Consider the following 230686-nt stretch of genomic DNA (forward strand, 5'->3'; position numbering starts at 1 on the left):
ATATGCAAAGAGGTGGTGCACCATCAGCTCGTGATCGTGTTTTAGCTGGAAGGCTTGGGGCGAAAGCAGTAGAGCTGCTACTTGAAGGAAAAGGTGGTCGCGCTGTAGGCATTCAAAATCACACAATAGTGGACTATGATTTAAAAGCTGCATATGAAAATAAACATAAAGCAGATGTGAGTCTATACACGTTATCGAAGGAATTATCGATTTAATTTTAAACAATTGGAGAGAATGAACTTATGAGAAAAACAAAAATAGTATGTACAATTGGACCGGCAAGTGAATCTCCAGAAATGTTGGAAAAACTAATTGAGGCTGGCATGAACGTTGCGCGTTTAAATTTCTCACATGGCACGCATGAGGAGCATGCAGTACGCATTGCAGCAATTCGTGATGCAGCTGAAAAGGTTGGTAAACCTGTAGGGATTTTATTAGACACAAAAGGTCCAGAAATTCGTACACATACGATGGAAAATGGTGAGCTGCACTTAGTAACAGGTCAAGTAATTGATATTTCAATGACGGAAGTTGTTGGAACTGCAACTAGCTTTTCTGTTACATATTCAGAGTTAATCAATGATGTAGACCAAAACGATATGATTTTATTAGACGACGGATTAATTGAGCTACGCGTACTAGCTAAAGATGTTGAAAAAGGTTTAATTCATACAATTGTGGAAAACGCAGGCGTATTAAAAAATAAAAAGGGCGTTAATGTTCCAGGTGTATCAATTAAATTGCCAGGTATTACGGATAAAGATGCGCAAGATATTTTATTTGGTATTGAGCAAGGCATTGATTTTATTGCGGCATCCTTTGTACGTACAGCAAGCGACGTATTGGAAATTCGTGAGCTTTTAGAGCAAAATAACGGTGGTCACATTCAAATTATCCCTAAAATTGAAAACCAAGAAGGCGTGGATAATATTGATGAAATTATTCAAGTGTCAGACGGCTTGATGGTAGCGCGTGGGGATTTAGGTGTAGAAATTCCTGCTGAGGAAGTACCGTTAGTGCAAAAATCACTTATTTTAAAATGTAATCAAGCGGCTAAGCCTGTTATTACTGCAACGCAAATGTTAGATTCAATGCAGCGTAATCCACGTCCAACTCGTGCTGAAGCTAGTGACGTTGCCAACGCAATTATTGACGGTACAGATGCTATTATGTTATCTGGTGAAACAGCTGCAGGGCTTTATCCACTAGAATCAGTTCAAACGATGAATAAAATCGCAGAGCGTACAGAGCAATCGTTAGATTATCGTTCAATTGTTACAATGCGTAGTCGTGAAAAAGAAGCAAATATGACAGAGGCAATCTCACAAGCAGTAGCCTATACATCAATTAATTTAGGTGTTAAAGCAGTCTTAGCACCAACGGAAAGTGGTAATACAGCGAAAATGATTGCCAAATATCGCCCAGGTGTGCCGATTGTTGCTGTTACTGGCTCTAAAAACTCAGCGCAGCTTTTAACATTAGTATGGGGTGTAAACCCAATCTTGTGTCAGCGCGTGAAAACAACAGACGAAATTTTAGAACTATCTGTTGACGAATCGTTGAAGCACGGTTTTGTGGATCATGGAGATGTAGTTGTCATTACAGCAGGTGTACCAGTTGGTGAAGCTGGTACGACAAATTTAATGAAAGTACATGTTATCGGTGATTTACTTGCACGTGGTCAAGGTGTCGGAAAAGCTTCTGTAGTAGGCAAGGCATTAGTTGCGAATAATGCAGCTGAAGCATTAGCATATGATGCAGAAGATGCAATCTTAGTAACAATTGGTACTGATCGAGAGATGATGCCAGTTATTGAGAAATGTGCTGGTATTATTACAGAAGAAGGCGGCTTAACAAGCCATGCAGCCGTTGTGGGCTTAAGCCTTGGTATTCCTGTTATTGTAGGAGTAAAAGACGCACTTGGGTTGATTCGTCAAGGTCAGGAAATTACAATGGACGCAGAAACAGGCGTTATTTATAAAGGACACGCAAGCGTTTTATAAAGTGAAACTTCGATCAATGGGGCTTTCTTCATCCCCGTTGATTGTTAGCTTTTACTAATCAGGCTGCTCGGAAAATCAGATTTATAGCTGACTTTCCAGCAGCTTTTTTGATTCAGAGGGCTTGTACGAGCGAAATCTTCAATTAACACGAAAAAAACTAAATGCAAGAAAGTTTCAGAATAGCTAACAAATGAAACTTTTTCACTAGAAGTTCGTATTACATAAGTAAATAGGAGGTGCTCATATGCAAAAAATATTGCTTATGTTCATTGCACTAAGCTTCGCGGAAATTGCGACATTTATTGTTATTGGTAAATATCTAGGTGTCTTTACGACGTTATTATTAGTTATCATAACAAGTGTAGCTGGTGCTTTTATTTTGAAAAATAAAGGCCTTAATTCGTTCCAATCGATTCAGCAGAGCATCGCTCAAGGAAAGCCACCTGGTATCGCGATGATAGATGCGTTTGCATTATTTATTGGTGGTGTATTATTACTATTACCGGGCTTCTTAACGGATTTAATCGGATTGTTATTACTTACGCCATTTACACGAAATGTATTTAAACCGCTTATTTTTAGCTGGATTAGAAAAAGAATGAAAAACGGTCAAATTATTATCGAGCAAAAATAGGCTTTTCACTAATTTTCACTGCAATTAGCAAGAAAAATGGGCTTAACAAAATACCATATACACCGAATAATAGTATTGAGGCAGCGCTAATCAAGAAGGAATGAACCATACGTAATTGGAATGTTGATGCCCAAACGATAGATTCCACAAGCTGCCTCGATAATTGGATAAAAAGATAGAGTGCAATTAAGGCAATAGCTAGCCAATTTTGGCCAATAATAAAAAAGTAAATGGTTAATGGAATAAGAAAAAGGCCGATTCCAAAAAAGGGTAATGCATCAGCGATGGAGATTAATAAGGCTTTACTAATCGGATTTTCAAAGCCTAATAAATAAAACCCAATACTTAATAGCACGAAAGTCATTATAAATAATTGAAGCGATACGAATAAAAAATATGAAAAAATATGTAGTGCACGCTTGAAGTAATGCTGCCATTCAGTGCGATATTTTTTCGGTACATAAATAAAAAACCATAAGCGATTTTTCCTAGACTCAAATAAGGAAAAATAAAAAACAATAAGAAAAATAAAAAATTCAAATATATAGCCAAAAGTATGCTGGGCAATACTAACGAGCGTCATCATAATCGAATCGATGAAAGAGAACGATTTTTCCAATAGTAGCGGGAAGAATAATAAATCAGCATATTGCTCTGAAAAAGTATCTAAATGCATTTTAAAATAAGGTATAAGTGTTAATAAGCTTTGAAAAAGGATTGCGGCAACCTGATAGATAATAGTGAAACATAAAACAGTTGTTAAGAGGATGCTGATAATAATTGGAAGTCGGATTTTTTTATAAAAAAAATGTACAATTGGGTAGAGGATATAGGCACAAAGTAGTGCCAATGAAATGGGTAGTAAAAGAAATAAAATCACAATATAGCCCAATGCAACAGCATATTTTATAAGATTTTCAGATGTGAAAAATTTAAATTGAGTATTATACAAGCCTTTCACTCCTTACGCCTAATGGACTTTTAAAATGTTAGTGCGTTTTTTTCTCTTTTAATGATTGTTTTTCATCCCTAAAGCGTTTTTTTCTTAAAATAGTTTCTTTTCATTCACAAAGCCGTCAAAATTGATTATAATGATTCATGTAAGCGATTTACTTATAGGTTCAATTCATAATGAAGTTAGTGCATTTAAACACTAACACAGTCAACAAAAAAATGAGGGAGCGATTAATTATGACAGCAACACGTGGTTTAGAAGGTATCGTAGCAGCGGAGTCTAAAATTAGTTCAATTATTGATGATACACTTACATACGTAGGTTACAATATTGACGATTTAGCAGACAATGCTAGCTTTGAAGAAGTAATTTACTTATTATGGCATACTCGTTTACCAAAAGCGGACGAGCTTGCTGAATTAAAACAACAACTAGCTGATAATATGGCTGTACCACAAGCTATTCTTGATCAGTTTAAATCATACCCACTAGACACAGTTCATCCAATGGCAGCATTACGCACAGCTGTATCACTATTAGGTGTGTTTGATGAAGAAGCAGATGTAATGGATCCAGAAGCGAACTACCGTAAAGCAATCCGTTTACAAGCGAAAATTGCAACTGTAGTAACTGCATTCTCTCGTATTCGTAAAGGCTTAGAGCCAGTGGCACCTAAAGCGGGTCTTAGCTATGCAGCTAACTTCCTATACATGTTAAAAGGTGAAGAGCCAGCAGAAATCGAAATTGAAGCATTTGATAAAGCGTTAGTATTACATGCTGACCATGAATTAAATGCATCTACATTTACTGCACGCGTATGTGTAGCAACACTTTCTGATGTATACTCAGGTGTAACAGCTGCAATTGGCGCATTAAAAGGTCCTTTACACGGTGGAGCAAACGAGCAAGTAATGAAAATGTTATCTGAAATTGGCTCACTTGAAAATGTTGAGTCATGGGTACAAAATAAATTAGATAACAAAGAAAAAATCATGGGCTTCGGTCACCGCGTTTATCGCAAAGGCGACCCACGTGCACCACATTTACGTGTAATGTCTGAAAAGCTAACAAAGTTAACTGGTAAACCAGAATTATATGATATGTCTGTTAAAATTCACGATATGATTGTAGAACAAAAGAAATTACCAGCAAACGTTGACTTCTTCTCTGCATCTGTATACGATTCACTAGGTATTGAGCATGACTTATTCACACCAATCTTTGCGGTGTCACGTACATCTGGTTGGGTTGCACATATTTTAGAGCAATATGCAAACAACCGTTTAATCCGTCCACGCGCAGAGTATGTTGGACCAGGCATGCAAAAATATGTTCCAATTGAAGAGCGATAATTTTTAATGAGTATGTTAAAAATGTATGTTTAGTACTCGTATAAGTTGCTAGTTATAGCAATTTTACGAGAGCAAATGCGCATTTCTAAAAAATATGCTAGACTTATCTAGGACTGGGGCGAAGCGCACAGTCCTAGATTTTCGAATATAGGAGGCAAATATTCATGACTAACGGTAAAATTGTAGTAGAAAATGGTGTGTTAAACGTACCAAATAACCCAGTAATCCCTTTCATCGAGGGTGACGGTATCGGTCCAGATATTTGGGCAGCAGCTTCTCGCGTAATTGATGCAGCAGTAGAAAAAGCATACAATGGCGAAAAGAAAATTGAATGGTTAGAAGTCCTTGCAGGGGAAAAAGCATTCAACCAAACTGGTGAATGGTTACCACAAGAAACTTTAAATAAAATTGATGAATATTTAATCGCTATTAAAGGACCTTTAACAACACCAATCGGTGGCGGTATCCGTTCTTTAAACGTAGCATTACGTCAAGAATTAGATTTATATGTATGCTTACGTCCAGTACGTCACTTTGACGGTGTACCTTCACCAGTTAAGCGTCCAGAAGACGTAGATATGGTTATTTTCCGTGAGAATACGGAAGATATTTATGCTGGTATTGAGTACCAAGCTGGTTCTGATGAGCAAAAGAAATTATTAAACTTCTTACAAACTGAATTAGGCGTTAACAAAATCCGCTTCCCAGAAACTTCTGGTTTAGGTATTAAGCCTGTTTCTCAAGAAGGTACAGAGCGTTTAGTTCGTGCTGCAATTGAGTATGCAATTAAACATAACAAACCAACTGTTACTTTAGTACACAAAGGTAATATCATGAAATTCACTGAAGGCGGCTTCAAAAACTGGGGTTATGCATTAGCTGAAAAAGAATTTGCTGATAAAGTATTCACTTGGAATCAATACGATGCAATTAAAGCTGAGCAAGGCGAAGCTGCTGCAAATGAAGCACAAAAAGCTGCTGAAGCTGCTGGCAAAATCATCGTAAAAGATTCTATTGCTGATATTTTCTTACAACAAATTTTAACTCGTCCAACTGAGTTCGATGTAGTGGCTACTATGAACTTAAATGGTGACTATATTTCTGATGCATTAGCTGCACAAGTTGGTGGTATCGGTATTGCTCCAGGGGCAAACATTAACTACGTAACTGGTCACGCAATCTTTGAAGCTACTCATGGTACAGCTCCAAAATATGCTGGTCAAGATAAAGTAAACCCATCATCAGTATTACTTTCTGGCGTATTAATGCTTGAGCACTTAGGCTGGCAAGAAGCTGCAGATTTAGTAACTAAATCTGTAGAAAAAACAATCTCTTCTAAAGTTGTAACTTATGACTTTGCACGTTTAATGGACGGCGCAACAGAAGTGAAATGTTCTGAGTTCGCTAACGAACTAATCAAAAACCTATAATAGTATTGGGTGTCAGAAAAGCAGGCTAGCGCGCCGCTTTTCTGACACCCTTTTTGCTTTTTTATGGAGAGATTGCACCATAGGGAAAATCGGGTGTTCTTTTTTAAATGGTGTAGTAGACCGTTTTTAAATTTTACTAACTTTGCCACTTGTTTGACTTATAAAATGCCTGTTTTTTTGTTACTATAAAATTAGGAAAGCATTTCATAATATAGGAGTGAGTTCATAATGACATTAAAACGCAAAAAAATCACAGTGATTGGCAGCGGTTTCACTGGCGCGACAGCAGCTTTTTTAGCGGCGCAAAAAGAACTAGGAGATGTTGTATTACTTGATATTCCACAAGCTGAAAATCCGACAAAGGGTAAAGCCTTAGATATGTGGGAAGCAGCTCCGATTCAAGGCTATGATGCATATGTAAAAGGAACAGCTGATTATGCAGATACAGCAGATTCAGATGTTGTTATTATTACAGCAGGCGTAGCTCGTAAACCAGGCATGAGCCGCGATGATTTAGTGCAAACAAATGAAAAAGTGATGATTTCTGTATCTGAGCAAGTCGCAAAATATTCACCAAATGCGATAGTGCTTGTACTGACAAATCCTGTTGATGCGATGACGTATACTGTGTATAAAACAACTGGTTTCCCTAAAAATCGTGTGATTGGACAATCAGGCGTACTGGATACAGCACGTTTTAGAGCGTTTATTGCAGAAGAACTCAATATGTCAGTGAAAGATATTACAGCTTTAGTTTTAGGCGGACATGGAGATACGATGGTGCCATTAACACGCTATTCATTTGTTGGTGGTGTGCCAATTGAATCATTAATCGCACCAGAGCGTTTAGAGGAAATTGTTAACCGTACACGAAACGGTGGGGCAGAAATCGTCAACTTGCTTGGTAATGGCTCTGCTTACTATGCACCAGCAGCCGCGATGGTAGAAATGGCTGAAGCAATTTTAAAGGATCAAAAGCGTGTTTTACCTTCTATTGCTTATTTAGAGGGCGAATATGGCTACGAAAACCTTTGCCTAGGTGTTCCAACACTACTAGGTGCAAATGGTGTTGAGAAGATCTTTGAGCTAGAGTTAACAGATACTGAAAAGTCGGCGCTGGATTACTCAGCAGAGGCAGTAAAATCGGTGATGGAAGTTTTAAGTAAATAATTTTATGTATAATTTTGGGGCTGTCTAGAAAGCATTCTCTTTCTGGACAGCCCCGATTTGCTTCAATCTATTTTTATTTTAATATCTTTGTTGCTTTCTATAGTATCTCAAAGCAAAATAACTAATAAGTAAAATCCCGCTTCCTATAAGTAGAGAAAGCTTTAGAATAGAGATAGAAGAAGCTTTTTCTTCCATTGTAGAGCTTGAAGATTCATTTTCTTGCATAACTTCCTCATACGTTTTATTAAGATTTCCTCCTACTGCGGTATTTTGTCCATACTCTATAATTTCTTTTTGTGACGTATATTTTTCATAAATATATTTTCTGAATTCAGATAATTCTAATGGTTCCTCGATTAATAATAAAGCACTTTTGGCAAACGCTGAAACTATGCCGTCTTTTAATAAATACCATGCATCTGCTGGTGCTTCATAAACAATTTTTCCACTGTCAGTTGATTTCGCATCGAGTGCTATAGCTAAGTCTTTTCCATAGCCAAACATGGAAAGTACGTAATCACCATTTTCAGTTGGTGCAGTGGCAATCACATTGACGGGTATATTATCTTGATAAACTACGGCAATATATTCGCTCGACTCCACAATTCCTTGTTCCTCAGAAAGTTCTTTTTTTGTTGTCACGAAATCATTAGATAATCTATATCTTTTGTATAATTTACCAAATGTAATGTTCGTGCTATTCGTTAAATTATAATTTGACGGATCTTCTGAGTTTATGAGGTCCAAAATAATTTTTTCAAAATACTTTGCAGCAAATTGTTGTGCTGATTTTTCAGTATATCCCGCATCTGCAATTACAGGATAGATTAAGAGTAACCATAGAACGACCATAGACAAAATCTTTTTCATTAGACTTTCACCTCTTCACAAATTTTTACTCTACTAAAAGGGCTTTCTTTTAAAGGCTTCCAAAGTAATGATTTTGGCTAATCACCGTAGCTTGGGGGTGATTAAAAACATCATGTTGTTTCAGTTGTTTATAGAAAATCTGAGCAAATAAGCACATTTATTTCTTTAAGGAAAATTGTATTTTATTTTATCAACCGTAATTCGGGTGATGGAACTTTTATTTTCTAAATTTTCTATAAATCTAATTTATCATTTTGAAAAGATAAAGTAATTATTTAGAGGATACTCTTAATAGGGCATTTTAAAGCCGTTTCTGTTAGAAAAACTATGATAGTTGATTGGAATCTGGTGGCCTCATTTTTGTGGGGGGTATGCTAATTGAAAAGGAAATCAATGATATTGGAATTTTGCATCTTTCAAATAATTGGATAATTATCATACGTGATTACATAATACCCTACAACATTGTACTTTCTACAAAAAGTTGTTACTATAAAAGTATCGCATAAATAAGGAGTTGCTTCGAATTGCTACAAAAAAATAGAAAGCAAGGTAGATTTATAACGACTTTAACAGTTGGCGAAAAGCTGCATATTACTGAAAAAATGGACGATAAAGATTTATTAATATACTTAGGCTTAACAAATGATAATAATCCATTATTTATTCAGCATGATTATGCCGCAGAAACACCTTTTGCACAACCAATTGTTCCACAAATTATGTTAAATGGCATTATTACTTCTGCTATTTCTAAACATATGCCGGGTCCAGGCTCATACATTTTAGAGCAAACAATTAAGTTTTTAGCACCTGCTTATCATTATGAAACAATTGATTTTGTATTGGAAATCGAGCACATTGATGAAGCGAATAACGAAGTAGTAATAGCTGTAACAGCAACTAATATTGAAAAAGAGCTATTGTTGGAAGGAAAGCTTAAAGTATCTCCTCCTAGCATATAATTAGATTTGGGATGGGGGTTTCAAATCGATGATGGAGGCAAGTGAAATGACAAAAACGATTTTAGTCGTAGAGGATGAATTATCTATTGCGACATTATTACAATATAATTTGGAGCAGGCTGGTTTCAATGTGCTATTAGCACATGATGGGAAAAAGGGTCTTGATTTAGCTGTTGAAAAAACACCAGATTTAATGCTGCTTGATTTAATGCTACCAACAATGGATGGGATGGAAGTGTGCAAGGAATTACGTAGCTTAAGAATGAATATCCCAATCATTATGCTCACTGCACGTGATGATGAATTTGATAAAGTACTAGGTTTGGAGCTTGGCGCAGATGATTATATGACAAAGCCTTTCAGCCCACGTGAGGTAATTGCACGTGTGAAAGCTGTATTGCGTCGATTTACACCTGCGGCATCAGCAGAAGAAGTGAAAACAGGGGAAACAACATATGAATATGGTAGTTTAAAAGTGTTTCCTGAGCGCTTTGAAGCGTTTTTAAATGATGAGGCACTTGAATTTACACCAAAAGAATTTGAGTTACTTGTCTATTTATTGGAAAACAAAAATCGAGTATTGACGCGTGATCAGCTTCTTAGCTCAGTATGGAATTATGATTTTGCTGGTGATACGCGTATTGTGGATGTGCATATTAGCCATTTACGCGATAAAATCGAGGAAAATAGCCGTAAGCCCGTGTTCATCAAAACAATACGTGGTTTGGGCTATAAATTTGAGGAGCCTAGAAAATGAATAAATCAATGAGTGGCCGACTCTTTTTCTCATTTATTTTACTTGTTACCGCTATCTTTGCTGTCCTAGAACTTGTTATAGGCCAGCTTTTTCCGTTTTACGTAGAGGATTATGTGCAAGTTCAAACGGAAATAGTTCAGCAAGATGTTGAAGAGCTAATTCAACAGGAAAACATCGAATTAACTCCATCTCAACATGAAAAATTACTGCAAGCGTATGATACTAATGTAGATGAAGACTATTTTAGTTATATACGTGTTCGCTTAATGCTAGTACTTATTGTTTTATTTTTAGTAGCGATTGCAGTAATTGGCTTAGTATCGTATCGAATGGTTAATAATTTTGTAGAACCTATTGAAGCTGTTACACGCACGGCGCAAGAACTAGCGGTTGGTAATTATTATGCTCGAGCTTTTGCGAATGGTCCAAAAACGATTATAGAACTTCGCAATTCTATAAATGTTTTAGCACGTAATTTGCAGGATATTACGAAAATACGTGAAATAGAAGAAGAACGTTTAAAAACACTTATTGAAAACATGGGTAGCGCGTTGATGATGATTGACAGAGAGGGCTATATATCAATTGTCAACAAACAGTTCCTTAATCGCTTTGGTTTAACGTCTGAGCAAGTGCAAGGTAAAAATTTTTTAACGGTTGGTTTACCTGAAAATTTAGAAGTATTTATCGATCATGTTTTTTTAACTGAGCAGCCATACCAAAAGCAGCTTGAAATGGAGCTACAGCAAGAAATTACGTATAAGCTTGTATACGGTGCTCCTGTCGTTGGGGAGCATGGTCGCTGGCTTGGCGTCGTATTAGTTATGCATGATGTAACAGAGTTAATTCGTTTAGAGCAAATTCGTAAAGACTTCGTTGCCAACGTTTCGCATGAATTGCGAACACCTATTACTTCAATTAAAGGCTTTTCAGAAACCTTGCTAGATGGTGCATATAAAGATGAAAATATGCTGTTGTCATTTTTAGAAATTATTTATAAAGAAAGCAACCGTCTGCAGGAGCTTATTCACGATTTATTGGAGCTTTCAAAGATTGAGCAGCACGGCTTCTCGGTAGATATTGCACCAACAAGTCTGCAGGAGGTCATTGCAAGGGTGGTTGATGTAACTGGCCCGCGACTTGATGAAAAAAATATGCAATTTGATATGCAGATGGATAAGGATGTACGCGTTTTAGGAGATGAAAATCGCCTTATTCAGATTTTCACAAACTTAATTGCGAATGCCGTTACGTACTCTCCTGATAGCACAACAATTACTGTTACTATGAAACACAATGCTGAATACGGCATTGTAGAAGTAGAGGACCAAGGAATTGGTATTGAAAAACATGAAATTGCCCGTGTATTTGAGCGCTTTTATCGAATTGACCGCGCGCGCAGTCGTAACTCTGGTGGCACAGGCTTAGGTCTTGCAATCGTAAAGCATTTAGTAGAGGCCCATCATGGTAAAATTGTTGTGACGAGTGAGGTAGGGAAAGGGACAAAAATTCAAATCCATATACCACTTGCACCATCATCTTAACAAAATCTTTACAATGTATTTATAAAATATTAAAAAAGCACGTATATAATAGATTTTAAGAAACCCCATTTCAAAACTAAAAGGAAAGCGTCCGGAAATTTTTCGGGCGCTTTTTTTGTTGCTAAAAGAAATTAAAATTATTCTGAAACCTTTTTATATGCTATTCCGTAAAAAAGCTATAGCGAAATAAAGGGAGGAACATATATGAGTACAAAGCGCACATTAATTGCGGTTGCTTTAGGGCTTTTTGCGATATTTGGCATTATCGCAGTGTTGACAACGTGGTATACAGTTGATGAATCTGAACAGGCAGTTGTTGTTACTTTTGGTAAGTCAGGAGAAACGATTACTGAATCAGGATTACACTTTAAACTACCTTGGCCGATGCAAAAAGTAGAGGTTTTATCAAAGGAAACATTCAGTTTGGAGTTTGGTTACAAAGAGCGTTCACAAAGTGATATGGACATATATCCTTCAGAAACAAAAATGATTACAGGCGATGAATTTTTCGTGCTTACTGATTTAGTTGTTCAGTGGAAAATTACAGATCCGAAAAAATATTTATTCAATTCACAAGATCCGAAAGAGCTATTACATAGTGCGACATCAAGTGCGATTCGTTCCATTATCGGAAACTCTAAAATTGATGCCGCTTTAACAGATGGAAAATCAGATATAGAATCAAGAACAAGAACATTATTGACACAATTAATGGAAAAATATGATGTTGGAATTAGTGTATTAGGCGTTAAGCTACAAGATGTTGAGCTGCCGAATGAAGAGGTGCGTGCTGCCTTTACTGCGGTAACTGATGCACGTGAAATGAAAAATACAAAAATTAACCAGGCGGATAAATACAAAAATCAACGCCTTAGTGAAGTAGAAGGAGAAATCGCTGCGATTAAATCCAAGGCGGAGGGGCAAAAGGTTGCACGTATTGAGCAGGCCGTTGGGGACGTTGCTGTATTCAAACAGCTTTATAACGAATACAAAGATAATAAAGCGATTACACGCGAGCGTCTTATGCTAGAAACGTTAGAAATGGTATTGCCGAATGCGCAAATTTATATTATGAATGATGATGAAGGAAGTACAATGAAATATTTACCTATTCAGTCAGCTACACCGAAACCGAAAGAAGAAGGGAGCGATAGCCAATGAGTAAAAATAAGTACGATGGGGATTTAGAAAAGTTTTTAAGGAAATTATTTACTGACAAAAATAAAAAGAAGAGTAAAGTTGTTGAAGCAACAGTCTCTGAAACGGATACAATTCAAAAAGAAAAGAAACCTAAAAATATGCGTAAATGGGCTACTTCCGCGATTATAATAACAGCTATTTTTACGATTGGGATTATCGCTTTTGCTAATCTTTACATTGTGAAGGAAAACGAATATAAAGTAGTGCGTCAATTTGGTGAAGTTGTGAAATATGAGCGTGAGCCTGGGCTGCATATGAAGATACCATTTATCCAAAGTGTAACGACATTGCCGAAAAATTTAATGACCTATGACATGATGCAGGAAGAGATTAATACAAAAGATAAAAAGCGGATTATTATTGATAATTATGCTGTATGGCGAGTAGTTGACCCAAAGGCGCTAATTTCTAATGCGGGGACATTGCCGAATGCAGAGCGTCGCATGAGTGAATTTATTTATTCAGTTATTCGTACTGAGCTAGGTACATTGAATTACGATCAAATTATTAATGATGCAGATTCATCGCGCGGTGATATAAATGATAGTGTAACATTGAAAGTAAATGAGCTTTTAGCCAATGATAACTATGGTATTGAAGTAGTTGATGTACGTATTCGCCGCACAGATTTACCGCCAGAAAATGAGCAAGCAATTTTTACACGTATGATTTCAGAACGTGAAAAAACAGCACAGACATATTTGTCGCAAGGGGATGCATTGAAGCGAAAAATCGAAGCGGAAACGGATCAAGAAGTGCAAATGCAGCTAGCCAAGGCAAACAGTGGAGCTGCTGTAACAATCGCTGAAGGTGAAGCAGAGGCTGCAAAAATTTATAATGAAGCATTTTCAAAAGACCCTGAATTTTATTCGCTATATCGTACGCTAGAATCATATAAAAAGACGATTGGTGATGATACGGTTATTATTTTACCGTCAGACTCTCCATATGCAAAAATACTATCAGGTTACCTTGAATAACATATGAATTTATGTAAAGGAATTGTCCGAAAAGCAGGCTAATGCACTGCTTTTCGGGCAATTTTTTCGGCCTTCGAAAACATGCGATTATTCTTTGAAAAGTTGAAGGTGCTGGTTTCTACGTTGTTTTTAAAATGAATAAATAAAGCAAGTTTTTCTGCTGTGTCAAAGTTGATGTCAGACTTCTGGACAACCTTCTTTGTAATTTTTTTCTCATTTTCTACAAAAATCAGCATGATTTTGCTGGAAAATGTAGCAATCAAAAGATAATATAGTATAATGGACTACGGTTAGTTGTTTTGGCATATTTATTCACAAGAAAATTAATGTAAAATGTATACGAGTAAACAATTTTTAAAAAGTACTTAAGACTTAGAAAGGTGGAAAAGAAGTGATTTTTTTAGATCCTAATTATATCTCCCCAATGTTACAAGAGGCATTAATACGTACAAAAATTCCGATGTACGATATCGTTAATCAGCAATTAATAAATGAACCACAAGCTACTACTTTAGAATTACAAGAAAATCAGCTTATTATTATTAATTCAGAACATGCTATTAAATTATTAACAGATCAATTTGCACATTTAAATGCTACTAAATGGTCGAATTTATTTAAAAATAAAGTAGCATTCCGAAGATTTTTAGCATCAAGCTTCCCAAGCTTTTACTTCAAAGAAAGTACATTGCATGAGTTAAGCATGATGGACAGCACTAGCATACCGTATCCAATTATTCTAAAACCAGCTATCGGTTATGCAAGCGTTGGCGTACAAAAAATTAAGGATGCGCAACAATTTACAGAAGCTGTTCAACAATTAGTAAAAAATAATGGTTTTGCAACTTCTTACGCAAAAGATATTTTAAATTTCCAAACATTTATTTTAGAAACATACATTGAAGGACAAGAGTTAGCAGTAGATGCTTATTTTAATGAGGATGGGAAACCGATTATTTTAAATTTATTTGCTCGTATGTTCCGTGATGCAGAGGATATGAGTGATCGAATTTATTATACAAGTAAACAAGTACTAGCTCAGTATTTGTCAGTTGTTGAAAAATACTTAAGTGAACTAGGAGCTTCACTTGAAATGCGTAACTACCCATTTCATATCGAGCTTCGCATTGACGCACAAGGCATTTTAATTCCAATTGAAGTGAATCCTTTACGCTTTGCTGGTATTGGTACGACAGAACTTGGTACATACGCTTATGATATTAATCCATATGAATATGTTTTCAACAAATGGGAACCAGATTGGTCACAAAAAATTGCCAAAATGGATGATCGAATTTATAGCTTTACTTGTGCAGAGTTTGACAGCCATCTTACTTTTGAAGATATTGACTGTATTCATCACGAAAAGCTGAAACAAGAATTTGATCATCTATTAGATTATCGAATTATGCCACAAGACAGTGGGACAACCTTTGCAGTTATCTTTTTTGCTAGTGATTCATTTAGTCAAAATGAACATATTTTATCATTAGATTTTATGTCATTTATTACAACAAAGAACGAGGCACTTGCTTTAAGCAGTTCTCACAACTAGAGAAGGAGCGGGCTATACATGGGCAAAAAAAAACAATCTGTTAAAACGAAAATATTGGCGAGCATCATTCTACCGATTAGCATCTTAAGTATTGTTTTCGGCATGCTTTGCTATATGGTTGCGAATAATTTAGTTAAAGAACAAATTCTTCCAACATATGAACAAAACCTCACATTAAAAATGGAGCAATTTGCAAGATTAATAGATCCATATACTGTCAATGCTGCGAAAACAGATAAGACTAAATTTGAAAAGCTTTTACAAATAACTACAGATTTTAAACACAAAACAGGGTTAGAGCATGTTTATATTATTAGTAAAATTAATGGACAAGAGTATATTTTAGTATTGAGTGATGATGGCGAATATTTAACACCAATTGAGTATTCAGAGGATCAAACGAAAGCGACAAGCACAACAGAAATCGTAGTTAGTCCAATTTATGGAGATAATTACGGTGATCATAAATCAACATTTTTACAAATCCCAGGAACGGATTCGGTAATAGGTCTTGACGCAGATGCAGATTTTATTAGTGAAATAAAAAATGAAATTATCATGACAGTTATTGGGATTTCACTTGTTTTTATTGCTATAGGTGTAACGGTGGCACTGTTTATCGCACGTAATATTACACGACCGATGGAGCGTTTAGTAAACCATACGCAAATTGTGGCAAAAGGTGATTTACAGCAGCAAGTAGTGGTGGAAGGAGATAAGGAAGTACGTAATTTAGCACAAAGCTTCCATGATATGCAGGAACAACTTCGAGAAACAATCCATCATGTAAACGTTACATCAACGCATGTTGACCAAAGTTCATCAACGTTGAAGGAAAGTGTAGAGCAGCTAACAATTGCTTCAACACAAGTGGCGGGCGCTATTCAAGAAATTGCTTCAAGCAGTGACTTAATCGTAGAAGGTGCAGTGCAAAATCGTGGAGCAATTGAGCAAATGGTTTCACAAATTGCTTATATTTCCAACATGACTTCACAAGTATCTGATGGAGCATTACGTGCTACAAACATTGCACAACAAGGTAATGAAGTAGTTCAAAGCTCAGTAAAAGGAATTGGAAATATTCATGAAACAGCAAAAACATCTTTAAAAATCACAGAGCAGATGAATGTGCGTTCAACAGAAGTAAGTCAAATTACGAAAATTATTTCGGGCATTTCTGACCAAATTAATTTATTAGCATTGAATGCGGCCATTGAAGCAGCAAGAGCTGGGGAATATGGAAAAGGGTTCGCTGTTGTGGCAGATGAAATTCGTTCGTTAGCTGAGCAATCAGCACAGTCAGCAAGCAATATTACGACATTAATACAAGGGATGCAAAAAGATTCAGATGATTCAGTGGTAGCTATTACAAATGTTGTAGCACAAATTGAGCATGAAAATACAGCAATGCATTCAGCTGGTGAAACATTCAGCACAATCTCATCAATGGTTAGTGAAATGAATGGTGAAATTCAGCAAATAACAGCTACGATTCAGGAAATGGCAGCAAGTTCGAATCAAGTACTTGCTACGACAAACCAAACAGTTGAATCGATTGAAGCATCTAGCGAGCATTCACAAAGCATTGCGGCATCAATGGAAGAGCAAACAGCTACTACCGAGGAAATGCTAAGCATTGCGACTGAATTAAACGAAATGATTGGCAATTTAAAAACACAGATTGAGCACTTTAAAATATAACTGTTTAAGAGCTGTCGAAGAAATGCAGACTACTTCTGCATTTTCTCGACAGCTATTTCGTGTTAATTGAAGTGATTGTTATTTACCCAAAGGCTGGAAACAATAAAGTGAAAGCCAATAGCTTGAATTTGGAAGAGAGGTAAGGTTATAGGGGAATTTGGACTAAAGTCCTCTAAGATGCAATTGATTACGGGTTATTATAGTTATGATACATGGATTTATATTTAAGGATAATATTGTTATATAAGGATATAGAAATTTCTTTTCATCGCTCTATTTATTGTTATAATAGACTATGTAACTTAATAGAGAGGTGGATATGATGAGCAAGCGAATTCAAAATTTGCTAGTGGCATTTATTATCGCAACGTCAATGACGGCGCTTTTTCAATCAAGTCATTTTGAGTTGATGAAAACAAGCCTATTTCATATACCTGTAATTTTTTTAATCATGTTTATTCTTGGAACTATTATTGCCGAAGATGTTCGTAATGCCTTTAAAAAGGTGCTTTGGTTTGAAAAACGTAAAGACCAGCGTCCAGTTTGGCAAGTTGGTATCGGGATGATTTTCTATTTCGCACAAATTGGTTTTGTAGAAGTATTTATGAGAGGCGTTATGCACTACAATCTTGGTGGTATGCCGCTGTACTTAGTTATTAGCTTTTTAAATGCTTTTTTATTGACGGTTATTTTTGAGGAAATTTTCTATAAAAATGATAGTCATGCTATAGAACCTTATAAAGTGAAAAATAAATGATTGAATAGGCGCTTTTGCAAAACTTTTTTGAGGAAAGTTTATGTAGAAGCGCCTTTTTTGGTGGAAAAAAACTCGGATTCACGCTAAAGTTAAGAGGAGAATAGTTCGAACGCATGTTTTTACCAGGATTCAGTGAGGTTCCATTCACTTGCTGTTTGAGAGGAAGAGTGCCACACGCGTATTGCGGTTGAGTAACCAACATCGTATTGTCTACATAATGTGGCCAATTAACTACTAGCACGTGTGTTGACGGTTACTCCCACCAGTTGCTCGAAAGCTGGCTGAGGCGTAATAGATTTTGTAATTGAAGAGGAGCGTACAACAATGGCGAAAGAAAAATTATTATTACTTGATGGCAATAGTTTAGCCTATCGTGCATTTTTTGCATTGCCACCATTAACGAATGATAGTGGAATTCATACGAATGCTTCATATGGTTTTACGATGATGCTACAAAAAATTGTGGAGGAAGAGCAGCCGACACAAATGCTTGTGGCATTCGATGCAGGGAAAACGACATTCCGCCACGAGTCTTTTGGAGAATATAAAGGTGGTCGCCAAAAAACGCCACCTGAATTATCGGAGCAATTCCCTTATATTCGCAAGCTTATTGATGCCTACAATATTAAGCGCTATGAGCTTGATTTATATGAGGCAGATGATATTATCGGTACTTTAGCAAAGCAAGCCGAAGCTGGCGGTAGTGAAGTTATTATCGTATCAGGTGATAAAGATTTGACGCAGCTATCATCAGACAATGTCACTGTATATATTACACGTAAAGGGATTACAGATATTGAAAAATATACGCCAGCACATATCGAAGAGAAGTATGGACTAACGCCTGCACAAATCATTGATATGAAGGGCCTGATGGGAGACGCATCGGACAATATTCCAGGAGTTCCTGGTGTTGGGGAAAAAACAGCCATTAAGCTACTGAAGGAATACGGTTCTGTTGAAGCGTTGTATGAGGCAATTGATGGAATGAAGGCTTCTAAAATGAAAGAAAAGCTTGTAGAAAATGAAGATAGTGCACATTTATCGAAAAAGCTTGCAACAATTTTCACAGAGGCACCAATTGAGATAACACTTGATGATTTAGCTTATGCTGGGCCAAATGAAGATGCCTTGCTTGCAGTTTGGCAGGAGCTTGGCTTTAAATCATTAATTGAAAAAAGTGATATGCAAAGTACAGCACAGGAGCAGGAGGACATCCAGCTAAATATTGTAGCTGATGTAACTACTGCGATGCTAAAAGATACGATGGCACTTCATGTGGAACTAGAAAACGAGCACTATCATAGCTGTGATATGCTTGGGATTGCTGTAACAAATGGTGAAGATGCAACATATATTCCCGTAGAAATTGCATTAAAGAGCGATGCTTTCAAAGCTTGGCTAGAAGATGCATCGAAGAAAAAATATATTGTAGATAGCAAAGCTACACAGGCTATTTTAGCTCGTTATGATATTCAACTTGCTGGCGTTGCATTTGATTTGCTTCTTGCATCATACATTGTTAATCCAGCTATTTCAGGTGATGATGTCGCAGCACTTGCAAAGGAATTTGGCTATACAAATGTACAAGCTAATGAAGTAGTGTATGGCAAAGGGGCAAAGTGGACAGTGCCAGAAACAGGTGTATTAGCGGATCATATTAGCCGAAAAGCAATTGCATTATGGCATTTACAGTCAGTTGTAGAAAAGAAGCTAAAGGATAATGAGCAATACGATTTATATCATGATTTGGAATTACCACTTGCTGAGATATTAGGGAAAATGGAAATCGAAGGAATTTCAGTTGATGTAGAAATATTAAAGCAAATGGGAGAGGCATTGCAGGAGAAGCTCACGGTTATTGAGCAATCAATCTATGAGCTTGCAGGTGAAGAATTTAACATTAACTCACCAAAGCAATTAGGTGTTATTTTATTCGATAAGCTAGGCTTACCTGTCTTGAAAAAAACAAAAACAGGTTATTCCACAGCGGCGGATGTATTGGAAAAGCTACAATCTGAGCATGATATTGTGAAGCATATTTTAGATTATCGCCAATTAGCTAAGCTGCAATCGACGTATATCGAAGGACTCACAAAAGAGGTACACGCTAAAGATGGCAAAGTGCATACGCGCTTCCAGCAAGCATTGACAGCAACAGGGCGCTTAAGCTCGACAGACCCGAACCTACAAAATATTCCGATTCGCTTAGAGGAAGGTCGTAAAATTCGCCAAGCATTCGTACCATCAAAAGAAGGCTGGGTATTATTTGCGGCAGACTATTCACAAATCGAGCTACGCGTATTAGCACATATGTGTCAGGACCCTGTTCTAGTAGAAGCATTCAAGGAAGGAATGGATATTCATACACGTACAGCAATGGATGTCTTCGGTGTCACAAACCCAGATGAAGTAACAGCAAATATGCGCCGTACAGCAAAGGCTGTAAACTTCGGTATTATTTATGGTATTAGTGATTACGGCTTGTCACAAAACTTAGATATACCGCGTAAAAAGGCGGCTGAGTTTATTGAAAGCTATTTACAAAGCTTCCCTGGTGTAAAAGGCTATATGGAAAACATTGTAGCAGATGCTAGACGAGATGGCTTTGTCACAACAATCTTAAATCGCCGCCGTTATCTACCTGATATTAATAGCTCAAATTTCAATTTACGTAGCTTCGCTGAGCGTACAGCGATGAATGCACCGATTCAAGGAAGTGCAGCTGATATTATTAAAAAAGCAATGATTGATATGGATATACGCTTGCAGAAGGAAGGCTTACAGGCAAAGCTTTTATTACAAGTACACGATGAATTAATTTTCGAAGCACCAGCCGAGGAAATAGAAATTTTAGAACGGATCGTACCGGAGGTTATGGAATCTGCTATTGAACTAGCTGTACCATTAAAAGTTGATTATTCACACGGTCACTCTTGGTATGATGCAAAGTAAGGAGTGATTTCTGTGCCTGAATTACCAGAGGTTGAAGGAGTCGTTAAAGATTTAAAGCCGTTAGTTGAAGGCAAAATAATTCAATCTGTTACATTATCTGATGTAGTTTATACATCTCATGAAGCAGGTAAGCAAACAATTGTTAAAGGAAGTGCGCTACAGCATTTTGAGGCGAGCGTACAACAGATGACGGTTACTGCTATTGAACGACGTGCTAAATATATTTTTATTCATTTGCAAAAAGAAGGGGAGCCATTTGTGCTCGTCAACCATTTAGGGATGACGGGCGCATGGTTTGTCGTGCAAAATGTGACAGAAATTGAAGAGGAAAAATTTCGTAAGCATATCCATGCAACCTTTACTTTAGCAAGTGGTGAACTACTTATTTATAGTGATATCCGTCGTTTTGGTGAGCTACGCTTTTTACGCACAATTGATGAGCATGCACCATTAACAAAAATGGCGCCCGAACCGTTTGACAATGATGCATGTGAATTTTTCCTAACGCAGTGTATGAAAGCGAAATATGAAAACAAAGCGGTGAAGGAAGTTATCATGGATGGACAAGTAATTTCTGGCTGTGGCAATATTTATGCGACAGAAGCGCTATTTGCTACGAAAATTAAGCCAATGAAAAAAGTAAAAGCTATTTCGAAGGCGAAGAAAATAGAGTTGTTTCAAGCGATTGTCAATGTATTACAGGAAAGTATTGACAATGGCGGCTCAACAATTTCAGATTATCGTACTGTTAACGGCGGCGCAGGCTCGATGCAAAATCGCTTGAAAATGTATAGTCATAAACAGTGTCCACTATGTCAAACGGAAACAACATCCGTCGTCATTGCTGGACGCACATCAACGTATTGCCCAAGCTGTCAAAAATAATAACTAATTTAGAGGAAGCCTACAATGGGGAAACTATCAGACCTTCGATAAAGGGGAATTTGTATGATTATAGGATTAACAGGAAGCATTGCAAGCGGTAAAAGTACCGTGGCACAAATGCTAAAAGAGTATCAATTGCCGATTGTTGATGCAGACTTAGTTGCACGACAAGTAGTAGAGCCAGGCTCTGAGACGTTGCAGAAAATTGCTGAGGCTTTTGGTCAAGACGTTATTAAAGAAGATGGTGCAATGGATCGCGAAAAGGTTGGCTCGATTATTTTCCATGAACCTGCGCAACGTAAGGTGTTAAATGATATTATACATCCTGCTATTCGCACGGAAATGCTACGCCAACGTGATGAGCTCCTACATGGTGGGGCAGAGCATGTTGTAATGGATATTCCACTATTATTTGAAAGCAAGCTACAGCATTTTGTTGATAAAATATTAGTTGTGTCTGTTACAGAGGAAATCCAGCTCGCTCGCTTAATGGAACGCAATCAGCTACCTGAAAATGAGGCACGTGCTCGTATTGCATCACAATTGCCTATGTCTGTGAAAGAGCAAGGGGCAGATGCGGTAATATACAATAATGCAACAAAGGAATCGACGGCTGAGCAACTGAAGAAAATATTGCAGCAGTGGGCGGTTATTTATTGAGAGATGTAGGGGAAAGTTGACTCTTCCCCTACATCTTTTTTTGTTAAAATAAAAATAGTATGCCAATCATGGAACCGAATGAAAGTAGTATTCTGGCTAACTCAAACCGTAAAATATTTAATGATGGAGCCCGGTACTTAATATAGCGCCATTGGAGATAAGCAGCAGTTACAATGGGAATAACAGCAATTGGGATGTAAAAAGGCCCAATAGCAATAATATAAAAAAGTGTTGCCAAAACTAGACTGGCGAATAGTGTGACAAGGATATGAACGCTAATGGATTTTGGGTAAATCACTTTATGATCAATCTTGTGTTTTTTATAATAATATATAGACATCAAGTTTGTTAAAACTGTGATAAGGATGAAAATAGGTAAGGCCCCCATCCTTTTTGGTGAATACAATTGATTAAATACATCCCCATATAGCTCGCGATTTTCACGATAATAAACCTTTTCATCCACATCATAAATATCTGTATCAGATAGTTGGAATTTTCTTTGTTTCCCATTTTCAACAAAAATAACATCCACTATATATGAGCCAAGCTTACCGTCATTAACAACGGGTAGGGTATTAATTTGCTGGAAAAATTGAATTAGCTCCTCAGATTCCCAGGTTTGTATTCGTGTATATAAAGTAGAGGTTCTTGCTTTAAAGCTCCCCTCCTCACCACTAAAGTACGTATAAATCATAGCAGAATATGTGCTGGCATTTTGTGCCGGGCGCTCAGGGTTTGTCATCATTAAAAATATAAAAATGCCGCACATGGCCATAATGATTGTAGGTATTTTCCAAGTAAATTGCTTTTTTGAGGGTTGCTGTGCAAGCGATTGTTTCATTTGTGCTTTGAGCTGTTCATTTTCTGGGAAATGATTTAATTGCTGTAGCTGTCGTTCAAGGCGATTCATGCCATTCACCTCCTAATAGTTGTTGCAGCTTTTTCATAGCACTGCGCTGGGTATTTGCAATTTTTGTTGTAGATAAGCCTGTAATAAGGCATGTTTCTTCGATGGATAGCTCCTCGATTTTACGAAAAATAAGCACTTCTCGTTGCAATGGCTTGAGTTGCTGTAGAGCCTCATACAGCTCCTTGCGTTCTTCACTTTGGACAATCCAATCATGTGGCACATATGTAAATTCATTTTGCTCATGCTTCTTTTGGAAGGGGAGCCACTGTATAAGCGCTTTTTTACGGTAGTAATCAATGATCAGATTGCGAGCAATTTGTCGGACAAATGTTTTAATATGTGCCTCGTTGCGAAAATTTCCTTTTAAAACCCTTACAAATGTTTCCTGTGTTAAGTCCTCGGCTAATTGCGTATGTGAAACCATTAAATATATGTATTTGTATACCGTATGGAAATGCTCCTCATAAATTGCTTCAAAATCCAAGTTTTTCACCTCTCTTACAATATTAGACGAATGACTACGAGAAATTTGTAACTTTTTAAAAAGATTTTTTTGAAATAGGTTATACTAAATAAAGTGCGTAATTGGAGAAATGTTGATATGAAAGCGTTTTATCGGCAGTTTCAGTTATCAGAAAATAAGAACTTTTAAAATCAACATAAAATACATTCACCTTTTCGAATAATGTGTTATACTAATTGACGAGTATAATAAATAAAATGATAACCTATTTACAGGAGGCTTTTTTATATGTCAGTTTCTATCGCAATTAATGGATTTGGTCGTATCGGACGCATGGTATTCCGCCAAGCTATCGTTCAGGAGGAGTTAAATTTAGTAGCTATTAATGCTAGCTACCCAGCCGAAACATTAGCTCATTTAATTAAGTATGACACAAATCACGGTCCATTCGAAGGCACTGTTGAAACGGCGGAAGACGCATTAATCGTTAACGGTAAGCGTGTAGCGATTGTTTCAGAACGTGACCCTAAATTATTACCTTGGAAGGCAATGGGCGTAGATATCGTAATTGAAGCAACAGGTAAATTCAATGACCGCGATAAAGCAGCTATGCATTTAGAAGCAGGTGCGAAAAAAGTAATTTTAACAGCACCAGGTAAAAATGAAGATATTACAGTTGTATTAGGTGTAAATGATGAATTATTAGACATTGAAAAACACGATGTTATTTCAAACGCTTCTTGTACAACAAACTGTTTAGCACCAGTGGCAAAAGTATTAAATGATACGTTCGGAATTGAAAACGGTTTAATGACGACAGTTCATGCTTACACGAACGATCAAAATAACTTAGATAACCCGCACAAAGACTTACGCCGTGCACGTAACTGTGGATCATCAATTATTCCAACATCAACAGGTGCTGCGAAAGCGTTAGCACTAGTGCTACCTGAATTAAAAGGTAAATTACATGGTATGGCTTTACGTGTACCAACACCAAACGTTTCATTAGTAGACTTAGTAGTGGATTTACAAAAAGATGTAACTGTGGAAGAAGTAAACGCAGCATTTAAAGCAGCGGCAGAAGGTCCAATGAAAGGTATTTTAAATATTTCAATGGAACCATTAGTATCATCTGATTACAATACAACAACATATTCTTCAACAGTAGATGGTTTAACAACAATGGTAATGGATGACCGTAAAGTGAAAGTACTTGCTTGGTACGATAACGAATGGGGCTACTCAGCACGCGTTGTTGATTTAGCAAAGAAAGTAGCCAATGCATTAGCAACGGTGAACGCATAATATAATAAAGGGGCTACAGAAAATTCGGCTTTTCTCGTAGTCCCTATTTTAACACTTGCAACTACTATGAAAACATCTTATAATCACACATGTGTATACATCATTTGTATCACATGACTACTTAAAGGGTTAGGACCTCTTTGGACTAACTTTCCCCCGTGGTAGTCAACTTTGCACATTTTAAAATATTATGTCAAAGGGGGAAGCGAACCATGAGAACGATGGGACGTCATGTTATTGCTGAGCTTTGGGATTGCGATTTAGAGAAGTTAAACAATGTTCAATTTATTGAGCAAACTTTTGTTGATGCAGCTTTACGATCAGGGGCAGAAGTACGTGAAGTAACTTTTCATAAATTTGCACCTCAAGGAGTAAGCGGAGTAGTAATTATTTCTGAATCGCATTTAACGATACACAGCTTTCCGGAGCATGGCTATGCTAGCATAGATGTGTATACGTGCGGTGATTTGGATCCAACAGTAGCAGCAAATTACATTGCGGAAGCACTCGGCGCGAAAATGCGCGAAGCGGTCGTCGTGCCACGCGGTATGGGACCTGTTGTTGTTGGTACATGAGCAGATGAATCAAGTGTTGTGAGACAAACTATAGGCTACTTGCCAACCGATTAATTCGGAGGGCAGGTAGCTTATTTGCGTTTTTATCTAAATGTAGAAAATTTTTTGTGTTACGAAAGCAATTTGTCAGCAATAATAATAACAACATATTTTTTACAGAAAGCAATGTCAAAGGTACAAATACAAAACACCTTCTCCATGGGAGTAAATACATACGTTAGATTCACCTATTATAAACGATTAAATAAAAAAATTTTTTTACTGTATACATTTTTGATTGCTGATTCGTTGTATATGTGTAGGGAGGATAAGAAATGAAAAAAGAAGATGAGCTTGCCTCCTATTTGATGCATTTAGGGGAGGAAGTGTATAAGCTTTTATTGTCAAAAAGAGCGAAAAAAGAGGATGCAGAGGATATTATTCAAAATACGATTTATAAAGTGTATATGCTGCTCGGTACATTAAATGAAAGTAACCTTCGTCCGTGGTTTTTTCGAGTAGCGTTGAACGAATATATTGATTTAAAACGTAAAAAAGACGAGCAGACGGCTTCATTAACTGAAGAAATTTATGTAAAGCTACAGCATGCAAATAATGCGTTTGATGTAATTAATCATAAGGATGAAATTACCTATTTATTGAAAGATACGAAACAAGAATATCGAGAAATTTTTTTGTTGAAGTATTATTATGATTTGACTTATGAGGAAATTGCACAAATTTTACATATTCAATCAGATAGTGTGAAGCAAAAATTATATCGTGCGCGAAAAAGCATTCAGTGTCAAAATGTGGAGGGATAGTAGTGGAAGAATCATTGCAAAAAGCAATAAAAAAAGCAAAGCTTAGAAATTTAATATTGATAGTAGCAACAGTGTTTATCGTTTTACTTGTGTCATGGGTGCTTATATATAGGATAGGTGACGTTTATGCTGGGAAAAGCTCAATTAAGCTACAGGACGAGATAACTTTAAGACATGCGATTTCTGAACCGAATATTCAAATTAGCTCACAAGTTAGCCAACGCTCTATATTTGGTGGAACAGTTGTAACGAATCGCTCAAAGAATGTGAATGGTTATGTTGTACCTTGGAGCACATTGACGAATACCTATGGCTGGGAAAGTTTAAATCTAAATTACAATGAGTTTGTACCGAGTTTTTATTTATCAGATAAATCTTACTATGTATATGATAAACAAACGAAAAATAAAGTAGCCACTTTTGTTCATCCTGATACGAAAAAATATTTTACAGCTATTCCGAATGATTTGGCAGCTGTTCGTTCAATGGAAAATTATGTTGCAGAAATAGCTATTTCGTTTGACAAACCATATACTACGGAAGAAATCACAAAAATGATTCCTGAAAATTTGAATATCGAATGGTTTTATATGACATCACTGGTGCAAGATGAAGATACAGACCCTGCTGGAGTTCCTGTTTATGGATTTGCGGGGGGAATCGGGTCAGAAAAAATATATGAGGACTTTATGAAGGATTTAGCCAAATACGACATTAGTCAAAACAAGGATTTAGCCCAAGCTGATATTAAACAAAATAATGAAGTGATTCAAACATTTTTGAAGATCAACAATGGGAAAGCCTTCAAAGATGTACCCGTTTTAGGTGTTATGTTGACAGGGCAAACGAAAAATTTTGCTGCATTAGAGGGCAAGGAATTTGTAAGGTCGGCTTCCGTAGGGGTAACTGTGCCAATGGTTCCGTATATTCAGCCAGAAAAATAAAATCACACCTTAATCAATCGAAAAATGGGCATTTTCGATTGATTTTTTCCGCGTAGATTTATTAATTAAAAAGGAGAAAAATATGAAAAAACGACATTTAGTCATTATAACAATACTATATACAGTCTTGATTTTATACTTCATGTTCTTAGGTTTTAATCGTTTACAAGGGGGCGATTATGAGGGATATGTATTTGAATTTGGTCCAATAGTTGGTCCATTGGATTTTCCTAGGCTTTCCTTTGGGTGGATATACGATTTTGGCAATATAGCAGCCTTTATCCCTTTTGGCATTCTATTGCCTTTACTATACCGCTTTACGTATAAAAAATTTATTAGCATGTTTCTAGTCATTATTTTTGCATTAGAAACATTACAAGCTTTAACACGTTTAGGAAGCTTTGATATCAATGATGTGATTTCAAATACGATAGGTGCAACCATTGGGTATATTATCTACAAAACTGCCTTCACACCAACGATTACTTTCAAAAAACTCATTACTGCTAGTTGGGTGACTTTGTTACTGTTCGTAGGCATTATCACGTTTTCAGAAATCTGGAAAGAGCGAGTAAGCTCCGTTCAACCATTACATATGATTGAAGAAACAACAGGAACTAAGCCGCTAACAAACGATTTACCAACATTCATTGTGGAAGGTCAGAACATCAAACCACAATTTAATTTATATCGTGATAAAGGAACTTATACGTTTACGACAAAGGGAAAAAAGGAACTTATACTCTTTTTCAATATGGGTATTCCGAATAATGAGGAATTTCAAGGAGATTTAACCATTATGGTAGATGGGGAGAATAGATTTCAAGTAAGGGCAGATGATTTAAAGGGAGATGGTGCATTCGAAACACCATACGAGCTACCTCTATTTTACGATTCAGAAAAAATGACAATTTCCATCACAGGAAATATGAAGCTGTGGGATGTAGGTTTCACAGAACTTAAACATTGGTGGGAGTAAAAAGTATTGAAAAGAGCTGTTAGGAAAGGAAGGTGTAAACCTACTTTCCCGACAGCTTATTCTTTTTTGTGTGTTATAATATAATCAATATCGTGTCACTATTTTTGATATAATATAATAACTAGTAAATTGAAATGAATCAGGAGAAATTTGTATGAGATGTCCAGCTTGTCAATATAAAGATACACGTGTTGTTGATTCAAGACCTGTAGATGATAATAAAGAAATAAGAAGAAGACGTGAGTGTGAAAAATGCTCGTTTCGTTTTACGACGTTTGAAAAAATGGAGGAAACACCACTTGTTGTCGTAAAAAAAGAAGGTGCGCGTGAGGAGTTTAGCCGTGAAAAGATTTTGCGCGGATTAATACGAGCATGTGAAAAACGACCAGTAGCTCTTGAAGAACTGGAGGAGCTTGTAATTGCAATTGAAAAAGATTTGCGTCGTTTAGGTCAATCAGAAGTTCGCTCAGAGGATGTTGGGGAAATGGTGATGGATCGCTTAATGAAGTTAGATGAAGTGGCGTATGTACGTTTTGCCTCTGTTTATCGCAGATTTTGTGATATCGATGCATTTATTCAAGAATTAAAACAATTGCAAAATAAGCAAGGAAATACGAAGTAATGCTATGTAAGGAGGGTTAAGATGACCTTTATGAATCAATTACATCCGTATGATATTTGTGAAGTTCAATGCCCTCACGAATTTAATGTAGTCAATCAAAAAATTTTGCAGCTTTGCTATCAGCCGATTATTGGCGTCGATGCGGTTGCTTTATATTTGAAATTATCGGTAGAAGCATCTAATGAACATATAGCCTTTCATCATCATTATTTACTCGATTGCTTAGATTTTTCGATAAAACGGCTTTTCCAAGCAAGGATAACGTTAGAAGCAATTGGCTTGCTACAAACATTTTGTAAGGTAGAAAATGATGCAACACATTATATTTATCGTTTAAAGCAGCCACTAGATGCTAAATCTTTTTTTGCAGATCCAATTTTATCTGTATCATTAATGAGGAAAATTGATAAGAAGGCGTTTGAGCATTTGCATAACACGCTCGTGTCAAAAGAGCAAAAGCTACATGGCTATAACGAGGTGACACGTGGCTTTAATGATGTATTTTTAAATGTAACGGAAAAAGAGCTGCAAAATATCGAACAACTTTATTCAGAGCAGGCGAGTGAAATATCAACAAACGGCTATGCGTTTGATTACAACTTGTTTGATTTTAAACTATTTTTCGACGGCATTAGCCAAGCGCTTATTCCACATAAGCTTTTTACTGTAGAAATTAAACAAACAATTGCTAAAGTTGCGTTTCTCTACAATTTTTCACCGTTAGATATGCAAAGCATTGTGATGCAGTCATTAACGGATGAACAAACTTTAAAGGCGGCGACGATTGAAAAAAAAGCAGCAGACCATTATCAGCTAAGCGGTCACAATCAAAATAAATATAAGCTACTAAAACGCTATGATATTACATCGGAAAAACCTGAGTCTAAGGAAAATAAAAATACGAGAAATGAGCATATTCATTATTTAAATACGACATCTCCTATTGAAGTATATGAGGATTTGCATGGCGTTTCTCCTACAGATGTAACAGTTCGGCTTTTCAACGATTTTTTAAATAGAGGTATTTCCTACGGTGTCATTAATACATTGATTCAATATATCGCAATGTCCGATGGTCGTTTAGATTATAATATCAATTTAATGCACAGCATTATGGATACTTTGGTGAGAAACGGAGCAAAAACAGCGGAGGATGCAATGCAAATTGCCAAGGAAGAGCACGATAAGCGCAATGGGAAAGCGATGCCAACAATTCAAAAAACAGAGCATCCTGCATCTAATCAAATTCCAGATGCAATGAAGGATTATGAGCTATCAACGCCGTATGAATTCCTGAAAATATTAACAAAGGGCAGGGAGCCGTTTAAAAATCAATTGAAAACGGCCGAAAGCTTAATGACTCTTTATGATATTGCACAAGGTGTCACAAATGTAATTGTCGAGCATGTATGGAAGCAGACAAATGGCAAGCTACCTGAAAAATTTGTTGAATCCGTCGCAGCTGAAATGCAGCAGCAAAATATTCAAACCGCAGAGCAGGCGGTACAATTTTTAGCACAACGAGGTTCAACGCCATACAAAATTGGGCAAGATGCGCTCGGTGAATTTGCCTTCTCTCCACAAGCACTTATTTACGATCGTACAACACCGTATGAATTTTTAAAGCAGCTTTATCGTGGCAAGGAGCCTGTACGCTTTATTGTAGAAACAGTAGAGCAGCTTGTTTTAACGCAAAAAATGCCAATTGGTGTTGTTAATTATTTGATGGAATATGCGATGCGAGAAACGAATGGCAAGTTAACAAAAAACTATATTCAAGCGATTGCAAGCAATTGGATGGCGCATAATTTGAAAAGTGCGGCAGATGCGATTCATTTAGTGGAGCAGCAGGAAGTAGCACAGCATAAAATTACATTGGATACACCTCTTGCCTTCAAAGCAAAGCAGCAGGATTTAACAAATTGGTTACCTCGTTATGATGAAACAATACCATATGAGTTTTTAAAGGCATTGAAAAACGGTGAGGAGCCGTTGCCTTATGTTGTTGAAATGGCTGAAAACTACGTTTTGTCTGGTATGACAGTAGGTGTTGTCAATGCGATGTTTGAACATGTGATTACGCAAGCAGGGCGTATTAATAAAAAGTATATTGATGCATTAGCAGCCAATGCCCAAATACAAAATATTGTGCTGGCAAAGGATGCTTTGAATTATTTCCAACAGCAAAATCAAAAAGCGACCGTTGCGACAATTTCACAGGATAATTTATCGCAATTTTATCCAAAGGACTATGTTTTTGGAAAAGTGGAAGAGAAATACGAAAAGAAGACGCCATATGAGTTTATTAAGCAGCTAAACAATGGACAAGAGCCGTTCCAATATACCATTAAGGCTGCGGAAAATTTAATAACACGCTATGGCATGGTGCCTGCTGTTGTCAATTTCTTATTGGAGTATGTATTAGCTAAAACGGACGGGGCGCTACCTGAGAAATATATAAATAGCGTGGCGGACTCATGGCGCCGTCAGCAAATTCAAACGGTGGAGCAGGCGCAAAAGCATGTTAAAGGCGCTGAGCAAAAAGCACTTGTTAGCAAGGGCACTAAAGTCGAAGTTGTGCCTGACTGGTTTCATAAAAAGCAAGAAGAAGAGCCTGTCAAACAAGAGCAAAAAGAAACAATTGATTTTGACGCTGAGTACAACAAACTATTACAGCAATTACGCAATTATGATGGGAAGGTGAAGAGCGATGGAACCGATTAAGGATTCATTAAAGCGTGTTGTCAATGTCCCATCTTTTCAAGAACGATATGAGGCGATGCGCCAAACAATATTACAACATGAGCAAGTGCAACAATTTATTGAACAAAATGCAGGGGAAATTGATAACCAAACGATTGAGCGTAGCTTGCTGAAGCTGCACGAATATATTAGTCAATCAACCGTTTGCTGTAAATGTGGAACGACTGCTCAGTGTACAAACTATTTACAAGGCTTTATTCCAAAGTTACTAATAACAAATGGACGCATCGATATTACTTATGAGCGTTGCGAGCAAAAAATACTGGAGGACGAACGCAAGGAAATTGCTTCGATGGTATCTTCTATGCATATGCCGAAAGAAGTGCTACAGGCAACATTTGAGGATATTGCAATCGATGGTAATCGATCACGACTTGATATTGTCCAGCAAATTGTCCAGTTTATTGATATGTATCGTACAACAGGTGAATTGCCACATAGAGGCTTATATTTATACGGGCAGTTTGGTGTTGGAAAATCATTTATTTTAGGAGCAATTGCGAATGAATTAGCAAAGCTAAAAGTAAAATCTGTACTCGTTTATGTGCCAGAGTTTTTACGTGAACTGAAGGCAGCGATTGCCGACCACACACTGGAAAGTAAGGTTGATTTTGTGAAAAGAGCGCCAGTATTAATGCTAGATGATATAGGCGCAGAGGCTATTTCTCAATGGGCTCGTGATGAAATTTTAGGGACGATTTTACATTATCGCATGAGCGAGCAACTACCAACATTTATATCTTCGAATTTTAATTATGAGGAATTAGAGCATCATTTAGCTCACTCGCAGCGTGGAGAAATAGAGGAAGTAAAAGCACGCCGCTTAATGGAACGTATCAAAGCAACAACTTCTATAATGAAAGTAGAAGGAGAAAATTTACGCCGATAGCAGTTGCATTTTCTTGCGATTCAGCGTATACTGTGCTCATATATAATTCAAAGCATAGAAAAGGATAAGAGGTTTGTGTAACGACTTTTAGAGAGGGAGGCCTAGGCTGGGAGCTTCCTAAGAACGGCACATACTTTACTACCTTGGAGCAGTGGCGGGGATAATCCGTCAACGTTGATCAGTACGTTAACTGACCTAGAGCTTCGTTCGAGAATATTCTCGGAAGGAAGAAGGGTGGAACCACGAGCATACGCGTCGTCCCTTTATCGGGATGGCGCTTTTTTGTGTTTACCCGAAACTATTTTAAAGGAGGACATAAACATGTCAGAAATGATGAAATTAACTTTCCCAGATGGTGCTGTAAAGGAATTTGCAGTAGGAACATCGACAGAGGAAGTTGCACAATCAATTAGCCCAGGTTTACGTAAAAAAGCGTTAGCTGGTAAAGTTAACGGTCAATTAGTTGATTTAAAAACAGCGATTGAAGCGGATGCAGCAATCGAAATTATTACACCAGAATCTCCAGAAGCGTTAGAAATTTTACGCCACTCAACAGCGCATTTAACAGCACAAGCGGTGAAGCGTTTATACCCAGACGCAAAGCTAGGCATCGGCCCTGTAATCGATTCAGGTTTCTACTACGATATCGATTCACCAACACCGATTACAGCGGAAGATTTACCTGCAATCGAAAAAGAAATGCGCAAAATTATCGCTGAAAATATTGAAATTGAGCGCAAAAATGTTTCGCGTGACGAAGCGCAAAAAATTTATGAAGCAATTGGCGATGAATATAAATTAGAGCTACTTGAAGCAATTCCAGCAGATAAGCAAGTATCTATTTACTATCAAGGTGATTTCTTTGACCTTTGCCGCGGTATTCATGTACCATCAACAGGTAAATTGAAGGAATTCAAGCTATTGTCACTTGCGGGTGCTTACTGGCGCGGAAACTCAGATAATAAAATGCTACAGCGTATTTACGGAACAGCATTCTTTACAAAAGATGAGTTAAAGCACCATATTCAAATGCTTGAAGAAGCAAAAGAGCGTGACCACCGTAAAATCGGTAAAGAGTTAGATTTATTCATGACTTCTCAAACTGTAGGGCAAGGCTTACCATTATGGTTACCGAACGGTGCAACAATTCGCCGTACAATTGAACGCTACATCGTTGATAAAGAAATCGCATTAGGCTATAAACACGTTTATACACCAGTTCTTGGCTCGAAAAAGCTATACGAAACTTCAGGTCACTGGGGTCACTATCAGGACGGCATGTTCCCACCAATGGAAATGGATAATGAAACATTAGTGTTACGTCCGATGAACTGTCCACACCATATGATGGTATTTAAAAATGGTTTACACTCATATCGTCATTTACCGATTCGTATTGCAGAGCTTGGTACAATGCACCGTTATGAAATGAGTGGCGCGGTATCTGGTTTACAGCGTGTGCGTGGGATGACTTTAAATGATGCTCATATTTTCGTACGTCCTGACCAAATTAAAGCAGAATTTAAAAAAGTAGTGGAATTAATTTTAGAAGTATATAAAGACTTCGATATTAACGACTATTCATTCCGTCTATCTTATCGTGATCCAAACAATAAAGAGAAATACTTCGATGACGATGAAATGTGGGAAACAGCACAAGCGATGTTAAAAGAAACAATGGATGAGCTAGGCTTAGATTACTTTGAGGCAGAAGACGAGGCAGCGTTCTACGGTCCAAAATTAGACGTTCAAGTAAAAACAGCAATTGGTAAAGAAGAAACTTTATCAACAGCACAGCTTGACTTCTTATTACCACAGCGCTTTGACCTTTCTTACATCGGTGAAGACGGCCAGCCACAACGCCCAGTAGTTATTCACCGTGGTGTCGTGTCAACAATGGAACGCTTCGTAGCATTCTTAATCGAAGAATACAAAGGTGCATTCCCAACTTGGTTAGCACCAGTACAAGTGGAAATTATCCCTGTATCAAATGCTGTACACTACGATTACGCAAAACAAATCGAAGAGCAGCTTATGGCAGCAGGTATCCGTGTAGAAATGGATGACCGCGAAGAAAAGCTAGGCTATAAAATCCGTGAAGCACAAATGAAAAAGATTCCGTATATGCTAGTTATTGGTGATAAAGAGGTAGAAGCAGGAGGCGTTAACGTTCGTCGTTACGGCTCAAAAGACTCAGAAACAGTTTCATTTGAAGAATTCTTAAATGGCTTAAAAGAAGAAGTAACGAAATAATGATCAAAACAGCCCATAAGCATTGCTAGTGGGCTGTTTTCTGTTGTGTCCAGCATACATAATAGGCCCTATACAGCTTGGCAGTAGGGATTGTTAGAGAAAGGTAAGAGTGCCCAGAGTAGCAAGGAATATGTATATAGTATATTTTCTTGATTACATTTTAAGTTATAAAAATGAATTAAAATACTTTTATAGGAAATGTCGAAAAAAGAAACAAAATGTATAATAGACCCTACTTTTGATTTGTTTTCTTGAATAATAAAGGTTTCTCTTCTTTCATTATAGAATAGATTTAATTAAGAATTTGCGCATATTCTAATATAATATGTTAGGAGTTTTTAAATATGAAGAATCTGAAGAAAATTATTGTAGGAGTAATAAGTCTAGTATTTTTGTTTTCAATAGTGGCACAAGTACCTGCTGCTGCAGCTCAAGTAGAAATTCAAAAAAATGAAATATTATCAACCATTTTTACAGAAGTACTGGAGTTAGATAGTAAATTTGATAATACAATTTATTTAGAAGGAGATTATATTGCTTTAGATACTAATTTAGCTATAAAACAAGGAGCAACAAAGACTGATATAAATCTAGCAAAATCCAAAATTGATGGACATAATCAAATCACTGAGGATATATCAACTCTTCAGCCATATGTAGTATTTGATGAAAATGGTTTGAATTTTGATGAGGAATCAGCAAGAAAAGCAAATGTATCCGAAGATTTAATTGTGACTACTGTAAAGGATTTTGAATTAATGAATTCAGTTGGTATATTAGCTGATTGTAAGGGGAAAAGTAACTTTGAAAAGACTGCGGATGGATTTTATACCTATTTTGATAGTTGCGAAACTGCTACGATAATAACTTATATCCAAATTGGTGCAGCAATAGCTTCACTTGGATTGGCTATTGCTGCCTTTATTGCTCCACCTGTTGGGTTAGCAACTATTATTGCAGTGGGATTATATGATATCGGAGCAATCGCTTTAAATCTTGTAAATATTCAGGGGTGTGGAACTTGGATCAAGTGGAAGGGAACAAACAACCCGAATCCATTCTGGGTTGGTAGTCAATGTTAGGTTATATTAAGAAAGGAGAGTAGTTTTGCTAACTATACTTCCTACTATTCTTTTAGGTATTAGTCTCTGTCTTTGTATAGTACTACTGCTTAAAATGAACCGAATTAAGGAACATAAAGAGAAGTTTCCTTTAATAATTTTATTTTCTTTCATTCTCATTAGTTTTTTAATGTTGTTGTATTTTAAGTTAATTGAATGAATGGAACATCTTCGAAGGCACCTTCTGTTAGCTTTGAACAGAAAGTGCCTTTTTTCATTATTTCTTGAGCTTTTAGTGTCCTCTAAGCATCGAGATTTATGTCAGCAAAAAATTAAGCATTGCTTGTTATATAGCTAATCAGATAATGTAAAGTTATCGGAGGGGGAGTAGAAATGGAATTCAAACAAATGACTATTGAAGATATACCAGCAATGGCAAAACTACTTATAGAAAGGCAAAATCTTGAGAGTAGGGTGTTCCCGTTTCTAAAAAATAGCAATCTTCATGTTAACTATATAACAGATTTACTTGCGGGATGGTTTACTAATAAACAAATGATTGGCATTGGGGCATTTATTAATAGTGAACTAGTAGGCTATATCATCGGAGAGTTAAAGCATGATACGGTGAGAGGCAGACATATATGGGGGCATTACGAGGGAGTCGCCATTCGAGCGGATCAATCGCCTGAACTTATTAGGAGTTTATATGCGAAGGCTTCAGAAGCATGGGTAGCGCAAGGTTGCTTTATGCACTACATGCTAATACCTCTCGGCAATCAAGTGTATTATGATGCCTGCCAACGATTAAGCTTTTTTATCCAGCAAGTACATGGGGTAATGAGCATGGCGGATTATCAACCTTTTGAAAATGTATCTGATGCAGAGGTTAGGGTGGCTCATAAAATGGATAGTACAACGCTAGGGAAAATGTCTAGTATTATTCAATCGTATCAAAATGCTGCGCCTACGTTTGAGCCTGTATTACCTGAAGCAGTATTGGAAATAAAAGCTGGATACGAAGGTATAGTTGAAGGAAATGATGAAACCTGTCTTATTGCAATAAAGGATATGAAAGAATTAGGATTTCAAGTGTACTATCCTAGTATGTCAAATTTAATGACACCCGATAATAGCGTAGAGTTAAGTGTTGCAGGTACCTATGATGTACAAATGGGAAAAGGCATTGGCAAAAAGCTGATGAATGAAGGCTATAGATTGATGAAAGAAAAGGGATATAGCACCATGGTAACAGATTGGCGAATAACTAACCTTGCTTCTTCAACATTTTGGCCAAAGTGTGGGTTTAAGCCAGTAGCCTATAGAATGGTTCGATACATTGACAGCAATATAGCATGGGCCAATTTTGATAATCCGAGTTTAAAATTATTGTAGTGTATTCAGCCACTGTAAATAAAAGTAATATGCAAAACCAATCTATAGGATATACACAAAAATCAGGCTTAGCAAGAAAGTGATAAGAGGAGGTTATCTCGTGGGAAGATCATTCGCAAATTTGCATATTAAATCGAACAATCTTGAGAAAATTGTTGAAGCATTAAGAGAGCTAAGCAATGAGCAGGCTCAAGTATTAGGTGTGCCAAATGATGAGACTCATGGGATTAAAGTAATCGTGTACGTAAGTAAAAGCAACGAGAACTGGATTAGCGTGCTCCACGATTATTTTGTGTGGGGTACGGTCAAAAAGATTGGCAAAACGTTGTCTCGGCTTATCAGGGAGCCGGTGATGACTGCTGGATATATGAATGAGGAAATATTTGAGTTGTCGTTTTTCGAGAATGGAGACATTCAAGCAGAAAGAATCTTTTGTGAGCAGTGGACAAGGGATGAATATGAACATCTCAAAGAAGAGCGTCTTAATGATGACTATTTGCGGAAAGCATTGGATATTCATAATGAGGATTTTGACAACATCATTAGTATTACAAGCCCAGAACAAGCCGTAGATAAACTGTCAGAACTCACAAAAATGTCATTATGGAGTGATTCGGAGTGGATACCGTATGAAGAAACTCTCAGTAAACGATTTAAGAAATATGAATTTTGAAATATAGACGCTTTACTGAAAAAGCTCATATTGCTGTTATAGCAATAGACGAAAATAACTATAGGTATTTATGTGATTTAGGAGATCAATGGATTCAGCCTATATGTGTAGACAAAAACAGCCCATTGTTTGCTTTTGGAGAAATTACGTTCCAGATAAAATCTTCTACGCGAATGCACTTAACTGGTACGGTAAAGGATAAAGGAAGGTCGCTTCTGAAAATGATTTTTCAGATACGACCTTACTCGTTTTATTCAATAAAATTCTCGGCAAATTGATAAATGATATGTGCAGGTACAGCTAAATTAAGGTTCTGTCCATCATCAAAGCCTGCTGTAATTAGGCCGACTAATCGTCCATGCATATCTAATAAAGCACCGCCAGAGCTGCCATTTGAAATAGCTGCCGTAAATTGAATCATCGACATTTGTCGAATATCTCGAAAGCCTGACACAATGCCATCTGAAACAGAATTAAATAATCCTAATGGGCTGCCAATCGCCACAATTTTCTGCCCTCGCACTAATTGACCATCTTTTTTAACAGGCAATGCTTTGCTTGCTCTATTTACCTTCAATATCGCCAAATCATAGATATTGTGATATTTCACAAACTGGTCCGTTGTATATTCGATTGTATCATTTTCATAAAGCACAGTATAATACGCTCCGCCACTCACAACATGCAAGTTCGTTAGTATATAGCCATCATGATGTAGCACAACACCTGAACCAAAGCAGACAACTTCATTGTCAGGCCCAAATGTTTTAATCATAACAACAGATATGGCCAAAGAAGCTAATTGTTCATAGCTACATTCTTCCGTAGAAGTAATCTTAGCACTTTGAGCTGGAGGAATGGGTGGTTGCGGCGGTTGTACACTATGCATTGGAATTGTTAGCTCTTTTTGATAGAAGTCTCGACATTTATGCAAAGTGGATGACGCTGCTATAACAGAAGGAATATTTGCCCCGTCTTCTCTAGGATTCATATAGCAAATATCACAACCTAGTGTTGATAAAAAATATAAGAATAATAACTCGTGCTGTGCAATGTCCCCAATAAAAACAATTTTCGGTGATTTTTGATTTTCTGCTGAGAAAATCCGGGGTAAATAATAATCCATCCAGTATAAAAATTTTATCGCAAAATTTTTTAATAAAGTTGCGTTGGAATGAGGCTGACTGTCTTTATAAATTTGGATTATTTGTTTGAAGCTTAGCTTTTTCGTCCATTCAAGACTAGCATTGTTTAGTTTGCTACCTAAAGGGGCTTTGTCAAGTGAAGGGAGGTGTTCCAACGTAGCTTGCACATTTTCCCAAAGCTCCATAAGCCGATCTACTTCCGCTTTATTCGTAATTTTCTCAAGTTTATGTAATCGTAAATAAGGAATGCGTTGCTGTGCAAAATACGCATCCATTTTTAAAATATCTTGTTGATAAAGATCAATGGAATCGACTATACCAATATATCGTAAAAAAACAACTTCCTTTGTAAGAGAGTTATTGTTGTCATTAATTTGCATAAAGTCCTGCATAGGATTTTGCAGATTTTTATATTTAATTTTTAAGGGTCTCGTTGTTACAAACATATTCATCCAACTCCTATAAGTGTTTCATAATATAATACAATTCTTCGATATTCTTTTAAATCCTTTATTTAGTTTAAGGAAAAAGCCATTTGAATAGCAATTTTAAATGCGGCTTGCTAGACTGTAGAATATCAATCGGGTGTACATAGTGGTTTTTGACGCTTCACTTTCGATGCACTATCTATTAATGTAGGGGAAAATAAACAATATTTTCTGTTGACATAGAAAAATACCCATGCTATTATAAGTAAGGTTAATAAATACAAGTTTGTGGTTGAAGTAGAGGCTGCCCGCTTCTCACCTGAAGTTCGACGCTTTTAGTAGTTGACAGGTTTGACACGTTGAATTGTTTTACGTATATTTACGTATGCACATATAGCGGGCGGACATCTTCTACAATGTCCGTCCTTTTTTTATGGATAAACGTAAAAGATGTACCGTTCAACCGGGTAAGAGTACTTGCTCAAACCATGTATTTGTTCGCGACACTACTTGGAGGTGGATTATTATTAGCAAAGACATGTATGTAAACGAAGGCATTCGCGCGCGTGAACTTCGTCTAATCGACCATAATGGTGACCAACTTGGTGTGAAAACACGCAATGAGGCGCTTGAAATTGCCGCTCGTGTAAACTTGGATCTTGTCCTTGTGGCTCCTCAAGCCAAGCCGCCAGTCGCACGTATCATGGACTATGGTAAATTTAAGTTCGAACAGCAAAAGAAAGATCGCGAAATTCGTAAAAATCAAAAGGTCATCAATATGAAAGAGGTTCGTCTGAGCCCAACGATTGATGAGCATGATTACCAAACGAAGCTACGTGCAGCTATGAAATTCCTTGAAAAAGGTGATAAAGTAAAAGCAAGTATTCGCTTTAAAGGTCGTGCGATTACACATAAAGAAATTGGTCAACGTGTGTTAGATCGCTTTGCTGAAGCTTGTGCCGAAATCGCAACGGTTGAACAAAAACCGAAGATGGATGGTCGTAGCATGTTTTTAGTTCTTCAACCAAAGAATGAAAAACAATAACATTTAGTATTTAGTTTAGGAGGAAATTCGACATGCCAAAAATGAAAACTCACCGTGGCGCTGCTAAGCGTTTCAAAAAAACGGGTACTGGAAAATTAAAATTTGACCGTGCTTATGGTAGCCACTTATTTGCTAACAAATCAACTAAGCAAAAACGCCACCTACGTAAAGCGAAAGTTGCTTCTTCAGGCGATTTCAAACGTATCCGTTCATTATTAACTTACATGAAATAATCATTGAACAATCAGGTTCACACTAAAACAATCTATTCGAAAGAATTAGCAGGAGGTAATTACTATGCCACGCGTAAAAGGCGGAACAGTAACACGCGCACGTCGCAAAAAAGTATTAAAATTAGCTAAAGGTTACTTTGGTTCAAAACACACTCTATATAAAGTAGCTAACCAAGCAGTAATGAAATCAGGTCAATATGCATACCGTGACCGTCGTCAAAAGAAACGTGATTTCCGTAAATTATGGATCACTCGTATCAACGCAGCTGCACGCATCAACGGTCTTTCTTACAGCCGTTTAATGCACGGTTTAAAATTAGCAGGTATCGAAGTTAACCGTAAAATGTTAGCTGACTTAGCTGTTAACGATGCAACAGCATTTGCTCAATTAGCAGAAGCTGCTAAAAATGCACAAGCTAAATAAGAAATGATAAAATAAAGGCTGGTGGGGTACTCCATCAGTCTTTTTGTCTATATTTAAGGTGGTTGTTAAAATGGAAATTGCTGTGTTAGCTTATGTAGCAGTAATGTCACTTATCCTTTGTATATTAATGTATAGTGATAAATCAAGGGCAGTTAACAAGAAGTGGCGTATTGCTGAAAAAACATTATTTATTGTTGCTATTTTCGGAGGGGCAATAGGCGGTGTATTAGGCATGTATTTATTTCGTCATAAAACACGCCATAATTTATTTGCATTTGGCTTTCCGTTGCTTGCTGCTGTCCAAACATACTTACTTGTCACATTGCTAAAGTAACAAAGAAAAAGGGCAGTCCAATAAGTATTCCTTTTTCGGACTGCCTTAGCTTCTACATTAAAATATTTGCTAAAAGCTTTATACCTGACGCTCCGCTTCCTGCAATTACTCGTCACAAGAGCGTGTCTTAAAATGGATTTTTAGACATGTCCTTCTTCTTTCATCAAATTTTCAATTGGGTTTTTCCAGCTAATTTTAGCGTTTGGGTAGCTCATTTTAATTTCTTTTTCTAAATATAAAAAGTCGCTTTTCGTAAGCCCTTGTAGTTTCATCGTATCGTGTACAAATACAAAAATAGATATAACTTCAAATGCATCCTCTGTTGTGCCTAAATATTTTTCTCCTTCAAAGAGTGCTCCCTTATATGAAATAAAGAAGTTTTTTCGCACATTTTTCACATCATCATAAAAATAATATTGCCCGTTTTCATAAGCTTCATCTAGCTTGCGCTTTGGATCAATAAGATATCGAACTCCTTTGTAAAATATATAAATAATAATAACCAAAATCAGCACTCGAAGTAGAAGAGCCATGAAGAGTTCCCCCTTGTTTAGTCCATATTTCCTCGTATACGTATGAAGTATAGAAAAGGTTTCATTTTAAAAAAATTTTTTTATTTTATTTGAATCACACTTCAATTCAATAAAATTGCAAATAAGTATAAAACGGGCTTGTCCGGAAAGAGGCAGTCCAAAAAGTATTTCTTTTTCGGACTGCCTTAGCTTCTATATTAAATAGTTGTTAAAAATCTTAGCTTCTACGATTACTCGTCGCAAGGATGTGTCTCAAAATGTCTTTTCAGATACGTCCTTTCTGACAAACCCTATCAATTAAAAAACTTTCCTTTATTCATCATAATGCGCTTTTTTGGAGGGCGTGCAATCGCTTCGGCGCTACAGCTTGATCGTAAAAAGACAAAGCTTGCCTCATCACCAACTTTTGGCCATTGCATTGTACCTTCGTGATCTAATGGTGTAATCCCATTTGTAATATAGCTTAAGCTTTGACGAAGTTCACGCTCTGTAATTTTGCGTGTCACCTCAGCAAATGAACAAGCCTTTTGCAAAATATCGCCAACTTCATTAGGGCTCCAAGAATCATAGAAGCCATCACAGCCAAAATGAATATTCACTCCATGCTTTGCTAATAAATCAATAGGAGGTATCGTGTATTTGCCTAAATCATACGGAATTGTCGACATAATGGCTACGTTATGCTCATTTAAGCGCTTAGCTATCGAAATTTGCTCAAGTGTAGTCAAATCACCTAAAGAAAAGGCGTGGCTAAAATCAGTTTTTCCTTGAAAATCGTTTGCCTCTACTAAATCAAGCCATTTATCGATTGTATAATAGCCTAAATGTCCAGTATCATGTAGATGGATATCAACATCCACATTGAACTCCTGCGCAATCTCCAGTGTTGTTTGTAGCGATTTTTCGATATTGCGATCAATGCCACCTGGATCTAGACCACCAAGCATTGTTGCACCATTTTGGAGTGCCTCACGCAATAAATTGGGTACATTATCGCGCAATAGACCATGCTGAGGGAAGGCGATAATATCTGCTGTTACATAATCCTTATACTTATCAAGTGCTGCTAAAACACCTTCTAAATTTTTTAAACCGATATAAGGGTCAATATTAACGTGTGTGCGAATATGGTTAGCGCCATGTTCTAAAATTTTCTCAATCATTGCACTTGCCCGTTGTTCACAGCTTTCTACTAAAATGGAAAGCTCTAATGATTCGAAATGCAGGCGCTCCTCAAGACTGTTTACGATACGACAAGCTTTCCACGGTAAAGATAGATAAGTTTTATCTAGGTGGTTATGCATTTCTTTAAAAGCAGGTAATGCTAGCTGTCCTTGCATATCTTGGGCGTTGTTAGGGGAGAACATTTCATTGGAGGCTTGCAATTGTGCGATATGCCCATGTTCATCAATTTCAATATGGAACAAATCCGTTATTGTTTGGACGCTTCCATCTTCGTGTAAATGTTCACCTGTTTCTAAGCGAACATTTAGTAGCCACTTACTCATCGTAAGCTCCTTTCAATTCAACATTTTCTCGGTAAGTTTATATTCAAATTCAACAAATCAGTAGGGGAAAGACGCTGGACGTCAGAAACCCCTACTGATTGAAAATTTACTTTATTTTGTAATTTCTACATCTGAAATTTTAGCATAGTTTGAAGCGTCTAACCAAAAGTTTTTCACATTGTTATTATAGATAGCTAGGTGCTCATAACTACGAATTGGAATGTACACAGCTTCATCTAATTCGATTTGCATTGCTTTTTCATAAAGTCCTGCACGCTTCGTTAAATCTCCTTCACCACGAGCCTCTTCAATAATTTTATCTACTTCAGTGTTAGAGTAGTAGAAGAAGTTACCAGCTGGGCCATGTGATGCAGTGTGGAATAGATTGTATTGGTTGTAGTCACCATCACCAGTCGCGTTCCCCCAGCCACTAATAAACATTTCATGCTTTTTCTGTGTTAGCTCATCAATAAATGTACCCCATTCTACTACTTGAATTTCTAGATTTATGCCGATACCTTTAAGCTGTGATTGAATTACCTCAGCCATATTCACACGCTCTTTGCGATCGTCAGTTAATAAACGAATTGTCGTTCCTTCAGCAAATCCAGCTTCTTGTAATAATGATTTTGCTTTCTGTATATCGTAGTCATAAGCTTTTACATTTTTTGAGTAGCCAACAACCATAGGGCTCATTGCAGAGTTTGCTAATGTACCAACATTTTCAAAAACACCGCTAATAATCGCTTCACGGTCAATTGCTTGACTAATTGCTTGACGAACTTTTTCATCTTTCATTACTTCAACATTAAAGCCAACGAAATCAACCGCTAAACCTTCTGTACGGAATAATGACATTGTTGAAGAGTTTTCTATACGAGCCAATTCAGTTACAGGAACTTGGTCTGAAATATGCGCCTCTCCATTTTCAACCATTGCTAACCGCGTTGAAGCTTCTGGAACAATTTTGAATGTCACTGTTTTGTATGCAGGCTTTTTACCCCAGTAGTTGTCATTTGCTTTTAAGACGATAGATTGTCCAGATGTCCAAGATTCAAAAACGAATGGACCTGTACCAACTGGATGTGTTTTTAAGCCATCAGGATTTTCTTGAAGTGCTTTTGGGCTTAAAATGCTACTTTCTTGGCTCGCTAAAATAGCTAGTAAACCAGCATAAGGCTGATTTAATTTCATTGTGATTTTATATTCATCATCAACAGTCACTGATTGAATCATGCCTAATTTATCGCGTTGCGGTGAAGCTGTAGCAGGATCTAATAAGCGATCGAATGTAGCCTTGACAGCTTCTGCATTAAAAGCAGCACCATCATGGAATGTAATACCTTCATTTAACTCAAATGTCCATGTAGTATCATCTACTTGCTCCCAAGATTTTGCAAGAAGCGGAGTGAAATTACGATTCTTATCAAATGTTAATAGTGTTTCATAAACTTTACCATGTGCAACGTTAGCAGAAGAAACATCTACTGTGAAGTGTGGATCTAAGCTGGTTGCATCTGATTGACGTAAAATAATTAATTCATCTGCCGACGAAGAAGATTCTCCGTCACCTGATTTTGTTTCAGAAGATTTGTTTGCTGTTGAACAAGCTTGTAAAATAGCTACAATCAATAGTAGTTGAAATATCCCTTTTATTTTCCTCATTTGTTTCAACCTTTCTCTCTATAAAGTTTTTTGGTTAAATCTAAATGCCATTATAGCGAAAAAATCTTACCTATATTTTTAAAAATCTGACCTCTTCTTTAAATATTCTGATAACTTGGAATATTCTTATTTTGAAAAGTGGATTGAAACTTCGATTAGTGAGAGCTTTCTTAAGCTCTCACTAATTGTTAGTTTCTCGAAAGGGGGAAGTGGATGATTGAAATTTAATGTAGGGTAAATTTTAATAAAGCTAACTGCTGTTGTTGTTTTATGTAGATTTCTTGAGCTTGTTCTAATGAAATAACAGTAAAGCGAATAGTTGCCATTGGTTGAAGCTGAGCAAGCTTTGGTAAATCGGCCTGAATGACTTGAGCGATTTTAGGATAGCCACCTGTTGTTTGTCTATCGGCCATTAAAATGATGGGCTGTCCACTAGGTGGTACTTGAATTGTACCAAATGTTACAGCCTCAGATATTAAGTCTTTTTGCAAAGAATGTGTTAAACAAATATCGCTTTGTAGTCGATAACCCATACGATCAGCATCTTTCGATAATTGGAATGGTGTCAATAAAAATAATTGTTTGCTTTCCTCCGTGAATGAAGCCCATTCTGTACCGACTGTTACACGAATCATCACATCATTTGAAAATGATATAAAATCTTCAGAGTGAATAAAATAATTGCTCTTTACTATGTTACTAGATGTAATTGGAAGAACATCACCTTTTTGTAAAGCTCGTCCATTAAAGCCACCTAATTTTGCACGCAAATATGTACTGCGACTTTCTAAAACTAAAGGTACTTGAATACCGTGCTTTACCGCGATATAGCCTCTAGCACCCACTTGAGCAGTTGCGCATTTTAAGATGCTGCCCGCCTTAATAGGAACGGGACGCCACATAGGGCAAGGTTGTCCATTTAAAATTGGTGAGAAGTTAGCGCCTGTGATAGCGATTACTGTATCTACATCAAAGCGTAGTGTAGGCCCAACAACCGTTATTTCAATTGCTGCTCCATTTTCTTGCTGTAATAGTAGCTGTCCGATGCGATAGGATAACATATCCATTGCACCGCTAACAATAATACCGTACTGTTGGCTAGCATAACGCCCATTATCTTGAACCGTTGAAAAAAGACCAGGCTTGATAACTGTTATCGTCATTTGAAATCCCTCCATTGTTGTTCGGAAATCGCTTTAAAGCGTACACGGTCTCCAGCTTGTAAATAAGTTGGTGGGTATTTGTCAGGTAAAAAAAGTGCCTGAGGAGTACGTCCGATAATTTGCCAGCCTCCAGGTGTTTCAAAAGGATAGACACCTGTTTGTTGCCCACCGATACCGACAGAGCCTGTTGGAATAGCTAATCTAGGTACTTCTTTACGCGGTGTTGCGATTGTCTCGTCTAGCCCTCCTAAAAAAGCGAATCCAGGAGCAAAGCCGAGCATATAAACAATATATTCCTGCGCTGTATGACGTTCAATGATTTCCTCTTCAGATAATTGGTGGTATTCGGCAACAAACGGTAAATCTGGACCAAATTGTCCTCCGTAAATAACAGGGATTTCAATAAGTCTACTAGTTTGCACATAAAATTGCTCATTTTTCTGGAGCAATTTTTGCAAGTATGTAACAATACATTCATAAATAGATAATGAATGTTTACGTAATGGGCTATTTGACACTTTTACGATATCATAATAAATACAGATTGATGTATAGCTAGGAACCGCTTCTATCATTCCTTGAAATGGCTGCTGCTCTATTATTTTGTGAAATTGCTGGATTTCTTGATGTGTTGTAATGGAAATGCTATCTCCAAAAACAACAAGTAGTGCACAATCATTTAATGGTTTAAACGTAATATGCTTGAACATTTTAAGCCTCCGCTATGCAAGTTTGTAAATTTATCCCTCATTAACGGACAGTGGTTTTTGCTGCGACAAGTAACCGCAGGAGTACAGACGCCCATTGTCCGTAAAAGCTCGATTAAAGTTCCACTTTATTATACATAGTTTTAATGCACAACTGCTAAAATAAAAATAGGAGGTTTCTAAATGAAATACACAGTGGATATAAATTGCGACTTAGGTGAAAGCTTCGGTAACTATAAATTAGGAGAAACAGAGGAAATACTGCAATACATTACGTCAGTAAATATTGCATGTGGCTTCCATGCGGGTGATCCGACAGTGATGCGTGAAACGGTAAAATTAGCGCTAAAGCATGATGTAAAAATCGGTGCACATCCAGGCTTGCCAGATTTAGTAGGCTTTGGGCGTCGCGAAATGGCCATCTCGCCTCAGGAAGCATACGATATGGTTGTTTATCAAATTGGCGCACTACAAGCATTTTTAACAACAATGAATGCAGAGATGCAACACGTGAAGCCGCATGGTGCCTTATATAATATGGCCGCGACAAACCCTACATTGGCTGAGGCAGTTGCGCAGGCTGTCTATGATGTATCACCACAACTTATATTATTTGGCCTAGCTTCAAGTGCATTAACGGAAGCAGGGGAGAAAATTGGGTTGCAAACAGCGCATGAAGTATTTGCAGATCGAACATATCAGGCGGATGGCTCGCTCACATCACGCAGACAGCCCAACGCTCTCATTACTAATGTAGAGCAAGCAGTGCAGCAAATGGTACAAATGGTTAAGAAGGGAACAGTGATCTCACAGCAAGGAACAGAGGTTGCGCTGCGTGCGGATACAATTTGCCTTCATGGTGATGGGGAGCATGCTGTTCAATTTGCTCGATTTGCAAAACAAAAATTAGCAGAGGAGCGTATTGCCATAAAGCACCTCAATAAAATCTGAAAATAGAAAATAGTTTTCTTTTCTCGCAAGCGGTTTCAAGCTATAATGTAATAGTAAAATATTTAGGAGGTCGAAATAATGACAAAGTTAGATACAACTTTGCAAATGTTGAAAGACTTAACGGATGCAAATGGTATTCCAGGAAATGAACGTGCACCACGTGAGGTGATGAAAAAATACATAGCACCTTTTGCTGATGAAATGGAAACAGATAATTTAGGTAGCTTAATCGCTAAAAAAGTTGGCGATGCAAATGGTCCGAAAATTATGGTTTCAGGACATTTAGATGAAATCGGCTTAATGGTAACAAAAATTGATGATAAAGGCTTTATTAGCTTCCAAACAGTTGGCGGTTGGTGGGGGCAAGTAATGCTTGCACAGCGCATGACAATTACTACTCGCAGTGGCGAAGAAATTATCGGTGTTATTGGCTCAAAGCCGCCGCATATTTTACCAGCTGAAGTGCGTAACAAACCAGTTGATATTAAAGATATGTTTATCGATGTTGGTGCGACTTCAAAAGAGCAAGCGATGGAATGGGGTATTCGTCCTGGGGATATGATTACACCATATTTCGAATTCCATGTAATGAAAAACGACAAGCATTTATTAGCAAAAGCGTGGGATAACCGTATCGGCTGTGCAATTGCAATTGACGTTTTACGCGCATTAAAAGATGAAAAGCACCCAAATATCGTATATGGTGTAGGTAGCGTACAAGAGGAAATTGGTTTACGCGGTGCTAAAACGGCAACCCATCAAATTCAACCAGATATCGGTTTTGCAGTGGATGTAGGTATTGCAGGGGATACACCAGGTGTAACACAAAAAGAATCCACTTCTAAAATGGGTGCAGGCCCACAAATCGTTATTTATGACGCATCAATGGTGGCACATAGCGGTTTGCGTGACTTTGTGATTGATGTAGCAGAAGAAAACAATATTCCACACCAATTTGAAACAATCCCAGGTGGCGGTACAGATGCAGGTGCTATCCATATTACTGCAAATGGTGTTCCATCATTAGCAATCGGTGTAGCAACGCGCTATATTCATTCGCATGCGGGGATTTTACATCGCGATGATTATGAAAATGCAGTGAAGTTAATCGTTGAAGTAATTAAAAAATTAGACCGCAACAAAGTAAATGAGATTATTTTTGAATAAGTAATAGAATTTCAAGGTAGAAATATTCATTTTCGAATATTTCTACCTTTTTTAAAAAGAAAGGAGTAGAAAATGATTTGGATAACTATCGCTGCGATTTTAGTATTTTTAGGCTTTGCGACACATAAATTAAAATGGTATTTTCTAATTTCAGGCTACAATACGATGTCCAAGGAACAGAAGGGACATGTTGATACAGAAGGGCTTAGTCGCTTCATAGCAAGGTATATGTATGTATTAGCGGTGTTATTTCTATTGCTTGCAGTGGCTGATTGGCTCAGTTATGAACAGCTTATCACACCACTAATTATTATTATGATCGTATCATCGGTTGTTGCCATTATAAAATCACAAAAATACAATCACAATATCGTGGATGAAAACGGCAAGATGAAAAAAGGAGCAGGCAAACAAATGAAAAAACATGCAATTATTTTAGCTGTGACACTTGTTGGCGTAGCTATTATTATGTATTTTTCATTACAACAAACGTCTGTTAGTGCTACAGAGCAACAACTTGAGATTAAAGGAATGTATGGTGATGAATATGGGTGGGAAAATATACAGCAGCTTGAATTAATCGAAGAGCTTCCAAAAATTTCAATGCGCACAAATGGTTCAGCAATAGGAGGAAAGTTAAAAGGTCATTTTAAACTTGAAAGTGGAGAAAAGGTAAAGCTATTCGTTGATAAAAATGTGCCGCCATTTATTTGCTTTATTGCTAATGACCAAATTGTTATATTTAATTTATCTTCTAGTGAAGAAACAAAAGCAATCTTTGAAACGATGCAACGCTATGCAGAGAAATAAATATAGCAGGCTGAGGAAAATCAGCCTAAAAATTTAAAAAGCGCAAGAAATCCATTGTAAAAAAATTGGTTTCTTGCGTTTTTTGATTTTGCGGGCGAAACTGGCTTTGAATCGGGCGAATCTAACCGTTTAACGGGCGAAAAGCTACTTTAGACTCATTCGACTAGCACAAGCTCAAAAAAATCTTAGTGTAATTGATTTTTTTAAAAAAATCATAAAAATACGCTTGATTTTATATTTATGCATATGTATAATGAAAACAACATAAAATTGCAAAGGTGTGTATAAATATGAAGTTATTAGAGCAGGTTCAGTTAAAGCCGATTGAAAGTTTGAAGGGGAAAGATTTACTTACATTGCTTGATTATACGAGTGAGGAAGTACAGTCGCTTATTCAATTAGCGACACAGTTGAAAATGATGACAAAGCAAGGGAAATGTCCTCGCTTACTAGAAGGTAAAACGTTAGGAATGATTTTTGAAAAAAGCTCTACTCGTACACGCGTATCATTTGAAGTAGGTATGCAGCAACTTGGGGGCTACGGTATGTATATGAATGCACGCGATATGCAAATTGGCCGAGGTGAGCCAATTTCAGATACAGGTCGTGTATTATCAGGCTATTTAGATGGCATTATGATTCGTGCCAACTCGCATGCAATGGTAGAAGAGTTAGCACAGTATTCAACAATTCCGGTAATCAATGGCTTGACAGATTTAGATCATCCTTGCCAAGCATTAGCGGATTTGGAGACAATCGCTGAAAATAAGGGCGAATTAAAGGGCTTAAAAATTGCCTACGTAGGAGATGGTAATAACGTTGCTCACGCACTTGTTATTGCAGCAGCTCACGTAGGTATGCATGTAGCAGTAGCTACACCAGTTGGTTATGAATGTGATGCGACAATTATAGAGCAAGCGCAACAAATTGCCATAGCAAACGGCGGCTCTGTATTTGCTACACACGACCCAGTGGAAGCAGTGCAAAATGCAGATGCTATTTATGCGGATGTTTGGACTTCAATGGGGCAGGAGGAAGAAACGGCGCAACGCTTAAAAGATTTCAAAGGCTATCAAATTAATGATGCCCTTGTTGCACATGCCAAGCCAGACTATATGTTTTTACATTGCTTACCAGCGCATCGCGAGGAAGAGGTTGCAACATCAGTAATAGATGGCCCGAATTCTTATATTTTTGAGCAGGCTGAAAATCGCCTTCATGCACAAAAAGCAGTACTTATTTCATTATTAGCTTAAGAAATTGTTGCAGAGGCAACTATTTTTTATAGAAAAGTATTTGTAAGCAGGTAGAGCAACCAAATGCTTTCGTAGTTTCCTTTAATGACTGTATGGGAGACGCTGTACGTTATTAAATAGCTACATAGTAAAAGCAATCCGGGGATGTCGGATTGCTTTTTTCATTAATAGTTATGTGCAAATTTGATTGTCTTGCGTACGAAATATGTTACTTAACGCGTGAGCCAAACTACTAGTTAAATTGTGTCGCAAGCTTTTGTGTGAAATTTTGTCGCTCCTGATCATTAGCGGCATTCCACCATTTTTCTAAAAATACACCTAGACCAGGTAGCAAATGCTCCTCGCCACGCTCGATAGCATCTTCCACGATATCGCTTAATTCCTGTGCATCTTGTCCTGCCACATTGGCGGCAATTGCTTGTCGTATTTGAAAATTCATCATCTAGTCTCCTTTTAAAAAGTTTCATTTATACTGTTACTATGGACAAAATCTATGGAATTATACTTTTCAAAGGAAAGTTATGATAAAATGAAGCATCGAAAAAGAAAAAAGGGCGGTATGTATGAAACGTATTGAATCAACACAAAATGCACTTGTAAAGCATTGGAAAAAGCTTATGACAACACGTAAAGAACGTGAAAAATCAGGAGAATTTATTGTAGAAGGCTTCCATCTTGTAGAAGAAGCATTAAAAAATAAAGAACAAATCGTGCAAATTATTGTCAAGGACGAAGTTGATCTGCCATTGTTATGGCCGATTGATGATGTTGAAATTGTGCAAGTAAATGATACAGTGGCTAAAGAGCTAGCAGAAACGGAGCAATCGCAAGGGGTGTTTGCACATTGTAAGCAGCCTCAATTAGTTGAGGAAAACATGAAAGCATGGCGTAAAGTATTACTTGTTGATGCAGTACAAGATCCAGGCAATATTGGCACAATGATTCGTACAGCGGATGCGGCTGGATTAGATGCAGTTGTGCTAGGAAAAGGCAGTGCAGATGCTTTTAATCCGAAAACACTTCGCTCAGCGCAAGGCTCGCATTTCCATATACCAGTTGTGCGTGGTGATTTAGCCGAGTGGATAGAGGACTTGCAAGAAGAGGGCGTTGCAGTGTACGGCACAGCACTTGAAAATGCCGTATCCTACAAGGAAATCGAAGCAACGGATGCTTTTGCTTTAATCGTAGGTAATGAAGGAAGTGGCATTAGTCCACAGCTTTTAGCAAAAACTGATCAAAATATTATTATTCCAATTTTAGGACAGGCTGAGTCATTGAACGTGGCAGTTGCTACAGGAATTTTATTATACGCGTTTGTGAAATAAATAAAACAATAATGTACAACCCTTCAATATCCACTTGAACCTCCTACAAAAATAGCGTAGAATAAAAACATATTGTATAAATAAATGCATTGACCAGGAAGAGTAGGTTCAATTGATTCATTTGAGGGAGTACAAGTCGTGACTGAAAGCTTGTATAATGATATCGAACACTACAGTTCACCCTGCGAGCAGCTATTCGGGAATTCGAGGAGCACTTTGAGGAAAGAATAGCCGGCGTCTAATTCGTCGTTATGTAAATGAAGTGATTGCATTGCAATAACTAGGGTGGTACCGCGAACATTCAACCTCGTCCCTTTTTTGGGGGCGAGGTTTTTTATTTTGCTTAATTATCACCAAAACTTTAAAGGAGGCAAAAATCATGGAACAACAATTGAATCAATTGAAAGAAGAAGTGCTAAAGAAAATTGAAGAAGCAGCCAATTTAAAAGCGTTAAATGAAGTACGTGTAGCCTATTTAGGGAAAAAAGGCCCGATTACAGATTTACTAAAAGGTATGGGGAAGCTTTCTGCTGAAGAGCGTCCGAAAATGGGGGCATTAGTAAATGCTGTACGTGAGCATGTAACAGCGGAATTAGAGGCAAAGGCAGCGAATTTAGAAGATCAAGCGATTCAAGCCCAATTAGAGCAGGAATCGATTGATGTTACATTACCTGGCGCAGCGATTAAAGCTGGAAATCGTCATCCATTAACACGTGTTATTGAGGAAATTGAAGATTTATTTATTTCGATGGGGTATGAAATTGCGGAAGGGCCAGAAGTAGAGAAAGACTACTACAATTTTGAAGCATTAAACCTACCAAAGGATCATCCAGCACGTGATATGCAAGATACGTTCTATATTTCCGAGGAAATTTTACTACGTACACAAACATCACCTGTACAGGCGCGTACGATGGAAGCCAAAGAAGGTGCAGCAGTGCGCATTATTTGTCCAGGTAAAGTATTCCGTCGTGACTCAGATGATGCAACACATTCACATCAATTCATGCAAATCGAAGGTCTTGTTGTTGGCGAAAATATTTGCATGAGCGATTTAAAAGGAACACTAGACGTATTAACGAAAAAAATGTTCGGTGCGGATCGTGAAATTCGTTTACGCCCATCCTTCTTCCCATTCACAGAGCCTTCTGTAGAAGTTGATGTATCATGCTTCAAATGTGGTGGCACAGGCTGTAACGTATGTAAACAAACAGGCTGGATTGAAATTTTAGGATCAGGTATGGTGCATCCCAATGTACTTGAAATGGCTGGCTATGATTCGAAAAAAGTATCTGGTTTCGCATTCGGTATCGGTGTAGAGCGTATTGCGATGCTGAAATACGGTGTAGACGATATTCGTCATTTTTATACAAACGATGTGCGTTTCTTATCACAATTCGAGCGTGCGGAAGGGTAAGGTGGAATAACGATGTTAGTATCATTAAAATGGCTTAGCCAATATGTTGATTTTTCAAACTTAGCACCTGCTGAATTAGCAGAAAAAATTACACGTTCAGGTATTGAAGTAGATGCTGTAATCGATCGTTCACAAGGTATGACAAATGTAGTTGTCGGGCATGTTGTTTCGAAAGAAAAACATCCAGAGGCTGATAAATTAAATATTTGCCAAGTTGATGTTGGCGAAGAAAGCTTACAGCAAATTATTTGTGGTGCTCCAAATGTTGATGCTGGACAAAAAGTGATTGTAGCTCGTCCAGGTGCGCATTTACCAGGCGGTATTAAAATTAAAAAAGCAAAGCTACGTGGTCAAGAATCAAATGGTATGATTTGTTCTTTACAAGAGCTAGGAATTGAAGGGCGACTTGTGCCAAAAGCATACGCAGAAGGGATTTACGTTTTACCAGAGGATAGCGTACCAGGCACAGATGCATTAGAGCTACTAGGCTTACGCGATACAGTATTAGAGCTAGGCTTAACAGCAAACCGTTCAGATGCGATGTCGATGTTAGGTGTAGCATATGAAGTAGCAGCAATTTTAGGGACGGATGTCAAACTACCTGAAAGCACATATATAGCGTCAAATGAAAAGGCAGCAGATGTATTGCAACTAGAAGTGCAAGATACAACGGTGAATCCATTATATGCAGCGAAAGTTATTAAAAATATCAAAGTGGCAGAATCGCCATTATGGTTACAGCATTATTTAATGGCTGGTGGTATCCGTCCTCACAATAATGTTGTCGATATTACGAACTATATTTTATTAGAGTATGGCCAACCTCTACATGCTTTTGATTATGATCAATTAGGCACAGGGAAAATCGTAACACGCCCAGCTCAAGCAGGCGAAAAAATGACGACTTTAGATGATGTAGAGCGCACATTGCAGCCGCATAACTATTTAATTACAAATGGTGAAGTGGCAGAGGCTGTTGCAGGTGTAATGGGTGGTGCAAAATCAGAAGTTTCAGATGCAACGACAACCGTTGTTATAGAGTCTGCTTATTTTGCTGGTCCATCTGTACGCCGCACATCAAAGGATTTAGGCTTACGTTCAGATTCTTCAGCGCGTTTCGAAAAGGGTGTAGATCCGAACCGCGTGCTACTTGCAGCAGAGCGTGCTGCTGGTCTACTAGCTGAGCTAGCAGGTGGCGAAGTATTAGAAGGTACTGTTTTGGTGGATGAATTAGATAAAACACCTAAACGCGTTGTTGTGTCGCCAGATTTCATTAATGGACGTCTTGGCATGAAAATCTCGTTAGAAGATATGATTGCTATTTTAAATCGTCTTCAATTCGGTGTAGAAGCAGCTAACGGCTTATTAATTGTTGATGTACCAACACGTCGTGGTGATATTACAATCGAAGAGGATATTGTAGAAGAAATTGCACGTTTATATGGATATGATGAAATTCCGATGACTTTACCAGCATCTGGTGAACAAGTAGGTGGCTTAACACCATATCAAGCGAAACGCCGCATTGTACGCAATGTGATGGAAGGGGCAGGCCTATATCAAGCGGTAACGTATTCACTTACTTCAGCCGCAGCCGCACAAAAATTTGCATTGCAAAAAGAAGAAACGACGAAGCTGTTAATGCCAATGAGTGAAGAGCATTCAACATTACGTCAAAGCTTACTACCACATTTAATTGATGCAGTAAGTCATAATGTTGCTCGTCAAGTAAACGATGTTGCATTATATGAAATCGGCTCAGTATTCCTTGGTAAAACAGCGGAAGAGTTACCACATGAAGAAGAGCATCTTGCGCTTGTTTTAACAGGACGTTGGACAGATAATGCATGGCAAGGCGAGAAAAAAGCAGTGGATTTCTTTGTAGCAAAAGGCATTGTTGAGGCACTGTTCTCGAAGCTTGGCTTAACTGCTGGGGTAAGCTATGAAAAAGCAGTAGTGGATGGCTTACATCCAGGACGTACTGCGCACATTTTATTAAATGGCGAAGTAATTGGTTTAATTGGTCAATTGCATCCAGCTGAGCAGAAAAAGAGCGATTTAAAAGAAACATATGTGGTGGAAATGAAGCTAGCTGCGATTTTAACTGCTGAGGTAGAGGAGCTTGTGTACAAAGCAGTTCCACGTTTCCCAAGCATTACACGCGACATTGCATTAGAATTAGAGCGTACAACACCAGCTGGCGAGATAGAAGCAATTATTCGCAAAGCAGGCACGAAATTATTGAAAAATGTTAAAGTGTTTGATGTTTATCAGGGCGAAAAAGTAGCGGCAGACAAAAAATCTGTTGCATTCTCATTAACTTATTTTGATGCAGAACGCACATTAACAGATGAAGAAGTTGTAGCAGCACATAATAAAGTATTAAAAGCACTTGCAGAAGCGGGCGCGGAAGTACGCTAAAAATGAAGAAAGCGCGTGAAATCCGGATTTTCAATCTGATTTCATGCGCTTTTATTTTTTAATCCAGCCTTGCGAGCGAAAGCAATGCTTTAATGAGCGAATTTGTAGCTCTTGCGGGCGAATTACACCTGCTTATGAGCGAATTGTTACTTTAGATCTATTGTAAAGACAGTTAAAGTTCCTCATTAAGAGCCTTTTTCGGCTTCACTATACCATAAACAGCACCGGCAATAGCGCTTAGCGTATGAATTAATAGAAATGTGTAGTAGTTGATAACCGCTCGATTTGTATACTCATTTAATATCGGAAAACCATAAATTTTTGAATTGGGGTCGCTCGTTGTACCGCCAAGCGATGCATACACTTCATTTTTATACTGCCAAGCATAATAGCTTGTAACAAGGACAAGCCCTACACCAGCGATTAGTAAAATATTACGCAGCATTTTATCTTGTGCATGACGTGATAGCTCAGTCGAAAAACGGAATGTAATAAATGAGCTTAATAAAATAAACGGCGCAACCAGTACAATACCGACAATGCCTAAATTTCCATGTTTTACTGTATTTTCAGGTTGGAATGTAAAAAAATACTCAATTATCATAACGCCGAATAAGGAAATGGCGATGCTAATGAGCCAGCTTCGTCTTAGTCGCATATAGAAAATACCTCCTCACCATTACCACTATACATGGAATGGTGATATCGTTCAATGCTGTAAATTGTAAATAATAATGGCAAGTTTTATAATGAGGGAAAGGGGGAACGGTCGATGTTAAAAAAAGAAGAAACTGTACTTGTATTAATTGATATACAAGGCAAGCTTGCACAGATTGTAGAAAATAGTGAGAGTGTAATTCAGAATATTGCGAGAGCTGTTAAGGGAGCAAATGTATTAGAGCTACCGATTTTATGGCTTGAGCAATATCCAAAAGGCTTAGGACCGACAGTTGAAGCAATTGCCAATGAAATAGATGGACAGCCAATTGAAAAAATGACATTTAGCGCATATGATACAGAAGAATTTCGTGTAAAGCTTGAAGCTACAGGGCGCAAAAAAGTATTGCTTGCCGGGATTGAATCACATATTTGTGTCTATCAAACCGCAGCTCATTTACTTGCAAATGGCTATGAAGTAGAAGTATTAGTAGATTGTGTTTCATCTCGTACAGAGGAGAATTGCCAATTAGGTATTGATAAAATGGTACAGCTCGGTGCTAAACAAACAAGCGTAGAAATGGCTTTATTTGAAATGCAGCAAATCGCAAAAGGTGATGCATTTAAAGCAATTAGTGCCATTGTGAAATAATTTGAAATTTTATATAGAACAAACGTTCTTTTTGGTGTATAATAATTTTTGTAATACTGTGTAAGCTAATACTAAAATTCAATTGAATGAGGAGTGGGCAAAGATGGCAATTAACGTATACTTAGTTTTTAATGGGAAAACACGTGAGGCAATTGAACTTTACAAGGAAGCTTTTCAAACACAAGAAACACAAATAATGACTTTTGGAGAAGGTCACCAAAATGATGAATACCCAATTCCAGAAGAAGCGAAAGATTTAGTTATGCATGCCCGTATGACAATAATGGGGTCAGAAATAATGTTCTCTGATACATTCCCAGGTCAACCACACACTGTAGGAAATAATGTTACATTATCAGTTTTAACGGATGATGAAGAAAAATTACGTTATGCTTTTGATGTATTAAAACGTGATGGCAATGTACAAATGGAGCTACAAGAAACATTTTGGAGCAAATGCTATGGCAACGTAGCAGATAAATTTGGTGTGGAATGGCAATTTAATTTAGAGCAAGCATAATAAAAAGGAGTTGGGGAATTTCCCAACTCCTCCATTATTATTTTGTATAGTTATCGAAATAACCTTGAATGTAAATCATTGGTGTACCTTTATCGCCCGAGCCAGATGTTAAATCTGAAAGGGAGCCGATTAAGTCTGTTAGCTTACGAGGTGTTGTACCTTGCGCAGCCATTTGACCAGTTAAGTCTTCACCTTTATTAGTAATATATTCAGAAATTGCTGCTTTTAGCTCTTCACCGCGTAAATCAGCAAAGTCATTGTCAGCTAAATATTTTAATTTTACTTCATTTGGTGTACCTTCAAGACCTTTAGTATAGGCAGGCGATACAACAGGGTCAGCAAGCTCCCAAATCTTCCCTACAGGATCTTTAAATGCGCCATCGCCATAAACCATTACTTCAATTGTTTTGCCAGTTGCTTCTTTAATTTTTGCTTGAATATTATCAACAATTGGTTGGCAATTGTGAGGGAATAGTTTTACTGTATCTTCCGTCGCTTTATTTGAGCCAAGTAGACCGTATTCTGGGTTAAAGCCAGAGCCATCGATTGATTCAGATAAAATATTATCTAAAGTAAATACTTTCTCTGCACCATTATTCACTAATGTACGTTTTGTACGGAAGCGCGTATGAATATCACATGCTAAGACACTTTTTGTGTAGTCTAAAATTGTTTTCGGATTGTTTGAGAAAATAACTTCGCATTGTGCGCCTTCAGCTTCAATCAATTCTTTATAGTATTCAATATAATCTACACCAGTAAATGTGTGTTTTTTATAGCCGAAATGTTCACGGAATTCAGCTTCAGATAAAGTGTCTGTCCATGGGTTCACACCTTTAACATCTAATTCATCAATATCAACAAGGTGGTTACCAACTTCATCCGATGGATAACTTAACATAAGAACAACTTTTTTTGCACCCTTTGCAATACCACGTAAGCAGTTTGCGAAGCGGTTGCGTGAAAGAATAGGAAAAATGACACCGATTGTATCGTCACCAAACTTTGCAGCGATATCTTTTGCAATATGATCAACGCCTGCATAATTTCCTTGTGCGCGTGCTACAACCGATTCTGTAACAGTTATGATATCGCGATCTTCAATTTGGTAGCCCTCTACCTTTGCTGCATTTAATACTGTATCTACAACGATTTGCTCGATATCGTCACCTTCATTAATAATAGGACCACGAAGCCCTCGTACAACTGTTCCAACTACACGTTCCATAGTATCTCTCCTAACATTTTCATCGATTGTGCCTCGGCTAAACCAAATTCCAATTTTTCTAATTTGTACTATTCGCCGGGCTTTTATCTTGATTCAGTGGGCGTCACGTCCCCACTGAATCAAGATAAAAACTACATTGTTTACTATACAGCAATCATATGTTATAAGTAAAATTAATAATAGTTATAGGGAGTATAAGTAGAATTAATATGATTGGAAAATTAGATTATTACCGTATTTTTAATGTCGTAAGCCAAAACAAAAGCTTTTCAAAAGCAGCGGAGGAGCTATTTATGACGCAATCTGCTGTAAGTCAAGCAATTTTAAAATTAGAAAAGGAGCTAGCAACACCACTTTTTCATCGTACCCCAAAGGGTGTTATTTTAACTGATGAAGGGCAAGTATTATATGAATATGTGCAATCAGCACTCGGTATTTTACATGCTGGAGAAGACAAGCTATTGGAATTCAAGCATTTGACGACAGGTCAGCTACGAATCGGTGTAGGCGATACAATTTCACGTTATTTTTTACTACCATATTTAGAAATGTTTCATTTAAAATATCCTGGCGTTAGGCTCAAAGTATTGAATGGTACAACATCTGAAATACGCGATTTTATTAGAGCTGGGGAGGCGGATGTAGGCGTTTGTAATTTACCTATTCAAGATAATCAATTACAAGTACATCCATGCAAGCAAATTCATGATATTTTCGTTTGTGGGGAAAAATATAAAAACTTAACGAAAAAGCCTATCACATTGTCGCTATTAATGAAAATGCCACTTATTTTTCTTGGCAAAAAGGCCAATTCACGCAATTATGTTGAGCAATATTTAAAGGAACAAGGCTATCATTTAACGCCTGAATTTGAATTAGGTTCACATGATTTATTGTTACAGTTTGCTCAAATCAATTTAGGTATTGCTTGTGTAACGAAAGAGTTTGCAATGGAATATTTAGAAAAAGGGCTATTGTATGAATTGCCCTTGCAGGAGCCTTTACCAGAGCGTAGCATTGGAATTTGCCATTTAAAATCAGTCCCGCTTTCAAGGGCGGCAAGGAAGTTTAGTGAGCTGATTGCACCGACAGCATTTTTACCTTGAAGTGAACAAAAGCGTCATGATGGATAAAAGCGTCACTTTTGGGCAACCTACAAGCAATTGAAATGCTGAGGTGGTCAAAATGGTGGAAATTGAGCAATCAACGATGTGGCAAGAAGGTTTTGAGAATCGATTAAATGGGAAGCTACCTTGGCAAAATTGGTCGCTTTATAAAATGAATTATGAGATGACACAAGCAAACTTAATTCCTGATTTTTCAGGCTTGCAATGTATAAAATATTTGCCGATGCTAACACCATTACAGCATCAAATTAATGCGGCGACAACTGTTATTGAGGAAATGCATGGTAAAGCCATTTTAGCAGATGAAGTAGGATTAGGGAAAACGATTGAAGCAGGTTTAATATTAAAGGAATACATGATTCGCAATCTTGTTCAAAAAGCGCTTATTTTAGCACCGGCTTCACTAATTTCTCAATGGGTTGAGGAACTGTCAATGAAATTCCATATCCCTGCTGCAGCATACAATAAAAAATATTCACTTGATGGTTGTGATGTTGTTGTTATGAGCATGGATACTGCCAAAAAAAGCCCACATAGTGAAAGGATTTATGAGCAAAATTATGACATTATTATTATTGATGAGGCACATAAATTAAAAAATCATAAAACCCAGGTGTATCAATTTGTACAGGGCTTAAAGAAAAAGTTCTGCTTATTATTAACTGCAACACCTATCCAGAATAATATTTTTGAATTGTTTTATTTAATTTCTCTATTAAAGCCAGGACATTTAGGGAGCTACGAGGCATTTCAGGCTGCTTTTTCTGCAAGCAAGCACTCTGCCCAGCACCATGAATTTTTGCAGGAGCTTGTTCATCAAGTGATGGTTCGAAATCGACGCGACAATACAAATATTGCTTGGACAAAGCGCCATGTGCAAATCGTACCGATTCATTTTTCGCCAGAGGAGCAGGCACTTTATACACAAATTAGCCAATTAGATGTGTCAAATCCCATTACGCGCTTAACGTTGCAAAAGGAACTGTGCAGCAGTAAAGAGGCACTCTATGAAACATTATCGAAAATGCCTGCGCCACCTGAAGAAATACTGGCTGAATTGCAGCAGCTAACAATCAATTCTAAGGCACAGAAAACAGTTGAGTTAATTCAGCAAATAAACAACAAGGTCATTATTTTTACAGAATATCGTGCGACGCAGCAATATTTACAAGCTTTTTTATATGAGAATGGTATCACATCTGTTTTGTTTAATGGGAAATTTAAAAAAAGCAAGCGTGATTATATGAAGCATCTATTTAAAGAGCATGCACAAGTGTTAATTGCAACGGAGGCTGGCGGAGAGGGCATTAACTTGCAATTTTGTAGCCATGTCATTAATTATGATTTACCGTGGAATCCAATGAAGCTAGAGCAGCGCATTGGACGTGTGCATCGTCTAGGGCAAAATGAGGATGTGCAAATCTATAATTTAGCAATAGAAAATACAATTGAACAGCATATTTTATCATTACTTTATAAGAAAATAGATGTATTTGAACAAGTAGTTGGTGAATTAGATGCGATATTAACTAATAGGAGTAAGGAATGATTGCTATGAATTCGCAGCAAATCAATCAATTTTTACATGATTTTTTTATCGAAACGGGCTGTGATGTTGAGCGACAAGAAGAGTTGCTTCATGTTCAGCTTTCTATAGAAATGGATAAAAAAATAATGAATCGCCCTTTTTATTGGAGATATATTGAAGCGACAAATGGAGAACCGAATCCTGCCCAACTAAAATTGACAACGAGCTTGCAGCGAGGGCAGGGGGAAATCATTCATTTTGGCTCACCGCGCTTACAGCAAATATACAGGGTGGTAGAGGAGTTTGGCGCCTACGTGCAAATGTATGAGGAAGCAGATGTAACAGCATCACAAGTTTTATTAACGCCTTGGCTAGCAGTCAATTATAAAGTGGCCTATTGCTGTGATTGTACAAAGGAAGTACTATACTCATTTGGCTTGAATTTAATGACTGGCTATATGGTGCTTGATTTTCATTCTTCGCTAATACAAAAAAATTTGATTCCAACTAAGCCCGCTAACGGATTTTGTGTGCAGCATATTATTGCACCCCAAAGAGGGCTTGAACGTATACAAGCAGCTCTAAACGAAATAATCGTAGAGGATGATCATACATGGGCCAATGAGGCAATCGTAAAATGGCAGCGTGAGCAGCGCATATTAGATTACTTTTACGATGGGGTTGACGATAAGCCTGAAATGTATGAAATAGAGAAACAAGCATTGCAGGAACGATACGGGGCAAAAATTAAAATGACTATTGTAAATGGTGGCTTGTTTTACCTTAAGTAAAAATAGCAGGGTATACGATTTTAATAAAATGTATAAAGGGTGCAATCCAAAGTTTCATCATACTTTGAATTGTACCCTTCTTTGTCATATTAGTTTTTTAATAAAAATGCGATTTTATAAGACAATTCAACTGCCTCAGATTCATGTGATGTACTTTTAAATGCAGCGTGGTAAGACTGAAGTGTTGCTTTAATAACATGTTTACGAAGCTCATCGCGCATTAGCTCTTCCATTAAAAAAGCAGTAAGCTCTTTACCAGTTGCGCTTGTTTTAATATCTAATTGTTTAGCAAAGCCTTCCAATTGCTCAATTACATTTGCTTTTGTTATGACAGGCTTCGTTGCTTTATTTTGCAAAAGCTGTAATACATCAGCATTTAACAGTACATCATTTGTTTTCTGCATCGTTGGAAGTAATGCTTGTACATATTCTAAACCTTTTTGTACAAGTCGATGCAAATCGGCTGGTAAGTGATATGCACTTCGCCATGACATGGCTAAATAATGAGTGATACCAAAAAATATAACAGCACATTCAAAGGCATATGGTCGAATTTCTTCACCAAAAACATTTGTAAAGCGCTCTGTTAGCCATTGTATTTCATGAAAACGATGCTGGCGCAAGCCTTTCTTTAGTTCAAGATCACTAGATTGGAAAATGCCTTCAAACAATGTTATTAAATTTTGTTCCTCATGCAGCTTCATTGGCACAATTATTTGCTCAATTAGTACATCGAGATCTTGTTCATTTTGATTGGCAAGTAGTTCATAGCGTTGTAGCTGCGCTGTATAACGAAGCTGCTCTAAAATTGCTAAAAAACATTCGTTTTTCGAAGTGAAATAATTATAAAATGTACCTTTTGAAATATTTGCATGCGCGATAATATCTTGTATCGATGTATGGTGGAAGCCTTTTTCTATAAAAAGCTGTAAGGATGCATCAATAATTTTCCTTTTTCTTGTGTTCACAGTCATTCATTCCCTTAGGTTTTATACTGACATTCTATCTTTAAAACACTTATAATTCAAGGTTTTTAAACTTTGAGTAAAAAATAGTTGCGAATTTTGGACTATGAGTATAAAATAGGTCAAGTGAAACTTCGAAATATGAAATAATAAATAGAAAGGGTTTTAAATATGACAGCAGAAACAGCAAAAAAACCGCCATATTTAATGATTGCAATTTTATTTATTGGGACATTTGTAGCCTTTTTAAATAATACGTTATTAAATATCGCGTTACCGTCAATTATGGTTGACTTAAAAATTAAAGATTACTCAACGGTGCAATGGTTATCGACAGGTTACATGTTGGTGAGTGGGATATTAGTTCCAGCATCGGCTTTTTTAATTACAAAATTTAAAAACCGAACAATTTTTATAGCTTCGATGGGATTATTTTTACTAGGAACAGTGATGGCTGCTTTTGCGCCTAGCTTTGGTATATTAATCGCAGGGCGTATGGTTCAAGCAGCAGGGGCAGCTACAATGTCTCCATTATTAATGAACATTATGTTAATTAGCTTCCCAATTGAAAAACGCGGAACAGCGATGGGGCTATTTGGTTTAGTTATGTTTGCAGCGCCAGCTATTGGGCCAACATTATCTGGTTGGATTGTAGAGCATTATGATTGGCGCGTACTATTCGAAATGATTATTCCTTTTGCGGCGCTTAGCTTAGTTCTTGGTATATGGAAGCTACGCAATGTTATGCCAACACGAGAAGTAACAATTGATTATTTATCACTCCTTTTATCAACGATTGGTTTTGGTGGCTTACTGTACGGTTTCAGTATGGCAGGTTCAAAAGGTTGGGGAGAACTAGAAGTATACGGCACAATTATTATTGGTGCGCTTGGGTTAATTACATTTATTATACGTCAGCTTAAATTGGAAGAACCATTATTAAATTTAGCAGTATATAAGCACCCAATGTTTGCATTAGCATCGGTTATTTCGATGGTTATGTCTGTGGCGATGTTCTCTGGGATGATTTTGACGCCAGCATATGTACAAACAGTGCGCGGTATTTCACCGTTTGATGCAGGTTTAATGATGTTACCTGGAGCACTTGTTATGGGCTTTATGTCACCGATTACAGGGAAGCTCTTTGATAAGTATGGTCCCCGAGTTTTGGCGATTACAGGGATTTTAATTATGACTATTTCTACTTATTTTTTAACAAAACTGTCGATGGAATCTTCACATGCATATATTATTACGGTTTATACAGTGCGCTCATTAGGGATGTCACTTGTAATGATGCCGATAATGACAAATGGTTTAAACCAGATTCCAATGAAGTTAAATCCGCATGGTACAGCAATTAATAACACAGTACAGCAAGTAACAGGCGCAATTGGTACAGCAATTTTTGTAACGATTATGAACTCTCATACGAAGTCACGTGCAGCAGAGCTAGCAGCAGAGGCGAAGGAAAAAGCAATGGCGAGCGGTGTTCAACCTACAGAATCGCAAATTGCTGAAATGACAGCGCAAATCGGACAATCAGCGATGCTTGAAGGAATTAATTTTACGTTTTTAGTAGCAACGGGAGTTTCAATAGTTGCATTGATCTTAGCGTTTTTTGTAAAGCGCGTTGATGTAACACAACGAGAAGGCTACCAAGGAAAATAAAAAAAGTAGGCAAAGTCATTTCTGACTTTGCCCTTTTTTTATTGTTCAGTTGTTAAATTGATAAATTCCTCAACATCTTGTTCGCAAAGTGCGATACCTTTTAGCCAGAATTCACGCTTCGTAATATCTTCACCTAAATGCTTCATTACTAAATCTTCTACAGTCATTACAGCTGTATCACGTAGTAGCGCAATATATTTCTCTTCAAAGCCCGTACCTTCTTCTTTTGCCTTTGCATAAATGCTTAAAGAGAATAGGTAGCCAAATGTATATGGGAAGTTATAGAATGGTACACCTGTAATAAAGAAGTGTAGCTTCGTAGCCCAGAAGTGAGGGTGTGTTTCGCCAAGACCACCTGCATATGCCTCACGCTGTGCTTCTTCCATTAATTCATTTAAACGTTTTGAAGAAACAACACCATTTTTGCGTTCTTCATAGAAGCGTGTTTCGAAAAGGAAACGTGCATGAATATTCATAAAGAAGGCAACAGAGCGTTGTACTTTATCTTCTAATAAAGCGATTTTTTCTTCTTTTGTGCTTGCTTCTTCCACCGCTGCATCAGCAACAATCATTTCTGCAAATGTTGAAGCAGTTTCTGCTACGTTCATAGCATAGCCTGTATTCAATGGATGAACAGGGCGTAGTGCATAGCTATGGAATGCGTGACCAAGCTCATGAGCTAACGTCGCCACGTTTGACATAGAACCTGAGTACGTCATGAAAATACGAGATTGCTGTGCTAATGGGAAGCCTGTGCAGAAGCCACCTGGTTTTTTATTATCGCGGTCTTCTGCCTCAATCCAGCCTTCTTCAAATGCAGTACGTGAAAATGCTTCTAGCTCTGCACCGAAACGACCGAAATGTTTTAAAATAAAGGCAGCACCTTCCTGGTAATCCATTTTTGCTGTAGCTTCTGTTACAGGCGCGTCGAAGTCTTGCCAATTTAATTTTTCAGTGCCAAGCATTTTTGCCTTATGTGTTAAATAATGTGCAAAAGTTTCCTTGCGCTCCGTAATTGCTCCCCACATTGCGTCAAGTGTTTCTTCCTTCATGCGGTTAATTGTTAAAGGCTCTTTTAAAACATTATCCCAGCCGCGCTTTTTGTAAACATTTAAGCGGAAGCCTGCTAAATGGTTTAATGTTTTAGCGAAAAATTCCTCGCGCTCTGTAAACACTTTTTCGATTGCTTCAAATGCAGCTTTACGAACTTTAGGATCTTTATGTGAGCTTAAGTTATTCGCTTGCCCAACAGAAAGCGATTTTACTTCGCCATCTACTTCAACTTCTACACGAATATCACTAATTAATAAATCGTACATTTCGCCCCAAGATCTGTAGCCATCTACAGTTAATGAAGAAATAAGAGCTTCTTCCTCTTCTGATAATGATTCTTTTGAAGCGTCACGCCATTCCGTTAAAATGAAAGCAAATGGAGCAAGCTCATTCGTTGCAACTAGTTGCTCAAATGTTGCTTCTTCGATTTGGCCTACTAGCTGTCTTAGCTTTTCGTAAGATGGCGCAACTTCTGCATAAAGGGTAGAGACTTTCCCTAAAAGCAACGTCGCCTCTCGATCTTTAATATTTTGGGCATTTAAACAAGACAAAAATGCACCTGCTTGCCCCATGTGCTGGCGTACATCCTTCACCTTATCAATGGCTTGTAATAAGCCAGCTGTTTCAGTAGCCGTTTGTGGTACAGCAAGTTCGCTAACGAATAGTTGTAAATCTTGCACTAAAGCAGCTGTTTTTTCTAGATGTGCAGCAAATTGAGAAGAGCTGCTGCCACCCTCGAAAAATACGTCTAAATCCCATACTTCTGGATAATTCGTTGTCATCATAAAACCTCCTAAAAACAAATTCTTTTCTATTTTACAAAAATTCCGAACTTATTTCACGTCTTTTTTTCGAATTTCGAAATAATTTTTACTTTACCAGCTTTTCACTGTGGAAATACGGTCGGGTAACACTAGCAACTTAGTGAGTGAAATTGCAGAATAGAGGAAGGAAAAAAGTTCAAGTATTTGGAGAATTGAAAGGAACAGATAACATTGGTAGAAATTTTAAGTAATGAAGGGCAACAAGAAAGTGAAATGCAAACTTTATCCCGTATTAACGGGCTGTAGTATTGCGACGAGTAACCGCAGGAGCAGATATTTTTTGCGACGAGTAACCGCAGGAGCACCAGACCCCCTACTTCAAAACATATAGTGAAACGAAGGTGTTTAAGCGGGGGATGAGGAAAACCCCCACTGATTGAAGGTTCACTTTATCGAAATGGCATCAACCTAAGAAGTGCCTTTGAGGTAGATTTTTTGCAATGAGAATGCTGTATCATGATATGGTCACGGCAGAAGTATGTTTGTCACAAATAATAGAGGGAAAAATCGATTTATACCAAGAAATTTGGTATAAATCGATTTTTAGATATATGATTATTTCATCAGCTTTCGTGCTTTTTCCGTATTCGCAAAATGCCATTTGGAAATCGAGCGCAATGTTTCCTCGCCTTTTGCATGCCAAATTTTTGCCGCCATCACATCGACTTTGTTGCTCGCGCCCTTTTGCAAAGTGTAGCCAACAAGCTCGCTTAAACGATCCATTTCCTTTAAAAATGCATAGCGGGCTAAAATGGAGGCAGTTGCAACGGCGACATGCAAATTTTCAGCCTTTGTAGAAAATAGTACATTATCACGAATGATTTCTTTCTCGCGCTGTATATGGCGATAATAAGTATCCCTTTCAGCAAATTGGTCAATCAAAATATACTGTGGCTCTTCTGGTGCAATTTTATTTAATACATGCTTCAGTGCTTGATTATGCAACAAAGCCTTCATTTTTCCTTGCGAATAGCCCTTCGCTTGCAATGCATTATATTTATCATTGCGCAGCGTTAAAATACTATATGTGCAAGCTTTCATTAAATCAGGTGCAATTTTTCGCATATAGTCATCTGTTAGCATTTTTGAATCTTTCACACCGAGTTCCTGTACAAGGGGAATTTTGTCTGCTGGAACGTAAACTGCAGCTACTGTAATAGGACCAAAATAATCACCTGTACCTGTTTCATCAGAGCCTAGAACAGACATCGTAGCGAAATTTTCAGGTAACTTATCACCTTTTGTTGCGCTGCTTTTTGCACTCACTTCACTTATGCCCCAGCGAGCAGCCTCACGCTCTGCACCGCCTCCTTGAAACATCACTTTACCTGACTTATAAACGGTAATTGCAGTATCAGCTAATTTTGCAGCAAAAATAACACCTGGTGCCTTACGATTTACTAGATTTGATGCATAAAAATTTTGCACTTCTTGGAGTTTGTCATTCGTTAATAATAAAACAATATTTGTCATTCGGAACTTCCTCTCTGTACTTGCTGTTCCTATATTAGATTCACTACATATAATATCATCATTTAACGCAATCAAGATAGATTTGCACAATTCAACAACAACCTAAAACCCCAAAAATGCCGATACAACTGCATTTCTGTCAGTCTATTGTTGTATTATGTAATATAAAAATGGTATGATATGTAGTATGAAAATTGCAGAAAATCGAACAGGAATTGCATTAAGCCATATAAATTGCTGCTTCAAAGGCTAGTATTATGAAGCAAAATTAATAATTGGCCACCTGCTTGAGTTGCTGTCGTTGCCTATGCTTTTGGGAGGAATTACTTTGGCTGAACAAGAAAAAAATCGAATTTCAGTTGAAATTTATGGTCGTACATATAAAATGGTTGGTACGGAATCGACGGGGCATATGCGATTAGTTGCTTCCATTGTAGACGATAAAATGCGTCAAATTAGTGCACATAATCCAACATTAGATAGCTCAAGACTAGCAGTACTTACAGCGGTTAATTCTGTACATGAATTATTACAACTGAAAGCGCAAGTCGAAGCGCTTGAAGAAGAAGTGAAAAGGTTAAAGGGTTGAAGTAAATGCTAGATATTATTTTATTAGTTGTATTATTAATAAGCTGTATTATTGGTGCAAAACGTGGCTTTATCGTTCAAGTGATTCATCTTGGCAGTTTTTTAATCGCGCTACTTGTCGCCTATATTTATTATAAGCCATTGGCACAGAAATTTGTGCTTTGGGTTCCATATCCAGGCTTTACAGAAGATGCGACGATGACATTAGTATTGGATACATTAGACGTGGATCGCACATTTTATCGCGTGATTGCTTTCGCACTTATTTTCTTTATAACGAAATTAGTTTTACAAATTATCGGGTCAATGTTTGATTTTTTAACGTATTTACCAATACTAGGCTCATTAAACCGATTATTAGGTGCAGTATTTGGCTTTGTTGAGTTTTATTTTATTATTTTCATTGCGCTATATGTTTTTGCCTTATTACCAGTGGAAGTTGTCCAAAATGTGTTGAACAAATCGATTTTAACTAGTTTAATACTTGAGCATACCCCAGTTGTGACGAAAATGTTCCAAAGCTGGTGGTATATTTACACGAAATAGCGTTTTTGAAAAATAAAAGAACTATAACAACAAAAGGTGAAATAACACTTGTTATGAGTGAAGCCTCTCTCGACAAATGAGGGAGGCTTTTCTTAAGGGGGAGAGAGTTATGAACAAAAAAGTTATTATTCGTACGCTTGAAAAAATAGCGTTATATTTAGAGTTACAGGGAGAAAATTCATTTAAAGTGTCTGCCTTTCGCAAAGCGGCTGCTGCTCTTGAAACAGCTGAGCGTAGCCTAAGTGAAATAGAAGATATTACAGCAATTAAAGGCATTGGCAAGGGGACGGCAGCTGTTATAGAGGATTTACTGAAAAGCGGTCAATCGACGGTTTTACAAGAGTTAGAACAAGCAGTGCCAAAAGGTTTAATTCCTTTAATGAAGGTACCGGGGCTAGGAGGCAAAAAGCTAGCAAAGCTATATCAAGAGCTAGGTATTATTGATGCTGAGTCGCTACTACAAGCATGTGAAGAAGGGCGAGTACAGGCATTAGCAGGCTTTGGTGCAAAAACAGAAGAAAAAATAAAAAAAGAATTAATGAACTTCGGCTCTCGTGCAGAAAGGCTACCAATTTGGCAGCTAGAGCCTGTCGTACTTGAAATAAATGAATTATTAGCAAATATTGCTGAAGTAGAACGCTTTTCGGTTGCAGGTAGCTTCAGACGAACAAATGAAACGAGCAAGGATGTTGATTTCATTGTTGCAACAGCATCTCCTGAAGCTGTGCGAGAGGCTATTTTAGCCCAGCTTGTTATTTTAGAAGTAGTTGCAGCAGGGGATACGAAGGTTTCTATTGTATTAGATCGTGATGAGCCTGTTAGTGTCGACTTCCGACTTGTTGATATGAGTGAGTATGCAACAGCCTTGCACCATTTTACAGGCTCAAAGGATCATAATGTGCGCATGCGTCAGCTCGCAAAGTCGCAAGGTAAAAAGATTAGTGAGTATGGTGTAGAGCAACCAGATGGTTCAATAACAACATTTGCCTCAGAGCAAGAATTTTTCGCTCACTTTGATTTACCGTTTATTCCACCTGCTGTACGTGAAAGTGGCAAGGAATTGGAGCGCTTAGACGAATTAGAGCAGCTTGTTCAATTAACGGATATTGTCGCTGATTTGCATATGCATACGACATGGTCTGACGGTGCCCATTCCGTTGCAGAAATGGGACAGGCTTTAATCAAAAAAGGTTATCAATATGCGGTTATTACAGACCATTCACAATATTTAAAAGTGGCAAATGGCTTAACACCAGAGCGTTTAGCAAATCAAAAAGTAGAAATTGAACAATTTAATACGGAGCAATCTAATTTGCGTTTATTTAGAGGAACGGAAATGGATATATTACCAGATGCGACATTAGATTTCTCAGACGAGGTGTTGCGTGAGCTTGATTTTGTGATTGCATCTATTCATTCAAGCTTTACACAGTCGCAAAGCAAAATTATGGAGCGACTTTATACTGCAATAATAAACCCATACGTTCATATGATTGCACATCCAACTGGTCGTATAGTAGGGCAACGTAGCGGCTACAATCCGGATATTCCACAGTTGATAGACTGGGCCGCTGAACATAGGAAAATACTTGAATTAAATGCCAATCCATATCGACTTGATTTATGTATTGAGCATTTACAGCTTGCGATGGAGAAAAACGTGCCAATTGCTATTAATACGGATGCTCATGCTATCGAGCATTTACGCTTTATGGAAATTGGGGTTCACTACGCACAAAAAGCATGGTTAAAAAAGGAATTAATCGTCAACACATGGACGCTTGAACAATTTGAGGCATGGATTCGCCGAAATAAATAGATATAGGGGGTGTTTTTCATGATCGAAAAGCGAGCATTGAAAACACTAGAGTTTGATAAAATACGTCAACAGGTGGCGCAATATTGTACATCTTCAATCGGAAAATCAGCGGTTGAAGAATTAGTGCCTGAAACGGATTATGCTACGGTTGTAGCACTATTAGAAGAAATGGATGAAGGGCTTGCGATTTTACGTGTAAAAGGCAATGTGCCAATGGGAGGCATTTTTGATGTGCGTCCACATGCAAAGCGCGCTCAAATCGGCGGTATGCTTTCGCCAATGGAATTAATGGAAATTGCTAGTACGATTCGAGCAAGTCGTATTTTACGTAATTTTATAGAAGATCTTGAAGCAGATGAAACAATTGCTATCCCTCATTTTGTGGAGCGTAAAGAGCAAATGCCGATCTTAACTGCATTACAGCATGAAATTAATGACTGCATTGATGAAAACGGTGCTGTGCTTGATTCTGCAAGCGTGACATTGCGTACAATACGTCAGTCACTGCGTGCAGAGGAAGCAAAGGTGCGTCAGAAGCTAGAAAGCCTAACGCGTGGTGCTAATGCAGCAAAAATGCTATCTGATTCAATTATTACAATCCGCAATGACCGATTTGTTATTCCAGTAAAGCAGGAATATCGTTCGCATTACGGTGGTATTGTGCACGACCAATCATCATCTGGGCAAACATTATTTATCGAGCCAGATGCTGTTGTGCAGGCTAACAATGAAGTACAGCGTTTAAAAGTGAAGGAACAAGCAGAAGTTGAGCGCATTTTACTAGCTTTAACTGTAAAAGTGGAGGAAGTAGGACATGATTTATTCGTTCTTGTTCAATTGCTAGGGGAAATCGACGTCATTTTAGCGAAGGGCAAGTATGGTCAAGCGAACAAATGTACAAAGCCAAAAATGAATGGGGACGGCTATATCCGCCTAGTACGCGCAAGACATCCACTATTGCCAATCGAGGAAGCAGTAGCCAATACAATTGAATTTGGTCGTGATGTAACAGCAATTGTTATAACTGGGCCAAATACAGGTGGTAAAACAGTGACTTTAAAAACGGTTGGTCTATGTACATTAATGGCGCAATCAGGCTTACCTGTGCCAGCACTAGATGGCTCTGAGCTAGCAGTTTTTGAACAAGTTTTTACTGATATTGGTGATGAGCAGTCGATTGAGCAATCGTTATCAACATTCTCTTCTCATATGGTCAATATTGTGGATATTTTAAGTAAATTTGATGATAAATCGCTAGTGCTATTTGACGAGCTTGGCGCTGGTACCGATCCTCAGGAAGGTGCAGCACTTGCGATTGCCATTTTAGATGAAGTAGTTGATTATGGTGCACGCGTGATGGCGACAACGCATTACCCTGAATTAAAAGCATATGGCTACAATCGTTCAAGCGTAGTTAATGCAAGTGTGGAGTTTGATGTGGAAACTTTGAGCCCTACATATCGATTATTAATCGGTGTACCGGGTCGTTCAAATGCTTTCGAAATTTCAACAAGACTTGGCTTGAAAAATGCAATTATTGATCGAGCTAAAACGTTTACTGGTACAGATCGCCATGAAGTAGAGTCGATGATTGCATCTTTGGAAGAAAGTAGAGTTCGCTCAGAGCGCGAAGCAGAGGAAGCACATGGCTTGTTAGAAGAAGCGGCATATTTACACGAGCAATTAACGGAGCGCATTCGCACATATGATGAGAAAAAGGAAAATCTAGAGAAAAAAGCTAAAGATAAGGCACGTAAAATTGTCGATGATGCAAAGCGTGAGGCGGAAGCTATTATTGAAGAGCTACGTGAAATGAAAAAGAATGCGGCTAGTGCAGTAAAAGAGCATGAATTAATTGATGCAAAAAAACGTTTAGAAGAAACGGCTCCGCAGGATAATAAAGTGTTACAAAAAGCAGCAGCAGAGCGCCAGCGTGCGCAAAATTTAGCTGTAGGCGATGAAGTAAAAGTGATTAGCTATGGTCAAAAAGGCGTTATATTAGAAAATGCATCAAATGATGAATGGGTTGTTCAAATTGGCATTTTAAAAATGAAGCTGCCAGAGTCTGATTTGGAATATGTAAAGCCAGAGAAGGAACAGCCAAAACGCTCAATGGCCAATGTTAAAAATCGCAATAGCCTTGTGAAGCTAGAGTTAGATTTGCGTGGTGAGCGCTATGAAGATGCACTTATTCGAACAGAAAAATATTTAGATGATGCATTGCTTGCCAATTATCCACGCGTCTCCATTATTCATGGAAAAGGAACAGGGGCATTACGCCAAGGCATTCAAAGCTATTTAAAAGGGCATAAACGTGTGAAATCATTCCGTTATGGTGAAGCCGGTGAAGGCGGATTTGGTGTAACAGTTGTAGAATTGAAATAAAGGGGGATATGTTATGCTAGCATCAGCATTTTGGCAACATCCTTTAGTAGAGACAGCAGGCTATTTTAGCGTTGTTGTACTTTGTTTAGTCGTGTCAATGGTGTTATTTGAAATTGTAACGAAGTATAAAAATTGGGAAGAAATCAAAAAGGGGAATGTAGCTGTAGCCTTGGCAACAGGCGGGAAAATTTTAGGTATTTGCAACATTTTCCGTTATTCAATTGAGCGCCATTCATCCTTGATAGAAATGCTTGGCTGGGGGTTATATGGCTTCACATTACTGATTTTTGCTTATTTCCTATTTGAATTTTTAACACCGCATATTAAAGTGGATGAGGAAATTGCCAACGACAATCGTTCTGTAGGCTTTATTTCTTGTACTATTTCTGTTGGCCTATCATTTGTCATCGGAGCAAGTATTGCGTAGGAGTGTTGAGGAATGGAAAAACTAGCGAAAGTGCTAATGGTTGTTTGTATTGCATTTATTGCAGTAGGTATTTATTATATGCTAACAAGATAGTAGCTGTAGGGAAAGCAAGATTATATCTAGCATTCCCTATAGTTTTTTTATTATTTTTAAAGAATGTCATATTACTATAGAAAGAATATTCTCAATTATAGTAAATACAAGGTAAGTATAATGCTTTTGAAAAAAATCAACTTTGTACTAAAATACACTTTTATTTCATAAACTTCAGCGAGTAATAAATTACATATTCGAGCTAATTTTGAGAGTAATAACAAGAAACTGATTGTAAACGCATTCATTTTTCACTATAATAATTATTAATAGAATATGAAAAGTATACTAGGTGAAGGGGAGAATGTTATGACAGATAAGTTGTGGTTAAAGAAGTATCCCGAAGAAATCCCGCATGAAATTGAGCTACCAGCAATGCCAGTACAGCAATTTTTAACAGATGCTTACAATGCATACCCTGATAAAATAGCAGTGCATTTTATGGGGAAGGAATTAACCTATAAGGAACTTTACGAATCCGCTTTGAAGTTTGCAAACTATTTACGTTCTCTAGGGGTGGAGAAAGGTGACCGAGTTGCAGTAATGCTTCCAAACTGTCCGCAGGCTGTTATCGCTTATTATGGCACGATGTATGCAGGGGGCATTGTTGTGCAAACAAACCCGCTTTATACTGAGCGCGAGCTGCAATATCAAATGGCTGACTCTGGTGCCAAAGTACTTTTAGTAATGGATATTTTATATCCACGAGCGATGAAGATTCTAAAGGAAACGGCTTTAGAAAATGTTATTGTAACTGGTATTAAAGACTATTTACCATTCCCGAAAAATTTAGTTTATCCATTTATTCAAAAAAAGCAATATGGCTTTAGTGTAAAGGTAGAGCATAGTGGTGCAAATCATCTATTTACACATATTATGCAGTCTAGCTCACCACAGCCGATTGCCCTTGATTTCGATTTTGAACAAGATATTGCATTATTGCAATATACAGGTGGAACAACGGGTTCACCAAAAGGCGTTATGTTAACGCATAAAAACTTAATTGCCAATACAAAAATGTGTGATGCATGGATGTATAAAAGCGAGGAAGGTAACGAAACAATTTTAGGAATATTGCCATTTTTCCATGTATACGGTATGACGACAGTGTTAATTTTAGCGGTCATGATGAAAGGGAAAATGGTATTATTACCGAAATTCGATGTGGAGCAAGCGCTAAAAACGATTGATAAACAGAAGCCAACATTGTTCCCAGGAGCACCAACTATGTATATTGGCTTACTGAATCACCCGGATATCGGCAATTATGATCTTTCTTCGATTAAAGCTTGTTTAAGTGGCTCAGCTCCACTGCCAGTAGATGTGCAAGAGAAATTTGAAAGAATTACAGGTGGTAAACTAGTTGAAGGTTATGGACTAACAGAAACATCTCCAGTGACCCACGCGAATTTCATTTGGCATGATCGTGTTGTCGGTTCAATTGGCGTGCCGTGGCCAAATACGGATGCAATTATTTTGCGCGGAGGCGACTATGAGCCATTACCACCAGGCGAAATTGGCGAAATTGCAGTTAAAGGTCCACAAGTGATGAAGGGCTATTGGAATCGACCAGAAGAAACAGCAATGACATTTTTTGATGGCTGGTTTTTAACAGGTGATTTAGGTTATATGGATGAAAACGGCTATTTCTATGTGGTCGACCGCAAAAAAGATATGATTATTGCAGGTGGCTTCAATATTTACCCACGAGAAGTAGAGGAAGTATTGTATGAGTATGAAGCAATCCAAGAATGTGTAGTTGCAGGTATTCCTGATCCGTACCGTGGTGAAACTGTTAAGGCCTATATTGTATTAAAAGAGGGTTATTCAGTAACTGAAGAGCAGTTAAATGAATATTGCCGTAAAAATTTAGCTGCATTTAAAGTGCCTCGTCAATATGAATTCCGTAAAGAGCTACCAAAAACTGCGGTTGGTAAAATTTTACGTCGCTCTTTAATTGATGAAGAAAAGCAAAAGCTTGCTGCGAAGGAAGCGTAAAAAATGTTGTATTAGCTACTTGACATATAGTACAACAAATAATAATATAAAAACATGAATGAATGGTCATTCATGTTTTTGTTTTGATTGAGCACTAGGCTAATCAAAACAAAATGTAATAGATTTTTTACTGGTGGTGATAAACATGAAGCGCAATAAGCCAAAATATAAACAAATTATTGATGCTGCTGTTATTGCAATTGCTGAAAATGGCTACCATCAGGCTCAGGTTTCTAAAATTGCCAAACAAGCTGGCGTAGCGGACGGAACAATTTATCTTTATTTTAAAAATAAAGAGGACATTTTAATTTCTGTCTTTCAAGAAAAGATGGTTGTGTTTGTAGAGAATTTGCAGGAAATATTAAAAAGTGGTGAAACTTCTTCAGAAAAACTATGTCGAATGATTGAAAGTCACTTTTCGGTATTGGCAAGTGACCATCATCTGGCTACAGTTACACAATTAGAATTGCGTCAATCAAATAAGGAAATTCGCTTAAAAATCAATGCGATTTTAAAGGAATATCTTAAGCTGCTTGATGAAATTTTAATCGAAGGCATGGTATCTGGTGAATTTAATTCTGCAATGGATGTTCGAGTAGCTCGTCAAATGGTATTTGGCACAATAGATGAAATTACAACAACTTGGGTAATGAATGACTATCGCTATGATTTACTTGAACAAGCGCCAAAAGTGCAAAAATTGCTACTGGATGGCTTAAAAGCTTAAAGGGGTGTATGGGAGAATGGAATTTCTCAATTGGACAATAGACGAAGGCGTGGCGGTTGTAACGATTCAGCGACCACCAGCTAATGCTTTATCAAGAGGCATGATCGCCGAAGTCAATGAAATACTTGATACAATTGAACATAACGATGAAGTACGAGTTATGGTACTTCATGGTGAGGGGCGTTTTTTCTCTGCAGGTGCAGATATTAAGGAGTTTACAGAAGTATCATCTGGTGCAGAGTTTGCTAAGTTATCCCAGCATGGGCAAGGTGTTTTTGAAAGACTGGAAACATTTCCGAAACCCGTTATTGCAGCCATTCATGGTGCAGCATTAGGTGGGGGGCTAGAGCTTGCGATGGGCTGTCACTTACGCTATGTGACAGAAGGCGCAAAGCTAGGGTTACCAGAATTACAGCTAGGCTTAATTCCTGGATTTGCAGGAACACAACGCTTACCTCGTTATGTAGGGTTTGCAAAAGCTGCTGAAATGCTATTTACATCTGAGCCAATTACAGGTACAGAGGCGGTACAATGGGGATTAGCAAACCAAGCATTTACTGATGAAGAATTATTACCAAAAACGCTTGAGATTGCGAAAAAAATCGCAAAGAAAAGTCCTGTTGCACTAAAGGCAGCAATTGAAATGCTGCAATATACAAAGGCTGCATCGTTCCATGAAGGCGTAGCAGCTGAAGCTGAAAGTTTTGGTACAGTTTTCGTATCAGAAGATGCAAAAGAAGGAATACAAGCATTTATTGAAAAACGTCAACCAGTTTTTAAAGGTAAATAATAAATAAGCTTTCGGAGGTCTGTAAAATGAATATTTATGTATTAGTGAAACGTACGTTTGACACAGAGGAAAAAATCGTTGTATCAGGTGGCAAAATCCAAGAAGACGGCGCTGAATTTATTATCAACCCATACGACGAGTATGCGATTGAAGAAGCTATTCAAAAGCGTGATGCATTAGGCGGTAAAGTAACAGTTGTAACAATCGGTGGAGAAGATGCTGAGAAGCAACTGCGTACAGCATTAGCAATGGGTGCAGACGAAGCTGTATTAATTAATACAGAAGATGATTTAGACGAATTAGATCAATATTCATCAGCTTATATTCTAGCAGAATATTTAAAAGATAAAGAGGTAGATTTAATTTTAGCAGGGAATGTAGCGATTGATGGTGGTTCTGGTCAAGTAGGCCCTCGTTTAGCTGATTTATTAGGCATTAACTATGTAACTACAATTACAAGCCTAGAAATCGATGGCACAAACGTGAAAATCGTACGTGACATTGAAGGGGACTCTGAAGTATTAGAAACAACTTTACCTTTATTAGTAACAGCTCAGCAAGGCTTAAACGAGCCGCGCTACCCATCTTTACCAGGTATTATGAAAGCGAAGAAAAAACCATTAGAAGAGCTTGAGCTTGATGACTTAGATATCGATGAAGATGATGTAGAAGTAAAAGTGGAAACAGTAGAAATCTACTTACCACCACAAAAAGCAGCAGGCCGCGTTTTAGATGGCGAATTACAAGCGCAAGTGAAAGAGCTTGTCAATTTACTGCACACAGAAGCAAAAGTAATCTAATTTCAGTCATAACAAAGGTATGGAGGGAACAGCATGTCAAAAAAAGTGTTAGTATTAGGGGAAGTTCGTGAAGGAAGCCTACGTAATGTATCATTCGAGGCAATTGCAGCAGCAAAACAAATCGCTGACGGTGGAGAAATCGTTGGTGTATTAATTGGAGACGCAGTAGCGGGTGTAGCAAATGAATTAGTAGCATACGGTGCTGACCGTGTTGTTACAGTAGAGCACCCACACTTAAAATCATATACATCTGATGGCTATAGCCAAGCATTTATGGCAGTTGTTGGTGAAGAAAGCCCAGAAGCAATCGTATTTGGTCATACAGCTCTTGGAAAAGACTTATCACCAAAAATCGCTTCTAAATTACAATCAGGTCTTGTATCTGATGTAACAGAAATCGAAGGCGCTGGCGATAGTGCATTATTTATTCGTCCAATTTACTCTGGTAAAGCATTTGAAAAAGTAAAAGTGAAAGATGGCATCGTATTCGTAACAATCCGTCCAAACAATATTGCACCGCTTACAAAGGATGAAAGTCGTTCAGGCGGCGTATCGTCATTAGCTGTTGATATTACAAACTTACGTACAATTATCAAAGAGGTTGTACGCAAATCAGCAGAAGGTGTTGATTTATCAGAGGCGAAAGTGGTCGTTGCTGGTGGACGTGGCGTGAAATCGGAGGAAGGCTTCGAGCCATTAAAAGAGCTTGCTAATGTACTAGGTGGCGCGGTAGGTGCTTCTCGTGGTGCTTGTGACGCAGAATACTGTGACTACTCTTTACAAATTGGTCAAACAGGTAAAGTTGTAACACCTGACCTTTATATTGCTGCAGGTATTTCGGGCGCAATCCAGCATTTAGCTGGTATGTCAAACTCAAAAGTAATCGTAGCAATTAACAAAGACCCAGAAGCAAATATTTTCAAAGTAGCAGATTATGGCATCGTTGGTGACTTATTCGAAGTTGTACCGATGTTAATTGAAGAATTTAAAGCGTTGAAAGCAAACGCGTAATAAAGAGGCTGTAGGGGAAACACTTCCCCTACGGCTATTTGCATTTTATTGATTTGAATTGTTTTGATGTTTTAAAAATTCTTGTACTTCTGCAAAATCTGGACCTGCATACATTAAATATACATATAATCCATAGGGCGTATACTCGGCTTTTATTATATGGGACGTTTCACTTGAATAAATGAAACGAGTATCATTATTAGTAAATTTTGTTCCATTGTAACGAGTAAATAAATCATCAAAACGCTTTTTATCTACTCCCATAAGGATGAGAGATTTTAATTTCCCCTGTACAAAATAAAATCTCGCATCGCCTTCAAAATCTAGTATAAGATTAGCATTATTGCCATCCTCAAACAATTCGGTAGTATAATTTTCACCTAAAGTTTCACTTACTTTGGCTGGGGAATCCCCTAACGTCACGCCATGCAAATAAAATAAACCTTGTTCTTCATAAAATACAGGTTCGGTGAGGTCAACCTTTGTAGCATATTTATCAACTACAAACACCTGATTGACGATAAAAAGAATAGAACTAACTGTTAAAATCGCGCTTAGTATAAAAAATCTCCATCTATAAGTGGGCTTTTGGGGACCTCTTTCAATTTCCTGCAAAACATTATGCATCACGCGCTGTTTAATTGCTTGTAAGTCTTTTATTTCAGTAGGTGTATAGTTATTCATTTATAAGCACCTCCCATTGAATATCCTTCAATTTATTCTTTAATAGTTCTTTGCCTCTTCTTAATCGCGTTTTTACAGTACTTTCTGGAATAGACAAAATACTTGCTATTTCTTTAATATTCATTTCATTAAAATAAAAATAAATGAGTACCTCTCTTTGTTTTAAAGGTAATTCAAGGATTGCCTCTGCTACTATAGTTTCTTCATCTTTTCTTACTAATTCATCTAACTCCACTTTACTGGTCGAAGGGGAAACTTTATTTTGCAGTTGTACTTTTCTATAAGACCAACTTCTTAAGTAATCCTTGCTTTTATTCGCTGTCATCTTAAATAAATAAGCTTGTAATTGTCCACGTTCTTCATATTTATTTGGATGGTGATATATTTTAATAAATACTTCTTGTACAATATCTTCGGCCGCTTGACGATCCTTTACGTAGTAATAAGCTAATCGTATTAAGGATTCTGTATAGAGATTCATTATTTCTTTTAAATTGTGAATAGTTAACAAGCTTCCCACCCCTTTCTTTACATGTTAAACGATTCTTAATACAAGAAAGTTTGGATATTTTTTATTTTGTGCTATTGAAATTTAAGTGCTTACTATAAAATCAAATTGGAAACATTTGATTTCATTTGGTTTTTATAAATTTACTTAAGTTTTTTAGTAGTCATATTACTTTGAAAGTAGGTGGTTATGTTGATGGATAATATTACACTTAGATTTCTGCAACAGGCTGATTTCCCCTATGTGTTAGCATGGAGCAAAGACCCAGAGTTTTGTGCAGCAAATGGCTGGGAAATAGGGCGTCAAGAGGCTGAACTAGCTGCATGGTGGGAGCGTTGTTTACATCTAAATAGCCCTTCGTTTATTCGCCTTGGAATTGAATATAAAGGAATACTTATTGGTTATGCAGATTTAGCTGAAATACATAATCAACAAGCGGAAATTGGCGTAGCGATTGGGGACAGGAGTCTTTGGGGAATGGGTGTAGGCACGAAAGTGGTTAAATTGCTTATAGATTATGGAGTTAGAAATTTGAATATTGCAATATTCAAAGGTGAAACACATGCGACAAATCTTCGCTCACAAAATATGTTGCAGAAACTGGGCTTTAAAGAAATCGGTCGCATAGGTAGTGAGATGTATTGCAATGAAGAAGTGACATTGGTTCAATATCAATATAGTATTTACTAAGCAAATAAAAGGACAAGACTAATATGAGCAATTCACTGTTATTGGTATTTTAAACGTGCTATACTACATGCAGATGTTAGTTGAAGGAGGCTATTTATAATGGCAATTGTACAAGCGACAGATCAAAACTTTGCACAAGAAATCGCTAATGGCGTAGTTCTTGTAGATTTTTGGGCAACATGGTGTGGACCATGTAAAATGATTGCACCTGTTCTAGAGGAATTAGATGCAGAAATCGGTAACGATGTGAAAATCGTAAAGGTAGATGTTGATAACAACCAAGTAACAGCAGCAGAATACCAAATTATGTCGATTCCATCATTATTATTATTTGTTGATGGTGAATTAAAAGCGAAAACGGCTGGTTTCCAACCGAAAGAAGCTTTAATCGACTTTATCGATTCTAATAAATAATACATGAAACCGCGCTTTCCGAAATGGCTAGCGCGGCTTTTTATTTTTCGGTATGATAGAGCTATATGATAAAGTATAGGTGATAACTGATGAATGAAATCATTCAAAACAAACTAGCCATTTTACCAGATGAACCTGGCTGTTACTTAATGAAGGATCGACAAGGAACAGTGATTTATGTAGGGAAGGCAAAAATATTAAAAAATCGTGTTCGTTCTTATTTCTCAGGGACACATGACGGCAAAACACAACGCTTAGTAAGTGAAATTGAGGATTTCGAATACATCGTTACAGCTTCTGATTTAGAGGCATTAATGTTAGAGCTAAATTTAATTAAGCAATATGATCCAAAATACAATATTATGCTGACGGACGATAAGACATATCCTTACATTAAAATAACAAATGAAAAATATCCTCGCATTTTAACGACACGCAAAATTAGCAAAGATAAAGCGAAATATTTTGGACCTTATCCAAATGCCTATGCGGCGAATGAAACACGCAAGCTGTTAGACCGCATTTATCCGTTAAGAAAATGTGCGCAATTGCCAACTCAAGTGTGCTTATATTACCATTTGGGACAATGCCTCGCACCTTGTGTAAAAGATATTGAACCACAAGTTTATCGTGAAATGACAGAGGAAATTGCCAAGTTTTTAAATGGTGATTATGTAGAAGTGAAGCGAAATTTAGAGCGCCAAATGTATGAGGCCGCAGAACAGCTCCAGTTTGAGAGAGCGAAGGAGTTTCGTGATCAAATTGCGCATATTGAAGCGATTATGCAAAAGCAAAAAATTATTACAAAGGATTTATCAAATCGCGATGTATTCGGCTATGCAGTCGAAAAAGGCTGGATGTGTGTGCAAGTGTTGTTTGTACGCCAAGGTAAACTGATAGAACGCGATGTTTCTATTTTTCCAATTTACCGTGACCCAGAAGAGGAATTTTTAACATTTGTAGGGCGCTTTTATGAAGAAACGAAGCATTTAAAGCCAAAGGAAATATTCATCCCTTCTACAATCGATGAAGTATTGTTAGAAAAATTACTTGACGTTCGTGTGCTAATTCCGAAGCGCGGAGCAAAAAAAGAGTTAGTAGATATGGCGATGAAAAATGCCCAAATTGCGATTCATGAAAAATTCCAGCTAATCGAAAGGCAGGAAGTGCGTACTGTTGGTGCCTGTGAGGCTCTAGGCGAGGCGATGGGGATTGCTACGCCACTACGTATAGAAGCATTTGATAATAGCCATATGCACGGTACAGATGCAGTGTCAGCGATGGTTGTTTTTATTGATGGTAAACCTGCCAAAAAGGAATATCGCAAATATAAGCTTCGTGAAACAGCGAGCCATGATGATTATGGTGCGATGCAGGAAGTCATTCGTCGTCGCTATACGCGCGTCTTAAAGGAAAATTTACCGCTTCCTGATTTAATTGTGATTGATGGCGGTAAAGGACAAATGGAGGTCGCGCGTGAAGTTATTGAGGATGAGCTAGGATTATATATTCCGATAGCTGGCTTAGCCAAGGATGAGAAGCATAATACATCACAGCTTTTATTTGGTGAGCCACCAGTGCCAATCGAGCTAAAGCGAACAAGTGATAGCTTTTATTTATTGCAGCGCATTCAGGATGAAGTACACCGCTTTGCCATTACATTTTTACGACAACAGCATGGCACAAACGCGATTAAATCGGCACTTGATAATATTGAAGGTGTGGGACCAAAGCGCAAACAGCAGCTATTAAAAGCATTTGGCTCAGTGAAGAAAATTCGCGAAGCAACAGTGGAGGAATTAACAGCACAGCGAATTCCACAAGCGCTTGCTGAAAAAATTTATACGTATTTTCAGGAGGAGGCGGCGAAAAAGGAGCAGTCTGAGTAGTAACCATTAAATATATGAATGAAAATTTGCGGTTCAAAAGTAATGATTCGCCCAACCCTCAACAATCAAAATAAAGGGACTTGTTTGAAAAAAGAAAACTCTTTTTAGACAAGCCCCTCTTTTTACATCTTTTCCTTTAAATCTGATTTTAAATGAAACTGAACATATTGCTTTTTGCTATTTTTCTCATCATAGCACTCCGTTAAAAAGCCAATTTGATGCTGTAATTGCTGAGCTAAAAATCCAGCTTCAAGACGGAAGCAACGGCTATCAAATTTTAAAGTATCTGGATCCCCAGTTAAAATATATGTACGGCTATCTTTTGTTTCCTTTTCCAAGGATAATGTTCCCCAACCAGCTTCTTTGAAAAAAACAGCGGCTTCTTCCATTGAGAAAAGCGGGAATTTTCGGGCTATTTCTTTACCTGACCAATATAGTACATCCTCTTCATGTTTTCCCAGTATAGAAGATAATACATAATCACGTATAATTTCATAGCCAAACGTTGGAATCGTCTTTGTATTACCGGTTTCCATTAATAAAAACCTCTTTCTAAAATTTCTTATATTCATTTGAATTGTGCAAAAAAATGACAATGCGCGACAAAAATATGCATAAAGCAGCAAAAAAAATACTTAAAGAGAGATAGGAATTATCGCTAGCGACCTTGACGCTCTAGTATGTTGAGAGTACAATGGACATGTCATAATATTGTACCATGATGAAATGCGCAGTCAATGGACAACGTTTACAATTTCGTGACGACCTGACTAGCGTATTTTAAGTACTAAGGGGGGTAACAGTCTTGTCAAAAGATCGTGAGTTTTTATGGCGCCGCTTACATTCTCTATTAGGTATTATTCCAGTAGGTCTGTTCTTGGTGTTCCACTTATCTTTGAACTTCACTGCAGTTGGTGGTGAAGATGCTTACAATGGCGCAACTGGAATGATGGAGTTAGTTCCACATGCACTATTGTTAGTAATGGAATGGGTAATCATCTATATTCCATTAATGTTCCATGCTTTCTACGGAGTGTATATTGCATTTACAGCAACGAATAATACATCACGCTTCAGTACGTTCCGTAACTGGGCATTCCGTTTGCAACGTATGACGGGTATTTTCCTAGTTGTATTTATCGCATGGCATATTTTCCAAACGCGTATCCAAAAAGCGCTTGGTGCTGAAGTTAACTATGATATGATGGCGGAAATCGTTGCATCGCCATGGATGCTTGGGTTCTACATAGTGGGTATTTTATCTGCAACATTCCACTTAGCGAACGGTATCTGGGGCTTCTTAGTGAGCTGGGGGATTACACAATCACCAAAATCACAACAAATTGCAACTTACGTAACGATGGTTATTTTCGCTATTCTTAGCATCGTTGGTGTAGCAGCTATCGTATCATTCGTTTAAGAGAGAAGTTTTAGCTAAAGAAAGAGGAGTGAGAAGAAATCATGGCAAAAAGCAAAATCATCGTTGTGGGTGGCGGTTTAGCCGGCTTAATGGCAACGATTAAAGCTGCTGAAGCAGGCACTGAAGTTGAATTATTCTCATTAGTTCCAGTTAAACGCTCACACTCTGTTTGTGCGCAGGGCGGAATTAATGGTGCAGTAAATACTAAAGGTGAAGGGGATTCTCCATGGATTCACTTTGACGATACAGTATATGGTGGGGATTTCTTAGCAAACCAACCACCAGTAAAAGCTATGTGTGATGCAGCACCTGGTATTATTCACTTAATGGACCGTATGGGTGTAATGTTCAACCGTACGCCAGAAGGCTTACTTGACTTCCGTCGTTTCGGTGGTACATTAATGCACCGTACAGCATTTGCTGGTGCAACGACTGGTCAACAATTACTTTACGCACTAGACGAGCAAGTTCGTGCACACGAAGTAGCTGGTTTAGTAACGAAATATGAGCACTGGGAATTCCTTGGTGCTGTGCTAGATGACGAAGGCGTATGTCGCGGTGTTGTAGCACAAGATTTAGTAAAAGAAGAAATTCGTGCATTCCGTGCAGATGCTGTTATTATGGCAACTGGTGGTCCTGGTATTATCTTCGGTAAAACAACAAACTCTGTTATTAACACAGGTTCTGCTGCGTCTATCGTATACCAACAAGGCGCTTCATATGCAAATGGTGAATTTATTCAAATCCACCCAACGGCGATTCCTGGTGATGATAAAAACCGTCTAATGTCTGAATCTGCTCGTGGTGAAGGTGGACGTGTTTGGACTTATAAAGATGGTAAGCCTTGGTACTTCTTAGAAGAAAAATATCCGGCATATGGTAACTTAGTACCGCGTGATATTGCAACACGTGAAATTTTTGACGTTTGTGTAAACCAAAAACTTGGTATTAACGGCGAAAACATGGTTTATTTAGACCTTTCTCATAAAGATCCACATGAGTTAGACGTAAAACTTGGTGGTATCATTGAAATTTATGAAAAATTCGTTGGGGATGACCCACGTAAATTACCAATGAAAATCTTCCCAGCAGTTCACTATTCAATGGGTGGCTTATGGGTTGACTACGATCAAATGACAGAAATTCCTGGATTATTTGCTGCAGGTGAGTGTGACTTCTCACAACACGGCGCAAACCGTTTAGGTGCAAACTCATTATTATCAGCTATTTATGGCGGTATGGTTGCAGGGCCAAACGCTGTTGACTATGTAAAAGGTCTTAAAAAGCATGCTGAAGACTTACCAGAGTCTATTTTTGAAGCACGCGTAAAAGAAGAAACTGAGAAATGGGAAGCAATCCTTAAAATGGATGGCACAGAAAATGCATACTTATTGCATAAAGAGCTTGGCGAATGGATGACTGACAACATGACAGTTGTACGTCATAACGACCGCTTAGAGAAAACTTACGAGAAATTAACTGAGCTTCAACAACGTTGGGAAAAAATCAATATTAATGACACACAAAAATGGTCAAACCAAGGTGCTCACTTTACTCGTCAGTTAAAGAACATGCTTTACCTTGCAAAAGTAATGACAAAAGGTGCATTGCTACGTGATGAATCTCGTGGTGCGCACTATAAGCCAGAATTCCCTAACCGTAACGATGAGAAATTCTTGAAAACAACAATGGCGAAATTTGACCCAGCTACTGGTGAGCCTATTATTACTTACCAAGAAGTTGACGTTTCATTAATTCCACCACGTACACGTGACTATTCTTCGAAAGGGGATAATTAATGATGGAAGCAGTAAACACTGGTAAAACGGTTGAACTGATTATTGTCCGTCAAGATACGGAAAATGGTCAAACACGTGAAGAAAAATTTAGCGTACCTTACCGTCCTGGTATGAACGTTATCTCTGCTTTAATGCATATTCAAAAATATCCTGTAACAGCTGATGGCAAACAAACAACTCCTGTTACTTGGGATATGAACTGTTTAGAGGAAGTTTGTGGTGCATGTTCGATGGTTATTAACGGTCGTCCACAGCAATCTTGCTCAGCATTAGTAGATAAATTAACACAACCAATTCGTTTAGAGCCAATGAAAACTTTCCCTGTTGTTCGCGACTTACAAGTTGACCGTAGCCGCATGTTCAACGCCTTGAAAAAGGTAAAAGCGTGGGTTCCAATCGATGGTACTTATGATTTAGGTGAAGGTCCACGTATGCCAGAGCGCAAACGTCAATGGGCCTACGAATTATCAAAATGTATGACATGTGGTGTATGTATGGAAGCATGTCCAAACGTATCTGAAAAAGCTTCATTTATTGGACCAGCACCATTATCACAAGTTCGTTTATTCAACACACACCCAACAGGTGCAATGAATAAAGACGAGCGTTTAGCTGCAATTATGGGAGACGGCGGTTTAGCTAACTGCGGTAACTCACAAAACTGTGTAGCTGCATGTCCAAAAGGTATTCCTTTAACAACTTCAATCGCTGCTCTTAACCGCGCTGCGACTGTTCAAATGTTTAAAAACTTCTTCGGTTCTGACCATATGGTAGACTAATAATTAAGGGCATTAGGAAAATGAAAACTTTCCTAATGCCCTTTTTATCTTGATTTAGCAATTTTTTTGCGACGAGTAACCGCAGGGGCACAGATGTTTTTTGCGTGATGAATTTATACCAAAGACTCCCACCTCCATAGATGGAGAGCCTGAAGAAACCTAAACTAAAGTTAACTGAGTTGTAATTGATGTTTAGGGAGTTACTCATTGTATGTTATAATGAATGAGTATTCATTATACACATTAGACAGCAGGGGGGATTTTTAATGCGTGCAGCATATATTGAAAATGCAGAACAATGGATGGAAGAATTTCAATTCTCGGTTGAGGTAAAAGTACGTTTTAGTGAAACAGATATGTATGGACATTTAAACAATACAGTGCCATTTACTTATTTTGAAATGGCGCGTATCGAATATTTAAAATCGCTTGGTTTAATGACAGATTGGACATCTCCAAATAGTGAAACAATTCCTGTCGTTGCCGATTTACAGTGTGATTTTTTACAGCAAGTATTTTTTGATGAGAGCTTACGGATTTTTGTAAAAGCTGCGAAAATAGGCTCTAGCTCTGTTGATGTTCACTATTTAGCAAAAAACGGAGATAATCTACCCGTTTTTACAGGACGAGGCACAATCGTGCAAATAAACCGTCAAACAGGCAAAGCACAAGCTTGGTCCGAGCATACAAAGCAACTAATGCTTGCTAAGTAGTGAAATCGCCCTCACCGTAATGCCCCTGTTCACATATTTTACAAAGAACAGGATAGGAGGGTGTATAATATGGGTAACTCGCAATCGCGCTTGTTATTGACAAAACGAGAGCGTGAAATATTTCAACTACTAATCGAAGACTATTCGACAAAAGAAATTTCGGAAAAACTTGGCATTAGTGAAAAAACTGTTCGCAATCACATTTCAAATACGATACAAAAATTAGGGGTTTCAAGCAGGACCCAAGCATTAATTGAATTGTTGCGACTACAAGAATTAAAGTTAAATGGAACGTAAGCTTGCTATTTTTCAAAAAAAACCTCAAAATAGAGCTATGAATTGTTGTTAGGAGTGATCTTATAAAATGCATAATAACGAAAAACATAGTGCTGACTCTATTGCTATTATAGAAAAAGAACTACGATTTATTTCACACTTAGTTAAACAAAAAGGTCGCGAAATTTTAAGTAACTATACAATAACACCTCCGCAATTTGTAGCGCTACAATGGTTGCAAGAAGCAGGCGATATGACAATTGGCGATTTATCGACAAAAATGTACTTAGCTTTTAGTACCACGACAGATTTAGTAGACCGAATGGAAAAAACAAAACTCGTACAACGTGTCCGAGATGAACAAGATCGGCGTGTTGTGCGCATTCATTTACTGCCTGAAGGAGAACGAATCATTCAAGAAGTAATTGAACAGCGACGACATTATTTACGAAATATTATGGATGATTTTGATGCAGAAGAAGCAACAGATTTAGTACGACTTTTAAAGAAACTACATGTACAAATGAAATAGGATTGAGGCGGTTTATATGGATGCCCCTATAGGTGTAATTGATTCGGGCGTTGGTGGACTTACAGTCGCAAAGGCTATCATGAAGCTGCTCCCGAACGAAATCATTTACTATATTGGCGATACTGCTAGATGCCCATATGGACCACGGACAGAACAAGAAGTGCGCCAATTTACGTGGCAAATGGTAAAAGCTTTAGAAAAAATGAATATTAAAATGCTAGTTGTTGCTTGTAATACAGCAACAGCAGTATCTTTGGAAAGCTTGCAAAGAAAAATGTCGATACCAGTTGTTGGCGTAATCAATGCAGGTGCACGTGCTGCGATTAAAAAAACGAAGCGTAATGAGGTAGTAGTACTTGCTACAGAGGGCACGGTAAAAAGTGCCGCATATGAAAAAGCATTGTACTCACTATCAACAAAAGTGAAAGTAATTCCGCTCGCTTGCCCTACATTTGTTCCGCTTGTGGAAAGTGGCGAATATGAAGGTCCATTCTCATATGATTTAGTCGCAAGCGGCTTGAAAACAATTAAGGATGCGAGCTTTGATACGGTTATTTTAGGCTGTACACATTATCCAATTATACAAAAGCAAATTGAGGCAGCTGTAGGAGCAGGCGTACATGTTGTATCGTCAGCAGAGGAAACAGCTAGCCATGTGTTGGAAACCTTATCTTATCATCAGCAATTGCGTATAAATGATATGGCGCCACAGCATGTCTTTTTTGCGTCGGGCTCGGTGCCAATTTTCCGCTCAATAGCTGAGCGATGGCTAGAGCAACAAAATTTAACAATTCAACGTATTAAATTTTAAAAATTGGAGCTGCAAGGGAGGTTGGTTTTTCCTTGTGGCTCTTTTTTATTTTGATGTAGTAGGTGTCTCGAAATAATTTTTCAGATACCCCTTACTATTTACTACTTTTTTGAGTACATAATGTATGGTAAGATTAGTGCGCGAAAGAAAAGGAGGATTTTCATGACTAGATATGATGAAAGGGCGGTACATGAACTTCGCCAAGTCCATATTGATACAAACTATTTAATGCATCCAGAAGGCTCTGTACTAATTACTGTAGGAAATACGAAAGTAATTTGTACAGCAACGATAGAAGATAAAGTGCCAGGCTTTTTAAGAGGGCAGGGAAAAGGCTGGATTACTGCAGAATATTCAATGCTTCCTAGAGCCACAGCACAGCGCACACAGCGTGAATCAGCGCGTGGGAAGGTAAATGGTCGTACAATGGAAATACAGCGCCTAATTGGGCGTGCATTACGTGCTGTTGTCGATTTGCAAGCATTAGGAGAAAAGACGGTATGGATTGATTGCGACGTCATTCAAGCAGATGGTGGCACACGTACAGCATCTATCACAGGGGCTTTTGTTGCAATGGCACAGGCAATTGCTAAATTAGCAGAAGAAAAGCCATTTGAAAATTTCCCAATAATAGATTATTTAGCAGCAACGAGCGTTGGTATTGTCGAAGAAATTGGCGCCGTAGTAGACTTAAACTATGTTGAGGATGTTGCAGCACTAGTTGATATGAACATTGTGATGACAGGGGCAGGACGCTTTGTAGAAGTGCAAGGCACAGGTGAGGAAGCAACGTTTTCTCGCGCGGAATTAAATGAATTATTAGCATTAGGTGAGGTAGGCATCCAAGAGCTTATTACGCATCAAAAAGAAGCGTTAGGTACTATTGCTACATTGATTGATAATAGAAAGGAAGCGTAGTAAATATGACGAAGCAAGTAGTAATTGCGACGAAGAACAAAGGTAAAGCGAAGGATTTCGAAGCATTGTTCACGCCACTAGGTTACGAAGTGTTAACAATGTTTGATGTAGCACCTGATATGGAAATCGAAGAAACAGGTACAACATTTGAAGAGAATGCGATATTAAAGGCAGAAGCACTTGCAACGTCGCTTCAGATGCTCGTTATTGCAGATGATAGTGGTTTAGCAGTCGATGCATTAAACGGCGAACCAGGTGTCTATTCTGCGCGCTATGCAGGTGATCACGATGACGAGGCGAATATTGTAAAAGTGTTAGAAAAGCTTCAAGGTGTGCCTGAAGAACAGCGTACAGCTCGTTTCTGCTGTGCACTAGCAGTGGCTGGGCCCAAACTAAAAACTTATACAGTTTTCGGCACTTGTGAAGGTGTCATTTTACAAGAAAAGCGTGGTACGAACGGCTTTGGCTATGATCCAATTTTTTATGTACCAAATCTACAGCGTGCAATGGCAGAGCTTTCTCCTGAAGAAAAAGGTGCCATTTCCCATCGCGGTAACGCTATTCGTAAATTAGCGGATGTACTTCCAACATTAATTTAACTTGATTCAGCAAATGTTTGTTGTATCGAAAGCGAAGCTCAGATACAGAAGTCCGCCACTTCTATAAGTGGGGGGATGAATGCTGGGAAAGCAACTTAATCAGAGGGGGTGCCAAACTCCCCTGCTCCTGCGGTTACTCGCCACAGGAGAGATTTGCTGATTCAAGTTAAGCCTCCGGCGGATGTCACAGATTTTGAAGGGGAATTTTCGAGCGAACTCGAAAAAATCTGGACGCAATCACGCCGAGGCGTGATTGATTTAGAATGAAAAGGAGGCAGTAAATATGAAAATCCTAGTAATGAGCGATACGCATGGTGATGCAGAAGTAATTCAACATGTCCGTAACCAACATGGAGACAGTGATGTGTTGATTCACTGCGGAGATAGTGAGCTTTCATATGAGCATCCTCATTTGGCAAATATGGTTCGAGTACGTGGCAATTGCGATTACACGGACAACCGTTTCCCTGATGAGCAAGTTGTGTCGCATGGAGATGTAAAAATTTTTGTAACGCATGGACATTTATTTCAAGTCAAATCATCACTACTAACATTATCCTATCGTGCCAAGGAGCTTGGCGTGAATATTTGCTGCTTCGGTCATTCCCATTTACTTGGCGCCGAAATGATTGATGGTATTCTATTTATCAACCCAGGTAGCCTATTAATGCCAAGAGGGCGCCGAGAGCAAAGCTATATCGTCGTGAAAGTAGAAAATACAAAGTACATTGTGGAGTGTTTTACTCGCCAAGGTGAGCTTTTAGAAACAATACAATTTAAACATTAATAATTTTAAAAATAGTATTGACTTTGTGTCGTTTTATTCATATAATAAATATTGTCTTTAATACCAGTTATGTTATTAAAGCAATTGTCTCCATAGCTCAGCTGGATAGAGCACGGGCCTTCTAAGCTCGCGGTCGTAGGTTCGAATCCTACTGGGGACGTAATTAGGTCGAATTTGAACGTATTTGACCGACCTACAAAGAGCCTTGAAACCTTGATACACTTGGTTTTCAAGGCTTTTTGTGTTTTTAGGGAAAGTATTAGATTGTAGAGTTGCACTACACAAAACACTACACAAAATTCGTATTTCAATTCGCATTGAACATGTCTGCAAATACTTTTGCTGAAATAGCTTCATCGCGTTCCTCCATTTCTTTCAACAAATGTACATAATAGTCTAAAGTGATTCTTTGCGCAAAAAACGTGGCTAGGTACATCCATATGTGTATCTATATAAGATGTTACAGTAAGAGAATTCAGCTTGAATCCTTCTGTTTCATGATTACGTATTATTTTTAATGATGGTTGGTCTGTGCCTCGGAAGACGGTCATTTAGATTTGATACAAATCAATTAATTTCATAAAATTAACTCGTTTAACATAATTATATTTCTTGTCATTTTGAGAAGTATACCTTTTATAGGAAAAAAGCAGATACGAAAAAAGCAGATACGAAAAAAGCCACTCATTGAGTGACCTTTATGCGCCTTCCACAGTTGTAGTAGTTGTGGAGGGCTATTTATTCAAATGTAAAACTCCAATTCCCATCAGCATTTATGCTAAAGAAATAGATCGCTGTATCATTTACTTGTTGAATTTTAGAGCCGTTGTATTGTCCTATTTCATTAAATAACAAAGCTGAATCATTAGCTCTAAGAACGAAATTCCTTGAACCATCATGAGTAGCTGACACAGTATATGAGCCTGATTGTATGTTCATAAAAACTACACTATCGCCTTTTCCTTTTGCTGTCCCCTGTGGTAGTACATCATTTGGTACTTCCTGCGACATGTTGATAGTCCATGCACCATCAGCTTTAACTTCATATTTATATTCTCCAGCTGTGACTGCAATCGCTTGAGCCCCTTTGTATCCACCGATTGTATTTACGAGCATATCAATACGATTTCCATTTGCATCATAAAGAGTTAGAACGAAGTTTCTTCCACCATTATGAGTTGAATTTACTATCACAAATCCATCTTCTAATGTAAATGATTTAGTTACAGTGTCACCACTGCCAGATAATTTTAATGCTTCTAACTTAGCAAGTCTTTCAGCTTCAGCTTTTGCAATAGCTTCTTCCTCTGCTTTAGCTCTAGCCTCGACTTCCTCTTTTGCTTTCTGTTCAGCTAACGCTTTTTCCTCAGCTTCCTTTGTTTCACGCGCAGCTTTTTCTTCCTCTGTTTCTTTTGGTTCTGTAGATGTTTCTATTTTCTCATCGTTGTTTTCTTTAACACTTTCTGTCGGCTCCATAGTAACTCCGAAAAGGATAAAAGAAATAATAAATACAGCTAACGAAGCTATTAAGAATTGAACATATTTCTTACCTTTAGTAGAATTCTTTTTTAAGTATTGAATAGCAGCCATAATTAAAAATAGGAATGTAGCAATCAAACTTAAAAATAGTAATATAAAAGATAAATCATTCATTTTTGTTTCCTCTCCCTTCGTATCCATTGTAGGGAAATTTAACTAATTTGTACATAATAAAAAACATACATCCTTGTTGGTTATCTGTTCTATCTAATATATTTTTTAATCATCTTTACCTGGTTACATTTATGGCGAATATAGTAAGATAATCTTGAACTGTTTGGTTTTTATTAGTACTATTATATTTAACAAAGCATGAAAATAGTAAAAGAAAATCCCCAATTATCCATGTATAGTGTGTGTTTAGGAGGGATTTCTATGATAAAAATATGGATAAGCGTATCTTTTTAATGGATAGGGGCAAATTTATATTTTATGCGCTAGTTGTTTGATAAATATATCGAACTATTAAAGGTTGATGTAAATGAATCCGATGAAAAAATAGTCAGGATTGAAGGAGAAAAATACGTTTACCTATATATTAAAAAGATTTAGCATAACAAAGTGAATAAATATCATCTGTATTATAAAAGTAGCATAATTGTCCATTCAGACAACATTTTTATGTTGTTTAGGAATGGGCTTTTATACATCACAAATTATATGTGTATATAGAAAACCATTCAGCATGGCAATATCAACAAACAACCGAAATGGTGTTGTAGAAAATCAATATTTATTGAAAGAGGACTATTAATCACAGTAATGATGACTTTATTTTTCCTTGATTAAAGAGTTTTACAGAGTAATTCATTTAAATATGCGGAAAAACCTAAAATAAAACCAAATGTTTTTGCTGAAATTTATTGGAGAAAAATCACATAATATATTTTGTACGTGCTAGAACTATAATTAGAAAATAATTTTTAAGATGCTTGTCGAAAGTTTGATGATAAAATAATGAAACTTAAATCTACTGTAATTGCTCTTTCGACTTCCTCACAATTCCTCACGGGTTTTTCACGAACTGTAGCTTTAAGTGTTGAAACAAACAATTTTTTAAGATCTGGAGTTTCTGAGAAAGCTACAGAAAAATCTCCAGAATTGAATCAACCAACATTGCTCCAATCTGATAATGCTGGTGAAATTCAACCTCTGTGGAAAGCGCATTAAGTTACTATCAAATTAAATTTTTAAATAGTAGGATTAAATTCCTCTCAAAATACATAACAAGCATAGTATTTCAATGATTACTAATTACAAATATCCTCAAAAAAGTGTATAATGAAAGAGTTTAAGCATTAAGTGGAATTAAAAGAATTAGCTATTAAGCAATTCCAAGAGTGATTGTATTAAAATTATGTCAATCATTTTAAAGGCTATCTTCATTGTATTTTAGAAGTAGCCTTCTTTTTTTACGATAGACACAGGTCAATAGGTCTATGCGTATTTAAAAATGGACTATAAAATTCGCATTATTTAGGAGGTAAAAGTGTGGTAAACAAAATGAAATTAGGTATGTACAGTGCATTATTGCTAAGTAGCTTAGTAGGTGGAACAGTAGGAGCTGGTGATTTAGTTGCTCATGCTTCTAGTCATGATGTAGCGGATTTAAAGGCCCAACAAGTAATAGGCCCATTTAAAGATGTGAGCACAAAAAATGCTGCTTATGAAGCTATTCTATGGGCAAGTAAAGAAGGTATTATCAATGGCTATAAGGATGGTACATTTAAGCCAAACGATAAAGTCACAGAGGCTCAATTTGCAAAAATGCTAGTGAATTATTTTAAACTAGATGCTGCGAAAGGTACTTTGATGAGAAATAGTGGGGAGAGACATTGGTCTGATGATTATTATGACCAATTAGCAAGTTATAGTGTGCCATTAAATGGATACATCAATGAGGTACAACGTTTTGAACCTGTGAAACGCGGCGTTGTAGCAGAAGCACTTGCTTATCTTGCAAAGGATGAGATGACTTTAAAGGATAGCATCCAATTTTTATACGATCATAAAGTATCAAGCGGTCAAAATCCAACAGAGAAGTTAATTGAGCAACATTTTGGCTACGCTAGTGATGTAACTCGTTCACAAGTGATTGTATTTTTTTACAAGCTCCATTTAGCGAATATCAAATCGGTACAGGGGAAACAAGCACTTAGTCAATATGCTTCCAATGATGATATCGAGAAATTAGCGAAGCAAGGTACTGGTTATCTGTTTTATCTATTAAAGAAAGGTAGTATATATGTAGATTTAGAAAGAGGAAAAATCAATCAAGAAGAAACGGAAGACTACAATAAACGATATAAAGCATTATTCGATTCGGCTACTTTTAAGTTTGCAGAACGTGTAAAAAATAAAAATGCCGGTCATGAATTGTTTGATTTTAAAGCGTTGGATAGGCTGGAAAAGGAATTAAAGCCTGAAACGATACAATACTTAAATCAACATTATGTAGTGGACGGAGCAACGAGTGGTGATGACCATTATTTAATATTTTTTGTAGATAAAAATAACAGGTATCTAACAATTACTTATGGACCAAACGATTTCGCTACAACTTTATATGGGAAACGTAAGTATCATGTAAGAGCTACAGGGAATACACCTACTGCAAATCAAGCATTGGCTATGGTAGTAAGTGACATTACAGGCACAAAGCGAACGCTTACTGAAATCAATTCATATAAAACGTGGATTGATAAAAAGCAAAATTTATCTTATGAATATGGCTACGATGGGAATCTTGTAGTTCGCTTTGGTATCAAAACATATTTAACAGGTTTTCCATATAAAGATGGCGAATTTAGTTTTACTTATTTCCCTGATAAAACGAGAAATGGTGATTATGAGTAAAAATAATCATTGAAGAAGCAGATATATTAAATTACTATATGATAACTTTGCATAACATAGCGATTGATAGGGTTAGACAAAATATATTTTAGTTACTATTCATGCAAAGTTGTGATTTTAATAACGGTCATATACATGACTGTATTATTTCAGATGAATTAATAGTAGATGCATCAGATTTTTATAATATTGGTTACCAAAATAAAATCGATTAATTACATATTCTGGTCTAGAGATTAACGCAGTATAGCACAAGGGAATAATGGAATATACAAAAGACTCCTCGTAATGAAGTGACTGCTGAATAGATTATATATTTTTATGAATAGAAAGCTACACTCTTATATGTATAATTAAAAAAACCTTGAAAACCTAATAAAATTGGTTTTCAAGGTTTTTAGTATTCTGTAGGAAAATAGTTATGTGTTGTATGCAACACAAGAATTTCAAAATAAATGTTTTGTGTGAAGTATGACAAAAATAATTAAAAGTATTTTCTATTTCTGTACTTTAATAACTTAATAGTCACATGTCCATGCCTTACCTACCCAATAACATTGAGCGGCAGAAGCAGTAGGGGCTGTAGAAGCGGCTGCTGCTCCTAATAATGCAACAGCTAATAGCATCATACCTAGTTTCTTTTTCATATTAACACCTCCTTAATTTAATATTATTCTTAATAAATTGCTTTTATTCATAAATAATAAAAACATAGAAATTTGCTTATTATTTTTTAAGTTTTTCCAATCCTCTATGGCAAAATGTCCTCACATTAGGCTTCTTCAATACTCATAATGTTTCCTAATTTTCTTTTAATAAAATAACCTGTTACTAATTTTTGATGATGTAATTCCCAGTCATTTAGAACACTTGTGAATATATTATTTAGTAGAAAATCAAAAGGAGGTGAATAGATTGGAAAATAACAATAATATTCAAGAAACATCTTGTGGTTGTGGAGAAACGAAAAAATGCCAAGCGCTTGCGAATATCATCGGTGGAGAAGTCATTACGGCGAAACCTGTTTGTGTTGTACAGCGTCTTCGTAATATTAAGGCAACTATTCTTGGACGAACTACTCGTTCACCTCTTGCACTTCCATTTGCCTTATCATTTGAAGGGGTGGGAACTAATACACTAAACCTTGGTGAATCTGTTGTGCTTCAGGAGGAAATTAATCCTTTTATTACAGAGCTTCGCAAAAGAGGGCTTATTGTTACAGCAGTGCATAATCATTGGCTTTTCGATAATCCTAGATTAATGTATATGCATTGGGAAAATGTCGGGAATTCAACACAATTCGCAAGAAATAGCTTTGAAGCTGCTGTTGCAGCAGGGTTATTTAAAAAGTAAGTGGTATTATAAATTAAAGTAAAAGTATTTTATCTCACAGAAAAACGAACTATCCAATTACCTTTGAAGTGTTTCGGACTAGTTCGTTTTTCTTGTTTATTGAGAAAGGTTAATATACTTTTTTATTAAATGCTTAAAGCATACTTCTGAATTTGCTTTTCTTTTTGAGCTGCTAACCCCGTTTTAGAAAACTTCGAGAATTGTTCTTTATCTAGAGCCTTTGTAAGTTGATGTAAAATCATATCGTTCATCAAATCTTTTATATCACTAGAGTCTTGTTCATTTTCTTCGGATTTTGGCAATTTGGTTTCTTTAATCATGACTACTTTACCATCGGCTTGTGTTACATAATGGCGTATATAGCCATTTTCTTTTTTGATTTCATATTTTGCGTTGTTTTTCTTTTTATTGTCCAAAAATAAATCATCTGCTATACGCTTAGGGCTTTTGGGTTGCGATATACTTGAATACCTGCTACTTCCTAGTTGAATATTCATTCTCTAATTCCCCCTATCTTGTTTCTATAGCTCAATTTTCTACAAGCTCAATAAAATCTTCTAGCGTGGAGTCATGGTTAACTGCTTGGCGTCTTAGTTTATATGGGTTATCACCAATTTTGACTTTACCTTTTTTAATTGTAAAGGCCATCTTTATATCGAGTTCTTTCAAAATCGCGATTGTTTTCCTTTTATACTGACCGAATGGGTAAGCCATATATTGAAAAGGAATCATATCGTTCCCTGTTAAAAAGTCGTTTTTTACTTCGTCATAACTTTTAAGAAGTACATGACTTTTTCCATCTTCTGCTGAGTGTAAATCATGTGTATGACTTTGTAAGTCGAATATATCTTTCATTGCTTCAACTTCCTCCATGCTCAACGTCTGAATTGCATCTGGGTTGAAGTCTGGCGTTTTATCAAGATGAAGTCTGCTCGTAATTAAAAATTCAGTTGCCTTGAAATTATATTTTTTTAAAATTGGATAGGCGTATATATAGTTAGATTTTAGCCCGTCATCAAAGGTAATTGCTACGACTTTTCCTGGAAGATTGATTTCCTTGTTTAAAAACTGCTCTAAATCTTGTAATAAAATGGTTTGGTAGCCGTTATCGGATAGCCATTTCATTTGTGCTTCAAAATTTTCAACAGAAGTTACTGCCGATACATCACGAAACTTTTTATTATCGGCATCAGGCAATACATGGTGATACATTAAAACAGGGATGCCTTTATCTTTTTCTGTATTTTCTTTGTTAATAAAGCCCACTTTGCCACCGATTTTTACTTTATACCAATTGAAATAATGGCTTGATACGATTGGGTAGCGTTGATTTTTTGCAATCACAGCAATCGGCTTAGCTTGTGCTGAGGATTTGTCGTAAATAATTGTGTCTTCTTTAATAATAATTGTATTTTTTGATTTATATTCCCTTGGTGTTTTTTGTGTTTTTGAAGTCGCTGTTGCTTGATCCTTCGATACATAGCCGATCCCATTACCGAAATTAATCTTCCAATAGTTTTGCTCTTCACTATTCACTTTGTAAGTTTGGTTTATTTTTAAAAAGCCTATAGTATCTTTGTTCGTTATATTATTAAAAATAGGTACATCATCTTCTGTTGTTGTAATATAACTTACTTCGCTCGCTTCTCCTAGACTTAAGTTAATAGCAAAAAGCGTTATAATAAATATGATAAAATAACATAATTTTTTTAACATGAACTCTATAGCTCCTTTACTCTCTGTCTAATTATTATTGTTTAAAAAATATTAGTCAATACCAAAATTAACAGCACATTCCATATTCAAATGTCTTCCGTCCTTTATTTTGTATAAAGTGATTTGGAAATAATCATTGCAAGCAAGATGGAAACGTTACTTTCGGAATGTTATAATTATTTAGTAAAATGAAAGAACAAAATTTTTCAATAGATGGGGGAAAGAAATGAAGCTAGCAATGAAGTATGTCATTCTTTATGTAAATGATTTTGAGCAAACAATGCATTTTTATCAAAATATTTTAGGATTGCCTGTTAAAATGCAGCAAGGAACCTACGTGGAGTTTGATACAGGTGCAACGACGTTATCAATTAATACGCGACAATCGGTTAATGAGGACATAGGGTTAGCTGTACCAGAAGCATCATTAGCCTCTCAAACTTTTGAAATTGGTTTTGTTGTGGAGGATGTACAAGCAACAATTGAAGCACTTCGCACACAAGGGGTAAACGTGGTGAAGGAGCCTGTAGTGAAGCCATGGGGACAAACCGTTGCCTATGTTGCAGATCCAGATGGGCATTATATTGAAATTTGTACATCAGTCGAATAGGTCAACACTATTTGGAGGGGAATAATGCGTACACAATTACAACAAATCATAACGGACATTCAAACTACAATTGATTTCTCTGGTTCAGTATTGGTGGAGGAAGGCACAAGTAAACTGTCGCTCAATCAAAGCTTCGGCTATGCGAACCGTTCAGAGCAAATTCACAATAATGCATCAACTCGCTTTGGCATTGCATCAGGCTGCAAACTATTTACGGCGATAGCTATCTGTCAGCTTGTAGAAAAAGGGCAGCTATCTTTTCAGACTAAATTAAGTGATTGCCTTCAACAACATTTTTCGACCTTTGACCCCGAGATTACGATTCATCATCTACTAACACATACTTCAGGTATTCCAGATTATTTTGATGAAGAAATAATGGCAGATTTTGAAGAGTTATGGGTGACAAATCCGATGTATCATATAAGAAAATTGAGCGATTTTTTGCATTTATTTCAAAATCAATCAATGAAATACCGAGTGGGGGAAAGATTTCATTACAATAATGCTGGTTATATTTTATTAGGATTAATTGTGGAGCAAGCAACGGGAGAAACTTTTTCAGATTATGTACAAGCAGCTATTTTCGATAAAGCTGGTATGAGTGCATCAGGTTATTTTTCATTAGATGCTCTCCCATCTAATACAGCACTAGGTTATATCGATCAAGTAGATGGCACGTGGAAAACAAATATCTATTCTATACCTGTTAAAGGTGGTTCAGATGGAGGGGCATTTGTCGCAGTCGATGATATGGTGAAGCTGTGGGATGCACTTATGAACTACCAGCTTTTGACAGAAAACTCTACAAATAATTTATTATCAAGACATGTACAAGTTAATGAAGATGGGTATTATGGCTATGGTGTATGGATTAAACAAAGAAATGATGCAATTTTGAAATATCATGTTATGGGCTACGACCCAGGTGTTAGCTTTCATTCTGCTTATTATCCAAGTTTATCTAGCAAGGTAGTTATTTGCTCAAATAAATCGGCAGGTGCATTTGATATGATGCGTGAAATTGAAACGTATTTGTTAAGTGGGGCAGAGCTATAGAAAAAAAGCCTAAAACTGTACAATGAAGTTACATCTTATGTAACTTTTTTGGTGTTAAATAAATAGTGACAAGTATTTTCTGCAAACTTTCAAACCTGTCCAATGTCAGCACAAAATGACAGGACGAGATAGATGGGGTAAATGTATGCTATAAGCAAGGAGTGAGGGCATAATGAGTTGGATAGAGTCGATTCAAAAGGCGATTCATTATATGGAAGAGCATTTGTTAGAAAACATAACGATAGAGCAGATCGCGCGTGAAGCTAATTGTTCAGTGTATCATTTTCAACGGACATTTTCGTTATTAACAGATATGACTATTGCCGACTATATAAGAAAACGTAGATTAACATTAGCAGCACAAGAAATTATGATGACAGACAATAAAATAATCGATCTCGCCTACAAATATGGCTACGATTCTCCTGAAGCATTTACAAAAGCGTTTCGCAAGCAACATGGCGTGACGCCGAGTGATGCAAGAAAAAAACAATGTGCGATACAAGCATATAACCGCCTCGTTATACAGGTGAGTTTGAAGGGAGCAGAACCGATGAAGTATAAAATTCTAGAAAAAGAAGCGTTTCAAGTTGCAGGTTTAAAAAGAACATATAACTGTTCAAATGATGAGAATTTACAAGGCATTCCTATGTTTTGGGATGAAGTGAATGCAAATGGTACAGACCAGGAGCTAGGTAAGCTAAACGATGGAGAGGTTAAAGGTGTACTTGGTGTTTGTTTACCACAACAAGATGCAGGAAATATGATTGATTACTGGATTGCTGCTGCTACTAACAGTGAGGTACCTAATCATTTTGAAACATTAGAAATTCCAGCAGCAAAATGGGTCGTATTTGAAGTAGTTGGCCCAATGCCTGATGCGATGCAAAATGCGTGGAAGAAAATTTATTCTGAGTGGTTCCCATCGAATCCATACGAGCCTGCTGGAGGAGCAGAGCTAGAAGTATATTCTGATGAAGATCCATTTAAAGAAGATTTAGTTTCTGAAATTTGGATTCCAGTTAAATAATTACAAACTTGAGGTTGTCCGAAAAGCAGGCTAGTGCGCCGCTTTCTGGACAACCTTTGCTGTTTGCTTGAAATATTCATCATGTAAGTATTCTTTAAAAGGTTGAAAACACTGATTTCCACGGATGTTCCAATTAATGGGTCTGTAGTTTTTTATATGCTAAAGGTGATTATGACCTTTTCTACAATCCGCTTTTTTAATGAAACTATTTACAATATGGACCGTAAAAAATAGTATAGAAAGCAAAGGAGAGTTATACATATGAAAAAATTGATTTTAGCATTCGTATTAGGTGTTTCAGTACTTACATTAGCAGGCTGCAACCTTTTACAATGGGGTTTTGGCAATATAAAAGAGCAATTTATTGGGCGAGAAATTACGATTCAAACATATGATGAAAGTAGTCAAATTATTGACCAAATTAAAGGAAAGAGCGTTAGTATCAAGGCGGATGATAAGTTTGCAATGAAGGATACTGAAGGCAATACAGTTGAAAAATCGTCTGTGCTCGATATTACGATTGGTGGCAAGCAAATGTTGCACGTTGGTAGTAGCTTAATAGCTTATGAGGACGGTTTAACAAATATTTTTGAGGAATATGCACAAACTGTAGATATTGATAATTTTGATCGTTCTGTACCGTTCATTAATCGTATGGTGAATGATATGAAAAATTCAACGGTAGGGAAAGATAAGGTAGTATTAATTCGTTCACAGGCAGGACAACCACTTGCAACATTTGTTGGGGAGGATGTAAGCTATTTTGCAACGGAAATTGATAAGGCAACAGGCTTATTAATTGATGATCGTTATTTATTCATTTATCGTTGTGATTATACTATTTACGATTTAACATTACTGCAGTAAGATAGGAGGCATTTTATGAATATTGGCTGGCGTTTTGATAATAGCTATGCGCAACTACCACATACTTTTTTTGCGTCGATGGCATTGAATCCTGTTGAGGAGCCGAAGCTTGTAATTCTCAACGAACAGCTTGCTTCAGAACTTGGTTTAAGTGCAGTGGCATTGCAAAGCGAGGAAGCGGTTCAAGAGTTTGCTGGAAATAAGGAACCTGTTGGAAGTTCGCCTTTAGCACAAGCGTATGCAGGTCATCAGTTTGGTCATTTTAATATGCTTGGGGATGGAAGAGCTATACTTTTGGGAGAGCATATAACACCTGATAATGAGCGCGTTGATATTCAATTAAAGGGAGCGGGACGTACTCCTTTTTCGCGTGGTGGAGATGGGCGTGCAGCACTTGGTCCTATGCTACGTGAATATATTATTAGTGAGGCGATGCATGCGTTAGGCATTCCAACGACCCGTAGCTTAGCCGTTGTCACAACAGGGGAAGCGATTATGCGAGAGTATGCATTACAAGGGGCGATATTAACGCGTGTCGCCAAGAGTCATTTACGTGTTGGGACGTTTCAATATGCTGCAAGATGGGGAACTGAGGAAGAGCTTAAGACATTGGCTGATTATGCTATACAGCGTCATTTTCCTATGATACAAAATGAAGGCAATCGCTATATTAAATTTCTTGAATATGTTATTGAAAAACAAGCTGAATTAATTGCGAAATGGCAATTAGTAGGCTTTATACATGGCGTTATGAATACGGACAATATGACGATTAGCGGTGAAACAATTGACTATGGGCCGTGTGCATTTATGGATAAATATGATCCTCAAACCGTTTTTAGTTCAATTGATACGCACGGCCGTTATGCTTATCAAAACCAGCCAAATATGGCGCTTTGGAATCTAGCGAGATTGGCTGAATCATTATTGCCGTTAATCCATCATGATTCAGCACAAGCCATCAAAATGGCAGAGCAAGCACTTCAGCAGTTTCCAAAACTATATGAAGCCAATTTGTTTGCTGGAATGCGCTTAAAGCTTGGACTTCTAACAGAGGAAACCCAAGATATTGAATTAATTGATGAACTTCTACAATGGATGAAAGTAAATGAAGCTGACTATACAAATACTTTCCGTGCTTTAACACTAGGGAAGTTTGAAGATAACCCTGTATTTCAACTTGAGACCTTTGTACAGTGGCGACAAAAATGGCAGGAGCGATTGCAGCGACAAACACAGTCGCTAGAGCTTGTCCAACGTACAATGCGTCAGAGTAATCCTGCCATTATTCCTCGCAATCATCGTGTAGAAGAGGCTTTAGACTTGGCATCAGAAGGGAATTTGAAGCCTTTGCAGCAACTGTTAAAAGTATTGGCACAGCCTTTTGCTTATACAGCAGAGCAAGAAATGTATGCGACATTGCCGCCCGCTTCTAGCTGCGCCTACCGAACATTTTGTGGAACTTAAAAATGAGAATTGTGTGAGTGCCTAGTCTCACACAATTCTCACTTTTTATCTTTAGTAACGTCTACCACGTCTATGATGGTACGGATTAAATGGTTGACCGCAAATTGTATTTGTTTCACAGCATTCATTTATAACTGATTGTGTATGCGGGAAGTAGTGTTGGTTGTTTATCATTTGTCGATTTACAACTGTTAAATGTGAAGGATGAATATGTGGTACTACTGTATTTGTCACATTTGTTTGTACGAATTGTCGAGTTGGTGAAACGATTGGCGGACTAAATTGCGTTGGTCCTACTTGTGTGGGTAGAACTTGAGCATCTCTTCCTGCCATTGGATTGCCGCCCCATGCACCACCGACTCCAGTGTCCCAATAACCACCTCTATTAGGGTAATTGCCCCCAAATCTATTAACCATTTTGAGCCCCTCCTTTTTCACTGAAATAGTAAGTCATATTTAACATATGAAAAAAGTTGCCACCTTTCTATAGTTATGCCTATTGTTAAGTAGAAAAAAATAGGATGAAACACAATTCCACAGACAAATGAATTAATGTAAAATATAAGGAAATCCAGTTACAGGTTGTGTGCTAGGTTTAAACAAGTAGAGAAAAGTGGGAAGGAAAGTAGGCGTTAGTGAAATGCTGCAAATTAAATTAGATAAAGTAGTGCATGGGCTATGATGGTTGTTTATTATTTATTCGGCAGTTATTTACTTGGTACAATAATGACCGCATGGCTTGTAGGGAAGTGGTATGGGCAATCGTTACAGCAACAGTTTAGTGGTAATTTAGGGGCTCGTAATGCAGGGAGAGTCTTTGGCAAAAAGGCATTTATTTTGACGGCGGTAGGCGATGGCTTAAAAGGTGTCATCGTTGTAGTAATTGGGCGTTACATAGGGTATGAGAATACTATAATTACATGGGCGGTATTTTGTGTTTTACTTGGGCATCTTTATCCTTTTTGGCTAAGCTTTAAAGGAGGAAAAGGTGTTGCAACGATAGTAGGTGCGCTTATTACATTGAATACTCTTTATTTTAGTGCTTTTATTATTAGTTTTATCGTGGCAACGTATTTATTGAGAAGTGCAACATTTGGTCTGTGTGTTGCGTTGATTTTATATAGTGCTGTTGTTATTTTTGCAGGTGTATTACCTGCAACGCTTATTTGCAGTATTGTACTTATTTTATGGAAGCACCGACAAAATATAAAAGAGAGGCTGATATAATATGTATTGGTGTAAAATAGCAACATCTGAAAAAGAATTCGAAGAAATTGCTACATTAAATTATGAAACATTTGTAGAGGAAATCCCACAGCATCCAGCAAATGTGGAGCGTCGTTTAGTAGATAAATTTCATGCAGACAATACATATCTTGTCGTATATAAAGAGCAACAACTTATCGGTATGCTAGCATTACGCGATAAGCGACCGTTTTCATTAGATGGCAAAATAGGCTTTGTGGAACAATTTTTAGAAGATGAAGATTGCCAAAAGCTATGTGAGGTACGTCTGTTAGCAATAAAAAAACAATTTCGCAACGGTCGAGTGTTTTTTCGTCTCGCACAGGCGCTAGCAAACTATTTATTTGAACGGCATTACACAGCCTGTGTCATATCGGGTACAACAAGAGAAGAAAAACTATATAAGCAGATGGGGTTTCGTCAATTTGCTGAAGCTGTTGGGACAAGTGAAGCGCTGTTTTTACCAATGGTATTAACGAGACAAGATAGCGCCCCTCTACGTCAACGTTTAAGGCGTCACGCTTTGAATTTTTATCCTGGTCCTGTATGGCAACAAGAGTCACTTGCACAGACGGATTTATCTCATCGCTCCTTCGCCTTCCAATTATTATTTCAAGAGCTACAACAGCGATTGGTGTCATTGTCACATGCTAAATATGTAACGACACTTGTTGGAACTGGGACATTAGCAAACGATGCTATGCTGGCGCAATTAAAATCTGATTTTTCGGGAAGTAAAGGATTACTTGTATCAAATGGTGAGTTTGGTGAACGGCTAGTCAAGCAGGCCAAACAACAGCAAATGACATTTGATGTGTTAACTTTTGCATGGCATGAACCACTTGATTTAGTGCATATCGAGGAGGCTCTTAGAAAAAGAAGATATAAATGGTTGCTCTATGTACATGGTGAGACGTCTACAGGGATGTGTAATGGTGAACAACTTGCAATGCTAGCCGCACGCTATGGTGTAGTGGTATGCGCCGATTGTATTAGCTCATTTGGTGCATTACCGTTCTCGCTTGCACCATTTTATTTAGCAACAGCTGTTAGTGGTAAGGCAATAGGTGCGCTTAGTGGACTGGCTTTTGTTTTTTCAAATCACCAACCGCAGTCTAGTGAAGCACCGCTGTATATCAATTTGGCACACTATGAACAATTGCAGATTCCATTTACATTACCAGCAGCACTTATACATAGCACATTAACCGCTTTACGACACTATCCTGCGCGCTTTGAACTGTTAGCAAAGCGGATGAAATTGCTACAAGACTGGTCCTGCTATGCTGAATATGCGTTTAAAACAAACCCTTATTCAATGATTGCATCATTTAAGTTGCCGAACGAGCTGCATCGTTTAGGTGATGATTTAAAGTTGAATGGCATTTATTTGCATGATGAAAGCAGTTATTTGCAAAATAGAGGCTTAGTGCAATTAAGTATTATTCAACCTTATTTTGAAGAAGCTTTTACCTTATTAAAAAAGATATATAGTCAATATGAATTAATTGACTAAAGACAAAAAGGCTGTAAGAAAGGAGATGTTCATTTCCTTTCTTACAGCCTTTCGACATTTTTATAAAAAATATCGATTATGTGACTATAGTATATACAATTTGCAACTTTAGCTTATGAAAAATGGAAACAATGGAAAAGCTATTACTAGCAATAAAGTGGTATCAAGAAAAGCTGGCTCACTTATTGTGAATTTTAAACAAGATGAGCGAGGTAACACATGAATTCTAGTAAAACGATTAGTACATTGCATGTCATACTTTTAATGATGACGGTGATTGGGCTGAAAAATCATGTGACGATTCTTCCACCTCTAATACATAGGGCGGAACGAGATGCATGGATGTCGGTATTTTGGGCTGTTATTGTTTTAATACCATGGCTTTTCATGATTATTTACTTACACAAACAGATTGGTGAGTTATCTTTCCGAGATTGGTTGTTGGAGAAGGTAGGGAAATTTTGGGAAAGATTAATTATCTATATATTTGTTGTGTACTTAATGATTATGGCAGCTTTCACATTGCGTGAAACAATGCAATGGGTTAAGGTAACTTTTTTACCTGAAACCCCTGAGCTACTATTAATTTTAGTTTATATTGCATTATGTGTATTTTTAGCTACTACAGGTGTTCAAGGGATTGTTATGGTTAATGTTATTGTACTTACAGGTGTCGTAATTTTAGGCTTTTTTGTAGCAATTGTTAATATAAAAGTAAAAGAATATGAGCTAATACTCCCTTTTTTAGAGCATGGTTTATCACGGGTTTTATATGCTGGATTTTATCCTGCATCAGGCTATGTAGAGCTCTTTTTAATATTGCTTATTCAGAACCAAATAAAAGAGCGGATGAAGTGGCAATATTTTGCTGTAATTTTGTTTATTTTAGTTTGGTTAACGCTTGGACCACTCCTTGGTTCCATAGCAGAATTTGGACCTACTGAAGCTAAAAACCAATACTATCCTGCATATGAGGAGTGGCGACTTGCCTCCATCGGACGCTTTATAGAGCATGTTGACTTTTTCTCTATTTATCAATGGCTAACAGGAGCTTTTATGCGCATAGGCTTTATTATATTTACCATTGTTCATTTACTACGTTTAGATAATCAAAGAAAGCGTATATTAAAAATTATGGTACCAGCTTTTATTGCGGTTAGTTTGCCATTATTTTTGCTCAATGATCGTGCGTTTCTACAAATAAAGAGTGAATTTTTCTTAATAAGTACTTTTGCTTTTTTCTTTATTTGGGGAATTATTTTAACGCTTATCTCATTGAAAAAAACGAAAAAATTGCCAAGGAAGAAGGTGGAGCAATGATATGCAGTCAAAAATAACAAATACAGAGCTGCGCCAATTATTCAATCAAACTGAGGATGTACTATATCAAACATATCAATTTCCAGCATCTACAGTCAGTATAATTACTTGTCAGGCAATGGTTGATACACATTTATTAAACGAGGTTATTGTGCCACGGGTGAGTGCAGCTTGCCAGCAACAATGCGAATCAATAGAAGAGCAGCTATATTTACCTAGTTTACAGCAAGTCAAGTCGTTGGAAGAAGTAGTGACACTTGTTTTTACAGGTTTTGCTGTTATTTATTTTGAGCAGCAGCAGCAGCTTTTTTCGAGTAATATTGCTAAAAAGCCTAATCGAAACCCTGAAGAAACGAATTTAGAAGTATTAGTTAAAGGACCACGAGATAACTTTATTGAGGATCTTACGGTAAATATTGCAATAATTCGTAAACGTTTGCCTACAAATTCATTGTCAGTTGAAAAATATATAATTGGAAGGCGCTCAAAAACAACTGTAGCACTCCTTTATATGAATGATATTGCGAATGAAACTATATTAAACAGCATTCGCAAACAACTTAAAGAAATTGATACAGATATCATTATAAGCGCTGACTTATTAATGGAGCGTATAAATAAAAAAGGACAATTAATACCGCTCACAACGAATACCGCAAGAGGAGATTTTGCTGTACAGTCTTTGGTGAGTGGTCGTTTTTTAATATTAGTTGATGGCGTTTCATATGCAGTTGTTTTTCCAATTAATTTATTGATGTTATTAAAAACAAGTGAAGATAATGAATATCCAGTGGTATTTGGCTCTTTTGAGCGTCTATTGCGCATAGTTGGTATATTATTTGGTTTACTCTTACCAGCATTTTGGCTAGCGCTAACCACCTTTCATCAAGAACAGCTTCCATTTCAATTGCTTGCGACGGTTGTACAATCGAATCGTGGCTTGCCACTGCCATCATCACTGGAGATGCTATTAATGTTATTAATGTTTGAGCTTTTCCGTGAAGCGGGGCTACGTTTACCAAGCATTATTGGGGGAACAATAAGCGTAGTTGGTGGCTTGATTATTGGAGATGCAGCTATTCGTGCTGGTGTTACAAGCCCTGCAATGATTGTCGTGATTGCAATTTCTACAATTGCCACTTTTACACTTGTAAATCAATCACTCGTGACAGCGGTTAGTCTACTGCGTGTCAGCTTTATTTTAGTTACATCATTATTTGGTCTATTTGGCTTTTTCGTATGCTTATATGTATTGCTTGCTTATTTGGCAAACACTCGTATATTTGGTGTTCCTTATTTGAGTATAGCGACTGATTTGAGCTGGGAAACGGTAAAAAAATCATTGATACGTGAGACTCCTCAAAAAAATGAGACGCGTCCTAAGGTATTAAATTTACAGGATGAGACTAAGGATGGTACACAATGAAAAAGGGTGTATATTGTTTCATCTTATGCAGTCTAATTTTAGCCTCATGTTGGGATAATAACGAGCCAGAACGTATGCTTTACATTCATGGTATAGGTGTAGATTATAAAGATGGTCAATTTGAAATTTATGCACAATTATTAGATTTCTCCAATATTGCGAGGTCAGATCAACCAAATTCAGAATCAATTCAAACCGAAGTTGGTCGCGCAAAAGGCCGAACGATTGATGAAGCAGCGGTAAACTTATATCGTGCTGTTGACCAACGGATTTTATGGGGGCATTTATCTTATGTTGTGTTTTCACAGGAGTTGTTGAAAAGTGGTGAACTTATGCAAGCGATTGACTCATTTGTACGATATCGAGAAACGCGCTATACGATGTGGGTATATACGAGTGACGAAGCGTTAAACGAGCTGTTGCTTGTCACACCAATTTTAAACAAAGGCATGACTTTTTCAAGGGTAGCAGATCCTTTAAACGCCTATCATCAAGAGTCCTTTGTTGAGCCAGTAAGTTTACGTACAATGCTTATTGATTTAGATGAGCCAGGTCATCAAGTCAATGTGCCTTTTATGGTTTCTAGTGATAAATGGGAAACTCCGAAAGGTCCAGATCCCGTATATGAAGTCAAAGGCATTAGTGTTATTACTAAATCTGAATTAAAAGGCTCATTATTGGATGGAGAGGCAGAGGGGTTACGTTGGATGTCTAAGCATACAGAACGTGCGCAGATTACTTTAAAAAATGGGAATGATCAAATACAGTACACAACAATTATTGTAGATAAAGTAAAGCCTAAAATTAAGCCAGTTGAGGAAAATGACCAACTGCGATTTGATATATCAATTAAAGTACAAGTAACAACAAGTGGGCAAGATGGACGAAAGGGTGACCAAAAATTAAAAAAAGAGATAACTGAGCAAATAAAAAAAGAAGTAGAACGCACTTATTTAAAAGGATTAGAGAAAAAAATGGATGTCTATAGACTATCTGAGCAGGCATATCGAAAAAAACTCAAAGTGTGGCAACAGTTGAATAAGGATGGAGAAATTCCTTTAACAGAGGATTCTATCCGAAAGTTAGATATTAAAATTGAAAAAATAAAAACAGAGCGTACTACGATGCACGAGCGCTAAAGATAAAAGTTGTTAAAGACATCTTATTCCTAAGGTGTCGTTACATATAGAATGTATTATACATCTTCAGGGCTTCTTGTTGTCCGATAAGCTATTCACATGTAAAATAGTGAAATAGATAATCCAGATGTTACCGTAACGGGAGTGAGTAGTTTGAAAAAAAAGAAGCATCAAATACAGCAAGAGAATAATGTGATTCTGTTTCCCGGTGTTGGTGAACGATTATTGGAACAAGCGCATGCTTATGCAGAAAGCTACCAATACAATTTAGCCTGTGAAGCTTTTGCGGAAGCGTTACGTTATATAGAAGGTGATGAAGTTACATTAAGTGTCTATGCCTATTCATTGTATGAAATACGTGCATTTAAGCAAGCAAAGGAAGTGTGCGAGGAGCTTTTAGCTATTGGTCCTACAATGTACTTCGAGGCAATGGAGCTATACTTAACAATCTCCATGCAGCTACGTGAATTTAGACAAGTAGAAAAGCTGATTGAAACATTGCTTGATGAAGGAGCTATTCCAGAAAATCAACTTGAAAAGTTTCAACGTCTAAAAAAGTTAAATGCAGAAATAGCAAGCAAGCAAGTGCTGCAACAAGAAATCACAGAGCCTGCGGTTGACAAGTTATTAATAGAGGATTTTTTACAACTTGCTCAGCATGAACAGCTTCAAACGATTTATCAGCTGACAGGTACGAATATACGCCCGATTGTTCAATCGTTAATAAAGATTATCCAGCACGAAGAAGTACATCCATTTATTCAAAGTCTCGCACTTATCTTACTTGTAGAGCAACAGGTAAATGCATCAATAACTATGGGGAAATTTCATTACCAGCGTGTTGTTAACCCCGCGGACTTGGCATTGCCTACAGAAATGCCGCAGTTCCAAGTAATCGAGGCTTATATAAAAAAAGTGTTAGAAAAAGATCCGACAACGCTAGAGATGGTACAACAATTACTAGCGAAGCATGCGATTGTTACGTATCCTTTTGAATGGCTTGATTATGATGCAGAGGATGTAGCGCAAAGCTATATTGATTATGTGCATATGTTATTTGGTAAAGTACAGGAGATGGATTATGAAATTGTTGGATTTTTGCAACAACTCGAAACATTTTCAGAATTGTTATAGCCGTATGAAAAAAGTTGAAACATTACGCATCTATGATATACTAAAATGGTTGTAGGAACTGTATAAAACAAATATGTTTGTTAGCAGAGCAATTTAATTTTGGAGGTTATATACATGTCAGTTAAATGGGAAAAACAAGAAGGTAACCAAGGTTTATTAACAATCGAGGTACCAGCTGAAGAAGTAAACAAAGCTTTAGACAAAGCTTTCGCTAAAGTTGTAAAGCAAATTAACGTGCCTGGTTTCCGTAAAGGGAAAATGCCTCGCCCGATGTTTGAAAAACGTTTTGGTGTTGAAGCACTTTACCAAGATGCTTTAGAAATTATCATCCCAGAAGCGTATGCAAACGCTATTGATGAAGCTGGTATTGAGCCAGTTGATTTCCCAGAAATCGATGGAACTGAAAACTTTGCTAAAGGTGAAGGCTTCACATTCACTGCAACAGTTATCGTGAAACCAGAACCTAAATTAGGTGATTATAAAGGTCTTGAAGTAACTAAGCTTCCAACAGAAGTAACAGATGAAGAAGTAGACGCTCAAATCGAAGCAGAATTAGCGAAAAAAGCTGAGCTTGAAATTAAAGAAGACGAAGCAATCGTTGAGGGTGATACAGCGGTTATCGATTTCGAAGGCTTTGTAGGTGACGAAGCATTCGAAGGTGGTAAAGGTTCAGACTACCCATTAGAAATCGGTTCAGGCTCATTCATTCCTGGCTTTGAAGAGCAATTAGTAGGTGTAAAAGCTGGAGAAGCAAAAGATGTTGTTGTAACATTCCCAGAAGAATACCACGCTACTGAATTAGCTGGAAAAGAAGCTACTTTCAAAGTAACAGTGAAAGAAGTAAAAACAAAGGTATTACCTGAATTAAATGATGAATTTGCTAAAGAATTAGATTCTGAGGTTGATAGCGTTGAAGCTTTACGCGCAAAGATTAAAGAAACAACAGCGGCACAAAAAGAATCAGATTCTGAAGCTGCGCTACGTGACGAATTAGTTGAAAAAGCAGCTGAAAACGCTGAAATCGACATTCCACAAGCAATGATTAACACTGAAGTAGATCGCATGGTACAAGAATTTGGTCAACGTTTACAAATGCAAGGTATGAACCTTGAGCTTTACTACCAATTCTCTGGTCAAAGCGAAGAAGCTTTACGTGAGCAAATGACTGCTGATGCTGAAAACCGCGTACGTGTATCACTAACACTAGAAGCAATCGCTGCTGCAGAAGGCATTGAAATTTCTGAAGAAGATATCAATGCTGAATTAGAAAAAATGTCTGCACAATTTGGTATGACAGTTGAGCAAATCACAGCAGCATTAGGTGGTACAGCAGTTTTAGAAAATGATATTCGCACACAAAAAACAGTTGAATTACTAGTTGAAAACGCGAAAATTTCTTAATTAGAGTTACTTGCAAAATATAGATAAAACAAGGTACGCTATTTTGTACCTTGTTTTATCACATATACATAGAAAACATAGTTGATCTAACCTAAATGCAACTATGGATTGCTTTTTAATGTAAGTATGGCTAGGCATATATTTTTGTGTAAAACCTATAATATACATAAATCAATAATAAAGGCAGTCAATATATTTGATAAAGAACAAATAATCTTGTAAGATTGAAGCTTGAATAGGGGTGAAACAAATTGTTCAAATTTAATGATGAAAACGGCAATTTAAAATGCTCTTTCTGTGGAAAACCACAAGAACAAGTTCGTAAGCTGGTGGCAGGACCAGGTGTATATATTTGTGACGAATGTATCGAACTATGCTCTGAAATTGTTGTAGAAGAGCTTGGAGTAGAAGAAGAAATCGACTTTAAAGATATTCCAAAACCTAAAGAAATTTTAGGGATTTTGGGTGAGTATGTGATTGGACAAGAGCGCGCTAAAAAAGCTTTAGCTGTGGCGGTTTACAATCATTATAAACGCATTAACTCAAATGCTAAAATTGACGATGTGGAATTGTCAAAATCTAATATTGTGTTAATAGGACCAACAGGTAGTGGTAAAACATTATTAGCACAAACATTAGCACGCATTTTAAACGTACCATTTGCGATTGCAGACGCAACTTCTTTAACAGAGGCTGGCTATGTCGGAGAAGATGTGGAAAATATATTATTAAAGCTTATTCAAGCAGCTGATTATGATATCGAGCGTGCGGAAAAAGGTATTATTTATATCGATGAAATCGATAAAGTGGCACGCAAATCAGAAAATCCGTCAATCACTCGCGATGTATCTGGTGAAGGTGTACAACAAGCGTTGCTGAAAATTTTAGAAGGCACAGTGGCAAGCGTCCCACCACAAGGCGGTCGTAAGCACCCACATCAGGAGTTTTTACAAATTGATACATCAAATATCCTATTCATCGTAGGTGGTGCGTTTGATGGAATCGAGCAAATTATTAAACGTCGTCAAGGTGAAAAAGTAATTGGTTTCGGATCAAATCCAAATAAAGTGGAAGAAGATCAAGGGTCATTACTTTCTCAACTTATTCCAGAAGATTTATTGAAATTCGGTCTTATTCCAGAATTCATCGGGCGTTTACCTGTATTAGCAAGTTTAGAGCAGCTAAATGTAGAGGCACTTGTACAAATTTTAACAGAGCCTAAAAATGCATTAGCAAAACAATATCAAAAAATGCTTGAACTTGATAATGTAGAGCTTGAATTTGAAGAGAAGGCGTTAGAGGAAATCGCTAAACTTGCGATTGAGCGTAAAACAGGCGCACGTGGCTTGCGTTCTATTATTGAAGCAACAATGCTGGATGTAATGTTTGAATTGCCATCACGTGATGACATTGTAAAATGTATTATTACTGCAGAAACAATCGTTGATAAAGCGGAGCCTAAATTGCTACTAGCAGATGGCACTGAACTGAAAAGAGATAACGAAAAAACGTCTGCCTAAAAATATTACAGCGAACAACAAAAGCTGACATCGAACGTGCATCAGCACAAGTAGGTAGTCAGCTTTTCTCTATATTGCAAACAGTTGTAGTGCAATTTTTCTTCGTAAATTTTTGTACATAAAAATGATTCGTATCCGATAACAAATAAAGATGTTGAATTAAACACATACTATAAATAGCGGGTTGTTACGGATTGAAATTGATGGAGGTGAGTCCCGCATGAATAAGATAAAAGAAAATATACCATTATTACCATTAAGAGGCTTGCTTGTTTATCCTTCAATGGTGCTACATATTGATGTAGGGCGGGATCGTTCAGTTGCAGCATTAGAGCATGCAATGGTAAATGAAAGCTATATTTTTTTAACCGCGCAAAAGGATATGCGAGTAGAAGCGCCTGAAAAGGAAGATCTATTTAAAATCGGTACGCTAGCAACAGTGAAGCAAATGTTAAAATTACCAAATGGTACATTACGCATTTTAGTGGAAGGTATTAGCCGTGGCGAAATAAAAAAATATAAAGAGGAACTTAATTTTACAACTGTAGACGTAGATTTATCGGAAGATCCAACATATAAAGACTCTGAAACAGAGGCTTTAATGCGTACTTTATTGGTTTTTTTTGAAAAATACGCAAAAATGTCGAAAAAAATTACGGAAGAAACGATTGATTCTGTAGTAGACATCACGGAGCCTGGTCGATTAGCGGATGTTATTGCCTCACATTTACCATTAAAGGTACAAGAGAAGCAGGAGATTTTAGCGATTTTCAATGTCAAAAAACGTCTGGATAATTTAATTATTCGTCTACATGATGAGCAAGAAATTTTAGACCTTGAAAAGAAAATTAATAACAAAGTAAAACAAGCAATGGAACGCACGCAAAAAGAGTATTATTTGCGCGAGCAAATGAAAGCTATCCAAACAGAGCTAGGCGATCGTGATGGTAAGATGGGTGAGGTTACTGAATTACGTAAACGTATTGATGCTTCTGGAATGCCTGAATCAACAAGGAAAGTAGCATTAAAAGAGCTTGATCGCTACGAAAAATTGCCAGCAGCTAGTGCCGAAAGTGGTGTAATTCGAAACTATGTAGAATGGCTAGTGTCTATTCCATGGAGTGAAAAAACGACAGACCGTTTAGATATTGCGCACGCAGAAGAAATTTTAAATCGTGACCATGATGGATTAGAAAAAGTGAAGGAGCGTATTTTAGAGTATTTATCTGTGCGTCAGTTAACGAATACTTTACGTGGTCCTATCCTTTGTTTAGCTGGTCCTCCAGGTGTTGGTAAAACGAGCTTAGCACGTTCAATTGCAGAAAGCTTAGATCGTAATTTTGTCCGTATTTCACTTGGCGGAGTGCGAGATGAGTCTGAAATTCGTGGGCATCGTCGAACGTATGTTGGAGCTATGCCAGGTCGTATTATTCAAGGAATGAAAAAAGCAGGAACAATCAATCCGGTCTTTTTATTAGATGAAATTGATAAAATGTCGAATGATTTTAGGGGCGACCCTTCAGCAGCGATGTTAGAAGTATTAGATCCAGAGCAAAACCATACATTTAGCGATCACTATATCGAAGAGACGTACGATTTATCAAACGTATTATTTGTTGCTACTGCGAATGATTTAAGCACTATTCCTGGACCATTGCTTGACCGTATGGAAATCATTTCGATTGCAGGCTATACAGAATTAGAAAAGACTAAAATTGCTGTTAATCATTTAGCACCAAAACAAATAAAGGAGCATGGCTTGAAAAAAGCACAGCTTATTTTGAAAGAGGAAGCGATAGTCGATATTATTCGTTATTATACACGTGAAGCAGGTGTGCGTGGCTTAGAGCGACAAATTGCAACGATTTGCCGTAAAGTAGCTAAAATTATTGTTTCTGGTGAGAAAAAACGTGTAACACTGAATGCTAAAACATTAACAGAGCTGCTTGGTAAGCATCGCTATCGTTATGGTCAGGCAGAGGAAGAAAATCAAATTGGTGTAGCAACGGGCTTAGCTTATACATCTGTTGGTGGCGATACGTTACAAATTGAAGTTTCATTAACACCAGGAAAAGGTAAAATTCAGCTGACAGGTAAATTAGGCGATGTTATGAAAGAGTCGGCACAAACAGCTTTAACATTTGTCCGTTCTTTAACGACAAAGCTTGGTGTTGACGCAGACTTTTTTGACCAGCATGATTTGCATATCCACGTACCTGAAGGAGCTGTTCCAAAGGATGGACCATCTGCTGGAATTACAATAGCAACAGCAATCGTATCTGCTATAACGAATAAACCAATTAAGCGCGAAGTTGGTATGACAGGAGAAATTACGTTGCGCGGTCGCGTATTGCCAATTGGTGGTCTAAAGGAAAAATCGTTAAGTGCTCATCGTGCAGGGTTAACAACGGTTATTTTACCGAAAGATAACGAGCGCGATATCGATGATATTCCAGAAATGATTCGTGAGCAGCTTACATTTAAACTTGTGTCACAGGCGGAGGAAGTTCTAGCATTGGCACTTGACGGAGGTTTTTAATTTTATGAAAGTCCATAATGTCGAAATGGTCATTAGTGCCGTTAGACCAGAGCAATATCCAGAAGATGGACTGCCAGAATTTGCATTAGCAGGTCGTTCAAACGTTGGGAAATCGTCATTTATTAACCGAATGATTGGGCGCAAGGCGATGGCGCGTATTTCATCAAAGCCAGGCAAAACACAAACGCTCAATTTTTATAAAATTGAAGAGCAATTATTTTTTGTTGATGTACCAGGCTATGGTTATGCAAAGGTTTCAAAATCAGAGCGTGCTGCTTGGGGGAAAATGATTGAAAAATATTTCACTGGGCGAGATTTATTAAAAGCCGTTGTGTTAATTGTCGATTTGCGTCATTCACCGACTGGGGATGACCAGATGATGTACGATTTTTTAAAGCATTACAATATTCCATGCATAGTTATTGCAACGAAGGCAGATAAAATCCCAAAAGGTAAATGGGATAAACATAAAAAAATTGTCAAAGAAACACTTGATATGGACCCAGCTGATAAACTTATCGTCTTCTCATCAGAAACAGGATTAGGCTTTGAGCAGGCATGGGGAGAAATTGAGAAATACATTTAAACTTAAAAATGCAAAAAAGGTGCCAAAAAGCAGATGAATATCTGTTTTTTGGCACCTCTTATATTTTTTTATGTTAAAATGAATTGAAAGAAAAAACTAGATAATTCACGTTTTTGTCCGATGAAATATAGTAGGGGGAAATAGCTATGCCTATAACAAAAATAACTGAGAAAAATAGATTACAAGTAATTGATTTTTTTGAAGAAAATTGGGGTAGCTCAGAGATGATCATTTCTTCTGGTACATATGTTTGTAGTGAACTTGATGGCTTTATATTTGAAGAAAAAAATCGAATTTTAGGGCTAGTGACATATGTTATTCACAAGCATGAAGTTGAGGTAATTTCTTTAGATAGCATTGCAGAAGGAAAGGGAATAGGGTCGCTTTTAATGAAAGAAGTGGAGAAATTAGCACAACAAAAAGCAATTTCGACCATATCGCTAGTGACAACTAACGATAATTTAAATGCTCTAAGATTCTATCAAAAAAGAGGTTATAAAATAGAGGCTGTATTTCCAAATGCTGTTGAAAAAGCAAGAGAAATTAAATGTACCATTCCTATGATTGGAAATGATGGAATACCTATCACTGATGAAATTCGCCTAGTTAAAATTGTGAGCTAATAGGAGGTGGATAAGATGGATATCGCAGCATTAGCAATGAATATGAAGCAAACACAATTGATGCAACAAGTATCAATTGCTGTCACAAAGCAAGTAATGGAATTTGAACAGCAAAGCACGGAGCAGCTATTAGAAGTAATAGATGTACCACATCCGAATTTAGGACAGTCAATTGATATTTCTGTATAAGGAAGTCGTCCATTGGCTTAATGGACATTACATATGCAATTTGTAACACAAGAGGAGGAAGCGCATTGTTTAAAAAAGCAGCAACAATGCTCGTAATGCTTGTGGTGTTATTTAGTCTCATAGTGCCTAATCAGCAAGCAGAAGCAGCAACAACATACACATTTATTTCGGCAACATATAATGAAACGGTTGCAAAAGATGGTACTGTAACGAAAGCATTAAGTGGCGTTACATTGGAAAATAGTCGAGGCAATCGTAGCACATTTAATATGGATAATAGCGCAAAGCTTTATATTAATAATACTTTGACTACAATTGAGGGCTTTAAGTCAGGTATGGAGGTTACAGTAGTAGTAAATTTGCGTAGAGTAACAGAAATGCGTGGGACTTCAGCCGTTGAACAAGGAACAATTGCACCCAGCAGTAAGCAAAAATATGGGACTGTGACAAAAATCGATCCAAATGGCTTATTTGTAACAATTAAAATGGATGGTACAAAAGAGCAGGATTACTACGTGAATAAAAATACGAAATTCATAAAGGGTTCTTCTACTTATGAGTTAAGTGCGCTGTATGAAGGGGACCGTGTAAAAGTGAAATTCTCAAGCCCTTCAACTTCTATTATTTCTGAAATGGAAATTATTGTAACGGGTGTACAGGTGGCAAATGTTTATAAGGCAAAGCTACAAACGGTTAATACTTCAGCAAATACATTTGTTGTACAAAATGCACATGCCTTTACAAATTGGTTATTTGGTACTTCAGAAAAAACTGCAATGAACACATTTACATTCGATAATAATACATCGATTTATGTAGGCAATGAAAAAATTACAAAAAATCAGCTAAGAAACTATCAGAACAGTGAGCTGTATTATGCTACAACGAAGCAGTTTGGCAAAGAAGTAGTAAAAAAGGTTGTTGTATTACAAAATAATGAGCGTACTTATTACGAGCCATTAACTGCTGTTAATACTTCTTTAAACTTCTTACGTTTAGGCTATGCAGGCCAACTATACTTCCACGAAGGCTCGATTTTAATCCGTAACGGTCGTTTAGTAGAGCCATCGACTTTAGCAGCATATGGTTCGGCTTATGTAGTGACAGACGGTACGACGAATAGCCGTTTTGCACATGTTGTTAATATTACGAATGATAGCTTTACATCACCGAACTTAGCACAACATGGCTTGTATTTTGGTAAATTAGAATTTGTTGATATGGATAATTATTTAATCGAGCTAGATGGACTTGAAAAAATCGAAAATAATTATTGGGTACCACAATCAAAGACTACTTTTGCTTATAGCAATAGCTCACATATGGTAACAAATGTACGTAACGGTGTTATTTCAATTGTGCCGAATATGGATTTAATTGAACATGAAGGGGCATATGGTTACTACTATGTGAAAGATGGACATGTTCAAGCATTGCATGTACTGACATCATCACAGAAAAAATCACAGCTTGTACTAACAGGCCGTATTCAAGATTTCCGCACATTGACAAGCAATGGAAAGGAAACACGTCTAATGAACGTAAAAGATGTGAGTCAATGGTTGAATGGTGAATGGATTGATAGTGGCTCTTTAACAAATGTTATGTTAGACCAGGCGATGATTATTAAAAATGGTAAAGTAATTAAAGCTTCAGAGCTAAATGCATCTGATCGAATTGTCTTATTTACAAATGCGGCATTCGATGCACACGTTATTTTAGTGAATGAATAATCTTAAAAAATAAAAATAATGAAGGCTGTTCAATGGCTGAACAGCCTCCTCATTATTTAATTAAGGAGTGTAGAGCATGAAACAGCGTCAATGGTTAATTACAATCGTCTCCTTATTGCTATTTTCAGTAATTTTTTATTCGGGAAAGGCTCAGGCAACAACGATTGATTTAAATGGTGGAGTTAAAAATGAAAATACGTATGAGGAATACATATTTATTACTGGGGTGCCTATTAAGCTAACTGGTACAAATAAAAATGTATCTGTAACCGTAGCTGAAAAAAAGGGGCAATTGACAGAATCGTATAAGCTGACATTAACAGGGGCTAGTGGAGAAAAATTAACCCGTCAATTTACATATGTATATGATGTAACAAATTACGATCAAATCGGTCAAAGCACAGCAACGGGTGAAGTAACAAAGTATACAGAAAAAATTACTGTTGGAAATAAAACGTATACATTAACAGACTACCAATTTTCAAAAAGCGCAGTGACAGACAAACGTCCTGCATCTGATTATTTTTCAGGTAATGCGATTGCACGTAAAACATATTCGGTGAAAAATGGTAGAAATACAGACGAAATTACAATTCATATTGACAGCCGTAATGAAGGCTACGAAAACTTCTGGGGAGCGACAGAAACTCAAATTACAGAGTACGAAATGGTGTTTGAGGACGGCTCAATTGGTACAGTGAAAAACCGTGTATCTTCGTCAAAATCTCGTACATTAAACTTTGAGGAGAATGCATCTACTTTATCAAGCTTTTATGGCGGATATGTTGTAAATAGTGCAGCTGATATTATTTCTGAATATGAGTATAAACTGCCAAAAAAATCAGGAACCGTTTCATTAAACTTGGAAAAAATGCCTCGGATCGAGCGATTAATCGTTCCAAAATTTAGAGATTTATCAAGCCATCAAGCAAAAGATGCTGTTGAGAAACTATATTCGTTAAGCATTTTAGATGACCCGTCGAATTTCTTCTCCCCAAATACACCAATGCAGCGCTATGATTTTGCGGTTGCTATTGGAAAAGCAATTGATTTACGTGTATTAGAGGAAAATACAAAAAAAGGAAGAAAATCACCGGAAGGTATTTTTAAAGATGTAAAACGAACAACGAAGGATTACGGCTATTTAGAATCGGCTGTGAATAAAGGTGTAGTATCAGGTGTTACACCAACAAAATTTGATCCAAGCGGTTATTTAACTCGTCAGCAAGCTGCGACAATTTTAGTTCGTGCACTTGGTCTAGAAGGGAAAGCACCAGATCCGGGTTATAAAACACAATTCCGTGATGATGCGAAAATTACAGATTATGCGCGTGATGCAATATATGTTGCATCAGAATTAGGCATAATGACAGGTGATTCAAATGGCAATTTCAATCCAAAGCAAAATTTAACACGTGCACAAGCGTCACTAATCATGATTCGTTTCCTTGAGTATTTAGAAAATGACTTAAAGCAAAATTATCGTGATGATATTTTATTCTTTGACTAAGGAGGGGGCTACATGGACAGCATGAAAAAAACATGGATTATCGTACTATGCACAGTACTACTTTTTGCAGCGTGGCTTCCACTTGCAGCACCAACAAATGCCGCAGCGATATCGATTTCGGATATCGAGAAAAATAGTGAAAAATATACAGCAGCTCAATGGGCAGTTGAACAGGGTTTAGTGCAGCTTTCAGGTAGTCAATTTCAGCCAAACGCAACTGTAACTGAGCAGCAAATGCTTATGATGGTTGCGCAGCTTGATAAAAACTATCACTTCAGTTATACGAACGATATGGTTTACACATATTATGCCGATTTAAACATGCCGATTTATGGCACGAATAATGCTGGACGACGTACAGCGAATGCAACGAGAGGGCAGTTTGCTCGTCTTTATGCAGCAATCAATAGCCTTGACTTATCAGAAGTACAGGCAGTGCAATATTTGTATACACATGAAATTACAAAAGGATTAACAGGGAAAAAAACTTTCGATGATTATGCTGCGTCAAAAGCAATTACGCGTGGCGACCTTGTTTCATTTTTATATCGCACTGTGAAAAGTGGAGCAATTGCCGTTGAAGGCTTGCGCTCGGCTCCAACAGGTAAAGATGATAGCAAAGTGACATTACCATTAAATTTTGTCAGCTCTAACGGTACTGTAGAGCTAAATCCACCTGCTAAGACAGAAAATGGCAAGTCAAATAACCCTAGTGCATTTAAAGCTGTTCAAAGCATTAATGTGTCAACTGAGGAGTTAACAGCAAACGGTCTAGATGCTGCTGCGATTCAAATTTTATTGAAGGACAGCTACGGCAATGATATTCCATATGATACATCATTACAATTTAAAGTAACTTCAAAAGTTGGAGCACGTATTGTTGAATCACCACCAACAACGGGCTCACAGCCAGAGAAAAATGCAGGAAGCAGCACAACAACAATTTTCACAGATGGTGGTGAGCTAAATGCTTACATTATTGCACCAGCCTTAACAAAATCAGAAAAAGATTTAATTACATTTGAGCTTGTTAACAATAACGAAACGAAATATGCAAGTTATCGCAATCAACGTATTGAGGTAGAGTTGCGTTATGTACCAAAAGCGGAGGTACGTATTTCATATGAAGTATATGATCCAGATCAACCGAATGGTGGGGGAAATATTACGCCAGGTCCAAAGCCGTTACCTGCGTTACCTGCTGGGAAAGCTGATGCTAATACAGTGCAAACAATACCATTTACACCAAACGGCATTATTGAAATACGTGATTATGATCCAGATGAATTAACATTTGACGGAGTAAAGTGGGAAAATTACACAAACTCTACAGGTCAAATTGTCAATGGCCGTGTGCGAGATAACGCAATTCAATATGAGAATGCAGAGCTTCGTATGGATAATCAGCTTATTTCTGTATGGTTATTTGAGCAAATTTTAGAGCGCATGATCCATGGTGATGACCAGGGGCGTGGTGGTTTCGGTAAAGTAAATGTTTACTATACCATTAATAGTGAAGGTCGAGCAGTTTATAATTTACAGGATGTGATGGATGAAAGCTTCACAAGCCAATTTGAATCTAAAATCCATGCATTGATTGTTCATTTACTAACATATTTCCCTAGAAATACAAATGATTTAACGATGGTACACTATGACAGTGTAAAGGCTGTGAAAGCCATTTTCGACTCATTAAGCAAGGCAGACCAAGATTACTTAGCGAAAAATTACAAAGATACAGTCGGTAATTTAAACGGCTATAATGCCAAGGTGGATAGCTTAAAGGAAAGTCAAGAAATTGTTGAGCGACCAGAAGGTATGGAGCGCTATACGAAAGTGATCGTTAATTTAGTTGCACCAGGCGGACGTGTTATTAAAGATTATAAAGGTACAGCAGAAATCGAATTTAATGGACAGCGCAAAGTTGTATCGTTCAATACAAATACGACGGATTACAATAAAGGAACGGGCTATGCTGGCTCAGCTGTTGCTTATTTCGATTCCATTGTATATGGTTCATCTAATGCGACTGTTACATTAGTTTCTTCCAATATTGATCCTCGTTATCGCGATATGTTTAGAGAATTAATTGGTGTACCTGTAAAGGAAAAAATCTTTACGAACTTTAAGTTCTCTAAAAATAAATGTACGCTTGTAACGGAGGTTGCCTTTGTCGTCGATCAGTCTGGCTCAATGCGTAAGCAAGACCCGAATAATTATACAGCGGAAAAAACAAAGCAATTAATTCGTCAAATTGCTTCAAGTAACAATATCGTCGTTCCATTTGCGACAAATCCTGGTTCAGTAGTGAAGGGGACGGCAACAAATATAGCTAATATGGAAGGCTTTATCTCATATGATAAAATGACTTCGCGTGGTACAAATATTGCGAAAGCCGTACAAACAGCGCTTGATAACTATACTACAGATGATAAAGTCGCAAAATCAATGGTATTAATTACGGACGGTAAGGCACCAAATGCACAGGTGGAAAGAATCATCGACAGTGCAAAAAAAGCAAAAGTACAAATTCATACTATTGCTGTTGGACCAGCCAAAGATGTTAATACAGCAATTTTGAAAAAAATCGCCTCTGAAACAGGCGGTCAGAGTTATCATGTAACAGATATCGAACGCTTGCATAGTGCATACCAAGCTGTTGTTGATGCGATTCTATGTCAAACATTCGTATCGGATGCTAGCTGTGATACGAGTGCAGGTTTATTCAATGCAGCGACAGTAGATATTACACGTTCAACTGTCATTATGACAGCAGAATTAAATGAAAACTGTACAAATGTTGCATCTGTACAAGTACGTTATAGCTCTGTTAATGGGGACGTCAACTATGACTTAATTGCTCGTGGACAGAATGTCTTCAAAGCAAGTCAAGCAATCCGCAAATTCGACCGTTTTGACTTATATAACGAAGTTATCTTCCGCGCATTTGACAAAGATGGTAACTTAATTGCAGATAAAGAAGTGAAGCTATAATCGATCTTGCAGCCTGTTAATGTGGTATAAAATAAGGCAGTAGGGAAATGAGGGCATATGCCTACATTTTCCTACTGCCTTTTGTATTTGTTTTATTCAAAAGGGAATTATTCTTTATTTTACAACAGAAGATGTTTTCATGGATTTAACCTCTGTTTAGTATTATTAGTTGATGCGATGCCTGTCCATCTCGACTAATTGTTTATCCTCTAGTTTGTATATATAGTCACTATATTTTGTTGCATCTTCATCACGTGTGACCATGATAATTGTTTGCCCTTGTGCCCGATAAAATGACAATAAATCTAATAGCCCATTGCGTTCATTTACATCTAAATTGCCTGTTGGTTCATCGCATATAAGTATGCTGGGATTACCAAGTAGGGCACGAGCAATGGCTACACGTTGTCTTTCTTCAACTGATAAATCTTCAGGGAATCGTTCAAATAATTCATTACAAATGCCAACTTGCTCTAGCAAAGTCATTGCTTTTGGATATAATGTTTTTTTCGGTTCATCATGAATAAACGGTAAAACCACATTATCTATTATGGAATAATGTTGTAAAAACTTAACATTTTGATAAACAAAGCCTATGTGTTTTCGGCGATAATTGCTTCTAGCTTTATCACTTAATTGGAAAAACTGAATACCATCATACAGCACTTCCCCTGTAGTCGGTGATAATAACCCAGCAAGACACCCTAAAAATGTTGTTTTTCCTGTACAAGAAGGACCAAAAATTGTATACCATTGTCCTTTCTCAATTGTTAAGGAGATATTATGTAAAATATCAGTTTGACCTGACGAATTGGTGAAGGATTTACTAAGATTGCGAATTTCAATCATGATGCTCACCTCGTTTGTATTGTAATGTTAGCTTTCGAGCAGGAAATAATCCAGAGTGGACATTTATGATCCTCATCTGGATTAAAGGTAGTGTTATTAGAGTAAGTGTAGGTCTGCTAAGTTTACAATGAGGGCATTTACTTTTATTTTTCACTGTATTCCTGTGTATAATATTCTACACCTTGAGAATCTTTAATAATTCTTTCTCCGATTTTTTCGAAAATTTTAATTTAGCTATAGTATACTTTGTACCCCTAGGTTACTTTTAGCATAGCGCAAATATTGCCACTATGCACCGTCAATATTCCGCCAACATACCGTCAATTTTTTGTCGGCAGCTGACGTTTTTGAATTATAAAAAGTTAGCTATACAATTATGATTAATTTCCTTAATCTCTCTTCGCTTTTAATAGCTGACGAACTGCTAACATTAAGAAAATAACAATTCCTAATATGACTACAGCACACAGCATTTCTATAAATATCCAATAACTAGCGACTTTTAATTGGAACAAAATCATGTAGCTAATAATTAGACCCAAGCCAATGGAAAATCCAGTCCATAGAAAAACTTCTTTAACAACATGCAAGGAAATCATCGTTTTCGTCCAGCCAATACGATAGTACATATCAAATTCTTGGGCTCTAGCGTAAAATAGAGTACTTAAACATTCAAATAATGAAAAGATAGTTAAGACCAATGTAGCAACTAAAATAAAGATTTGAAATAATAGCAGTGTATTTACTGTAAATTGTCCTAAAGTTGTTTCCACTGAATGGCGAATTGCATCACTAATTGTAGCAATCTGTATGACAAATAAAATCGTTGAAATTACTAAAATAAGCATTGTTGGTATAATGAGCTGACGATGATATACAACTGCTTGTAAAAAAGGATATGTCGTTGTACGCGTCTTTGACTCTTTAGAAATACTGAAAAAGATGTATACAAGACTAAGCGCAATTATAAAAATGATTGTTGTAATAATGTAAGCTTGTGAAGTGAATCCTAAAAAGAAAATGATTACAATACTTAATAAATAGGCCATCGTTAATAAAAGGCTTTGCTCGGTTGTGTTTCTTTGGAAAATTTTCTGACGCGTCCAACCAATTGTTGCAAGTAATGTATCTTCATACACCATAGAGGATTTTTCAAATGATAGACGGGCAATAAACCAAGCTACAATAAACATGGTAAATAAGATTGTTGTCCACAATGTAATAGAATTCCATTGCTCCTCCAATTGCTGTGCAACACCTAGAGTTGTCCACGGAGAAATGACTTCGCCAATCCCTTCTACTTGTAGTTTCACTTCTTTAAAAGAAGAACCAGCAACAATGTCAATCGTATAGCCTTGCTGTAAAAACTCCAATGCAAGCGCTTCAATTTTTTGCTGAGCTTCCTGCGTATAGCTACTAATCCCAGCTAAGCGAACACGAATCGCATCAATAGGCGTTGGCCCTTTAATAATTTCAGCATCCTGCAATGAAATAATGCCACCTGTAGGCTGTGCAATAAAACTTCCAGGAATCGTGGTTGGCGTGAGTGTTTCCCCAGTTGTAGTCTTTGTTTCGGTTGTGCCATAAATCCCCAAAGGACTTGATGTTAAAGCGCTTTCTTGTTCGTTGTTAGGTGCAAACGTTCCAACTTGTTGTAATAAAAATGGAGGTTGTTCTAGCCCTACTAAAGGTTTTCCTTTTCTTTCAATTTCTTTGTAGGAAGGAGGAGAACCGTTTTCGACCATTTGCACATGCAGGTTTTCATCTTTTACCTGATAATCTAGCTTTTTTGCTAAATAGTGTACAGCGATATAGTTACGGTCAGCGGCAACAGACAGTGGTGTATCGTCTAATTCAAATTCTTTTGTTAAATTAAGACCAGCGCTATTAAAAGGTTTGTAAAAAGGCGTTAAATCTATATCATATGATGTTGATTGTTGAGCGGGTAATTGTTCAATTTCTGCAAGGACTTGTTCAATTATAGATCGTTCAGCCGTCATCAACCATGCTGTTGTATCAAGTCCTAACTTTTCACGGTACTCCTCAATATTTATATCCAGTGTATCAACCGTCACTTTTAGTTGGAGCGGTATACGCAAATCCTCACGTTGCAACACTTTAATGAGTGGAGCCTCCGGAAAGAGCTGTTCGGATGCTTTTACTACTAGAGGAGGGATTTCATTATTAAAATCAGAAAAGTCGATATTTGTTAACTGTTCCTCACTCTTCATATCAATCCCTGTTAATAAATGAAAGGTATTCGGTATAAATATGTCCATAGCACCAGAAAATGACCCAGCATCACTTTCAGGTGTCATTTTCTTTAAATATTGAATGAATCCTGGAGAAGATTCATTAAAGTAAATAAGTTGTGATGGTGGAGCAATAGGATAGGATTTAAGTCCATCTGATGTTTCAAATTCAAAGGTAAAACGGCTAGATACATCTAATTCTGGAATTTGAATAGTAAATTTTTCACCAGTAAAATAGCCGATAGATGCAACAGGTGCTGCAACTTCCACATCAGGATGTTGCTTGATTTGCTGCCATTCCTCGATGGAGATTCCACCTTGACTATCCCCAATATAATTTTCCTCTACACCGCCAAGGGTTTGTTCAATTGTTGAGCGAGCGGATGCGGGACGAATTAGCAAATCATAGTTTCCTCGCCCATGCTCAACAATCGATTGTTCAACAGCTAGGCGAGTTTCCTTTGCATAATACAGTCCAATCGGAATTAGTAAATAGGCACTTATAAAAGCAAGAATAATAGTCAATGAAACAAATTTTCTAGCTCGTAGTCTGGTCCAAACTAAATGTAGCATCGGCTGTCCCCACCTTCACTAATTGCTTATCTATTAATTTATAAATATGGTCGCCACTCTTCGCGACATCCTCATCATGTGTCACCATGACAATCGTTTGTCCTTGTGCGCGACAATGCGACAATAAATCTAGTAATCCATTGCGATTCGCTATATCTAAATTACCTGTTGGCTCATCACAAATTAAGATGTCAGGTTTGCCAAGAAGTGCACGAGCAATGGCTACACGTTGCTTTTCCCCACCCGATAAACCTTCTGGTAAGCGCTTAAATAATTCTGTACGAATACCGATTTGCTCTAATAACACCATCGCTTTTGGATATAATGCTTTTTTCGCTTCATCATAAATAAATGGCAATATCACATTATCCAATACAGAATAATGTGGCAAAAGCTTAAAGTCTTGAAAAACAAAACCTATGTGATGGCGGCGATAATTGCTTTTTGCTTTTTCACTTAATTGATAAATATTAATATCGTTATAAAGCACTTCACCTGCAGTTGGTTTTAATAACCCAGCAATACAGTTTAAAAATGTCGATTTGCCTGTGCCTGAAGGACCAATAATGGTATACCATTGCCCTTTTTCAATCGTTAAAGAGATATTATGTAAAATCTCTGTTTGGCCTGTTGAGTGTTTGAAAGATTTACTAAGATTGTGAATTTCAATCATATGGTTCACCTCAGTTGTGAGATATATGTTATAAATACGGAATGTTTTTTAAGGTCACAAATAGCTGTTGAGAAACGAAGGAAATATCCTACGTTCCCCACAGCCTCTTTTTATGTTAATAAATATACAATTTTACAGAGCCATTTGCATAACCAGTTCCACCATTTGTTACACTTAGACTAGTACCCCATGTACGTGTAGTTAAGCCACTTAAATTATAAACAGTTGGAAAACTTGCTGTGTAATAGGTGGCGATGGAGCTACGAGTCATTATCCCATCATAAAAAGTGACATTATAATATGGACTCGCTCCGCCATCCCAGTAACCTACATGTGTAATATCTGCAGATGTTTTTTTATATTCATGGTGAGGTTGTGCAAGCCATGTATTAACAGGAATAGACATCGGTGTAATTTCATCAACTGGTTGTAACTCATGTGCAGAAGTATAGCTCATTCCCGTACTAACAATGGAGAGTGCGATAAGTGAACTGAAAACAATTTTGTTGAATTTCATCCTGTATTCCTCCTCTGATAGCCATGTATTTTGCTATAGCAAATATTGTATCCCTAGGTTATTTTTAGTATAGTGCAAATATTGCTACTATGCACCGTCAATTTTCCGACAACACACCGTCATTTTTTTGTCGGCAGCTGAATTTTTACTTTCTATACAGTAAATTTCAAGTTATTAAATTTAGTTGCTAATCTTATTGATAAGTTCTATTACTTATTTTAAGAGTGTTGTCCTAAATAGTATCTGCTTGTTAAGAATAATTTACATACTAAATAATACAAAAATTACCCTTTTATACCTAATGAAATCCGCCATTTTCCGCCAAAGACCGACAATCTCCTGTCGGTAACCGCCATTATTCCGCCAAATTGTCAAAAAATAAAAAATATATCTACACTTTATGGTTAATTTCGTTAGAATAGTAAATAGAGAGGTTGTTAAAATTTCCTTAAGGAGGGGAGGGAGTGACGGAGTGGCATAGCCATATAAAAAATCATTTAGAGAAAATAGTGGCTTTAGAAAATAGTCTTGATGAACAATTAGTATCATTGATGCAGCAATTTATTAGGGAAAAAGAACAACAAGGCTTTGCTTTTGGCACATTATGTGTGTTGCATTATGTCGAATATGTTGAGCAGTTACAAGATGAAATTTTTGATGTAGCAGCGGCAATAGAGCTTCTTATTTTAGCTTTTGATATTGTGGATGATTTACAAGATGGGGACAAAGATTATGTATGGATGAAAACGCCTGCGTTATCGCTTAATGTCGTATTAACAATGCTTACAGTGGCAAGCAAAATAATAGGTGCAAGCTCCTTTACCCATCGTCATGAGGCAATCCAAATAGTAGAGCAATACATGCTATGTAGTATTAATGGGCAGCATCTTGATTTACTTAATCACTATAGAGATGAGCAAGCCTATATAAGCATGATACAGCAAAAATCGGGTTCTTTAGTAGCTATGAGCTGTGAAGTCGGTGTGGTACTTGCTAGTGGAAAACGTTTGCAAGGAGTAGCACAATACGCGCAGGCAATCGGTATTTTGCAACAAATCAAAAATGATATTCATAATGTGACAACAGAAGGCAGTGATTTACGGCAGCGCAAATATTCATTGCCCATCTTCTATATGCTGACATTGCAAAATAAGGATGCTAGCATGATTCAGTCTTACTATAATGGCGATACAATACAATCTATCGAACACTTACAACAGCTTCTCGTATCTAACGGTGCAATACGTTATGCATTAACAATGAAAAATATTTATAGCAAAGAAGCACAAACATTAATAGAAAATACTTTAACAAACGACGAAAATAAAAAATACCTACTAAAAATGATGAAATGAGGCTGATTTAATATGATGAAAATAATTCAATTTTTACACGACAACATGGATATCGCAAAGCTATTACATGAAGGAAAAGTATCATTAGTTGGTGTTACAGCACAGGAACAAGAAGCGATTATGGAAGCATTTGTGGAGGAGGTACATGCTGATAGTGTTTATTGGCAATAATAAATGAAAAAAAAGTGGTTAGTATTACTAGTATACCTGGGATTGGGTATATACTTATCTATTGTTGCTTATAAAGCTCCATTGTTGAAAATGGAGCTTCAGCAACGAGATGGGCAGTGGAGTGTAAAATCGCATTATTATGAAGAATGGGCAAGAAAACAGGACATTGAAATCGGGGATATTGTGCTAGCAATTGAAAATAAACCTATTGATACTATGCCTTTAGTTCCGTATGATCAAACTATCAGAGGTGCAAATGCACTAACAATAAAAAAACAGGATGGAACGATATTACAAATTACGGTGTTACATGGCGATTTGCCAATCCAATTTTATTTACATGTTTTCTTGCCGATTATTTACTTTATTTTATCATTGGGAGCTGCACTTTACTTATATAGGTGGCAACGAGATATTGGAAGCGTTAAGTGGCTGATTTCATTTATCTTAACTGTAGCACTAACTTATTTAAGTAGTGTAGCTTCTAGCAAATTCAATTTTATCGGTACTATTGTAAATAGTGGTGGAATTATTCTTGTTCCACTTATATTACTAAAGTTTTTAAAAAGTTATTATAGTTATCTACATATAAAATGGCCATTTATACAATATATTGAGAAATTATACATATTGCCATTAACAGGTGCTGTATTAGGTGGCATTAAAATATTACAACCTTATACAAAAGATGTAATTGCCATCATTTTACTTGCCACATCATTCGTGCTTTTCTCATTCCCACTATGGGTATTGCTATACAGTTATTATAAAAAACGCACCATAAAATTGCGCTTATTAATTTTAAGCGTAATTTTGCCGTTTTTACCTTTTTTATTGTTGTTTGCGCTACCTGAAGTGCTTTGGCAACGTCCGATTTTACATGCAGAATATAGTATATTATTCGTTCTATTAATCCCCTTTTGCTTTATGTTTTTACATGTGACAGAGCGCTTGTTTGATATTCATTACTATATTACACGTACAAGCTATTATTTGATGGTAGCAGTAGGTTTTACAATATGGCTTTCTATGGGCTTATTTTTCTTAATGGACAAGGCATCTATTTGGGGAACAATTCTTTTTCTATTTATCTCAATTTTGCTGTTTCTCTATATAAAAGAAAAGGTAGATGCGAAATATCGAGATATATTGTTTACGCCAAAGGGCAATACAATTCGACAGCTTTCACGAGTGATTGATCAAATGAGCGTTGCCTATAGGGTTGATGAGTTGCTTGATATTTTAAAGGTGGAAGCAGCTAGGCATTTAGAAATAAAAAATATTAAGATTGTGAATTATGATGGGAAAGAACAGAGCATGCCTACTGAATATGGGATGACAGATGAACAAATACAGCAGCTACAAGCGGGGGAAATTGTCAAGCTCACAAATGTTTATGGGGCGCTTGTTCATCAAGAGGCGCGTATGAAAAGGCTGTTATTAATTGAGCATCGTAATACAATTCGCTTGAAGGATGAAGAGCTTCTTTGGTTAAAATTACTGCTGAAATATGTAGAAAGTGCAATTGAAAGCTTGAAAAAAATTGAGGAGCTACTACAAGAATTACAAAGCCTTCAGCAAACGGCAGAGCAAGAGCCTATATGGTTAAAGAAACTCGTATGGCTAAAAGTAGAGCAGGAAAAGTATTATGTGGCACAGGAACTTCATGATACCGTATTGCAAAACTTAACCCATCTTACACGTGAAATGAGTTTGTTAGTAGAAGATGACACAGCTATTTCAATCCAAGGCTTGTATCAGCAGATGCAAAATAATGTGCAGGATTTGCGGACTTATTGCGAGACGTTGAAGCCACCAGTATTAAATAAACTAGGGCTAACAGCAGCACTTAGCCAGCTTGCGCAGCAAGTAAGTAGTAAAGCAAGCTTCAAATTATACACGACTTTTGAACGTGTTTATTTACAACATGAGCAGTTGCCTTTAGTCATTTACCGCATCGTACAGGAGTTATTAAATAATGCATTGAAGCATTCAGAGGCAACAAAAGTGACACTTTCTTTACAGGAATTAGACGAAGGCTTTGAATTGATTTATGAGGATGACGGTATAGGTTGTACACTAGAGCATATGCTACAGGCTGATTCATTAGGTATTAGAGGCATCCGAGAAAGAGTGGAAGCCTTTAATGGAAAATGTCGTATAGTAACAAAAGCAAATGAAGGCGTATTTATTCATATAATCATAGAAGAGGATGAAGAAGATGATTAAAGTGCTTATTGTAGATGATCATCCTATTGTACTAGAAGGATCAAAGCGATTAATGGAATCAGCAGAGGATATTCAAATTGATACGGAATTACAGGCTGTCGATGTGATAAACCAACTATCTGAAAATCGTTATGATGTTTATTTACTTGATGTGAATTTAGGCGAAGACGATGGCATTTCTTTAGCACAAACGATTAAGGAACAAACTGGGGCCCGTGTCATTTTATATACAGGAGATGACCCAACCAACTACTATTCTCTCATTGTTGAAAAAAAGGTTGATGGGGTAGTTTCTAAAATGGCAACGCGCTTTCAGGTAATTCAAACGATTCGTGCAGCGGTGCAAGGGCTTATTATGATACCAATGGATTTTCTTGATTATATTGATTTTAATAGAAGAGAAGAAATTCAGTTAACCGCTAAGGAGAAAATGCTTGTTTCGTGGCTACAAGAAGGTTTGACGAATAAGGAGATGGCTTCGAAATTGCATATATCATTGCGCACAATCGAGCGCTATTGGACACAATTGTTTCAAGTGTTAGGTGCAACCTCACGTGAGTCCGTGTTGGAAATTGTGAAGGAGAAGAGACTTTTGGAATAAGCGAGGTTTGATACTATTTAACATATTTAGTATACTTGATTCATTCTGTTAGAAAGGGGTGATTTCATGATTGTTTATGATTGGATAAAAATCATGATTCCACCATTTCCCTTCAAAGCGATGTTTTTTTCTTAGATTTTAATAAAATAGGAGTATTAAAATGGAAAAAAACATCGGAAATCGAAAGCCTCAACTGCTATTACTTATTGTATTAGTAGGCTTTCCGCAAATGAGTGAAACGATTTTTACACCTTCCTTGCCGCAGATTGCGGAGTCTTATAGTGTTACAATGAGTATCGCGCAATTGACGTTAAGCATTTATTTTTTAGCATTTGCTTTCGGCGTCTTTTTTTGGGGCTACTTATCAGACTTTATTGGGCGTCGTAAAGCGATGAACTTTGGTATTTTGATTTATGGTTTAGGTAGCATTTTATGCTATTTATCCACAGATATTTCGCTGCTGTTGTTCGCTCGATTTATACAAGCACTCGGTGCGAGTACAGGATCAGTTATTACTCAAACAATTTTAAGGGAAAGTTATGAAGGCAAAGAGCGGCATAGCCTTTTTGCACAAATTTCTGCTGCATTGGCGTTTACACCTGCTATTGGTCCATTCATAGGTGGGGTTGTTGGCGATGTATTTGATTATCGCGCGGTCTTCCTTACTTTGGTAGTAAGCAGTATAGGAATTTTTATTTATAGCTATGTGGCACTACCAGAAACAATGATTCGCCAGCATACGAAAAAACCGGAAATTTTCCTGATAGTCCAAAGGCTAATGACGAATAAAAGGGTAATAGTTTTCGGGTTATTAATTGGCGGGTTAAATGGTGTGTTATTTAGTTATTATGCTGAAGCACCTTATCTATTTATCGAAGTATTTGGCTTCTCACCATCAATATACGGGCTCTTAGGGTGTGCTGTTGCAGGAGCGACAGTTATTGGTTCTTTTATTTCAAAGTATTGGCTGGGAACTAGAGTACCTGAGGAGATTATAAAAAATGGCTTGCTTATCGCGTTGGTTGGTGCTTGCTTTATATTTGTTATAAGCAAAGTTTTTGTAAATCCAACTTTGTTACAAGCTATTTTGTTTATTTGCGGTATATTTGTTTTGCTAATGGGTGTGGGGGTAGCGTTGCCCAATTGCTTAAGTTTGGCATTAGTAGATTTTGGTGATGTTATAGGTACAGCAGGGGCAATTTTTGGCTTAGGCTATTATATGTTGGTTAGTTTGCTAACATTTATTATGAGCCAGTTGCATAATGGCTCAATAGTTGTAATGCCACTTTATTTTATTGTACTACTATTAGTACTTTTGTTAGCAAAAGCATTTTTTGTACAACCTGTAAAAAACGTATCATAACGGAGCTTGCCTAGAAATAAATTGTTTCTAGGCAAGCTTTTTTATGTATGTTTTTTGTATATACGGATGCTATAATAAAGTTATTCTCTACAACTAAAATTGTTATGCGGCATTGAAGATGGAAATTTGCGCTGAAATTAAAAAGAAAGGAGTACAATGGATGGAAAAGGAAAATCAAATATATGAATTATTATTGAATATGCATGGCGATATTAAAGATTTAAAAGGAAACATGGAAGAATTAGAGCTAAGACTAGAAGGGAAAATGGAAGAGTTAGAGCAAAGACTAGAAGGAAGAATGGAAAAGTTAGAGCATAGATTAGAAGGCAAAATGGAAGTACTAGAGCATAGATTAGAAGGTAAAATAGAAGCACTAGAGCATAGATTAGAAGGCAAAATAGAAGAATTAGAGCATAGATTAGAAGGTAAAATGGAAGCACTAGAGCATAGAATAGAAGGCAAAATGGAAGAGTTAGAGCATGGATTAGAGGGTAAAATAGAAGAATTAGAGCATAGAATAGAAGGCAAAATGGAAGAGTTAAAGCATAGTTTAGAAGAAAGAATGGAAAAGTTAGAACATAAACTAGAAGAGAAAATTGAAGAAAACTTCATTGCAGTAGGTGAACAATTTGAACATGTTACAAAAATATTGCAAGAAGATCGAAATAAAAATGATCGGCAATTCGATTTTCATTCTTTGAAAATTATGGAGATAGAGCGCGATTTAAAATTTCATATACATGCCAATTAAAATAGATTAAGGAGTTGTCCGAAAAATAGGCTAATAAGCCATCTTTCGGGCAACTCCTTCTTTTGCAGCAACTTGGATTGAAAAAGAATATAAAATTTGTTAAACTTACATTAGAATGATTCTAAATTAGTAATTATGTTCATAGCATGTTCACAAAACGAGTCGTGAAAATGGGCATATTTGTGCTACAATTGGAATTATGAATTAGAACGTGTGAGGTGTGAGGTTCATGCATACTTTAGTCGTAGGCTTGAATTATAAAACAGCGCCAGTAGAAATTCGTGAAAAGCTATCATTTATTGAGAGCGAAATACCGAATGCGATGGAAGCGCTACAACAGCAAAAGAGTATTTTAGAAAATGTGATTGTGTCAACATGTAACCGAACAGAAATTTATGCGGTTGTTGATCAATTACATACAGGACGTTACTATATTAAACGCTTTTTAGCAGAATGGTTTCATTTATCAATCGAACAATTTGAGGCGCATTTATTTATTCATGAAGAGCAACAGGCAATTCAACATTTATTTAAAGTAACCGCTGGTATTGATTCGATGATTCTCGGTGAAACGCAAATTTTAGGGCAAGTGAGAACAAGCTTTTTGCAAGGGCAAGAGCTTGGGACGACAGGTACGGTATTTAATCAATTATTTAAGCAAGCTGTAACATTTGCTAAACGCGCGCATAATGAAACTGCAATTGGAGAAAATGCAGTATCTGTATCATATGCAGCGGTAGAGCTTGCGAAGAAAATTTTTGGCTCATTAAAGAAAACACATGTAGCTATTTTAGGTGCTGGAAAAATGGGTGAGCTAGCAATTCAAAACTTATACGGCAATGGTGTTGGGCAAGTAACTGTTATTAACCGTACGTTTGAAAAAGCGCAAGATTTAGCAGCTAAATTTGAGGGTGCAGCAAAATCAATGCAAGAATTGCAATGCACACTACTAGAAGCTGATATTCTAATAAGCTCTACAGGTGCGACAAATTATGTTATTGATTATGAACTTATGCAATATGTAGCGCGTATGCGTAAAGGGCAGCCGTTATTTATGGTTGATATTGCGGTTCCACGCGATTTAGATCCGCGTATTGCAGATTTACCGAATGTCTTTTTATATGATATCGATGATTTACAAGGAATTGTAGAAGCTAATTTAGCGGAACGTGAGAAGGCTGCTACACAAATTATGCAAATGATTGGCTATGAAGTAGCAGAGTTTAAAGCATGGTTGACAACACTAGGTGTAGTGCCTGTTATTGCAGCGTTGCGCAAAAAAGCTAGCCGTATTCAAGAAGAAACGATGCTTAGCATTGAAAATAAAATGCCAGATTTAACAGAACGTGAGCGTAAAATTTTAAGCAAGCATACGAAATCAATTATTAATCAACTGTTGAAGGAGCCAATTTTACAGGCGAAGGAAATGGCGAATTCTTCAAAAGCAAATGAGCAATTGCAGTTATTCCAAGCAATTTTCGGTATTGAAGATGATGTGCAAAATGAAATTGTCACTCATGAAAAAGAAAGTAAATCACCAGTGCAGCCAAAGCTTGCATTTGAATCATAAAGGGCTTTGCTGGAGCAAGGAAAACTTGTGGCGGATAATCGTTCGCTAGTTGTGATAACGTAGAATTACAAATAGAAGCGTTTTCGTATCTGTATGGTAAAATAATAGATAGGGGGCTGTCGAGAAAACAGGTTGGCACCTGCCTTTCTCGACAGCTTTTCGCATGTTTTAGAAGTATGTTATTATGCTATTGAAAGCTTAAAAATAAAGAAGGATTTAGTGGTTTTGAAAAGGATAGTTAAATCCAACTTGTTCTTATAAAAAATTTTTTTCTTAACACTTTTCAATGACAATGTTTTACGCTTTGCATAATGAGCAAGGGTTTTTTAGCCATATTTTTCTATAAAAATGTGCACAGCTGTAGGAAAAGCAAGCATCCGCCTGTTTTTCTAAGAACCCCTTGGAATTTTGATGATAAAAGAAGGGATACTCATGTCTGAAATGATAATGACGAGAACATATGAAGCAATCGTTATACTTTATGCGATTGGTCTCGTTTTTTATTTTATTGATTATTTATACCGACGAGTTCAGGCACGCCGCATTGCATTTTGGTTTGTGTCAATTGTCTGGGTATTGCAAACAGTTTATTTTATTTGGTTTATTTTTGAGATGAAACGTTTCCCTGTACTGTCTTTATTTGAAGGAGTTTATTTTTACGCTTGGTTGCTTACTACATTGTCCATTATATTGCACTGTATTGTACGAGTAGATATGCCTGTATTTTTCATGAATATGCTAGGCTTTGTCTTTGTGACAATCCATTTATTGGCGCCGAACGATGTTGTGGAGCCTGTAAGAAATTCACTTATTTCGGAAGTGCTAATCATCCATATTAGCTTTGCGATTGCGGCGTATGCAGCGTTTTCATTATCTTTCGTCTTTTCTGTACTACATTTAGTGCTGTATCGCATTTTAAAGGAAAAAAAGTTCAATCCTTTATGGTCGAGACTGCCTAACCTACAGCAAACAACTAGCTGGATGAGCTACTCAATGCTTGTAGGTATCCCTTTGCTATTCGTTAGCTTAGTGTTAGGATTAGAATGGGCATTTTTATCAATTGATGAGTTTTCAATCGTCGATGCGAAAATTTTAGGCTCATTTTTTATAGCCATAATTTATATCATTATTTTACTGTTGCATCGCAGCAAAAAAATACTTAGCACGACGTATGCATGGGCACAAATTTTTATATTTTTGCTCGTAGTTATTAATTTCTTCTTAGGCAGTAAACTATCAACATTCCATTTATGGTATTAAGTGAAAGAGGTAGATTTTTAGTGAGAAAAATTATTGTTGGTTCACGTAAAAGTAAGCTTGCATTAACGCAAACGAACTGGTTTATTAATGAATTACGTGCTTCTGGGGCACCTTTTGAGTTTGAAGTAAAGGAAATCGTAACGAAAGGTGACCGTATATTGGATGTTCAGCTTTCAAAGGTTGGAGGTAAAGGCCTATTTGTAAAGGAAATCGAGCAAGCACTGTATGATAAAGAAATTGATTTTGCAGTACACTCGATGAAGGATATGCCTGCGGTACTACCTGAGGGGTTAGTAGTTGGATGTATTCCTCCGCGCGAAGATGCACGCGATGCTTTCATCTCGAAGGGGCATATCAAATTCGCAGACTTACCTCAAGGGGCTGTCGTTGGAACGAGCTCATTGCGACGTAGTGCACAGCTTTTACATGTAAGACCAGACCTTGAAATTAAATGGATTCGTGGCAATGTTGATACACGTTTAGCAAAACTTGAAACAGAGGATTATGATGCGATTATTTTAGCAGCAGCAGGTTTAAAACGCCTAGGTTGGAGCGATGATGTGGTAACGGAGTATTTACCTGTAGATATTTGCTTACCAGCGATTGCACAAGGTTCGCTCGGTATCGAATGTCGCGCGGATGATACGGAATTGCTTGCTGCACTAGCAAAACTGACAGACGAAGCAACTTGGCATACTGCTCATGCAGAGCGTACATTCCTTGCTGAAATGGATGGTGGCTGTCAAGTACCAATCGCTGGTTATGCGACTGTTGAAGGTGAAAAAATTACTTTGACTGGTTTCGTTGCAGCTCCTGATGCTTCGGTTACATACCAAGAAACAGTAACAGGAACAGATGCGGTGGCAGTAGGGAAAGAAGTGGCCGCATTATTAACGAAGCAAGGAGCATTTGAGTTAATCCAACGTGTGAAGGCTGAGCAAGATGCAAAATAATGCCCCACTTGCAGGGAAAACAATTTATGTAACAGGTACACAAAAAGTTCAAACAATTAGCGAGCTTGTAGAACGCTATGGAGGGGAAATTAAGTACTTTCCACTCCTAGCTATACAAGAATGTGTAACAACTGAGGATGCTGTATGGCTGCAAAAATTAGCAATATATGATTGGTTAATTTTCACGAGCCAAAATGCAGTGACTAGCTTTATCAGAAAACTTGAACGCAACCCTATAGAAGTTTCATGTCGTATAGCCGCTGTAGGGATAAAAACAAAGGCGGAGCTTGAGCAACATGGTTTTACCGTCGATTTTGTGCCAACAATTTTTAGTGCGGATGTGTTTGTGAAGGAGTTTCCACAAATCGCTGGAGATGGTCGCTGCCTTTTTTTGAAAGGGAGCTTAGCAAAAAGTACAATTCGTGATGTGTTGCATTGTGATGAATGGATTGTTTATGAAACTGTCCCACTCACTACTTATGTTCAAGCATTGGAAGAAAGCTTGTTGCAGGCAAAGGAGCCAATTGTCATTTTTGCGAGTCCTTCTGCTGTGCAAGTATATGCGCAGCATGTAGTACCCGTAATTGATTGGCGTTTTGTCACGGTGGCTTCCATTGGTCATGTAACGACAGCAGCATTAAAAGAGTATGGGGCACAGGTGGCGATACAGCCGCACAATTATACAATGCAAGCAGTAATAGAGCAGTTAATAGGAGGATATAAAAAGTGACACAATTAAATTTCCAAAGACACCGACGATTACGCCAAAATGCGGGCATGCGCGCAATGGTGAAAGAAACATATTTGCATAAGGAAGATTTAATTTATCCAATCTTTGTAGCTGAAGGCGAAAATATTAAAAATGAAGTAACATCAATGCCTGGTGTATTCCAGCTATCATTAGACAATTTAGGAGTAGAGTTAGATGAAGTAGTAGCACTTGGTATTCCAGCTGTTATTTTATTTGGTCTACCTGCTGAGAAGGACGCTGTAGGAACTGGCGCATATCATGATCATGGCATTATTCAAAAGGCGACTCGCTTTACAAAGGAACGCTATCCAGAGCTGCTTGTTATAGCGGATACTTGTCTGTGCGAATATACAGATCACGGACATTGTGGAGTTGTAGAAGGCGACCAAATTTTAAATGATCCTTCATTAAATTTATTGGCGCAAACGGCTATTTCACAAGCGCAGGCAGGTGCTGATATTATTGCGCCATCTAATATGATGGATGGCTTCGTAGCAGCAATACGTGCAGGTTTAGATGAAGCAGGCTTTGCCCATATTCCGATTATGGCATATGCGGTGAAATATGCATCAGGCTATTATGGTCCTTTCCGTGAGGCAGCAGATGGTGCACCAAAATTCGGTGATCGCAAAACCTATCAAATGGATCCTTCTAATCGTTTAGAGGCGATGCGTGAGGCAGCGTCTGATGTGGATGAAGGTGCAGATTTCTTAATTGTCAAACCAGCACTTTCCTATTTGGATATTATTCGCGATGTGAAAAATAATTTTGTATTGCCAGTTGTTGCTTACAATGTGTCAGGGGAGTATGCAATGGTGAAAGCGGCAGCAATCAATGGTTGGATTGATGAACGAGCGGTTGTCATGGAAACCCTTCTTGGTATGAAGCGCGCAGGTGCAGACTTAATTATTACTTATCATGCGAAAGATGCAGCACGTTGGATGGAGGGGAAATAATATGCGTTCATATGAAAAATCGAAGCAAGCGTTTAGCGAAGCAGTTAATTTAATGCCAGGCGGTGTAAATAGCCCTGTTCGCGCATTTAAATCCGTAAATATGAGCTCAATTTTTATGGAATCAGGTCAAGGTGCAATTATTCGTGATATTGATGGCAACGAGTATATTGACTATGTTTTATCATGGGGACCATTAATTTTAGGGCATACACACCCAGAGGTTGTTGCAGCGATTAGCGAGCAGGCGGCAAAAGGAGCTTCATTTGGTGCGCCAACTTTATCTGAAAATAAATTGGCGAAGCTTGTAATGGAGCGCTTGCCATCAATTGAAATGATTCGTTTCGTTTCATCAGGTACAGAGGCAACGATGTCAGCATTACGCCTAGCGCGCGGCTATACTGGACGTGATAAAATCTTAAAATTTGAAGGCTCTTACCATGGACATGGAGATTCTTTATTAATCAAAGCGGGCTCTGGTGTAGCAACACTAGGCTTACCAGATAGTCCTGGTGTACCAACGGATGTTGCGAAAAATACATTAACAGTGGCATACAATGATTTAGAATCAGCGAAATTAGTATTTGAAAAATACGGCAATGAATTAGCAGCAGTTATTTTAGAGCCAGTTGCTGGTAATATGGGGGTTGTACCACCACAACCAGGCTTTTTAGAAGGCTTACGTGAATTAGCGACAGCGCATGGTGCATTATTAATTTTCGATGAAGTCATGACAGGCTTCCGAGTTGATTATGGTTGTGCGCAAAGCTATTATGGTGTAACACCAGATTTAACTTGCTTAGGTAAAGTTATTGGTGGTGGATTACCTGTAGGTGCATTTGGTGGTAAACGTGAAATTATGGAGCAAATTGCGCCAGCAGGTCCAATTTATCAAGCAGGTACATTATCAGGAAATCCACTTGCGATGACAGCAGGCTATGAAACATTAGTACGTTTAAATAAAGAGTCATACGATTATTTCTGCAAGTTAGGTGACCGATTAGAGGAAGGTTTCCGTGCGGCTGCAACGAAATACAATATTCCGCACACGGTAAATCGTGCAGGTTCAATGATTGGTTTCTTCTTTACAAATGAGGAAGTAATTAATTTCGAAACAGCGAAAGCTTCTGACTTAGAGCTATTTGCGGAATACTTCAAACTAATGGCGGAGGAAGGCATTTTCCTACCACCATCCCAATTTGAAGGTATGTTTATTTCAACAGCTCACACGGAGGAGCATATTGCGAAAACCGTGGATGCATTCCATAAAGTATTTGCGAAATTGGCGAGATAATTCCATAAATTAAAAAATACTTAACACTTGTTTTATAAAACAAGTGTTAAGTATTTTTAATTATAACTATAGAATCATGAGCAACAACCTTACTAATTGCCATACCAGTATAATAAGCGTAATAATAGAAATCCATCTTCGCTTTCAGCCAAATGAATAACAGCAATATTCAGAGGATTAATATGAGAGAAATTATGAAAATAGACATAATACAAAAATAATATACGGAAAATTTCAACCATACATAAATTAATCTTTTGCTGTTTCCACTATACTATAAATAACGACACTGATTTTTACCCCCTTTTGCAAGGTTGAAAATAATATGCTGACAAAAAAATGGCGGAATATTGGCGGGTATCGTCGGTTTGAAAGGATAATTTTTACTGTTACTATAAGTATAACCCATGGGATACACTATTTGTTACAGTGCTGTAGTAAATATAATCGAAGGAGGAATCATAGTATGAAATTCGGAAAAAAATTGATAACAGTTGGATTTTCTGCACTGGTTTTATTGGCATCCACTAATGCGTTTGCAGGTACAATTTCATCTCGTACGCTCGCAGGTACAAATACGGAGACGCCACATACTGTATTGGGGGCAGGCTGGCATGTCTTAAAAGCTACTGCAGTAACAGGGAGTGGTACTGAAACTGCAAAGCAAATTATACCGCTACTGCCAGATAAAACAGTTGCGACTGTTTCTGTAAGTGCAGGAGGGGCAACAACAAACCAAGCAGGTTTTACAGCGATTGACAAAAATGCTGCTGGTGCAAACCAAAGCTATTATATCCATTGGGCAGGTAATACTGCTTCATCTAGCGCAACAGTCGAAATTTCACATTAGAAGATGTGTAGATTAATAGTCTGAATATGTAGTCAAAATCAATATGATTTTGACTACATTACTATTTATAGAGAAAGGGTTTATCATATATGCTACAATCTCTAAAATCCGAAAGTAAAGTTATTTTCTATTATTTCAAAGTAACATCAAAAAGTATTCTAACTTATATTGGTATTTTTTTATTCACACTTCTTACCTTTATGCGTAGTTCAGTGGTAGGAGAATCGATTTTTACTTTTATAGATTACAATTATGTAGCTTTTATTTTTTGCAATCTTTTTTTCTCTGTATCTGCTACTCAACTTATGCAAAAACAACTAGAATCAACGTTGTTTTTAGAACGTAACCTTTGGCAACATGTCAAACGGCTCTATCTCACGTATTTCTTAATGATTACAGTATTATGTAGTTTTGTTATCATTTTTATTTTATTTTTTAACAATCCATCTACAAATTATGCATTTACACTATTGGGAATTATTCATTTTATTGTTATTTTTTATAGTTCTAATTTAGTCGGAGTATCGATTGGGATTTGTGCAGGCTATTTTATTAAAAATGAATTATCAACGATACTGACGCTTCTTATATTAGGATTATTTACTGCGATTCCACGCATAGTTGCTGGGAAAAATGATACACTGACAGCTTTGTTCAGTTTATACGATGACCACCAGTTTATTATGACCAACACTTTAGTAGGTATATTAGTAAATACATCCTATTTAATGGATAAATTATTTCTTATCCTTTTAATTATTACAGTCGCATTGATTGTTCGCTTTGCAACTTATCCAAAAGAGAAATGGCTTTATAGTGGGTTATTATTAGTCGTTATCAGTTCACAACTATTGATATTAACGAATTATTCGATTCCTAAATTTCATTATAATTATCCAACAACATTGGAGCAAAACTATCAAATCATTGAACATAATATGAATTTAACATTATCTAACAAACTAAAAAATCAAAGCACAATTTCTCTTATACCTTTGGAGAAAACAGATACGATTTCTTTATTATTAGATGATACGTTTGATGTACAACAAGTGCGAATAAATGAGCAAACGGTTTCGTATCAGCGTAGCAATCATGTAGTAACCATTGCATATCCTTTTCAAGCGCAACAGCAGGTCGAAGTAACCATTCAGTACGAGGGAACTGTGTATATAGCTAACAATATTAATTTTGATACGTTTTATGTAAGTCCTTTAGCCATTAATTTACCAGGCGATAGTTTTAAATGGTATCCAGAAGCACCTGCTCATACACCTATAAATTTCAATATAAAAATAGGGAGTTCGGCAACTATTTATAGTAATCTTACACAGACACAAAACTTCCAATTTCAAGGACGCGCGTATTCTGCACACTTATTTGCTGGGCAATACAAAATAGAAGAAGTAGACGGGATTCGCTATATGCTACCGATTAACTATCAACTTTCGACAATTGAATCATACTTGCAGACCATACTTGATTCACCTACTGTATCCGAGGAAATCAAGAAAGTTATTACAGATAAAACCTATCAACAGTTAATTGTTGGTATTTGGCCTTTAGAAGATGGTTCAGATTCGATTAAAATGGAAGGGGATACACTGCTACTAAACTTTATTTAAAAGGGGTTTGATGATTTTGAATAACCAACTCATTGTTGAAAATATCCAATATAATTATGCAAAGAAAAATATACTTCAGGATGTTTCGTTTACTTGTTCAAATGGTATTATTGCACTACTTGGTAACAATGGTGCGGGCAAATCGACCATTATGAAAATCATAGCAGGTATGATGAAACCAGCAAAAGGGAAAGTGCTATTAAACAATCAATCAATTTTAACTAGTCAAAATTACCCCATTCATAAAATTGGTTATTTGCCACAGGATTTTGATATTTATGGAAATGTGAGTGGCTATGATTTTCTTTCCTATGTATACGATATTAAAAAATTAAAACAACCAAGTAAAAAGCAAGTGTTGGATGAACTAATTGCAAAGTTTAATTTAGAGGAAGTAATTTATAAAAAATTCTCATCCTATTCAGGTGGCTATAAAAGACGATTAGGTATAGCCCAAGCAGTGCTTGGCGAGCCGAAGCTGATTATTATTGACGAGCCTTCTGTTGGACTTGACCCTATACAAAGGATTGAATTTAGAAGTTATTTAGCCGAAATTAGCCGTACTGCTATTACGTTAATTTCTACACATATAATAGAAGACGTTGAGTTATATAGTGATGAAATACTTATTTTACGTGAGCAACATATTCAATTTCAAGGAAGTGTGGAGCAGTTGATTCAGCTGAGTACGCCACATATTTATAGTGCAAATGTCCAAGTAGATGAACTAATTGCGTTTAAAAAGAAGGTTAGAACCATTGAGGAAAAGCGCATTTCGGATACGTTGATTAAAGTAAAATTCATCAACAATCAAGGTGAGACATTTGGAAATAAAGAGAAGGAGATTTCTTTAGAAAATGCTTATGTTTACTTCCAAAATAAATGAATCCTTTATTCAATTTTATGATACGAAAAAACGTCTATTAAAAATAATGGGAGCTATTTTCGTAATTTATTTCCTACATGCATTCTTTATGCCCGCACTGCCTAATTATTTCGAATATTTACATGAAAAATATTCGCTTGCTGGTATTGATAATATTTATGAATACACTTTACCAGTCATCAGCATGTTGCTCATGTTCTTTGCCTTTGTCTCTGATTATACGAAAAAAAAATATGAGTTGTTGACATTTTATAATGCTTCTTCTTTTAATTCGATAATGCTATTCAGGTGGTTGTATATTGCTATTCCTATGAATGTGATTATTGTTGTTACAGCTCCCTTTTACTACCGTTCTATTGCTTTTTTAGATGTGCAGAGCCTTTATTTGAGCATACGCTTTATTCCAAATGTTCTATTTGTTACAGCGCTTTTTTTGCTTTGTATGACAATGACTAAAAATGGCTATGCTGCTTTAGTGGTTACATCAACCTATCTATTGCTAGATATTTTATCATCAGCCCGCATTTTTAAAATAGTTTCACTTGGTGCAAACTCCTATAACTACTATTATAGTATTTCACCTACTTATTATCTGATTAATCGTCTTCTGCTCGTTGTTTTAAGTCTTTTATTTATTTATGTTGCATGTAAAAAATCCTCGAAAGTTAGATAGTAAACGGGCAGTAGGAGAAGTTAGTCTTTGCAAGAACACTTTGAATTGTAATATAATAATTCAAATCAATGGCGGAGGAAGGGATTTTCCTACCACCATCCCAATTTGAAGGTATGTTTATTTCAACAGCTCACATGGAGGAGCATATTGCAAAAACCGTGGATGCATTCCATAATGTATTTGCGAAGTTGGCAAAATAACTGGAGAGGTCATCATGGACTTACAACATAAAACTTTTCATAATAAGGGCTGTGACATACACTATTGGCACAAGCTAGGTAGCTCAGCAGATTACGTTATTTTTTTACATGGTGCAGGTTGCGACCATCGAATGTTTGAGTCGCAGCTATCAATTTTCGATGATTCTTTCAATGTACTATTATGGGATGCGCGTGGTCATGGTTTGTCGAAGCTTCAGGACAATCAAAAATTTAGCTTCGAAGACATGGTTGACGATTTCTTTAAGCTTTGTGAAAAACAGCAAATTACGAATGCTATATTGATTGGGCAGTCGATGGGCGGGAATCTTGCTCAGGAAATTTTGTTTAGAGAGCCAAACCTTGTAGCCAAGCTTATTTTGATTGACTGTACACGCAATACCGGCAAACTAACCTTATCAGAAAAGCTAATGTTAAAGCTAAGTAAGCCCATCTTTTACTGTTATCCATGGCAGACACTTATCCGACAAAGTGCAGAGGCTTGTGGGAACGATGAGGCTGTCAAAGCATACGTAAGAAATTGCCTTGTGCAAATGAAAAAGAAAGATTTCATAGATGTGGTGATGTCTCTTATGACTTGTTTACGTGAAGATGAAGCATATCGCTTTCCAAAGCCTGTATTGTTACTTTGTGGAGAAGATGACCGTTCAGGGAATATTCGCAAAATCGTAGCTCCATGGGCTGACAGTGACGCTAACTGTACATTGTTGATGATTGAAAAAGCTGGACATAATGCTAATCAGGACAATCCAACTGCGGTGAACAAAGCAATTGCTAGTTTTTTAACAGCTCCTTAAATAAAGAATAAATAGAAGCTTAGATAAAAGGCTGCTCAGAAAATACAATATTTTCTGGGCAGTTTTGCTTCTAATAATAAATATGCGTTGGAAAGATTTTTTCTTGTGACAACTCGTTGCAGAAAACATTTGCTTCTCTGGTAGTCACAATAAACTGACACTCTTTCTCTTCTAACAGCATATCGTGAGGCTTTGCCAAATGCTAAAGTGCCTTTTTTACTCTGTTAAAATGATTCATTTTTCCCTTCATGAAAACATACAGTAAATGATAGAGGAGGGAGAGCAATGAAAACAATTACTTGGGATATGGCGGAGCAATTTACCTTTCCAGTTGGGCTGGGTGCCTTAGAAGATGTCGTGACGGCACGCGTTACACCGCAGTGGGAGCAAAGTGATGATGGGCAATCGATTCGACTGACAGGTATTTATCATGTAGCAGCCTCTGTTGCTTTTAATCCAGCACAATCTGTTTCGCAAGCACATGGAACATATATCGAGCATATAGATATTGAACAATCAACAGGTTATTTTGAGTATGCTTTACCGCTTGAAGTAGATTTACCAGCGGATAAAGTAACAGGTCCTGTTGAGCTAAAGGTACAAAACTTGAAGGCTGTGCATGATCAAGCGAGTTGCCAGTTAGTATGGCAAGTAACTTGTGCTTTTACTGACCAAGAGGAGCACAAAACTGTGACCACACAAGTAGTGAAAGAGGAGTTGGCAGAAGAAATAACAATACAAATTGAAGAATCTTTGCAACCAGTGGCAGCATCTGTACCTACTGTGCAAGAAGAAATTGCGGAGCATGATAATGAAACAGCAATACCCGTATATAAAGAAACAGAGAACTCTCTGGACTTACAAGTGGAAGCTGTTGCTCCTCCAGAGATGTCGATTTATAAAGAATCTACCAGTCATCTAATATCTGCTCACAACGAAGAGCTAGTACAGCAGCCCGAAGCCCAGCAAACGGATACGATATCGCTACAGGATGATTTTTTTGCTGAGCTAACGGAAACTTATAGTGTACTGAACGTTTATTCAAATAAAATCGGTTAATAATAAATAGGCGAGCAAACCTAAAAAAGCGAGTAAAAATAAATCACCTGTCGTTGGAACGATAATTGTGCGAACTCCTTGAAAAATAACGACTGGCAAAATAATCGTTCGACAATAGAAACGCGTTTTGCGTAACCATGGAGGTAATAAATAGGGATTGTAATTTTTCCTACGCATTTTAATCATCCTTTCACTTTATATTTGTTATTACTGATACTATGCTTTCGGTACAGAAAAGATTTGTTGCTTGAAATTCAGCACTAAATTATATACAATATGTTCAAGCTGAATATTTGATGCAATGAATAGGAAGAGTAAAATGACAACGTTTGTTTAGAGAGGGAGCGGTAGCTGAAAAGTTCCTACAATACGATCATTTGAATGTAGCCTAGGAGCAGTTTTTGTGAACGTATTTTTTATGCCTTAGCAAAAGCCGGTTAAACACCGTTATTCGAATTGAGAGCCGATCGCTTTTTGATCGGAATTAAAGGTGGTACCGCGAACAAAATATATGCACTCCTTCGTCCTTTTTATAGGCGAGAGGAGTGTTTTTTATTTTCATTTCGTAGGTATGTAAATAGCTGTGAAATGAAAATAAATTCTCAGATTTTTATAGGAGGTTTGCACGTAGCAGGTTAGTTAACCATCTGATGGTTCTAGATTACCTTCCGCTTGTGAGCCCCCAAAAAATCTTGATGGCAATAAATTTTCAACTTTAGGAGGAATGCAACATGACAGAACAGCTAACGATGTCAACAAAGTATGAGCCAAATGCGATTGAAGCAGGTCGCTACGAATGGTGGCTCAAAGGTAAATTTTTCGAGGCGCAGCCAGAGAGTGGGAAAGAGCCTTATTCGATTGTTATTCCACCGCCGAACGTAACAGGTAAATTACATTTAGGGCATGCATGGGATACGACTTTACAAGATATTATTATTCGTATGAAGCGTATGCAGGGCTATGATGCACTTTGGTTACCTGGTATGGACCACGCAGGAATTGCAACACAAGCGAAAGTAGAACAAAAACTGCGTGAAGAAGGCATTACGCGCTATGACTTAGGCCGTGAAAAATTCCTTGAAAAAACATGGGAATGGAAAGAAGAATATGCAGGCCATATTCGTGAGCAATGGGCTAAATTAGGTTTAGCTTTAGACTATTCACGTGAACGCTTTACTTTAGATAAAGGTTTGTCTGATGCAGTAAAAGAAGTATTCGTTCAATTATACGAAAAAGGTTTAATTTACCGCGGCGAGCGAATTATTAACTGGGACCCGGCGGCAAAAACAGCATTATCGGATATTGAAGTAATTTACAAAGATGTACAAGGTGCATTTTATCATATGAAATACCCATTAGCAGATGGTTCTGGACATGTAGAAGTAGCGACAACTCGCCCAGAAACAATGCTAGGCGACTCTGGTGTAGCAGTACACCCAGATGATGAACGCTACCAGCATTTAATTGGTAAAACAGTTATCTTACCAATCGTAGGACGTGAAATTCCAATTGTTGCAGATGATTATGTTGATAAAGATTTTGGTACTGGAGTTGTAAAAATGACACCAGCACATGATCCAAACGACTTTGAAGTTGGAAATCGCCACAATCTAGAACGTATTTTAGTAATGAATGAAGATGGCTCCATGAATGAGCTAGCTGGTAAATACCAAGGTATGGACCGCTTTGAATGCCGTAAGCAAATCGTAGCAGACTTGCAAGAGGCTGGCGTGCTATTTAAAATCGAAGAACATATGCACTCTGTAGGTCACTCTGAACGCTCAGGTGCAGTTGTAGAGCCATACTTATCAGCGCAATGGTTTGTAAAAATGCAGCCACTTGCAGATGCATCGTTAGAGCTACAAAAGGATGAAGCAGGAAAAGTAAATTTCGTACCATCACGCTTTGAAAACACATATTCTCGTTGGATGGAAAATATTCGTGACTGGTGTATTTCTCGTCAATTATGGTGGGGTCATCAAATCCCAGCATGGTACCATAACGAAACAGGTGAGATATATGTTGGTAAAGAAGCACCAGCAGATAGTGAAAACTGGACACAGGACGAAGACGTTTTAGATACTTGGTTCTCATCAGCTTTATGGCCGTTTTCTACGATGGGCTGGCCGGATGCGACAAATGAAGAATTTAAACGTTATTACCCAACAGGTACACTTGTAACAGGCTATGATATTATTTTCTTCTGGGTTTCTCGTATGATATTCCAAGGTCTTGAGTTTACAGGTGAGCGCCCGTTTAAAGATGTATTAATTCATGGCTTAGTACGTGATGCAGAAGGGCGTAAAATGTCAAAATCACTTGGTAACGGTGTTGATCCAATGGATGTTATCGACCAATACGGTGCAGACTCATTACGTTATTTCTTAGCAACAGGTTCATCACCTGGGCAGGATTTACGATATTCAACGGAAAAAGTAGAAGCGACTTGGAATTTTGCAAATAAAATTTGGAATGCTTCGCGCTTTGCATTAATGAACATGGAAGGCTTAACATATGATGAAATTGATTTAACAGGTAATTTATCAGTTGCAGATAAATGGATTTTATCTCGCTTAAATGACACGATTCTACGTGTAACGACATTGTCAGATAAATATGAGTTCGGTGAAGTAGGACGTGAACTGTACAACTTTATTTGGGATGACTTCTGTTCTTGGTATATTGAAATGGCAAAATTGCCACTTTACGGTGACGATGAGGCGGCGAAAAAGACAACTCGCTCAGTATTAGCACATGTATTAGATCAAACGATGCGTCTATTACATCCATTCATGCCATTTATTACAGAAGAGATTTGGCAGCATTTACCGCATAAAGGCGAATCGATTACAGTAGCGGCATGGCCAACTGTTAATCCGGCATTTAGCTTTGAACAAGATGAACAAAGCATGAAGCTTCTTATGGATATTATACGTTCAGTACGTAATATCCGTGCTGAGGTAAATACACCAATGAGCAAAAAAGTAGCGCTTTATGTATCCGCAAAAGATGCAGCAACAGCAGAAGTGCTTGAAGCAAATAAAGCGTATATCGAAAAATTCTGTAACCCAGAGCAGCTGATTATTGGTCAAAATGTGGATGTACCAGGTCAAACAATGTCAGCAGTTGTAACAGGTGCGGAAGTATTTTTACCATTAGCAGGCTTAATTAATGTAGATGAAGAAATTGCACGCCTAGAAAAAGAGCTAGAAAAATGGGCGAAGGAAGTTAAGCTAGTAACAGGTAAGCTGTCGAATGAAAAATTCGTATCGAAGGCCCCGGAAGCGCTTGTTCAAGCAGAGCGTGAAAAGTTAGCCGACTACGAAGAAAAGCATGCGACGGTTGAAAAACGTTTAGCGGAATTGAAAAATATGTAAAATTGAAGGGCGACTGATTCGGATTAGTCGCCCTTTTTCTGGAAACGTGGAATAAACCTTGAAAAACGTGGAATAAAACCGAATAATCGTGGAATAAACTTCGAAAAACATGGAATAAAACTACAAAACACAGAATAAAGATGAGGTGTTAACAATGTTTCAATCGATGCAGCAGTGCACAGATTTTATTTTTCAATTAAAGGCAAGCAGCTATAAAGGAGCACCTCTTGAATCTACGCAAAAGATTTTAGCGGAACTAGGACATCCAGAGCAAAAGACAAAATTTATTCATTTTGCTGGCTCTAATGGTAAAGGCTCAACATTAAATGCGACAAGAGAAATTTTAATGGAGCACGGATTAACGGTCGGTGCCTTCACTTCACCGCACTTAGAACGAGCAAACGAACGTATTACAATTAATCAGCAAGAAATCTCTGATGAGCAGTTTTTGGGTTATGCTAACGCAGTAGCACATGCTGTTCATGAACATTTGGACGGACAATTTCCAAGCTTTTTTGAAATTGTAACATTAATTGCGTTACAGCATTTTGCGCATGAGCAAATAGATATTGCGTTGCTTGAAACAGGTATTGGTGGGCGACTAGATTCGACAAATGTTATTACGCCAGAAGTAAGTGTTATTACGACAATATCGTTAGAGCATACGGATATGTTGGGGGATACATATGCGCTAATCGCAGCGGAAAAGGCGGGTATTATAAAAAAAGGGAAGCCTGTTGTTGTGGGAGTGGAAAATAAAGAGGCGCTAGAGGTTATCCGACAAGTAGCACAGCAGCAGGAAGCGCCTTTTTATCATTTGCATGAAGCATTTCATATTGAGCGCTTAGCAAACGGGGCATTTCACTACAAAGGAGATAGTACTATCTCCAATATTCAACCTGCGATGGAAGGGGCACATCAGCAAAATAACGCAGCACTTGCCATTAAAGCAAGTCAGCTTGTACTAGACGAGTTACAAGAGGACGCGGTGCGTAAGGCGTTACAGCGCGCAAAATGGCAAGGCCGCTTTGAACGCTTCGGTGAGCAGGTAATTTTAGATGGAGCACATAATTCTGAAGGAACGACAGCATTAATCCAAACTTTACAACAAGTAGAGCCAACAAAAAAATATCATTTCTTATATGCAGCATTGCAGGATAAAGATCATGGTGTCAGTATTCGAATGATGGAAAATGTTGCAACAGCTTTGTACTTTACAACAATCCCGATGCCACGTGCCGCTTCAGCTGAAATGCTCGCTGCACAGAGCAACCATCCAAATAAGTACATTGTTGAGGATTGGGCGCATTTTTTAGTTGAAAAACAGCTTGCGCAAGATGAATTGCTAATTGTGACAGGCTCCTTATACTTTATTGGTGAAGTGCGAACATTTTTAAAGACGCGAGGTGTGCAATGATTCCAAAGTTTGATGATTATAAATTGCGTTGGCACTTGCCAAGTGATGATGTTATTAAACCAGGGCTAGAACGTATTTTGCAGGCGCTTCATCAGCTAGGGCAGCCTCAAAAAGCATTGCAAGTCATGCATTTTGCAGGAACCAATGGTAAAGGCTCGACACTAACATTTGTAGAGCAAATAGCACGTGAACATGGTTTAACGGTTGGTAAATTTATGTCACCATGCATTGTTGATGTACATGATCAAATACAAATAAATGACCAGCCAATTACTGAAGTACAAATGGACAAGGTTTTTCAACAAATGGCTGCAGCACAATTGCATAATTTATTAACGGATTTTGAGTTGTTGACATGTGCAGCATTGCTACATTTTCATAATGAACAAGTAGATGTAGTGTTACTAGAAGCTGGTATGGGAGGGCGAGAGGATAGCACGAATGTTATAATGCCAATCGTTTCGGTAATTCCGAGCATCGCGCTTGAGCATACTAACTTTTTAGGGACGACCCTTGCGCAGATTGCCTCGCATAAAGCTGGCATTATTAAGCATAGTAAGCCTACTGTTGTTGGGCGTTTGCCACAAGAAGCATATGAAGTCGTAAAGGCAGAGGCAGAGTTACAAAACGCTCCACTTTTTACACTTGGCGAAGCTTTTGAAGTAGAAGGAACAACATACCGACATTTAGAACGGCAAATTGAAATTAGTCATTTAGAGCGGCGACTGCTCGGTATGCACCAGGGCGATAATATGGCAGTTGCTATTACCGCCTTCTTAGAAATGGCTTCTACGCTTTCAGTAATGATTGATATAGCTGCGATTCAACGCGGTATATATACAGCGCAGGTACCGGGACGCTTTGAGCAAGTATTACCGCATGTTTATTTGGATGGTGCGCATAATCCTGCAAGCATTGCCGCACTTGTGCAAACGATACAGCAGCAATTTCCAGATGAACGAGTGGAAATTATAATGGGTATGTTAGCTGATAAAGACGTTGCTAAAGCGATTCAGCTATTAGAGCCTGTTGCAAGTAATTTTATTTTTGTTGATTTCACGAATCCGCGTGCGATGAGAGCAGAACAGATGCTTGAAATGCCATCAACTGTTAATGGTACTATTATGACATTACAAGAAGTAGCGAATTATTTAAAACAAGATAATTCGACTAAAGTTGTGACAGGTTCCTTATATTTATTAAGTGAGCTAAGGAATGTTTGCTCGTTGTGAAATTTGTAGAAAAGTAGCGAAAACTTTTTTGGTGAGACTGACAAAAGTCTCGCCTTTTTTCATTGTAAATTTGCTACGGTACTTATAAGGTGGTGAAAAGCATGCGAAAAAATGAATGGATTCGAGCTGCGTTATTAGGTATCGCTTCAGGACTAATAGGTGTTGCTCTTTTTGTTGTGATGTTAAATTTTGTGAATAAAGAAGAAGAAAAAGAGAAAATAGAAAATATTTTACCAGTGCAACAGGAAGTGGTTGAAGAAATGGATGCTTCTTTTTATGCAAGCCAGCATGCGCTTTTTTCAAGCAAAGAGGGGGCGGAGCAGTTTATTGCTGCAAATCCGCTTTTGAATAAAGCGGCGATTATTGAGGTTGATGGTCAATTTTTCGTTTGGTCAGCACTATCGACAAATAAGCAAGTTGCAACATTGGTGCCATCTGCTTTTTCGAAGCAATTATCAATTGTTGCTGCGTGTACGGAACCAACTATACAAAAATTACCTGAAATTTTGATGGATGAAAAGTATCTAAAAAATTATTTTGAACAAGAACCAAAAGAGGGCGAAGTGCCAGCAGATTGGGGGCAGATACTCACAGCAGTATCAAGCCTTTCTGAAGATATCAACGTGATGCGTTTACACATTTTAACACATTATTATGGTGAAAATGATTGTTTGAAAATTAAGTTTTGAGCATCTATTTAGTAGCAAAACTCAAATTTGAGCATTTGCCGAAATTGTTCAAAAATGACTTTCTCCGCTATGATAGAAATAGTAGGAGGAGATTTGAATGAATATTATAACGCAAACAGAATTTGTACTTGCTTCAGCATCGCCAAGACGTAAGGAACTATTAGCCCAGCTTAACATTCCTTTTGAAGTCATTACGAGTAACGTAGAAGAAACGAGTGTACAAGCCCCATCAGTTGAACAATATGTACAGGAGGTTGCGCGTTTGAAAACGCGTGATGTTGCAACAAAATGTAGCGGGAAAACAGTTATAGGTGCTGATACAATCGTTGTTTTTCAAGATCGTTTACTACATAAGCCAAAGAGCCGCGCGGAAGCCATAGAGCATTTACAGGCGCTATCAAATAATCTCCATCGTGTATTGACGGCTATTGTTATTATTCAGCCCGATGGAGAAGAGACGGTTTTTGTGGAAGAAACGGTTGTTCAATTTAAACAACTCTCGTTGAAGCTTATTGAAGCATACGTTGATTCTGGTGATCCGTTTGATAAGGCGGGAGGCTACGGTATTCAAACAAATGGTGCTCTTTTTGTTGAGCGAATTGAAGGAGACTATAATAATGTAGTCGGATTTCCGTTAGCCTCGGTATTTGAACTGCTTATTCATCTACGACTACTGACAATTTAATGGAAAGGTTGTGAAGTTATACTATGTCTATGCTCCCTGAATTGAAAATTCGTGATGTACATGAAGCAGATCGCCCAAGAGAGCGCCTCATACGTCAAGGAGCACACAGTTTATCGAATCAAGAATTACTTGCCATTTTATTACGTACAGGTACAAAGGAAGCATCAGTACTCGCACTTGCTAATCGAGTACTGATGGATTTTGAAAAACTCCACGCATTAAAGCAAGCCACATTTGAAGAAATAACCTCGATTAAAGGAATTGGCGAAGCGAAGGCGGTACAATTGCTAGCAGCTATTGAGCTTGGCAGAAGACTTGCTCAAAAAGAAATGGATTCTCGTTATACAATACGCTCCCCCGAAGATGTAGCTTCATATTTAATGCCTGAAATGGCATCCTTAACTCAAGAAAACTTTGTTGCTCTTTTTCTGAACACCAAAAACCAAATTATTCACAAGCAAACGATTTTTATAGGTTCTCTCAACGCTTCAATAGTGCACCCAAGGGAGTTGTACCGCGAAGCAATAAAGCGTTCAGCAGCCTCTGTTATTTGCGCACATAACCATCCCTCAGGAGTGCGCCTGTAATGTGCGTAAACTTAGTGTTTTCTAAGGAAAACTAGAACTTCTCACAACGTTCTATGGTCAGCGTCTTACCTTGAGAGGAAACTCATAGAGGGAACATAGCATGACGTGAAAAGGGGGAGAGACGACAAAACTATCAGAGTCGAGTCAGTCCTTCAGACCAAGTGGTGTATGGTAAAAGCTATACTGCCTGAATCCTAGACAGATGAGCGATGGGTGCGCCGTTACCTACGATAGTTAATAGGTAATGAGGATAAAATGGTAGACACATTTCCAGAGTGTCTGTTAGAAATAGCCACTTTCTTGTCCATAGTGAGATTTATCCTTCAATTCTTAGTAAAAGGAAAATGTCAAAAGGGGTACCTAACCACCACGTATCTAAGTTTATGTGTAATGCAGGGATTACCTAAGTGTGAATGCCCCTGTGGCTATAACGTGTAGACGTTTGAAAATCACATATGGTAACGGAGTCTTCATAGTACCCAACGTTTGCTTGTAATGAGTTTAGCATGGGAAAGGAAGACAGGTTGTTTTAACGTTAACAAAGAAAGGAGTCATGAATATGGCAAAAAATCCATTTCAGCAGTTAGACGTTATAAGGAATGCCTCATATCATAATCGAAAAATAAAAGATTGTTACCGATTACTATACCATAAAGATTTATGGATAAAAGCATATGCAAAGTTATACCCAAATGCAGGTAATCTAACGAAAGGCACGACAGAGGAAACAATTGATGGCTTTAGTCTTGGGAAAATTGAACAGATAATTAAAGAATTAAAAGAAGGTACATTTCGCTTTTCTCTTGTGCGTAGGGTTTACATTCCTAAAGCAAATGGAAAGAAACGTCCTTTAGGTGTACCAAATTTTAAAGATAAATTAGTTCAAGAAGTAATGCGAATGATTTTAGAGCAAGTTTACGAACCTATTTTTAGTGAACATTCGCATGGATTCCGACCAAACTATAGTTGTCATACAGTTTTATCTGAAATTAAAAACACGTGGAAAGGTTTGACATGGTGTGTAGAAGGTGATATTAAAGGATTTTTCGACAATATCAATCACAATACACTGTTAAAACTAATTGCTAAAAAAATCGATGATCGTAGATTTCTATTACTTATACACAATGCACTAAAATGTGGAGTAATGGAGAATTGGCGTTATCATAAGACCTTTAGTGGAACATCACAAGGAGGAATCATTTCCCCCTTACTTGCAAACATATACCTTCATGAGTTAGATCTATTCATGGAAAAAGAAATGCAAGTTTTTGAAAAAGGTAAACTCCGTGAACGTAACAAAGAATGGAAAACAATCCGTGGACGTATCACAACGCTTCAAAGAAAAATACAACGTTTAGATATAAGATATGGAGATAAAGACTGGCTAGAAAGAAACGACCTAGTTGAAGAATTGCGTATTCTAAAAGCTAAACAATTAACAATCCCATCGGTTGAACCGATGGATGAAAACTATCGAAGAATGAAATATGTTCGCTATGCGGATGATTTTGTTATTGGAATTGCTGGTTCAAAAAATGATGCCAAGCAAATCAAACAAATTGTCGCAGAATTTTTATCAAACACGCTTCAATTAGAACTAAGTGAGGACAAAACGGTCATTACACATCTTGAAAAAGGTGTTCCATTTTTAGGTTATGAGTTTAAAACATGGAGTCAAGAAAAAATTACACGTGTTCAATATAAAAACTATAAACATCCGATTAAAAAAAGGACACTCTCTGGTGCAATTAAGTTAGAAATACCAACGAAAAAGATATGTGCATTTGCGATCAAAAATGGATATGGTAACCTGGATAGTTTTGAAATTACTCACCGAAAGAAACTACTTAATAATTCAGAACTAGAAATATTAATGACGTACAATGTAGAATTACGAGGCATAGCAAATTACTATAAGTTAGCGAATAATTATCATCATTTAGATAAACTATTCTATTTAGCAGAAAGCAGTTTTATTAAGACGCTAGCTAATAAGAGAAGAAGTACATCTAAAAAGGTCGCAACGAGTATGAGAAAGCATGAGCAAGGTAGACTATCAATCGTTTCAAAGAACAAAAAAGGTGAAAAAGTTGCCTACATGTTTGTGAAACTAAAAGATATGCCGAAACAAAAGGGAGCTATTCGCGTAAGTGATAGAGACGTGGATATGATTCCAAACACACTCAAATACTCATCGAGAACAGAGTTTGAAAAACGCTTACTTGCAAACAAATGCGAAGCCTGTGGAAAAACAGAAGGACAAATGGAAGTACATCATGTACGGAAGTTAAAAGACCTGAAAAACAAGAAAAACTTAAAGTATTTAGACAAGATTATGATACAAAGAAACCGAAAGACAATTGTACTCTGTTATGATTGTCACCACACACATCACGAAAAACGCATTCCAATCGAACAACTGGCGAGCCGTATACATTGAAAGGTGTATGTACGGTTCTGTGGGGGGATTGTGAAACCGACTATGGCAACATAGCACGGCGCATTTTCTCTACCCAACAACGCCACACCAAGCCCCGAAGATATCGAGGTGACACAACGCCTACAAGAAGCAGGTTTAATTATTGGTATCGAGCTACTTGATCATGTGATAATCGGAAATCACCAATATATTAGCATGAAAGAAAAAGGATACATGTAACCAATCTGTTTAAAAAATAATAAGTTTTAATGTAAAATAAGAAGCGTGAGAAAAATTCGTGTAATATAACGAACCTTTCTCGCGCTTTTTCGTCATAATTTTGCAATGAAACTGTAAAAATAGTGGGCGATTTTTCATTTGTTTCACGCCATTAGAACGAATACAATAGAAAAGTGGGTAAAAGAAATCGTTATTTATCGTATTTAGCAATATATCACACTATAATTTTTAGCTTTTATCCGCTATAATTAAGCGTATCGTTTAGATAGGCTACATGCTGTAAATAATATTGCTATATAATTGAAATAACAAAAGCAGCTTATTTACAAAAATAAAAAACACGGTTTATTAGGAAAGGAAGTACACACATTGTTCGGAATTGGAAATAAGGATGTCGGGATTGACCTAGGCACAGCAAATACACTTGTTTTTGTTAAAGGAAAAGGAATTGTTTTACGCGAGCCTTCAGTTGTGGCGAAAAATGTCAAAACAGGCGATATCGTTGCGGTAGGTAATGATGCGAAAAATATGATTGGACGTACACCAGGCTCAATTGTAGCGATTCGTCCAATGAAAGATGGTGTCATCGCAGATTTTGATATTACAACAGCGATGATTCAATACTATTTAAAAGAAGCATTAAAAAATTCAGGTTCAAACTGGAAAAAGCCAAATGTTATGATTTGTGTACCATTCGGCATTACTTCAGTAGAGCAACGTGCAGTAATTGATGCATCACGTCAAGCAGGAGCGAAAGATGCATTTACAATAGAGGAGCCGTTTGCTGCAGCAATCGGTGCGAATTTACCAGTATGGGACCCAACTGGTTCGATGGTAGTCGATATCGGCGGTGGTACAACTGAAGTAGCTGTTATTTCACTTGGTGGTGTTGTAACAAGCGAATCAGTTCGTATTGGTGGCGATGCAATGGATCAAGCAATCATTGGTTACATTCGTAAAACATATAATTTAACGATTGGTGAGCGTACAGCAGAGGCAATCAAAATGGAAATCGGTAGTGCTCGTGCGGAAGATAGTACAGCATCTATGGATATTCGAGGACGCGATCTTGTTACAGGTTTACCTAAGACAATTGAAATTACTGCAAAAGAAATCTCAGAATCTTTACGTGAATCGGTAACGGCGATTATCGATGGGGTGAAGCGTACTTTAGAGCAAACACCACCTGAATTATCTGCAGACGTAATGGAGCGTGGTATTGTTTTAACTGGCGGTGGCGCTTTATTACAAAACTTAGATAAAGTTATTAGTTCTGAAACAAATATGCCTGTATTTATTGCAGAAAACCCATTAGATTGTGTAGCGATTGGGACAGGGAAGGCATTAGATAATATCGACTTGATTCGTGCACAGCAATTAAAAGGATAAGGTGATAAAACAATGCCACATTTTTCAAATAAAAAAATTATCGTGTTATTAGTTAGCACAGTTTTTCTAGTGGCATTGATTGGCTTCTCGTTAAGCAACCGTCATAACGCAACATTACCTGAACAAATTATTAAAGACACTGTTGGCTTTGCACAGTCCGTTGCTGCAAAGCCAACAGGCTACATAACGGGTATTTATAGTAACATCGAAGCGCTTCTAAATACGTATGAGGAAAACAAGCGTTTAAAAAGTCGACTTGAGAATTTTGTTGTTTTACAATCTGAAGTTGACGGATTGAAGTCAGAAAACAAAAAGCTTCGTGAGTTAATTGACAAGGAAGACAGCTTGCGAGATTTTCAGCCGATTCATGCAACTGTAATTGCGCGCAATCCTGATCAATGGGAAGAGAAAATTATTTTAAATAAAGGTCAAGTTCATGGCATAGAAAAAAATATGGCTGTTATGACAGCACAAGGCTTAGTCGGTAAAATTATTGCTGTGACGCCATTTACATCTGAAGTCGAGCTACTTTATACGAAAAATGCAAATTATCGTATATCAGCACTTGTACAAGGTGGGAAAAAAGATATTGTTGGGGCAATTGAAGGATATGACGGGGAGCGTAACGAATTAATTTTAAAGCGTATTAATCCTAGCTTTGAAGTGGAAGTTGGTAAGCAGGTCGTATCATCAGGTTTAGGCGGTATTTTCCCAAAAGGCATTTTAATTGGTGAAGTAACAGAAGTTACAACTGAAGATTTTGGATTAACGAAAATGGCGTATGTCAAGCCATCAGCAGATTTTTCAATGCTGGAGAATGTCATTGTGGCAAAGCGAGATATGACAGCAATTGATGGTTCAGATGGCGACGGAACGAATGTGAATTTAACCGATCCGCCAGAGGAGGAGGAAGAGGAATAGATGTTTATTCGTTTACTCATCCCAACAATTGCCGTATTATTATTTTTATTCGAGCCATTGCTTGCGATGTTCTCACCTATTGTAATTGGCGAGCAAATCGTTTTTTTAGTGCCGCGCTTTTTAATTTTATATCTAATATTTATTGCGATTTATTATAATCGTAAGCGAGCGGTACTTTATGGTCTATTTTTCGGGCTATTGTATGATGTGTTTTACATTGATATTATTGGATTATACTCATTTTTATATCCATTGCTATGCTTTATTGCCGGTTGGAGTGTGAAATATATTCATCAGCATCTAGTCATTACCACTGTATTGGCGGTTATGCTCGTTGCATCAATGGAAATCGCCCTGTACGAATTTTTCTTTTTAATAAATTTCACGCCAATGACATTTCAAATGTTTCTTAATAATCGCTTAATTCCAACAATTATGGCAAATCTAATATTTTTAGCGATGCTTGGTTGGGCATTTAAATATTTAATTAACAAGCGAGTGTTACAGCGTGCGCACAATGGAGCTTAATGTAATGACTGAGTTACAACATCATTTTGATTTAAAGCCTCTGGCGGATAGTAAAGATGCCAAGGTGTAATTGACAATGGAGTGTGAGGTGCATATTATCATGAAAAAACAGCTTGTCCATATTAAGGGAACAAAGGACGGTTTAATACTTCGGCTTGATGATCAATGTGCCTATGCAGAGCTTCTAGAGGAGCTAGCACAAAAAGCTTCTGAAGGTGGAATTGAAGGGAAATTAGACGTACAGTTACACCTAGGTACCCGTTATTGCACAAGTGCACAAAAAAAAGAGCTTATTCAAATTGTACAACAACAAGGAAACTTAATTGTGTCAAAAGTGCAAAGTGATGTATTAACAATTGAAGAAAGCAATCAAAGGGTGTTACAAAAAAAGTGCGATACATATGTCGGGATTGTACGGTCAGGCCAAGTGCTTAGAGCAACAGGTGATATTATCGTGCTAGGGGATGTCAATCCAAACGGGCGGATTGAAGCTGGTGGCAATATTTATGTTCTAGGGAAGCTGAAAGGTGTTGCACACGCTGGTGTAGAAGGCAATGAGGATGCTGTTATTACAGCTTCTCATTTTGAACCAACACATGTACTCATAGCAGATCGTGTTGAAGCGATGTCAAATGAACAACAAGCTGTCAAGGAAAATATGGATCAGCTATGTGCATATATAAATGAAAGTGGTACAATTTCTTATGATCGTATTCAAAAAGTAAAGGAAATCCGTCCATCTTTTACAACATTTAAAGGGGGAAGCTAATGTGGGAGAAGCAATAGTAATCACTTCGGGAAAAGGTGGCGTCGGTAAAACGACTACAAGCGCTAACCTCGGTACCGCATTGGCTCTTCAAGGAAAGAAAATATGCTTAGTAGATACAGATATTGGTCTGCGTAATTTAGATGTTGTGTTAGGTTTAGAAAATCGTATTATTTATGATTTAGTTGATGTCGTAGAAGGTCGCTGTAAAGTGCATCAGGCACTTGTAAAGGATAAACGAGTCGATGATAAACTATTTTTATTACCTGCAGCTCAAACAACAGATAAAAACGCTGTGACACCTGAGCAGATGAAGAGCTTAATTAATGAATTAAAAAGTGACTTTGATTATGTATTAATTGATTGTCCAGCGGGTATAGAGCAAGGCTATCGCAATGCGGTGGCTGGGGCAGACCGTGCAATCGTTGTAACAACACCAGAAATTTCCGCTGTGCGAGATGCGGACCGAATTATCGGTTTATTGGAGCAAGAAGAAATTGAGGCACCAAAATTAATTATTAATCGTGTTCGCCATCATTTAATGGCATCAGGAGACACGATGGATATTACTGAAGTAACGACACATTTATCAATTGACTTATTAGGTATTATAATAGATAGTGAGGAAGTCATTAGTTCATCAAATAAAGGTGAGCCCATCGTAATGGATCCAAATAATAAAGCCTCTTTAGGATATCGTAATATTGCCCGTCGTATTTTAGGCGAATCTGTGCCATTAATGTCAATAGAACCAGAAGCAAAAGGCATGTTTGCTAAATTTAAATCACTATTTACAAAATAAAAATAGGTGCTGCAAGAAAAGGAAAATTTTATTCGCCTTTTCTTGCAGCTTTTGTGTTTTATTGAAGTTAAAAGAATGTGTTTCTTATTAAGGGTTTGAAAACAGCAACTTAAAAGTGGGGATTAAAAATATATAAATGAAGTATTTAAAATTTAATTTTGGATTATTTAAAAGTGATCTTTATTTTTTAATAGGCTTTATGAATATACGAAGTTTTAATATATTCTCACCAATTTAATCTGCATTTGCTAAAAAGCAGTGCGGTTTTTTGTAGGCTTTCGCATATACTGTTAAAAACGGATGGGATGGTGGCATGAAAAGGTGGCAGTGGGGAATTGCCTTTATATTTTGTGCAGTTGTATGGGGTACAACGCAATTGCCAGAAACAAAAACAACGAGCTTTATTAAACGTATCGTTTACAGTCAAGATGATTTAACATTTATGCGAAATACTTTACGCAGTATCTCTATTTTTGAAGGGAAAAAAGTTGAAGTTGCTGATTATCCTGAGGTTAGAGAAATGCTCAGCTTCACGGCCATTCAGCCGAATAATCAAGGCTATGTCTTGACATATGAGCAAGCAGTAAGCCTTTATGCATTGCAGAATGGTATCGTTGTATTTACCGGCTTCACGAAAGAAACAGGACAAACTATTTCTATTTTTTATGAGGATAATACGACCGTCACATATGGCTTTATTGATAGTTTTTCGCTATTACCCTACACAACAATTGCGGTAAATGAACTTATCGCAACAAAACAAGCAGGTGATTTATACATTCGTATAGAGAAAGACAATCAAGTGCTTGATTTAGAAAAAACATTAACTTGGCTTAATGAGCAGATGTAGTATGCTGCGAATAACGATTCATCCTTTATTGCTTATTGTTTTGTTGATGATGATTTTTACTGGGAATATCGCACTTTATAGTATTATTTTATGCTCGTTAATAGTGCATGAAGTTGGACATTTACTTGCAGCAAAAGCTGTTAACTTGCAGCTAAAGAGCTGTGTTATTATGCCGTATGGTGGCGAAATTAAGCTACGGCAGGAAGGAACGTATCTACAAAGGCTTATTATTGCACTTGGTGGACCTTGTGCAACGCTTATTGGGATGGCAAGTTGCGCATTTTTACCGCCGCTACTTGGGGCTCCTTTCTTTAAAGTGCAATTTTATTTATTATGCCTGAACTTATTGCCGTTTTTACCGCTGGATGGCGGGAAAATAATTTGCTATGCGCTGCTCACAATATTTCCAAAAGCAAAAATTTATGAGGTTTTTTTATCGCTTTCACTTGGCTTTTTTTCTATAATTGCAATAGTGGCATTTTTGCTGTTACCACAATCTATTCCAATTCTATTATTGAGCATTTTACTATGGATTAATTTAATAGGAGAATGGAAGTACCGGAAATACCGCATCGCTTATGAGAAAATTGTTTTGAATAGGTTGACGTAGTATTTTTATTATGGTAATATTTTAATGTTATTGTTTGTAGCACCCGCTACAACCGCACTGGCAAGGTGCCTAAGATTAGCTAGTTTAGCTAACACCTTGATAGTAACAGGCGAGTCTTAGTCTAAAGAGGAGGTGCATTTTAATGTACGCAATTATTGAAACTGGTGGTAAACAAATCAAAGTTGAAGCAGGTCAAGAAATCTACGTTGAAAAACTAGGTGTGGCTGCTGACGAAATCGTTACTTTTGACAAAGTTTTATTCGTAGGTGGAGAAACAGTTAAAGTTGGTGCTCCAACTGTTGAAGGTGCAACTGTTACAGCTAAAGTTGTAAAAGAAGGTCGCGCTAAAAAAATTACTGTTTTCAAAATGAAAGCGAAGAAAAACTACCGTCGTAAACAAGGTCACCGTCAACCATATACTAAATTAGTTGTTGAAGCAATCAACGCTTAATTTTGAGGTGAACCGGATGATTACGGTAACTATTTATAGCGATGAAAATCGAAAATCGTATGGATTTGAAATCTCAGGTCATGCACTTTCTGACGTTTATGGACGTGATTTAGTATGTGCTGGTGCATCTGCCATCGCCTTTGGTGCTGTCAATGCTATTCCACATCTTACAGGTATCACACCAGAAATCGAGCAGGGAGAAGAAGGTGGTTACTTAAAAGTAGCAATCTCGAATGACTTGGATCGTGAAACAGACGATAAACTTCAAGTAATCCTGAATACTATGGTGACACAGTTTTATACGATGACAGCTAGTTATTCAGACTTTATTGAATTGAAATATAAAATGGTCTAGGAGGTGCATCGCAATGAACTTATTATTATCATTAGACTTACAATTTTTCGCATCTAAAAAAGGTGTAGGTTCTACAAAAAACGGACGTGACTCTGAGTCAAAACGCCTTGGTGCTAAACGTGCTGATGGTCAATTCGTAACTGGTGGTTCGATTCTTTACCGTCAACGCGGTACGAAAATCTACCCAGGTACAAACGTAGGCCGTGGTGGAGATGATACTTTATTCGCTAAAGTTGACGGCGTTGTTAAATTCGAACGCTTAGGTCGCGACAAGAAAAAAGTATCTGTATACCCAGTAGCTCAAGAAGCATAATGGTTGCAGCAAAGGGCTGACGCGTAAAGCTTTAACTTACGCGTCAGCCTTTTTTCTGTCAATGGATGCCTGAAATTTTCTTAAGTATTGGAAAGCTCAAATTTTTCTATGTAGTTTTAAGGGAAAAAAGCTGCAAAACTTGCTATACTAATAACGATACTGATTGGAGTGTATAACATGACAACAAAGCCGTTAACAATAAATGAAGTATTGCGTTTTGCTAATCATGATTTTTTGAATCAGCTGAATTTAATTCAAATGAATTTAGATTTACAGCGCATTGAAGAAGCGAAGCAAATCATTAAAGATATTGCAAACTATAGTAAAATGCTATCAAATATGAATAAATTACAGCTATCGCAAACTTCAGAATGGCTTCAAACATTTGCTTGGCGTTTTCCAGCAATTGATTTAAAGCTCGAAAGCGATGTAAATCAAACAGTAAATCAACTAAAGCTTGATGAAACGATAGCACAATACTTGGAAAACACAGTTATCCAAATTTATGATGAGCTTGATGCATATGCTGAGCATCAGCTTCAAATTGTGACAAAATCAGATGCATCACAATTTCAGTTGATTTTTCAATTGACTGGGAATTGGTCGCAAATGCCAATATTAAAAGAAATAGAACATATGTGCATTGATATTATAGAAGTGACAAACAACTCGTTACACTATGTATTAAGCGCAGGACTGGAGTGAAAACAATGTTTGTCGATCACGTAAAGATTTATGTAAAAGGTGGAGACGGCGGAGACGGTATGGTCGCTTTTCGTCGTGAGAAATATGTACCTAATGGTGGCCCGGCTGGTGGCGATGGTGGTCACGGTGGGAACGTGGTGTTTCAAGTAGATGAAGGGTTACGTACATTAATGGATTTCCGCTATAAGCGCCATTTTAAAGCGGAGCGCGGTGAGCATGGCATGAGTAAAGGAATGCATGGTCGCAAATCTGAGGACTTAATTATTAAAGTACCACCAGGAACAGTTGTTATTAATGCAGAAACAAAGGCTGTGATTGCTGATTTAGTAGAGAACGGGCAAACAGCGATTATTGCCAAGGCTGGTCGTGGTGGCCGTGGTAACTGCCGCTTTGCAACACCTGCAAACCCTGCACCTGAGCTTGCTGAAAAAGGAGAGCCAGGACAAGAGCTAGATGTTATTTTAGAATTAAAAGTATTGGCAGATGTCGGTTTAGTAGGATTCCCTTCTGTAGGAAAATCGACGTTACTATCTGTTGTATCTGCTGCTAAGCCAAAAATTGGAGCATATCACTTTACAACAATTGTACCGAATTTAGGTATGGTAGAAACGGAGGATGGTCGTTCATTTGCGATGGCTGATTTACCGGGGTTAATTGAAGGTGCGCATCAGGGCGTTGGTCTTGGTATGCAGTTTTTACGACATATTGAGCGTACGCGTGTAATTGTCCATGTAATTGATATGAGCGGCATGGAAGGACGTGATCCATACGAGGATTACGTAACAATCAATGAAGAGCTAAAGCAATATGATTTACGCTTAACAGAGCGTCCACAAATTGTTGTTGCCAATAAAATGGACATGCCTGAAGCGGAGGAAAATTTACAACAGTTCCTTGAAAAAGTAGGCGACAGTGTGAAAGTATTCCCTGTCTCAGCTGTATCACGTCAAGGTTTGAAAGCTGTGTTATTTGAAGTTGCAGATTTACTTGAAGTGACACCACAATTTGAGTTACACGAAATAACTGAAGAAGAATCTGATGCAACAGTGCTGTATAAATATGAGAAACAAAATGAAGACTTTGAAATTACACGTGATGATGATGGCGCATTTGTACTGTCAGGCTATTCGATTGAACGTCTATTTAAAATGACAGATTTCAGTCGTGAGGATGGTATAAGACGCTTCGCTCGTCAATTGCGAGCGATGGGTGTTGATGATGCTCTTCGTAAACGTGGGGCTGAAAATGGCGATACAGTTCGCTTAATGGAATTTGAATTTGACTTTGTAGATTAATGCTTGGGGGTAGAAAGATGAAAAACGTAGCAAATCAGCGCTATTATTTAGTGCGTGAAGATGTCTTGACGGATGCAATGCAAAAAACATTAGAGGCAAAGGCACTATTACAAACAGGTGCTGTCGCCTCTATTTGGGATGCTGTCAAGGAAGTGGATTTATCACGCAGTGCATTTTATAAATATCGCGATGCCGTTTTTCCTTTTCACTCCATCGTTCAAGAGCGTATTTTAACATTATTTTTACAACTCCAAGACCGTAAAGGCTCCTTGGCAAAATTACTTGAAACGATTTCAGAAGCATATTGCAATGTGTTAACGATACATCAAACAATACCAATTCAAGGGCGTGCAAATGTTACATTATCACTTGACGTAACAAACATGAATGTTGATTTAAATGAATTGGTTCAAATTTTAAAGCGCCTTGACTTTATTGAATCAGCAGAGGTAATAAGCTCTGGCGCATTATAAGAGCGAAAAAGAAAGCTGTCATACTAATAAGTATGGCAGCTCTTCTACACATTCCAAAGACAGAAAATTTCGAAATGAGTAAAGGGAGGACGTAAAATGTCTACACAAAATTGGGAAAAGCGCATCGCATACTTAGGACCAGAAGCATCATTTACATATTTAGCGACAAAGGGCTTATTCCCAAACGATTGGTTAATGCCACAAGCCTCGATACCTGAATGCATCGAAGCAGTTGCAGAAGGGAGAGTGGAGTTGGCGGTTGTGCCATTGGAAAATGCTTTAGAGGGCTCTGTACCTTTGACAATTGATTATTTATTCCATGAAGCGAATCTTTTTGTTGTAGGGGAAGTTACATCGAAAATTCAGCAGCATTTAATGGTACATCCACAGCGAGCTGCGAATTGGCAAGGCATTGATGCGGTTTATTCACATCCACATGCGTTAGCACAATGTCATAAATATTTATTTTATCGTTTCAGCGGTGTGCCGTTACATCAATATTCATCAACAGCAGCAGCAGCAAAGCTTGTTGCTGATTCACCAGAGCGATGCATTGCAGCGATTGCAAATAGTGCAGCAGCAGAAAAATACGGCTTAACAATTGTCGAAAATAATATTCATGATTTTCACTTTAACCATACCCGTTTTTTCGTCTTGTCAAAGGAAAATATTCGCTTGCCTAAAATAGATAGTGAAACGACGAAAACAACATTTATGATTACTTTACCAACGGATGTATCAGGGGCGCTGCACCAAGTATTATCGGTATTTGCTTGGCGTAAACTAAATTTAAGTAAAATTGAATCCCGTCCGTTGAAAACAGGATTAGGTGATTACTTCTTTATCGTGGATGTTTTAGCTGATGAGGAAGAAACAATGATGAAGGGGGCCGTAGAGGAATTACAAGCTCTAGGCTGTACAGTGAAATCGCTCGGTACATATTATAGCTACACAACACCAGAATGAGGTGAGAAATATGGCGATTGTTTTGTTTGATGGAGAGTGCCATTTTTGCGATGCAAGTGTGCAATTTATTATTAAACGAGATCCAAAAGGCTATTTTCAATTTGCCTCGCTGCAAAGTGAGATAGGGCAGGAACTATTAGCGCGCTATCATGTGCCACCAACAGATAGTATCGTATTAATAGAAAAAGAGCGCTATTTTCTACAATCGACAGCTGCCTTAAAAATTGCACGTCGGCTGCAAGGTGGTTGGCGCTATGCTTATGTATTTATTGCGGTACCAGCTATAATTCGAAATGTTGCTTATAAGATTGTAGCGAAAAATCGTTATAGGTGGTTTGGGAAAAAAGAAGTATGCGAATTACCCTCAAAGGAAATCCGCCAACGCTTTCTATAAAAAAGTGTATCGGGAATACCGACACACTTTTTTAACATTCACGCATTCGTTGAATAGGGAAGACAGTAAAGTAAACCGTATGAAATCAGCATTATTAATGGATTTCATACGGTTTTATTTAGATAAATGATACTAAGAAGGGAGTAAGTAATGACTATTTAACGCAAGTCCAATACCTAACGTTCATTCTACTTTCGTTCTAATGAATTCAATTCAGGTGTTTCTTCTAAATCAAAAATTCCGTATGTAGAAACCATACAAGGATATGCAATACAACCACTAACTTGACCATTTGAACTCACCTGGATTGGCCTTGATAATATATTATTTTTGTCAAACGATTTAATTTTTTGTTCAACACTTGAAAGCCCCATCGCAATCCATCCAGCAGGTGGACGACCAGTTGCATAAGTGATAATTCCATCACCAATCCAAGCCACAACAATCCCACCAAAGAATATCGCTACTTGAGCAGCTTGTGGTTGTATAGTTTCTTCAACATTACTTACAATTGGTTTCGGTGTCGAAGCATAGATTGTAGGAATTTGGAATAACGAGCTTGTTAATAAAACAGTAGAACTTATTATAATAGGAAACTTAACTGTTTTTTTCATTTTTATCTTCCTTATTTCAAAAGAAATATTTAAAAATCATTGTGATAGCGAAGTATGTCAACATCCCCAGTAGAAAAATCCAAATATTTTTCAATTTATTTTCCACATTCACACCTCCTAGCCAATTATCCTCCATACTATTTTGTATTATTATATTTCTAGTAATGAATTGAATTTTAAATAAACAAAAATTTTTGTTACTAGTTTTATTTACGTGTAAAAATAGGAATATATCCCCTGATATTTATTATATTGGATTTTATAGTAAGTGTGAACATTTTTTATTCGACACTATTTTTCGAGTTAATTCGCCATTCTGAGCTAAATAATGAGCCACCGAGCCAAGGCGTTTTCAGAAATATCCCTACAATAAAAATAATGTCAAACAAGAAAGTGCAATTACAGATGGAAGAACATCGGATGATTTCGATGAAAGTATTAAAGAAAAATTGCCTTTTCCAACAAAAATTGAGGTATTTAAAGTTGTTGCTGACCAATATGAACCTGTAGAGTTAAAGGATGATTATTTGACAATGCCTACAGAGGAAGGAAGATATATTTACAGGCATGTTGATTATGAGAATATTGGCTATTAAGAGGTGTGTTTTAAGGTAGAGAATGCACTGTTAATTAAGAATTTACTTGTTGATTGAAGTGGAGGGGGCGAGTGCTCCTGCGATCACTCGTAGCAAAGCAAAGCCTTCCATCAGGAACAGCACGAGCTGAAAATCCATTTATTTCGGTGACGACCGAAATAAATTAGTTGAAGCTGTGCCTGCGGAAAGCGTCCCCCGCAACGGAAATTAACAAATTTCAGGGCTTTCTTTGTAAAATAAAGGCTAATCAACACACCTGATATATTTATCTATTTAGAGTAATATATGATGAGGAATTCAAAGGGATTGCTTATTATGCTTGGCAAGGTAGGGTAGAAAATTAATGTAAGAAGCGTTAGCAAGAGGGCGATGAAAAGCCTAGAAAATCACTAAAGCGATTGCATAAAGGGAAATCTATTTACGCAATCGCTTTAATATATTATTGTAGTTTTATTACGATAGTTTAGTATTTCTTAAAATGATTCTAAAATCTTACAGCACAAACTTGATTGCGCCCATTTTCCTTCGCTTGATATAAAGCCTTATCTGCATTTGTATAGAGCTCATCTAAAGAAAGGGCTATGCTGGCATCGGTTGTGGCAGAGCCTAAGCTCAGCGTACATTGTGTAGAAATGTGCTGAAATGGATGCTGCGAAACAGTGGCTCTCAATGCCTCTGCTAGTTGAGTTGCTCGGTCGATTGGACAGTTCGCTATTAAAATAACAAATTCATCCCCGCCATAGCGACCAAAAATAGCCTCTTTCGGTAGCTCGTTAGCTATTAATTTTGCCAATTCCCTTAATATATAATCTCCGATATCATGTCCGTATGTATCATTAATCCCTTTAAAGCGATCCACATCAAAAATAATAAAGGATAGCGTGCTTTTTTTCTTTATCCCTGTAGCAATCATTGCGTTAGCACGCTGAATAAAGGCTCGTCGATTATAAATGTTTGTCAATTCATCGATCATGGCCATACGTGTCAGTTCAACATCTGTTTGTTCTTTCACAAGTAAAATAAAACCAATACTGCCGACTAGCATTTCGATAAATCTTGTTAAAAAGGCCAGTGCTTGGTATTCATTTTCTGCAAAAAGTGTTACATCAGTTGAGACAAATAACGCGTTATATGCACGAAGCACAAGTGATAAGGCAATGGCGCTATAAATCATAAGCATGATACACCGTAAAATCGACGTTTTACAATTTCGATAAAATGCTCGAACTGGAAAGGCAATAAGTATGGCTATGATAATAGATACAATGGCAATACGTACATTCTCATGATTATAAAACAAAATAGCTACATAAAAGCTAAATAGGCCTATTAGTGTTACAATGAAAATAGTTTTTCGCATGTTAGCTGTGAAACATTTTAGCAACATTAACAGCGCGATACATTCAATCGTAGTGCCAATAAGTAGCACTGTGTTACTAAGAAAAATAGAAATTATAAATGGCAATGTTTCTCGAAATAGTATAATAGTAAATGCGATAATTTGTAGGAGTTTTCCGATTACAAATGCCCAAACAGTAGGTTTTTTATATTGATAGCTGTAGGCAGAAATAAGCGTAATAACACAGCAATGTCCGATAACAAGCAATACAATAACTGTTTTCATATCAAGTAATAAAAGTGACATATATGTGTACTCCTAACTACATGGTGAAAGAAATTGTTATTATTATACACAAAATAATGTTTAAAGTCGATTGGAATTATAGTGAAAAAGGTGAAACGATGTTTAAAACAATTGGAATTTTAGCACATGTAGATGCAGGGAAAACAACCTTCTCTGAGCAGCTACTTTATCATATGGAAGGTATTAAAGAAAAGGGGCGTGTCGATAATCAAGATGCACATTTAGATTTTCATGCATTAGAAAGAGCACGCGGTATTACAATTTTTGCAGAGCAAGGGCGCTTTCACTATGAAGGTGATACGTATACATTAATCGATACACCGGGGCATGTTGATTTTTCTCCTGAAATGGAGCGAGCTATTCGTGTGATAGATTATGCGATTGTTATAGTCAGTGCGGTAGAGGGTATACAAGGACATACTGAAACGGTTTGGCAGCTATTACAAAAATATAATGTACCGACCTTCTTATTCATTAATAAAATTGACCGAGAGGGTGCGAGTAAGGAGCAGGTGCTTGCCACGCTACGCCAAGAGCTATCAGATGATATTTTATTTATAGAAAATACTGTTAATGAAGAGCACGTCAAAGAATGGCTTGCAGAGCGTGATGAGCTATTACTTGAATTGTTTTTAGAAGGGGAGCTGGAAAGTTCAATTGTTATAAAGCAATTACAGCAACAAATTGCAACGCGTAAGGCCTTCGTTTGCATGGCAGGAGCAGCATTAAAAGATGAAGGAGTACTACCATTTTTCCAACAGCTTGCTAAGCTAACGATGACGAGCTTTGATTCAGAAGCTCCGTTCCAGGCTGAAGTTTTTAAAATTCGACATGATACAGGTGGGCAGCGACTTACCTTTATGAAGGCGTTACAAGGGCGCTTACAAGTGCGGGATGCCTTTACATTTGGTGATATGACCGAAAAAGTAACAGAAATTCGTCATTATAATGGAGCTAAATTTGACACAGTGACGGCTGTCAATGCTGGCGAAATTTTTGCAGTTAAAGGCTTTAGCCAAGCGCCAATTGGTAATGTAATGGGAAGTACAACAAATGCACCTGATTTTGAATTAATTCCTACACTGCAAGCAAAGGTTGTCTATCATGGTAGCTTACATATGAAGGAAGTCTGGCAGCAATTCCGCCTATTAAATGAAGAAGAGCCATCACTTCGTGCAATTTGGCAAGAAGAATTACAAGAAATACACGTACATGTAATGGGTGTAATCCAGCTAGAGGTACTTATCGAAATTGCTAAGGAACGCTTTAATCTTACTATTACCTTTGCAGATCCGCAAATCATTTATAAAGAAACGATTGCTTCAATTGTAACCGGTTATGGGCATTTTGAGCCGTTAAAGCATTACGCAGAGGTGCATTTACAAATGGAGCCAGCAGCGCGTGGTGCGGGTATAGAGTTTCACAGTGTTTGCCATGCTGACGATTTATCTGTAGGGCATATTCGTTTAGTAGAGCAGCATTTATTTGAAAGAGCGCATAATGGCTTATTAACAGGCTCAGCTGTAACTGATGTGAAGTTTACATTACTGACAGGGCGTGGGCATGTAGAATATACGTCAGGTGGTGATTTCCGCGAGGCGACATTCCGTGCGTTACGCCAAGGCTTGGAGCAAGCTGAAAACATTTTATTAGAGCCTTATTATCATTTTAAAATGAAGGCATCGAGTGATTTTCTTGGGCGTATGATGCATGATGTACAACAAGCGCATGGTATATTTGAACCGCCGATTATGACAGAAACAACGGCAACATTAATTGGTAAAGTCCCTGTTGCGACATTTATGAATTATAACACCATATTTGCGGCATACACGAATGGTAGGGGGACACTTAGCTTGCAGTTTGCAGGCTATGATTTATGTCATAATGCAGAGGAAATTATTAAACAGAAAAATTATGATAAAAATGCAGATCCCCTTTACACATCCTCCAGCATTTTCTGCAAAAAAGGTAAGGGAGAAATTGTTCCTTGGGATGAGGCGAAGGCAGCGATGCATTGCTTGAAATAAAACGAGATTCGAATTTGCTTGCACCAAACTATTCAGTTTTTTATTTATAGCGCATTAACGGACAGTAGTTTTTTACTGTGACGAGTAACCGCAGGAGCAGATGTTTTTTGCGACGAGTAACCGCAGGAGCAGATGTTTTTTGCGACGAGTAACCGCAGGAGCAGATGTTTTTTGCGACGAGTAACCGCAGGAGCACAGACGCCTACCTCGAGTATTGAGGAAAAAAGAAAAATAGGCGATGATTGCATGAAAAGCCCAGTTGGTGAAAGCTGACAATCAGTGGGGATGAGCCCCACTGATTGAAGTTTCATTTTATTCATCCAACTGCAAGGCGAGTTCTAGTGTGTCATAGGAATCACCAGTAATACTAATTGTATAGTAATCACTGTAGGAATTATCTAATATAAATGGCTGTGCAATTTCCCCATATTGTTCGTTACCTTGGGCATCTTTATAGATGAAAGTGACATCTAATGAGATTGTTTGATGGGATGTATATGGCTCACGGGGAATATTTAAAGCTAGGGAGCCACCATTTTGGATAGGCTTATTTAAGCTGTTTGTTACTGTATAGCTTTTATCCCCGATATTTAGTTCTAGATTGAAAAGATCCACTGATGAATTATTAATAAATTGTAATTCGTATTCCTTGCTTAAATAAGAGCCCGTACTATAACGATTTCCATCTTGATCAACAACGATGCGAGGGGCAATTTTTTCAAGTGTTATAATTAATTCATCATCGCTATAAACATAGTAAATAGTCCCGTTTGTTTTTACGGAAATATTTGGGTAAATAACTTCCCTTCGTGATTCTGATAAATTTGCAGCTTCTTTAGCTTCCGCAAATACATGGATTGTTGGAATGGCAACAAGTTCATTTTCATAGAAATAAAAAGAACTGAATTTCGCCGCCATATTTTGACTTTTGAAGTATTGGTCTTCTAAATCATGCGCTGTAATACGATAATTAGCAGAGTGCTCTGTCTGTATATAAATGGCGCTCATTAATAGTAAAACGATAACAGAGAGAGAGAAGGCAATTCGTGGCATCCAGCGAGCTTGCTTTTTCTTTTGTGTTTTTGCGTGGATAGCTACTCGCTCCTTTTGTGTAAATTGTGCATCACGAAAAATACTTTGGTCCATCGTATTACGCAATTCCTTTAATTGTTTCTCCATGCTAATCCCTTCCTTCTAATAAAATTTTTAATCTATCTCTTGCACGCTTTAATCTTGTTTTCACAGTGTTATCATTGCATTGTAAAATCGTTGCCACTTCATTGACTGTTAGCTCCTCGTAGTAATATAACAAAATAACCTCTCGATATTTCGTTGGTAACGCGAGTACAGCACGCGCCAATGCTTCATTATTCTCTTGCTCGATAAGGAATTGTTCCGTTGGTGGCTGTTTTGACAGCTGCTGGTCGAAGCCGCTGTTTTTAACGATAATACGCTTAAACCAAGCTGTTCGATAATAGTCCTTTGCGCGGTTAATAGTAATGCGGTATATCCATGCTTTGTATGATTGAATAGAGTGTCTTTTATTGTATTGTTCGTAGCAAGTAAGGAATACATCTTGTACGATTTCCTGTGCTTTGCCCCAGTCCTGCACATAGCTATAGGCAAGCTTTGTTAAAGCAAGACCATATGTATCCATTAAAGTATCGAGCCATATTTCTGGCGTATTATCTAATGCGATTTGCTCTACATGTGTCATCTCCTCACATCCTTTCTTTGCCCCTAAGACGACTAAAAAGCTGAATGCGTTTCAAAGGATGTGTCAGAAAATTTATTTTTAGACACATCCTTTGCAACGAGGATGGTGGCATCTCGTTCCTGCGATTACTCGTCGCAGACAAAATTTGATGCGACCACCGCAGAAGCACAAGTTTCTAATAGTTAATTAATATAGAAGAGGAGGCTATTCAGAACGAAATTTCTTTCTGAATAGCCTCCTTATTTTACCATGTTAAGTTAGATGTGACAGGGATTTCGTTGATTCTCAATCATCGCTGGCGTTTTTTATAATAAATTGTTGCTGCAATAATCAATAGTAAAATAGCTTGCCCTAGTATCGTTTCTAAAGTAGGATAGAAGCCAATAACAGGAATGACTGGTAGATGTTCCACGATTGTAGTTGGAATCCTATTAGTTAATTGCAATGTGTGCAAGCTTACACCGATAATTTTAAATGTTAACACATAAATTAATACAGTTGCGACAGCGAAAAAGCGGTGAATCGGGATTTTTCCACTTGCTTTAAATAAGATGATTGCAACAATTGCTAAAATTGCTAATGCAACAGCAATACCTAGTATGAAGTGTGTGATAGGCATTTTTGGTGCAATTCCTGCATAAAAGACAATCGTTTCTGCGCCTTCACGGAAAACTGATAAAAAGCTGATAGCTGCCATCGATAGGATAGAGCCACGGGAAATGGCATTGTTTAATTGTTTCGTAATGTAGTTATTCCAGCTAGCTATGTTTGATTTTCTATGCAACCAAATACCAATTCCAAGCATCATGATGGCAGCGGCAAGACCTATATAGCCTTCCATTAGCTCACGTTGGGTATTGATTGTGTTAGAGCTGAAGATTGTTGACATCGCAATTGCAGCAATAGCAGATAATACAATTCCAGCAAATGCCCCAACATAAATCCATTTCTTCATATGCTGCTGCTTTGATTTATTTAAAAATGATATCAAAGCTAAAATAATAAGTAATGCTTCTAAGCCTTCGCGTAGCAAAATAAGTGCAGCATCCCAAATAGAATAGTCCGCCTGGTCCTGTATAAGCTGAATTTCTGTGCGTAGTGTCGAAAGCTTATTTTGTGCACTCTTCACATCTGTATCAGATTTTAATAGCTGGCTTATGATAATAGGCATTTCACTTTCAATTTTCGTATATAAGCCGCCATTGCGTGTTGAAATATCTTGCTCAACGTTTGGCCAAACTTTAATGAAATCGCGCAATTTATCTGATGCAGCTTGATAATCGCCCGCATCTATAAAGCTATTTGCTTCATCTATATATGCAATTAATGTAGCGATTGAATAATCTCCTTCTACAAGAGAAGCCGTTTCCTTACCTGCAATAAAATCATTTATTGTTTGTTTCAATTCACTAAATTGTGATTCAAGTACTTGTATTTCAGGCTGTTCAGAGGAAAGCGTAATGCGTAAGAAGGCCATTTGTGTTTCAATTTGACCATACATGGCAACACTTTGCTCACGTATTGGTCGTTCACTTTTTTTCCAGTTTGAATTAAATTTTTTGTAGGCTTGTTTAATCGTATCAATATTGCCAGTTGCTAAAGCTTGTTCAAATTCTGAGATAACAGGCTGGAACTTTTGTTCAAATTCCCTTCGCTGGGCAGCTATATCTACAGGATTTTCCAATTTCTCTAAATGACGAAGCGCCCTAGACAATTCTGATAATGCAGTCGAGCGCTCCTCCTTTGAGCTAGCTTGAAGTGCCTTTGATAAGATTTGATCTACTTGCGATTTTGCTTCCGTCTGCTCCGTTTGAATTTGTGCCCAGTCTTGTGCAAATTGATTGAGAGCTGCCGTTGCTTCATCATTTTTATCTTGTTTTGTATTCATTAGCGCATCGCTAATGGAAATATATAAATGACTATATGATTGTGCAGCATTTGCAGGAAGTGTAAATACCAAAAGCAATAAGAAAATAATGCTATAATGCGTTAAAAAATGCCTCACCTAAATAACTCCCTTTTGACACACCAGAGAAGCATGCAAAAACTGCGCTGCCACGATGAGTAATATATTCATTCATTTTATCCATGCGTCCTAGGCTATTTTGGACTGAAATAAATTGTGCAGGGTCCTTTTGAAAGGATACAAATAATAGACCTGCGTCATGTGTTCCTGTATTCGCTAGCATACCGGAAGCGTAAGAGTAAGAGCGTCTTAACATACGAGCTCCAGATTTTCTAGCTAAATGAACGTGTGATGTGTTAGGTATAATATAGTTGCCTTCTAAATCTTTTGCTTCTACATCAAAATCATCAAATTCATTGTTTTTTCCAAATGGTGCACCGCTGTCACGATAGCGGCCAAAAGTTGCTTCCTGTTCTTTTAAAGATGTACGATCCCACGTTTCTAGATGCATTTGAATTTTGCGTGCTACTAAATAGCTGCCGCCTTTAAGCCAACCATCTTCCACCCATACTACTTTATTTAAATCTTGTTCACTTGTAATAGAAGGATTCACTGTTCCATCTTTAAATGCAAATAAATTGCGCGGTGATCCACCATCGGCAGGGAAGGAGTTGAAGCCTGCTTGTGACCATTTCATTTCTACTTTTCCTGAGGCAGCTCGAATTAAATTACGCACTGCATGAAAGGCTACTTGTGGGTCATCAGCACAAGCTTGGATGCAAATATCGCCACCTGTCCATTCGGGTTGTAACTGATCCTTTGGAAAATGCGGTAATTCTACAAATGCTGTGGGTTTTGCATATTGAATGTTCAATTTGTCAAACAGTGACACACCAATCCCAAATGTAAGCGATAAATTAGCAGCATCTAAGCCTTGTGCTTCACCAGTATCGCCAGTAGGGATACTAGCATTCGATGTCACATCAACCATTTGCTCGCCATTCATTAAACGAACAGCAAGTGGTGTCCATTTCTTAAACAATGCTTGTAAATCATCAATAGATGTAAAAAGCACGTTTAATGATGCAAAATAAATATGTTTTTGTACAGGTGTAGTAATACCTGCTTGATGCTTACCGTAAAAATTTATTTTATTTTTTGTATTGTTATTATCAGCAATAATGTCTAATGGGTTGTAGCCCATTGTGTGCATAATACCGCCAAGGCTAGAGGCTCCAATCGCTACACCAGCGATGCTTGCACCTGTCAGCTTTAACATCTCTCGTCTTGAAATTTTTTTATCATTTTGTGTTGGCATATTACATCACTCCAAAATAATACCCATTTGGCTTAATGGCTCGCCTAATTGGTTAACAGCAGTTGCTAATGCTTTTGTATCCTGCTCCGTTAATTCTTCATATGAAACAAAACCACCATCAGTTGTAGCATATTGTGCTAATAATTCGTTTACTGACGTAAAATTTCCATCTAATGTTGCTACTAAATCTTTATCTTTTTCTTGTAATTTGGGGCGTAAAATATCAAATATCTTTTGTGCGCCTTCAATATTTGCTTTGAAATCATATAAATCTGTATGTGAGTAAATTTCTTCCTCACCCGTAATTTTTGATGTAGAAACTTCATTTAGTAAGTCAACAGCACCAGTAAGCATTAAGTCTGGAGTTACTTCAACAGTTTGCACAAGCGCATGAAGTTCCTTTGTATCAGCTAAAAGTTGATCAGCAATCGCCTCATAGCCAGCCGTTTTATTTTCTACCCATAACGCATATTCAAGCTTATGATAGCCTGTCCATTCTTCTTCTCCTTTGCCTTCTTCCTCAATATCAGCTAAACGGCCATCGATGCGAGGGTCAAGGTCGCCGAAGCTTTCTGCGATTGGCTCAGAGCGTTCAAAATACATACGTGTAGGCGCGTATAAGGCTTTTGCCTTGTCGATATCACCAGCTTTAAATGCTGTAACGAACTTCTCAGTTTCAAGTAAAAATTGATCCATTTGCTCTAAGGAAAATTGCTGGTATGCTGATAATTCCTCCGATAAATCGGTTGATGTAGCTGGTGTTTCTTCTGTTTTTTCATCCTCTATATTGTTACAGCCCGTCAATAGAATCGTGCCAATGGCTAAAGCTGAAAATAATTTTGTTTTCATTATAAAAATACCTACTTTCTAAAGTTTATATATGAATGATAATGATTATCAAACTCGATTGCAATATTTTTTTTTTGGAAATCAATTACGCCTTGGTTAACTATTTTCCAGATTTTTTTGAGCTTGCGAGGGGAATTTTTTAAAATCTGTGATATCCGCCAAGGGGGTGGGGCAATACGATGTTGGTCACTCAATCGTTGCGTTCTTAGACTAAGTTTCTATGATTCAGTAAGTGCTTGTATACCTACTGAATCAAAATAAAAAAGATATCTTACTATTGTGTTATGTGACACATTTAGCAAAATATCATTTACATTTTAGTTTTCAACTAAATAGCCTTTTTCACGTAGCCGTTCTTCAGCTAAATCAAGTAAGCCTTCAGATGGTGCACTAATGATGTGCATATGCGTTCCGTCTGTTAAAACGGATAAATAAGTAGCTTTTGTATCTTCTACACGCTTAACGAAAGCCTCTACTTCAGGGCGATTAGATACCATAATAGAGGCGGTAATTTCACCGTACACTGCGTGGTCAACAATCACATTTTTAATCATCACACCGCAATCTACAATTGTATACATTTCATCTAATGCATTATCGGCGCTATGTGTACAAACGATTTTCCGTTCTATATGAGTTGCTTTTTCCAAAGGCATATACAAATAGCCTTGGCTTGTTGCAATAATTGGTTCGTTACGTGCTTTTAATAAATTCATATCATTAACAATAACTTGACGTGATACATTAGCATGTTTTGCTAAATCTGTACCTGTAATTGGTTTACCCGCAGCTTTTAATAATGATAATAGCTCATAGCGACGTTCATCGCCCAACATTTTTTTCATGCCATCACCTCGAATAAATTTAATGTATATCCACAATTTGTCCTAACATAGTGTAACACGAGAGCATCTATATGCGCCTAAAAGATTTGTGTCCATTTTTTAATTTCCACATATGATAAAGCGAGAAAAGGAGGATGCCCATGCGAGTTCATATTGTCCAAAAAGGCGATACACTGTGGAAGATTGCCAAACAATATAGTATCGGCTTTGAGGAGCTAAAGCGTTTAAATGCTCATTTAGCAAATCCAGATTACATTGTACCGGGAATGGAAATATATTTACCAGACGGTCAGCATGTGAAGGAAAGGCCAAAAGAGCATATGAAAGAGCATATAAAAGAAAAGGTGGAGAGTCCACGGAGACATGTTCCACCACCAGCACCACCGAAAATTGAGCAGCCTATCATGCCACCAATGCACTGGCAGCCACAACAGCCTGTATGGCCAGAATTTAATTTTTATATGCCGTGGCATATTGATATGACACAAATGCAAACAATGCCACAACAGCCAATTATGCCACCACCACAAATCCAGCAACCGATTATGCCGTTGCCAGAGGTACAACAACCAATTATGCCACCACCGAAAATTGAGCAGCCGATTATGCCAATGCCGGAACTACAACAGCCAATTATGCCACCGCCACATATGATGTTCCCACCGCCGATGCCATGTCCATCAATGTGTATGCCACCAATGCCAATGATGTGCTGCCCGATGCCTATGCCAACACCATACGATATGATGATGTATCCGCAGATGCAGCAGTTTCCTAGTATGCCACCACAACAACTAGCTGAGATGGAACAACAAGCTTCACCAATGATGGAACCAGAAATGCGCACCGAAAATTATTATGAAGAAATGAACCAGCCTTGCCCATGCTCACCGCATCCACAAATGATGCCAATGCAAATGCCATGTCAGCCAATGCCTTTCCCACCATGGCATTATTAACATGTATATTAAGCATAATTGCTGGAAATGGCAAACGGCAACAGGCACATTTTTTGTCAAAAAATATGATGAAATTGTAATCGAAAAAAAAGTAAAAAATATTCATCAAAAATTGACAGCAATTGGCTTCCCTTATCATATTCCAATTGTCAATAACAATGATGGGGTAGTCATTCAAAAATGGCATGAAGGTCGAAGTGCGCGTTTTGACCAAAAAGAAGAACGGTTAGCAGCTGTCGATTGCCTGCAAGCTCTTCATGAAACGAAAAAAAGTATTGATTGGCAGCTTGAGCCGCTTCCTCGTCAGCAGCTACAGCGAAAATGGCGGGCAAGGTTTGATCGCTTTTTGATAAATGAAAAAGAGCTTTCTTATTATTTAGATAAAGATTACACCACAATTGTTAACTCTACGCATAAAGGTTTACGTAAAATGTCGAAAGCTCCTGTGCAAGCTGTGGAATCAACTTTGCTGCATGGAGATGTTGTGCATCATAATTTTTTGAAAACAGATAAAGGGATTTTGTTAATCGATTTTGATTTAGCTATACTTGGCTCGCCAATCGATGAAATGATTTTATGGCTGCATCGTGCTTTGCCAAATGTTGATTATGATTTATCATTGCTTCTTAAGGAACATCCTTATACAGCTATTTGTATACCACAGCTTTCGTATATATATTATCCGAATGAATTACTGCGAGAATGGCTTTATATTTTACAGTTAGATGCAAAAGAGCGCGAGCCTTTTTTAGATTACTTAATCCCTTTTACAAAAAAAGCGCTAAAACATTGGCCGAGGCTAATAAAACAAATTGAACACTATACTTAAAGTGTTGATCGAATAATCATTACATTAAAATGTATAGGAAGTGCCGAAAAAGCAGATATTGTTTTGCTTTTTCGGCATTTTTTTATCAATTTAATATCTTATCCTACGTTCCGCTATAACAATCAATGGGGAGGAACTTTCACTTTATGCTATAATAAATGCATGATTGTGAGGGATAAAAGATGTATGATTATTTAAAAGGACAGGTGACACGTATTACACCTGAATATATCGTTGTAGAGCAGCAAGGTATAGGCTGGCGATTATTTACACCAAACCCATTTGCTTTTCAAAAAACGGCAGTAGAACAGCAGGTTTTTTTACATATGCATGTACGTGAGGATGCGCAATTTCTTTATGGATTTACAAGTCTAGACCAACGTGAGCTCTTTCGAAAATTAATTCAAGTATCGGGCATTGGACCAAAGGGAGCGCTAGCAATTTTAGCGACAGGTAATCCAGTGCAAGTAATTCAGGCGATTGAAATGGAGGACGAGTCATTTTTAATTAAATTCCCTGGCGTTGGGAAGAAAACGGCACGCCAAATGATTTTAGATTTAAAAGGCAAGTTAGGGGCTTTATTAGATCATGTAGAGCTGCCAAGTACAGAGGAGGAGCTTCCGTTATTTGGTGTCAATCCGTATAAGCATGAACTAGAAGAGGCATTATTAGCATTAACGGCACTCGGCTATGCAGAACGTGAGCTAGCAAAGGTGCAGCCACAGCTTGAAGCAGATGAAGCATTAACCACGACGGATGCTTATATGAAGCAAGCGTTAAAGCTACTATTGAAATTAAAATAGGAGGAATAAGGAATGTCAGATCGAGTGATTTCAAGCGAAGCGAATGCGGCAGAGGAACAACTCGAGTATTCTTTACGCCCGCAGACGCTTGCGCAATATATTGGACAGCATCAAGTAAAGGATAATTTGAAGATTTTCATAGAAGCAGCAAAGCAGCGTCAAGAATGCCTAGATCATGTACTTCTGTATGGACCACCAGGGCTCGGAAAAACGACGTTAGCCTCTGTTATTGCGAATGAAATGGGCGTACAAGTCCGTATGACGAGTGGACCAGCTATTGAACGACCAGGTGATTTAGCAGCTATCGTTAGCAGCTTAGAACCAGGTGATGTGTTGTTTATAGATGAGATTCACCGTCTACCACGGGCGATTGAAGAAGTGCTTTATCCCGCAATGGAGGATTTTTGCTTGGATATCGTTGTAGGCAAAGGTCCAGAAGCACGCTCAATTCGTCTAGAATTGCCACCATTTACGTTAGTTGGAGCAACCACGAGAGCGGGGGCATTATCTGCACCACTACGTGATCGCTTTGGTGTGCTACTCCGTTTAGAGTTTTATGATGAGGAATCATTGGCAAAGATCGTTATACGTAGCGGTCAACTTTTTGGAGTAGCAATGGATGACGCAGCAGCATATGAAATTGCCCGTCGTTCCAGAGGGACACCTCGTATTGCCAATCGTTTATTAAAGCGTGTCCGGGATTATGCCCAAGTAATAGGAGATGGACAAATTTCGTTACCTCTTGCTAAGCAGGCATTAGAACTGTTACAGGTGGATCCACTTGGCTTAGACCATATAGACCATAAATTATTAATGGCAATGCTAGAGCGCTTCCGCGGTGGTCCAGTAGGTTTGGATACATTGGCGGCATCAATTGGTGAGGAACGTATAACGATAGAAGATGTTTATGAGCCATATTTATTGCAAATCGGCTTCGTGCAGCGAACACCAAGAGGTCGTATTGCAACGGCATTGGCGTATGAGCATTTCGGCATAACGCCACAACAATCTTAAGTAAAAGGACGTTTTTTATGAAAGTAGAAGATTTTGATTTTTATTTACCAGAGCAATTAATTGCCCAAACACCATTATTAGACCGAACAGCAAGTCGTCTATTAGTTGTCAATCCAAATGAGCAAGAGCTTGAGCATCATCAATTTGCACATATTTTAGACGAGCTTCACGCTGGGGATTGCCTTGTGTTAAATGATACGCGCGTATTACCTGCTCGCTTAATTGGTGTAAAAGAGGATACTGGCGCAAATATTGAAATATTATTGTTAAAGCAAACGAATGATGATGAATGGGAAACATTAGTCAAACCAGCAAAGCGCGTGAAAGTAGGTACTGTGATTACATTTGGTGAAGGCTTACTACGTGCGGAATGTGTTGGTGAGTTAGAGCATGGTGGACGTATATTCAAATTTCAGTATGAAGGCATTTTTTATGAGATTTTGGAGCGTTTGGGAGAAATGCCTTTACCGCCATATATTCGCGAAAAGTTGGATGATCAGGAACGCTATCAAACAGTATACGCTAAGGAGCGCGGTTCGGCAGCGGCTCCAACCGCAGGACTACATTTTACAGAGCCATTGCTTGAGGCGATACGTGCTAAAGGTGTAGAAATTGCTTTCGTTACATTGCATGTAGGCTTAGGTACGTTTCGACCTGTAAGTGTTGAATCAATTGAAGACCATGACATGCATTCGGAATTTTATAGTGTATCAGAGGAAACTGCTGAAATCATTAACCGCACGAAAGCAAACGGTGGGAATGTTATTGCAGTAGGTACAACATCAACACGCACTTTGGAAACTGTCGCTTCTAAAAATGACGGGAAAATCGTTGCTGAGCAAGGATGGACGGCTATTTTCATTTATCCAGGGTATGAATTTAAAGCGGTTGATGGGCTTATAACGAATTTCCATCTTCCGAAATCAACGCTTGTGATGCTTGTTAGTGCTCTAGCAGGTAAAGAAACGATCTTACATGCTTATAAAGAGGCGGTAGACGAAAAGTACCGTTTCTTTAGCTTTGGCGATGCGATGTTTATTCGTCCAGCCAAATAAAGTGAAACTGCAATCAGTGAAGATTAAAACAGGGAGAGCAGATGCTAACATCCTGATGGTCTCCCATTAGACATTTATGGGTAGTTGTCTTCCATTTTTCTTATGAAATAAAAAGGAAGAACATTCTTTATTTATATAAAATCTCTGCCTGTTAATGTAGGATAAATTGCTATTTAACAGATAGCACTATACAATAAAGTTTTGTGTGCAATGTCATTGTTGACACATAGATGAATTCGAGGTACTGTTTTTACCTTTAGAAATGAGAGGGATTTTTGATGACACAACCAGCTATACGCTATGAATTAATTAAAACATGTAAGCAAACGGGCGCACGTCTAGGAATCGTGCATACACCACACGGCTCGTTTGAAACACCTACATTTATGCCTGTTGGAACACAAGCAACTGTTAAGGCAATGTCGCCTGAAGAGCTAAAAGAAATGAATGCAGGCATCATTTTATCGAACACCTACCACTTATGGCTACGTCCAGGTAATGATATTGTCAAGGAAGCAGGAGGTCTCCATAAATTTATGAACTGGGATCGCCCGATTTTAACAGATTCAGGTGGTTTCCAAGTATTTTCTTTAAGCAAGTTCCGTAAAATCGAGGAAGAAGGCGTTTATTTCCGTAACCATTTAAACGGTGATAAGCTATTTTTAAGTCCTGAAAAAGCGATGGAAATTCAAAATGATTTAGGTTCAGATATTATGATGGCTTTCGATGAATGTCCACCATATCCAGCAACATATGACTATATGTTAAAATCAGTTGACCGTACAACTCGTTGGGCAAAGCGCTGTAAAGAGGCACATAGTCGACCTGAAGAGCAAGGCTTATTTGGCATTATTCAAGGTGGCGAGTATGAGGACTTGCGCCGCCGTTCAGCAGAAGCATTAGTAGAATTAGATTTTCCTGGCTATGCAATCGGTGGTTTGTCGGTAGGGGAGCCAAAAGAAATCATGAACCGCGTGTTGGACTTTACAGCACCTTTAATGCCTGCTAATAAGCCGCGCTATTTAATGGGCGTGGGTTCGCCAGATTCGCTTATCGATGGTGCAATTCGTGGCATTGATATGTTTGACTGTGTACTACCAACTCGTATTGCGCGTAACGGTACCCTAATGACATCAGAAGGTCGCATGGTTATTAAAAATGCAAAATTCGCACGTGATTTCCGTCCAATTGATGAAAATTGTGATTGCTACACATGTAAAAACTATACACGCGCATATGTGCGACATTTATTACGCACAGAGGAAACGTTCGGCTTACGTTTAACTTCTTATCATAATTTACGCTTCTTAATTAAGTTAATGGAAGATGTTCGCCAAGCTATTCGTGAAGACCGTTTAGGTGATTTTAAAGAAGAGTTTTTTGAAAAATATGGCTATAATTTGCCGGATGCAAAAAATTTCTAAGAAAATTTGTTGTTAAACTAGAGAAATAGTAGAAAATTTGAGAAAAAAAGCGTTTTCTAATCGCTTTTTTATAGTATTTTATACTATACTGTAGAAGTGAGATTTTGAAAGGAGGAGAAATACATTGAGTTCTTCATTTATGAATATCGGAATGATCGTAGTAATGTTCGTTGCGATGTGGTTTATTTTAATCCGTCCAGCACAAAAAAGACAAAAAGCAACGATAGAAATGCAAAATAGTATTAAACGCGGTGACCGTGTAGTAACGATTGGTGGTTTACATGGTGAAGTAGACGCGATTGAAGATACAGTAGTATATTTAATCATTGCGGACAACGTACGTGTGAAATTTGAAAGACAAGCTATTGGTCGAGTTTTAGTAGACTAAGAGAATAGGGCTGACAGGTAAAGTAGATGTTAAAATCTATTTTCCTGTCAGCTTTTTTCATTTTTGCTTAAGTATTTGCTATTTTGAGGAATGTTAACTGTAAAATAGACCGTTATATCTAATTTTCGCTTCGTTAATCTACTGAATGTATGATATAATTTTTACGCATTATAGAAAATTGTATAGTTCAAAAAGCATATCTGATTAGAAATGGGGGATACAGAATGAAGCGAATTTTAATAGCTACTTTTATGTTATTAGCTGTAGTAGTAGGTGTTGTTTATAGTAGTGGAAAGGCTGATGCAGCTAGTAAAACAGTGTATGTTAATGCGAAAAGTGACATTATTTTACGCGATCAACCAGTAAAAAATGCAAAGCAAATTGGAACAGTGAAAAATAAATCTGCTGTTACTTTGCTTTCAACAAAGCAGGAATGGTCATATATTCAGGCTGGCAAACAAAAGGGCTATGTATATTCATCAGCATTATCAGCGAAAAATCCGAATAAAAAAGTGACAGGGGGATTATATCCGAAAGCAGGTCTTACGCTTATCTATAGTCCAGATTACTATGCAGCTTCGAAAAAAGGAGTAGAAAAGTATCATACATGTGGTTCGAAAGAATATACATCTGTCGTTTTAGTATTAAGTACAATACCTTGTAGTAATGATGTAAATTATGGATATGCTGTGGGTGATTACGTTTCGGAATGGCATAATAATACAAAATGGCTAGATATCGGTGTGGCCGAGTCGGATGTAACATTTGGTCAATATAAATATCCAATGACAGAAGGAAGCTATACATACGAATATACAATCTTGCCAAATGAAGATTTTCCAGAGAAGGTTAAAATTTTTGTCGAAAGTACAACAAAAACTGTCAAAGTAAAAGCAGGTACATTTGAGAATGTAGTTATTTTAAAGGCTTATAATAATTATCGTTATTATTTTGTGAAAGATATTGGGCTGATTAAAATAACAGATGGCCAAGGACGCACGATTTCTGAATTAATTTTAGTTGAAAATGAAAAATAGCAAAAAAGAGGTCCTGTATTGACTTGATTAAATGGACAGCTATGAAAGGGCAAACAATGTATGAACTAGCCTCGATTTAAAAATAAACCTGTATGAAAAACCCTCGTTTTGCTCACAATGAACAAAAAGAGGGTTTTGGGTGTGCAAGAATATTTATTAATTATAATGAGAACAGTTTTTCTATATTTTCTTGTATTATTTGTATTTCGGATGATGGGTAAGCGCGAATTAGGAGAGCTAAGCATTTTAGATGTAGCTGTATATGTATTAATTGCAGAAGTCGCTGCTTTGGCTCTTGAAGATGTGGACAAGCCATTTTTGAAATCTGTCTTGCCAATATTACTACTTTTCACTATTCAATATATTAATGCAATTTTTATATTAAAAAATAAACGTTTGCGCGATGTTATTGATGGAGACCCTACAATTATTGTGCGTGATGGTATCATTTTAGAGCATGAAATGGCGAAGCAGCGGTATAATTTAGATGATTTATTTCAACAAATGCGAGAGCAGGGGGTCAGCTCTATACAAACGATTTCCTTTGCTTTTTTAGAGCAATCGGGTAAGCTGTCCATTTATAAGAAAGATGACCCTGCTTTTATTTTACCCATTATTGTCGACGGTTATTTAGATGTTAAGCATCTACGTTTAATTGGTAAAACAGAAGAGTGGCTAGAAGATGAGCTACGTGCACAAGGTATTTATTCACCTAAGAGTGTTTTTTATGCTAGCTATGAAGAAGGCAAATTACATGTTCAGTTAAAGTCTCGAAAAAATAGCACGTAAATAGCGTAAATCTTGCCAACGAATTTGATTTGTGAGCAATAGTAATAGTGTAATAAGTGCCAACGTGATTGCACTATCAGTCCAAAAATGACCAGTAAAGTGAATGAATGTTTGCACAAGGCAGACGAAAATAAATATTGCATAGGGTACTACGAAAATTTGAAAACCAACACCGATGCGAGGATGCTGACGCAATGTTGCGATATGTAAAAATGATGTAATAAGTACACCAAAGCCAATCGCAATAATTGCTCCTTTTTCCTGAATAAATGGTTGTGAGGCAAGCGCGAATAAAATAAATAGCTTTGCCAAGCCGCCATACACTGAATTCATCATTGCTGCTCGGGCCTCATCAACAGCTTGTAAAATAGAATGAAGCGGGCTTTGTACGTAATAAAAATAAAATATTGGCGCCAATATTTTCATAAATCCGCGATTTTCCTCTAAATGAAATAGCTTCATCGCAAGTTCATCACCGTAAATAAAAAAATAAGTAGCAGCGAAGCAACCGATAATGGATGAGAGGCGTAGTGACACCGCTACACGCTCAGTTAATATTGCTGTATTATTACGTGCAACTGCATCGCTAACAGCTGGAATAAGTACAATTGCTAAAGCATTGGGTATGAATGAAGGAAATAGCAGTAATGGGATATGCACACCTGAAATAACGCCATACAAAGTAGTGGCGGCAGTTGCAGCAAGTCCAGAAACGGTTAGTGCCTTTAAAAAAATAATTGGCTCTAAAAACCACGTAAATGTGCCGAACATTTTACTGCCCGCTGAAGGTAAAGCAATACGAAATAATGGTGCAGCAGGGTAGCTTGCTGTTTTTTTTGTGTATTTTTCTTTTGCATAGTGAAATGCTAAAAACAATAACGAAAAAATTTCTCCAAGCAATGTAATAAGCATCGCACCTGCGGCTGTAATACTCGCATCAGCACTAACAAAATACGGTAAAAGTAAAATAACAAGCGCAATACGTAAAACTTGCTCTAGCAACTGAGCCCAAGCTGTAGGCGTTATTTTTGCTAAACCTTGTAAATAAGCTTTTATTAAGCTTGCATAAACAACGATTGGTACAGTAAACAATGATACTTTTAAAGTAAGGGCAATAGTTTCATTTTGTAATAATGTGCGAGCAAGCCATGGTAATGACAAATAAAGCGGGGGTAATAAAATTAAAATTGCAATTGTAGAAATAAAAGTCGCTTTTGTCATAACTGCTTGTACATCTTCATTGCGCTTTTTCGCACGAAGTTCTGCTGTCAGTTTAGCAACAGCGATTGGCAAGCCAAGCTGAGCAATCGAAATAAAAAAAATAAATGTTGGATAAGCAGTCATATAAATACCAACTGCTTCTTCTCCAGCAATACGCATAAATTGCATGCGGTAAATAAAGCCAAAGCATTTTGATAAAAAAATGACAAATATTAAAAAGATTGTACCCTTTATAAATGATGCCACCAGCGCCATCCCTTCTCAACTTATCTTTTTTGATATACACTATTTGTATGCATGAAAAGTAGTGATTACAACTTTAAAACTGAGGTGGGCATATTATGACGATTCGTTATTGTAAGCTTTTTGACCATGTGTATGTTGTGCTACAAAGTAAAATAGAAGAGTTTCGTTTTCTTCAATATCAAGCGCTTTCAGAGGAGGAGCTTTGGAATTATTGTATTGATCGAAAATGGCGTAAAAGAGAGATTGAAAGTCTGTCAATTGCTGAAGTGGTTGCAACCATTTTTGAATTAACACCGTCAGAAGTATTAAATTATCATCGATTTGTATCTCACCAGGCGCTAGATTTACAAAGTGAGTTAACTGCCGTATTATTTAACATAGAAAATTCCAAAATAGAGTTAGGATAGAAATGAAGCTTTTCAATTTGAAATGAGCTTAATTATATTGTCTGCTATTATTTTTGATAAAGATTAATTACTAACTATTGATGTAGAATCAAATTCACAATTCATTATTTGACAGCTAGCCAATCGTGTTTCATAATAAGCATATTGTGTGTATTCGTTTTTTAGAATGGATTTTGTTGGCTGCATTTGCGGCCGCTACATAAGTGAACGGAGAACATGGCGCATTGGCGCTTTTTCTCATGCACAAATTCGTGCACAAAGTTGAGGAGGATTTACAATGAAATTAGTTAACCGTATTATTACCTTTACACTGATTGTTTTATTGCTCTTTACAGGTATGGGTACGACGGTTCAAGGAGTTTTAGAAAAAGTAAGACTCGGCTTGGATTTACAAGGTGGTTTTGAAGTATTATACAAAGTTGAAACATTGGATGGGTCAAAGGTAACACCTGAAGTGTTAACAGACACAAATGCGGCGTTAAACCGACGCGTCAACGCATTTGGGGTGAGTGAGCCTTCCATCTCAATTGAAGGAGAAGACCGTATTCGTGTACAGCTAGCGGGCTTAGACGATCAATCGTCTGCACGTGAGTTATTATCAACTACAGCAAATTTAACATTCCGTGACGTGGATGACAATGTCTTGTTAGACGGAATGGATTTAAAAGAGAACGGTGCAGTTGGTACATTTAGTGACACGAATCAGCCGATTGTAACGTTAACATTGAAAGACGCAGCGAAATTTGCTGAAGCAACACAAAAGGTGTTAGAAAAAGGACCAGGTAAAAATTTACTTGTTGTTTGGCTGGACTTTGAAGAAGGTGTAGACTCATACGCAGCAGAAGCGGTGAAGGAAGATCCGAAATTTGCCTCCGCTGCCTCTGTAAGCCAAGTATTAAACACAACAAACGTGATGATTCAAGGTAATTTCACGCCAGAGGAAACAAAAAACCTAGCATCCATTTTAAACTCTGGTTCATTACCTGTTAAATTAACGGAAATTTATTCAACTTCTGTTGGTGCACAATTCGGTGAAAAAGCATTAAATAGCACCGTATTTGCAGGGGTAATTGGGGTACTAGTTATTTTCGCATTCATGCTATTGTACTACCGTTTACCAGGATTTGTTTCCATTATTACATTAATGGTATTTACGTATCTTGTACTTATAGTTTTCAATGGTATCAACGCTGTTTTAACATTGCCAGGGATTGCCGCGGTTGTGCTTGGGATTGGGATGGCAGTGGATGCCAACATTTTGACAGCCGAGCGTATTCGAGAGGAATTGCGCGTTGGTCATACACCAAAAGAAGCATTTAAGCTTGGGTCAAAGCAATCCTTATCAGCGATTGTCGATGCACAATTAACAACATTGCTTGTTGCCATTGTATTGTTCTATTTCGGTACAAGCTCTGTAAAAGGGTTCGCAACAACGTTAATTATTACAATTTTACTAAGCTTCGTAACAGCTGTTTGGGGCTCTCGCATGCTTTTAGGCTTGCTTGTCAACAGTGGCTATTTTGACAATGCTGCTTGGTATGGGATTCCGAAATCGAAGCAACATAAATTAGAAGAAGGCTTAAAAGCACTTGATTTAACAACGAAGTTCGACCGTTTAGATTTCGTTGGACATCGCCGTAAATTTTATGCATTCTCGATGATTATTTTAGTTGTAGGTGTCGTGATTATTGGTATTTTCCGCTTAAATCTAGGCATTGATTTCTCTGCGGGTACACGTGTGGAAGTTTTAGCAGACCGTGCCGTGACGCAAGAAGAAATGACGCAGTACTTTGAGAAAATTGGCTTTACTGCTGAGGATGTCATCATTTCAGGCGAAGAGCAAAATATAGCCGTTTCACGTTATAAAACGGAATTTTCACAGAAGGAAATTTTAGACTTAAAAGCACAAGTGAAGGAGGACTTCGGGCATGAACCAAGCGTAAGTGCTGTGTCATCAACAGTCGGAGAAGAGCTTGTGAAAAATGCGATTAAAGCGTTAATCATATCAACGATTGGTATTATTATTTATGTAGCGATTCGCTTTGAATGGCGCATGGGTATTGGGACAATCATTTCTTTACTACACGATGTATTTTTTATCGTGGCGATTTTCAGTTTACTGCGATTAGAGGTAGAAATTACATTTATTGCAGCCGTCTTAACGATTGTCGGTTACTCGATTAACGATACGATTGTGACATTTGACCGTATTCGTGAAAATGTGGATCATGCAGGTAAAATTGCAACGAAAGAAGAGCTGGCAAATATCGTCAATAAATCATTGCGTCAAACAATGGGACGCTCTGTAAATACAGTATTAACGGTTATTATCGTCGTTGTCGCACTTATTTTCTTAGGTGCACCATCGATTCAAAACTTCTCTATTGCGTTATTAATTGGTCTTGTAACAGGTATGTACTCATCAATTTGTATCGCTGCCCAAATTTGGTATTCATTAAAAGTACGTGAGATGAACAAAACTGGCGGCAGTGTTGTGAAAAAAGAGAAAAAACAATGGGGTTCAGACGAGCCGGTAGTTTAATCCAGAAAAGCTATCAAGAAAGCAGACCTTTTTATCTGCCTTTCTTGATAGCTTCTTTTATTTACTAGTAATCAAATACACGGTAAAATACAGATATGTTTAGGAAAAAGGGGAGGCGTTTATTGATGAAAACACAATGGACATTATTAATCGGTTTAGTTTTTGCTATTATTATTGCAGTATTTGCTGTAGTCAATGTTGACCCAGTGCCAGTCAATTATATGTTTGGTGAGGCGCATTGGCCACTGATTTTGGTCATTTTAGGCTCGGCTTTGATTGGTGCGGTTATCTCTGCGTCGTTTGTTTTCTTTAATTTGTTTAGCAAAACGCGCCAGATTAAGCATTTAACAAAAGATTTAGAGCAACGAGATCGTCAAATGGAGCGTTTAGAGAAAGATTTAGATGAGAAAATAAAACAATTGGCCGTACAACAAGAAAAATTATCAAAAAATGAGCGAGAAACGGTACAAGCTGAAGAATTATAATAGCGAGAGCCATTCGAAAAGTATTTGCTTCTTGAATGGCTCTTTATTCTTTCATGCTGTTATAATGGAAAGGTTAAAGGAAGTGTATAAAATGAATGTATTAAATAAAAAATGGATTATTCAGCGCCCAAACGAGCAGGCTGTTCAACATCTGCAGCAGCAATTAAAGCTATCACCAATCGCTGCGAAAATTTTAGTTGCACGTGGCTGTCAAACTGTTGAGCAAGCACAGAAAATATTGTCAATGGATGAACAGGCATTACATGATCCATTTTTATTACATAATATGGACAAGGTAGTTGAGCGCATTGAGCATGCGCTTGAGGCAGGAGAGAAAATATTAGTATATGGAGATTACGATTGCGACGGTATTACTAGTACAGCTGTAATGCTTCATGCTCTATTAGACTTAGGCGCAGATGTTGATTTTGTTATACCTAACCGTTTCGAGCATGGCTATGGTCCAAATGAGCAATTATTTCGCGAAGCACACGCGCAGGGCGTTCAATTAATCATTACAGTAGATAACGGTATTAGCGGCATTGAGCCAATCCGTGTGGCGAAGGAACTTGGCATGGATGTCATCGTCACAGATCACCATGAGGCAGGAGAAACCTTACCGCCAGCAGATATTATTATTCATCCACGCATACCAGAGGGGCATTATCCTTTTGGGGAGCTTGCAGGCGTTGGGGTAGCATTTAAAGTAGCACATGCATTATATGGTGAGGTGCCGACGCACTTATATGAATTAGCGGCGATTGGGACGATTGCTGACTTAGTGTCTTTAAAAGATGAAAATCGCTATATTGTTCAACAAGGTATAAAGTATTTACGCCAATCACAATGCCCATGGGTGCAAGCTTTTTGTAAAGTAGCGAGCGCCACACAGTCAGAAATTAATGAAGAAACAATCGGCTTTTATTTTGGACCGCGTTTGAACGCGATTGGGCGTTTAGGAGATGCTATGCCTGGTGTCCATTTTATAATGAGTGAAGATAGTGCGACCGCAAAGGAATTAGCTGAGCTACTCAATGCGAAAAACGCTGAGCGTAAAAATATTGTGTCAACGATTACAGAAGAGGCTGTTGCGATGATTGAGTCAAATGACAAGCTGAAAAATGCACATGTTTTAGTCGTTGCACAGGAAGGCTGGAATCCAGGGGTTGTTGGCATTGTAGCATCTAGGTTAGTAGAAAAATATTACCGTCCTACAATCGTCTTGTCGCTTGATGCGGCAAAAGGTATTGCAAAAGGCTCGGCACGCAGTATTGAAGGCTTCCATCTATTCAATGAACTAGCCAAAAATAGAGATATTTTGCCGCATTTTGGCGGTCATCCGATGGCGGCTGGGATGACATTAGCAATAGAGCAGGTAGAGCAATTACAAGAACGTCTAAATAAACAGGCGCAAGAGTGTTTAACGGCTGAACAATTAATCCCTCAGTTAATGATAGACATTCCAGTTGAACTAAGCGAAATTACAGTTGATGCAATTGAAGAAATCCAACAACTTGGACCGTTTGGTGTAGATTTTCCGAAGCCTGTTTTTGCATTGGAGCAAGTGAAGGTGAGCACTATGCGCAAAATTGGCGCAAATGAAGCACACTTGAAATTAGAATTGGATGATGGCTACTGTACAATTGATGCAGTCGGCTTTAATAAAGGCTATTTATTTAATGAAATATCGTACGGTGTTGAGCTATCCTTTGTAGGTGATTTGCAAATTAATGAATGGCAAAACCGTAAAAAGCCGCAATTTATGGTACAGGATGTGCAGTCGAATGAATGGCAATTATTTGATTTACGAGGCAAAAAGCAAACGACCAATTGGTTTACTACGATTCCACAAGAAGATACTGTCTTTGTCGTATTCAATGAACAGCTTGTGTCACATTTTGAACGGCAATTGCAAATATCGGTAACGCTAGCAGAGCAAGTAGAAAGGGAGAACAAGCCCTATGTAGCGGTGCTTGATTTACCTCCTAGTGAAGAGCATTTTGCCAAAGTGTTGCAAGCTATGCAGCCACAACGTATTTATGCACATTTTTATACAGCTACATCACATTATTTTAGTGGGATGCCAACACGTCAGCATTTTAGCTGGTACTATAGCTTTTTAAAGAAGAGACCAGGCTTTTCTTTGCAGCAGCATATCGAACCTTTAGCGCAACATATCGGATTAAATGTCGATGTAATAAATTTTATGACAAAGGTGTTTTTTGAGCTAGGATTTGTTACAATAGAGGGTGGTCTGACAACAGTTGTGGAAAATGCGCCAAAGCAAGCATTAGAAACGGCTCCGTCATACAAAGCACGTTCAGAACAAATGCAGCTAGAGCAAAAGTTACTATACGCTACTTATAGTGAGCTTAAGCAATGGTTAGATGGTCAAATGATGTAAGTGGATTCCTAAGGAGGAGTAATAAATGGATTTAAAGCAGTACGTAACAACGGTAGAAAACTGGCCGAAAGAAGGAATTAGTTTTAAAGATATTACAACAATTATGGATAATGGTCAAGCCTACAAATATGCAACAGATCAAATTGTTACATATGCGAAAGAGCTAGAAGCAGAAATTATTGTAGGACCAGAGGCGCGCGGCTTTATTATTGGTTGTCCAGTAGCTTATGCGCTAGAAATTGGCTTTGCACCAGTTCGTAAACCAGGTAAGCTACCACGCGAAGTAGTAAGTGTTGATTATGGTTTAGAATATGGAAAAGATACACTAACAATGCACCGTGATGCGATTAAACCAGGTCAAAAAGTACTGATCTGTGATGATTTATTGGCAACTGGTGGTACAGTAGAAGCAACAATCCGTCTAATTGAGCAGCTTGGCGGAATCGTTGTAGGCTGCGCATTTTTAATTGAGTTATCTGAATTAAACGGACGTGAAAAAATAGGAAATTATCCAATCAAAACATTAATTCAATATTAAAAGAGAGGCGGTAAATACAGATTTTAACCTGTATTTATCGCCTATTCTTTATATTATTATCTAAAGAAATAAAGCAAGCCATCTAGTTGATAGGTTCCCAACTTGTAACAATGAATTGATAAAACTACGATAATTGTTTGTAATTTATTTTCTTCTGTTAATTGTATTAGGCTAAATGAAGAACCATACATTGGATTTATTTGTACTTACAAACCTTGATTTTGTGTTTAAATTAAATACCACAGCTGCCAATATAGTAACAACGGAACAATAAAAAATAGTTTTTTCATGCTTTGTCTTATGTCGCTAGTTATCTTTCTCTTATTATCACATTTAATGTAAATAGTTTCTTAAAAGGTTCTATATGGTATATTTATTGTAAATTAAATTTCTCAATCCATAGAAAGAGGGATGCTAGATGAAAAAAGGCTATATCATTGTTGGGTTGATTGTGCTTGTTGGTGTCATTGTTATGTTTGTTGCCTTACGCAAAGAAGCAGTGCTTGTAGATACGATAACGCCTGAAAAGCTTACAACTGTGGCGCAAACGGCGGATACTTTTTTAGTAGAGTGGGCTTTAGATACGATGGATAGAGGGGATCATGATTTGTTTACTAGTGTGCATGGCAAGCTTGTTGTTTCTTCAAATATGTCAGATTTGCAACGAGGTATGATTGTATATTATGAAGTTCCGTCACAATTTTTAAAAGAAAATCCTAACTTGAGATCGCCTACGCTAGGCAGGGTGATTGGTTTACCAGGAGAAACGGTGGAAATTAAAAAGGGCAAAGTGTATATAGATGACCAACGACTTGCTACATTTTATGGTGAAGCAATTCAGTTTGGCATGAATAAAGAACAATGGTATGCTAGGGAACATGAAAAAAAGCAAACAAAAGAGCAAGAGCAACAAACTAAAGATTATTATAATTTAGCAATGCCAGCTATTACAATAGAGGAAGGCACTATTTTCGTTTTAGTAGATGCTTGGTGGCGTGGGTATGATAGTCGTCGTTTTGGCTTAATTTCAGTAGATGCGGTGAGGGGGATTGTACTTGGGTATGAAGAACCGTAAAAAATAGAGGCTGCTTAGAAAGGAAAATTTCTAAGTAGCCTTGTTTTTAATTGCTGATATTGCTGTTATAAAAAATTTCACGAATAACGCACCTTTACAACATACATCTATTTTTTATAAAATGGAGTTTATACATGAATCGTGAAAATATATGGACAAGGTGGATATGCAATGGCGAAAGAACAAATTTTAGCGCCCGAAGATGTTTTCGAGCTCGTTAAATCGTATATGAATAATGAACACGTTGACTTTGTGAAAAAGGCATACGAGGTTGCGAAGGAAGCACATAAAGAGCAGTTTCGTAGCTCAGGTGAACCATACATTATTCACCCTGTACAAGTAGCAGGAATATTAGCCGAGCTACAGATGGATCCAGCAACAGTAGCGGCAGGCTTTTTACATGATGTTGTTGAAGATACACCAACGACACGTGAGGATTTAGTGCGCGAATTTAATGAAGAAGTAGCAATGCTTGTAGATGGTGTGACAAAGCTAGGGAAAATTAAATATATGTCGAAGGAAGAGCAACAGGCTGAAAATCATCGTAAAATGTTTGTTGCAATGGCACAGGATATTCGCGTAATTTTAATCAAGCTTGCAGACCGTTTACATAATATGCGTACGTTAAAGCATTTACCTTCAGAAAAACAACGACGTATTTCAAATGAAACGCTTGAAATTTTTGCCCCTCTTGCCCATCGACTAGGGATATCAACAGTAAAGTGGGAGCTGGAAGATACTGCTTTACGCTATTTAAACCCACAGCAATATTATCGTATCGTCAGCCTAATGAAGAAGAAGCGCGATGAACGTGAAGCTTATTTGGATAATGTAATGGATGAAATTAAATCACAGCTTGATGATATTGAAATTGAAGCAGATATTTACGGACGACCAAAGCATATTTATAGCATTTATCGCAAAATGGCTATGCAAAAAAAGCAATTTAATGAGATTTACGATTTGTTAGCTGTTCGTATTTTAGTGGATAGCATTAAAGATTGCTATGCGGTGCTTGGTATTGTTCACACATTATGGAAGCCGATGCCAGGTCGCTTTAAAGACTATATCGCAATGCCAAAGCAAAATTTATATCAATCATTGCATACAACAGTTATTGGCCCTTATGGTGACCCCCTCGAAGTGCAAATTCGCACGAAGGAAATGCACAAAATTGCGGAGTACGGGATAGCTGCGCATTGGGCATATAAAGAAGGGAAAACAGTTGAACGCAGTAAAGAAAGCATCGATCAAAAATTAAGCTGGTTCCGTGAAATTTTAGAATTCCAAAATGAATCATCAAACGCTGAAGAATTTATGGAATCTCTAAAATTTGATTTATTTTCAGATATGGTATATGTCTTTACACCAAAGGGCGATGTTATTGAATTGCCAGCAGGCTCTGTACCGATTGATTTTGCGTATCGTGTACATTCAGAGGTTGGCAATAAAACAATTGGTGCTAAAGTAAATGGTAAGATGGTACCGTTAGATACACCTCTGAAAACAGGGGATATTATTGAAGTGCTGACATCGAAGCAATCATTTGGACCTAGTCGTGATTGGATTAAAATTGCACAAAGCTCGCAGGCGAAAAATAAAATTAAACAATACTTCAAGAAAAATTTACGTGAAGATAGCGTTATCAAAGGTAAAGAGCTAGTTGAAAAAGAAATTAAGGCACAAGAATTTGAAATAAAAGATGTTTTAACAAATGAAAACATTAAACGTGTTATTGAAAAATTCAACTACACACATGAAGAGGATTTATATGCGGCTGTAGGTGTTGGCGGTATAACAGCACAGCAAATCGTCAATCGTTTAGCTGAAAAGATGCGCAAAGAGCGTGAGCAAGAGGAAGCGCTTGAAAAAATTGTTAAGGAAATGCAAAATCCAAAGCCGAAGCGTACAACTGAATCTGGCGTTGTCGTAAAAGGTATCGATAATTTACTTATTCGATTGTCGCGCTGCTGCACACCTGTACCAGGTGATGACATTGTTGGCTTTATCACAAAAGGTCGCGGTGTTTCTGTTCATAGAGCAGATTGTCCGAATATTCAAGATGATGATAAAGAGCGATTAATCGCTGTTGAATGGGAAGCTGGAGTAGCAACAGAGCGAAAACAATACCCTGTTGATATTGAAATTTCTGCTTATGACCGTCATGGGATTTTAAATGATGTTATGCAAGTTGTGAGTGAAGCAAAAACGAATATTTTAGCTGTTGCAGGACGGGTAGATAGAGAAAAAATGGCCACATTGCATTTGACTATCTCCATTTCGAATACTGCAGAGTTAAACAAGGTAGTTGAAAAAATTAAGCAATTACCTGATGTTTATTCTGTACAGCGTGTTATTAACTAAAGTAGTAAAAGAGGTAATCGTATGAAAGTAGTGCTCCAACGAGCGAAAAATGCTTCCGTAACAGTAGATGGCAACGTAACGGGAGCAATAGACAAAGGCTATGTTTTATTAGTCGGTATCACACATAGTGATTCGTTAGAGGATGTTCAATATGTCGCGAAAAAAATCGCAGAATTGCGCATATATGAAGATGAGCAAGGTAAGATGAACCGCTCTATTTTAGAGGAGGGCGGAGCAATTTTATCTGTCTCGCAGTTTACATTGTATGCTGATGTCAAAAAAGGACGCCGACCAAGCTTTATCGAAGCGGCGCGCCCTGAGTATGCAGAGGGCTTATGGCAAGCATTTAATGAAGAGCTATGCGCGTACGGCCTGCAAGTAGAAACAGGTATTTTTGGAGCAATGATGGATGTTGCTTTAATTAATGATGGACCTGTGACAATTATTGTGGAATCGAAATAAAAAAGTTAGGGACAGAAATGGTTCCAGCACACAAAAAATCGAAATGGCATCAAGCTATTCCGATTTTTTGATTTTTTCAGGAGTTGTTTTTGTCCCATCCTCTATGATTATTCTGCAACATTCCCCATTGCAATAGAAATTCGATTCCAACTATTTATTTGATTGATTAAAATAACCAAATTAACATATTCTCTTTCGTCAAAATGTTCACGTACACGTTTATATAAATCGTCAGGTACGCGTTTCTCTGATATAAGTGTAATATGTTCAGCTAACTCTAATGCGACTTTTTCATCTTCAGAATAAAAATGGCATTCTCTCCAAGCACTGATACAATATATACGTTGTTCTGTCTCTCCCATTTTTTTAGCATCGGCTGTGTGCATGTTTATGCAATATGCACACCCATTAATTTGAGAAGCTCTAATTTTAATGAGTTCACGAAGCTTTCTATCAATACCACTTTTCTTCGTGTATTTTTCCATTTCCATCATTATCTTCATAGCATCTGGTGCAATTTCATAATAATTTATACGTTGCGTCATGGATTTTACCTCCATTATTTTTTTGCTAATTCAATTGATAATTGATCCGAAGTATTAAGTGCATTTTTTAAAACATCTTCTGTATTCAATAATGCTGTTCCTTGGACACGAAGAATTTTAAAATCCTCTATTCCAATAAAATTAAACATTGATTTAAGGTATTTGTGAGAATATTCTACTTCAGTATACCAATCACCATTTGTATACAATGAACCACTTGCCTGTATAACTACCATACTTCTTCCGTCGTTTAACAATCCGACAGAACCGTTTTCTGTATATTTGAATGTCTCTCGTGCTATCAGAATGTTATCCATATAATCCTTTAACTTTGATGGGATATTAAAATTATGCAAAGGCATGACGATAAGATATTTATTTGCACTTTTAAATTGCGCTAGTATTTTATTCATGCGTTCCAAAACTTCATTTTCTTCGTGTGTCAAAGGTTCTCCATTTCTTGACTTTTCCCAACCGCTCAAAACCACTTTATCTATCATCGGAACAACGTCTTCATATAGATTAATCTGTTCAATAACTTCTTCGTCATTTATATGTTCTTTATATGTCCTTAGAAAATGGTCAAAAACTTGAAGGCTCATAGAAATCTTTGATACTACCTCAGGGTGTGCATTTATAACAAGTAATTTATTCATAAAAAATCCTCCATTAAAATAAAAATGTTGTTAATTGTAGATTGTATTAATCGTCGATTAACTTTGTCTACAATATACTCTTTAAATTAATTTTTGTCAAACTGATTCATTTATGTATTTCTAAAATGTGTTACTATCAGAATAAATATATTGTTTTAAGAAGGTGAAGTAATGAAATATAGTGTTATGGTTGAATACGCCCTACACAGTCTTGTTTATTTAATTGATGTACCACCAAATGAAAGTATTGGAATAAAAGATTTATCCGAATTTCAAGGATTATCAGAGACTTATCTTTCAAAAGTTTTAGGGAAGATGTCCAAGGAAGGAATTGTGAGTTCAGTATCTGGAGTAAAAGGGGGGTATCGACTCAATAAGAAACCAGAAGATATTACATTTTGGGATGTTGTGCGAGCTGTTGAGGGTGAAGAGCCGATATTTCAGTGTAAGAATATTAAAGCGAACTTCGCTTATCAAAATACAAAACAAGATTGTAAATCTTGTTCAGGTCAATCTAACTGTACTATTAATATTGTCATGCTTGAAGCCGAAGAACAGATGCGGAATTATTTACGGAATAAAACAATAGCTTGGTTAGAACAAGAATTACTACGAACTTTACCAAATAAGCAGATAGAAGAAGCAAAAGAATTTTTTAAAAGAAATAAAAATTAATTTTAGAATTAGTAAAAGGATTTTTTGATTTCCACAATGAGAAAATGCTTTTCTTTTGGAGTAAGTGAAAGTATTTCATTTATAGTGAACAAGAATTCTAAGTCTGTGAATTCAAAGTCATTAGCTAAAAGCTCTCAGAAGACAACAGAAAAAATAGAGAAATCCGAATTTAAATTCGGATTTCTCACTAATTGAAGTTATTTATGTCCTAGCTATTCTATTTACTAAAGTAATTTAATAAACCTTGATAAATCCCTAGTGTTGCTTGCTCACGATAATAATCTGTTGTGATTGCAGCTTCTTCTGCGGCATTGCTTAAATAGCCTAGCTCAATTAAAATAGCGTTTTGGTGATTTTCTCTTAGTACTAAGAAATTACCAAATTGGGCGCCACGACTCCGTAAATTGACGGTTCCCTCTAGCCCATTTTGAACAGCTTCAGCAAGCAGTAGATTCGTATCACTGTAGTAATATGTTGTAAAGCCTGTAACTGAGCTGTCCTTGTTTGCATCGTAATGTAAACTAATAAAGGCATCTGCATTTGCTTGGTGACCCACCGCAATACGTTTTCGCAAATCAACATAGACGTCTGCCTCACGCGTTAATTCCACATTGGCCCCAGCTGCACGCAATTTTGATTTCAACAGTTCAGCGGTTTGCAATGTTAAGCCCTTTTCATATGTACCGCGAACACCTATCGTACCTGGATCGTTACCTCCATGCCCTGGGTCAATGATAATTGTTAATCCTTGCAGTGTACCATCCTTACGATTTTTTTGAGTAGCTGCTACATCTTGCTCGTTTTGAGAAGCAGAAACTACCCAATTTGCAACATAGGCTTCCTTGCCATCCGCTTTAACTTTATACCATTCGCCTTCCTTAGCGATAATTGTAAATTGTTGTCCTGCATCCGCTCGGTGGACAACGGCTGATGATGTGGAGGCTTGCTCACGCAAATTTGTACCGTTATAAATAATTGTGACATTTTCTGAAATAGGCTCTAACGGATCTGATGGCGCTTCTTGTTGTACTGTAAATGTGCCGTAAAAGCTATAAATCCAGCCCGATTTCTTTTTCGTGTATTGGATTTCAACCCAATTATTTTTTCTACTTAATACTTTGTATTGCTGACCTTTCGTTGCAACACCTAATATTTTGGATGTTGTACTCGCTTTTTTGCGGACATTTACTGTATCAACAACAACTGTAAATGTATTTGGGTCATTTTCTAATGTTTCAGTAGGCGATTGTTTTTCTTCGGTACTATTTTCTTGTTGCTGTTCCTCAGTTACAGAGGCTTGAGGTTTTTCATTCACAGTAATATACAATGTTGATACCCAGCCAACGACATTACCATATTGAATTTCAGCCCAATCCTGCTGTTGTTGCAATAGCTGCGCCTCTGCACCTACATGAAGCTGTGCTAGTACTGTAGCGGATAAAGAGGGCTCTGCACGTACATTGAGCTTGTCCACTTGCGAAATAACAATTTGTTGTTCAGTATTTTGCTGCTCACTCGCTGCTGTTTGTTTTATAAGCCACTTTGCTACCCAGCCTTCATTATTATCAACTGTTACATGCATCCAATCACCTTGCTGTTGGACGGAAGAAAGCAGTTGACCCTCTTTTAATGTGTCTAAAATTGGGTAGGATAGACCAGGGCCTTCACGTAAATATAAAATTTCAGCATTTACTATGTAATCATCTTTGGCAGCTTTCACACTAGGTGTTGTAGAGGGCAGTACCATTGTTAAAATAAGAATGGTACAAATAGTCCATATACTAATAGCTTTTTTCATCTTATAGCTCCTTTCAAAATATAATGGCTACGGGGAGTGATTATCTTGATTCAAGATAATAGCCCTAAAGGATGTCGCAGATTTTGAAGGGGTCTCCCTCGCTAGCTCAAAAAAACTGGACAAGAGTTAGCCGAGGTGTAATTGATTACACAAATTAATGTTTCACATTATTCATATTGTAAAAGCATTTTGGCATGAAAATCTATAGTTTTTTTGAAAATAGTTGACAAGTCCTGTATACATCATTATGATAAAATATAAATTCAAAAACTAATCGCCAGTGACCAAGCAAGTAGCAATAACTAGGGCTGACACAGAGAGGGAAAAACATCGGCTGCAATTTTTCCTACAGTATGTTTATTGTGAATAACACTTGAGAGGCTTTTTCTCGAAATGTCTAACATAGTAGGGAAAAACGGAATCGGCCGTTATCCGAATATCGAGAGGGTGTAATATATTTACATCAACTAGGGTGGAACCGCGGAAGTTATGAATAAGCTTTCGTCCCTTGCAAAATTATGCATGGGACGAGGGCTTTTTTTATTTGAAACCAGCGGAAAAATTGGGCTTAGCATTAGCTAAGTGTAATTGATTTTCTTAAAAGAAAGGGGAGCTTATTGTGAGCTTTAAAGTACCTAGAGGAACACAAGATATTTTGCCAGGACAATCTGAAAAATGGCAGCTAATTGAAGACAAAATTCGTGAATTATGTCGGGTTTATCGCTATAAAGAGCTTCGTACACCGATGTTTGAGTCAACAGAGCTGTTCCAACGTGGTGTTGGTGATACAACGGATATCGTACAAAAAGAAATGTATACATTTGAGGATCGCGGAGGGCGTTCTTTAACGCTTCGACCAGAAGGGACAGCTTCTGCAGTACGCTCTTATGTTGAGCATAAAATGTTTGGTCAGCCAGATCAACCAGTGAAGCTTTCGTATATGGGACCAATGTTCCGCTATGAGCGTCAACAAGCGGGGCGTTATCGTCAATTCGTGCAATTTGGTGTAGAGGCAATTGGTTCTGCTGATCCAGCAATAGATGCGGAAGTAATTGCATTAGCAATGGATATCTACAGCACTGCAGGATTAAAGGATATAAAGCTCGTGCTTAACTCTTTAGGGGATAAAGAAACGCGAGATGCACACCGTCAAGCATTGATAGAGCACTTTAAGCCAAGCATTGGTGAGTTTTGCTCAGACTGTCAAAAGCGCTTAGAAAAAAATCCGCTACGTATTTTGGATTGTAAAGTAGATCGTGAGCACCCGTTAATGGCAACAGCACCAGCGTTGACTAATTATTTAACATCAGACTCAGCAACGTATTTTGCCAAAGTGAAAAATTATCTAGATACACTTGGGATTGCCTATGAAATTGATCCAAATTTAGTACGTGGTCTTGATTACTACAATCACACAACATTTGAAATTATGTCAACAGCAGCCGGCTTTGGTGCAATTACTACACTTTGTGGTGGTGGTCGCTACAATGGATTAGTTGAAGAAATTGGTGGTCCAGATATGCCAGGCATTGGTTTCGCACTTTCAATCGAACGCTTATTATTAGCACTTGAAGCAGAGGATGTAGAATTAAATGTCAATGATGCGCTTGATATATTTGTTGTAGCGCTTGATGATGAAGCGAAGGTAAAGGCAGCAGAGTTGATTAGCTCTTTCCGCGCAAAAGGTATCTCAGCAGATATGGATTACAGCGACCGTAAAATGAAAGCGCAAATGAAAGCGGCAGACCGTTTAGGAGCAAAATTTGTACTTGTTTTAGGTGAAACAGAACTTGCAGAAGCAGCTGTTAATGTAAAAACGATGGAAACAGGTAATCAGCAAAAAGTCGCTTTCCATGATTTAGTGAACTATCTATTAGAGCAGAAATGATTTTGGAGGAGAAAACAATGGCACAAAGAACACATGCTTGTGGTGAAGTATATGAACAGCACCAAGGTCAAGAAATAGTATTAAAAGGCTGGGTACAAAAACGTCGCGACTTAGGCGGATTAATTTTCGTTGATATGCGTGATCGTACAGGAATTGTCCAAGTGGTATTTGGCGACGAGGCACCTGAAGCACTTGCAGTAGCAGAAAAAATTCGTAGTGAATTCGTTATTGAAGTAACAGGGAAGGTAGTTCTTCGTCAAGAAGGGCAAATCAATTCAAATATTAAAACGGGAAAAATTGAAGTCATTGCTTCTTCATTAACAATTATTAATGAAGCAAAAACACCCCCATTTGCTATAGACGATAAGGTAGAGATTTCAGAGGATTTACGTTTAAAATATCGCTACTTAGACTTACGTCGCCCTGTGATGTTCGATACATTTAAAATGCGCTCAGACGTAACTCGTACTGTTCGCAACTTTTTACAAAATGAAGGATTTTTAGAAGTAGAAACACCTATTTTAACAAAATCAACACCAGAAGGCGCACGTGACTATTTAGTACCTTCTCGTGTACATGAAGGTGAATTTTACGCATTGCCACAGTCACCACAATTATTTAAACAATTATTAATGGTGTCAGGCTTCGAAAAATATTTCCAAATTGCACGTTGTTTCCGCGATGAAGATTTACGAGCAGACCGCCAACCAGAGTTTACACAAGTCGATATTGAAACATCCTTTATGACGATGGATGAAATTATCGCGATGAATGAGCGTTTAATCCAACAAGTAATGCGTGATGTCAAAGGTGTGGAAGTGGAAGCTCCATTCCAACGCATGAGCTATCAAGAAGCAATGGCACGCTACGGCTCGGATAAACCAGATGTACGCTTTGGCTTAGAATTAAAGCAGTTATCAGATATTGTTAAAGATTCAGCTTTCGGTGTTTTTGCAAATGCGGTTAAAGCAGGCGGAGAAGTAAAAGCGATAAATGTCAAAGGTGCCGCAGACAACTATTCACGTAAGGATATTGATGCATTAGGCGAATTTGCTGGACGCTACGGTGCAAAAGGCCTTGCATGGTTAAAAGTAACTGCAGAAGGCTTAAATGGCCCGATTGCTAAATTCTTTGAAGGGGGAGCAGCAACAGCTATTATAGAAGCAACTGAAGCGGAAGCTGGTGACTTATTATTATTCGTAGCGGATAAAGCATCAGTTGTAGCAGATGCACTTGGTGCGTTACGTTTAAAATTAGGTAAGGAATTAAATTTAATTGACGAATCGCAATTCGCGTTTTTATGGGTTGTTGACTGGCCATTATTTGAATACGATGAAGAAGAAGGGCGCTATTATGCAGCGCACCATCCATTCACTCGCCCGTTCGATGAAGATCTTGCATTAATGGAATCAAATCCGCAAGCAGTGCGTGCACAAGCATATGATATTGTATTAAACGGCTATGAGCTAGGTGGCGGTTCATTACGTATTTACGAACGTGACTTACAGGAAAAAATGTTTGAATTACTAGGCTTTACACAAGAAGAGGCGCATGCGCAATTCGGCTTCTTATTAGAAGCGTTTGAATATGGCGTTCCTCCACATGGTGGCTTGGCATTCGGTCTTGACCGTTTCGTTATGTTACTAGCGGGTCGCACAAACTTACGCGATACAATCGCCTTCCCGAAAACGGCATCAGCAAGCTGTTTATTAACAGATGCTCCATCACAAGTTGCCGATGCACAACTAACAGAGCTTCATTTAGCCGTAACGGCAAGCAAGGAAAAGTAATAAAAAAGCGCTTGGGATTAAGGTTTCTCACCTTGTTCTCAAGCGTTTTTACTTTATAAATATTTAAACCTATAAAAAAATCTTACTTACATTAACTTGAATATTCAGATTATTTATGCTAGAATATGTTTAATACGAATCCTGAAGTGTTTGTTGTGAGTTGTTAATTTATGTTTTGACCGAACATTAAATGAATGGGAGCCTTTATTTCGCTGGCGGCAAACATGCCCCCTATAATAGCGGGACGTTTAATGTAGTGAAGCGGGCACCCACCTGCTAGAGAGCGGGTTCAAAGCTTTTATCAACATGACGGCACATTCGGGATTCGTTTTTTTTTGACTAGTTGGTAACCTCATATTTTAGTAACTTCTTTTTAAAATAGTCTAGAAAAGCGTTTTCATTTTATGTATACTTGTATAGACAACTAGTCCAAAGTTTAAAATTAAAGGGGGATTATTAAATGTTGGCTTTTTTACAAAAAATAGGTAAATCATTAATGTTTCCGATTGCCACTTTACCAGCGGCAGCATTGCTTGTTCGTTTTGGGCAAGAGGATATGCTAAATTTACCTGTTATCGCCGCAGCTGGTGACGGTATTTTAGGTAATTTACCTATTATTTTTGCCATCGGTATTGCGATGGGGTTTGCCTTTGATACTAGTGGGGGTGCAGCACTTGCAGGGGCGATTGCTTATCTTGTATTAACAAATGGCTTAAAGGCATATGACGAAACGATTAATATGAGCGTGTTCGGCGGAATTATTTCAGGGGTTATTGCAGGCCTACTTTACAATAAATTTTATAATGTAAAATTCCCTGAATGGCTATCGTTCTTTGGTGGAAGGCGCTTCGTACCGATTATTACTTCCATTATTATGACTGCACTTGTCTTTGTATTCGGTGTCGTTTGGCCACCTGTGCAAGGTGTTATAGATAGTTTAGGTGATTGGGTACTTGGTGCAGGCGGTCTAGGCGTAGGTGTCTATGGATTATTAAACCGACTGTTAATTCCAGTAGGTCTACACCATGTTATCAACACGATTGTATGGTTTGATTTTGGTACATTTACAAATGCTGCTGGCGAAGTTGCACATGGGGAAATTAATCGTTTCTTAAAAGGCGATCCAACAGCAGGAACGTTTTTAGCAGGTTTCTTCCCAATTATGATGTTCGGTTTACCATCAGCGTGTTTAGCGATGTATTTTGCAGCGAAAAAGGAAAAGCGTGCAGCTGTAGGTGGTATGTTATTGTCGATTGCACTAACAGCATTTATAACAGGGGTAACTGAGCCGATTGAATTTACATTTATGTTCTTATCACCTGTTCTATATGGGGTACACGCAGTGTTAACGGGTATCTCTTTATATATTACAGAATCATTAGGAATATTACATGGCTTTGGCTTCTCTGCAGGGTTAATTGATTATTTATTAAACTTTGGTATTGCGACAAAGCCGGTATTACTCTTTGGAGTAGGTTTAGTATTTGCAGTTATTTACTTCTTTGTGTTCTACTTCTTAATCAAAGCCTTGAATTTAAAAACACCTGGGCGTGAAGATGATGAGGATGAAGAAGCAGAGCTTTCTGGCTCAGCAGATGAAGTATTAGATACAAAAGCATTTTATATGATTGAAGGACTAGGCGGTCCATCGAATATTAATGAAGTTGATTATTGTGCAACACGTTTACGTATGTCATTAAAGGATACTACTGTAATTGATGAAGCGTTATTGAAACGCTACGGAGCGAGAGGCGTAATGCGTATGAACAAAACAGCTGCACAAGTTGTTATTGGTCCTTCTGTAGAGTTTTTAGGTGATGCCATAAGAGGCAGATTAAAGCAAGGTCATCCACCATTAAAAAATGAAGCTGTTATGTCAACTGAAGAAGAGCAAAATACTTCATTAAATGGTGCTTTGAATGTAGCGATGCCTGCAACAGGTGAGTTATTGCCATTAACAGCAGTACCAGATCAAGTGTTCTCTACTGGCATGATGGGACCTGGTTTCGCAATAAATCCTACTGATGGTGTCTTTGTTTCACCGGTAAATGGTGAGATTGCTATGGTATTCCCAACGAAGCATGCAATTGGCTTAATGGCAGAAGATGGCACAGAAATTTTAATTCACGTTGGTTTAGACACTGTAAAATTAAATGGTGAAGGCTTTGAAGTATTAGTTGAGCAAGGTCAATCTGTGAAAAAAGGTGACTTGCTATTAAAAGTTGACTTACAATCAGTAAGTGCAGCAGCACCATCAATTGTGACACCAGTAGTGTTTACAAATTTACAAGGCAAAGAAATCAAAGTAAAACAAAGTGGTAATTTACGAAATGGGGACGCAATTAATATTGAAATTAATTAAGGACTGATAATTATGACGGAGCCATTAATTTTGAAAAATGTTACAGTTGTCAATTATGATGGTCTAACTGAAAATTGTAATGTAACAATTGAAGGGGCACAAATTGCAGCTGTAACCGAAAATAACCAAAATGGTACAGGAATAAATTGTGCAGGGTATTATTGCTTACCAGGCTTTATTGATATGCATATTCATGGAGCGGATGGCGTTGATACGATGGATGCGACAGAAACGTCGCTCCATCAATTTGCTGCTGCGCTCGTAGCAGAAGGAACGACAAGTTTTTTAGCTACGACGATGACGCAAAGTGAAGAGGCAATTGAAGCAGCATTGCAAAACGTAGCAGCATTTAAACAAGATGCTGGAGAGGCCAATTTATTGGGCGTTCATTTAGAAGGACCATTTATTTCAGCGCAATGTGCAGGTGCTCAACCAATAGAGCATATCCAACCACCATCGATTGAAAAATATCAACGTTGGCATGAATTAAGTGGAAACAAAATTATGCAAATGACGATTGCGCCGGAAGAAGGAATGGAACTTGTCCAATATGCAAAAGAATTAGGTGTAATTGTTTCAATCGGTCATTCAAATGCTACAGCAAAGGAAGCAAAAGAAGCGGTAACAAATGGTGTTACACAAGGCACGCATTTATATAATCAAATGAGGGCAATGCACCATAGAGAGCCTGGGGTTGTAGGTACTGTTTTATTAGAAAAGAATGTTTATGTTGAAATGATCGTTGATTTCATTCATATACACCCTGAAATGGTCAATTTAGCATATCGTTTAAAAGGGCCAGAAAAAATTATTCTAATTACAGATGCGATGCGCGCAAAAGGGCTTGCATATGGAAAATATGATTTAGGTGGACAAGAAGTAAACGTAACGGAGGCTGGTGCTCATTTAGCAAGCGGTGCACTTGCCGGAAGTATTTTAAAAATGAATGATGCAGTGCGCAATATGCAACAGGCAACAGGTGCTTCTTGGAAAGAGCTCGCTCAAATGTCATCATTCAATGCGGCGAAACAGTTGGGTTTATCACAAAAAGGGTATATTAAGGCTGGAAATGACGCAGATTTAGTGATAGTTGATAAAAATTTACAAGTGCAATATACGATTGTTAACGGTAAAATCGCTTACTCTAGCAGTGGTAGGAAGTAATTGATTAGTAATGAACTATGCCATAAAGATTTAGTTGGTTAAAGCAAACACGGGCTGTCGGGAAATGTAGGTGCTTGCCTACTTTCCTGGCAGCCCTAAGCAGTTTCATTTAATCGACGAAAGCGCTAAAATGTTAGATAATTACTTAGGATTGCGGGGTGAGAAAATGCATCAATATTTTAAAAATATTCAGCAGTTGCTAGGTAAAATAGAGCAACAGGAAGAACAGTTAAAAGAAGTTGCTGAAATCATTGCAACAAAAATTGCAAAAGGTGGTATTATACAATTATTCGGTGCAGGACACTCCTTTTTGCTAGCGGAGGAGCTGTTTTATCGTGCTGGTGGGTTAGTGCCAGTGAAACCGATATATCTTGAGCCGTTAATGCTTGCAGCGGGCCCGAGAACATCTTCTCACAACGAAAGAACAGAAGGTGTTGTACCAGCGCATCGACACTTGCTTGATATTCGACCTGAAGATACGGTTATTATTATATCTACCTCAGGTCGCAATGCTGCACCTATTGAAATGGCATTCGAGGCAAAAGAACAGGGAGCATTTGTGATTTCTTTGCAATCGTTATGCTATACTAAACAGGAAAGCACACATAGTAGTGGCAAACGTTTAGAGCAGATTGTAGATATCGTTTTAAATACGTCCGTACCAGTTGGGGATGGTGTATTAAAAAGCGATGACTATCAATATGGAGCAAGTTCTACTATAGTTGGTGCAACAATGCTCAACGCACTCGTCAGTATGGTTATTGAGCAACTTTTAGCAGTGCAGCAAGAAGCACCTGTTTTTGTTAGTAACAATATTAATCAGTCATCTTCTAAAAACGACAAGTACTGCAAACAGTTTGAAAACAGAATTACATTTAATTAGGAGGAATTTATTATGGAAAAAACTTTCACAATTACAGCAGCAGAAGGATTACATGCTCGTCCATGTACATTATTAGTACAAGGAGTTGCTGCATTCCAATCAAATGTTACAATTTCTTATAATGGTCGTGATGCGAATTTAAAATCAATTATGGGTGTTATGGCACTTGCTATTCCGTCTGGTGGTGCTATTACGATAAAGGCTGAAGGCGATGATGCAGCGGCAGCACTTGCAAAAGTTGAAGAAGTTATCAAATCACAAGGTATTGGTCAATGATGAGACAATTGCAAGGAATCGCTGTTTCAGAAGGACTAGCTGTTGCGAAAGCATACCGTTTAGCAGAGCCTGACTTAGCAATTATCGAGCATGATGTTGTGGAGTCTTCATCAGAGAAAAAACGCTTTCATGATGCTATTGCAAATGCAAAAACGCAGCTAGAGAAAATTCGTGATTATGCCATCTCGATGGTTGGTGAAGAGGAGGCAGAAATTTTTTCTGCCCATTTACTCGTTTTACAAGATCCTGATTTTCATGCAGCTATCGAAGGAGAAATTGATCAGCATATACAGGCTGAAAAAGCATTAGAAAAAGTAGCGCAACAATTTATCGATTTATTCCTACAAATGGATAACGAATACATGCGCCAACGTGCAGCGGATATTGAGGACGTAGCGCGTCGCATTTTAGCTTGTTTACTAGGTAAAGTATTACCTGATGTATCGCAAATAGATGAAGAAGTCGTATTAATTGCTTACGATTTATCGCCATCTGTGACTGCACAATTAAACAAGCAATATGTAAAAGGCTTTATTACAACGATTGGTGGACGTACATCACATACGGCGATTTTAGCAAGAACATTGCAAATTCCGGCTGTTGTTGGTGTAAAGGAAGCAGAATCAATTGAGCATGGCGAGATGGTGCTATTGGATGGAACTTCAGGCCAATTAATCATCAATCCATCAGAAGAAACGCAGCGCGAAGCTAAAGAGCGTATGACTGCGCAAGCAGAACGCGAAAAGCAACTACAACAATTTGCAAATAAAGAAAGCATAACAAAAGACGGTGTGCATGTTGAGCTTGCGGCGAACATCGGAAGCGTGCAAGATGTAGAGGCTGTTTTAAAAATTGGAGCAGACGGTGTAGGTTTATTCCGTACGGAATTTTTATACATGGATAGCACTTCATTACCAACAGAAGAGCAGCAATTCGAACTTTATAAAGCAGTGCTTGAGAAAATGAACAACAAGCCGGTTGTTGTGCGTACACTGGATATCGGCGGCGACAAGCATTTAGAATATTGGCAGTTACCTAAAGAGGAAAATCCATTTTTAGGACAACGTGCGATTCGCCTTTCTTTAGCAAATGAAGAAATTTTTGTTACACAACTACGTGCGTTGTTACGTGCAAGCCAGTATGGTAATTTAAAAATTATGTTCCCAATGATTGCGACAATTCAGGAACTACGTCAAGCGAAAGATGTTTTGCAAAAGCAGCATGACGCATTAGTAAACGAAGGTGTTGCTATTGGTGAATATGAAGTTGGTATTATGATTGAAGTACCTTCAGCAGCAATTTTAGCAGATGTTTTGGCACGTGAGGTTGATTTCTTCTCAATCGGTACAAATGATTTAATTCAATATACATTTGCAGCTGACCGTATGAATGAATCGCTTGCCTATTTATATGAGCCATTCCATCCAGCTATCATTCGCTTAATTGAGCAAGTAGCTTCAAGCGCTCGCAAGCATGGTATTTGGACAGGTATGTGCGGCGAAATGGCTGGCGAGCAATTAGCTTTACCAATCTTGCTAGCATTAGGATTGGATGAGTTATCAATGAGTGCGAGTGCAGTTTTACGTACTAGAGAAAATTTATCAAAATTAAATAAAAAAGCACTGCAGCAGCAAGTAGATGAGCTTTTAGCCTGCGAGTCTGCGGAGCAAGTAAAAGACTGGGCTAAACAAGTGTACAATAATTAAGGGGGAAATATTTGTGGCATTACAGCTGAAAACATTTGAAAATATAAATGAGCTATACGACTTTGCAGCACAATTTTTACAACAAAAAGTAAAGGATGGTGCAAAAACTTTCGGCTTAGCAACAGGTGGAACGATGCAGCCCCTTTATAAAAATTTACGTCAGAGTGATGTAGATTTTTCAAGTTGTACAAGCTTTAATTTAGACGAATATATCGGCTTACCAATCACACATCCAGAAAGTTACTTTACATATATGCAGAAGGAGCTTTTTGAGCAAAAACCATTTCATAAAAGCTATCTTCCAAATGGTTTAGCTGAGGATGCAGAATTAGAGGCACAGCATTACAATGAGTTGCTAGCGAAACATCCAATCGATGTACAACTGCTAGGTGTTGGAGAGAATGGGCATATTGGTTTCAATGAACCAGGCACAGCATTCTCTGAAAAAACACATGTTGTTACATTAACGGAATCAACTCGTCAAGCAAATGCTCGCTTCTTCGATTCGATTGATGAAGTACCTACGAAAGCAATTACGATGGGTATTGATAACATTTTACAAGCAAAAGAAGTACTTGTCATAGCGGTTGGTGAGAAAAAACGTGCAGCATTGGAATCTCTATTGCAAGGTGAAGCAACTGTTGATTCTCCAATTACAGCATTACAGCAACATGCAAATGTACTAGTTTTAACAGATTTAAATATTTCACTTGCCTAATTGCGTTTTTTTGTATATATTTTTCAAGTATTCATCTTTTCTAAGTATAGTACTCGGAATAATAATGATGGAGAGGGATGGACAATTCCTCTCTATTTCTTTGTACAGAATAAATATAAAATAACGGAGTGAGAAACATGTTACACCAATTTTCACGCAATGAGCTTGCTATAGGTAGTGAAGGATTAGCACTTTTAAAAAATACGACAGTTGCTATTTTAGGGGTAGGTGGCGTAGGCTCCTTTGCAGCGGAGGCATGTGCTAGAAGCGGTATTGGACGCATTATTTTAGTTGATAAGGACAATGTTGATATTACAAATGTAAATCGTCAATTAGTTGCTTATTTATCAACAGTTGGCAAATCAAAATCAGCGGTGATGAAAGAACGCATCGCAGATATTAACCCTGAATGTGAAGTAATTGATATGCATATGTTCTATACAGAAGAAACATATGAACAATTTTTCGCACAAGGCATCGACTATGTTATTGATGCAAGTGATACAGTGATGTATAAAATTCATTTAATGAAAGAATGCTTAAAGCGCAATATCCCAATTATTTCGAGCATGGGTGCAGCTAATAAAATGGACCCTACACGCTTCCAAATTGCAGATATTTCAAAAACACACACAGATCCATTAGCGAAAGTAATTCGCACTAAGCTACGTAAAGAGGGAATTAAAAAAGGTGTAATGGTTGTCTTTTCAGATGAATCACCAGTTGTTGTACGTGAAGATGTTGTACAGCATGTTGGCAAGCCCGATGCCACAATCCGCAAAGCAAAAATGCCACCAGCATCGAACGCCTTTGTGCCATCTGTAGCTGGCTTAATCGCAGCAAGCTGGGTTATCAACACAATCGTTAAAGATATTCATATTGCGCGCGTGAATGACTAAGTTTGAATTTCAATTATTAAAAAAGAACGCATGGAATCAAGTCGTGAAAACTTGATTTTATGCGTTTTATTTCTATTCAATTTTTCATATCGATAAGCTTTTCGACTTCCAGTTTAAACATCGGCTTTGACATATCCTCGAAATTTTGAATGAAGGGATTATCCGCCTGTGAAACAAAATGACCATCTTCAGAAATTTTAATTTTTCCTTTATTTATCAAGAGAATATAGCTCAATCACTTCGCTGGCTGTAATTGCCCCTTCAAATGGTAAAAAGCGGCTGTACACTTCTTTGAAATCTATGTCCTCCTCAAAGTCATCAACTAATACGAATATATCTAAAATCGTGACAAAACGCCAAGTCGTTTGTCCACCTAGCGCATTTTCATATGTTTCATCCACAAAATAATCACGTACTTTTTGTTCAATTTCATCTTTACTTGTTGCCTTAATTAAACGAATTGTTTCTTCAAATGTTTTACCTCCGTCTTGGTTGGGTATGACTATAGATTCCAGCAACACTTTTACAGAATAGACTTTCATGATAGACCTCCTTAAATCCTTTTAATTATTTTACTCTCAAGATAATTTCATCATATCGCCAACTATATCATAATGAAATTTGCGGTTTTCTGTAATTTATTTTTATATTATCCAAAAACCTTACCAATAATCTCCGCCATTTAATATTAATTTTAAACTTTGATATAATAGGTGGTTTGTAGGTGAGCGTTACATTACAATTTATGGTGTGATGTTACTATATTATATGGAAATGGAAATGAAGTGTAAAAAATATTAGTAGAATTGGAGTTTTATAATGAAAAAAAGACAAAGAAGTGATGTTTTTACTTAAAACGGAGGGTGCAAAATAAAAATGTTAAAAAAATTAGTTGACATATTCAACTAATTTCACTATCGTATAGGAAAGGAAATTTAAAGATTATGAAAATTCAATTAATAGAGGATGTAAAGCATTTTAATCGTTTTTATACAAGAGCAATTGGGATATTTAATCTATATAACAGCTCAAGTAAATATTCTGCAACAGAAGCGATGATTTTGTATGAAATTAAAAATACCGAAGATTGTACCGCAAGTTATTTATCTGAATATTTTCAGTTGGATAAAAGTACTATTAGCAAAGCTTTAAGCAAGCTATCAAAAAATTCACTAGTCAATAAAAAAGTGTATGAGCAAGATAAACGAGTTCAAATACTTTTTTTAACAAAAGAAGGGGAGGATGTTTTAAATTATTTAGCATCTGAAGCAAGTAATGTGGTAGGGAATATTGTAGAAAACGTAACAGATGCAGAGGCAATCGATTTATTAGAAGCGATGAAAGTTATAGAAAGAATTTTGAAGAAACAGCTTGAATAGGGAGGGCATGAGAATGAAAAAATATGTATTACCCATTTTTTTACTTGTTGTTTTATTTATTTTAACTGCATGTACAGAAGGCACTTCAGAGCAACCTGGAAAATCTAATAATACCGATTCCACAACAAACTCTTCAGGTAATAAAGTAGAAAGTAAGAAAGATAGTATCGTTATCGGATTTGAAGCAGATGCGGGAACATTAATTGCTAATACAGATGTGAACTATGCAACAGATGCACAAATTCGTAATATATATGACCCATTGATTACGCGAGATAGTAAAACAGGTAAGTACATCCCTTTTTTAGCTGAATCTTGGGAAAGTCTTGATGAGTTGACATGGAGAATAACTGTAAAAGAGGGCGTGAAATTCCATAATGGCGCGGATTTCAATGCAGAGTCTGTAAAATTTAGTATCGATTATATATTAGACGAAAATAACGGCTCATTTTATCGCTCGCGTTGGGCAAATATTAGTGAAGTAGAAGTTATTTCACCAACAGAGGTTGAAATTCGTACATCAGTTCCATTCCCGGGCTTAATCGAACGTATAACAGGTGATTTATTAATTTTAGAGCCAGGCTATGTTGCTGAGGTTGGGAAAGATGAGGCGGCTAAAAAGCCAGTTGGTACAGGGCCTTATAAATTTGTAGAGTGGTCACGTGATAATTATTTAAAATTAGAAGCATTCGAAGAATATTGGAATGGAGCACCGTCAATTAAGCAAGTAGAATTCCGCTATATCCCAGAGTTCAGCTCACGTTTATCAGCATTTTTAAGCGGAGAAATTGATTTGTTTAAAAATATTCCAGTTGATTCAGTGCAAAGTGTAGAGGCGGATGCCAATTCAAAAATTGCAGAAGTATCTTCGTCTCGAATCAACTATTTAGCACTAAATACACACTATAAAGGTCCGCTACAGGATGAAAAAGTTCGTCTAGCTATTAATTATGCTGTAGATGTTGATGAATTAATTTCAGCAATTTTAAATGGACATGCGACAAAAATGACAGGTCCATTATCGAAAATCAACTCCAACTACACAGAGACTACAGACTATAGCTATGATGCGGATAAAGCAATTGCTTTATTAAAAGAAGCTGGTTATGCGCCAGAAGATATTACATTGACTTTAGATACACCAAATGGGCGTTATCCAATGGATGCACAGGTTGCCCAGGCGATTGCCGCACAGCTTCAACGTATCGGGATTAAGGTGAATGTACAGGTAAATGAATGGGGCACTCATCTAGAAAAAATTCGAAACCGAGAAATGAAGGATATGTATATTTTAGGATGGGGACCTGCGTTTGAGCCAGACTCTACTATATTCGATTTATTTACTCAAAATGCGCCATACAGCGGTTTCTATGATGAGGCAATCGAAAAAGAGATTGTTGAAGCAACGAAGATTTTCGATAATGCGAAGCGTAAAGAAGCATACAACAAAATCCAACATTTATTAGTAGACACAGCTGCATGGGTTCCATTATGGCAGCAAGGAGATTTATATGCTGTTCGTAAAGATTTGAAATTTGAGCCTCGTGTAGATGAAGAAATAAAAGTATTTGAGATGTCTTGGGAATAAAAAGTGCGACTTAAAAGTAACGTAAGCAACTTTACCTCGGTTAACTTTGGACAAGGGTTAACCAGGTAAGCTTGCCACGTAAATATGAATAAATAGTCGTAAATGCACTTTGTCTACAGGAGGGATTTTATGCTAGATTTTGTCGTTAAACGTTCATTACAAGTAATTATCGTTGTTTTTTTAGCTTTAACGGCTGTTTTTTTTCTAATTCGGCTTTCTGGTGACCCTACAGCATTATTTTTGCCACCAGACACATCAAGAGAGCAAATTGAAGAATATCGAGAAATTTTAGGATTTAATCGTCCTTTGTATGTGCAGTATGGTGAATTTGTTGGAAATGCGATTCAAGGGGACTTTGGACAGTCCTTGCGTTCAGGCGAAAGTGCATTAGGGCTTGTCTTGGCACGCTTACCTGCAACATTCCAATTAGCCTTTTCCGCATTGTTTATTTCTTTGCTTATATCAATTCCTCTGGGCGTTTTGGCAGCGTATAAACGAAATTCAATATTTGATAGAATTGCAGTTGCTGCAACGGTTGTTGGGCAGGCCATCCCTAGCTTTTGGCTAGGTCTGCTATTAATATATACATTTGCTGTAAGCTTTTCACTTTTACCATCAAGTGGTGGTGGCAGTATTGTTCACTTAATATTGCCTAGTGTGACATTGGCGACATATAGTATTGCGCGCTTTACTAGATTTACACGCTCTACAATGCTTGATGTATTGCGCAAAGATTATATTCGAACAGCGAAGGCTTCTGGAGCACCTACAGGAAGTTTAGTGCTTAAATATGCCTTGAAAAACTCATTAATCCCTATTATTACTTTAGTAGCACTTGATTTAGGTACATTATTAGGTGGTGCAGTTGTCGTGGAAATGGTGTTTGCTTGGCCAGGAGTTGGTAGGTTGTTATTACAATCATTGCTAAATCGTGATTTTCCAATTGTATTAGCTGGCGTATTTATCATTGCGTTTATTTATTCAATCGTCAATTTTATTGCAGATATTTTATACGCGTACGTTAATCCACAAATTCGAGTGAAGTAGGTGAGCGTAATGACTACAAAGAGTGAAGTGAATGTAGTAAAAGGAAGTACACGAAGAAAAAGCTTGCGAATTACAAATTTTTTTAAAAAGCTACTAGGGAATTGGAGTGGTTTTGTAGGATTTGTGATTATTTTTTTATTAATAATTATCAGTATTTTCGGAAAACAAATCGCCCCATATGACCCTATGTATACAGATTTCACAAAAAAATTGCTCCCTCCTTTAACGGAAGGGCATTTACTAGGGACAGATCAATTAGGAAGGGATGTGCTTTCACGAATAATTGTTGGTGCTAGAGTATCTGTCATTATTGGGCTTGTCACAGTATTAGTTGCAGGCACATTTGGCACGATTGTAGGCATCATCTCAGGGTATTTTAGAGGATGGATTGATGTTGTATTAATGCGAATTGTTGATGTACAGCTCAGCTTCCCATTTATTTTATTAGTGCTTGTTGTAAGTGCTATTACGGGAACGGGCTTACGAAATATTATTATTTCTTTAGCAATAGGTGGCTGGGTAATTTTTGCCCGCGTTATTCGAAGTGAAGTTTTGGCAATACGGGAAAAGGAATTTATTACAGCATGTGTTGCTACAGGAGTAAAGCGCTCACATATTTTGTTTAAGCATATTTTACCGAACTTAATAACACCAATTATTATTTTAGGCTCGCTGCAAATTGCTACATATATTATTGCTGAGGCATCCATTAGCTTTTTAGGATTCGGTGTACAACCACCTGCACCAGCTTGGGGAAATATGCTGAGTGAGGGGAAAGACTATATCTTTAGCTCTTGGTGGTTAATCACATTCCCTGGTATTGCAATTTTAATAACAGCATTAGGCGTCAATTTATTTGGTGATTGGTTAAGAGACACATTAGACCCAGAGTTTGTAGAGTAGGTGATGTGATGACGAATTTATTAGAAGTAAATAACCTGAATATTTGTTTTCGAAATGGGAAAAGCATAACTCAGCCAATACGCAATGTTAATTTTACCGTTAGGAGCGGAGAAATATTAGGAATAGTGGGAGAATCAGGCTGTGGCAAAAGTGTAACATCGCTAGCAGTTATGGGATTGCTTCCGCCAAAATCGAGCGAAATCACAAAAGGCGAAATTATTTTCAATGAGCAGCATATTGAAAAAATGTCAGAAAAGCAGTTGCAAAATATACGTGGCAACGAAGTATCCATGATTTTTCAAGAGCCGATGACATCATTAAACCCTGTATTTACAATTGGTCAGCAACTGATGGAGCCTCTAAAGCAGCATAAAAGCTTAACAAAGGTGCAGCGTAAAGAACGTATCATAGAGGTGCTTAAACAAGTTGGTATTCCACGAGCGGAACAAATTATTGATGAATATCCGCACCAGCTTTCAGGTGGTATGCGACAGCGTGTAATGATTTCGCTAGCGCTTTTATGTGAACCAAAATTATTAATCGCAGATGAGCCAACAACTGCTTTAGATGTAACAATTCAAGCGCAAATTTTAGAGTTGCTAAAGCGTATTATTGCTGAAACAAATATGAGCATGATGCTTATTACACACGATTTAGGTGTTATTGCTGAAATGTGTCATCGAGTTGTTGTTATGTATGCAGGGAGTGTTGTTGAAGAAGCTTCAGTGGAGGAGCTGTTTGATAATCCATTACATCCTTATACAAAAGGCTTGCTAAAGTCGCTTCCTAGCCAAAATGAACGAAAATCGGCTCTCTACTCAATTGCTGGTCAAGTACCAAGGCCAAACGAATTAGGACAGGGCTGTGCCTTTGCTAATCGTTGTGAGTTTGCAACAGAACGTTGCTTGACAGCAGCGCCGCCTGTTTTCAGTGTTGCACAACATAAAGCTAAATGCTGGCTTTTGGATGAAACAGTAGGGGGTGTCTTTAGTGAGTAAAGAACGATTATTATCTGTCAGTGGTTTGAAAAAGTATTTTGAAATTAGTCAAGGAATGTTTAAGCCTAAAATTGTTGTAAAAGCGGTTGACGATGTTTCTTTCGATATTTATAAAGGTGAAACATTTGCTCTAGTAGGAGAATCGGGCTGCGGCAAATCAACAACCGGAAGGACAATATTAAAATTAACTGAACCAACGGCGGGGGAAGTGCTATTTAAAGAACAAAATATCGCGAAACTATCCTATGAAACAATGCGTAAGCTTCGTAGTCAAATGCAAATGGTGTTTCAAGATCCATATGCTTCGTTGAATCCTAAAAAAACAATTCAACAAATTTTAATGGAGCCTTTAAATGTTCATAAAAAATTTGAACCACATGAAAGATTAAATAAAATTATTGATATTTTAAAGGTTGTTGGTTTATCTGAAGCGCATTTACATCGCTATCCACATGAATTTTCTGGCGGTCAAAGGCAGCGTATTGGAATAGCAAGGGCAGTTATTTTAAATCCGGATTTTATTGTAGCTGATGAGCCTGTTTCAGCTTTGGATGTTTCTGTGCAGTCACAGGTAATTAATTTAATGCTAGAAATTCAAAAAAAGCTTCAACTCACATATTTATTTATATCACATGATTTAAGTGTGATTCAGCATATGACAGACCGTGTTGCGGTTATGTATTTAGGGAGAATCGTTGAAATAGCGAATACCGAGGAATTATTTGCTAGCCCAAAACACCCATATACACAAGCATTATTATCGGCAGTACCAATTAGCCATCCAAAGGAAAAACGGGAACGTATTGTACTAGAGGGAGATGTTCCAAGCCCAGCAAATCCACCGAGTGGATGTACGTTTCATCCGCGCTGTCGCTTCGCTAGTGATATTTGTAAGCAAATAGCACCAAGTGCAGTGGCATTTTCCGATACGCATATGGCTACTTGTCATTTATATAATCTAGAGGGGGAAAAGAAATGATTTTATCAATTCCAAACTATGAATTTAAAGAGCGTCAAGGGAAGTTTGTACAAAAGATGCAGGACAAGGGCTGCGATACGGCAGTTATTTATGCAGTAGCCGATATTTTTTATTTAACAGGATTCCATTTTCACCCAACTGAAAGACCGATTGCTTTATTTGTTGATACACAAGCAGAATTTCATTTATTTGTACCTGCATTAGAGGTGGAGCATGCAGAGGAATATGCCGTTATTAGTAAGGTATATTCATACCCTGAATATCCAGGCATCAAGCATCCAATGGAATATTTTAAAGAGGTGCTTATTGCTCATAGCTTTGAAAATAAGACAATTGGCTATGATGCCATGGGTTACGGCTCCTCGATGGGGTATCGTGGGCCAACGATGGATACATTTATCAAAGCAAAAGAATTTATATCTTTAAAATGGCTAGTTGAGGAGATGCGCTATGTGAAGTCAGCAAATGAGATTGAATTAATAAAAGAATCTTGTCGCTGGGGTAACTTGGCTCATCGCCTACTACAAAAATATTCAAAAGCGGGATTCAGTGAAATTGAAATTACAACACGCGCATCCTCAGAGGCAACTGCTGCAATGGTTGAAACATTGGGTGGGGATTATAAGCCACATGGCTCACCGGCACATGCCATTTTCCGTGGTCAAATTGGACCAGAATCTGCATTCCCACATGCTGTGACACAAAATATTATTCTAAAAAAAGGAGACACACTTGTAACGGGGGCAGGAGCTGATATTTTCGGTTATAAGAGTGAGCTTGAGCGAACAATGTTTGTGGAAGAGGCATCTGCTGATCAAGAAAAATATTTCAACTATATGTATGAGGCACAAGAGGTTGCTTTTAAACATATTAAACCAGGAATTGAGTGTAGGGAAGTGGAGGAAGCTGTACAGCAATACTTTATTGAGCAAGGCATCACACAGCTAACGCGCCACCATACAGGACACAATATCGGCATTCTTGGCCACGAAGGTCCGTTCTTAGACTTAGGAGATACAACAGTTATTGAAGAGGGCATGGTATTTACTGTTGAGCCAGGCATTTACGTACCAGGCTTAGGTGGATTTAGACATTCTGATACGGTTGTTGTTACAAAGGATGGAATTGATATGCTAACTTATTACCCTCGTGACTTAGCGTCATTAATTTGCTAATATTTAAAATAGTTAGAAAAATAGTTTTAGGGGGATATAAGAATGAACAATTTGTATGAGCTATTAGAGCAGTACTATGATGAAATGGTTGAGATTCGTAGACATTTACACGAAAACCCAGAGTTATCTCATGAAGAAGTTGAAACACCAAAATATATTGCTGAGTACCATCGCACACTTGGGCATGAGGTACGAGAATTCGTAGGTGGTCGAGGCGTTGTAGCAAAATTACATGGCGCAAAACCTGGCAAGACGGTGGCACTACGCGCAGATTTTGATGCTTTAGCTATTCAGGAGCAGAATACTTTTTCCTATAAATCAAAAATCGATGGCAAAATGCATGCATGTGGTCATGATGGACATACAGCGACATTAATGGTTTTAGCAAAAGCATTAAATAAAATGCGTGAGGACATTGCTGGAACAGTTGTTTTTATTCATCAATTTGGCGAGGAGGTTACTCCTGGTGGTGCATTACCGATGATTGAGGATGGTTGCTTGGACGGAGTAGATGTTATTTACGGGACGCATTTATCTGCAGGTGTTCCTCTAGGGAAAATTTCTGTAAAAGAAGGACCTTTGATGGCAGCAGCAGATGGTTTTGAAATTACAATTCACGGAAAAGGTGGACATGGTGCATCGCCACATGATACAAAGGATGCCGTTATGATTGGTTCACAGTTTGTTGTGTCGGCACAGCAAGTGGTAGGGCGTCGTGTGAATCCTGTGCGACCAGCAGTCGTTTCTGTCTGCCATTTTGAAGCTGTCAATCCATTTAACGTAATCGCGGATTCGGCTGTTTTAAAAGGAACTGTTCGAACATTTGATGCGAATGTGCGCGATCAAATCGAAAAGGAACTAGAAGATGTATTAAAATCAGCTTGCCTACTTTATGGTGCAGAATATACGTATAAATATAACCGCGGTTACTCACCTGTTATTAATGATGCGGAAACAACGCGCCGTTTTATGGAAGAAGTAACGACGGTGCCAAAAGTAGAGGAACTGGTAGTAGCTGATTTAGCAATGGGTGGCGAGGATTTTGCTTACTATTTAGAAAAAGTACCTGGTACATTTTATTTCACAGGTGCAAAAAGTCCAGAATGGGAAATTGCCTACCCACATCATCACCCGAAATTTGATATTGATGAAAGAGCTTTGTTAATTGCTGCAAATACGCTTGGTCATGCAACATTATCTTACTTACAACAGTCATAAATAGTAGGGGAAGTGAAACCACTTTGTTGGTTTCACTTTTTTTATAGGCCAAAAGTTATGATTAGCTCATTAAAGCGGATATTTCGCTCGTGAGATACCAAGATTCGCTCGCTAAAATATAAAATTCGCTCGCAAAAAAAATTATTGTGTTACGATTCTAGTGAAAGGGGGGAATTTGATGCATTTAATGAAATTGGAATATCGTGGGTTGAATATTTTTGATGAAATAAGTTCCGTTGAGGTTGCGTTTGATGTAGCTGCATCTACGATTCATATTGTTGATACTGATATGACCGTTGCACCGACCTATAATTTTGTGAAAAAGCAGGATGAGCTATCAGAGGGCTTTTTGAAAATGGCGGAGGTGCTGTATCAAAAGCGTTATCTAAAAGCGGAAGCCGAATCGCTTCAACAGTGGATTGATAGCGTTACATGGCAATTTTATGGACTTGACGATGCGGTGAAAACATATGAAAATGGGTCTTTCACTAAATATGAGGTTGCGAGCTTAACTGCATCGAGTGACGAAGCACTGCAACTAGCAAATTTTAATCCAACATACATTAGGAAGGGAAAATCAACATGAACATACAAACAGAGCGCTTACTTATTAGAGAATTCAAAGAAAGTGATTGGCAAGCCTTATATGAATATACGTCCAATCCAATCGTGATGCATTATTTGCCAGAGGATGTGTTTACTGAAGAAGGGGCACAGCAATTTGTGCAAGAAAATCAAGGGGAAAACGCAGAAAAATTCGCAGTTGTTTTAAAAGAAACAAATGAACTGATTGGGCATATTGCCTTCTTCCGTTATTTTGGGGAGCATACATATGAAATTGGCTGGGTATTTAATCCGAAATTTTATCAAAAAGGCTATGCAACAGAGGCTGCTCAGGCAGTTATACATTATGGTTTAACAGTGTGTAAACTACACCGTATTGTCGCGACATGCCAGCCTGAAAATACAGCTTCTTGGCGTATAATGGAGAAAATCGGTATGCGCAAAGAAGGTTATTTTAAAAAATGCATCCCAACGAAAGATGGTTGGTGGGATGAATATTATTATGCGATTTTATCAGAAGAGTATTTACAATAGAGTAGCAACATGACCAAACAAGCTATTCTATGATAAAATTTGTTTATCTTGATTCAGTAGAAAACTCGCACCTCCATTGGCAGCGAGGTAAATGTCTATTTTATTTTCTCTGATTCAGCGGGTGTTTTGCACAACCGCTGAATCAAGATAAATGCCCTACGGATGTCACAGATTTTGAAGAGAGACCTACACAATGTAGGTCAGTTAACCGTTGTCACGCGTAGTGAAGGTTTTACGTTAACTTTCACTCAGCTCGAAAAAATCTAGGCTAAAATTAGTTGAGGCGTAATTGATTCGAAATGATGAACAGTGAGTTGATAATGATGGAAAGTCAAAAATATGCAATAGTAGATTTGGAAACGACAGGTCATTCGTATGTAAATGGTGACCGCATCATTCAAATTGCTATTGTGATTATGAAAGATTGGCGTATTGAGAGTACATTTACAACCTTTATACATCCAGAACAGTCAATCCCTTTATTTATTCAAGACTTAACGAATATTACAAATGCAGATGTGGCGAATGCCAAGCCATTTAAAGCATACGGTCAGAAGATTTACGATTTGTTACAAGATGCAATCTTTGTAGCCCATAATGCTGATTTTGATTTAGCGTTTTTACAGGCAGAATTGAGGCGAATAGGCTTACCTGCATGGAGAGGGAAAAAAGTAGATACAGTAGAGCTCGCTAAAATCATTTTTCCAACTGCGTTAAGCTATAAATTAGGTGATTTAGCACAGGAATTAAATATCCCACTTGAGCAAGCTCATCGCGCCGACGATGATGCAAAGGCAACTGCACAATTGTTAAAGGTTTGCTGGACTGAGTTGCTATCATTACCACAAGTAACAATTGAACAGCTGCATAAACGCTCATTTCGATTAAAGTCGGATATCTCACACCTTTTGTTTGCGGCACTTCATATAAAACGAAGCAAGGTTATGCCAGAGAAAGACTTCATTTATGCATATCAGCTAGCCATTAAGCAGCCACCTACAAAAAAACAAAACATAGCGACAGAAAATGAATATCCAAAAACACGCAAAGATAAGCTTGCAATACTCCAAAAAACACTTCCATCTTTTGAAGAGCGACCGCAACAATTTCAAATGATGGACATTATTTGGCATAGCCTACAAGAACATCAAGAAACGATAATTGAAGCATCTACAGGAATCGGCAAAACATTATCTTATTTATTGCCGTCTTTTTACTATGCGAAGCAAAATGGAAGAAAAATAGGTATCAGCACTTATACATCAAATCTGCTAGAGCA

At 37.4% G+C, this 230686-nt stretch carries 212 protein-coding genes, 1 tRNA gene, 1 other RNA gene, 3 pseudogenes and 4 other annotated features (2 of these 221 running past the window's edge); of the genes and pseudogenes, 175 read left to right on the forward strand and 42 right to left on the reverse strand.

Features of this window, described 5'->3' with window-relative positions; translation table 11 throughout:
* The 3 genes from pfkA to TY13_RS09210 form a co-directional block, all read left to right on the forward strand.
* Window positions 1-215, forward strand: the final stretch of a protein-coding gene (gene pfkA / locus TY13_RS09200) for a 6-phosphofructokinase (RefSeq protein ID WP_042474680.1). 745 nt of this gene lie to the left of the window's left edge; only the last 215 of its 960 coding nucleotides appear in the window; its start codon lies off the left edge, out of view; it ends in the stop codon at window positions 213-215.
* Window positions 216-242: 27 nt separating this feature from the next.
* A complete protein-coding gene (gene pyk / locus TY13_RS09205) occupies window positions 243-2003 on the forward strand; it encodes a pyruvate kinase (RefSeq protein ID WP_042474683.1) in 1761 nt (586 codons plus the stop codon).
* A gap of 244 nt (window positions 2004-2247) precedes the next feature.
* Window positions 2248-2637 carry an FxsA family protein gene (locus TY13_RS09210; RefSeq protein ID WP_042474685.1) on the forward strand — a complete coding sequence of 130 codons (390 nt, stop codon included), beginning with the start codon at window positions 2248-2250 and terminating at the stop codon, window positions 2635-2637.
* Here the strand turns inward: TY13_RS09210 and TY13_RS09215 are convergent.
* Entirely contained in the window at window positions 2621-3589 is a 969-nt protein-coding gene (locus TY13_RS09215) for an AI-2E family transporter (protein WP_042474688.1), read from the reverse strand. The two genes, TY13_RS09210 and TY13_RS09215, sit on opposite strands and share 17 nt — an antisense overlap.
* A gap of 239 nt (window positions 3590-3828) precedes the next feature.
* On the opposite strand from TY13_RS09215, the gene citZ reads away from it, so the two are divergent.
* The 3 genes from citZ (at window position 3829) to mdh (ending at window position 7544) form a co-directional block, all read left to right on the forward strand.
* Window positions 3829-4944, forward strand: coding sequence for a citrate synthase (gene citZ / locus TY13_RS09220; protein WP_042474690.1), 1116 nt, complete (start codon window positions 3829-3831; stop codon window positions 4942-4944).
* Window positions 4945-5108: 164 nt separating this feature from the next.
* Window positions 5109-6374, forward strand: coding sequence for an NADP-dependent isocitrate dehydrogenase (gene icd / locus TY13_RS09225; RefSeq protein ID WP_042474695.1), 1266 nt, complete (start codon window positions 5109-5111; stop codon window positions 6372-6374).
* Between the two features lie 228 nt (window positions 6375-6602).
* Window positions 6603-7544, forward strand: a complete 942-nt coding sequence (mdh, locus tag TY13_RS09230; protein ID WP_042474697.1) for a malate dehydrogenase — start codon at window positions 6603-6605, stop codon at window positions 7542-7544.
* Between the two features lie 78 nt (window positions 7545-7622).
* Here mdh and TY13_RS09235 read toward each other — a convergent pair whose 3' ends face one another.
* Complete coding sequence (locus TY13_RS09235) at window positions 7623-8414, reverse strand: hypothetical protein (protein ID WP_042474700.1); 792 nt, start codon at window positions 8412-8414, stop codon at window positions 7623-7625.
* A 527-nt stretch (window positions 8415-8941) separates the two neighbouring features.
* On the opposite strand from TY13_RS09235, the gene TY13_RS09240 reads away from it, so the two are divergent.
* The 11 genes from TY13_RS09240 to coaE all read left to right on the forward strand — a co-directional run bounded on the left by TY13_RS09240 (window position 8942) and on the right by coaE (window position 22373).
* Window positions 8942-9379, forward strand: coding sequence for a MaoC/PaaZ C-terminal domain-containing protein (locus TY13_RS09240; protein WP_042474703.1), 438 nt, complete (start codon window positions 8942-8944; stop codon window positions 9377-9379).
* A gap of 46 nt (window positions 9380-9425) precedes the next feature.
* Window positions 9426-10136: a response regulator transcription factor gene (locus tag TY13_RS09245; RefSeq protein WP_042475767.1), complete on the forward strand. Its 711-nt coding sequence runs from the start codon at window positions 9426-9428 to the stop codon at window positions 10134-10136.
* Window positions 10133-11680, forward strand: coding sequence for a two-component system histidine kinase PnpS (pnpS, locus tag TY13_RS09250; RefSeq protein ID WP_042474706.1), 1548 nt, complete (start codon window positions 10133-10135; stop codon window positions 11678-11680). Before TY13_RS09245 ends, pnpS begins: the two co-directional genes overlap by 4 nt.
* A 204-nt stretch (window positions 11681-11884) precedes the next feature.
* On the forward strand, window positions 11885-12841 hold the full coding sequence (hflK, locus tag TY13_RS09255; RefSeq protein WP_042474707.1) for an FtsH protease activity modulator HflK: 957 nt from the start codon (window positions 11885-11887) through the stop codon (window positions 12839-12841).
* The gene (gene hflC / locus TY13_RS09260; RefSeq protein WP_042474709.1) at window positions 12838-13860 is read left to right on the forward strand and encodes a protease modulator HflC; all 1023 of its coding nucleotides are present in this window, start codon (window positions 12838-12840) and stop codon (window positions 13858-13860) included. The genes hflK and hflC overlap by 4 nt, the downstream gene beginning before the upstream one ends.
* A 391-nt stretch (window positions 13861-14251) precedes the next feature.
* Window positions 14252-15415, forward strand: coding sequence for an ATP-grasp domain-containing protein (locus tag TY13_RS09265; protein WP_042474712.1), 1164 nt, complete (start codon window positions 14252-14254; stop codon window positions 15413-15415).
* An 18-nt stretch (window positions 15416-15433) separates the two neighbouring features.
* Window positions 15434-17116, forward strand: coding sequence for a methyl-accepting chemotaxis protein (locus TY13_RS09270; RefSeq protein ID WP_042474715.1), 1683 nt, complete (start codon window positions 15434-15436; stop codon window positions 17114-17116).
* Window positions 17117-17435: 319 nt separating this feature from the next.
* Complete coding sequence (locus TY13_RS09275; RefSeq protein ID WP_230199413.1) at window positions 17436-17873, forward strand: DNA polymerase I; 438 nt, start codon at window positions 17436-17438, stop codon at window positions 17871-17873.
* 324 nt (window positions 17874-18197) lie between these two features.
* Window positions 18198-20828: a DNA polymerase I gene (gene polA / locus TY13_RS09280; RefSeq protein WP_042474721.1), complete on the forward strand. Its 2631-nt coding sequence runs from the start codon at window positions 18198-18200 to the stop codon at window positions 20826-20828.
* Window positions 20829-20840: 12 nt separating this feature from the next.
* Window positions 20841-21713, forward strand: a complete 873-nt coding sequence (gene mutM, locus TY13_RS09285; protein WP_042474724.1) for a bifunctional DNA-formamidopyrimidine glycosylase/DNA-(apurinic or apyrimidinic site) lyase — start codon at window positions 20841-20843, stop codon at window positions 21711-21713.
* Between the two features lie 63 nt (window positions 21714-21776).
* On the forward strand, window positions 21777-22373 hold the full coding sequence (coaE, locus tag TY13_RS09290) for a dephospho-CoA kinase (RefSeq protein ID WP_042474726.1): 597 nt from the start codon (window positions 21777-21779) through the stop codon (window positions 22371-22373).
* A gap of 43 nt (window positions 22374-22416) precedes the next feature.
* Here coaE and TY13_RS09295 read toward each other — a convergent pair whose 3' ends face one another.
* Window positions 22417-23286, reverse strand: a complete 870-nt coding sequence (locus tag TY13_RS09295; RefSeq protein WP_042474730.1) for a hypothetical protein — start codon at window positions 23284-23286, stop codon at window positions 22417-22419.
* Window positions 23273-23779, reverse strand: a complete 507-nt coding sequence (locus tag TY13_RS09300; RefSeq protein ID WP_230199414.1) for an RNA polymerase sigma factor — start codon at window positions 23777-23779, stop codon at window positions 23273-23275. The genes TY13_RS09295 and TY13_RS09300 overlap by 14 nt, the downstream gene beginning before the upstream one ends.
* Before the next feature lie 258 nt (window positions 23780-24037).
* On the opposite strand from TY13_RS09300, the gene TY13_RS09305 reads away from it, so the two are divergent.
* The 12 genes from TY13_RS09305 (at window position 24038) to TY13_RS09360 (ending at window position 38014) form a co-directional block, all read left to right on the forward strand.
* Window positions 24038-25057, forward strand: coding sequence for a glyceraldehyde-3-phosphate dehydrogenase (locus TY13_RS09305; protein WP_042474733.1), 1020 nt, complete (start codon window positions 24038-24040; stop codon window positions 25055-25057).
* 212 nt (window positions 25058-25269) lie between these two features.
* Entirely contained in the window at window positions 25270-25632 is a 363-nt protein-coding gene (gene speD, locus TY13_RS09310; protein WP_042474736.1) for an adenosylmethionine decarboxylase, read from the forward strand.
* Window positions 25633-25946: 314 nt separating this feature from the next.
* Window positions 25947-26435, forward strand: a complete 489-nt coding sequence (locus tag TY13_RS09315; RefSeq protein WP_042474739.1) for an RNA polymerase sigma factor — start codon at window positions 25947-25949, stop codon at window positions 26433-26435.
* Window positions 26436-26437: 2 nt separating this feature from the next.
* Complete coding sequence (locus TY13_RS09320) at window positions 26438-27379, forward strand: anti sigma factor C-terminal domain-containing protein (RefSeq protein WP_042474742.1); 942 nt, start codon at window positions 26438-26440, stop codon at window positions 27377-27379.
* A gap of 82 nt (window positions 27380-27461) precedes the next feature.
* Window positions 27462-28358 carry a VanZ family protein gene (locus TY13_RS09325; RefSeq protein ID WP_052344284.1) on the forward strand — a complete coding sequence of 299 codons (897 nt, stop codon included), beginning with the start codon at window positions 27462-27464 and terminating at the stop codon, window positions 28356-28358.
* 154 nt (window positions 28359-28512) lie between these two features.
* Window positions 28513-28980 carry a transcriptional regulator NrdR gene (gene nrdR / locus TY13_RS09330; RefSeq protein WP_042474749.1) on the forward strand — a complete coding sequence of 156 codons (468 nt, stop codon included), beginning with the start codon at window positions 28513-28515 and terminating at the stop codon, window positions 28978-28980.
* A gap of 21 nt (window positions 28981-29001) precedes the next feature.
* On the forward strand, window positions 29002-31704 hold the full coding sequence (locus TY13_RS09335) for a DnaD domain protein (RefSeq protein WP_042474751.1): 2703 nt from the start codon (window positions 29002-29004) through the stop codon (window positions 31702-31704).
* A complete protein-coding gene (dnaI, locus tag TY13_RS09340) occupies window positions 31691-32632 on the forward strand; it encodes a primosomal protein DnaI (RefSeq protein ID WP_042474753.1) in 942 nt (313 codons plus the stop codon). Before TY13_RS09335 ends, dnaI begins: the two co-directional genes overlap by 14 nt.
* A gap of 321 nt (window positions 32633-32953) precedes the next feature.
* Window positions 32954-34885: a threonine--tRNA ligase gene (gene thrS, locus TY13_RS09345; protein WP_042474755.1), complete on the forward strand. Its 1932-nt coding sequence runs from the start codon at window positions 32954-32956 to the stop codon at window positions 34883-34885.
* A gap of 344 nt (window positions 34886-35229) precedes the next feature.
* Window positions 35230-35967 carry a hypothetical protein gene (locus TY13_RS09350; protein WP_230199415.1) on the forward strand — a complete coding sequence of 246 codons (738 nt, stop codon included), beginning with the start codon at window positions 35230-35232 and terminating at the stop codon, window positions 35965-35967.
* A 372-nt stretch (window positions 35968-36339) separates the two neighbouring features.
* On the forward strand, window positions 36340-37341 hold the full coding sequence (locus tag TY13_RS09355; protein WP_042474757.1) for a GNAT family N-acetyltransferase: 1002 nt from the start codon (window positions 36340-36342) through the stop codon (window positions 37339-37341).
* A 100-nt stretch (window positions 37342-37441) separates the two neighbouring features.
* Entirely contained in the window at window positions 37442-38014 is a 573-nt protein-coding gene (locus TY13_RS09360; RefSeq protein WP_042474760.1) for a hypothetical protein, read from the forward strand.
* Between the two features lie 250 nt (window positions 38015-38264).
* Here TY13_RS09360 and TY13_RS09370 read toward each other — a convergent pair whose 3' ends face one another.
* Window positions 38265-39605 (reverse strand): trypsin-like peptidase domain-containing protein, encoded by a 1341-nt coding sequence (locus TY13_RS09370; protein WP_042474765.1) that lies wholly within the window; start codon window positions 39603-39605, stop codon window positions 38265-38267.
* Window positions 39606-40110: 505 nt separating this feature from the next.
* Here TY13_RS09370 and infC point away from each other — a divergent pair.
* From infC to TY13_RS09390, 4 genes are all read left to right on the forward strand, one after another.
* Window positions 40111-40632, forward strand: coding sequence for a translation initiation factor IF-3 (infC, locus tag TY13_RS09375; RefSeq protein WP_195891691.1), 522 nt, complete (start codon window positions 40111-40113; stop codon window positions 40630-40632).
* Window positions 40633-40664: 32 nt separating this feature from the next.
* Window positions 40665-40865, forward strand: a complete 201-nt coding sequence (gene rpmI, locus TY13_RS09380; protein ID WP_042474774.1) for a 50S ribosomal protein L35 — start codon at window positions 40665-40667, stop codon at window positions 40863-40865.
* Window positions 40866-40929: 64 nt separating this feature from the next.
* On the forward strand, window positions 40930-41289 hold the full coding sequence (gene rplT / locus TY13_RS09385; protein WP_042474776.1) for a 50S ribosomal protein L20: 360 nt from the start codon (window positions 40930-40932) through the stop codon (window positions 41287-41289).
* 70 nt (window positions 41290-41359) lie between these two features.
* The gene (locus TY13_RS09390) at window positions 41360-41623 is read left to right on the forward strand and encodes a DUF1294 domain-containing protein (RefSeq protein ID WP_042474780.1); all 264 of its coding nucleotides are present in this window, start codon (window positions 41360-41362) and stop codon (window positions 41621-41623) included.
* Between the two features lie 140 nt (window positions 41624-41763).
* Here the strand turns inward: TY13_RS09390 and TY13_RS09395 are convergent, their stop codons facing one another.
* The 5 genes from TY13_RS09395 to pxpB all read right to left on the reverse strand — a co-directional run bounded on the left by TY13_RS09395 (window position 41764) and on the right by pxpB (window position 47202).
* Window positions 41764-42156: a hypothetical protein gene (locus TY13_RS09395; RefSeq protein WP_042474783.1), complete on the reverse strand. Its 393-nt coding sequence runs from the start codon at window positions 42154-42156 to the stop codon at window positions 41764-41766.
* 293 nt (window positions 42157-42449) lie between these two features.
* Complete coding sequence (locus TY13_RS09400) at window positions 42450-43664, reverse strand: amidohydrolase (RefSeq protein ID WP_042474786.1); 1215 nt, start codon at window positions 43662-43664, stop codon at window positions 42450-42452.
* 111 nt (window positions 43665-43775) lie between these two features.
* A complete protein-coding gene (locus TY13_RS09405) occupies window positions 43776-45329 on the reverse strand; it encodes a glutathione ABC transporter substrate-binding protein (RefSeq protein ID WP_042474790.1) in 1554 nt (517 codons plus the stop codon).
* 224 nt (window positions 45330-45553) lie between these two features.
* On the reverse strand, window positions 45554-46492 hold the full coding sequence (locus TY13_RS09410; protein ID WP_042474792.1) for a 5-oxoprolinase subunit C family protein: 939 nt from the start codon (window positions 46490-46492) through the stop codon (window positions 45554-45556).
* Complete coding sequence (gene pxpB, locus TY13_RS09415) at window positions 46489-47202, reverse strand: 5-oxoprolinase subunit PxpB (RefSeq protein WP_042474794.1); 714 nt, start codon at window positions 47200-47202, stop codon at window positions 46489-46491. The genes TY13_RS09410 and pxpB overlap by 4 nt, the downstream gene beginning before the upstream one ends.
* A 180-nt stretch (window positions 47203-47382) precedes the next feature.
* On the opposite strand from pxpB, the gene TY13_RS09420 reads away from it, so the two are divergent.
* From TY13_RS09420 to argF, 4 genes are all read left to right on the forward strand, one after another.
* Entirely contained in the window at window positions 47383-48150 is a 768-nt protein-coding gene (locus tag TY13_RS09420) for a LamB/YcsF family protein (protein ID WP_042474797.1), read from the forward strand.
* Window positions 48151-48228: 78 nt separating this feature from the next.
* Window positions 48229-49317, forward strand: a complete 1089-nt coding sequence (locus TY13_RS09425; RefSeq protein ID WP_042474799.1) for a M42 family metallopeptidase — start codon at window positions 48229-48231, stop codon at window positions 49315-49317.
* A gap of 72 nt (window positions 49318-49389) precedes the next feature.
* The gene (locus TY13_RS09430) at window positions 49390-50127 is read left to right on the forward strand and encodes a DUF3784 domain-containing protein (RefSeq protein WP_052344285.1); all 738 of its coding nucleotides are present in this window, start codon (window positions 49390-49392) and stop codon (window positions 50125-50127) included.
* Between the two features lie 290 nt (window positions 50128-50417).
* A complete protein-coding gene (gene argF, locus TY13_RS09435; RefSeq protein WP_042474802.1) occupies window positions 50418-51383 on the forward strand; it encodes an ornithine carbamoyltransferase in 966 nt (321 codons plus the stop codon).
* A gap of 232 nt (window positions 51384-51615) precedes the next feature.
* On the opposite strand, the gene sspI is transcribed toward argF, so the two are convergent.
* The gene (gene sspI / locus TY13_RS09440) at window positions 51616-51822 is read right to left on the reverse strand and encodes a small acid-soluble spore protein SspI (RefSeq protein WP_042474805.1); all 207 of its coding nucleotides are present in this window, start codon (window positions 51820-51822) and stop codon (window positions 51616-51618) included.
* A gap of 124 nt (window positions 51823-51946) precedes the next feature.
* Between sspI and TY13_RS09445 the strand changes: the two genes are divergently transcribed.
* The 3 genes from TY13_RS09445 to pheT all read left to right on the forward strand — a co-directional run bounded on the left by TY13_RS09445 (window position 51947) and on the right by pheT (window position 56546).
* The gene (locus tag TY13_RS09445) at window positions 51947-52708 is read left to right on the forward strand and encodes a TrmH family RNA methyltransferase (protein WP_042474808.1); all 762 of its coding nucleotides are present in this window, start codon (window positions 51947-51949) and stop codon (window positions 52706-52708) included.
* Window positions 52709-52788: 80 nt separating this feature from the next.
* Window positions 52789-53026, forward strand: a binding site (T-box leader).
* Between the two features lie 61 nt (window positions 53027-53087).
* Window positions 53088-54125 carry a phenylalanine--tRNA ligase subunit alpha gene (gene pheS / locus TY13_RS09450; RefSeq protein ID WP_042474811.1) on the forward strand — a complete coding sequence of 346 codons (1038 nt, stop codon included), beginning with the start codon at window positions 53088-53090 and terminating at the stop codon, window positions 54123-54125.
* A 12-nt stretch (window positions 54126-54137) separates the two neighbouring features.
* A complete protein-coding gene (gene pheT, locus TY13_RS09455; protein ID WP_042474813.1) occupies window positions 54138-56546 on the forward strand; it encodes a phenylalanine--tRNA ligase subunit beta in 2409 nt (802 codons plus the stop codon).
* A gap of 172 nt (window positions 56547-56718) precedes the next feature.
* Here the strand turns inward: pheT and TY13_RS09460 are convergent, their stop codons facing one another.
* Complete coding sequence (locus tag TY13_RS09460; protein ID WP_042474816.1) at window positions 56719-57204, reverse strand: hypothetical protein; 486 nt, start codon at window positions 57202-57204, stop codon at window positions 56719-56721.
* Between the two features lie 114 nt (window positions 57205-57318).
* Between TY13_RS09460 and TY13_RS09465 the strand changes: the two genes are divergently transcribed.
* Both TY13_RS09465 and TY13_RS09470 read left to right on the forward strand, forming a co-directional pair.
* Window positions 57319-57855, forward strand: coding sequence for a hydrolase (locus TY13_RS09465; RefSeq protein WP_042474819.1), 537 nt, complete (start codon window positions 57319-57321; stop codon window positions 57853-57855).
* Between the two features lie 103 nt (window positions 57856-57958).
* The gene (locus TY13_RS09470) at window positions 57959-58375 is read left to right on the forward strand and encodes a VOC family protein (RefSeq protein WP_042474820.1); all 417 of its coding nucleotides are present in this window, start codon (window positions 57959-57961) and stop codon (window positions 58373-58375) included.
* A 37-nt stretch (window positions 58376-58412) separates the two neighbouring features.
* Here the strand turns inward: TY13_RS09470 and TY13_RS09475 are convergent, their stop codons facing one another.
* Complete coding sequence (locus tag TY13_RS09475) at window positions 58413-59603, reverse strand: coenzyme F420-0:L-glutamate ligase (RefSeq protein ID WP_042474824.1); 1191 nt, start codon at window positions 59601-59603, stop codon at window positions 58413-58415.
* Window positions 59604-59812: 209 nt separating this feature from the next.
* Between TY13_RS09475 and TY13_RS09480 the strand changes: the two genes are divergently transcribed.
* The 3 genes from TY13_RS09480 to TY13_RS09490 all read left to right on the forward strand — a co-directional run bounded on the left by TY13_RS09480 (window position 59813) and on the right by TY13_RS09490 (window position 63049).
* Window positions 59813-60709, forward strand: coding sequence for a LysR family transcriptional regulator (locus tag TY13_RS09480; protein ID WP_042474827.1), 897 nt, complete (start codon window positions 59813-59815; stop codon window positions 60707-60709).
* 79 nt (window positions 60710-60788) lie between these two features.
* A complete protein-coding gene (locus TY13_RS09485; RefSeq protein WP_052344286.1) occupies window positions 60789-62279 on the forward strand; it encodes a DEAD/DEAH box helicase in 1491 nt (496 codons plus the stop codon).
* Entirely contained in the window at window positions 62276-63049 is a 774-nt protein-coding gene (locus TY13_RS09490) for a YqhG family protein (protein ID WP_230199416.1), read from the forward strand. Before TY13_RS09485 ends, TY13_RS09490 begins: the two co-directional genes overlap by 4 nt.
* Before the next feature lie 89 nt (window positions 63050-63138).
* Here the strand turns inward: TY13_RS09490 and TY13_RS09495 are convergent, their stop codons facing one another.
* A complete protein-coding gene (locus tag TY13_RS09495; protein WP_042475786.1) occupies window positions 63139-64017 on the reverse strand; it encodes a TetR/AcrR family transcriptional regulator in 879 nt (292 codons plus the stop codon).
* A gap of 168 nt (window positions 64018-64185) precedes the next feature.
* On the opposite strand from TY13_RS09495, the gene TY13_RS09500 reads away from it, so the two are divergent.
* Entirely contained in the window at window positions 64186-65685 is a 1500-nt protein-coding gene (locus tag TY13_RS09500) for a DHA2 family efflux MFS transporter permease subunit (RefSeq protein WP_042474830.1), read from the forward strand.
* Between the two features lie 38 nt (window positions 65686-65723).
* Here the strand turns inward: TY13_RS09500 and TY13_RS09505 are convergent, their stop codons facing one another.
* Together TY13_RS09505 and rnhC are read right to left on the reverse strand one after the other, a co-directional pair.
* A complete protein-coding gene (locus TY13_RS09505; RefSeq protein ID WP_407637724.1) occupies window positions 65724-67520 on the reverse strand; it encodes a M3 family oligoendopeptidase in 1797 nt (598 codons plus the stop codon).
* Window positions 67521-68117: 597 nt separating this feature from the next.
* The gene (rnhC, locus tag TY13_RS09510; RefSeq protein WP_042474835.1) at window positions 68118-69035 is read right to left on the reverse strand and encodes a ribonuclease HIII; all 918 of its coding nucleotides are present in this window, start codon (window positions 69033-69035) and stop codon (window positions 68118-68120) included.
* Between the two features lie 328 nt (window positions 69036-69363).
* Between rnhC and zapA the strand changes: the two genes are divergently transcribed.
* The 10 genes from zapA (at window position 69364) to TY13_RS09560 (ending at window position 80219) form a co-directional block, all read left to right on the forward strand.
* Entirely contained in the window at window positions 69364-69624 is a 261-nt protein-coding gene (gene zapA / locus TY13_RS09515; RefSeq protein WP_042474838.1) for a cell division protein ZapA, read from the forward strand.
* 5 nt (window positions 69625-69629) lie between these two features.
* The gene (locus TY13_RS09520; protein WP_042474841.1) at window positions 69630-70169 is read left to right on the forward strand and encodes a CvpA family protein; all 540 of its coding nucleotides are present in this window, start codon (window positions 69630-69632) and stop codon (window positions 70167-70169) included.
* 109 nt (window positions 70170-70278) lie between these two features.
* Window positions 70279-71988: a DNA polymerase/3'-5' exonuclease PolX gene (polX, locus tag TY13_RS09525; protein WP_042474845.1), complete on the forward strand. Its 1710-nt coding sequence runs from the start codon at window positions 70279-70281 to the stop codon at window positions 71986-71988.
* 18 nt (window positions 71989-72006) lie between these two features.
* Window positions 72007-74373, forward strand: a complete 2367-nt coding sequence (locus TY13_RS09530) for an endonuclease MutS2 (RefSeq protein WP_042474847.1) — start codon at window positions 72007-72009, stop codon at window positions 74371-74373.
* 13 nt (window positions 74374-74386) lie between these two features.
* Window positions 74387-74800: a DUF350 domain-containing protein gene (locus TY13_RS09535; protein WP_042474852.1), complete on the forward strand. Its 414-nt coding sequence runs from the start codon at window positions 74387-74389 to the stop codon at window positions 74798-74800.
* Window positions 74801-75202: 402 nt separating this feature from the next.
* The gene (locus TY13_RS09540) at window positions 75203-76891 is read left to right on the forward strand and encodes a long-chain-fatty-acid--CoA ligase (RefSeq protein ID WP_042474856.1); all 1689 of its coding nucleotides are present in this window, start codon (window positions 75203-75205) and stop codon (window positions 76889-76891) included.
* 145 nt (window positions 76892-77036) lie between these two features.
* Window positions 77037-77618, forward strand: coding sequence for a TetR/AcrR family transcriptional regulator (locus TY13_RS09545; RefSeq protein ID WP_042474858.1), 582 nt, complete (start codon window positions 77037-77039; stop codon window positions 77616-77618).
* A gap of 16 nt (window positions 77619-77634) precedes the next feature.
* Window positions 77635-78408, forward strand: coding sequence for an enoyl-CoA hydratase (locus tag TY13_RS09550; RefSeq protein WP_042474861.1), 774 nt, complete (start codon window positions 77635-77637; stop codon window positions 78406-78408).
* Between the two features lie 26 nt (window positions 78409-78434).
* Window positions 78435-79208, forward strand: a complete 774-nt coding sequence (locus TY13_RS09555) for an electron transfer flavoprotein subunit beta/FixA family protein (protein ID WP_042474863.1) — start codon at window positions 78435-78437, stop codon at window positions 79206-79208.
* 33 nt (window positions 79209-79241) lie between these two features.
* Complete coding sequence (locus TY13_RS09560) at window positions 79242-80219, forward strand: electron transfer flavoprotein subunit alpha/FixB family protein (protein WP_042474866.1); 978 nt, start codon at window positions 79242-79244, stop codon at window positions 80217-80219.
* 45 nt (window positions 80220-80264) lie between these two features.
* Here TY13_RS09560 and TY13_RS09565 read toward each other — a convergent pair whose 3' ends face one another.
* Window positions 80265-80903: a hypothetical protein gene (locus TY13_RS09565; protein ID WP_042474868.1), complete on the reverse strand. Its 639-nt coding sequence runs from the start codon at window positions 80901-80903 to the stop codon at window positions 80265-80267.
* Window positions 80896-81414 carry a sigma-70 family RNA polymerase sigma factor gene (locus tag TY13_RS09570; protein WP_230199417.1) on the reverse strand — a complete coding sequence of 173 codons (519 nt, stop codon included), beginning with the start codon at window positions 81412-81414 and terminating at the stop codon, window positions 80896-80898. The genes TY13_RS09565 and TY13_RS09570 overlap by 8 nt, the downstream gene beginning before the upstream one ends.
* A gap of 192 nt (window positions 81415-81606) precedes the next feature.
* Between TY13_RS09570 and TY13_RS09575 the strand changes: the two genes are divergently transcribed.
* From TY13_RS09575 to uvrC, 3 genes are all read left to right on the forward strand, one after another.
* Complete coding sequence (locus TY13_RS09575) at window positions 81607-82101, forward strand: GNAT family N-acetyltransferase (protein ID WP_042474870.1); 495 nt, start codon at window positions 81607-81609, stop codon at window positions 82099-82101.
* A 99-nt stretch (window positions 82102-82200) separates the two neighbouring features.
* Entirely contained in the window at window positions 82201-82515 is a 315-nt protein-coding gene (gene trxA, locus TY13_RS09580; RefSeq protein WP_042474873.1) for a thioredoxin, read from the forward strand.
* 89 nt (window positions 82516-82604) lie between these two features.
* Entirely contained in the window at window positions 82605-84404 is a 1800-nt protein-coding gene (gene uvrC, locus TY13_RS09585; RefSeq protein WP_042474876.1) for an excinuclease ABC subunit UvrC, read from the forward strand.
* 122 nt (window positions 84405-84526) lie between these two features.
* Here uvrC and TY13_RS09590 read toward each other — a convergent pair whose 3' ends face one another.
* Window positions 84527-84940: a YslB family protein gene (locus TY13_RS09590; protein ID WP_042474878.1), complete on the reverse strand. Its 414-nt coding sequence runs from the start codon at window positions 84938-84940 to the stop codon at window positions 84527-84529.
* 269 nt (window positions 84941-85209) lie between these two features.
* Between TY13_RS09590 and TY13_RS09595 the strand changes: the two genes are divergently transcribed.
* From TY13_RS09595 to TY13_RS09645, 11 genes are all read left to right on the forward strand, one after another.
* A complete protein-coding gene (locus tag TY13_RS09595) occupies window positions 85210-85824 on the forward strand; it encodes a succinate dehydrogenase cytochrome b558 subunit (RefSeq protein ID WP_042474881.1) in 615 nt (204 codons plus the stop codon).
* A gap of 41 nt (window positions 85825-85865) precedes the next feature.
* Window positions 85866-87623: a succinate dehydrogenase flavoprotein subunit gene (sdhA, locus tag TY13_RS09600; protein ID WP_042474884.1), complete on the forward strand. Its 1758-nt coding sequence runs from the start codon at window positions 85866-85868 to the stop codon at window positions 87621-87623.
* Window positions 87623-88402 carry a succinate dehydrogenase iron-sulfur subunit gene (gene sdhB / locus TY13_RS09605; RefSeq protein WP_195891683.1) on the forward strand — a complete coding sequence of 260 codons (780 nt, stop codon included), beginning with the start codon at window positions 87623-87625 and terminating at the stop codon, window positions 88400-88402. The genes sdhA and sdhB overlap by 1 nt, the downstream gene beginning before the upstream one ends.
* A gap of 266 nt (window positions 88403-88668) precedes the next feature.
* The gene (locus TY13_RS09610) at window positions 88669-89115 is read left to right on the forward strand and encodes an acyl-CoA thioesterase (protein ID WP_042474887.1); all 447 of its coding nucleotides are present in this window, start codon (window positions 88669-88671) and stop codon (window positions 89113-89115) included.
* A gap of 69 nt (window positions 89116-89184) precedes the next feature.
* Window positions 89185-89412 carry a helix-turn-helix domain-containing protein gene (locus TY13_RS09615; RefSeq protein ID WP_042474889.1) on the forward strand — a complete coding sequence of 76 codons (228 nt, stop codon included), beginning with the start codon at window positions 89185-89187 and terminating at the stop codon, window positions 89410-89412.
* A gap of 67 nt (window positions 89413-89479) precedes the next feature.
* Window positions 89480-89923, forward strand: a complete 444-nt coding sequence (locus TY13_RS09620) for a MarR family winged helix-turn-helix transcriptional regulator (protein WP_042474891.1) — start codon at window positions 89480-89482, stop codon at window positions 89921-89923.
* Between the two features lie 16 nt (window positions 89924-89939).
* The gene (gene racE, locus TY13_RS09625; protein WP_042474893.1) at window positions 89940-90734 is read left to right on the forward strand and encodes a glutamate racemase; all 795 of its coding nucleotides are present in this window, start codon (window positions 89940-89942) and stop codon (window positions 90732-90734) included.
* Between the two features lie 162 nt (window positions 90735-90896).
* Window positions 90897-91652 (forward strand): ribonuclease PH, encoded by a 756-nt coding sequence (gene rph / locus TY13_RS09630; RefSeq protein WP_042474897.1) that lies wholly within the window; start codon window positions 90897-90899, stop codon window positions 91650-91652.
* Between the two features lie 5 nt (window positions 91653-91657).
* Window positions 91658-92251: an XTP/dITP diphosphatase gene (locus tag TY13_RS09635; protein WP_042474898.1), complete on the forward strand. Its 594-nt coding sequence runs from the start codon at window positions 91658-91660 to the stop codon at window positions 92249-92251.
* Between the two features lie 283 nt (window positions 92252-92534).
* Window positions 92535-93038 carry a YfcE family phosphodiesterase gene (locus TY13_RS09640; protein WP_042474901.1) on the forward strand — a complete coding sequence of 168 codons (504 nt, stop codon included), beginning with the start codon at window positions 92535-92537 and terminating at the stop codon, window positions 93036-93038.
* An 86-nt stretch (window positions 93039-93124) separates the two neighbouring features.
* Window positions 93125-93198 (forward strand) — tRNA-Arg (locus TY13_RS09645).
* A gap of 578 nt (window positions 93199-93776) precedes the next feature.
* On the opposite strand, the gene TY13_RS19790 is transcribed toward TY13_RS09645, so the two are convergent.
* Window positions 93777-94691, reverse strand: coding sequence for a hypothetical protein (locus TY13_RS19790; protein WP_052344288.1), 915 nt, complete (start codon window positions 94689-94691; stop codon window positions 93777-93779).
* A 1377-nt stretch (window positions 94692-96068) separates the two neighbouring features.
* On the opposite strand from TY13_RS19790, the gene TY13_RS19795 reads away from it, so the two are divergent.
* Window positions 96069-97433: an S-layer homology domain-containing protein gene (locus TY13_RS19795; protein WP_052344289.1), complete on the forward strand. Its 1365-nt coding sequence runs from the start codon at window positions 96069-96071 to the stop codon at window positions 97431-97433.
* 518 nt (window positions 97434-97951) lie between these two features.
* On the opposite strand, the gene TY13_RS21135 is transcribed toward TY13_RS19795, so the two are convergent.
* Complete coding sequence (locus tag TY13_RS21135) at window positions 97952-98080, reverse strand: hypothetical protein (RefSeq protein WP_268258008.1); 129 nt, start codon at window positions 98078-98080, stop codon at window positions 97952-97954.
* Window positions 98081-98348: 268 nt separating this feature from the next.
* Here TY13_RS21135 and TY13_RS09665 point away from each other — a divergent pair, with 268 nt between their 5' ends.
* Window positions 98349-98786, forward strand: a complete 438-nt coding sequence (locus tag TY13_RS09665; protein WP_230199418.1) for a DUF1259 domain-containing protein — start codon at window positions 98349-98351, stop codon at window positions 98784-98786.
* Window positions 98787-98911: 125 nt separating this feature from the next.
* Here TY13_RS09665 and TY13_RS09670 read toward each other — a convergent pair whose 3' ends face one another.
* Both TY13_RS09670 and TY13_RS09675 read right to left on the reverse strand, forming a co-directional pair.
* Window positions 98912-99283: a hypothetical protein gene (locus tag TY13_RS09670; RefSeq protein ID WP_042474908.1), complete on the reverse strand. Its 372-nt coding sequence runs from the start codon at window positions 99281-99283 to the stop codon at window positions 98912-98914.
* Between the two features lie 31 nt (window positions 99284-99314).
* On the reverse strand, window positions 99315-100502 hold the full coding sequence (locus tag TY13_RS09675; protein ID WP_042474911.1) for a polysaccharide deacetylase family protein: 1188 nt from the start codon (window positions 100500-100502) through the stop codon (window positions 99315-99317).
* A gap of 226 nt (window positions 100503-100728) precedes the next feature.
* Between TY13_RS09675 and TY13_RS09680 the strand changes: the two genes are divergently transcribed.
* From TY13_RS09680 to TY13_RS09700, 5 genes are all read left to right on the forward strand, one after another.
* Window positions 100729-101112 (forward strand): VOC family protein, encoded by a 384-nt coding sequence (locus tag TY13_RS09680; RefSeq protein WP_042474913.1) that lies wholly within the window; start codon window positions 100729-100731, stop codon window positions 101110-101112.
* A gap of 24 nt (window positions 101113-101136) precedes the next feature.
* Window positions 101137-102171 carry a serine hydrolase domain-containing protein gene (locus TY13_RS09685; protein ID WP_042474915.1) on the forward strand — a complete coding sequence of 345 codons (1035 nt, stop codon included), beginning with the start codon at window positions 101137-101139 and terminating at the stop codon, window positions 102169-102171.
* Window positions 102172-102343: 172 nt separating this feature from the next.
* Window positions 102344-103201, forward strand: a complete 858-nt coding sequence (locus tag TY13_RS09690; protein WP_042474917.1) for an AraC family transcriptional regulator — start codon at window positions 102344-102346, stop codon at window positions 103199-103201.
* Window positions 103202-103462: 261 nt separating this feature from the next.
* Entirely contained in the window at window positions 103463-104068 is a 606-nt protein-coding gene (locus tag TY13_RS09695; protein ID WP_042474920.1) for a DUF5052 family protein, read from the forward strand.
* A 15-nt stretch (window positions 104069-104083) separates the two neighbouring features.
* Window positions 104084-105535: a protein adenylyltransferase SelO gene (locus TY13_RS09700; RefSeq protein ID WP_042474923.1), complete on the forward strand. Its 1452-nt coding sequence runs from the start codon at window positions 104084-104086 to the stop codon at window positions 105533-105535.
* Between the two features lie 51 nt (window positions 105536-105586).
* Here TY13_RS09700 and TY13_RS09705 read toward each other — a convergent pair whose 3' ends face one another.
* The gene (locus TY13_RS09705; RefSeq protein ID WP_230199419.1) at window positions 105587-105952 is read right to left on the reverse strand and encodes a CotD family spore coat protein; all 366 of its coding nucleotides are present in this window, start codon (window positions 105950-105952) and stop codon (window positions 105587-105589) included.
* Between the two features lie 261 nt (window positions 105953-106213).
* Here TY13_RS09705 and TY13_RS09710 point away from each other — a divergent pair, with 261 nt between their 5' ends.
* The 15 genes from TY13_RS09710 to TY13_RS09775 all read left to right on the forward strand — a co-directional run bounded on the left by TY13_RS09710 (window position 106214) and on the right by TY13_RS09775 (window position 126410).
* The gene (locus tag TY13_RS09710) at window positions 106214-106762 is read left to right on the forward strand and encodes a glycerol-3-phosphate acyltransferase (protein ID WP_042474925.1); all 549 of its coding nucleotides are present in this window, start codon (window positions 106214-106216) and stop codon (window positions 106760-106762) included.
* 1 nt (window position 106763) lies between these two features.
* Complete coding sequence (locus TY13_RS09715) at window positions 106764-108296, forward strand: GNAT family N-acetyltransferase (protein ID WP_042474928.1); 1533 nt, start codon at window positions 106764-106766, stop codon at window positions 108294-108296.
* Window positions 108297-108515: 219 nt separating this feature from the next.
* Window positions 108516-109616, forward strand: a complete 1101-nt coding sequence (locus tag TY13_RS09720; RefSeq protein ID WP_042474929.1) for a GerAB/ArcD/ProY family transporter — start codon at window positions 108516-108518, stop codon at window positions 109614-109616.
* A 1-nt stretch (window position 109617) separates the two neighbouring features.
* Window positions 109618-111042, forward strand: coding sequence for a spore germination protein (locus tag TY13_RS09725; protein ID WP_042474932.1), 1425 nt, complete (start codon window positions 109618-109620; stop codon window positions 111040-111042).
* On the forward strand, window positions 111039-112181 hold the full coding sequence (locus TY13_RS09730) for a Ger(x)C family spore germination protein (RefSeq protein WP_042474934.1): 1143 nt from the start codon (window positions 111039-111041) through the stop codon (window positions 112179-112181). Before TY13_RS09725 ends, TY13_RS09730 begins: the two co-directional genes overlap by 4 nt.
* A 153-nt stretch (window positions 112182-112334) precedes the next feature.
* Window positions 112335-113315 carry a tetratricopeptide repeat protein gene (locus TY13_RS09735; RefSeq protein WP_042474937.1) on the forward strand — a complete coding sequence of 327 codons (981 nt, stop codon included), beginning with the start codon at window positions 112335-112337 and terminating at the stop codon, window positions 113313-113315.
* 114 nt (window positions 113316-113429) lie between these two features.
* Window positions 113430-114716, forward strand: coding sequence for a trigger factor (gene tig / locus TY13_RS09740; protein WP_042474940.1), 1287 nt, complete (start codon window positions 113430-113432; stop codon window positions 114714-114716).
* Window positions 114717-114967: 251 nt separating this feature from the next.
* A complete protein-coding gene (gene clpX / locus TY13_RS09745; protein WP_042474943.1) occupies window positions 114968-116236 on the forward strand; it encodes an ATP-dependent protease ATP-binding subunit ClpX in 1269 nt (422 codons plus the stop codon).
* A 220-nt stretch (window positions 116237-116456) separates the two neighbouring features.
* Complete coding sequence (lon, locus tag TY13_RS09750; RefSeq protein WP_042474945.1) at window positions 116457-118775, forward strand: endopeptidase La; 2319 nt, start codon at window positions 116457-116459, stop codon at window positions 118773-118775.
* Window positions 118776-118779: 4 nt separating this feature from the next.
* Window positions 118780-119361 carry a ribosome biogenesis GTP-binding protein YihA/YsxC gene (gene yihA / locus TY13_RS09755; RefSeq protein WP_042474948.1) on the forward strand — a complete coding sequence of 194 codons (582 nt, stop codon included), beginning with the start codon at window positions 118780-118782 and terminating at the stop codon, window positions 119359-119361.
* Window positions 119362-119507: 146 nt separating this feature from the next.
* Window positions 119508-119984, forward strand: a complete 477-nt coding sequence (locus tag TY13_RS09760) for a GNAT family N-acetyltransferase (RefSeq protein ID WP_042474951.1) — start codon at window positions 119508-119510, stop codon at window positions 119982-119984.
* A gap of 15 nt (window positions 119985-119999) precedes the next feature.
* Window positions 120000-120173 (forward strand): YjfB family protein, encoded by a 174-nt coding sequence (locus TY13_RS20140; RefSeq protein ID WP_074432955.1) that lies wholly within the window; start codon window positions 120000-120002, stop codon window positions 120171-120173.
* A gap of 65 nt (window positions 120174-120238) precedes the next feature.
* Entirely contained in the window at window positions 120239-121906 is a 1668-nt protein-coding gene (locus TY13_RS09765) for a hypothetical protein (protein WP_042474954.1), read from the forward strand.
* A gap of 76 nt (window positions 121907-121982) precedes the next feature.
* Window positions 121983-123416 (forward strand): S-layer homology domain-containing protein, encoded by a 1434-nt coding sequence (locus TY13_RS09770; RefSeq protein WP_042474957.1) that lies wholly within the window; start codon window positions 121983-121985, stop codon window positions 123414-123416.
* A 12-nt stretch (window positions 123417-123428) separates the two neighbouring features.
* The gene (locus TY13_RS09775) at window positions 123429-126410 is read left to right on the forward strand and encodes a vWA domain-containing protein (protein ID WP_042474961.1); all 2982 of its coding nucleotides are present in this window, start codon (window positions 123429-123431) and stop codon (window positions 126408-126410) included.
* A gap of 165 nt (window positions 126411-126575) precedes the next feature.
* On the opposite strand, the gene TY13_RS09780 is transcribed toward TY13_RS09775, so the two are convergent.
* The 4 genes from TY13_RS09780 to TY13_RS09795 all read right to left on the reverse strand — a co-directional run bounded on the left by TY13_RS09780 (window position 126576) and on the right by TY13_RS09795 (window position 131274).
* Window positions 126576-127259, reverse strand: a complete 684-nt coding sequence (locus tag TY13_RS09780) for an ABC transporter ATP-binding protein (RefSeq protein WP_042474963.1) — start codon at window positions 127257-127259, stop codon at window positions 126576-126578.
* A 389-nt stretch (window positions 127260-127648) separates the two neighbouring features.
* Window positions 127649-130084 carry an ABC transporter permease gene (locus tag TY13_RS09785; protein ID WP_042474966.1) on the reverse strand — a complete coding sequence of 812 codons (2436 nt, stop codon included), beginning with the start codon at window positions 130082-130084 and terminating at the stop codon, window positions 127649-127651.
* On the reverse strand, window positions 130050-130757 hold the full coding sequence (locus TY13_RS09790; RefSeq protein WP_042474969.1) for an ABC transporter ATP-binding protein: 708 nt from the start codon (window positions 130755-130757) through the stop codon (window positions 130050-130052). Before TY13_RS09790 ends, TY13_RS09785 begins: the two co-directional genes overlap by 35 nt.
* A 115-nt stretch (window positions 130758-130872) precedes the next feature.
* The gene (locus TY13_RS09795) at window positions 130873-131274 is read right to left on the reverse strand and encodes a hypothetical protein (RefSeq protein ID WP_042474972.1); all 402 of its coding nucleotides are present in this window, start codon (window positions 131272-131274) and stop codon (window positions 130873-130875) included.
* Window positions 131275-131738: 464 nt separating this feature from the next.
* Here TY13_RS09795 and TY13_RS09800 point away from each other — a divergent pair, with 464 nt between their 5' ends.
* The 19 genes and pseudogenes from TY13_RS09800 to TY13_RS19805 all read left to right on the forward strand — a co-directional run bounded on the left by TY13_RS09800 (window position 131739) and on the right by TY13_RS19805 (window position 150633).
* Entirely contained in the window at window positions 131739-132629 is an 891-nt protein-coding gene (locus tag TY13_RS09800; RefSeq protein ID WP_042474975.1) for a polyprenyl synthetase family protein, read from the forward strand.
* A gap of 12 nt (window positions 132630-132641) precedes the next feature.
* Window positions 132642-132800 carry a competence pheromone ComX gene (comX, locus tag TY13_RS20695; RefSeq protein ID WP_154661576.1) on the forward strand — a complete coding sequence of 53 codons (159 nt, stop codon included), beginning with the start codon at window positions 132642-132644 and terminating at the stop codon, window positions 132798-132800.
* 42 nt (window positions 132801-132842) lie between these two features.
* Window positions 132843-135029 (forward strand): sensor histidine kinase, encoded by a 2187-nt coding sequence (locus TY13_RS09805; protein WP_195891684.1) that lies wholly within the window; start codon window positions 132843-132845, stop codon window positions 135027-135029.
* Window positions 135022-135630, forward strand: coding sequence for a response regulator transcription factor (locus TY13_RS09810; protein ID WP_042474980.1), 609 nt, complete (start codon window positions 135022-135024; stop codon window positions 135628-135630). Before TY13_RS09805 ends, TY13_RS09810 begins: the two co-directional genes overlap by 8 nt.
* A gap of 160 nt (window positions 135631-135790) precedes the next feature.
* Window positions 135791-136993, forward strand: a complete 1203-nt coding sequence (locus TY13_RS09815) for a multidrug effflux MFS transporter (RefSeq protein ID WP_042474983.1) — start codon at window positions 135791-135793, stop codon at window positions 136991-136993.
* A 160-nt stretch (window positions 136994-137153) separates the two neighbouring features.
* Complete coding sequence (locus TY13_RS19800) at window positions 137154-137744, forward strand: hypothetical protein (RefSeq protein ID WP_052344290.1); 591 nt, start codon at window positions 137154-137156, stop codon at window positions 137742-137744.
* Window positions 137745-137973: 229 nt separating this feature from the next.
* Window positions 137974-139314, forward strand: a complete 1341-nt coding sequence (gene hemA, locus TY13_RS09825) for a glutamyl-tRNA reductase (RefSeq protein ID WP_042474985.1) — start codon at window positions 137974-137976, stop codon at window positions 139312-139314.
* A 432-nt stretch (window positions 139315-139746) separates the two neighbouring features.
* Window positions 139747-140574 (forward strand): cytochrome c biogenesis protein CcsA, encoded by an 828-nt coding sequence (gene ccsA / locus TY13_RS09830; protein WP_042474988.1) that lies wholly within the window; start codon window positions 139747-139749, stop codon window positions 140572-140574.
* Between the two features lie 20 nt (window positions 140575-140594).
* Complete coding sequence (hemC, locus tag TY13_RS09835) at window positions 140595-141527, forward strand: hydroxymethylbilane synthase (protein WP_042474990.1); 933 nt, start codon at window positions 140595-140597, stop codon at window positions 141525-141527.
* Complete coding sequence (locus TY13_RS09840) at window positions 141517-142257, forward strand: uroporphyrinogen-III synthase (RefSeq protein ID WP_042474992.1); 741 nt, start codon at window positions 141517-141519, stop codon at window positions 142255-142257. Before hemC ends, TY13_RS09840 begins: the two co-directional genes overlap by 11 nt.
* Window positions 142254-143234: a porphobilinogen synthase gene (hemB, locus tag TY13_RS09845; protein ID WP_042474995.1), complete on the forward strand. Its 981-nt coding sequence runs from the start codon at window positions 142254-142256 to the stop codon at window positions 143232-143234. Before TY13_RS09840 ends, hemB begins: the two co-directional genes overlap by 4 nt.
* 1 nt (window position 143235) lies before the next feature.
* Window positions 143236-144525: a glutamate-1-semialdehyde 2,1-aminomutase gene (gene hemL, locus TY13_RS09850; RefSeq protein WP_042474999.1), complete on the forward strand. Its 1290-nt coding sequence runs from the start codon at window positions 143236-143238 to the stop codon at window positions 144523-144525.
* 466 nt (window positions 144526-144991) lie between these two features.
* On the forward strand, window positions 144992-145375 hold the full coding sequence (locus TY13_RS09855) for a hypothetical protein (RefSeq protein WP_042475000.1): 384 nt from the start codon (window positions 144992-144994) through the stop codon (window positions 145373-145375).
* A gap of 389 nt (window positions 145376-145764) precedes the next feature.
* Window positions 145765-147000 (forward strand): hypothetical protein, encoded by a 1236-nt coding sequence (locus TY13_RS09860; RefSeq protein WP_195891685.1) that lies wholly within the window; start codon window positions 145765-145767, stop codon window positions 146998-147000.
* Between the two features lie 10 nt (window positions 147001-147010).
* On the forward strand, window positions 147011-147886 hold the full coding sequence (locus TY13_RS09865; protein ID WP_230199420.1) for an ATP-binding cassette domain-containing protein: 876 nt from the start codon (window positions 147011-147013) through the stop codon (window positions 147884-147886).
* The gene (locus TY13_RS09870) at window positions 147858-148559 is read left to right on the forward strand and encodes a hypothetical protein (protein ID WP_042475006.1); all 702 of its coding nucleotides are present in this window, start codon (window positions 147858-147860) and stop codon (window positions 148557-148559) included. The genes TY13_RS09865 and TY13_RS09870 overlap by 29 nt, the downstream gene beginning before the upstream one ends.
* Window positions 148560-148618: 59 nt before the next feature.
* Window positions 148619-148759 (forward strand): annotated as a pseudogene (locus tag TY13_RS21030) (aspartate aminotransferase family protein); the annotation flags it as partial.
* Between the two features lie 14 nt (window positions 148760-148773).
* Complete coding sequence (locus TY13_RS09875) at window positions 148774-149574, forward strand: alpha/beta fold hydrolase (protein WP_042475009.1); 801 nt, start codon at window positions 148774-148776, stop codon at window positions 149572-149574.
* A gap of 285 nt (window positions 149575-149859) precedes the next feature.
* Window positions 149860-150633: a hypothetical protein gene (locus TY13_RS19805; RefSeq protein WP_052344291.1), complete on the forward strand. Its 774-nt coding sequence runs from the start codon at window positions 149860-149862 to the stop codon at window positions 150631-150633.
* Here TY13_RS19805 and TY13_RS09885 read toward each other — a convergent pair.
* The gene (locus TY13_RS09885) at window positions 150616-150810 is read right to left on the reverse strand and encodes a hypothetical protein (protein WP_042475011.1); all 195 of its coding nucleotides are present in this window, start codon (window positions 150808-150810) and stop codon (window positions 150616-150618) included. The two genes, TY13_RS19805 and TY13_RS09885, sit on opposite strands and share 18 nt — an antisense overlap.
* A 115-nt stretch (window positions 150811-150925) precedes the next feature.
* Window positions 150926-151165: a binding site (T-box leader), on the forward strand.
* A 199-nt stretch (window positions 151166-151364) separates the two neighbouring features.
* Between TY13_RS09885 and TY13_RS09890 the strand changes: the two genes are divergently transcribed.
* From TY13_RS09890 to TY13_RS09995, 23 genes and pseudogenes are all read left to right on the forward strand, one after another.
* Window positions 151365-154010: a valine--tRNA ligase gene (locus TY13_RS09890; protein WP_042475013.1), complete on the forward strand. Its 2646-nt coding sequence runs from the start codon at window positions 151365-151367 to the stop codon at window positions 154008-154010.
* Between the two features lie 154 nt (window positions 154011-154164).
* Window positions 154165-155427, forward strand: coding sequence for a bifunctional folylpolyglutamate synthase/dihydrofolate synthase (locus tag TY13_RS09895; RefSeq protein ID WP_042475016.1), 1263 nt, complete (start codon window positions 154165-154167; stop codon window positions 155425-155427).
* Window positions 155424-156659, forward strand: coding sequence for a bifunctional folylpolyglutamate synthase/dihydrofolate synthase (locus TY13_RS09900; RefSeq protein ID WP_042475017.1), 1236 nt, complete (start codon window positions 155424-155426; stop codon window positions 156657-156659). The genes TY13_RS09895 and TY13_RS09900 overlap by 4 nt, the downstream gene beginning before the upstream one ends.
* Window positions 156660-156760: 101 nt before the next feature.
* On the forward strand, window positions 156761-157348 hold the full coding sequence (locus TY13_RS09905) for a hypothetical protein (protein ID WP_052344292.1): 588 nt from the start codon (window positions 156761-156763) through the stop codon (window positions 157346-157348).
* A 97-nt stretch (window positions 157349-157445) separates the two neighbouring features.
* Window positions 157446-158033: a Maf family protein gene (locus TY13_RS09910; RefSeq protein ID WP_042475020.1), complete on the forward strand. Its 588-nt coding sequence runs from the start codon at window positions 157446-157448 to the stop codon at window positions 158031-158033.
* A 23-nt stretch (window positions 158034-158056) separates the two neighbouring features.
* Window positions 158057-158608 (forward strand): annotated as a pseudogene (radC, locus tag TY13_RS09915) (RadC family protein); the annotation flags it as partial.
* Between the two features lie 571 nt (window positions 158609-159179).
* Window positions 159180-161063 (forward strand): reverse transcriptase/maturase family protein, encoded by a 1884-nt coding sequence (locus TY13_RS09920; protein WP_042475023.1) that lies wholly within the window; start codon window positions 159180-159182, stop codon window positions 161061-161063.
* A 78-nt stretch (window positions 161064-161141) separates the two neighbouring features.
* Window positions 161142-161282 (forward strand): annotated as a pseudogene (locus TY13_RS20145) (JAB domain-containing protein); the annotation flags it as partial.
* Between the two features lie 369 nt (window positions 161283-161651).
* Complete coding sequence (locus TY13_RS09925; RefSeq protein WP_042475025.1) at window positions 161652-162671, forward strand: rod shape-determining protein; 1020 nt, start codon at window positions 161652-161654, stop codon at window positions 162669-162671.
* Between the two features lie 12 nt (window positions 162672-162683).
* Window positions 162684-163592 (forward strand): rod shape-determining protein MreC, encoded by a 909-nt coding sequence (gene mreC, locus TY13_RS09930; protein ID WP_042475027.1) that lies wholly within the window; start codon window positions 162684-162686, stop codon window positions 163590-163592.
* Window positions 163593-164120, forward strand: coding sequence for a rod shape-determining protein MreD (gene mreD, locus TY13_RS09935; RefSeq protein WP_042475030.1), 528 nt, complete (start codon window positions 163593-163595; stop codon window positions 164118-164120).
* Window positions 164121-164220: 100 nt separating this feature from the next.
* Window positions 164221-164889: a septum site-determining protein MinC gene (locus TY13_RS09940; RefSeq protein ID WP_042475819.1), complete on the forward strand. Its 669-nt coding sequence runs from the start codon at window positions 164221-164223 to the stop codon at window positions 164887-164889.
* 1 nt (window position 164890) lies between these two features.
* Window positions 164891-165688, forward strand: a complete 798-nt coding sequence (minD, locus tag TY13_RS09945) for a septum site-determining protein MinD (protein ID WP_042475033.1) — start codon at window positions 164891-164893, stop codon at window positions 165686-165688.
* Between the two features lie 313 nt (window positions 165689-166001).
* A complete protein-coding gene (locus TY13_RS09950) occupies window positions 166002-166538 on the forward strand; it encodes a hypothetical protein (protein ID WP_052344293.1) in 537 nt (178 codons plus the stop codon).
* Between the two features lies 1 nt (window position 166539).
* Window positions 166540-167148 (forward strand): site-2 protease family protein, encoded by a 609-nt coding sequence (locus TY13_RS21035; RefSeq protein WP_230199421.1) that lies wholly within the window; start codon window positions 166540-166542, stop codon window positions 167146-167148.
* A 40-nt stretch (window positions 167149-167188) separates the two neighbouring features.
* Window positions 167189-167275, forward strand: a sequence feature (ribosomal protein L21 leader region).
* A 15-nt stretch (window positions 167276-167290) separates the two neighbouring features.
* The gene (gene rplU / locus TY13_RS09960; protein WP_042475035.1) at window positions 167291-167599 is read left to right on the forward strand and encodes a 50S ribosomal protein L21; all 309 of its coding nucleotides are present in this window, start codon (window positions 167291-167293) and stop codon (window positions 167597-167599) included.
* A 16-nt stretch (window positions 167600-167615) separates the two neighbouring features.
* Window positions 167616-167954 carry a ribosomal-processing cysteine protease Prp gene (locus TY13_RS09965; protein ID WP_042475038.1) on the forward strand — a complete coding sequence of 113 codons (339 nt, stop codon included), beginning with the start codon at window positions 167616-167618 and terminating at the stop codon, window positions 167952-167954.
* A 13-nt stretch (window positions 167955-167967) separates the two neighbouring features.
* Window positions 167968-168267, forward strand: a complete 300-nt coding sequence (gene rpmA / locus TY13_RS09970) for a 50S ribosomal protein L27 (RefSeq protein WP_042475040.1) — start codon at window positions 167968-167970, stop codon at window positions 168265-168267.
* A gap of 177 nt (window positions 168268-168444) precedes the next feature.
* Window positions 168445-168972, forward strand: coding sequence for a Spo0B domain-containing protein (locus TY13_RS09975; protein ID WP_042475042.1), 528 nt, complete (start codon window positions 168445-168447; stop codon window positions 168970-168972).
* A 5-nt stretch (window positions 168973-168977) separates the two neighbouring features.
* On the forward strand, window positions 168978-170267 hold the full coding sequence (gene obgE, locus TY13_RS09980; protein WP_042475045.1) for a GTPase ObgE: 1290 nt from the start codon (window positions 168978-168980) through the stop codon (window positions 170265-170267).
* Between the two features lie 17 nt (window positions 170268-170284).
* Entirely contained in the window at window positions 170285-170740 is a 456-nt protein-coding gene (locus TY13_RS09985; RefSeq protein ID WP_042475047.1) for an ACT domain-containing protein, read from the forward strand.
* A gap of 96 nt (window positions 170741-170836) precedes the next feature.
* On the forward strand, window positions 170837-171706 hold the full coding sequence (pheA, locus tag TY13_RS09990; RefSeq protein WP_042475050.1) for a prephenate dehydratase: 870 nt from the start codon (window positions 170837-170839) through the stop codon (window positions 171704-171706).
* A 10-nt stretch (window positions 171707-171716) separates the two neighbouring features.
* On the forward strand, window positions 171717-172100 hold the full coding sequence (locus tag TY13_RS09995; protein WP_042475052.1) for a thiol-disulfide oxidoreductase DCC family protein: 384 nt from the start codon (window positions 171717-171719) through the stop codon (window positions 172098-172100).
* Window positions 172101-172288: 188 nt separating this feature from the next.
* On the opposite strand, the gene TY13_RS10000 is transcribed toward TY13_RS09995, so the two are convergent.
* The gene (locus TY13_RS10000) at window positions 172289-172714 is read right to left on the reverse strand and encodes a hypothetical protein (protein ID WP_042475055.1); all 426 of its coding nucleotides are present in this window, start codon (window positions 172712-172714) and stop codon (window positions 172289-172291) included.
* Between the two features lie 449 nt (window positions 172715-173163).
* Here TY13_RS10000 and TY13_RS20705 point away from each other — a divergent pair, with 449 nt between their 5' ends.
* Entirely contained in the window at window positions 173164-173310 is a 147-nt protein-coding gene (locus TY13_RS20705) for a hypothetical protein (RefSeq protein ID WP_154661579.1), read from the forward strand.
* A 484-nt stretch (window positions 173311-173794) separates the two neighbouring features.
* Here TY13_RS20705 and TY13_RS10005 read toward each other — a convergent pair whose 3' ends face one another.
* Window positions 173795-174955 (reverse strand): GGDEF domain-containing protein, encoded by a 1161-nt coding sequence (locus TY13_RS10005; RefSeq protein WP_042475057.1) that lies wholly within the window; start codon window positions 174953-174955, stop codon window positions 173795-173797.
* A gap of 98 nt (window positions 174956-175053) precedes the next feature.
* On the opposite strand from TY13_RS10005, the gene TY13_RS10010 reads away from it, so the two are divergent.
* Window positions 175054-176985, forward strand: coding sequence for an elongation factor G (locus TY13_RS10010; RefSeq protein ID WP_042475827.1), 1932 nt, complete (start codon window positions 175054-175056; stop codon window positions 176983-176985).
* A 312-nt stretch (window positions 176986-177297) separates the two neighbouring features.
* Here the strand turns inward: TY13_RS10010 and TY13_RS10015 are convergent, their stop codons facing one another.
* The 6 genes from TY13_RS10015 to TY13_RS10040 all read right to left on the reverse strand — a co-directional run bounded on the left by TY13_RS10015 (window position 177298) and on the right by TY13_RS10040 (window position 183620).
* Entirely contained in the window at window positions 177298-178164 is an 867-nt protein-coding gene (locus tag TY13_RS10015) for a hypothetical protein (protein WP_042475059.1), read from the reverse strand.
* A gap of 1 nt (window position 178165) precedes the next feature.
* A complete protein-coding gene (locus tag TY13_RS10020) occupies window positions 178166-178702 on the reverse strand; it encodes a sigma-70 family RNA polymerase sigma factor (RefSeq protein ID WP_042475062.1) in 537 nt (178 codons plus the stop codon).
* 289 nt (window positions 178703-178991) lie between these two features.
* Entirely contained in the window at window positions 178992-180707 is a 1716-nt protein-coding gene (locus TY13_RS10025; protein WP_042475066.1) for an FTR1 family iron permease, read from the reverse strand.
* Window positions 180682-181926 carry an iron uptake transporter deferrochelatase/peroxidase subunit gene (efeB, locus tag TY13_RS10030; RefSeq protein WP_042475069.1) on the reverse strand — a complete coding sequence of 415 codons (1245 nt, stop codon included), beginning with the start codon at window positions 181924-181926 and terminating at the stop codon, window positions 180682-180684. The genes TY13_RS10025 and efeB overlap by 26 nt, the downstream gene beginning before the upstream one ends.
* A 6-nt stretch (window positions 181927-181932) precedes the next feature.
* Window positions 181933-182775 carry an iron uptake system protein EfeO gene (gene efeO, locus TY13_RS10035; RefSeq protein WP_042475072.1) on the reverse strand — a complete coding sequence of 281 codons (843 nt, stop codon included), beginning with the start codon at window positions 182773-182775 and terminating at the stop codon, window positions 181933-181935.
* 317 nt (window positions 182776-183092) lie between these two features.
* Complete coding sequence (locus TY13_RS10040) at window positions 183093-183620, reverse strand: transcription repressor NadR (RefSeq protein WP_042475077.1); 528 nt, start codon at window positions 183618-183620, stop codon at window positions 183093-183095.
* 140 nt (window positions 183621-183760) lie between these two features.
* On the opposite strand from TY13_RS10040, the gene TY13_RS10045 reads away from it, so the two are divergent.
* The 9 genes from TY13_RS10045 (at window position 183761) to TY13_RS10085 (ending at window position 191918) form a co-directional block, all read left to right on the forward strand.
* Window positions 183761-184579: a LysM peptidoglycan-binding domain-containing protein gene (locus TY13_RS10045; RefSeq protein WP_042475078.1), complete on the forward strand. Its 819-nt coding sequence runs from the start codon at window positions 183761-183763 to the stop codon at window positions 184577-184579.
* A gap of 1 nt (window position 184580) precedes the next feature.
* Window positions 184581-185408: a phosphotransferase gene (locus TY13_RS10050; RefSeq protein WP_052344294.1), complete on the forward strand. Its 828-nt coding sequence runs from the start codon at window positions 184581-184583 to the stop codon at window positions 185406-185408.
* A gap of 182 nt (window positions 185409-185590) precedes the next feature.
* Window positions 185591-186211 (forward strand): Holliday junction branch migration protein RuvA, encoded by a 621-nt coding sequence (ruvA, locus tag TY13_RS10055; RefSeq protein ID WP_042475082.1) that lies wholly within the window; start codon window positions 185591-185593, stop codon window positions 186209-186211.
* Window positions 186212-186223: 12 nt separating this feature from the next.
* The gene (gene ruvB, locus TY13_RS10060) at window positions 186224-187225 is read left to right on the forward strand and encodes a Holliday junction branch migration DNA helicase RuvB (RefSeq protein ID WP_042475085.1); all 1002 of its coding nucleotides are present in this window, start codon (window positions 186224-186226) and stop codon (window positions 187223-187225) included.
* A 17-nt stretch (window positions 187226-187242) separates the two neighbouring features.
* Window positions 187243-188280, forward strand: coding sequence for a tRNA preQ1(34) S-adenosylmethionine ribosyltransferase-isomerase QueA (gene queA / locus TY13_RS10065; RefSeq protein ID WP_042475086.1), 1038 nt, complete (start codon window positions 187243-187245; stop codon window positions 188278-188280).
* Between the two features lie 278 nt (window positions 188281-188558).
* The gene (gene tgt / locus TY13_RS10070) at window positions 188559-189704 is read left to right on the forward strand and encodes a tRNA guanosine(34) transglycosylase Tgt (protein WP_042475088.1); all 1146 of its coding nucleotides are present in this window, start codon (window positions 188559-188561) and stop codon (window positions 189702-189704) included.
* Between the two features lie 139 nt (window positions 189705-189843).
* The gene (yajC, locus tag TY13_RS10075) at window positions 189844-190092 is read left to right on the forward strand and encodes a preprotein translocase subunit YajC (protein ID WP_042475832.1); all 249 of its coding nucleotides are present in this window, start codon (window positions 189844-189846) and stop codon (window positions 190090-190092) included.
* Between the two features lie 224 nt (window positions 190093-190316).
* Complete coding sequence (locus TY13_RS19815) at window positions 190317-191129, forward strand: SH3 domain-containing protein (protein WP_052344295.1); 813 nt, start codon at window positions 190317-190319, stop codon at window positions 191127-191129.
* A 141-nt stretch (window positions 191130-191270) separates the two neighbouring features.
* The gene (locus TY13_RS10085; RefSeq protein WP_042475091.1) at window positions 191271-191918 is read left to right on the forward strand and encodes a DUF421 domain-containing protein; all 648 of its coding nucleotides are present in this window, start codon (window positions 191271-191273) and stop codon (window positions 191916-191918) included.
* Here the strand turns inward: TY13_RS10085 and TY13_RS10090 are convergent.
* Window positions 191892-193385, reverse strand: a complete 1494-nt coding sequence (locus TY13_RS10090; RefSeq protein WP_042475093.1) for a putative polysaccharide biosynthesis protein — start codon at window positions 193383-193385, stop codon at window positions 191892-191894. The genes TY13_RS10085 and TY13_RS10090 overlap by 27 nt on opposite strands.
* Window positions 193386-193480: 95 nt before the next feature.
* Here TY13_RS10090 and TY13_RS10095 point away from each other — a divergent pair, with 95 nt between their 5' ends.
* The 8 genes from TY13_RS10095 (at window position 193481) to dtd (ending at window position 203662) form a co-directional block, all read left to right on the forward strand.
* The gene (locus TY13_RS10095) at window positions 193481-193792 is read left to right on the forward strand and encodes a post-transcriptional regulator (protein ID WP_052344296.1); all 312 of its coding nucleotides are present in this window, start codon (window positions 193481-193483) and stop codon (window positions 193790-193792) included.
* Between the two features lie 277 nt (window positions 193793-194069).
* On the forward strand, window positions 194070-196334 hold the full coding sequence (secDF, locus tag TY13_RS10100; protein WP_042475096.1) for a protein translocase subunit SecDF: 2265 nt from the start codon (window positions 194070-194072) through the stop codon (window positions 196332-196334).
* Between the two features lie 125 nt (window positions 196335-196459).
* The gene (locus tag TY13_RS10105; protein ID WP_042475099.1) at window positions 196460-196819 is read left to right on the forward strand and encodes a LapA family protein; all 360 of its coding nucleotides are present in this window, start codon (window positions 196460-196462) and stop codon (window positions 196817-196819) included.
* 91 nt (window positions 196820-196910) lie between these two features.
* Window positions 196911-199223 carry a single-stranded-DNA-specific exonuclease RecJ gene (recJ, locus tag TY13_RS10110; RefSeq protein WP_042475102.1) on the forward strand — a complete coding sequence of 771 codons (2313 nt, stop codon included), beginning with the start codon at window positions 196911-196913 and terminating at the stop codon, window positions 199221-199223.
* 25 nt (window positions 199224-199248) lie between these two features.
* Window positions 199249-199761 carry an adenine phosphoribosyltransferase gene (locus tag TY13_RS10115; RefSeq protein ID WP_042475104.1) on the forward strand — a complete coding sequence of 171 codons (513 nt, stop codon included), beginning with the start codon at window positions 199249-199251 and terminating at the stop codon, window positions 199759-199761.
* 418 nt (window positions 199762-200179) lie between these two features.
* Window positions 200180-200836: a signal peptidase I gene (lepB, locus tag TY13_RS19820; protein ID WP_052344297.1), complete on the forward strand. Its 657-nt coding sequence runs from the start codon at window positions 200180-200182 to the stop codon at window positions 200834-200836.
* 171 nt (window positions 200837-201007) lie between these two features.
* Window positions 201008-203200, forward strand: coding sequence for a RelA/SpoT family protein (locus TY13_RS10125; protein WP_042475106.1), 2193 nt, complete (start codon window positions 201008-201010; stop codon window positions 203198-203200).
* 21 nt (window positions 203201-203221) lie between these two features.
* Window positions 203222-203662: a D-aminoacyl-tRNA deacylase gene (dtd, locus tag TY13_RS10130; protein WP_042475109.1), complete on the forward strand. Its 441-nt coding sequence runs from the start codon at window positions 203222-203224 to the stop codon at window positions 203660-203662.
* A 107-nt stretch (window positions 203663-203769) separates the two neighbouring features.
* Here dtd and TY13_RS10135 read toward each other — a convergent pair whose 3' ends face one another.
* Together TY13_RS10135 and TY13_RS10140 are read right to left on the reverse strand one after the other, a co-directional pair.
* Window positions 203770-204207 carry a carboxymuconolactone decarboxylase family protein gene (locus TY13_RS10135; RefSeq protein WP_042475111.1) on the reverse strand — a complete coding sequence of 146 codons (438 nt, stop codon included), beginning with the start codon at window positions 204205-204207 and terminating at the stop codon, window positions 203770-203772.
* A 14-nt stretch (window positions 204208-204221) separates the two neighbouring features.
* The gene (locus TY13_RS10140) at window positions 204222-204863 is read right to left on the reverse strand and encodes an FMN-dependent NADH-azoreductase (RefSeq protein ID WP_042475113.1); all 642 of its coding nucleotides are present in this window, start codon (window positions 204861-204863) and stop codon (window positions 204222-204224) included.
* Window positions 204864-205034: 171 nt separating this feature from the next.
* On the opposite strand from TY13_RS10140, the gene TY13_RS10145 reads away from it, so the two are divergent.
* Window positions 205035-205538, forward strand: coding sequence for an Rrf2 family transcriptional regulator (locus TY13_RS10145; protein ID WP_042475114.1), 504 nt, complete (start codon window positions 205035-205037; stop codon window positions 205536-205538).
* Between the two features lie 217 nt (window positions 205539-205755).
* Here TY13_RS10145 and TY13_RS10150 read toward each other — a convergent pair whose 3' ends face one another.
* Window positions 205756-207336 (reverse strand): SH3 domain-containing protein, encoded by a 1581-nt coding sequence (locus TY13_RS10150; RefSeq protein WP_042475116.1) that lies wholly within the window; start codon window positions 207334-207336, stop codon window positions 205756-205758.
* 271 nt (window positions 207337-207607) lie between these two features.
* Window positions 207608-207848: a binding site (T-box leader), on the forward strand.
* A gap of 107 nt (window positions 207849-207955) precedes the next feature.
* Here TY13_RS10150 and hisS point away from each other — a divergent pair.
* The 10 genes from hisS (at window position 207956) to TY13_RS10195 (ending at window position 219022) form a co-directional block, all read left to right on the forward strand.
* Complete coding sequence (gene hisS / locus TY13_RS10155) at window positions 207956-209224, forward strand: histidine--tRNA ligase (protein WP_042475117.1); 1269 nt, start codon at window positions 207956-207958, stop codon at window positions 209222-209224.
* Window positions 209225-209241: 17 nt separating this feature from the next.
* The gene (gene aspS, locus TY13_RS10160) at window positions 209242-211014 is read left to right on the forward strand and encodes an aspartate--tRNA ligase (RefSeq protein ID WP_042475119.1); all 1773 of its coding nucleotides are present in this window, start codon (window positions 209242-209244) and stop codon (window positions 211012-211014) included.
* 135 nt (window positions 211015-211149) lie between these two features.
* A non-coding RNA gene (ssrS, locus tag TY13_RS20155) (6S RNA) lies at window positions 211150-211343 on the forward strand.
* A 131-nt stretch (window positions 211344-211474) separates the two neighbouring features.
* A complete protein-coding gene (gene nagE / locus TY13_RS10165) occupies window positions 211475-213376 on the forward strand; it encodes an N-acetylglucosamine-specific PTS transporter subunit IIBC (protein WP_042475120.1) in 1902 nt (633 codons plus the stop codon).
* Between the two features lie 12 nt (window positions 213377-213388).
* On the forward strand, window positions 213389-214540 hold the full coding sequence (gene nagA / locus TY13_RS10170; RefSeq protein ID WP_042475122.1) for an N-acetylglucosamine-6-phosphate deacetylase: 1152 nt from the start codon (window positions 213389-213391) through the stop codon (window positions 214538-214540).
* 166 nt (window positions 214541-214706) lie between these two features.
* Window positions 214707-215423 (forward strand): sugar isomerase domain-containing protein, encoded by a 717-nt coding sequence (locus tag TY13_RS10175; RefSeq protein WP_042475844.1) that lies wholly within the window; start codon window positions 214707-214709, stop codon window positions 215421-215423.
* Window positions 215424-215435: 12 nt separating this feature from the next.
* Window positions 215436-215699, forward strand: a complete 264-nt coding sequence (locus TY13_RS10180; protein WP_154661580.1) for an HPr family phosphocarrier protein — start codon at window positions 215436-215438, stop codon at window positions 215697-215699.
* Window positions 215699-217405 carry a phosphoenolpyruvate--protein phosphotransferase gene (gene ptsP / locus TY13_RS10185; RefSeq protein WP_081796975.1) on the forward strand — a complete coding sequence of 569 codons (1707 nt, stop codon included), beginning with the start codon at window positions 215699-215701 and terminating at the stop codon, window positions 217403-217405. Before TY13_RS10180 ends, ptsP begins: the two co-directional genes overlap by 1 nt.
* Before the next feature lie 13 nt (window positions 217406-217418).
* Window positions 217419-218123 (forward strand): glucosamine-6-phosphate deaminase, encoded by a 705-nt coding sequence (locus tag TY13_RS10190; protein ID WP_042475130.1) that lies wholly within the window; start codon window positions 217419-217421, stop codon window positions 218121-218123.
* A 137-nt stretch (window positions 218124-218260) separates the two neighbouring features.
* On the forward strand, window positions 218261-219022 hold the full coding sequence (locus TY13_RS10195; RefSeq protein WP_042475131.1) for a tRNA threonylcarbamoyladenosine dehydratase: 762 nt from the start codon (window positions 218261-218263) through the stop codon (window positions 219020-219022).
* Between the two features lie 209 nt (window positions 219023-219231).
* Here TY13_RS10195 and TY13_RS10200 read toward each other — a convergent pair whose 3' ends face one another.
* Complete coding sequence (locus TY13_RS10200) at window positions 219232-219564, reverse strand: DUF4288 domain-containing protein (protein ID WP_052344298.1); 333 nt, start codon at window positions 219562-219564, stop codon at window positions 219232-219234.
* Window positions 219565-219966: 402 nt separating this feature from the next.
* On the opposite strand from TY13_RS10200, the gene TY13_RS10205 reads away from it, so the two are divergent.
* From TY13_RS10205 to dinG, 11 genes are all read left to right on the forward strand, one after another.
* Complete coding sequence (locus TY13_RS10205) at window positions 219967-220401, forward strand: MarR family winged helix-turn-helix transcriptional regulator (RefSeq protein WP_042475136.1); 435 nt, start codon at window positions 219967-219969, stop codon at window positions 220399-220401.
* A gap of 13 nt (window positions 220402-220414) precedes the next feature.
* On the forward strand, window positions 220415-221989 hold the full coding sequence (locus tag TY13_RS10210; protein ID WP_042475138.1) for an ABC transporter substrate-binding protein: 1575 nt from the start codon (window positions 220415-220417) through the stop codon (window positions 221987-221989).
* 129 nt (window positions 221990-222118) lie between these two features.
* Window positions 222119-223036, forward strand: a complete 918-nt coding sequence (locus TY13_RS10215; protein WP_042475140.1) for an ABC transporter permease — start codon at window positions 222119-222121, stop codon at window positions 223034-223036.
* A gap of 9 nt (window positions 223037-223045) precedes the next feature.
* Complete coding sequence (locus TY13_RS10220) at window positions 223046-223939, forward strand: ABC transporter permease (RefSeq protein ID WP_042475143.1); 894 nt, start codon at window positions 223046-223048, stop codon at window positions 223937-223939.
* Between the two features lie 8 nt (window positions 223940-223947).
* Entirely contained in the window at window positions 223948-224937 is a 990-nt protein-coding gene (locus TY13_RS10225) for an ABC transporter ATP-binding protein (RefSeq protein WP_042475144.1), read from the forward strand.
* A gap of 55 nt (window positions 224938-224992) precedes the next feature.
* Window positions 224993-225916, forward strand: a complete 924-nt coding sequence (locus TY13_RS10230; protein ID WP_042475846.1) for an ABC transporter ATP-binding protein — start codon at window positions 224993-224995, stop codon at window positions 225914-225916.
* Complete coding sequence (locus TY13_RS10235) at window positions 225913-227091, forward strand: M24 family metallopeptidase (protein ID WP_042475147.1); 1179 nt, start codon at window positions 225913-225915, stop codon at window positions 227089-227091. The genes TY13_RS10230 and TY13_RS10235 overlap by 4 nt, the downstream gene beginning before the upstream one ends.
* Window positions 227092-227133: 42 nt before the next feature.
* Window positions 227134-228309, forward strand: a complete 1176-nt coding sequence (locus TY13_RS10240; protein WP_042475149.1) for an amidohydrolase — start codon at window positions 227134-227136, stop codon at window positions 228307-228309.
* A 178-nt stretch (window positions 228310-228487) separates the two neighbouring features.
* A complete protein-coding gene (locus tag TY13_RS19825) occupies window positions 228488-228895 on the forward strand; it encodes a hypothetical protein (RefSeq protein ID WP_052344299.1) in 408 nt (135 codons plus the stop codon).
* Window positions 228892-229407, forward strand: a complete 516-nt coding sequence (locus TY13_RS10250) for a GNAT family N-acetyltransferase (protein WP_042475152.1) — start codon at window positions 228892-228894, stop codon at window positions 229405-229407. Before TY13_RS19825 ends, TY13_RS10250 begins: the two co-directional genes overlap by 4 nt.
* A gap of 320 nt (window positions 229408-229727) precedes the next feature.
* A protein-coding gene (gene dinG / locus TY13_RS10255) for an ATP-dependent DNA helicase DinG (protein ID WP_042475155.1) crosses the window boundary here: on the forward strand, window positions 229728-230686 show its beginning. The gene runs 1825 nt beyond the window's last position; 959 of the gene's 2784 nt are visible here — the first part of the coding sequence; its start codon is at window positions 229728-229730; the stop codon falls past the right edge of the window.

This window comes from Bacillus ndiopicus, from assembly GCF_000612805.1.
GTDB classification, from domain to species: Bacteria; Bacillota; Bacilli; order Bacillales_A; family Planococcaceae; genus Metasolibacillus; species Metasolibacillus ndiopicus.

Bases quoted from the DNA above. Each gene is read 5' to 3' on its own strand.
- pyk (WP_042474683.1), top strand. From the start codon at position 243: ATGAGAAAAACAAAAATAGTATGTACAATTGGACCGGCAAGTGAATCT.
- TY13_RS09210 (WP_042474685.1), top strand. From the start codon at position 2,248: ATGCAAAAAATATTGCTTATGTTCATTGCACTAAGCTTCGCGGAAATT.
- citZ (WP_042474690.1), top strand. From the start codon at position 3,829: ATGACAGCAACACGTGGTTTAGAAGGTATCGTAGCAGCGGAGTCTAAA.
- icd (WP_042474695.1), top strand. From the start codon at position 5,109: ATGACTAACGGTAAAATTGTAGTAGAAAATGGTGTGTTAAACGTACCA.
- mdh (WP_042474697.1), top strand. From the start codon at position 6,603: ATGACATTAAAACGCAAAAAAATCACAGTGATTGGCAGCGGTTTCACT.
- TY13_RS09235 (WP_042474700.1), bottom strand. From the start codon at position 8,414: ATGAAAAAGATTTTGTCTATGGTCGTTCTATGGTTACTCTTAATCTAT.
- TY13_RS09245 (WP_042475767.1), top strand. From the start codon at position 9,426: ATGACAAAAACGATTTTAGTCGTAGAGGATGAATTATCTATTGCGACA.
- pnpS (WP_042474706.1), top strand. From the start codon at position 10,133: ATGAATAAATCAATGAGTGGCCGACTCTTTTTCTCATTTATTTTACTT.
- hflK (WP_042474707.1), top strand. From the start codon at position 11,885: ATGAGTACAAAGCGCACATTAATTGCGGTTGCTTTAGGGCTTTTTGCG.
- hflC (WP_042474709.1), top strand. From the start codon at position 12,838: ATGAGTAAAAATAAGTACGATGGGGATTTAGAAAAGTTTTTAAGGAAA.
- TY13_RS09270 (WP_042474715.1), top strand. From the start codon at position 15,434: ATGGGCAAAAAAAAACAATCTGTTAAAACGAAAATATTGGCGAGCATC.
- TY13_RS09275 (WP_230199413.1), top strand. From the start codon at position 17,436: ATGATGAGCAAGCGAATTCAAAATTTGCTAGTGGCATTTATTATCGCA.
- polA (WP_042474721.1), top strand. From the start codon at position 18,198: ATGGCGAAAGAAAAATTATTATTACTTGATGGCAATAGTTTAGCCTAT.
- coaE (WP_042474726.1), top strand. From the start codon at position 21,777: ATGATTATAGGATTAACAGGAAGCATTGCAAGCGGTAAAAGTACCGTG.
- TY13_RS09295 (WP_042474730.1), bottom strand. From the start codon at position 23,286: ATGAATCGCCTTGAACGACAGCTACAGCAATTAAATCATTTCCCAGAA.
- TY13_RS09305 (WP_042474733.1), top strand. From the start codon at position 24,038: ATGTCAGTTTCTATCGCAATTAATGGATTTGGTCGTATCGGACGCATG.
- speD (WP_042474736.1), top strand. From the start codon at position 25,270: ATGAGAACGATGGGACGTCATGTTATTGCTGAGCTTTGGGATTGCGAT.
- TY13_RS09315 (WP_042474739.1), top strand. From the start codon at position 25,947: ATGAAAAAAGAAGATGAGCTTGCCTCCTATTTGATGCATTTAGGGGAG.
- TY13_RS09325 (WP_052344284.1), top strand. From the start codon at position 27,462: ATGAAAAAACGACATTTAGTCATTATAACAATACTATATACAGTCTTG.
- nrdR (WP_042474749.1), top strand. From the start codon at position 28,513: ATGAGATGTCCAGCTTGTCAATATAAAGATACACGTGTTGTTGATTCA.
- TY13_RS09335 (WP_042474751.1), top strand. From the start codon at position 29,002: ATGACCTTTATGAATCAATTACATCCGTATGATATTTGTGAAGTTCAA.
- dnaI (WP_042474753.1), top strand. From the start codon at position 31,691: ATGGAACCGATTAAGGATTCATTAAAGCGTGTTGTCAATGTCCCATCT.
- thrS (WP_042474755.1), top strand. From the start codon at position 32,954: ATGTCAGAAATGATGAAATTAACTTTCCCAGATGGTGCTGTAAAGGAA.
- TY13_RS09350 (WP_230199415.1), top strand. From the start codon at position 35,230: ATGAAGAATCTGAAGAAAATTATTGTAGGAGTAATAAGTCTAGTATTT.
- TY13_RS09355 (WP_042474757.1), top strand. From the start codon at position 36,340: ATGGAATTCAAACAAATGACTATTGAAGATATACCAGCAATGGCAAAA.
- TY13_RS09370 (WP_042474765.1), bottom strand. From the start codon at position 39,605: ATGTTTGTAACAACGAGACCCTTAAAAATTAAATATAAAAATCTGCAA.
- rpmI (WP_042474774.1), top strand. From the start codon at position 40,665: ATGCCAAAAATGAAAACTCACCGTGGCGCTGCTAAGCGTTTCAAAAAA.
- rplT (WP_042474776.1), top strand. From the start codon at position 40,930: ATGCCACGCGTAAAAGGCGGAACAGTAACACGCGCACGTCGCAAAAAA.
- TY13_RS09390 (WP_042474780.1), top strand. From the start codon at position 41,360: ATGGAAATTGCTGTGTTAGCTTATGTAGCAGTAATGTCACTTATCCTT.
- TY13_RS09395 (WP_042474783.1), bottom strand. From the start codon at position 42,156: ATGGCTCTTCTACTTCGAGTGCTGATTTTGGTTATTATTATTTATATA.
- TY13_RS09400 (WP_042474786.1), bottom strand. From the start codon at position 43,664: ATGAGTAAGTGGCTACTAAATGTTCGCTTAGAAACAGGTGAACATTTA.
- TY13_RS09405 (WP_042474790.1), bottom strand. From the start codon at position 45,329: ATGAGGAAAATAAAAGGGATATTTCAACTACTATTGATTGTAGCTATT.
- TY13_RS09410 (WP_042474792.1), bottom strand. From the start codon at position 46,492: ATGACGATAACAGTTATCAAGCCTGGTCTTTTTTCAACGGTTCAAGAT.
- pxpB (WP_042474794.1), bottom strand. From the start codon at position 47,202: ATGTTCAAGCATATTACGTTTAAACCATTAAATGATTGTGCACTACTT.
- TY13_RS09420 (WP_042474797.1), top strand. From the start codon at position 47,383: ATGAAATACACAGTGGATATAAATTGCGACTTAGGTGAAAGCTTCGGT.
- TY13_RS09425 (WP_042474799.1), top strand. From the start codon at position 48,229: ATGACAAAGTTAGATACAACTTTGCAAATGTTGAAAGACTTAACGGAT.
- TY13_RS09430 (WP_052344285.1), top strand. From the start codon at position 49,390: ATGATTTGGATAACTATCGCTGCGATTTTAGTATTTTTAGGCTTTGCG.
- argF (WP_042474802.1), top strand. From the start codon at position 50,418: ATGAAGTTATTAGAGCAGGTTCAGTTAAAGCCGATTGAAAGTTTGAAG.
- sspI (WP_042474805.1), bottom strand. From the start codon at position 51,822: ATGAATTTTCAAATACGACAAGCAATTGCCGCCAATGTGGCAGGACAA.
- TY13_RS09445 (WP_042474808.1), top strand. From the start codon at position 51,947: ATGAAACGTATTGAATCAACACAAAATGCACTTGTAAAGCATTGGAAA.
- pheS (WP_042474811.1), top strand. From the start codon at position 53,088: ATGGAACAACAATTGAATCAATTGAAAGAAGAAGTGCTAAAGAAAATT.
- pheT (WP_042474813.1), top strand. From the start codon at position 54,138: ATGTTAGTATCATTAAAATGGCTTAGCCAATATGTTGATTTTTCAAAC.
- TY13_RS09460 (WP_042474816.1), bottom strand. From the start codon at position 57,204: ATGCGACTAAGACGAAGCTGGCTCATTAGCATCGCCATTTCCTTATTC.
- TY13_RS09465 (WP_042474819.1), top strand. From the start codon at position 57,319: ATGTTAAAAAAAGAAGAAACTGTACTTGTATTAATTGATATACAAGGC.
- TY13_RS09470 (WP_042474820.1), top strand. From the start codon at position 57,959: ATGGCAATTAACGTATACTTAGTTTTTAATGGGAAAACACGTGAGGCA.
- TY13_RS09475 (WP_042474824.1), bottom strand. From the start codon at position 59,603: ATGGAACGTGTAGTTGGAACAGTTGTACGAGGGCTTCGTGGTCCTATT.
- TY13_RS09480 (WP_042474827.1), top strand. From the start codon at position 59,813: ATGATTGGAAAATTAGATTATTACCGTATTTTTAATGTCGTAAGCCAA.
- TY13_RS09485 (WP_052344286.1), top strand. From the start codon at position 60,789: ATGGTGGAAATTGAGCAATCAACGATGTGGCAAGAAGGTTTTGAGAAT.
- TY13_RS09490 (WP_230199416.1), top strand. From the start codon at position 62,276: ATGATTGCTATGAATTCGCAGCAAATCAATCAATTTTTACATGATTTT.
- TY13_RS09500 (WP_042474830.1), top strand. From the start codon at position 64,186: ATGACAGCAGAAACAGCAAAAAAACCGCCATATTTAATGATTGCAATT.
- TY13_RS09505 (WP_407637724.1), bottom strand. From the start codon at position 67,520: ATGACAACGAATTATCCAGAAGTATGGGATTTAGACGTATTTTTCGAG.
- rnhC (WP_042474835.1), bottom strand. From the start codon at position 69,035: ATGACAAATATTGTTTTATTATTAACGAATGACAAACTCCAAGAAGTG.
- TY13_RS09520 (WP_042474841.1), top strand. From the start codon at position 69,630: ATGCTAGATATTATTTTATTAGTTGTATTATTAATAAGCTGTATTATT.
- polX (WP_042474845.1), top strand. From the start codon at position 70,279: ATGAACAAAAAAGTTATTATTCGTACGCTTGAAAAAATAGCGTTATAT.
- TY13_RS09530 (WP_042474847.1), top strand. From the start codon at position 72,007: ATGATCGAAAAGCGAGCATTGAAAACACTAGAGTTTGATAAAATACGT.
- TY13_RS09535 (WP_042474852.1), top strand. From the start codon at position 74,387: ATGCTAGCATCAGCATTTTGGCAACATCCTTTAGTAGAGACAGCAGGC.
- TY13_RS09540 (WP_042474856.1), top strand. From the start codon at position 75,203: ATGACAGATAAGTTGTGGTTAAAGAAGTATCCCGAAGAAATCCCGCAT.
- TY13_RS09545 (WP_042474858.1), top strand. From the start codon at position 77,037: ATGAAGCGCAATAAGCCAAAATATAAACAAATTATTGATGCTGCTGTT.
- TY13_RS09550 (WP_042474861.1), top strand. From the start codon at position 77,635: ATGGAATTTCTCAATTGGACAATAGACGAAGGCGTGGCGGTTGTAACG.
- TY13_RS09555 (WP_042474863.1), top strand. From the start codon at position 78,435: ATGAATATTTATGTATTAGTGAAACGTACGTTTGACACAGAGGAAAAA.
- TY13_RS09560 (WP_042474866.1), top strand. From the start codon at position 79,242: ATGTCAAAAAAAGTGTTAGTATTAGGGGAAGTTCGTGAAGGAAGCCTA.
- TY13_RS09565 (WP_042474868.1), bottom strand. From the start codon at position 80,903: ATGAATAACTATACACCTACTGAAATAAAAGACTTACAAGCAATTAAA.
- TY13_RS09575 (WP_042474870.1), top strand. From the start codon at position 81,607: ATGGATAATATTACACTTAGATTTCTGCAACAGGCTGATTTCCCCTAT.
- trxA (WP_042474873.1), top strand. From the start codon at position 82,201: ATGGCAATTGTACAAGCGACAGATCAAAACTTTGCACAAGAAATCGCT.
- uvrC (WP_042474876.1), top strand. From the start codon at position 82,605: ATGAATGAAATCATTCAAAACAAACTAGCCATTTTACCAGATGAACCT.
- TY13_RS09590 (WP_042474878.1), bottom strand. From the start codon at position 84,940: ATGGAAACCGGTAATACAAAGACGATTCCAACGTTTGGCTATGAAATT.
- sdhA (WP_042474884.1), top strand. From the start codon at position 85,866: ATGGCAAAAAGCAAAATCATCGTTGTGGGTGGCGGTTTAGCCGGCTTA.
- sdhB (WP_195891683.1), top strand. From the start codon at position 87,623: ATGATGGAAGCAGTAAACACTGGTAAAACGGTTGAACTGATTATTGTC.
- TY13_RS09610 (WP_042474887.1), top strand. From the start codon at position 88,669: ATGCGTGCAGCATATATTGAAAATGCAGAACAATGGATGGAAGAATTT.
- TY13_RS09615 (WP_042474889.1), top strand. From the start codon at position 89,185: ATGGGTAACTCGCAATCGCGCTTGTTATTGACAAAACGAGAGCGTGAA.
- TY13_RS09620 (WP_042474891.1), top strand. From the start codon at position 89,480: ATGCATAATAACGAAAAACATAGTGCTGACTCTATTGCTATTATAGAA.
- racE (WP_042474893.1), top strand. From the start codon at position 89,940: ATGGATGCCCCTATAGGTGTAATTGATTCGGGCGTTGGTGGACTTACA.
- rph (WP_042474897.1), top strand. From the start codon at position 90,897: ATGACTAGATATGATGAAAGGGCGGTACATGAACTTCGCCAAGTCCAT.
- TY13_RS09635 (WP_042474898.1), top strand. From the start codon at position 91,658: ATGACGAAGCAAGTAGTAATTGCGACGAAGAACAAAGGTAAAGCGAAG.
- TY13_RS09640 (WP_042474901.1), top strand. From the start codon at position 92,535: ATGAAAATCCTAGTAATGAGCGATACGCATGGTGATGCAGAAGTAATT.
- TY13_RS19790 (WP_052344288.1), bottom strand. From the start codon at position 94,691: ATGAATGATTTATCTTTTATATTACTATTTTTAAGTTTGATTGCTACA.
- TY13_RS21135 (WP_268258008.1), bottom strand. From the start codon at position 98,080: ATGAAAAAGAAACTAGGTATGATGCTATTAGCTGTTGCATTATTAGGA.
- TY13_RS09670 (WP_042474908.1), bottom strand. From the start codon at position 99,283: ATGAATATTCAACTAGGAAGTAGCAGGTATTCAAGTATATCGCAACCC.
- TY13_RS09675 (WP_042474911.1), bottom strand. From the start codon at position 100,502: ATGTTAAAAAAATTATGTTATTTTATCATATTTATTATAACGCTTTTT.
- TY13_RS09680 (WP_042474913.1), top strand. From the start codon at position 100,729: ATGAAGCTAGCAATGAAGTATGTCATTCTTTATGTAAATGATTTTGAG.
- TY13_RS09685 (WP_042474915.1), top strand. From the start codon at position 101,137: ATGCGTACACAATTACAACAAATCATAACGGACATTCAAACTACAATT.
- TY13_RS09690 (WP_042474917.1), top strand. From the start codon at position 102,344: ATGAGTTGGATAGAGTCGATTCAAAAGGCGATTCATTATATGGAAGAG.
- TY13_RS09695 (WP_042474920.1), top strand. From the start codon at position 103,463: ATGAAAAAATTGATTTTAGCATTCGTATTAGGTGTTTCAGTACTTACA.
- TY13_RS09700 (WP_042474923.1), top strand. From the start codon at position 104,084: ATGAATATTGGCTGGCGTTTTGATAATAGCTATGCGCAACTACCACAT.
- TY13_RS09705 (WP_230199419.1), bottom strand. From the start codon at position 105,952: ATGGTTAATAGATTTGGGGGCAATTACCCTAATAGAGGTGGTTATTGG.
- TY13_RS09710 (WP_042474925.1), top strand. From the start codon at position 106,214: ATGATGGTTGTTTATTATTTATTCGGCAGTTATTTACTTGGTACAATA.
- TY13_RS09715 (WP_042474928.1), top strand. From the start codon at position 106,764: ATGTATTGGTGTAAAATAGCAACATCTGAAAAAGAATTCGAAGAAATT.
- TY13_RS09720 (WP_042474929.1), top strand. From the start codon at position 108,516: ATGAATTCTAGTAAAACGATTAGTACATTGCATGTCATACTTTTAATG.
- TY13_RS09725 (WP_042474932.1), top strand. From the start codon at position 109,618: ATGCAGTCAAAAATAACAAATACAGAGCTGCGCCAATTATTCAATCAA.
- TY13_RS09730 (WP_042474934.1), top strand. From the start codon at position 111,039: ATGAAAAAGGGTGTATATTGTTTCATCTTATGCAGTCTAATTTTAGCC.
- tig (WP_042474940.1), top strand. From the start codon at position 113,430: ATGTCAGTTAAATGGGAAAAACAAGAAGGTAACCAAGGTTTATTAACA.
- lon (WP_042474945.1), top strand. From the start codon at position 116,457: ATGAATAAGATAAAAGAAAATATACCATTATTACCATTAAGAGGCTTG.
- yihA (WP_042474948.1), top strand. From the start codon at position 118,780: ATGAAAGTCCATAATGTCGAAATGGTCATTAGTGCCGTTAGACCAGAG.
- TY13_RS09760 (WP_042474951.1), top strand. From the start codon at position 119,508: ATGCCTATAACAAAAATAACTGAGAAAAATAGATTACAAGTAATTGAT.
- TY13_RS20140 (WP_074432955.1), top strand. From the start codon at position 120,000: ATGGATATCGCAGCATTAGCAATGAATATGAAGCAAACACAATTGATG.
- TY13_RS09770 (WP_042474957.1), top strand. From the start codon at position 121,983: ATGAAACAGCGTCAATGGTTAATTACAATCGTCTCCTTATTGCTATTT.
- TY13_RS09775 (WP_042474961.1), top strand. From the start codon at position 123,429: ATGGACAGCATGAAAAAAACATGGATTATCGTACTATGCACAGTACTA.
- TY13_RS09780 (WP_042474963.1), bottom strand. From the start codon at position 127,259: ATGATTGAAATTCGCAATCTTAGTAAATCCTTCACCAATTCGTCAGGT.
- TY13_RS09785 (WP_042474966.1), bottom strand. From the start codon at position 130,084: ATGCTACATTTAGTTTGGACCAGACTACGAGCTAGAAAATTTGTTTCA.
- TY13_RS09790 (WP_042474969.1), bottom strand. From the start codon at position 130,757: ATGATTGAAATTCACAATCTTAGTAAATCTTTCAAACACTCAACAGGC.
- TY13_RS09795 (WP_042474972.1), bottom strand. From the start codon at position 131,274: ATGAAATTCAACAAAATTGTTTTCAGTTCACTTATCGCACTCTCCATT.
- comX (WP_154661576.1), top strand. From the start codon at position 132,642: ATGATGAAAATAATTCAATTTTTACACGACAACATGGATATCGCAAAG.
- TY13_RS09810 (WP_042474980.1), top strand. From the start codon at position 135,022: ATGATTAAAGTGCTTATTGTAGATGATCATCCTATTGTACTAGAAGGA.
- TY13_RS09815 (WP_042474983.1), top strand. From the start codon at position 135,791: ATGGAAAAAAACATCGGAAATCGAAAGCCTCAACTGCTATTACTTATT.
- TY13_RS19800 (WP_052344290.1), top strand. From the start codon at position 137,154: ATGGAAAAGGAAAATCAAATATATGAATTATTATTGAATATGCATGGC.
- hemA (WP_042474985.1), top strand. From the start codon at position 137,974: ATGCATACTTTAGTCGTAGGCTTGAATTATAAAACAGCGCCAGTAGAA.
- ccsA (WP_042474988.1), top strand. From the start codon at position 139,747: ATGTCTGAAATGATAATGACGAGAACATATGAAGCAATCGTTATACTT.
- TY13_RS09840 (WP_042474992.1), top strand. From the start codon at position 141,517: ATGCAAAATAATGCCCCACTTGCAGGGAAAACAATTTATGTAACAGGT.
- hemL (WP_042474999.1), top strand. From the start codon at position 143,236: ATGCGTTCATATGAAAAATCGAAGCAAGCGTTTAGCGAAGCAGTTAAT.
- TY13_RS09855 (WP_042475000.1), top strand. From the start codon at position 144,992: ATGAAATTCGGAAAAAAATTGATAACAGTTGGATTTTCTGCACTGGTT.
- TY13_RS09860 (WP_195891685.1), top strand. From the start codon at position 145,765: ATGATTACAGTATTATGTAGTTTTGTTATCATTTTTATTTTATTTTTT.
- TY13_RS09865 (WP_230199420.1), top strand. From the start codon at position 147,011: ATGATTTTGAATAACCAACTCATTGTTGAAAATATCCAATATAATTAT.
- TY13_RS09870 (WP_042475006.1), top strand. From the start codon at position 147,858: ATGCTTATGTTTACTTCCAAAATAAATGAATCCTTTATTCAATTTTAT.
- TY13_RS09875 (WP_042475009.1), top strand. From the start codon at position 148,774: ATGGACTTACAACATAAAACTTTTCATAATAAGGGCTGTGACATACAC.
- TY13_RS19805 (WP_052344291.1), top strand. From the start codon at position 149,860: ATGAAAACAATTACTTGGGATATGGCGGAGCAATTTACCTTTCCAGTT.
- TY13_RS09885 (WP_042475011.1), bottom strand. From the start codon at position 150,810: ATGCGTAGGAAAAATTACAATCCCTATTTATTACCTCCATGGTTACGC.
- TY13_RS09890 (WP_042475013.1), top strand. From the start codon at position 151,365: ATGACAGAACAGCTAACGATGTCAACAAAGTATGAGCCAAATGCGATT.
- TY13_RS09895 (WP_042475016.1), top strand. From the start codon at position 154,165: ATGTTTCAATCGATGCAGCAGTGCACAGATTTTATTTTTCAATTAAAG.
- TY13_RS09900 (WP_042475017.1), top strand. From the start codon at position 155,424: ATGATTCCAAAGTTTGATGATTATAAATTGCGTTGGCACTTGCCAAGT.
- TY13_RS09905 (WP_052344292.1), top strand. From the start codon at position 156,761: ATGCGAAAAAATGAATGGATTCGAGCTGCGTTATTAGGTATCGCTTCA.
- TY13_RS09910 (WP_042475020.1), top strand. From the start codon at position 157,446: ATGAATATTATAACGCAAACAGAATTTGTACTTGCTTCAGCATCGCCA.
- TY13_RS09920 (WP_042475023.1), top strand. From the start codon at position 159,180: ATGGCAAAAAATCCATTTCAGCAGTTAGACGTTATAAGGAATGCCTCA.
- mreC (WP_042475027.1), top strand. From the start codon at position 162,684: ATGCCACATTTTTCAAATAAAAAAATTATCGTGTTATTAGTTAGCACA.
- mreD (WP_042475030.1), top strand. From the start codon at position 163,593: ATGTTTATTCGTTTACTCATCCCAACAATTGCCGTATTATTATTTTTA.
- TY13_RS09940 (WP_042475819.1), top strand. From the start codon at position 164,221: ATGAAAAAACAGCTTGTCCATATTAAGGGAACAAAGGACGGTTTAATA.
- TY13_RS09950 (WP_052344293.1), top strand. From the start codon at position 166,002: ATGAAAAGGTGGCAGTGGGGAATTGCCTTTATATTTTGTGCAGTTGTA.
- TY13_RS21035 (WP_230199421.1), top strand. From the start codon at position 166,540: ATGCTGCGAATAACGATTCATCCTTTATTGCTTATTGTTTTGTTGATG.
- rplU (WP_042475035.1), top strand. From the start codon at position 167,291: ATGTACGCAATTATTGAAACTGGTGGTAAACAAATCAAAGTTGAAGCA.
- TY13_RS09965 (WP_042475038.1), top strand. From the start codon at position 167,616: ATGATTACGGTAACTATTTATAGCGATGAAAATCGAAAATCGTATGGA.
- rpmA (WP_042475040.1), top strand. From the start codon at position 167,968: ATGAACTTATTATTATCATTAGACTTACAATTTTTCGCATCTAAAAAA.
- TY13_RS09975 (WP_042475042.1), top strand. From the start codon at position 168,445: ATGACAACAAAGCCGTTAACAATAAATGAAGTATTGCGTTTTGCTAAT.
- obgE (WP_042475045.1), top strand. From the start codon at position 168,978: ATGTTTGTCGATCACGTAAAGATTTATGTAAAAGGTGGAGACGGCGGA.
- TY13_RS09985 (WP_042475047.1), top strand. From the start codon at position 170,285: ATGAAAAACGTAGCAAATCAGCGCTATTATTTAGTGCGTGAAGATGTC.
- pheA (WP_042475050.1), top strand. From the start codon at position 170,837: ATGTCTACACAAAATTGGGAAAAGCGCATCGCATACTTAGGACCAGAA.
- TY13_RS09995 (WP_042475052.1), top strand. From the start codon at position 171,717: ATGGCGATTGTTTTGTTTGATGGAGAGTGCCATTTTTGCGATGCAAGT.
- TY13_RS10000 (WP_042475055.1), bottom strand. From the start codon at position 172,714: ATGAAAAAAACAGTTAAGTTTCCTATTATAATAAGTTCTACTGTTTTA.
- TY13_RS10005 (WP_042475057.1), bottom strand. From the start codon at position 174,955: ATGTCACTTTTATTACTTGATATGAAAACAGTTATTGTATTGCTTGTT.
- TY13_RS10010 (WP_042475827.1), top strand. From the start codon at position 175,054: ATGTTTAAAACAATTGGAATTTTAGCACATGTAGATGCAGGGAAAACA.
- TY13_RS10015 (WP_042475059.1), bottom strand. From the start codon at position 178,164: ATGGAGAAACAATTAAAGGAATTGCGTAATACGATGGACCAAAGTATT.
- TY13_RS10020 (WP_042475062.1), bottom strand. From the start codon at position 178,702: ATGACACATGTAGAGCAAATCGCATTAGATAATACGCCAGAAATATGG.
- efeB (WP_042475069.1), bottom strand. From the start codon at position 181,926: ATGCCAACACAAAATGATAAAAAAATTTCAAGACGAGAGATGTTAAAG.
- efeO (WP_042475072.1), bottom strand. From the start codon at position 182,775: ATGAAAACAAAATTATTTTCAGCTTTAGCCATTGGCACGATTCTATTG.
- TY13_RS10040 (WP_042475077.1), bottom strand. From the start codon at position 183,620: ATGAAAAAAATGTTGGGCGATGAACGTCGCTATGAGCTATTATCATTA.
- TY13_RS10045 (WP_042475078.1), top strand. From the start codon at position 183,761: ATGCGAGTTCATATTGTCCAAAAAGGCGATACACTGTGGAAGATTGCC.
- TY13_RS10050 (WP_052344294.1), top strand. From the start codon at position 184,581: ATGTATATTAAGCATAATTGCTGGAAATGGCAAACGGCAACAGGCACA.
- ruvA (WP_042475082.1), top strand. From the start codon at position 185,591: ATGTATGATTATTTAAAAGGACAGGTGACACGTATTACACCTGAATAT.
- ruvB (WP_042475085.1), top strand. From the start codon at position 186,224: ATGTCAGATCGAGTGATTTCAAGCGAAGCGAATGCGGCAGAGGAACAA.
- queA (WP_042475086.1), top strand. From the start codon at position 187,243: ATGAAAGTAGAAGATTTTGATTTTTATTTACCAGAGCAATTAATTGCC.
- tgt (WP_042475088.1), top strand. From the start codon at position 188,559: ATGACACAACCAGCTATACGCTATGAATTAATTAAAACATGTAAGCAA.
- yajC (WP_042475832.1), top strand. From the start codon at position 189,844: ATGAATATCGGAATGATCGTAGTAATGTTCGTTGCGATGTGGTTTATT.
- TY13_RS19815 (WP_052344295.1), top strand. From the start codon at position 190,317: ATGAAGCGAATTTTAATAGCTACTTTTATGTTATTAGCTGTAGTAGTA.
- TY13_RS10095 (WP_052344296.1), top strand. From the start codon at position 193,481: ATGACGATTCGTTATTGTAAGCTTTTTGACCATGTGTATGTTGTGCTA.
- secDF (WP_042475096.1), top strand. From the start codon at position 194,070: ATGAAATTAGTTAACCGTATTATTACCTTTACACTGATTGTTTTATTG.
- TY13_RS10105 (WP_042475099.1), top strand. From the start codon at position 196,460: ATGAAAACACAATGGACATTATTAATCGGTTTAGTTTTTGCTATTATT.
- recJ (WP_042475102.1), top strand. From the start codon at position 196,911: ATGAATGTATTAAATAAAAAATGGATTATTCAGCGCCCAAACGAGCAG.
- TY13_RS10115 (WP_042475104.1), top strand. From the start codon at position 199,249: ATGGATTTAAAGCAGTACGTAACAACGGTAGAAAACTGGCCGAAAGAA.
- lepB (WP_052344297.1), top strand. From the start codon at position 200,180: ATGAAAAAAGGCTATATCATTGTTGGGTTGATTGTGCTTGTTGGTGTC.
- TY13_RS10125 (WP_042475106.1), top strand. From the start codon at position 201,008: ATGGCGAAAGAACAAATTTTAGCGCCCGAAGATGTTTTCGAGCTCGTT.
- dtd (WP_042475109.1), top strand. From the start codon at position 203,222: ATGAAAGTAGTGCTCCAACGAGCGAAAAATGCTTCCGTAACAGTAGAT.
- TY13_RS10135 (WP_042475111.1), bottom strand. From the start codon at position 204,207: ATGACGCAACGTATAAATTATTATGAAATTGCACCAGATGCTATGAAG.
- TY13_RS10140 (WP_042475113.1), bottom strand. From the start codon at position 204,863: ATGAATAAATTACTTGTTATAAATGCACACCCTGAGGTAGTATCAAAG.
- TY13_RS10145 (WP_042475114.1), top strand. From the start codon at position 205,035: ATGAAATATAGTGTTATGGTTGAATACGCCCTACACAGTCTTGTTTAT.
- TY13_RS10150 (WP_042475116.1), bottom strand. From the start codon at position 207,336: ATGAAAAAAGCTATTAGTATATGGACTATTTGTACCATTCTTATTTTA.
- aspS (WP_042475119.1), top strand. From the start codon at position 209,242: ATGGCACAAAGAACACATGCTTGTGGTGAAGTATATGAACAGCACCAA.
- nagE (WP_042475120.1), top strand. From the start codon at position 211,475: ATGTTGGCTTTTTTACAAAAAATAGGTAAATCATTAATGTTTCCGATT.
- nagA (WP_042475122.1), top strand. From the start codon at position 213,389: ATGACGGAGCCATTAATTTTGAAAAATGTTACAGTTGTCAATTATGAT.
- TY13_RS10175 (WP_042475844.1), top strand. From the start codon at position 214,707: ATGCATCAATATTTTAAAAATATTCAGCAGTTGCTAGGTAAAATAGAG.
- TY13_RS10180 (WP_154661580.1), top strand. From the start codon at position 215,436: ATGGAAAAAACTTTCACAATTACAGCAGCAGAAGGATTACATGCTCGT.
- ptsP (WP_081796975.1), top strand. From the start codon at position 215,699: ATGAGACAATTGCAAGGAATCGCTGTTTCAGAAGGACTAGCTGTTGCG.
- TY13_RS10195 (WP_042475131.1), top strand. From the start codon at position 218,261: ATGTTACACCAATTTTCACGCAATGAGCTTGCTATAGGTAGTGAAGGA.
- TY13_RS10200 (WP_052344298.1), bottom strand. From the start codon at position 219,564: ATGAAAGTCTATTCTGTAAAAGTGTTGCTGGAATCTATAGTCATACCC.
- TY13_RS10205 (WP_042475136.1), top strand. From the start codon at position 219,967: ATGAAAATTCAATTAATAGAGGATGTAAAGCATTTTAATCGTTTTTAT.
- TY13_RS10210 (WP_042475138.1), top strand. From the start codon at position 220,415: ATGAAAAAATATGTATTACCCATTTTTTTACTTGTTGTTTTATTTATT.
- TY13_RS10215 (WP_042475140.1), top strand. From the start codon at position 222,119: ATGCTAGATTTTGTCGTTAAACGTTCATTACAAGTAATTATCGTTGTT.
- TY13_RS10220 (WP_042475143.1), top strand. From the start codon at position 223,046: ATGACTACAAAGAGTGAAGTGAATGTAGTAAAAGGAAGTACACGAAGA.
- TY13_RS10225 (WP_042475144.1), top strand. From the start codon at position 223,948: ATGACGAATTTATTAGAAGTAAATAACCTGAATATTTGTTTTCGAAAT.
- TY13_RS10230 (WP_042475846.1), top strand. From the start codon at position 224,993: ATGTTTAAGCCTAAAATTGTTGTAAAAGCGGTTGACGATGTTTCTTTC.
- TY13_RS10235 (WP_042475147.1), top strand. From the start codon at position 225,913: ATGATTTTATCAATTCCAAACTATGAATTTAAAGAGCGTCAAGGGAAG.
- TY13_RS10240 (WP_042475149.1), top strand. From the start codon at position 227,134: ATGAACAATTTGTATGAGCTATTAGAGCAGTACTATGATGAAATGGTT.
- TY13_RS19825 (WP_052344299.1), top strand. From the start codon at position 228,488: ATGCATTTAATGAAATTGGAATATCGTGGGTTGAATATTTTTGATGAA.
- TY13_RS10250 (WP_042475152.1), top strand. From the start codon at position 228,892: ATGAACATACAAACAGAGCGCTTACTTATTAGAGAATTCAAAGAAAGT.